This is a genomic window from Nonomuraea sp. NPDC048882, assembly GCF_040649755.1.
Classification (GTDB): Bacteria; Actinomycetota; Actinomycetes; order Streptosporangiales; family Streptosporangiaceae; genus Nonomuraea; species Nonomuraea maheshkhaliensis.
The window spans coordinates 285756-516441 of record NZ_JBEZGB010000003.1; the positions used below are offsets into that span (position 1 = coordinate 285756).

At 72.5% G+C, this 230686-nt stretch carries 184 protein-coding genes and 2 pseudogenes (2 of these 186 only partly in view); 104 read left to right on the plus strand and 82 right to left on the minus strand.

The annotated features are described in order from the left end of the window. The 4 genes from AB0C27_RS11410 to AB0C27_RS11425 form a co-directional block, all read left to right on the plus strand. A protein-coding gene (locus AB0C27_RS11410) for a hypothetical protein (protein WP_357841398.1) crosses the window boundary here: on the plus strand, window positions 1–303 show its 3' portion. 90 nt of this gene lie to the left of the window's left edge; the window shows 303 of its 393 coding nt (coding positions 91–393); the start codon falls outside the window, past its left edge; it ends in the stop codon at window positions 301–303. A 237-nt stretch (window positions 304–540) separates the two neighbouring features. Further along, a complete protein-coding gene (locus AB0C27_RS11415) occupies window positions 541–1479 on the plus strand; it encodes a sulfite exporter TauE/SafE family protein (protein ID WP_357841401.1) in 939 nt (312 codons plus the stop codon). Window positions 1480–1491: 12 nt separating this feature from the next. Continuing rightward, on the plus strand, window positions 1492–1908 hold the full coding sequence (locus tag AB0C27_RS11420) for an Rrf2 family transcriptional regulator (protein ID WP_357841404.1): 417 nt from the start codon (window positions 1492–1494) through the stop codon (window positions 1906–1908). 56 nt (window positions 1909–1964) lie between these two features. Beyond that, window positions 1965–2504: a hypothetical protein gene (locus tag AB0C27_RS11425; RefSeq protein WP_357841407.1), complete on the plus strand. Its 540-nt coding sequence runs from the start codon at window positions 1965–1967 to the stop codon at window positions 2502–2504. Between the two features lie 57 nt (window positions 2505–2561). Here AB0C27_RS11425 and AB0C27_RS11430 read toward each other — a convergent pair whose 3' ends face one another. Together AB0C27_RS11430 and AB0C27_RS11435 are read right to left on the minus strand one after the other, a co-directional pair. Next, a complete protein-coding gene (locus tag AB0C27_RS11430) occupies window positions 2562–3605 on the minus strand; it encodes an endo-1,4-beta-xylanase (protein WP_357841410.1) in 1044 nt (347 codons plus the stop codon). A 166-nt stretch (window positions 3606–3771) separates the two neighbouring features. Then, window positions 3772–4371, minus strand: coding sequence for a hypothetical protein (locus AB0C27_RS11435; protein ID WP_357841413.1), 600 nt, complete (start codon window positions 4369–4371; stop codon window positions 3772–3774). A gap of 338 nt (window positions 4372–4709) precedes the next feature. Here AB0C27_RS11435 and AB0C27_RS11440 point away from each other — a divergent pair, with 338 nt between their 5' ends. Both AB0C27_RS11440 and AB0C27_RS11445 read left to right on the plus strand, forming a co-directional pair. Beyond that, on the plus strand, window positions 4710–5327 hold the full coding sequence (locus tag AB0C27_RS11440; protein ID WP_357841416.1) for an acyl-CoA dehydrogenase family protein: 618 nt from the start codon (window positions 4710–4712) through the stop codon (window positions 5325–5327). A gap of 207 nt (window positions 5328–5534) precedes the next feature. Then, window positions 5535–6686 (plus strand): annotated as a pseudogene (locus AB0C27_RS11445) (LLM class flavin-dependent oxidoreductase); the annotation flags it as partial. 22 nt (window positions 6687–6708) lie between these two features. Here the strand turns inward: AB0C27_RS11445 and AB0C27_RS11450 are convergent. Further along, window positions 6709–7830: a DUF418 domain-containing protein gene (locus AB0C27_RS11450; protein ID WP_357841419.1), complete on the minus strand. Its 1122-nt coding sequence runs from the start codon at window positions 7828–7830 to the stop codon at window positions 6709–6711. 107 nt (window positions 7831–7937) lie between these two features. Continuing rightward, a complete protein-coding gene (locus AB0C27_RS11455; protein WP_357841422.1) occupies window positions 7938–8912 on the minus strand; it encodes an aldo/keto reductase in 975 nt (324 codons plus the stop codon). 118 nt (window positions 8913–9030) lie between these two features. Here AB0C27_RS11455 and AB0C27_RS11460 point away from each other — a divergent pair, with 118 nt between their 5' ends. The 6 genes from AB0C27_RS11460 to AB0C27_RS11485 all read left to right on the plus strand — a co-directional run bounded on the left by AB0C27_RS11460 (window position 9031) and on the right by AB0C27_RS11485 (window position 17143). Continuing rightward, window positions 9031–9801, plus strand: a complete 771-nt coding sequence (locus tag AB0C27_RS11460) for a phytanoyl-CoA dioxygenase family protein (protein WP_357841425.1) — start codon at window positions 9031–9033, stop codon at window positions 9799–9801. A gap of 150 nt (window positions 9802–9951) precedes the next feature. Next, window positions 9952–11550: a S8/S53 family peptidase gene (locus tag AB0C27_RS11465; protein WP_357841428.1), complete on the plus strand. Its 1599-nt coding sequence runs from the start codon at window positions 9952–9954 to the stop codon at window positions 11548–11550. After that, window positions 11550–12239 carry a sigma-70 family RNA polymerase sigma factor gene (locus AB0C27_RS11470; RefSeq protein ID WP_357841431.1) on the plus strand — a complete coding sequence of 230 codons (690 nt, stop codon included), beginning with the start codon at window positions 11550–11552 and terminating at the stop codon, window positions 12237–12239. Before AB0C27_RS11465 ends, AB0C27_RS11470 begins: the two co-directional genes overlap by 1 nt. Next, the gene (locus AB0C27_RS11475) at window positions 12236–12733 is read left to right on the plus strand and encodes a hypothetical protein (RefSeq protein WP_357841434.1); all 498 of its coding nucleotides are present in this window, start codon (window positions 12236–12238) and stop codon (window positions 12731–12733) included. The genes AB0C27_RS11470 and AB0C27_RS11475 overlap by 4 nt, the downstream gene beginning before the upstream one ends. A 16-nt stretch (window positions 12734–12749) precedes the next feature. Further along, window positions 12750–15305 (plus strand): CHAT domain-containing tetratricopeptide repeat protein, encoded by a 2556-nt coding sequence (locus AB0C27_RS11480; protein WP_357841437.1) that lies wholly within the window; start codon window positions 12750–12752, stop codon window positions 15303–15305. 143 nt (window positions 15306–15448) lie between these two features. Then, on the plus strand, window positions 15449–17143 hold the full coding sequence (locus tag AB0C27_RS11485; protein ID WP_357841440.1) for an NAD-binding protein: 1695 nt from the start codon (window positions 15449–15451) through the stop codon (window positions 17141–17143). Between the two features lie 15 nt (window positions 17144–17158). On the opposite strand, the gene AB0C27_RS11490 is transcribed toward AB0C27_RS11485, so the two are convergent. The 7 genes from AB0C27_RS11490 to AB0C27_RS11520 all read right to left on the minus strand — a co-directional run bounded on the left by AB0C27_RS11490 (window position 17159) and on the right by AB0C27_RS11520 (window position 28614). Further along, the gene (locus AB0C27_RS11490; protein WP_357841443.1) at window positions 17159–19270 is read right to left on the minus strand and encodes a DEAD/DEAH box helicase; all 2112 of its coding nucleotides are present in this window, start codon (window positions 19268–19270) and stop codon (window positions 17159–17161) included. Window positions 19271–19456: 186 nt separating this feature from the next. After that, window positions 19457–21739 (minus strand): SpoIIE family protein phosphatase, encoded by a 2283-nt coding sequence (locus tag AB0C27_RS11495; RefSeq protein ID WP_357841446.1) that lies wholly within the window; start codon window positions 21737–21739, stop codon window positions 19457–19459. Beyond that, window positions 21736–25707: a HAMP domain-containing protein gene (locus tag AB0C27_RS11500; protein WP_357841449.1), complete on the minus strand. Its 3972-nt coding sequence runs from the start codon at window positions 25705–25707 to the stop codon at window positions 21736–21738. Before AB0C27_RS11500 ends, AB0C27_RS11495 begins: the two co-directional genes overlap by 4 nt. Window positions 25708–26010: 303 nt before the next feature. Continuing rightward, complete coding sequence (locus AB0C27_RS11505; RefSeq protein ID WP_357841452.1) at window positions 26011–26376, minus strand: STAS domain-containing protein; 366 nt, start codon at window positions 26374–26376, stop codon at window positions 26011–26013. Window positions 26377–26480: 104 nt separating this feature from the next. After that, window positions 26481–27134, minus strand: coding sequence for a TetR/AcrR family transcriptional regulator (locus tag AB0C27_RS11510; RefSeq protein ID WP_357841455.1), 654 nt, complete (start codon window positions 27132–27134; stop codon window positions 26481–26483). 159 nt (window positions 27135–27293) lie between these two features. Beyond that, window positions 27294–27737, minus strand: coding sequence for a CBS domain-containing protein (locus AB0C27_RS11515; protein ID WP_357841458.1), 444 nt, complete (start codon window positions 27735–27737; stop codon window positions 27294–27296). Window positions 27738–27759: 22 nt separating this feature from the next. Then, window positions 27760–28614, minus strand: coding sequence for a helix-turn-helix domain-containing protein (locus AB0C27_RS11520; protein ID WP_357841461.1), 855 nt, complete (start codon window positions 28612–28614; stop codon window positions 27760–27762). A 77-nt stretch (window positions 28615–28691) separates the two neighbouring features. Between AB0C27_RS11520 and AB0C27_RS11525 the strand changes: the two genes are divergently transcribed. Then, window positions 28692–29342: an alpha/beta fold hydrolase gene (locus tag AB0C27_RS11525; RefSeq protein WP_357841464.1), complete on the plus strand. Its 651-nt coding sequence runs from the start codon at window positions 28692–28694 to the stop codon at window positions 29340–29342. A gap of 70 nt (window positions 29343–29412) precedes the next feature. Here AB0C27_RS11525 and AB0C27_RS11530 read toward each other — a convergent pair whose 3' ends face one another. The 5 genes from AB0C27_RS11530 to AB0C27_RS11550 form a co-directional block, all read right to left on the minus strand. Then, window positions 29413–30075, minus strand: a complete 663-nt coding sequence (locus AB0C27_RS11530; protein ID WP_181308564.1) for a TrkA family potassium uptake protein — start codon at window positions 30073–30075, stop codon at window positions 29413–29415. Continuing rightward, window positions 30068–31417 carry a potassium transporter TrkG gene (locus tag AB0C27_RS11535; protein WP_357841467.1) on the minus strand — a complete coding sequence of 450 codons (1350 nt, stop codon included), beginning with the start codon at window positions 31415–31417 and terminating at the stop codon, window positions 30068–30070. Before AB0C27_RS11535 ends, AB0C27_RS11530 begins: the two co-directional genes overlap by 8 nt. A 322-nt stretch (window positions 31418–31739) precedes the next feature. After that, on the minus strand, window positions 31740–32069 hold the full coding sequence (locus tag AB0C27_RS11540; protein ID WP_357841470.1) for a DUF3140 domain-containing protein: 330 nt from the start codon (window positions 32067–32069) through the stop codon (window positions 31740–31742). Next, window positions 32066–32287, minus strand: coding sequence for a DUF2945 domain-containing protein (locus tag AB0C27_RS11545; RefSeq protein WP_357841473.1), 222 nt, complete (start codon window positions 32285–32287; stop codon window positions 32066–32068). Before AB0C27_RS11545 ends, AB0C27_RS11540 begins: the two co-directional genes overlap by 4 nt. A gap of 74 nt (window positions 32288–32361) precedes the next feature. Then, window positions 32362–33546, minus strand: coding sequence for an epoxide hydrolase family protein (locus AB0C27_RS11550; protein ID WP_357841476.1), 1185 nt, complete (start codon window positions 33544–33546; stop codon window positions 32362–32364). Between the two features lie 122 nt (window positions 33547–33668). Between AB0C27_RS11550 and AB0C27_RS11555 the strand changes: the two genes are divergently transcribed. Further along, window positions 33669–34664, plus strand: a complete 996-nt coding sequence (locus AB0C27_RS11555) for a WYL domain-containing protein (RefSeq protein ID WP_357841479.1) — start codon at window positions 33669–33671, stop codon at window positions 34662–34664. A gap of 129 nt (window positions 34665–34793) precedes the next feature. Beyond that, window positions 34794–35348 carry an NADAR family protein gene (locus AB0C27_RS11560; RefSeq protein WP_357843070.1) on the plus strand — a complete coding sequence of 185 codons (555 nt, stop codon included), beginning with the start codon at window positions 34794–34796 and terminating at the stop codon, window positions 35346–35348. Window positions 35349–35481: 133 nt separating this feature from the next. Here the strand turns inward: AB0C27_RS11560 and AB0C27_RS11565 are convergent, their stop codons facing one another. From AB0C27_RS11565 to AB0C27_RS11575, 3 genes are all read right to left on the minus strand, one after another. Beyond that, a complete protein-coding gene (locus AB0C27_RS11565) occupies window positions 35482–36024 on the minus strand; it encodes an RNA 2'-phosphotransferase (RefSeq protein ID WP_357841482.1) in 543 nt (180 codons plus the stop codon). Between the two features lie 70 nt (window positions 36025–36094). Beyond that, window positions 36095–38227 carry an ATP-dependent RecD-like DNA helicase gene (locus AB0C27_RS11570; RefSeq protein WP_357841485.1) on the minus strand — a complete coding sequence of 711 codons (2133 nt, stop codon included), beginning with the start codon at window positions 38225–38227 and terminating at the stop codon, window positions 36095–36097. Window positions 38228–38348: 121 nt separating this feature from the next. After that, window positions 38349–39512, minus strand: a complete 1164-nt coding sequence (locus tag AB0C27_RS11575; protein WP_357841488.1) for an acetate kinase — start codon at window positions 39510–39512, stop codon at window positions 38349–38351. A 114-nt stretch (window positions 39513–39626) separates the two neighbouring features. On the opposite strand from AB0C27_RS11575, the gene AB0C27_RS11580 reads away from it, so the two are divergent. Genes AB0C27_RS11580 through AB0C27_RS11595 form a run of 4 tightly spaced genes read left to right on the plus strand, consistent with a single transcriptional unit; the run spans window position 39627 to window position 43673 of the window. Next, complete coding sequence (locus tag AB0C27_RS11580) at window positions 39627–40115, plus strand: 2Fe-2S iron-sulfur cluster-binding protein (protein ID WP_346114460.1); 489 nt, start codon at window positions 39627–39629, stop codon at window positions 40113–40115. After that, window positions 40112–41083, plus strand: coding sequence for a xanthine dehydrogenase family protein subunit M (locus tag AB0C27_RS11585; protein WP_357841491.1), 972 nt, complete (start codon window positions 40112–40114; stop codon window positions 41081–41083). The genes AB0C27_RS11580 and AB0C27_RS11585 overlap by 4 nt, the downstream gene beginning before the upstream one ends. After that, window positions 41080–43107, plus strand: coding sequence for a xanthine dehydrogenase family protein molybdopterin-binding subunit (locus AB0C27_RS11590; protein ID WP_357841494.1), 2028 nt, complete (start codon window positions 41080–41082; stop codon window positions 43105–43107). The genes AB0C27_RS11585 and AB0C27_RS11590 overlap by 4 nt, the downstream gene beginning before the upstream one ends. A 50-nt stretch (window positions 43108–43157) precedes the next feature. Beyond that, complete coding sequence (locus AB0C27_RS11595; RefSeq protein WP_357841497.1) at window positions 43158–43673, plus strand: DUF6328 family protein; 516 nt, start codon at window positions 43158–43160, stop codon at window positions 43671–43673. On the opposite strand, the gene mnhG is transcribed toward AB0C27_RS11595, so the two are convergent. The 8 genes from mnhG to AB0C27_RS11635 form a co-directional block, all read right to left on the minus strand. Then, window positions 43622–43939: a monovalent cation/H(+) antiporter subunit G gene (gene mnhG, locus AB0C27_RS11600; RefSeq protein WP_357841500.1), complete on the minus strand. Its 318-nt coding sequence runs from the start codon at window positions 43937–43939 to the stop codon at window positions 43622–43624. The two genes, AB0C27_RS11595 and mnhG, sit on opposite strands and share 52 nt — an antisense overlap. A 46-nt stretch (window positions 43940–43985) precedes the next feature. Further along, window positions 43986–44246 (minus strand): monovalent cation/H+ antiporter complex subunit F, encoded by a 261-nt coding sequence (locus AB0C27_RS11605; protein ID WP_357841503.1) that lies wholly within the window; start codon window positions 44244–44246, stop codon window positions 43986–43988. Next, the gene (locus AB0C27_RS11610; RefSeq protein ID WP_357841506.1) at window positions 44243–44803 is read right to left on the minus strand and encodes a Na+/H+ antiporter subunit E; all 561 of its coding nucleotides are present in this window, start codon (window positions 44801–44803) and stop codon (window positions 44243–44245) included. Before AB0C27_RS11610 ends, AB0C27_RS11605 begins: the two co-directional genes overlap by 4 nt. Before the next feature lie 16 nt (window positions 44804–44819). Beyond that, complete coding sequence (locus AB0C27_RS11615) at window positions 44820–46376, minus strand: Na+/H+ antiporter subunit D (protein ID WP_357841509.1); 1557 nt, start codon at window positions 46374–46376, stop codon at window positions 44820–44822. Window positions 46377–46391: 15 nt separating this feature from the next. Then, a complete protein-coding gene (locus AB0C27_RS11620; protein ID WP_357841511.1) occupies window positions 46392–47204 on the minus strand; it encodes a Na(+)/H(+) antiporter subunit C in 813 nt (270 codons plus the stop codon). Continuing rightward, window positions 47201–49984 carry a Na+/H+ antiporter subunit A gene (locus tag AB0C27_RS11625; protein ID WP_357841514.1) on the minus strand — a complete coding sequence of 928 codons (2784 nt, stop codon included), beginning with the start codon at window positions 49982–49984 and terminating at the stop codon, window positions 47201–47203. The genes AB0C27_RS11620 and AB0C27_RS11625 overlap by 4 nt, the downstream gene beginning before the upstream one ends. A 181-nt stretch (window positions 49985–50165) precedes the next feature. Continuing rightward, window positions 50166–51557, minus strand: coding sequence for an alpha/beta hydrolase (locus AB0C27_RS11630; protein WP_357841517.1), 1392 nt, complete (start codon window positions 51555–51557; stop codon window positions 50166–50168). A 194-nt stretch (window positions 51558–51751) separates the two neighbouring features. Then, the gene (locus tag AB0C27_RS11635; protein WP_357841520.1) at window positions 51752–52447 is read right to left on the minus strand and encodes an SDR family NAD(P)-dependent oxidoreductase; all 696 of its coding nucleotides are present in this window, start codon (window positions 52445–52447) and stop codon (window positions 51752–51754) included. A 103-nt stretch (window positions 52448–52550) separates the two neighbouring features. On the opposite strand from AB0C27_RS11635, the gene AB0C27_RS11640 reads away from it, so the two are divergent. Next, entirely contained in the window at window positions 52551–53429 is an 879-nt protein-coding gene (locus AB0C27_RS11640; RefSeq protein ID WP_357841523.1) for a helix-turn-helix transcriptional regulator, read from the plus strand. On the opposite strand, the gene AB0C27_RS11645 is transcribed toward AB0C27_RS11640, so the two are convergent. From AB0C27_RS11645 to AB0C27_RS11655, 3 genes are read right to left on the minus strand one after another with little or no spacing between them, the layout of a single operon-like run. Beyond that, window positions 53430–54716, minus strand: a complete 1287-nt coding sequence (locus tag AB0C27_RS11645) for an MFS transporter (protein ID WP_357841526.1) — start codon at window positions 54714–54716, stop codon at window positions 53430–53432. It lies immediately after the preceding gene. A 34-nt stretch (window positions 54717–54750) separates the two neighbouring features. After that, complete coding sequence (locus AB0C27_RS11650; RefSeq protein WP_357841529.1) at window positions 54751–55866, minus strand: mandelate racemase/muconate lactonizing enzyme family protein; 1116 nt, start codon at window positions 55864–55866, stop codon at window positions 54751–54753. Next, entirely contained in the window at window positions 55863–56963 is a 1101-nt protein-coding gene (locus tag AB0C27_RS11655; RefSeq protein ID WP_357841531.1) for a LacI family DNA-binding transcriptional regulator, read from the minus strand. Before AB0C27_RS11655 ends, AB0C27_RS11650 begins: the two co-directional genes overlap by 4 nt. Before the next feature lie 283 nt (window positions 56964–57246). Here AB0C27_RS11655 and AB0C27_RS11660 point away from each other — a divergent pair, with 283 nt between their 5' ends. Genes AB0C27_RS11660 through AB0C27_RS11670 form a run of 3 tightly spaced genes read left to right on the plus strand, consistent with a single transcriptional unit; the run spans window position 57247 to window position 64408 of the window. Then, on the plus strand, window positions 57247–58920 hold the full coding sequence (locus AB0C27_RS11660) for a TIGR02677 family protein (RefSeq protein ID WP_357841534.1): 1674 nt from the start codon (window positions 57247–57249) through the stop codon (window positions 58918–58920). Further along, window positions 58917–60257: a TIGR02678 family protein gene (locus tag AB0C27_RS11665; RefSeq protein ID WP_357841537.1), complete on the plus strand. Its 1341-nt coding sequence runs from the start codon at window positions 58917–58919 to the stop codon at window positions 60255–60257. The genes AB0C27_RS11660 and AB0C27_RS11665 overlap by 4 nt, the downstream gene beginning before the upstream one ends. Next, window positions 60254–64408 carry a TIGR02680 family protein gene (locus AB0C27_RS11670; protein WP_357841540.1) on the plus strand — a complete coding sequence of 1385 codons (4155 nt, stop codon included), beginning with the start codon at window positions 60254–60256 and terminating at the stop codon, window positions 64406–64408. Before AB0C27_RS11665 ends, AB0C27_RS11670 begins: the two co-directional genes overlap by 4 nt. A gap of 40 nt (window positions 64409–64448) precedes the next feature. On the opposite strand, the gene AB0C27_RS11675 is transcribed toward AB0C27_RS11670, so the two are convergent. After that, window positions 64449–65495, minus strand: coding sequence for a carbohydrate kinase (locus AB0C27_RS11675; protein WP_357841543.1), 1047 nt, complete (start codon window positions 65493–65495; stop codon window positions 64449–64451). A 151-nt stretch (window positions 65496–65646) separates the two neighbouring features. On the opposite strand from AB0C27_RS11675, the gene AB0C27_RS11680 reads away from it, so the two are divergent. Genes AB0C27_RS11680 through AB0C27_RS11695 form a run of 4 tightly spaced genes read left to right on the plus strand, consistent with a single transcriptional unit; the run spans window position 65647 to window position 69477 of the window. Continuing rightward, window positions 65647–66636 (plus strand): sugar ABC transporter substrate-binding protein, encoded by a 990-nt coding sequence (locus tag AB0C27_RS11680; protein ID WP_357841545.1) that lies wholly within the window; start codon window positions 65647–65649, stop codon window positions 66634–66636. A 2-nt stretch (window positions 66637–66638) separates the two neighbouring features. Beyond that, a complete protein-coding gene (locus tag AB0C27_RS11685) occupies window positions 66639–67610 on the plus strand; it encodes an ABC transporter permease (protein WP_357841548.1) in 972 nt (323 codons plus the stop codon). Beyond that, window positions 67607–68425, plus strand: coding sequence for an ATP-binding cassette domain-containing protein (locus tag AB0C27_RS11690; protein ID WP_357841552.1), 819 nt, complete (start codon window positions 67607–67609; stop codon window positions 68423–68425). The genes AB0C27_RS11685 and AB0C27_RS11690 overlap by 4 nt, the downstream gene beginning before the upstream one ends. 35 nt (window positions 68426–68460) lie before the next feature. Beyond that, window positions 68461–69477: a LacI family DNA-binding transcriptional regulator gene (locus AB0C27_RS11695; protein WP_357843072.1), complete on the plus strand. Its 1017-nt coding sequence runs from the start codon at window positions 68461–68463 to the stop codon at window positions 69475–69477. Here AB0C27_RS11695 and AB0C27_RS11700 read toward each other — a convergent pair. Then, a complete protein-coding gene (locus tag AB0C27_RS11700) occupies window positions 69462–70832 on the minus strand; it encodes a PQQ-dependent sugar dehydrogenase (protein ID WP_357841555.1) in 1371 nt (456 codons plus the stop codon). The genes AB0C27_RS11695 and AB0C27_RS11700 overlap by 16 nt on opposite strands. A gap of 305 nt (window positions 70833–71137) precedes the next feature. On the opposite strand from AB0C27_RS11700, the gene AB0C27_RS11705 reads away from it, so the two are divergent. Further along, window positions 71138–71833, plus strand: a complete 696-nt coding sequence (locus AB0C27_RS11705) for a hypothetical protein (protein WP_357841558.1) — start codon at window positions 71138–71140, stop codon at window positions 71831–71833. Next, window positions 71830–71976, plus strand: a complete 147-nt coding sequence (locus tag AB0C27_RS11710; protein WP_357841561.1) for a hypothetical protein — start codon at window positions 71830–71832, stop codon at window positions 71974–71976. Before AB0C27_RS11705 ends, AB0C27_RS11710 begins: the two co-directional genes overlap by 4 nt. Before the next feature lie 46 nt (window positions 71977–72022). Here the strand turns inward: AB0C27_RS11710 and AB0C27_RS11715 are convergent, their stop codons facing one another. Both AB0C27_RS11715 and AB0C27_RS11720 read right to left on the minus strand, forming a co-directional pair. After that, window positions 72023–72850 (minus strand): PIG-L family deacetylase, encoded by an 828-nt coding sequence (locus AB0C27_RS11715; RefSeq protein WP_357841564.1) that lies wholly within the window; start codon window positions 72848–72850, stop codon window positions 72023–72025. A 76-nt stretch (window positions 72851–72926) separates the two neighbouring features. Continuing rightward, window positions 72927–74342 (minus strand): tetratricopeptide repeat protein, encoded by a 1416-nt coding sequence (locus AB0C27_RS11720; protein WP_357841567.1) that lies wholly within the window; start codon window positions 74340–74342, stop codon window positions 72927–72929. 118 nt (window positions 74343–74460) lie between these two features. Here AB0C27_RS11720 and AB0C27_RS11725 point away from each other — a divergent pair, with 118 nt between their 5' ends. Further along, on the plus strand, window positions 74461–75279 hold the full coding sequence (locus AB0C27_RS11725) for a DUF1206 domain-containing protein (protein WP_357841570.1): 819 nt from the start codon (window positions 74461–74463) through the stop codon (window positions 75277–75279). 87 nt (window positions 75280–75366) lie between these two features. Here AB0C27_RS11725 and AB0C27_RS11730 read toward each other — a convergent pair whose 3' ends face one another. The 4 genes from AB0C27_RS11730 to AB0C27_RS11745 form a co-directional block, all read right to left on the minus strand. Further along, on the minus strand, window positions 75367–76461 hold the full coding sequence (locus tag AB0C27_RS11730) for a glycerophosphodiester phosphodiesterase (protein WP_357841573.1): 1095 nt from the start codon (window positions 76459–76461) through the stop codon (window positions 75367–75369). A 216-nt stretch (window positions 76462–76677) separates the two neighbouring features. Beyond that, a complete protein-coding gene (locus AB0C27_RS11735) occupies window positions 76678–78273 on the minus strand; it encodes a GMC oxidoreductase (protein WP_357841576.1) in 1596 nt (531 codons plus the stop codon). Further along, the gene (locus AB0C27_RS11740; protein ID WP_357841579.1) at window positions 78270–78788 is read right to left on the minus strand and encodes a carboxymuconolactone decarboxylase family protein; all 519 of its coding nucleotides are present in this window, start codon (window positions 78786–78788) and stop codon (window positions 78270–78272) included. Before AB0C27_RS11740 ends, AB0C27_RS11735 begins: the two co-directional genes overlap by 4 nt. Then, a complete protein-coding gene (locus AB0C27_RS11745) occupies window positions 78785–79864 on the minus strand; it encodes a dihydrodipicolinate reductase (RefSeq protein WP_357841582.1) in 1080 nt (359 codons plus the stop codon). Before AB0C27_RS11745 ends, AB0C27_RS11740 begins: the two co-directional genes overlap by 4 nt. 166 nt (window positions 79865–80030) lie before the next feature. Here AB0C27_RS11745 and AB0C27_RS11750 point away from each other — a divergent pair, with 166 nt between their 5' ends. Beyond that, entirely contained in the window at window positions 80031–82148 is a 2118-nt protein-coding gene (locus AB0C27_RS11750) for an ATPase (protein ID WP_357841584.1), read from the plus strand. A 68-nt stretch (window positions 82149–82216) separates the two neighbouring features. On the opposite strand, the gene AB0C27_RS11755 is transcribed toward AB0C27_RS11750, so the two are convergent. Continuing rightward, window positions 82217–83578, minus strand: a complete 1362-nt coding sequence (locus AB0C27_RS11755) for an amidase (protein ID WP_357841587.1) — start codon at window positions 83576–83578, stop codon at window positions 82217–82219. 127 nt (window positions 83579–83705) lie between these two features. On the opposite strand from AB0C27_RS11755, the gene AB0C27_RS11760 reads away from it, so the two are divergent. Next, window positions 83706–84986, plus strand: coding sequence for a hypothetical protein (locus AB0C27_RS11760; RefSeq protein ID WP_357841590.1), 1281 nt, complete (start codon window positions 83706–83708; stop codon window positions 84984–84986). 25 nt (window positions 84987–85011) lie between these two features. Here the strand turns inward: AB0C27_RS11760 and AB0C27_RS11765 are convergent, their stop codons facing one another. The 6 genes from AB0C27_RS11765 to AB0C27_RS11790 all read right to left on the minus strand — a co-directional run bounded on the left by AB0C27_RS11765 (window position 85012) and on the right by AB0C27_RS11790 (window position 89826). Next, a complete protein-coding gene (locus AB0C27_RS11765) occupies window positions 85012–85836 on the minus strand; it encodes an amino acid ABC transporter permease (protein ID WP_346106994.1) in 825 nt (274 codons plus the stop codon). Next, on the minus strand, window positions 85833–86501 hold the full coding sequence (locus AB0C27_RS11770) for an amino acid ABC transporter permease (protein ID WP_357841594.1): 669 nt from the start codon (window positions 86499–86501) through the stop codon (window positions 85833–85835). Before AB0C27_RS11770 ends, AB0C27_RS11765 begins: the two co-directional genes overlap by 4 nt. 5 nt (window positions 86502–86506) lie before the next feature. Further along, window positions 86507–87337, minus strand: coding sequence for a glutamate ABC transporter substrate-binding protein (locus AB0C27_RS11775; protein WP_357841596.1), 831 nt, complete (start codon window positions 87335–87337; stop codon window positions 86507–86509). A gap of 8 nt (window positions 87338–87345) precedes the next feature. Further along, window positions 87346–88089 (minus strand): amino acid ABC transporter ATP-binding protein, encoded by a 744-nt coding sequence (locus AB0C27_RS11780; protein ID WP_357841599.1) that lies wholly within the window; start codon window positions 88087–88089, stop codon window positions 87346–87348. Window positions 88090–88225: 136 nt separating this feature from the next. Continuing rightward, window positions 88226–89083: a glutamate ABC transporter substrate-binding protein gene (locus AB0C27_RS11785; RefSeq protein ID WP_357841603.1), complete on the minus strand. Its 858-nt coding sequence runs from the start codon at window positions 89081–89083 to the stop codon at window positions 88226–88228. 56 nt (window positions 89084–89139) lie between these two features. After that, on the minus strand, window positions 89140–89826 hold the full coding sequence (locus AB0C27_RS11790; protein WP_106250915.1) for a response regulator: 687 nt from the start codon (window positions 89824–89826) through the stop codon (window positions 89140–89142). 155 nt (window positions 89827–89981) lie between these two features. Here AB0C27_RS11790 and AB0C27_RS11795 point away from each other — a divergent pair, with 155 nt between their 5' ends. The 6 genes from AB0C27_RS11795 (at window position 89982) to AB0C27_RS11820 (ending at window position 97478) form a co-directional block, all read left to right on the plus strand. Further along, a complete protein-coding gene (locus tag AB0C27_RS11795) occupies window positions 89982–92966 on the plus strand; it encodes a response regulator (protein ID WP_357841607.1) in 2985 nt (994 codons plus the stop codon). A gap of 91 nt (window positions 92967–93057) precedes the next feature. Next, window positions 93058–93963, plus strand: a complete 906-nt coding sequence (locus tag AB0C27_RS11800; protein WP_357841610.1) for an ATP-binding cassette domain-containing protein — start codon at window positions 93058–93060, stop codon at window positions 93961–93963. Next, the gene (locus tag AB0C27_RS11805; RefSeq protein ID WP_357841613.1) at window positions 93960–94763 is read left to right on the plus strand and encodes an ABC transporter permease; all 804 of its coding nucleotides are present in this window, start codon (window positions 93960–93962) and stop codon (window positions 94761–94763) included. Before AB0C27_RS11800 ends, AB0C27_RS11805 begins: the two co-directional genes overlap by 4 nt. Before the next feature lie 11 nt (window positions 94764–94774). After that, window positions 94775–95929 (plus strand): histidine kinase, encoded by a 1155-nt coding sequence (locus AB0C27_RS11810; RefSeq protein ID WP_357841616.1) that lies wholly within the window; start codon window positions 94775–94777, stop codon window positions 95927–95929. Next, complete coding sequence (locus AB0C27_RS11815; RefSeq protein ID WP_357841619.1) at window positions 95920–96564, plus strand: response regulator transcription factor; 645 nt, start codon at window positions 95920–95922, stop codon at window positions 96562–96564. Before AB0C27_RS11810 ends, AB0C27_RS11815 begins: the two co-directional genes overlap by 10 nt. 95 nt (window positions 96565–96659) lie before the next feature. Beyond that, entirely contained in the window at window positions 96660–97478 is an 819-nt protein-coding gene (locus AB0C27_RS11820) for an aldo/keto reductase (RefSeq protein WP_357841622.1), read from the plus strand. A gap of 61 nt (window positions 97479–97539) precedes the next feature. Here the strand turns inward: AB0C27_RS11820 and AB0C27_RS11825 are convergent, their stop codons facing one another. Beyond that, window positions 97540–98856 carry an MFS transporter gene (locus AB0C27_RS11825; protein WP_357841625.1) on the minus strand — a complete coding sequence of 439 codons (1317 nt, stop codon included), beginning with the start codon at window positions 98854–98856 and terminating at the stop codon, window positions 97540–97542. 66 nt (window positions 98857–98922) lie between these two features. Here AB0C27_RS11825 and AB0C27_RS11830 point away from each other — a divergent pair, with 66 nt between their 5' ends. The 5 genes from AB0C27_RS11830 to AB0C27_RS11850 all read left to right on the plus strand — a co-directional run bounded on the left by AB0C27_RS11830 (window position 98923) and on the right by AB0C27_RS11850 (window position 105025). Continuing rightward, the gene (locus AB0C27_RS11830) at window positions 98923–99864 is read left to right on the plus strand and encodes a LysR family transcriptional regulator (RefSeq protein WP_357843075.1); all 942 of its coding nucleotides are present in this window, start codon (window positions 98923–98925) and stop codon (window positions 99862–99864) included. Window positions 99865–99970: 106 nt separating this feature from the next. Further along, the gene (locus tag AB0C27_RS11835; protein ID WP_357841628.1) at window positions 99971–100318 is read left to right on the plus strand and encodes a hypothetical protein; all 348 of its coding nucleotides are present in this window, start codon (window positions 99971–99973) and stop codon (window positions 100316–100318) included. A 31-nt stretch (window positions 100319–100349) separates the two neighbouring features. Then, the gene (boxC, locus tag AB0C27_RS11840; protein ID WP_357841631.1) at window positions 100350–101933 is read left to right on the plus strand and encodes a 2,3-epoxybenzoyl-CoA dihydrolase; all 1584 of its coding nucleotides are present in this window, start codon (window positions 100350–100352) and stop codon (window positions 101931–101933) included. Window positions 101934–101952: 19 nt separating this feature from the next. Continuing rightward, window positions 101953–103362, plus strand: a complete 1410-nt coding sequence (gene boxB, locus AB0C27_RS11845) for a benzoyl-CoA 2,3-epoxidase subunit BoxB (RefSeq protein ID WP_357841634.1) — start codon at window positions 101953–101955, stop codon at window positions 103360–103362. Between the two features lie 79 nt (window positions 103363–103441). After that, entirely contained in the window at window positions 103442–105025 is a 1584-nt protein-coding gene (locus tag AB0C27_RS11850) for a benzoate-CoA ligase family protein (RefSeq protein ID WP_357841637.1), read from the plus strand. 53 nt (window positions 105026–105078) lie between these two features. On the opposite strand, the gene AB0C27_RS11855 is transcribed toward AB0C27_RS11850, so the two are convergent. The 5 genes from AB0C27_RS11855 to AB0C27_RS11875 form a co-directional block, all read right to left on the minus strand. Continuing rightward, on the minus strand, window positions 105079–105732 hold the full coding sequence (locus tag AB0C27_RS11855) for a class I SAM-dependent methyltransferase (RefSeq protein ID WP_357841640.1): 654 nt from the start codon (window positions 105730–105732) through the stop codon (window positions 105079–105081). 134 nt (window positions 105733–105866) lie between these two features. Further along, a complete protein-coding gene (locus AB0C27_RS11860; RefSeq protein ID WP_357841643.1) occupies window positions 105867–107387 on the minus strand; it encodes an acyl-CoA synthetase in 1521 nt (506 codons plus the stop codon). Window positions 107388–107443: 56 nt separating this feature from the next. Next, on the minus strand, window positions 107444–108199 hold the full coding sequence (locus AB0C27_RS11865) for an aminotransferase class IV (protein WP_357841646.1): 756 nt from the start codon (window positions 108197–108199) through the stop codon (window positions 107444–107446). Between the two features lie 82 nt (window positions 108200–108281). Then, window positions 108282–109343: an adenylate/guanylate cyclase domain-containing protein gene (locus tag AB0C27_RS11870; protein ID WP_357841649.1), complete on the minus strand. Its 1062-nt coding sequence runs from the start codon at window positions 109341–109343 to the stop codon at window positions 108282–108284. 29 nt (window positions 109344–109372) lie between these two features. Continuing rightward, window positions 109373–110149, minus strand: a complete 777-nt coding sequence (locus AB0C27_RS11875; RefSeq protein WP_357841652.1) for a FadR/GntR family transcriptional regulator — start codon at window positions 110147–110149, stop codon at window positions 109373–109375. An 88-nt stretch (window positions 110150–110237) separates the two neighbouring features. On the opposite strand from AB0C27_RS11875, the gene AB0C27_RS11880 reads away from it, so the two are divergent. Genes AB0C27_RS11880 through AB0C27_RS11915 form a run of 8 tightly spaced genes read left to right on the plus strand, consistent with a single transcriptional unit; the run spans window position 110238 to window position 119198 of the window. Continuing rightward, window positions 110238–111737: an ABC transporter substrate-binding protein gene (locus tag AB0C27_RS11880; RefSeq protein WP_357841655.1), complete on the plus strand. Its 1500-nt coding sequence runs from the start codon at window positions 110238–110240 to the stop codon at window positions 111735–111737. Next, window positions 111734–112672, plus strand: coding sequence for an ABC transporter permease (locus AB0C27_RS11885; RefSeq protein WP_357841657.1), 939 nt, complete (start codon window positions 111734–111736; stop codon window positions 112670–112672). The genes AB0C27_RS11880 and AB0C27_RS11885 overlap by 4 nt, the downstream gene beginning before the upstream one ends. Beyond that, complete coding sequence (locus AB0C27_RS11890; protein ID WP_357841660.1) at window positions 112669–113544, plus strand: ABC transporter permease; 876 nt, start codon at window positions 112669–112671, stop codon at window positions 113542–113544. The genes AB0C27_RS11885 and AB0C27_RS11890 overlap by 4 nt, the downstream gene beginning before the upstream one ends. After that, window positions 113531–114445 carry an ABC transporter ATP-binding protein gene (locus tag AB0C27_RS11895; RefSeq protein ID WP_357841663.1) on the plus strand — a complete coding sequence of 305 codons (915 nt, stop codon included), beginning with the start codon at window positions 113531–113533 and terminating at the stop codon, window positions 114443–114445. The genes AB0C27_RS11890 and AB0C27_RS11895 overlap by 14 nt, the downstream gene beginning before the upstream one ends. Continuing rightward, complete coding sequence (locus tag AB0C27_RS11900; RefSeq protein ID WP_357841666.1) at window positions 114414–115250, plus strand: ATP-binding cassette domain-containing protein; 837 nt, start codon at window positions 114414–114416, stop codon at window positions 115248–115250. Before AB0C27_RS11895 ends, AB0C27_RS11900 begins: the two co-directional genes overlap by 32 nt. Then, window positions 115247–116425 (plus strand): M20 family metallopeptidase, encoded by a 1179-nt coding sequence (locus AB0C27_RS11905; RefSeq protein WP_357841669.1) that lies wholly within the window; start codon window positions 115247–115249, stop codon window positions 116423–116425. Before AB0C27_RS11900 ends, AB0C27_RS11905 begins: the two co-directional genes overlap by 4 nt. Then, entirely contained in the window at window positions 116425–117630 is a 1206-nt protein-coding gene (locus tag AB0C27_RS11910; RefSeq protein ID WP_357841672.1) for a P1 family peptidase, read from the plus strand. The genes AB0C27_RS11905 and AB0C27_RS11910 overlap by 1 nt, the downstream gene beginning before the upstream one ends. Continuing rightward, window positions 117627–119198, plus strand: coding sequence for an aldehyde dehydrogenase family protein (locus AB0C27_RS11915; protein WP_357841674.1), 1572 nt, complete (start codon window positions 117627–117629; stop codon window positions 119196–119198). The genes AB0C27_RS11910 and AB0C27_RS11915 overlap by 4 nt, the downstream gene beginning before the upstream one ends. An 84-nt stretch (window positions 119199–119282) precedes the next feature. On the opposite strand, the gene AB0C27_RS11920 is transcribed toward AB0C27_RS11915, so the two are convergent. From AB0C27_RS11920 to AB0C27_RS11930, 3 genes are all read right to left on the minus strand, one after another. After that, on the minus strand, window positions 119283–120044 hold the full coding sequence (locus AB0C27_RS11920) for an SDR family NAD(P)-dependent oxidoreductase (protein WP_357841677.1): 762 nt from the start codon (window positions 120042–120044) through the stop codon (window positions 119283–119285). 206 nt (window positions 120045–120250) lie between these two features. Then, window positions 120251–120796, minus strand: coding sequence for a GNAT family N-acetyltransferase (locus AB0C27_RS11925; protein WP_357841680.1), 546 nt, complete (start codon window positions 120794–120796; stop codon window positions 120251–120253). A gap of 145 nt (window positions 120797–120941) precedes the next feature. Next, complete coding sequence (locus AB0C27_RS11930; RefSeq protein WP_357841683.1) at window positions 120942–121760, minus strand: SDR family NAD(P)-dependent oxidoreductase; 819 nt, start codon at window positions 121758–121760, stop codon at window positions 120942–120944. A 98-nt stretch (window positions 121761–121858) separates the two neighbouring features. On the opposite strand from AB0C27_RS11930, the gene AB0C27_RS11935 reads away from it, so the two are divergent. After that, complete coding sequence (locus tag AB0C27_RS11935) at window positions 121859–122743, plus strand: aldo/keto reductase (RefSeq protein ID WP_357843078.1); 885 nt, start codon at window positions 121859–121861, stop codon at window positions 122741–122743. A 180-nt stretch (window positions 122744–122923) separates the two neighbouring features. Further along, window positions 122924–123442 carry a hypothetical protein gene (locus tag AB0C27_RS11940; RefSeq protein WP_357841686.1) on the plus strand — a complete coding sequence of 173 codons (519 nt, stop codon included), beginning with the start codon at window positions 122924–122926 and terminating at the stop codon, window positions 123440–123442. A 125-nt stretch (window positions 123443–123567) separates the two neighbouring features. Here the strand turns inward: AB0C27_RS11940 and AB0C27_RS11945 are convergent, their stop codons facing one another. Next, entirely contained in the window at window positions 123568–124413 is an 846-nt protein-coding gene (locus AB0C27_RS11945; protein WP_357841689.1) for a helix-turn-helix domain-containing protein, read from the minus strand. A gap of 99 nt (window positions 124414–124512) precedes the next feature. Between AB0C27_RS11945 and AB0C27_RS11950 the strand changes: the two genes are divergently transcribed. From AB0C27_RS11950 to AB0C27_RS11960, 3 genes are all read left to right on the plus strand, one after another. Beyond that, the gene (locus AB0C27_RS11950; RefSeq protein WP_357843081.1) at window positions 124513–125466 is read left to right on the plus strand and encodes an NAD(P)-dependent alcohol dehydrogenase; all 954 of its coding nucleotides are present in this window, start codon (window positions 124513–124515) and stop codon (window positions 125464–125466) included. Window positions 125467–125693: 227 nt separating this feature from the next. Further along, window positions 125694–129749 carry a hypothetical protein gene (locus tag AB0C27_RS11955; protein ID WP_357841692.1) on the plus strand — a complete coding sequence of 1352 codons (4056 nt, stop codon included), beginning with the start codon at window positions 125694–125696 and terminating at the stop codon, window positions 129747–129749. 186 nt (window positions 129750–129935) lie between these two features. Next, window positions 129936–130223 (plus strand): Fe-S cluster assembly protein HesB, encoded by a 288-nt coding sequence (locus AB0C27_RS11960; RefSeq protein WP_357841695.1) that lies wholly within the window; start codon window positions 129936–129938, stop codon window positions 130221–130223. A 136-nt stretch (window positions 130224–130359) separates the two neighbouring features. Here AB0C27_RS11960 and AB0C27_RS11965 read toward each other — a convergent pair whose 3' ends face one another. Then, window positions 130360–131340 (minus strand): acetylxylan esterase, encoded by a 981-nt coding sequence (locus AB0C27_RS11965; protein WP_357841698.1) that lies wholly within the window; start codon window positions 131338–131340, stop codon window positions 130360–130362. A gap of 303 nt (window positions 131341–131643) precedes the next feature. On the opposite strand from AB0C27_RS11965, the gene AB0C27_RS11970 reads away from it, so the two are divergent. The 3 genes from AB0C27_RS11970 (at window position 131644) to AB0C27_RS11980 (ending at window position 135086) form a co-directional block, all read left to right on the plus strand. Continuing rightward, a complete protein-coding gene (locus AB0C27_RS11970; RefSeq protein WP_357841701.1) occupies window positions 131644–133224 on the plus strand; it encodes an alpha/beta fold hydrolase in 1581 nt (526 codons plus the stop codon). 147 nt (window positions 133225–133371) lie between these two features. After that, complete coding sequence (locus AB0C27_RS11975; protein ID WP_357841704.1) at window positions 133372–133914, plus strand: DUF4142 domain-containing protein; 543 nt, start codon at window positions 133372–133374, stop codon at window positions 133912–133914. 239 nt (window positions 133915–134153) lie between these two features. Further along, entirely contained in the window at window positions 134154–135086 is a 933-nt protein-coding gene (locus AB0C27_RS11980; protein WP_357843083.1) for a PRC and DUF2382 domain-containing protein, read from the plus strand. A gap of 284 nt (window positions 135087–135370) precedes the next feature. Here AB0C27_RS11980 and AB0C27_RS11985 read toward each other — a convergent pair whose 3' ends face one another. Further along, complete coding sequence (locus tag AB0C27_RS11985) at window positions 135371–137095, minus strand: exo-alpha-sialidase (protein WP_357841707.1); 1725 nt, start codon at window positions 137093–137095, stop codon at window positions 135371–135373. A 254-nt stretch (window positions 137096–137349) separates the two neighbouring features. On the opposite strand from AB0C27_RS11985, the gene AB0C27_RS11990 reads away from it, so the two are divergent. The 6 genes from AB0C27_RS11990 (at window position 137350) to AB0C27_RS12015 (ending at window position 144288) form a co-directional block, all read left to right on the plus strand. Continuing rightward, window positions 137350–138246, plus strand: a complete 897-nt coding sequence (locus tag AB0C27_RS11990; protein ID WP_357841710.1) for a hypothetical protein — start codon at window positions 137350–137352, stop codon at window positions 138244–138246. Window positions 138247–138315: 69 nt separating this feature from the next. Then, window positions 138316–138591, plus strand: coding sequence for a hypothetical protein (locus tag AB0C27_RS11995; RefSeq protein ID WP_357841713.1), 276 nt, complete (start codon window positions 138316–138318; stop codon window positions 138589–138591). A 66-nt stretch (window positions 138592–138657) separates the two neighbouring features. Continuing rightward, window positions 138658–140058, plus strand: coding sequence for an FAD-binding oxidoreductase (locus AB0C27_RS12000; protein ID WP_357841716.1), 1401 nt, complete (start codon window positions 138658–138660; stop codon window positions 140056–140058). 106 nt (window positions 140059–140164) lie between these two features. Next, entirely contained in the window at window positions 140165–141781 is a 1617-nt protein-coding gene (locus tag AB0C27_RS12005; protein ID WP_357841719.1) for an MFS transporter, read from the plus strand. Between the two features lie 27 nt (window positions 141782–141808). Beyond that, on the plus strand, window positions 141809–142942 hold the full coding sequence (locus AB0C27_RS12010; RefSeq protein ID WP_357841722.1) for an FAD-dependent monooxygenase: 1134 nt from the start codon (window positions 141809–141811) through the stop codon (window positions 142940–142942). 305 nt (window positions 142943–143247) lie between these two features. Beyond that, the gene (locus AB0C27_RS12015; protein WP_357841726.1) at window positions 143248–144288 is read left to right on the plus strand and encodes an acyl-CoA desaturase; all 1041 of its coding nucleotides are present in this window, start codon (window positions 143248–143250) and stop codon (window positions 144286–144288) included. 34 nt (window positions 144289–144322) lie between these two features. On the opposite strand, the gene AB0C27_RS12020 is transcribed toward AB0C27_RS12015, so the two are convergent. After that, the gene (locus AB0C27_RS12020) at window positions 144323–144613 is read right to left on the minus strand and encodes a hypothetical protein (RefSeq protein ID WP_357841729.1); all 291 of its coding nucleotides are present in this window, start codon (window positions 144611–144613) and stop codon (window positions 144323–144325) included. 228 nt (window positions 144614–144841) lie between these two features. On the opposite strand from AB0C27_RS12020, the gene AB0C27_RS12025 reads away from it, so the two are divergent. After that, complete coding sequence (locus AB0C27_RS12025; RefSeq protein WP_357841732.1) at window positions 144842–145453, plus strand: hypothetical protein; 612 nt, start codon at window positions 144842–144844, stop codon at window positions 145451–145453. 77 nt (window positions 145454–145530) lie between these two features. Further along, on the plus strand, window positions 145531–146199 hold the full coding sequence (locus AB0C27_RS12030; RefSeq protein WP_357841735.1) for a copper resistance protein CopC: 669 nt from the start codon (window positions 145531–145533) through the stop codon (window positions 146197–146199). A gap of 98 nt (window positions 146200–146297) precedes the next feature. Here the strand turns inward: AB0C27_RS12030 and AB0C27_RS12035 are convergent, their stop codons facing one another. Continuing rightward, a complete protein-coding gene (locus AB0C27_RS12035) occupies window positions 146298–147284 on the minus strand; it encodes an aldo/keto reductase (RefSeq protein WP_357841738.1) in 987 nt (328 codons plus the stop codon). 147 nt (window positions 147285–147431) lie between these two features. On the opposite strand from AB0C27_RS12035, the gene AB0C27_RS12040 reads away from it, so the two are divergent. Further along, window positions 147432–148355: a helix-turn-helix transcriptional regulator gene (locus AB0C27_RS12040; protein ID WP_357841741.1), complete on the plus strand. Its 924-nt coding sequence runs from the start codon at window positions 147432–147434 to the stop codon at window positions 148353–148355. Here the strand turns inward: AB0C27_RS12040 and AB0C27_RS12045 are convergent. The 6 genes from AB0C27_RS12045 to AB0C27_RS12070 all read right to left on the minus strand — a co-directional run bounded on the left by AB0C27_RS12045 (window position 148246) and on the right by AB0C27_RS12070 (window position 156078). Beyond that, window positions 148246–150150: a hypothetical protein gene (locus AB0C27_RS12045; protein ID WP_357841744.1), complete on the minus strand. Its 1905-nt coding sequence runs from the start codon at window positions 150148–150150 to the stop codon at window positions 148246–148248. The two genes, AB0C27_RS12040 and AB0C27_RS12045, sit on opposite strands and share 110 nt — an antisense overlap. Before the next feature lie 22 nt (window positions 150151–150172). Further along, a complete protein-coding gene (locus AB0C27_RS12050; protein ID WP_357841747.1) occupies window positions 150173–150790 on the minus strand; it encodes a pentapeptide repeat-containing protein in 618 nt (205 codons plus the stop codon). 32 nt (window positions 150791–150822) lie between these two features. Continuing rightward, window positions 150823–151986, minus strand: a complete 1164-nt coding sequence (locus AB0C27_RS12055) for a cation:proton antiporter (protein WP_357841750.1) — start codon at window positions 151984–151986, stop codon at window positions 150823–150825. Window positions 151987–151994: 8 nt separating this feature from the next. Next, window positions 151995–152477, minus strand: a complete 483-nt coding sequence (locus tag AB0C27_RS12060; protein WP_106237176.1) for a cation:proton antiporter regulatory subunit — start codon at window positions 152475–152477, stop codon at window positions 151995–151997. A gap of 140 nt (window positions 152478–152617) precedes the next feature. Next, window positions 152618–153799: an acetate kinase gene (locus AB0C27_RS12065; RefSeq protein WP_357841753.1), complete on the minus strand. Its 1182-nt coding sequence runs from the start codon at window positions 153797–153799 to the stop codon at window positions 152618–152620. Next, the gene (locus AB0C27_RS12070; RefSeq protein WP_357841756.1) at window positions 153775–156078 is read right to left on the minus strand and encodes a phosphoketolase family protein; all 2304 of its coding nucleotides are present in this window, start codon (window positions 156076–156078) and stop codon (window positions 153775–153777) included. The genes AB0C27_RS12065 and AB0C27_RS12070 overlap by 25 nt, the downstream gene beginning before the upstream one ends. A gap of 62 nt (window positions 156079–156140) precedes the next feature. On the opposite strand from AB0C27_RS12070, the gene AB0C27_RS12075 reads away from it, so the two are divergent. Beyond that, complete coding sequence (locus AB0C27_RS12075) at window positions 156141–157847, plus strand: dihydroxy-acid dehydratase (protein WP_357841759.1); 1707 nt, start codon at window positions 156141–156143, stop codon at window positions 157845–157847. Between the two features lie 10 nt (window positions 157848–157857). On the opposite strand, the gene AB0C27_RS12080 is transcribed toward AB0C27_RS12075, so the two are convergent. Next, a complete protein-coding gene (locus tag AB0C27_RS12080; RefSeq protein WP_357841762.1) occupies window positions 157858–158691 on the minus strand; it encodes a helix-turn-helix transcriptional regulator in 834 nt (277 codons plus the stop codon). 5 nt (window positions 158692–158696) lie between these two features. Further along, window positions 158697–159476: an SDR family NAD(P)-dependent oxidoreductase gene (locus tag AB0C27_RS12085; RefSeq protein ID WP_357841765.1), complete on the minus strand. Its 780-nt coding sequence runs from the start codon at window positions 159474–159476 to the stop codon at window positions 158697–158699. 218 nt (window positions 159477–159694) lie between these two features. Between AB0C27_RS12085 and pgi the strand changes: the two genes are divergently transcribed. Together pgi and zwf are read left to right on the plus strand one after the other, a co-directional pair. Further along, on the plus strand, window positions 159695–161326 hold the full coding sequence (pgi, locus tag AB0C27_RS12090; RefSeq protein WP_357841768.1) for a glucose-6-phosphate isomerase: 1632 nt from the start codon (window positions 159695–159697) through the stop codon (window positions 161324–161326). A 1-nt stretch (window position 161327) separates the two neighbouring features. Beyond that, on the plus strand, window positions 161328–162707 hold the full coding sequence (gene zwf, locus AB0C27_RS12095; protein ID WP_357841771.1) for a glucose-6-phosphate dehydrogenase: 1380 nt from the start codon (window positions 161328–161330) through the stop codon (window positions 162705–162707). A gap of 110 nt (window positions 162708–162817) precedes the next feature. Here the strand turns inward: zwf and AB0C27_RS12100 are convergent, their stop codons facing one another. Further along, window positions 162818–163627: a hypothetical protein gene (locus AB0C27_RS12100; protein WP_357841774.1), complete on the minus strand. Its 810-nt coding sequence runs from the start codon at window positions 163625–163627 to the stop codon at window positions 162818–162820. 615 nt (window positions 163628–164242) lie between these two features. Here AB0C27_RS12100 and AB0C27_RS12105 point away from each other — a divergent pair. Then, window positions 164243–164596 carry a spore germination protein GerW family protein gene (locus AB0C27_RS12105; RefSeq protein WP_106237201.1) on the plus strand — a complete coding sequence of 118 codons (354 nt, stop codon included), beginning with the start codon at window positions 164243–164245 and terminating at the stop codon, window positions 164594–164596. A gap of 245 nt (window positions 164597–164841) precedes the next feature. Here AB0C27_RS12105 and AB0C27_RS12110 read toward each other — a convergent pair whose 3' ends face one another. Continuing rightward, on the minus strand, window positions 164842–166041 hold the full coding sequence (locus AB0C27_RS12110; RefSeq protein WP_357841776.1) for a hypothetical protein: 1200 nt from the start codon (window positions 166039–166041) through the stop codon (window positions 164842–164844). Between the two features lie 140 nt (window positions 166042–166181). Here AB0C27_RS12110 and AB0C27_RS12115 point away from each other — a divergent pair, with 140 nt between their 5' ends. Further along, on the plus strand, window positions 166182–169058 hold the full coding sequence (locus tag AB0C27_RS12115; RefSeq protein ID WP_357841779.1) for a tetratricopeptide repeat protein: 2877 nt from the start codon (window positions 166182–166184) through the stop codon (window positions 169056–169058). A 129-nt stretch (window positions 169059–169187) separates the two neighbouring features. Further along, complete coding sequence (locus tag AB0C27_RS12120) at window positions 169188–169805, plus strand: LysE family translocator (RefSeq protein ID WP_357843085.1); 618 nt, start codon at window positions 169188–169190, stop codon at window positions 169803–169805. A gap of 190 nt (window positions 169806–169995) precedes the next feature. On the opposite strand, the gene AB0C27_RS12125 is transcribed toward AB0C27_RS12120, so the two are convergent. Further along, complete coding sequence (locus tag AB0C27_RS12125) at window positions 169996–170718, minus strand: VIT1/CCC1 transporter family protein (protein WP_357841782.1); 723 nt, start codon at window positions 170716–170718, stop codon at window positions 169996–169998. Between the two features lie 449 nt (window positions 170719–171167). On the opposite strand from AB0C27_RS12125, the gene AB0C27_RS12130 reads away from it, so the two are divergent. The 3 genes from AB0C27_RS12130 (at window position 171168) to AB0C27_RS12140 (ending at window position 174574) form a co-directional block, all read left to right on the plus strand. Next, complete coding sequence (locus AB0C27_RS12130) at window positions 171168–172187, plus strand: Gfo/Idh/MocA family oxidoreductase (protein ID WP_357841785.1); 1020 nt, start codon at window positions 171168–171170, stop codon at window positions 172185–172187. A 75-nt stretch (window positions 172188–172262) separates the two neighbouring features. Further along, window positions 172263–173270: an NAD-dependent epimerase/dehydratase family protein gene (locus tag AB0C27_RS12135; protein ID WP_357841788.1), complete on the plus strand. Its 1008-nt coding sequence runs from the start codon at window positions 172263–172265 to the stop codon at window positions 173268–173270. A 248-nt stretch (window positions 173271–173518) separates the two neighbouring features. Next, window positions 173519–174574: a dihydrodipicolinate synthase family protein gene (locus tag AB0C27_RS12140; protein WP_357841791.1), complete on the plus strand. Its 1056-nt coding sequence runs from the start codon at window positions 173519–173521 to the stop codon at window positions 174572–174574. Between the two features lie 128 nt (window positions 174575–174702). Here AB0C27_RS12140 and AB0C27_RS12145 read toward each other — a convergent pair whose 3' ends face one another. Further along, window positions 174703–175908 carry a hypothetical protein gene (locus tag AB0C27_RS12145; RefSeq protein WP_346106865.1) on the minus strand — a complete coding sequence of 402 codons (1206 nt, stop codon included), beginning with the start codon at window positions 175906–175908 and terminating at the stop codon, window positions 174703–174705. 46 nt (window positions 175909–175954) lie between these two features. Here AB0C27_RS12145 and AB0C27_RS12150 point away from each other — a divergent pair, with 46 nt between their 5' ends. The 6 genes from AB0C27_RS12150 to AB0C27_RS12175 all read left to right on the plus strand — a co-directional run bounded on the left by AB0C27_RS12150 (window position 175955) and on the right by AB0C27_RS12175 (window position 183790). Next, window positions 175955–177196, plus strand: a complete 1242-nt coding sequence (locus AB0C27_RS12150) for a DegT/DnrJ/EryC1/StrS family aminotransferase (RefSeq protein WP_357841794.1) — start codon at window positions 175955–175957, stop codon at window positions 177194–177196. Between the two features lie 85 nt (window positions 177197–177281). Then, window positions 177282–178529, plus strand: coding sequence for a sugar ABC transporter substrate-binding protein (locus AB0C27_RS12155; RefSeq protein ID WP_357841796.1), 1248 nt, complete (start codon window positions 177282–177284; stop codon window positions 178527–178529). 61 nt (window positions 178530–178590) lie between these two features. Further along, a complete protein-coding gene (locus AB0C27_RS12160; RefSeq protein WP_357841799.1) occupies window positions 178591–179457 on the plus strand; it encodes a sugar ABC transporter permease in 867 nt (288 codons plus the stop codon). Continuing rightward, complete coding sequence (locus tag AB0C27_RS12165; RefSeq protein ID WP_357841802.1) at window positions 179454–180320, plus strand: carbohydrate ABC transporter permease; 867 nt, start codon at window positions 179454–179456, stop codon at window positions 180318–180320. The genes AB0C27_RS12160 and AB0C27_RS12165 overlap by 4 nt, the downstream gene beginning before the upstream one ends. Before the next feature lie 178 nt (window positions 180321–180498). Further along, entirely contained in the window at window positions 180499–181389 is an 891-nt protein-coding gene (locus AB0C27_RS12170; protein WP_357841805.1) for a dihydrodipicolinate synthase family protein, read from the plus strand. A 154-nt stretch (window positions 181390–181543) separates the two neighbouring features. Beyond that, complete coding sequence (locus AB0C27_RS12175; protein WP_357841808.1) at window positions 181544–183790, plus strand: hypothetical protein; 2247 nt, start codon at window positions 181544–181546, stop codon at window positions 183788–183790. A 5-nt stretch (window positions 183791–183795) separates the two neighbouring features. On the opposite strand, the gene AB0C27_RS12180 is transcribed toward AB0C27_RS12175, so the two are convergent. The 3 genes from AB0C27_RS12180 to AB0C27_RS12190 are packed head-to-tail and all read right to left on the minus strand — an operon-like array spanning window position 183796 to window position 187301. Then, window positions 183796–185733, minus strand: a complete 1938-nt coding sequence (locus AB0C27_RS12180) for a hypothetical protein (protein ID WP_357841811.1) — start codon at window positions 185731–185733, stop codon at window positions 183796–183798. A 45-nt stretch (window positions 185734–185778) separates the two neighbouring features. Further along, window positions 185779–186507, minus strand: coding sequence for an amidohydrolase family protein (locus AB0C27_RS12185; protein WP_357841814.1), 729 nt, complete (start codon window positions 186505–186507; stop codon window positions 185779–185781). Next, window positions 186504–187301, minus strand: a complete 798-nt coding sequence (locus AB0C27_RS12190; protein WP_357841817.1) for a hypothetical protein — start codon at window positions 187299–187301, stop codon at window positions 186504–186506. The genes AB0C27_RS12185 and AB0C27_RS12190 overlap by 4 nt, the downstream gene beginning before the upstream one ends. Before the next feature lie 79 nt (window positions 187302–187380). Here AB0C27_RS12190 and AB0C27_RS12195 point away from each other — a divergent pair, with 79 nt between their 5' ends. The 4 genes from AB0C27_RS12195 to AB0C27_RS12210 all read left to right on the plus strand — a co-directional run bounded on the left by AB0C27_RS12195 (window position 187381) and on the right by AB0C27_RS12210 (window position 192359). Next, window positions 187381–189444, plus strand: coding sequence for a PQQ-binding-like beta-propeller repeat protein (locus AB0C27_RS12195; RefSeq protein WP_357841820.1), 2064 nt, complete (start codon window positions 187381–187383; stop codon window positions 189442–189444). A gap of 9 nt (window positions 189445–189453) precedes the next feature. Further along, window positions 189454–190140: an amidohydrolase family protein gene (locus tag AB0C27_RS12200; protein ID WP_357841823.1), complete on the plus strand. Its 687-nt coding sequence runs from the start codon at window positions 189454–189456 to the stop codon at window positions 190138–190140. Window positions 190141–190266: 126 nt separating this feature from the next. Beyond that, complete coding sequence (locus AB0C27_RS12205; protein WP_357841827.1) at window positions 190267–191046, plus strand: amidohydrolase family protein; 780 nt, start codon at window positions 190267–190269, stop codon at window positions 191044–191046. A 107-nt stretch (window positions 191047–191153) separates the two neighbouring features. Then, window positions 191154–192359: a DegT/DnrJ/EryC1/StrS family aminotransferase gene (locus AB0C27_RS12210; protein ID WP_357841828.1), complete on the plus strand. Its 1206-nt coding sequence runs from the start codon at window positions 191154–191156 to the stop codon at window positions 192357–192359. A gap of 94 nt (window positions 192360–192453) precedes the next feature. On the opposite strand, the gene AB0C27_RS12215 is transcribed toward AB0C27_RS12210, so the two are convergent. Further along, the gene (locus AB0C27_RS12215) at window positions 192454–193095 is read right to left on the minus strand and encodes a hypothetical protein (RefSeq protein WP_357841830.1); all 642 of its coding nucleotides are present in this window, start codon (window positions 193093–193095) and stop codon (window positions 192454–192456) included. Window positions 193096–193221: 126 nt separating this feature from the next. After that, window positions 193222–196005 carry a pullulanase-type alpha-1,6-glucosidase gene (gene pulA / locus AB0C27_RS12220; protein ID WP_357843088.1) on the minus strand — a complete coding sequence of 928 codons (2784 nt, stop codon included), beginning with the start codon at window positions 196003–196005 and terminating at the stop codon, window positions 193222–193224. A gap of 180 nt (window positions 196006–196185) precedes the next feature. On the opposite strand from pulA, the gene AB0C27_RS12225 reads away from it, so the two are divergent. From AB0C27_RS12225 to AB0C27_RS12265, 9 genes are all read left to right on the plus strand, one after another. Further along, window positions 196186–197475: an extracellular solute-binding protein gene (locus tag AB0C27_RS12225; protein WP_357841834.1), complete on the plus strand. Its 1290-nt coding sequence runs from the start codon at window positions 196186–196188 to the stop codon at window positions 197473–197475. 3 nt (window positions 197476–197478) lie between these two features. Beyond that, entirely contained in the window at window positions 197479–198468 is a 990-nt protein-coding gene (locus AB0C27_RS12230) for a sugar ABC transporter permease (RefSeq protein WP_357841837.1), read from the plus strand. Further along, window positions 198462–199340 (plus strand): carbohydrate ABC transporter permease, encoded by an 879-nt coding sequence (locus tag AB0C27_RS12235; protein ID WP_357841840.1) that lies wholly within the window; start codon window positions 198462–198464, stop codon window positions 199338–199340. The genes AB0C27_RS12230 and AB0C27_RS12235 overlap by 7 nt, the downstream gene beginning before the upstream one ends. 64 nt (window positions 199341–199404) lie before the next feature. Further along, the gene (locus AB0C27_RS12240; RefSeq protein ID WP_357841843.1) at window positions 199405–201729 is read left to right on the plus strand and encodes a hypothetical protein; all 2325 of its coding nucleotides are present in this window, start codon (window positions 199405–199407) and stop codon (window positions 201727–201729) included. 87 nt (window positions 201730–201816) lie between these two features. Beyond that, window positions 201817–203952, plus strand: a complete 2136-nt coding sequence (locus AB0C27_RS12245) for a hypothetical protein (RefSeq protein ID WP_357841846.1) — start codon at window positions 201817–201819, stop codon at window positions 203950–203952. A gap of 111 nt (window positions 203953–204063) precedes the next feature. Then, window positions 204064–207468, plus strand: a complete 3405-nt coding sequence (locus tag AB0C27_RS12250; RefSeq protein WP_357841848.1) for a phosphodiester glycosidase family protein — start codon at window positions 204064–204066, stop codon at window positions 207466–207468. Window positions 207469–207684: 216 nt separating this feature from the next. Then, on the plus strand, window positions 207685–208836 hold the full coding sequence (locus AB0C27_RS12255) for an amidohydrolase family protein (RefSeq protein ID WP_357841850.1): 1152 nt from the start codon (window positions 207685–207687) through the stop codon (window positions 208834–208836). Window positions 208837–208936: 100 nt separating this feature from the next. Beyond that, entirely contained in the window at window positions 208937–210220 is a 1284-nt protein-coding gene (locus AB0C27_RS12260) for a M20 family metallopeptidase (protein WP_357841853.1), read from the plus strand. A 62-nt stretch (window positions 210221–210282) separates the two neighbouring features. Beyond that, window positions 210283–213201 carry a glycoside hydrolase family 2 TIM barrel-domain containing protein gene (locus AB0C27_RS12265; protein ID WP_357841856.1) on the plus strand — a complete coding sequence of 973 codons (2919 nt, stop codon included), beginning with the start codon at window positions 210283–210285 and terminating at the stop codon, window positions 213199–213201. A gap of 220 nt (window positions 213202–213421) precedes the next feature. Here AB0C27_RS12265 and tuf read toward each other — a convergent pair whose 3' ends face one another. Both tuf and AB0C27_RS12275 read right to left on the minus strand, forming a co-directional pair. Continuing rightward, on the minus strand, window positions 213422–214630 hold the full coding sequence (gene tuf, locus AB0C27_RS12270) for an elongation factor Tu (protein ID WP_357841859.1): 1209 nt from the start codon (window positions 214628–214630) through the stop codon (window positions 213422–213424). Between the two features lie 229 nt (window positions 214631–214859). Beyond that, window positions 214860–216155 (minus strand): UDP-glucose/GDP-mannose dehydrogenase family protein, encoded by a 1296-nt coding sequence (locus AB0C27_RS12275; protein WP_357841862.1) that lies wholly within the window; start codon window positions 216153–216155, stop codon window positions 214860–214862. 302 nt (window positions 216156–216457) lie between these two features. Between AB0C27_RS12275 and AB0C27_RS12280 the strand changes: the two genes are divergently transcribed. The 7 genes from AB0C27_RS12280 to AB0C27_RS12310 all read left to right on the plus strand — a co-directional run bounded on the left by AB0C27_RS12280 (window position 216458) and on the right by AB0C27_RS12310 (window position 226333). Continuing rightward, window positions 216458–218341, plus strand: a complete 1884-nt coding sequence (locus AB0C27_RS12280) for a S9 family peptidase (protein ID WP_357841865.1) — start codon at window positions 216458–216460, stop codon at window positions 218339–218341. Beyond that, window positions 218305–219615, plus strand: coding sequence for a serine hydrolase (locus AB0C27_RS12285; protein ID WP_357841867.1), 1311 nt, complete (start codon window positions 218305–218307; stop codon window positions 219613–219615). Before AB0C27_RS12280 ends, AB0C27_RS12285 begins: the two co-directional genes overlap by 37 nt. Window positions 219616–219649: 34 nt before the next feature. Further along, complete coding sequence (locus AB0C27_RS12290; RefSeq protein WP_357841870.1) at window positions 219650–221239, plus strand: helix-turn-helix domain-containing protein; 1590 nt, start codon at window positions 219650–219652, stop codon at window positions 221237–221239. Between the two features lie 92 nt (window positions 221240–221331). Then, a complete protein-coding gene (locus AB0C27_RS12295) occupies window positions 221332–222915 on the plus strand; it encodes an ABC transporter substrate-binding protein (protein WP_357841873.1) in 1584 nt (527 codons plus the stop codon). Next, entirely contained in the window at window positions 222916–223857 is a 942-nt protein-coding gene (locus AB0C27_RS12300; protein ID WP_357841876.1) for an ABC transporter permease, read from the plus strand. Beyond that, a complete protein-coding gene (locus tag AB0C27_RS12305; protein WP_357841879.1) occupies window positions 223857–225671 on the plus strand; it encodes a dipeptide/oligopeptide/nickel ABC transporter permease/ATP-binding protein in 1815 nt (604 codons plus the stop codon). Before AB0C27_RS12300 ends, AB0C27_RS12305 begins: the two co-directional genes overlap by 1 nt. After that, window positions 225668–226333, plus strand: a complete 666-nt coding sequence (locus AB0C27_RS12310) for an ATP-binding cassette domain-containing protein (protein WP_357841882.1) — start codon at window positions 225668–225670, stop codon at window positions 226331–226333. Before AB0C27_RS12305 ends, AB0C27_RS12310 begins: the two co-directional genes overlap by 4 nt. Here the strand turns inward: AB0C27_RS12310 and menC are convergent. Beyond that, entirely contained in the window at window positions 226323–227423 is a 1101-nt protein-coding gene (gene menC / locus AB0C27_RS12315) for an o-succinylbenzoate synthase (protein ID WP_357841885.1), read from the minus strand. The genes AB0C27_RS12310 and menC overlap by 11 nt on opposite strands. Before the next feature lie 13 nt (window positions 227424–227436). After that, window positions 227437–228219, minus strand: coding sequence for a GNAT family N-acetyltransferase (locus tag AB0C27_RS12320; protein ID WP_357841888.1), 783 nt, complete (start codon window positions 228217–228219; stop codon window positions 227437–227439). Between the two features lie 133 nt (window positions 228220–228352). On the opposite strand from AB0C27_RS12320, the gene AB0C27_RS12325 reads away from it, so the two are divergent. Next, window positions 228353–229429, plus strand: a complete 1077-nt coding sequence (locus tag AB0C27_RS12325; RefSeq protein ID WP_357841891.1) for a hypothetical protein — start codon at window positions 228353–228355, stop codon at window positions 229427–229429. A 101-nt stretch (window positions 229430–229530) separates the two neighbouring features. Here the strand turns inward: AB0C27_RS12325 and AB0C27_RS12330 are convergent. Both AB0C27_RS12330 and AB0C27_RS12335 read right to left on the minus strand, forming a co-directional pair. Next, window positions 229531–230510, minus strand: a pseudogene (locus AB0C27_RS12330) (cation:proton antiporter). Between the two features lie 85 nt (window positions 230511–230595). Then, window positions 230596–230686: the 3' end of a M24 family metallopeptidase gene (locus AB0C27_RS12335; protein WP_357841893.1), read on the minus strand. Its footprint extends 995 nt past the window's final position; only the last 91 of its 1086 coding nucleotides appear in the window; the start codon falls outside the window, past its right edge; the stop codon is at window positions 230596–230598.

Below are 230686 nucleotides of genomic sequence, written 5' to 3' on the forward strand. Positions count from 1 at the left end.
CTGCGCCTGACGACCACGGGCACGCGCTACGCCGTCACCGTACTGATCGAGAATCCGGCGCCCGGGCGGGTCGCCGCCGAGGTCGAGGTGACCTCGGGCGACGCCGACACCGTGACCCTGTCGGCGGTGATGGCCGACATGGGGCACTCGACGCCCGAGGTCGCCGCACGCGAGCGGGAGCCCGGCCGTTTCGTGGCCGAGGGGGAGTTGTTCGCGATGAGCGGTGTGTGGGAGCTGTCGATCCGTCTCGACGGTCCGGCCGGCCAGGAGGAGCTCGCCGTCAAGGCCCTGATCCCCAGCTGATCCCGCCCGATCCCGATCCGCGTGATCCCGGCTGATCAACGCTCTACAAGAACCGTTCCAGCAGAACCGCTCCAGACGAGCCGCCGCGGCCGCTTCGCCCCGTTCGAGGGGTGGGGCGGCCGTCGTCGTTCAGGCAGCCGACGCTCAGTTGTTCCCCGGCCAGGGGTTGACAGGACGCCTCCCGCCTTAAATTATTATTCCTACTTGTATAGTAGGAATGGTAGGAAAGGGGAGATCGTGCGGGCACTCATCCTGCTCGGGCTGGTCGGTCTCGCGGCTCAGCTGGTCGACGGCAGCCTAGGCATGGCCTACGGCGTCACCTCGACTACGCTGCTGCTGGCCATCGGCACCAACGCGGCGGCGGCATCCGCCACCGTCCACCTCGCCGAAATCGGCACCACGCTCGCTTCGGGCATCTCCCACTGGCGCTTCGGCAACGTGGACTGGAAGGTCGTCGCCAAGATCGGCATCCCGGGAGCCGTGGGCGCGTTCGCCGGCGCGACGTTCCTGTCGAGCCTTTCCACCGAGATCGCCGCCCCGGTCATGTCGATCATCCTGCTGGCCCTGGGCGTCTACATCCTCATCCGCTTCACCGCCTTCGGCCTGCCGCGCGGCAACCTGGGCAAGCCGCTGCGTCGGCGCTTCCTCGCGCCGCTCGGCCTGGTGGCCGGCTTCGTGGACGCCACCGGCGGCGGTGGCTGGGGCCCCGTCGGCACCCCGGCGATCCTGGCCAGCGGGCGCATGGCGCCGCGCAAGGTGATCGGCTCGATCGACGCCAGCGAGTTCCTCGTCGCCATCGCGGCCAGCGTCGGCTTCTTCGTCGGCATCGGCTCGGAGAACATCAACTTCTCCTGGGTGGCCGTGCTGCTGCTCGGCGGCGTCATCGCCGCGCCGATCGCCGCCTGGCTGGTCCGGCACATCCCGCCGCGCATCCTCGGCTCGGCCGTCGGTGGCGTCATCGTCCTGACGAACGTGCGCACGCTGCTGCGCAGCGACTGGATCGACGCCTCCACCGGCGTCCAGACCGTGGCGTACATCGTCATCGCGGTCATCTGGGCGGCGGCCATCGCCTACTCGGTACGCGAGTACCGCCGCGACAAGGCCAACGAGTCGGTCGAGGCGGTGGAGAGCGAGTTGCGCGCCCGCGGCTCAGAGGAGGAGACGGCCTCCGCCTGAAGCCCGCCGCCCATGAGAATCTCCGCCCGTACCCAGTACGCCCTAGGCGCCATGCTCGCCCTGGCCGTGGCCGACCGCCCGGTGCACGCCGAGCGGATCGCCGTCACGCAGGAGATCCCGCGCCGCTTCTGCGACAACATCCTGCTCCAACTACGCCGGGCGGGCCTGATCCGCAGCCAGCGGGGCCCCGACGGGGGCTACTGGCTGGCCCGCCCGGCCGGGCAGATCGCGCTCGCCGACGTCATCCGCGTCACCGAGGGCGCGGAACCGCCCGCCCGGCCCTTCTCCCCGGCCGCCGCGCCGCTGGCCGAGATCTGGGACCGGCTGCGCAGCCACGAGAACGCCCTGCTCAGCGAGATCACCCTGGCCGACGTGATCGCCGCCGGCGACTCCAACGATTCGGCGGTAGCCGGTCGGGAGGTGCGGTGAAGACCTCCGGCCGTTGACGGGCGCCGTGACCCCGACGGGCTGGCAAGCTGTATCCCGTGGCTTTCCGGGTGCGCGAGTTCGAGCTGGCGCTGATGCACCGCATGAAGGACCTCAACGCCGGCAAGGTGGAGGAGGCGCTGCACGGCATGGGCGCCTCCCGCGCCGAGCTCCGTGAGGCCCACGCCCACTGGACGCGGCTGGCCCACGCCCCGAGGGCGCCCAAGGGGGCCGCGGCGCTGCGGATGGCGCTGGGGGCGCCGCCGTACCGGGACAGCAGGCCCGCGGGCAGCCTGACCTGCGACGTGCTGCGCTGGCCGCTGCCGAGCTGGCCGGGCCTGGCGTTCGAGGCCCTGGTCGGCCCCGGCGGCGAGGTGTGGAACCAGTGGTTCGTCCGGCCCGAGGGCCCGGCGGAGGTGGCGTTCGCGGACCTGACACCGTGGACGTGCGTCGTGGCCGACCTCGGCGCGAGCTTCCCCGGCGCCGTCCAGATCGAGGGCCCCGCCCCGCAGCACTGGACGGTCGACTTCCCCCACGACGGCCGCACGTACCGCGCCCGTTTCGTGTACGGCCTGCTCCAGCGCCTGGACCCGTCCTGACGAGACCGCCGCCCAGGTCCGCGCCGAACCACTAGTGCGGACCTGGGCCGGGCGGCGTCAGCGGGGGCGCTTCACCGTCAGCAGCGCCCGGTAGGCCGGCTTGGGCGCGAGGTTCTCGTCGAGCAGGCAGGCCGAGCCCTCACCCTCGAACCAGCCGGGCACCCACGAGTGCCGGTCGGTGTAGCCCCACACGGTCAGCTCGCGGCACGCGCGGACGCTGAGGCAGTCGGAGAGCGCCCGGCTGTAGTACGTGGCCTGGGTCGCCAGCTTCTCCGGCGTCACGGGCAGCACCATGCGCACGTCCAGCTCGGTGACCGCGATTTCGAGGCCCAGACCGGCGAAGCGGCGCATCACGTTCGCCCAGTCGCCCGGGTAGTCGTACTGGATGCCCAGGTGGCCCTGGAAGCCGGCCCCGTGGATCGGCACCCCCTGCGCCCGCAGGTCCTTGACCAGGGCGAAGGTGGTCTCGATCTTGGGGGCGTTCCACTCCAGGTTGTAGTCGTTGATGTAGAGCTTGGCGTGCGGGTCGGCCTGGTGCGCCCAGCGGAAGGCGTCGGCGATGTAGCCGGGGCCGAGGTGGGTCAGCCAGAGGGTCTGCCGCATCGTGCCGTCGTCCTCGACGACCTCGTTGACCACGTCCCAGGCCCTGATCTTGCCCTTGTAGCGGCGGACCTGGGTGGTGATGTGGTCGCGCAGGATCTTCCTGAGCTCGGTGGCGTCGATCGAGCCGTCGGCCACGCCGCTGGTCAGCCAGGCGGGCAGCTGGTTGTGCCAGACGAGGGTGTGGCCGCGTACCTGCTGGTGGTTGCGGCGCGCGTTCTCGACCAGTGCGTCGGCGTCGGCCCAGGTGAACACCCCGCGCTCCGGCTCGACGGACTCCCACTTCATCGCGTTCTCCGCGGTGACGTGGCTGAACTCGCGGTTGAGCACCCTGCGGTAGTCGGACTCCGCGCGCAGGGCGGCGATGTCGACGGCAGAGCCGATCTTGACGCCGGTCTGCTGCGCGAGCTGCCGCAGGTCGCGCGGTGGGCGCGGATGGGCGGACGCGGGCAGGGCCGGGGTGGCGAGGACGAGCGCTAAAGCGATGATCAGGAGCTTCACCGTGTTACCTCCGATGCCGGAGCCGGGGGTGCCAGACGAGCGCGACACGCGACCGAAAGTTTCGGTGGTGTGTCGATAATTTCACCGGCTGCCGGAACCGTAAGCGCTGCCCGGACAGGTCGTCAACCTCCGGGCAAGGGTCAATCGGTGGACTCCGCCGGTCCGATCAGACGAGCACCAGGATCGCGACCCCGAGCGTGAAGTCGAGCACCGCGCAGAACTCCGCCAGCGACCGCGTCACCACCTGGTTCGCCCGCCAGACGACGACGTCCTGCACGGCGTGGCCGATGAGGGCGGCGGCGACGAGATAACTTCCCGCGACCGGCGACAGGGACAGTGCGACGACCGCGGCGCCGCCGAAGACCAGCATGAAGGGCACTTGCAGCGCGGTCAGCGGCGGCCGCCGCGCCACGCCGGCCACCAGGGCCAGTACGGTCACGCACACCGCCCCGCCCACCAGCGCCGGCCACGGGTCCGCGTCGAGCACCCGTGCCACCGCCACCCCGACCACGGACGCGACGAACAGCGGCCAGACCACGGCCGGCCGGCCGAGCAGCGCGGTGCCCAGGTAGATGAGCGCGGCCAGGAACACGATGAGCGCCTGGGGCCGGCCGTCGTCCATGCCGAAGGCGCTCTGCGCCATGACCGCCAGCCCCAGCCAGGTGGGCCAGCGGTGGGCGATGCCGAGCAGCACCCGGATCGGCAGCGGTCGCTCCGCGCCTGCGGGGGTGGGTGTGGGCTCGGCTGAGGGCGTTATGTCGGTCATGCACACGACTGTCACGCACGCCCCCATCCTCCGCCGAGTCGTGGGAAAGGCCAGGTCCGCAATCTTGGGCACCCTGTCCGCCGGGCCCCGGTCGTCCGAATTACATGTATATCCAGTAGGAAATGTTGACTTTCTCCAGAAGGGCTCGTAGCTTCAAGGGCATGAGCCAGGGCCTCCACCTGACCCGGCGCCCGCACGTGGACTTCGGTCACGTCGCCAGCGCGCAATGTCGCTGATCACGAAATCTCGCCGTTTCACCCCTTTGTCCCTCCCGAAGAGGAGAGATTCGTGATCCACCATGCCTCGACCGCCGTCCCGTACCCGATCGGAGACGGCTCGTGACGCTGCCGGAGGTACGGACGCCGCCCCTCCAGGAGAGGAAGCCGCTGGAGGTGGTGACCGTGCCCGCCGAGCACGTGATGCCGGTCCGCCGCGACGACCTCAGCACGTTCCGCAGCTTCGGGCTGCTCATCCACGCCGCCATCGACACCGGCATCGCCGAAGGAGCCCTCACCGAGGCCGCCGCCTTCCTGCGCGGCTACACCAAGGGCGGCTGGCCGGGCGCCCTGCCGGAGAAGGTGGTCGAGGACCCGGTCGTCGTCCAGCGCTTCGGCGAGCTGGCCGTGCTGACCAGGGCCGCCAGGGCGCTGCTGGAGAGCGCGGGCGAGGCGGTGGACCGGGCCCGCGCCGCGGCGCCGGAGGAGTTCGAGGAGCTGGCGGGAGAGGCCGCCGTCGCCATGGCCGCCGCGCGGGCCCAGGCCGACCGGGCCGCCAACCGGGTCACCTCCGAATGGTTCGAGCTGGCCGGGGCGAGCGCCGCCCGCGGCCCGCTCGGATTGGACCGGCACTGGCGCAACGCGCGTACGCACACCGTGCACGACCCGCGGCGGGCCAAGGTGCACGACGTCGGCAACTACCACCTCAACGGCATCGCCCCCAGGGGTTTCCCCCGATGAGCGGCATCATCCATTTCAACCTGTTCGAGATGAACTGCGTCGGCCACATCCAGCACGGCCTGTGGACCCACCCGGGCAACAACCGCCACCGCTACACCGACCTGGAGTACTGGACCGACCTGGCCAGGCTGCTGGAGCGCGGCCTGTTCGACGCCGTCTTCCTGGCCGACGTCGTAGGCGCCTACGACCGCTACCGGGGGCCCCGAGACCGCCATCCGCGAGGCCGTGCAGATCCCCGCCAACGACCCGCTGCTCGTGGTGCCCGCGATGGCCGCCGTGACCAGGCACCTGGGTTTCGCGGTGACCTTCTCCACCACGTACGAGCCGCCGTTCGCGCACGCCCGCCGCATGTCCACCCTCGACCACCTCACCAAGGGCCGGGTGGCCTGGAACGTCGTCACCTCCTACCTGCGCAGCGCCGCCCGCAACTTCGGCCTGGACGACGAGATCGAGCACGACCTGCGCTACGAGATCGCCGAGGAGTACCTGGAGGTGCTCTACAAGCTGTGGGAGGGCAGCTGGGAGGACGGCGCCGTGCTCCGCGACCGGGAGCGGCACGTCTATGCCGACCCGGCCAAGGTCCACGCCATCGACCACGTGGGCAAACACTTCCGGGTCGCCGGGCCGCACCTGTCGGAGCCGTCGCCGCAGCGCACCCCCGTCCTCTACCAGGCGGGCAATTCCGAGCGCGGCAAGGAGTTCGCGGCCAGGCACGCCGAGGCGGTCTTCACCGGAGGCGCGTCCCTGGAGGCGCTGCGCGAGGACATCGCCGACACCCGGCGCCGGGCCGCCGCGTACGGGCGCGATCCCGCCCACATCACCTTCTTCCCCGGCGCGTCCGTCATCGTGGCGCGTACACAGCGGGAGGTGGAGGCCAAGGTGGCCGGCCTGCAGCGGCACATCAGGCCGGAGGGCTTCCTGGCGCAGCGCGGCAGCGGCATCGACCTGGCCGCCTACGATCCGGGCGAGCTGATCGACGACATCGTGGCCCGCGGCGGCGACTTCACCGAGCGGGCCGTGCGTCCACTGGCCGGCCGCGGCCTGCGGGTCGGCGACGTGCTCGACTCGGTCGGCCGGATCGGCGCAGGCGGTCCGTTCTTCGTCGCGGGCACGCCGGGGCACGTCGCGGACGAGATCGAGCGCTGGGCCGACGAGACGGGCGCGACGGGGTTCAACCTCATGCAGTACCTGTCACCGGGCACCGCGGAGGACTTCATCGAGCTGGTCGTGCCGGAGCTGCAGCGGCGGGGCCGCTACCGCACCGAGTACGGTGACTCGACGCTGCGTGAGCGGCTGCTCGGCCCCGGCGTCAACCGCCTGCCCGCCACCCACCCGGGCGCCGCCCACCGCCGCCCCTGACCCCGCCCGCTCCACCGGCCGGCTATCGGCTCGCCTCGGCGGGTGCCTGCCGCCACGGCGCCTGGTAAGCCCACTGCCAGGCCAGTTCGATCGGCCCGCGGTCGAAGCGGCGCAGCCACAGTGACGACAGGGACATGAACAGCAAGCAGATCCCGGCCCAGGCGACCGGCACCCACCAGGGCCGCAACCCGTCCAGGCGGGTGGCGAGGCCGAGGCCCCAGCCGTAGCAGAGCGCGCCGGCGACCAGATTCTGGAAGACGTAGCACGACAGCGCCGTACGGCCGACGTTGGTGAAGCCGCGGCGCAGGACGCCGGGCGCGCTCCGCGCCCGCAGCACGATCGAGGTGATCAGCGCCAGCAGGCCCAGGGAGACCAGCGGCGCCACGAGGTAGCGGTCCACCATGAACCAGGCGGGCCCGGAGAACGAGGTGAGCAGGTTCAGCGGCACGCCCGCGCCGATCCCGGCGGCGATCAGCCGGCCGCGCAGGCGCGCGCCGCGTTCCTCGAAGACGCCGGCGCGCATCAGCCGCGCGCCGAGCAGGAACAGCACGATGCCGAGCGGCACGATGAAGAGCAGCTCCGCGCGGAAGATCGCGGCGTGGCGCAGGCGGAGCTCCACCTGCTCCAGCCAGCCGGACGGGTGCGGCGCCGCCGTGCCCCCGCCCGCCGGCACGATCATGAGCAGCGCGGTGAGCAGGCCCACCATGGCCAGGAGCAGCGTCCCGGCCGCGACCATCCAGGCCGTGACGACGCGTTCGCTCCGCCCGATCAGGTACGCCACGATCATCGAGGTGATCGCGTACCCCATGAGCACGTCGAACTCGAAGATCAGCACGTAGTGCAGGATCCCCTCGGCCAGCAGCAGCGTGGCCCGCCAGAGGTAGCGTCCCGGCCAGGTCAGGCCCCGGCGCACCGCACTGCGGTACTGCAGTTCGAGGCCGACGCCGAACAGCAGGGTCAGCAGCCCGAGGAACTTGCCGTTGGACAGGAACCGCAGGAACGTCTCCGCCCCGCCGGCGTCCGCGCCGAGGCTCAGGAAGGCCCCGGGGCCGCCGGGGTCGGTGAAGATCCAGATGTTGGTGCCCAGCGTGCCCATGATGGCCACGCCGCGCAGCACGTCGAGTGCGCCGATGCGTCTGTCCACGCACTCAAGCCTGCTGGCGGGCGGGCTCGTACTGATCGTCCCCAGGAGCGAAATGGGCGGTACATCGATTGATGTACCGCCCCGATACTTTGGTCACCCACGTTGGGTCAGGACTCGACGCCTGACTCCTTGGCGGCCCGTTCGATGGTGGCCAGTTCGTCCTCGGTGAAGTCGAGCCGGTCCACCGCGGCCACGTTCGCCTCAAGCTGCTCGGGGCTGGAGGCGCCCACCAGCACCGAGGTGATCCGTGGGTCGCGCAGCGCCCACGCCAGCGCGAGCTGGGCCACCGTCTGCCCGCGCGCGCTCGCCAGCTCGGCCAGCGCCCGGACGAATGTCAGCACTTGCGGCGTCACCCGGTCCGGCGTCAGGAAGCGGCCCTCGGCCGCCCGCGAGTCGGCCGGGATGCCGTTCAGGTACCGGTCGGTCAGCAGGCCCTGGGCCAGCGGGGAGTACACCACGCAGCCCATGCCCTCCTGTTCGAGCACGCCCAGCAGCGACTCCTCGATGCGCCGGTTCAGCAGCGAGTACGACGGCTGGTGCACGAGGAGCGGCGTGCCGAGCCCGCGCAGCAGGCGGGCGGCTTCGGCGGTGCGCTCGGGGGAGAAGTTGGAGACGCCGACGTAGAGGACGCGGCCGGTGCGGACCATGTGGTCGAGCGTGGCGACCTGCTCCTCCAGCGGCGTGTCCTCGTCGTCGCGGTGCAGGTAGAAGATGTCCACGTAGTCGAGGCCGAGCCGGGCCAGCGAGCGGTCCAGGGTGGCCAGCAGGTGCTTACGCGAGTTGCCCTTGCCGTACGGGCCGTCCCACATGGGGTTGCTGCCCTTGGTGGTCACCACGGCCTCGTCGCGCAGCGACCGCGGGAAGATCCGCCCGAACGCGGCCTCGGCGGCGCCGATCGGCGGGCCGTACCGGTCGGCGATGTCGAAGTGGGTGATGCCGAGATCGAGGGCCTTGTGCAGGATCGCGCGCTGGCTTTCGAGCGGCTTGGCCTCGCCGAAGTTGTGCCACAGGCCGAGCGAGACGGCGGGGAGGAGCAGTCCGCTGCGGCCGCACCTCCGGTACGGCTGGCGTTCGTAGTCCACGGGGGTGACCTTCCGCAAAGATCGCAATGAAACGTTTTACGGAGCACAGTCAATCATCTTTCTGACGCCCGGTCCCCGGCCGTACCGGTACGAAGTGGACAGGCGGCCCACAGTGGGCATGACCATGGAGGAACTGGAGGGCTGCATGAACGAGATCTCCCCGGCACGGTTCTACCGGGACAACGGTTACGCGCTGGTCAGCGGCCTGATCAGCGCCGACGAGGCACGGGCGTACCGCGAGGAGTGCCACGCGCTGCTGGCGCGGCTGCGCCCCTCCGACCCCACCTGGGGCAGCGCGCGGCGGATCGCCGGAGGCGGCGCCACCGAGCTGCGCCACTGCCACGACGCCCAGTTCTACTCGGCCGCGTTCGCCCGGCTCATCGTCGACCCCCGCTTCACCGACGTGGCGGCGGAGCTGATGGGCTCGGGCAACGTCCAGCTCCACCACACCAAGATCTTCGTCAAGCCGGCGGAGAAGGGCTCGCCGTTCCCGATGCACCAGGACGCCGCCCACTTCCCGCACACCAAGCACACGGTCGGCGCGGCCATCTTCCACTTCGACGACGCGCCCGAGGAGAAGGGCTGCGTACGCGTCGTGCCGGGCAGCCACCGGCAGGGCCCGCTGCCGCACGTCGAGGAGGGCGGCTGGCACCTGCCGCCGTCGAGCTGGCCGCTGGAGGAGGCGGTGCCGGTCGAGGCGCGGGCGGGTGACGTGCTGTTCCTCAACTATCTGACCGTGCACGGGTCCGGGGTGAACCGGTCCGACGAGGCGCGTACGACGCTGCTGGTGCAGTTCCGCGACCCCGAGGACCTGCCGGCCGACGACGTGCACCGCTCACGCGGGCAGGGGATGATGCTGCGCGGCGTCGACCCGCTGGCCGGCCGCTGACCGCCGCACCCGCTTGACCACCCGCGCCCGCCCGGCCACCTGCGCCGGCCTGGCCGGACGGGATCGTGATGCTTCCGTTACCCGGCGCCGCGTATCGCCGCCGCCGATCCGCTCTCGTACGCCACAGAGGGAAGAACGGAGGCGGTGCAATTGACCATCGACTACATCCCCGAGCCGACCGGGCGCGGTGGAGGTGAGCCCTTCGGGCCGTCCTGGCAGGGGGTCACCCTTCCCCGCGAGATCCTCGACCGGCACGGCGCCAAGGTCCTCGATCCGTGGGCCGTCGGCCTGGACCCGGGCGAGACCCGTCCCGACTCCACCGTCTACCGCGCGGACGTGCTGCTGGTCCCCGGCCAGGTGCTGCGCGCCCGCGAGGCCACCGACTGGATCGACGCGGCGCTGTACGACGTCGGCCTGAGGCTGTCGCAGGCCAGCATCGACCGCGCCCGCGACCGCGAGCTCGGCGCCGAGACCGTCTGGATGCCCGCCGTCCTGGAGATCGCCCCGGAACGCCGGGACGTGCGGGCGGACGCCTGGCCCGCGCTCCGCGCCCTGCGCAGGCGGCTCACCGAGGAGTCCGACACCGCCCAGGCCATCAGGGACGGCGTCGCCCAGATCTCGCTCGACCACCTGTTCGTCGGCTCGGCCACGAGCGGGATCGGCTCGCTCAGCCTCGGCGGCGAGCCCGCCACCAGCGGACACGCCGTCACCGACGAGCCCGGTACCGCCACCCGCCCCGGATACGGCCGCGTCCCCCTGACCGTGGTCGCCGGGCCGCCGCGCCGCCGCACGCTCGAAGAGCTCGGCGGGCCCAGGATCACCGTGGTCATCCTCGACACCGGCGTGGCCGCGCACCCTTGGTTCCTGCCGGTCACCGAGCCCGACGCGTTCCTCACCGTCGACCCGGACGGGCAGCAGCTCATCGAGGACACCCACCCCGCCTACGAGGGCCGCGACATCGCCAGGCTCGTCGGCTACGAGGACCTCGGCCACCTGCCCAACCCGCTGATCGGCACGCTCAACTCGCACACCGGCCACGGCCTCATGCTGGCCGGCCTGATCGCCCAGATCGCGCCGGACGCCCGCGTCCTTTCGTACAAGGTCATGCACAGCGACGGCGTGGTGCCGGAGGAGGCCGTGCACGCGGCGCTCGACCGCCTGCTCGCGCTGATGGACGCCGGGCGCAACATCGATGTGCTGTGCTGCTCCTTCGGCGGCTTCGCCGAGACCGGCGACGCGGCGATGCAGGCGCTGTTCGACAAGGTCAACCAGCTCCGGGCGCGTGGCGTCATCGTGGTCAACGCCGCCGGCAACTACGCCACGAGCCGGCCCTTCTACCTCGCCGCCCTCTCCGAGACGGCCGTGCCGGGCCCGCCGGTCGCGCCCATGCTCGGCGTGGCCGCCAAGAACCCCGACGGCACGATCGCCATCTTCAGCAACGAGCATCCCGCCGTACGCTGGCGCGCCCCCGGCGCGATGGTCGTCAGCACCTTCCCGCCCCAGTTCAGCGGCGCCCAGAGCGCGCTGCTCGCCACGGGGGAGCGGGCCTCGCTCGACTGCGACGCCATGGGGCCGTTCTGCGGCTGGAGCGGCACCTCCTTCGCCGCCCCGATCGTCGCGGGCGTCATCGCGGCCGAGCTGACCAGGACCATCGGGCAGGTGGGCGTCGATCCCGTCGAGCGGGCCAGGGCGGTCATCGACCGGATGATCGGGGACAAGGTGGCCCGGCCGGAAGTCGTGCGCATCTGATGGCCGGCGACCCGGTGACAGGCCATGCCCCCACCGCCGGGGCGCCGGCTTCCAGGGCCCCCGTTTCCAGGGACGCAGCCTCGGGAGCTCCGTCCGGCAGGGCCCGTGCCCGCGCCGCCGGGGCCGAGCGCCGCGCCCGGCTCGCGGAGCTGCTGGTGGCGGCCAGGCAGGGCGACCGCGCGGCCCTGGACGCCATCGTCGCCGAGCTCACGCCCGTGCTCTGGCACACCGCGCGCAACCAGGGCCTGAGCAGCCAGGCCGCCGAGGACGTCGTCCAGACGACCTGGCTGACCCTGCTGCGCCGCCTGGACACCATCGCCGCGCCGGGCGCGCTCATCGAATGGCTGGTCACCACGGCCAGGCGCGAGGCGTGGCGGGTCAGCGCCGCCTCCCGCAAGGACGACCTGCCCGGCGACGACGTGTTCGACGACCTGCCCGACGGCGTGCTGACCCCCGACGAGCTGCTCGTGAACGACGAGCGGCGGCGCGCGCTCTGGCAGGCGGTCGAGAGCCTGCCGAAAAGGTGCGCGGAGCTGCTCAGGATCATCGCCTTCGTGCCGCGCCCGCACTACGACGCGGTGGCCGCCGCGCTGGACATGCCGCTGGGCAGCATCGGGCCCACGCGCGGCCGGTGCTTCGCGAAGCTGCGTCTGGTGCTCGCGAAGGATCCCGATTGGAGTCCCCGATGAACATCACTGAGGGGAGCAGCTCTCCCCATCTCACCCCCGAGGACCAGTTGCTCGCCGAGGAGATCGCGGACGTCTACCACATGGTCGATCCCGTCCCCGCGACCCTGGTCGAACGCCTGCGCTTCGCGCTGGCGCTGGAGTCGGCGGACTTCGCCGTTCTGCGGCCGTTCGAGGAGGCCGGGCTGCCGTCGGGCGTGCGCGGCGGCGAGGACAGCCGCACGATCACGTTCGACAGCGAGATCCTCACCATCATGATCAGCGTGAGCGCGCGCGACGATCACGCCGTACGGGTGGACGGCTGGCTGGCGCCGCCCGGCGAGCACCTGGTCGAGCTGCGTACCGGGGGAGGTGCTCAGCACGTGAGGGCGGACGACCAGGGCAGGTTCGTGCTGGACGTGGTGCCGAGGGGATTGTCGCAACTCGTGGTGCGCCAGGGGCTTGATGATCCGGCGCGGGCGACGATACTGGCGGTGACTCCCTCACTCATCCTCTGACCCCCGCGAGGTCCGATTGCGTGACCACGAGCCGGTGACCGAGCTGCGCGAGCGGGTGGAACGCCTGCACAGGCTCAGCGTCGAGGCGACCGACGACGGCCGCCCGGCGCTGGCCGCCCGCAGGCTGCGGCAGGGCCTCCGCCTGCTCGGCTGGACCGCCGCCGCCACGCCGGGCGCGAAGTCCGCTCCCGGCGAGGGGCCCGGTGAGGGGCACGACGGGCTGCTCGCGCGGCTGCTGACCAGCCTCGCCCACGCCGAGGCCGAGCAGGGCCGCACCGGGCTCGGGATGGAGCTGCTCGACGAGGCCCAGCGCCGCGCACCGGCCGGCGAGGAGGCCATCGTGCACGCCCAGCGCGGCCTGCTGCACCTGCGCATGGGCTCCAACGCCGAAGCGCTGCGGGAGCTGGACATCGCCGTCCCCAGGCTGGTCGGCGGCGACCCGGTCGAGCTGGCCAGGGTGCTGCTCAACCGGTCGGTCATCCGCCTCATGACCGGCAGCGTCCGTCAGGCCAGGGACGACGCCCGCAGGAGCGCCCAGCTCGCCCACGCCCACGGCCACCGGGTCATCGCCGCCAAGGCCCTGCACAACGACGGCTACTGCGACCTGCTGCTCGGGGACGTGCCGGCCGCACTGGGGGTCTTCGCCCGGGTGGAGGAGCTCTACCGCGACCTCAACCCCGGCTTCCTGCCCGTGCTGGCCCTCGACCGGGCCCGGGCGCTGCTGGCTGTGGGCCTGACCGACGAGGCGGGCCGCACGCTCGATCGGGCCGCCGACGGTTTCCGCAGGCAGCGCCTCATGCAGGACTACGCCGAGGCCGAGCTGGCCAGGGCCCAGTGCGCGCTCGACGCGGGCCGCCACGACGAGGCCCGCGACCGGGCCAGGCAGGCGGAGACGCACTTCCGGCGCAGGGGGAGCACGGCGTGGGCGCTGCGCGCGGCGCTCATGCGGCTGCGTTCCGAGCTGGCGCTGGGCAAGGCCCCCGGCTCCGTGGCCCGGCGCGCGGACGACCTCGCGGCGCGCTTCGCGGAGCTGGACATGCGCGACGACGCGGAGATGGCCCGCCTGGTCGCACTCCGGGCCCAGGTCGCGGCAGGCGCCATGCCCGGTACGACCGCAGGGTCCAGAGGTGGGCCGCTCGACGTGCGGCTCATGCGGCACCTGGCGGAGGCCGAGCTGGCCGGGGCGCAGGGGCGGCGAGGGCCGGCGCTGCGCAAGGTGCGCTCGGGGCTGGCGCTCATCGACTCCCATCGGGGTCGGCTGGGCAGCCTCGACATGCTCACCGGCGTCGCCGCCCTCGGCGCGGACCTGGCCGCCTACGGCCTCAGGGCGGCCCTCGACGGCGGCTCGCCCCGCCAGGTGTTCGTCTGGTCGGAACGGTGCCGGGCGCAGGCGTTCCGCTACCGGCCGCCGCGCGCCGCGCAGGACCCCCGGACCGCCGAGGCGCTGGCCGAGCTGCGGCAACTGGCCCAGCGGATGCACGCCGACGAGGCCGCAGGACGCCGCCGCCCGGCGCTGCGCAGGCGCTGCCTGGAACTGGAGCAGGTGATCAGGGAACGCGGCTGGCAGCTGCCCGGCGTCGGCGAGCGGCTGGCCCACGCCCCGGCCCCCGAGGTGGAGTCGGCGCTGGCCGAGGACGATCTCGCCATGGTGAGCCTGCTGAACGTGGACGGCACGCTACTGGCGCTCGTCCTCGTCCGCGGGCGGTGCCACCTGCACCGGCTGAGCGCGTACGAACCGGTCGCGGAGGCCGCCAGACGGCTGGCCGGAGACCTCAACGCCCAGGCGGGACGCGCCCTGCGGCCCGCGCTGAAGGAGGTCATCGAGGCGTCCGTCCGGCGCCAGCTCGGCGTCATCGCCGGCACGCTGGAGGCGCCCCTGCGGCAGGCGCTCTCCGGGGCCAGGGGGATCGTGCTCGTCCCGACCATGGGCCTGTCGGCCGTGCCCTGGGGCCTGCTACCCGGCCTGAACGGCATGCCGCTGGTGGTGGCCCCGTCCGCGCTGGTCTGGCTGGCGGCCAGGCGCGCCGGCGACCCGTACGACGGCGGCCCTCCCGTACTGGTCGCCGGGCCCGACCTGGAGCACGCCGAGCGGGAGGTCGAACGGCTCGGCGCCGTGCATCCCAAGGCCTTGCGGCTGAGCGGCGAGCAGGCCACCGTGCCGGCCACGCTCGCGGCGCTCGACGGCGCGCCGTTCGCCCACTTCGCCGTGCACGGGCACCACGAGCGCGAGAACGTGCTCTTCTCCCGCCTCGACCTGGCCGACGGCCCGCTGATGGCCCACGACCTGCAGAGCCTGCACCGGGCGCCGGGACACGTGGTCCTGTCGGCCTGCGACGTGGGACAGGCCGTGGTCAGGCCAGGCGACGAGCTGCTCGGCTTCACCGCCGCGCTGCTCCACCTCGGCGCCTCCACCGTCGTCTCCAGCCTCACCCGCGTGCCCGACCAGGTGGCCGAGCGGGTCATGCTGGCCTACCACCAGGGCGTGGCCGACGGCGCGCGCCCCGCCGACGCGCTCGCCACCGCCTCGGCCGCCGAACCCGCCTCCACCTTCGTCTGCTTCGGCGCCGGCTGAGCTCTCCGGGCCGGCCTCCGGCGGTTCAGGCCGGCTGAGCTCTCCCGGCCGCCCTCGGCCCTTCAGGCGGTAACGCGGCGGCCGTGCCCGGGTATGAAGAGGGTGGCGATTCCCGTCGTCTCCCGGATGCGGAGCGAGGTTAGATGAAGGAAACGACCTCCATCAGGTCCTCGGTCATGGTGGCGTTCGGGGTGCTGGCGGTGCTGTCGCTTGTCCTGGGTTACGCGGGGCTGCGCGTCTACCTCGCGGACGAGCCTCAGGTCTCCTTCCTCGACCTGGTCTACTACGACCTGCAGCTCTTCGTCATCGACAGCACGCCGCTCGGCGAGGGCGGCCCGCTGCCGTGGCCGCTGGAGATCGCCAGGTTCACCGCTCCCGCGGTCACCGTCTACGCGCTGATCGAGACCGTACGGCTGCTGCTGAGCAGCGAGTTCCGCCGGCTCAGGGCACGGGAGTCGAGCCGGCACGCGATCGTCTGCGGCACGGGGGCGCTGGGCCAGGCCGTGACCCAGCGGCTGCGCGAGGAGGGCCGCAAGGTCGTCGTCATCGGCTCCGCGGGCGGTGACCTGCCGCGCGCCCCCGGCGTCCTGCACGTCACCGGGGACGCCACCGACCCGCTCGTGCTGCGGGCGGCCGGCGCCGGGCGGGCCAGGACCGTCTACGCCTGCGAGGACGACGCCACCGTCAACGTGGCCATCGCCGCCACCGTACACGGCATGGACCCGGCCGCGCCGGTGGCGGCGTACGCGCACGTCCCCGACCCCGGGCTGTGCGCCGCGCTGCGGGCCCGCAGGCTGGGCGTGGGCGAGCCGCGCGACCACCGGCTCGACTTCTTCAACCTCGACGAGCTGGCCGTCCGTGTGCTGCTGGCGCGCGATCCGGTCGACCAGCCCAGGCCGGTGCTGCTGCTGGGGCTCAAGACCTTCGGCGCCGCGCTGCTCGTCGAGCTGGCCAGGCGGTGGCGGCTGCTCGCGCCGCCGCCCGGCACCCGGCTCCCCGTACGGGTGATCGCGCCGGAGGCGGAGTCCGAAGTGGCGGTGCTGTGCCGCACGTACCCGTTCGTGGCCGAGAACTGCGCGCTGACCTGCGAGAACGGCGGCGTGGACGACCTGCGGGAGCTGCTCGAAGCGGGCAAGGAGGACCCCCAGCGGGTGTACGTGTGCTACGCCGACGAACACCTGGCCCTGACCGCCACGCTGACCGTCGCCCCGCTGTGGACGGGCGCGCCTGTGGTCGTGCGGGTGAGCCGGCGGCGGATGTTCGGCGAGGTGTTCCGCGACGGCCGGTTGATGGAGGACCTGGCCGGGTCCCTCCAGATCTTCGCCGTCACCGAGGAGGCGGGGAAGCCCGATCTGATCGACGAGGACGTGATCGAGCGCATCGCGCGGGCGATCCACGACAGGTATGTGCTCGCGTGCGTCCAGCGGGGTGACACGCCCGGCGGGAACGCCTCCATGGTCCCGTACGAGGAGCTCAGCGAGGCCAAGAAGGGCCAGAACCGCGACCAGGCCGCCCACATCGGGGCCAAGCTGGCGGCCGTCGGCTGCGTGCCGGCGCCGAGCACCGCGGCGCCGCACACGTTCGCGTTCACCGGGGAGGAGGTGGAGCGGCTGGCCAGGATGGAGCACACGCGCTGGATGCGATACCTCACCGACAGGGGGTGGGCACACGGAGCCGAGCGCGACTACGGCGGGCGGCGGCATCCCGACCTGCTGGACTGGGAGTATCTGTCCGAGCAGGCCCGCGACAAGGACAGGGAGGCCGTCGCGCAACTGCCCGACATCCTCCAGGACGCCGGCTTCCGCATCGTCAGACTGCCCGCGACCACCGGCCCCTGACCGGGCGGCGGGCGGTCAGGAGGGCAGCAGGCGGCGCTGTTCCTCCTCCACGACCTGGCGTGCCAGCGACTGCTCCGACACGTCCACCGCGTCACCCGACGACTCGGCCAGGTCGCTGCGCCTGGCGTAGGCGTCGAACAGCTTCGACTTGCGCCGCAGGATGTCCAGCATGCGCTGGTCGACCGAGTCCACGCTGAGCAGCCGGTGCACCTGCACCCGGCGTACCTGCCCCATCCGGTGCGCCCGGCCCGCCGCCTGCGTCTCCATGCTGGGCTTGACCTGCGGCTCGCACAGGATCACGACCGACGCCGCCTGGAGGTTGAGCCCCACCCCGCCCGCCTGCACCTGGCTGAGCAGCACCGCGTGCCCGGCGGCGGCCGAGAAGTCGTCCACCACCTGCTGGCGCCGCTCCGCCGCCATGCCACCGGACAGCGGCCCGTGCGCCCGCCCGTCCAGCGCGTCGCCCACGGCCGCCAGCACCGCCTTGAAGTAGGAGAACACGACCACCTTCAGCCCGTTGGCCTCGGCGTCCTCGACCAGTTCGAGCAGGCGCTTGAGCTTGGCGGAGGTGGCCGGCTCGGCGTACGCGGCGCGCCGCATGGCCATGAAGTTGCCCTCGGCCACCGCCCGCCGGTAGGCCTCGAAGTCGGCGCCGCTGAACTCCACCCACTCGTCGGCCTCCACCCGCTCGGGCAGCTCCGACAGCACGTCCTGCTGGTTGCGCCGCAGGTAGACGGGCGCGACCGCCTTGCGGAACGCCTGCGCACCCGCCACCACGTCACTGCTGCGCAGCCCCGCCGCCAGCTCGGGCCGCAGGTAGCCGATCAGCGTCCTGAACTCCTCGACCCGGTTCTCCATCGGCGTCCCGGTCAAGAACAGCACCCGCCGCGCCCGCCCGCACCACGCGGCGACCGCCCGCGAGCGCCTGGTCTCCGGGTTCTTGACGTAGTGCGCCTCGTCCACGACCAGCATGCCCACCTCGGGCACGCCCGTCGTGCCGGGCTCCAGGCGGTGCAGGCTGTCCAAGGTGACCACGGCCACGCCGCCGGCGCGGGTCCACTCCCGCAGGGCGGCGAGCCGGTCGGGCCCGTGCAGCGGGTACGCGCCCAGCGTGCTGCGCGTCTCGATCTCGCGTACCCAGTTGATCAGTACGCTCGCCGGGCAGGCCACCAGGAAGTGCGTCTCCCCGCCCGCCCGCAGGTGCGCCAGCGCCGCGATGGCCTCGATCGACTTGCCCAGCCCCATCTCGTCGCCGATGATCACCCGCTCCTGCGCGAGCGCGAACCGTGCCCCGAACGCCTGGTAGCCGCGCAGCGACACGCGCCGGTGGGCGTCGTCGAGCGGTTGCGCCGCGACCTTGGCGGCCAGGTCGTCGGGCAGCAGCCCCTGCTCACGCCCGAGCGGCTCCCCGGCCATCTCCGCCAGTAAGCCGAAATATTCCGGCGAACGGGATTCGAAGTCCGCCCACGCCTCGAAGTCCCGCGCCGCCGGTCGCAGCAGGTCGGTGGTGACCTGCGTGAGCAGCAGCCGCTCCCCGAACCCGGCCAGCAGCTCCTCGATCGCCGCCACCGCCGCGCGCGCCCGCCGGCGCCGCCGGGGGAGGGTGAGCGCCATCCGCAGCCGGCTGCGCGCCGGGCGCGCCTCGGCCAGCAGCGGCTCCAGCCGCCCGGCCACGTCGCGGGCGGCGCCGAGGGCGCGCGGCAGGTCGGGGCCCACGTTCACCAGGCGGTGCAGGGCGATCACCAGCTCGGTGGTGTGGTGGTCGGGCTGGTCCACGTCGAGCCGCAGGCCGGCGGCCTCGGCGGCGGCCTGCTCGATCTGCCGGGCGGCCGCGTGGATCTGCCCCGCCGTGCGCGCGCCGATCCCCGGCAGCAGCTGCAGCTGGTACGGCGTCGTCTCCAGCACCTGCCGCACCGTCGTGTATCCGGCCTTCTCCAGCGTGCCGACGCGCAGCCGCCCGTCGGTCACGTCCTTCAGCCGGGAGACGGGCACGGCCTCCAGCCCGGCCCTGGCCAGGTCGCGGCGCAGTGCGTCGAGCGCGTGCGCGGCCTGCGCGCGCACCGAGCCGTGCTCGTCGAGCAGCGCGCGTGCGTCGGCCAGCAGCCGGTCCGCGTCATGGAAGTCCACCGGATCAAGCATGCCCCAGCCGGGCCGCCGCACGAAATCCCCAGCGGTACGGCCTCCGCCTCGCCGGCCTGCCCTGACGGCCCCGATCCGGCAGCCCCGATCCGGCGGCCCGGCCCCATCGTCGGGTCCCGCTGCCGGGTCCCGCTGCCGGGCCCCGCAGTCGGGTGACGCGGTCAGGTGACGCGGTCAGGTGACGTGCACGCCGATGAGGCAGGTGTCGTCGTCGGTGTCGGAGTTGCAGTGGGTGAGCAGGTCGTCGAGGCGGTGGTCGAGGGTGGCCGCCGGCCGTCTGGCGATGGCCAGCAGCCGGTCCTGGGCGTGCCGCAGGTTGTGGTCGCGTCGCTCGATCAGCCCGTCGGTGTACATGAGCAGCGTGTCGCCGGCCCGCAGCCGTACCAGCCCCTCCTCGTACCTGGCGTCGGTGAACGCCCCCAGCAGCGGCCCCTTGACCTGCGCCAGCTCCGTCCCGTCGCCCTCGCGCAGCAGGATGGGCGGAAGGTGGCCTGCCCTGGCCCAGCGCAGGGTCCTGGTCGGCGGGTCGTACAGGCCGCAGACGGCGGTGGCGGTCATGCGGTCGGCGAGGTGGTGGGCGACCTGGTTGAGCCAGGACAGGAGCTGGGCCGGGCCCGCCCCGGTGGCGGCCAGGCCGCGCAGCGCGTTGCGCAGGATCACCATGCCCGTGGCCCCCTCCACGCCGTGCCCGGCCACGTCGCCCACCGACAGCAGCACCTGCCGCGAGGGGAGCGCGACCGCGTCGTACCAGTCGCCGCCGACCAGGTGCTCCTTCTGCGCGGGCCGGTAGCGGACGGCGATGCGCAGCCCGAGCGAGTCGATCCGGCCGTGCGAGGGCGGCATGATGGCCTGCTGCAGCTGCAGGGCCAGGCGGTCGCGCGCGGCCGACTGCTCCTCGGTGTGGGCGAGCTGGTCGCGGGTGACGGCAAGCGCGACCTCCGTCCAGTGCTGAGAGGAGATGTCCTGGTACGCCCCCCTGACCGCCATCAGCCGCCCGTCGGGCCCGAAGACCGGCTCGGCCACCACCCGCATGTGGCGGTCCACCCCGTCGGCGCGCTGGAGCCGGAACGCCGTGGCCGAGAAGCGCCGGTGGTGCAGCACCGTGCGCAGGAAGCGGCCCAGGGCCACCTCGTCGTCGGGGTGGGCGTGGTCGCGCAGGCGTTCCAGGGGGATCGGCGGGTCGCCGGGCGTGAGGCCGTACAGGGAGTAGAGCTGGGCGTTCCAGGTGATCTGTCCGGTGAGCGCGTTCTCCTCGAAGCCGCCGATGCGGCCCAGCCGCTGCGCGTGCTCCAGCAGCCCCGCCAGCCGGGCGTCCTCGTCGTGCTCGCGCCACACCAGCAGCAGGCTGTCGCCGTGGCGGGTGATGCTGACGTCGGCCACGCCGGTCGTGGTCAGGCCGAACGGCATGCGTTCCGCGCGGAAGGGCCGGCCGGTGGCGTGGACGTGCTCCAGCCGCGCGAACAGGTCCTCGGCGGCCACGGGGCAGACCTCCAGCAGCAGCGAGCCGGGCACCAGCGGGTACGCCTCCAGCAGGAGCCCGTCACCGGCGGTGATCCGCTCGTTGACGTGCCGGACGCGGAAGTCGGCCGGCTCGCCGTCCGCGCCCAGGTGCGCCCGCAGCACCACCGCCGGATCGGGCAGCGTGTCGGCCAGGTCCACGATCTCCGTCCTGGCGGGCGTGGCGGGCGCGAGAGTCGCGAACGGCGCGTCCAGCGTGTGCGCGCACAGCTCGGCCAGCGCCTCGATCTGCCGCTCGATCCTGGGCGGACGCGGCGGCAGCGCGCGCGGCCAGCAGATCTCCAGCACGCCGAGCTGCCGCCCGGCCGAGGTCATGGGCACGGTGACCCGGCCGCCGGCGGAGGTGGGGCGGCCGATGGCGGGCAGGCTGGGGTCGGGATGCCAGATCATGCGCCGCTCGGTCAGCGACCGCCCGGCCGGGGTGAGCACGCCGGGCGGCACGTGCCGCCAGCGCCGTGCCTCCTCGGTGCCGAAGCCCGCGTAGCCGGCCAGGGTGAGGGCGCCGCCGGGCTCGGCCGCCCACACCGCCACCGCCGTGGCCCCCAGCGGGGCGAGCGCGTGCTCCAGGAGTCCCGCGGCGGCCGCCTGGGTGTCGGGGGCCCCGAGTGCCGCACTCTCGGCCACGCGCAGCCGTACCGCGGCCTCGGGATCGGCCTCGCCGGCCGCGCCGATGCGGTCGCCGGCCACCGCGCGCAGCACGTCGGCGGCGACCTCCAGCCGGGAGACGCCCGCCTTGGCGGCGAGCGTGGCCAGTTGCTCGGCCGCCTGCGCGGGCCCGCATCCGAGCCGCTCGATCAGGACGCCCTTGGCCAGCTCGATCAGGGCGCGGTCGTCGGCCTCGCGCCGGGTGCGCTCGGCCTCGCGGCGCAGCCGTTCGACGGTCGCCGCCAGCCGGTCCAGGCCGGGTTCGGCCCGCGAGGGGTGGGAGTGGCCCGTCATCGGGACGGGTCCATCCAGTGCTGGATGCGCTCGATGAGATGGTCGGCGTCGACCGGTTTGGTGACGTAGTCGCTGGCCCCCGCCGCCAGGCTCTTCTCCTGGTCGCCCGGCATCGCCTTGGCGGTGACCGCGATGATGGGCAGGTCGGCGTATTGCGGCATGGCTCTGATCGTCTCGGTGGCCGTGTAGCCGTCCATCTCCGGCATCATGACGTCCATCAGGATCAGGTCGGTCTCCTCGTGGGCGGTCAGCGTGTCGATGCCCTTGCGGCCGTTCTCGGCGTGCAGCACGTTGATGCCGTGGATCTCCAGCATGCTGGTGAGGGCGTAGAGGTTGCGGGCGTCGTCGTCCACGACCAGGACCGTGCGGCCGGCCAGGGTGTTGTCGATCTCCCGGCCCTCCGCCGCGGTCACGGCGCCGCTCCTGACCAGGGGCAGCACGTCGCCGGGCTGGTTGGCGGTCAGGTGCAGGGCGATGCGCTCGCGCAGCTCGTCGAGGCTGGACAGCAGTTCGAGCGGCTGGTTGGCCAGGCTCACCTCCTGCTGCGGGTGGGAGCGCCAGTTGTTGTACGCCAGCACGGGCACGCCGTGCAGGCGCGCGTCCCCGTCCATGACCTCCAACAGTCGATATGCCGAGATGTCGGGCATGTCGAGATTGATGACGATGCAGTGGCAGGTCTCGCCGGCCAGCAGCACCCGGCCCGCCTCTTCGGCCCCGGCCGCCGTCACGACCTCCAGCGAGCCGCCGAGATGGTGCGCGCTCGCCAGGTCACCCACGACGCTCTCGGTCACCAGCGACAGCAGCCCGTGCTGTCGCTCCTCGATGACCAGCAGCCGCCGCGCCGCCATCGGCGCACCCTCCGCGAGCTGCGCGCTCTGCCGCTTCTCCGCGGGCACCACGGCCACCTGGGCGTCGAACCCGGGCCGCGCCACCGGCAGATACAGGCTGAACACGCTGCCCTGCCCCGGCGTGCTGTGCACGGTGATGGCCCCGCCCAGCAGGTACGCGATCTCGCGGCAGATCGACAGGCCCAGCCCCGTGCCGCCGTACTTGCGGCTGGTGGTGCCGTCCGCCTGCTGGAACGCCCCGAAGATCACCTCAAGCTGCTGCTCGGGGATGCCCACGCCGGTGTCGATCACCCGCAGCGCGATCGCCGGCCCGTTCGGGCGCACCGACGGCGGCAGCTCACTGGCGGCGGCCGGCTCGATGCGCAGCTCCACGCTGCCCGTCTCGGTGAACTTGACCGCGTTGGAGAGCAGGTTGCGCAGCACCTGGCGCAGCCGCGAGTCGTCGGTGAGCAGCTCGGCGGGCACGTTCGGCGCGGTGGTGACGCGGAAGTCGAGGCTCTTCTGGCCGGTCATCGGCCGGAACGTGGCCTCGACGTAGTCGAGCAGCTGCGGCAGCTGCACCCACTCGGGGTTGATGTCCATCTTGCCCGCCTCGACCTTCGACAGGTCGAGGATGTCGTTGATCAGCTGCAGCAGGTCGGAGCCGGCCGAGTGGATGATCCCGGCGTACTCGACCTGCTTGGGCGTCAGGTTGCGGGTGTGGTTCTGCGCCAGCAGCTGAGCCAGGATGAGCAGCGAGTTGAGCGGCGTGCGCAGCTCGTGGCTCATGTTCGCCAGAAACTCGCTCTTGTACGTGGACGCCAGCGACAACTGGTGCGCCCGCTCCTCCAGCTCCTGCCTGGCCTGCTCGATCTCCAGGTTCTTGGTCTCGATGTCCTGGTTCTGGCGGACCAGCAGGGTGGCCTTCTCCTCCAGCTCGGCGTTGGAGCGCTGCAGCTCCTCCTGCTGCTGCTGCAACTCCTCCGAACGGGCCTGCAGCTCCACGGCCAGCCGCTGCGACTCCTTGAGCAGCTCGTCGGTGCGCGCGTTGGCCACGATCGTGTTGAGGTTGACGCCGATCGTCTCCATGAGCTGGTCGAGGAAGGCCCGGTGCACCGGCGTGAACGCCTGCACCGAGGCCAGCTCGATCACACCCAGCACCTGCTCCTCCACCACGATGGGCAGCACGATCACCGACGTCGGCTCCGTCCGGCCGAGCCCGGAGGAGATCGTGATGTAGCCGGGCGGCAGGTCGGTCATCGCGATCGTCCTGCGGCTGCGCGCCGCCTGCCCGACCAGCGCCTCGCCCAGCTTGAACCGGGCCGGGCGATCGGGGGCCATCGGATAGCCGTACGCGCTGATGAGCTGCAGCTCGCTCTCCTCGGCCAGGAAGAACGCGCCGTACTGGGCCGCGACCAGCGGCGCCAGCTCGTTCATCACCAGCTCGGCCACGGCGGCCAGATCGCGGTGGCCCTGCATCAGCCCGGACATGCGGGCCAGGTTGGACTTGAGCCAGTCCTGCTGCTCGTTGGCGCTGGTCGTCTCGCGCAGGGACTTCACCATCGAGTTGATGTTGTCCTTCAGGTCCGCCAGCTCGCCCTCGGCGTCCACGGTGATGGACCTGGTCATGTCGCCGGAGGTGACGGCGCTGGTCACCTCGGCGATGGCGCGGACCTGGCGGGTCAGGTTGCCCGCCAGCTCGTTGACGTTCTCCGTCAGCCGCTTCCACGTGCCGGACACGCCCTCGACCTCGGCCTGGCCGCCGAGCCTGCCCTCGCTGCCGACCTCCCGGGCCACCCTGGTGACCTCGGCGGCGAACGACGACAGCTGGTCGACCATCGTGTTGATCGTGGTCTTGAGTTCGAGGATCTCGCCGCGGGCGTCCACGTCGATCTTGCGGGTCAGGTCGCCCCTGGCCACGGCCGTGGTGACCTGGGCGATGCTGCGGACCTGGTTGGTCAGGTTGTCGGCCATCGAGTTGACGTTGTCGGTGAGGTTCTTCCACGTGCCGGCCACGTTGGGGACCCGCGCCTGCCCGCCGAGCTGCCCCTCGGTGCCGACCTCCCGGGCCACCCTGGTCACCTCGTCGGCGAACGCGCCCAGCGTGTCGACCATGGTGTTGATCGTCTGGGCGAGTGCCGCGACCTCGCCCTTCGCCTCGACCGTGATCTTCTGCGACAGGTCGCCGCGGGCCACGGCGGTGGCCACCTGGGCGATGCTGCGTACCTGGTTGGTCAGGTTTGAGGCCATGACGTTGACGTTCTCCGTCAGGTCCTTCCACGTGCCGGACACGCCCCTGACCGTGGCCTGGCCGCCCAGGTTGCCCTCGGTGCCGACCTCGCGGGCGACCCTGGTGACCTCGTCGGCGAACGAGGAGAGCTGGTCGACCATCGTGTTCAGGGTGTTCTTCAGCTCCAGGATCTCGCCCCGCGCCGACACCGTGATGCGCTGCGACAGGTCGCCGCGCGCGACGGCGGTGGCCACCTGCGAGATGTTGCGCACCTGGTCGGTGAGGTTGCCGGCCATGAAGTTCACCGAGTCGGTCAGCGCCCGCCAGGTGCCGGCCACGCCCTTGACGTCGGCCTGGCCGCCTAATTGGCCCTCGGTGCCGACCTCGCGGGCCACCCTGGTGACCTCGTCGGCGAACGACGAGAGCTGGTCCACCATCGTGTTGACGGTGTTCTTCAGCTCCAGGATCTCGCCGCGCGCGTGCACGGTGATCTTCTGCGACAGGTCGCCCTTGGCCACCGCCGTGGTGACCTGGGCGATGCTGCGTACCTGGTCGGTGAGGTTGCCCGCCATGGCGTTGACGGACTCGGTGAGGTCCTTCCACGTGCCGGACACCGCCGGCACGTCGGCCTGCCCGCCGAGCCGCCCGTCCGTGCCGACCTCCCGCGCCACCCTCGTCACCTCGGAGGTGAACAGCGAGAGCTGGTCGACCATGCCGTTGAACACCGAGGCGATCTCGCCGAGCAGCCCGTCGGCGTCGTCGGGCAGCCTGGTACGGAAGTCGCCGTCCCTGACGGCGGTCAGCCCGGCCAGCAGCCGGCGCAGCTCCTGCTCCTCGCCGGCCTCGCCTGAGCCTCTGGGGCGCTTGACCCGTGCCGCCGAACGGGACGAGCCGACGCTGGGATCGCTCATCGCATCTCCTTGAGCAACGCGGAAAGGTGCTGCGGGACGGAACGTCTGCGCGATGCGTAAGACCTCAAGAGGAATCCTCCTCGGCGGGCGATCGGCGATGAAGCAGAGCGCCTCTCCCCGGAGGGAGAGGATGGATACCGGTCCTGCGTGCCTGAGTTGCTCAGGTAGCGGAGAGAGTAGCCGGACGTGCCCGCCGCGCGCGCTAGCCGCGAGTTGTCATCTATCTATCACAGGACGTGTACGGGTGGTGAGAACACTCTCACCCGCACATCCCGTCGCCGCGGCCAGGCCCTTCAGCCCTGCTCAGAGGGAGGGCTGGGAGGAGCGGGCGGCGGCGGCCACGGCCTGCTCGACCGTGTCGTGCAGCGGCAGGTGCGCCACCACCCCCGTGATCTCGAAGAGCCGGGAGGGCAGCGGCTGCACGCCGGCCAGGTGCACCGCCCCGCCCTGCCTGAGGCAGTCGGTGGCGCACATCAGCAGGACGTGCAGGCCCGAGCTGTCCATGAACGGCACTCCCGACAGGTCGAACACCAGGGTCTCGGCCGGGCTCCGCCTGACCTCGCGCAGATGACCTTCGAGCTGCGCCCGGTTGGTGGCGTCCATCTCGCCGGTCACGGCGATCACGGTCACCTCGGGCAGGTGCTGGTACGCCAGCGTCAGGGACGGCATCGGCGGGGTCACCGCTCTCGCCGGGATAATGCGGCCATCAACGAAATATAGACCGCCGGACTCGCCCGCGACATCCCGCGTTCATGCCGTCGGGTCAGGCCGGGTCATGGCGTCGGGTCAGGCCGGGTCAGGCCGTCTGCCGGGCCGTCTGCCGGGCCGGGCGCGAGCAGCGACGACATCGTGGTGACCAGCACGTGCTCGACCTCCTCCGGCTTCAGCCGCCCCGCGTCCCGCTCCCGCGCGGCGGCGTGGATGATCGCGAAGAACGTGGTCACCAGCCACGGCAGCGGCAGGTCGTGCCGGAAGTCGCCGTCGCGCCTGCCGCGCTCGATGAGCCGCCGCACGCGGCGCAGCGGGCGCTCGTGCCGCTCCCTGTTCCGCTCCCCGGCCGGATCGGTGGCCGGCGCCCGGTCCGCGGCCAGGAACAGACGGCGATGCCGGTCGAGCACCTCCCACGCCGATCGGAGCAGCCCGGCCATCGCCTCTGGGGCCGGCGCCGCGTCGATGCACTCGTGCTCCAGCGCGGCGTCCGTCAGGTCCACCGCCCGGTCGAGCACGGCGCCGACCAGCGCCTCCCGCGAGGGGAAGTGGCGGTAGAGGACGGGCAGGCCCACGCCGGCCGCCTCTGCGACGTCGGTCATGCCGGCCGTGGGATCGGCGCTGAGCAGCCTGGTCGCGGCGTCGAGGATCGCGGCGACGTCCCGCTCGGCCTCCGCGTGCCGGGCGGGTACGGGCTGACGTGCCGCGGTCCTGACCATGGGACCAGCCTACGACCCCGTCCGCACCCGTTTCCGCAGGCACCACCCTTGACCGGCACCGGTTCCGTTAGGCACCACCGTTGACCGGCACCCGTTCCGGTAGGCATCGCCCTTGACCGGCACCTGTTCTGCCGAAGGCCGTGCCCAGGGGCGCCTTCGTCAGAGCAGCAGTGCCCGGTCGAGAAGGGACTGCAGGGTCACCGCCCCGATCAGGCGATCACCCTCCACCACCGCCACCAGCGGGCTGTGCGTCCGCGCCATCAGCGCCGCCAGCTCCAGCACGGTCGCGTCCGGATCCGCCACCGGCAGCTCGCGCCGCTGCTCGGGCAGGCACTCCCGGACGCTCTTGCCGCCGAGCCGGTGCAGGAACCGGTCCGCGTGTGCCTCGTCCACCACCCGCGCCAGCGCCGGATCGTCCTGGCAGTACGCCGGCACCGCCAGCCGCAGCACCTGCGTGCCGGGCAGGATGCTGTGCGGCCGGCCGCTCTCGTCCACCAGGATGAGGCCCGGCAGATCCAGGTCCGCCAGCAGCTTGGCGGCCTCAAGCGCCGGGGTGTCGAGGGTGACCGTCGGGAACTCGACGGCGAGATCGCGTGCGCGCATCAGTGATCCTCCGCGGGCCAGCCTAGCCAACCTGCGCGGCCGGTGTTCCCGGCCAGGCCCAGGCGAGGTCGTCGACCGCCAGGAACGTCTCGCCGGCCACGGCCGCGGGGGTCGTCCCGGTGAACGTCATGACGTCCCGGTGCAGGTGGGACTGGTCGGCGTACCCGGTGCCCGCCGCGACGGCGGCCGCGGGCTCACCGGCGACCAGGCGGTGCGCGGCCTCGTCGAAGCGGACCAGCGTCGCGGCCCGTTTCGGAGCCAGCCCGAGCTGGGACCTGAACCTGGACCACAGGCGCTTACGGCTCCACCCGACCTCGTCCGCCAGCCCGTCCACCCGGAGCAGGCCGTGACCGGCCACGATCCGCCGCCAGGCCCAGGCCACCTCGGGGTCCACCGGCGGCCCGCACGCGCGGCGGCGGGCCAGCAGCGCCTCGGTCAGCGCGAAGCGTTCCGGCCAGGACGCGGCCTCGCTCAGCCGTTCACGGATGCGCGGCACGTCCCGTCCCCACAGGTCGTCGAGGGCGACCAGGTCTCCGTCGAGCTCGGCGGGGGAGACGCCCAGGACCGCCCGTGCGACGACGGGCGACAGGCGCACCTGCACGCACTCGACGTTCTCGCCCCGCGCCCGTGCCGTGCCGCCTGAGCCGAAGCCGGGCCCGGCGACGAGGCAGCCCCGCTGCCGCCGCCCGGCGCCGCAGTCCACCACGGACGTGCCGGCGCCGAAGTCGAGCAGCAGCGTCACGGCCGGGTGCGGGACCATCCTGAGCGCGTGCAGGTCGCCGACGCGGAACCCGGCCATGGTCACTCCGGCCGCCCGGCTGGGCCGGCGCGGGCGCGCGACCCCCCACTCCGCCACACCGTGCACGAACCTACGCACCGGGCCATGCTACGCGAGCCGGGCGAAGGGAACATTCGTTCAAGACGCCGCCACCCACCGGCGGCCACAGTGGCGCCATGACCCCTTCCGACAGCACATCGCATACGACGGAGAGCTCGCTGCTGCCCGTGGACGGCGGGGACGTCCACGGGTGCCAGGACGGCCCGCGCGACGCCCCCGTGCTCCTGCTCATCCACGGATCCGCGTCCTCGGCCCGTTCGTGGGACGCGCTGGTCCCGCTGCTGACCGGATCCCACCGCGTCATCCGGATCGACCTGCTCGGGCACGGCCGGTCGGCGAAACCGCACGGCGACCACTACGCGCTGCCCGGCCAGGCACGCCGGGTCGCCGCCGTCATGGACCTGCTCGGCGTCCGGCGGGCCGTGGTCGCCGGCCACTCCAGTGGCGGCGTGGCCGCCACCGCCCTCGCCGAGTTGCGGGCCATGACCTACCACAGCCTCACCGCGACGATGGCGGCCACCAGCGAATACCTGGCGCGGCGGGCGCTCCCTGAGCGGCTGGCGGAGCTGGGCAAGCCGCTCCTGGTGCTCTTCGGCGCGGACGACCGCAGGTGGCGGTCATCGTCGGCCGACCGCTACCGCGTCGTCCCCGGCGCGAGGGTGGAGCTGCTGCCCGGCCTCGGGCACTCACCGATCCTGGAGGACCCGCCCCGTACGGCCGCGTCCCTCCTGACCTTCACCGCCCGCCACGCCGCACGCGCGGACTGAACGGGACGACCCGCCCAGATCGCGCGCAGGCCCGCCTCCGGGCACGCCCCCGCTCCGCCGGTGATCTTCCTCAGGGCAGCTCGGCGAAGCGTTCGACCTGCTCGGTCCGTCCCGAGACCAGGACGATGTCGCCGTAGGTCAGCTCCGTGTCGGCCGTCGCGTACGTGAAGTCCTCGCCGGGCGGCTTCACCGCCACGATCGTGACGCCGTACTTGCGGCGCAGGTTGGAGCGGCCCAGCGGCACCCCCACGTACTCCTTCGGCGGGCGCGTCTTGGCCAGCGCGAAGCTCTCGTCCACCTGCATGTAGTCGAGCAGGCGCCCGCTGACCAGGTGGGCCACCCGCTCGCCCATGTCGTGCTCGGGGAAGACGACGTGGTGGGCGCCGATGCGGCTCAGGATGCGGCCGTGCTGGGTGCTGATCGCCTTGGCCCAGATGTCGTTGATCTCCAGCTCGGCCAGCAGCGACGTGGTCAGGATGCTGGCCTCGATGTCGCTGCCGACGGCCACGACCGCCTGGTAGAAGTCGGGGACGCCGAGCTGGCGCAGCGCCTCCATGTCGGTGGCGTCGGCGGTGGCGATCTGGGTGATGTGTCCGGCCAGGCTCTGCGTGATCTTCGGCCGGTGGTCGATGGCCAGGACCTCGGTGCCGCGCCGGGTGAGCTCCAGGGCCAGCGACGTGCCGAACCGGCCCAGCCCGATGACGACCACCGGGTCGCCCTTGTACTCAACCAACGATGACTCGCTCCTCGGGTAGTTCGTAGTGTCGTGCGCGCGTGTTGAGGGCCAGCGCGGAGCCCAGCGTGAGCGGGCCGATCCGGCCGATGAACATGAGCACGACCAGCAGCAGGTGGCCGGCCGTGCCGAGGCTCGCGGTGATGCCGGTGGTCATGCCCGCCGTGCCGAACGCCGAGATCACCTCGAAGAGCACCACGTCGAGGCCGTGCGGGGTGAGGGCGAGCAGCAGGTACGTGGCCAGCCCCACGAGCGCCACCCCCAGCGTCGTGATCGTGACGGCCTGGCGCTGGGTGGTGTCCGGCAGCCTGCGCCGGCCGACGTTGACCCGGCTCTCGCCGCGCATCTCCGCCCACACGACGAAGGCCAGCAGCCCGATCGTGGTGACCTTGATGCCGCCCGCCGTGCCCGCGCTGCCGCCGCCGATGAACATCAGCAGGTCGGTGGCCAGCCAGCTCGACGGGTACAGCTGGGTGATGTCGAGGGTGTTGAACCCGGCCGAGCGCGGCATGACGGCGGTGAAGAACGCCGCCAGCACCTTGCCCGGGTCGTCGAGCCGCCCGAGCGTCCCCGGGTTGCTCCACTCGGTGGCCAGGAAGACCAGGGTGCCGAGCAGCAGCAGGGCCAGGCTCGTGCCGACCGTGATCCTGGTCAGCACCGACCATTTGCGCGGGTGGCGCCAGGCGTGGGCCAGCTCGAACACGACGGGGAAGCCGAGCCCGCCGACGATGCAGGCGAACGCGATCGTCAGGCAGATCCAGGGGTCCGACACGAACCGGACCAGGCTGTCCGGCCAGAGGGCGAAGCCGGCGTTGTTGAACGCGGTGACCGCGTGGAAGGCGCCCAGGTAGAGAGCGCGGCCGAACGGCTCGCCGTACCCGATGAGGAAACGCGCGGCCAGGACGGCGGCGGCCACGCTCTCGCACAGCAGGCTGAACAGCACCACCTTGCGCACGACCCGGCGCACGTCGCTCATGCTCAGCGTTTTGGTCTCGGCCTGGGCCGCGATCCTGGCCCGCAGTCCTAACCGGCCCGACACGAGCAGCATGAACAGGGTGGCCAGCGTCATGATGCCGAGACCGCCCACCTGGACCAGCCCGGCGATCACCACCTCGCCGAACGCCGACCAGTGCGACTCGGTGTCGACGACGGCCAGCCCGGTCACGCACACGGCCGACGTCGAGGTGAACAGCGCCGCCATCCAGCCCGCCGACTCGCCGGACGCGCTGGCGACCGGCAGGGCGAGCAGGAGTGTGCCGACCGCGATGACCAGGCCGAACCCGGCCACGACGACCTGGGCCGGCTGCCGGAAGCGGAAGGTGAAGGGCAGTCGCACGCTCACCACCGCGCCTTGCGGCGGCAGCCGTCACCGTGGCACTCGCGCGCGCCCCACCGCCGGCTCGGGCAGTGGCCCTCGCAGCGGCCCCGGCAGCGGTTCTGGCGCCGGCTCCGGCAACGGCCATCCATGGTGAACGCCTCCCCCAGGCAGCAGACCGGCAGTCGATGCCGACCCTACTTCCCGGCGTGCCGCGCACTACCGTAACAGGCCACGCCGCCGCCAGCGCACCTACGACTCCTTGACGGAGAAACGACGGATTCGTACGCGAAACATACGCGCGTTCCTACGCGAAACATACGCGACACACGCGCCCGGGCGGGGGCGTTCACTTGAGCGGGTCGTGGCCCCAGTTCATCAGCGAGTAGCGCCAGTGGGTGTCCTTCACGTCGCCGGAGGGACGCTGGGCCAGGTGCCGGCGCACGTAGCCGATCACCTTGCGCATGTGGGCGTAGTCGGCGTCGGTCCGGTCGGACGCCTTCCCCTGCAGCAGCTCGACGATCTTGCGGCCGGACTCGTGGCCCACGGACTCGCCGCCGCCGTCCTTCTGGCCGACGGACTTCGACTCGTCCGTGGCCAGCCAGCGTTCGAGCTCTTTCGCGGTCATGTTCACGACCTCGCCGAACTCGGCCGCGACCGCCTTGCCGTCCTCGCTCACCTGCCGCCCTTACGCAGCGCGGACGGCTTGTGCACGGCCTTCTTGCCGCTCTTCTCGCTGCGTACGACGTACCGGGGGTCGTCGGGCGAGGCGGCGACCTCGCGGCCCGCCTCGTGCTGCCGCTCGGTCAGCTTCTTCTCGACCTTGCCCTTGGCGGTGGAGCCATGGCTGCGCCAGGTGACCTCGTCGCCCGGCTTGGGCTCCCTCTTCTTCGTCATGTCGACCCGGGCTACCCGGCGCCCCGCCCCGTACCCGCCGCCTGCCGTTTCTTTACGCTTGCGCGCCGGAGCACTCAGGTGAGCGAGCCGAAGAACGCGCGCAGCTCCGCGACCAGCACCTCCGGCGTCTCCAGGGCCGCGAAGTGGCCGCCGTGGCCGAACTCCGACCAGCGCACCACGTGGTGCGCCTGCTCGGCCAGCGGCCGCACCGAGAAGTCCGTCGGGAAGACCGCCACAGCCGTCGGCACGCTCCCGCGCTCGACCGGCCGCCACATGTCCGGATCGGTGAACCGCTCGAAGTACGTGTGCGCGGACGAACCCGCCGTCCCCGTGAACCAGTAGACGCTCACGTCGGCCAGGATCCGGTCCCGGTCCACGGCGTCCTCGGGCTGCTCGGCGGCCGGATCCGTCCAGTCCTTGAACTTCTCGACGATCCAGGCGAGCTGCCCGGCAGGGGAGTCGTGCAGCGCGGCGGCCAGGGTCTGGGGGCGGGTGCCCTGCAGCCGCATGTACGCGCCGAGCCGCTCCTGCCACTCCTCCATCCCGGCCAGCCGGGCCCGCTCGGTCTCCGTCAGCGCGCCCATCACCGCCGGGTCGCCGGTGGGGAACGTCAGCAGCGCGTTGACGTGCACGCCGATGACGTGCTCCGGCGCGGCCCGGCCGATCAGCGGCCCGATGAAGGCCGAGACGTCGCCGCCCTGGACGCCGTACCGGTCGTAGCCCAGCCGGTCCATCAGCGCGGCCAGCGCGGCGGCCGTGCGGCCGTCGGTCCAGCCGGTGCCGGGCAGCGGCCCGGAGAAGCCGTAGCCGGGCAGCGACGGGATCACCAGGTGGAAGGCGGGCGAGTCGGCGTCACCGCCGTGCGCGGCCGGGTCGGTGAGCGGGCCGATCAGGTCGAGGAACTCGATCACGCCGCCCGGCCAGCCGTGCAGGAGCAGCAGCGGGGTGGCGTCCGGCACGGCCGAGCGCACGTGCAGGAAGTGCACGTCCGCACCGTCGACGGTGGTGACGAACTGCGGGTACGCGTTCAGCGCCGCCTCCTGGGCGCGCCAGTCGAAGCCGTCGGCCCAGTACGCGGCCAGGTCGCGCAGGTAGCTCGTGGGCACGCCGCGCTCCCAGCCGGCGCCGGGCAGGTCGGGAGCCCAGCGGGTACGCCGGAGCCGGTCACGCAGGTCGTCCAGCTCCGCCGGCGGGATCTCGATGCGGTACGGCCGGATCTGGGAGGCGCTGATCTGGGAGGTGCTGTCGCTCTTCGTCATGTCTCGGACGATAGGAACAATTGGTGTCAACTTCTGGCACCGATTCGACAGCAGAAACGCTGGGAGAATTGGTGGAAATTGGTGTCATCCCCTGGCCTCGATTCCACGGCAGAATCGAGGTCATGCTGGAGACCTCGGCGCGGCTGCTGCGCCTGCTGTCCCTCCTGCAGTCGCGGACGGACTGGACCGGGGCCGAGCTGGCCGGACGCCTCCAGGTCGGGCTGCGTACCGTGCGGCGCGACATCGACCGGCTGCGCGAGCTCGGCTACCCCGTGGACGCCGCCCCCGGCGTGGCCGGCGGCTACCGGCTCGGGGTCGGCGCCGCGCTGCCGCCGCTGCTGCTCGACGACGAGGAGGCGGTCGCCGTGGCCATCAGCCTGCGCACGGCCGCCACCGGCAGCGTCGCGGGGCTGGAGGAGGGCGCGCTGCGAGCGCTGGCCAAGCTGCGGCAGGTGCTGCCGTCGCGGCTGCGGCACCGGGTGAGCGCCTTCCAGGCCGCCACCGTGCCGCTGACGGGAGCCGCCGCGCCCGCCGTCGGCGCCGACCTCCTGGCGGACCTGGCCGCCGCCTGCCGCGACCGGCGCCGGCAACGGCTGCGCTACCGAGGGCGCGACGGGGTCGACGGGGTCGGCGGGGTCGGCGGGGTCACGGAGCGGGAGGTCGAGCCGCACCGGCTCGTGCACACGCCGCGGCGCTGGTACCTGCTCGCCTGGGACACCGGCAAGGACGACTGGCGCACGTTCCGGGTGGACCGGATCGAGGGGCCGCTGGGCCTGCCCGGAGCCCGGTTCACGCCCCGGCCGCTGCCGCAGGACGACGTGGCCGCCTACGTGTCGCGCTCCATCACCTCGGCCTCCTACCGCTACCAGGCCCGCATCCTCTTCCACGCGCCGCTGGCTTCGGTCGCGCCGCGCACCTCGCCCGGAGCGGGGCGGCTGGAGGCCGTGGACGCGGGCACGTGCCTGTTCCTGGCCGGCTCCGACTCGCTCGACGACCTGGCCGTCTATGTCGCGACGAAGGGGTTCGACTTCGAGGTGCTGGAGCCGGCGGAGCTGGTCCCGGTGCTACGCGCCCTCTCCGACCGCCTCGCGCGGGCCGCGGGAACGGGGGAGCGGTGAGGCGGCACGGGGATTAAACAGGAGTGATGTGATCGGTTTTGTGGCACGCTGAAGGCCATGTCCGCCGAGTCCGCCGAGTCCGCCATGTCCGCCATGTCCGCCGAGGCCCCTGTGCCGCTGTCTCTGCCCATGACCGTGGACGAGGCGGTCGCCGCCGAGCGATCCGGCCGGCGTCTCAAGTACCTGTACTTCTGGGGTCACCAGCCCGCCCGCGACGGAAGCGTGGGGCCCGGCTGCCTGAGCCAGTGGTGGCCGGTGACCTTCACCGAGGACGGGCACACGTTCGCCTCCGCCGAGCACTACATGATGGCGCACAAGTCCTGGCTGTTCGGGGACGAGGCGACCGCGGCCGCGATCCTGGCCGCCGGGCATCCGGGCGAGGCCAAGAAGCTCGGCCGCGGCGTACGGGACTTCGACGAGGCGGTGTGGGAGGAGCGCCGCTTCGACATCGTGGTGCGCGGGAACGCGGCCAAGTTCGGGCAGAACCCGTCACTGGCGGGCTATCTGCTGGGGACGGCCGGCCGTGTCCTGGTGGAGGCCAGCCCGCTGGACCGGGTGTGGGGCATCGGCCTGGCCGCCGACGACGAGCGTGCCGCCGCGCCGTCCGCCTGGAAGGGCCTCAACCTGCTCGGCTTCGCCCTGATGGTGGCCCGCACCATCCTCATCGCCGACCGCACCCGCTGATTGGAGCTGCCGGGTCAGCTGACCCGCACGCATCCGCCGACCGCGACCGTTGACCTTTACGCATCCATCGGGCTGACTGCGCCGCCTCGCCCCAGGCCCGCGCCCGGGTGCCGGTTCAGAGCCGGGTGGGGCGTCAGGACGGGAAGCGCAGGTGGGTTGGTGGGACGTGGTCGGCCAGCCACACCCCGTTCGCGCTGCGCCGGAACGTGTGCCCGTCCCGGTGCATCTCTCCCGCCGCCACCACCAGGACCACCGGAACGCCGCGCCGGCCCCCCACCCGCAGGGCCGTCTCCCGGTCGGGCGACAGGTGGACGTGGTGCCGGCTCATCGGGCGCAGCCCCTCCGCCTTGATCGCCGCCAGGAAGCGGCCGACGGTGCCGTGGTAGAGCACCTCGGGCGGCTCGACGGCGGGCAGGCCGAGGTCCACCGGCACCGAGTGCCCCTGACTGGCCCTGATGCGGCCGCCCTCGATCGTGTAGCGCCGCTTGTCGTTGGCCGCGACGACCTGCCGCAGCTCCTCCGGCGAGATCGTGAAGCCGTGCTCGGCGGCGGCGCGCAGCAGCTCGTCCACCTCCACCCAGCCGCCCTCGTCGAGGGTGAGGCCGATGCGCCGCGGGTCGTGCCGCAGGTGCCTGGCGAGGTATTTGGAGATGCGGATCATGCGCGGTTCGTCCATCACCGGCCATGCTGCCGTGCCCGAGGCACCCCCGCCAACCGGATAAGCCCCCCGTTTCGCCCACTCTCGGTCAGGCGTCGAGGGCCGAGGTGAGGCGGCGGGCGAGGCCGGTGTTGCGGCGGTGGCCCAGCCGGTGCACCGCCAGCTCCAGCGCCTCCCGCTGCCCCACCAGCACCACCCACGCCTTCGCTCGAGTCACCAGCGTGTAGAGCAGCTTGCGGCGCAGCATGACCCCGCCGGACTCGGCCACGATCGGCGCCACCACGAACGGGTATTCGCTGCCCTGCGACCGGTGCACGCTGATCGCGTAGGCGTGGGTCAGGTCGTCGAGCTCGTCGAAGGAGTAGGTCACGTTCTCGCCGTCGTCCGTGCGGAGCTCGACCACGCGCTCCTCGCGCACCACCGCCGTCACCGTGGCGGTCTCGCCGTTGAAGACGCCCTTGTCGTAGTTGTTGCGGATCGGCATGACGCGGTCGCCCACCCGGAACACCGACGACCCCGACCAGTGCTCGGGTTTGTCGTCGGCGGCCGGGTTGAGCTGGTCCTGGATGAGCCGGCCGAGCGCGGTGGCGCCGGTGTCGCCCTTGCGCATCGGGCACAGCACCTGCACCTGCCCGGGCTCGACGTTCTGTTTGCGCGGGATCGCCACCATCGCCAGGTGCGCCACCCGCCGCGCCACCTGCTCGGGGTCGTCGAGCTCCTCGAACCAGAACCCGCCGCCGCCAGGAGTCGAAGGCAGCCGGCCGGCCCGGATGCGGTGGGCGGCGTCGATGATGCCGCTGCCGCCCGCCTGGCGGAAGACGTGGGTGAGCTGGACCCGGGGGATCGACGGCACCCGCAGCAGGTCGGCCAGGACGTCGCCGGGGCCGATGCTGGGCAGCTGGTCGCTGTCGCCGATGAGGAGCAGGTGGCTGCCGGGCCGGACGGCGGCGGTCAGCCGGGTGGCGAGGTGCAGGTCGAGCATGGACGCCTCGTCGACCACGATCAGGTCGGCCTGCGCCGGCAGCTCGTCGAAGAGCGTCTCGGGATCGGGGTCGGGCTGCTGGGCGAGCATGCGGTGCACGGTCATCGCGGGCAGCCCGGTCAGCTCCGACAGCCGCTTGGCGGCCTTGCCCGTGGGAGCCGTGAGCGTCACCGTGCCGCCCGCCGCGCGCACGGTGGTCGCGATGGACTTGACCGTGTGGCTCTTGCCGCACCCGGGGCCGCCGGTGATGATCGAGACGGTGCTGGTCAGGGCCATGGTGAGCGCGGCGCGCTGGTCTTCGTGCAGGCCAGGGTCCTCGCGGTAGGAGCGCAGCGGCAGCGTTGAGCGGGCCTCCATGAGCGCGGTGAGCTGGGCGGTGAGCGCCACCTCGCGGCTGTGCACGTGTTTCGCGTACGCCACCACCTGGCCGGGCTGGTCAGGCGCCGCCTCCAGGACCAGCCGCCGCTCGGCCACCAGCGCGTCGACCATCGGCCGCACCAGCTCCTGGTCCTGCTCGATCAGCTCGGCCGCCTCCCTGACCAGGGTGGCTGCCGGTACGTAGCAGTGGCCGTCGCGGCTGCCGGCCGCCTCCAGCCGGTCGAGCAGCGCCGCCTTGACCCGCTGCGGGCTGCGTTCGGGCACCCCGGCCTGGAGGGCGATCCGGTCGGCGACCCGGAAGGCGACGCCCCTGACCCGGCCGATCAGCCGGTAGGGGTCGGTGGTCAGGACCTCGTCGGCGTCCTGCCCGAACACCTGGTAGATCTTGGCCGCGAGCAGCGGGCTGACGCCGAGCCCCTGCAACGTCACCATCAGCGCGGCGATGGCCTTCTGCTCCTGCCACGCCTCGACGATCTGCCCCTGCCGCAGCGGCCCGATGTTGACGACCTCGGTGAGCCGCTCGGGCTCGCCGTCGATGACCTTGAGCGTGGCCTCGCCGAAATGGTCGACGATCGCGTACGCCAGTTTCGGCCCGATGCCCCTGATCAGCCCCGAGCCCAGATAGATGCGGATCGCCCGGACCGACGACGGCGTCACCCGCTCGCACCCGGTGACCGCGAACCGCCGCCCGAACCGCGCGTGCCTGCTCCAGTCGCCGAACAGCCGCAGCGTCTCGCCCGGCTGCACCCCCGCCAGCGCCCGCCCGGTGGCCACGAAGTCGGGCTCGCCGTCGGCGCTCATGCGCGCGACGGTGTATTCGTCATCACGGACGTAGACGAGCTGCTCGACGGACGCCTCCACACGGCAGATCCAACCATCCGCGACCGACAAACGCCTCACAGGGCCACGGGAGCACTCCCGGCCTGTTGGATCAGAACCCCGCCTGTCAGATCAGAGACGACCCCAGGCTCGGTCGGCGGGCTCACAGCGCCGTCGGGTACGACTCCGGCTCGGCGTCCTCCGCGAGGGCGCGCAGGCATTCGCGGGCCAGCTGCAGCTCCTCGCGTACCTGCACCACCAGGACGGGCACGCCGCCGTCGCTGATCGGCCCGTCGTCGTGGCGGTTGCCCAGCACCGGCGGCCGCACGCCGAGCAGGCCGAGCCGCCGGCACACCGCCTCGCGTACCTCTGGCTGGTCCCAGCCGATCTCGCCGGTGAACACCAGCGCGTCGATCCGCCCGAGCGAGGTGGCCGCGGCGGCGATCTCCCGGCTCACCCGGTGGGCGAAGACCCGCAGCGCCAGTCCGGCCGCCGCGTCGCCGTCCCGCTCGGCGGCCACCAGCTCGCGGGTGTCCCCTGAGCGCCCGCCCGACAGCCCGAGCAGCCCGGAGCGGCGTTCCAGGCCCTCGGCCAGCTCCTCGGCCGTCAGCCCGCCGTACCGGAGCAGCCACAGCAGCATCCCGGGATCCACGCTGCCCGAGCGCCTGCTCATGGGCATGCCCTCCAGCGGCGTGAACCCCATCGAGGTGTCCAGGCTGCGCCCGCCCGACAGCGCGCACACCGAGCAGCCGCCGCCCAGATGGGTGATCAGCAGGTCCAGCTCGGCCACCGGGCGGCCGAGCAGCTCGGCGACCCGGTCGGCGGCCCAGGCGTAGGAGAGCCCGTGGAAGCCGTGACGGCGCAGGCCGTGCCGCTCACGCCACTCGCGCGGCAACGGGTAGACGGCGGCCTCGTCCGGCAGCCCGGCGTGGAAGGCCGTGTCGGGGCAGATCACGTGCGGCACCGCGGGCAACTGCTCGCGGGCCGCCGCCAGCAGCGCCAGCGCCGGCGGCAGGTGCAGCGGCGCCAGGCCGGTCAGGCCGCGCAGCGCGCCTGCCGTCTCGTCGTCGGCGACCACGGGAGCGCGTACGACGTCGCCGCCGTGCACCACCCGGTGCGCCACCGCCCTGACGTCGCGGTCGAAGTGCCCACCGAGGAAGGCCGACAGCTCCTCCCCGGCCGAGCCGGCGTCGGCGGGGCGCTCGGAGCGGGCGCTGTCCAGCACGCACCCGCCCTGTACGAGATCGAGACGCAGGCTCGACGACCCGGCGTTGACGGTGAGTACCGCCGCCGACTCCGTCACCTGCTCGTCCATGGCCCGGCCCATGCCCGCCCGGCTACCCCCGGCCGCCCCAGCAAAACCGGGCATCCGTGGACGAACGGTTACACCTTTTGCCGCACTCATAGGTTGTCTCGTCGTCAGGTCGGGTAGTCGAGCGCCATGGAGATCACCCTGCGGGTGAACGGCGTGCCGCGCAAGGCGGACGTGGACCCGCGAATGTCGCTGCTCGACCTGCTCCGCGAACGACTCGGCCTCATCGGCGCCAAGAAGGGCTGCGACCACGGCCAGTGCGGCGCCTGCACGGTGCTGATCGACGGCCGCCGGGCCAACTCCTGCCTGGCGCTGGCGGTGGCGGTGGACGGCCGCGACATCACCACCGTCGAAGGGCTGGCCGACGGCGACACCCTGCATCCGCTGCAGGCGGCCTTCATCGAGCACGACGCCTTCCAGTGCGGCTACTGCACGCCGGGCCAGCTCTGCTCGGCCGAGGGCATGCTGGGCGAGCCGGGCCCGAGCGCGATCACCGAGGACCTCCTGACCGACCCGGGGCTGACCCCCGACGAGATCAGGGAACGGATGAGCGGCAACCTGTGCCGCTGCGGCGCGTACGTCAACATCGTCACCGCGATCGGCGAGGTGGCCCGGTGAAACCCTTCGAGTACGCCCGCGCCGCCAGCCCCGCCGAGGCCGTGCGCGCCTTCGCCCCCGGCACCATGTACCTGGGCGGCGGCACCAACCTCGTGGACCTGATGAAGCTGGGCGTCGCCGAGCCCGAACGGCTGCTCGACGTCAGCCGCCTGCCGCTCGACACGATCGAGCAGCAGCCGGGCGACCGCGTCCGCATCGGCGCCACCGTGCGCAACACCGACCTGGCGGCCCACCCCGCCATCAGGAGCCGCTACCCGATGCTGGCCAGAGCGGTGCTGGCGGGAGCCTCCGGCCAGGTGCGCAACGTCGCGACCGTCGGCGGCAACCTGCTCCAGCGCACCCGCTGCACCTACTTCCAGGACGTCAGCAGGCCGTGCAACAAGCGCCGCCCCGGCTCGGGGTGCCCTGCCATCGAGGGCGACCACGCAGGCCTGGCGGTGCTCGGCACGTCCGGTGCCTGCGTGGCCACCCACCCCTCCGACATGGCCGTCGCCCTGGCCGCGCTCGACGCGGAGGTGCACGTCACAGGGCCTGGCGGCGACCGCGTCATCCCCATGCCCGGCCTGCACCGGCTGCCCGGCGACGAGCCCGAGCGCGACACCGTGCTCGAACCCGGTGACCTGATCACCGCGGTCGAGCTGCCGCCGCCGCCCCCTGGGGCCTCGCGCTACCGGAAGGTGCGCGAGCGGTCGTCGTTCGCGTTCGCGCTGGTCTCCATCGCCGCCCTGATCGACGTGCGCGACGGCACCGTGGCGGGCTGCCGGATCGCGCTCGGCGGCGTGGCGCACGCGCCGTGGCGGGCCGAGCGCGCGGAACAGGCCCTCATCGGCGGCCCGGCGACCGGGGAGGCGTTCCTCCAGGCCGCAGAGACCGAGCTGGAGCAGGCGGCCCCGCTGCCGGGCAACGCCTACAAGGTGCCGCTGACCCGCAACCTGATCGTCGCCACGCTGGAGGAGCTCGCACAGTGAACCGCATCGAGGGCCGCGTCAAGGTCACGGGGCTGGCCACGTACGCGGCCGAGTACCCGGCCGAGGGCGTCGCCTACGCCTTCGCCGTCCAGTCCAGGATCGCCAAGGGCCGGATCAAGCGCGTCGACGGCGGGCCCGCGCTGGAGCTGCCCGGCGTGCTGGCCGTGCTCTCCTGCGAGGACCCGCCCGCCATGTCCGATGACGCCGATCCCGAGCTGGCCCTGTTCCAGCGCCGCGAGGTCGCCTACCGAGGCCAGATCGTCGCCGCCGTCGTCGCCGACACCTACGAGGACGCCCGCGCCGCCGCCGCGGCCGTCCGCGTCGACTACGACCCCGACGACCACGACGTCACCCTGAGCGCCGACCATCCGGGCCTCTACAAGCCCGACGTCGTCAACCCGGGCTTCCCCACCGACGTGGGCAAAGGCGACGTCGAGGCGGGCCTGGCCGAGGCCGCGACCACCGTCGAGGTCACCTACGAGACGCCCGTCCTGCACAACAACCCGATGGAGCCGCACGCCGCGCTGGCCTACTGGGACGCGGAGGGCAGGCTGATGGTGTACGACACCGCGCAGGGCACCTCGACCAGCCGCGACATGATCGCCACCGCCCTGGGCCTGCCGCCGGAACAGGTCCGCGTGGTGGCCAGGCACGTGGGCGGCGGGTTCGGCTCGAAGGGCACCACCAGGCCCCAGGCGGTGCTGGCCGCGCTGGCCGCCAGGGCGGTGGGCCGCCCGGTCAAGATCGTGCTCACCCGGCAGCAGATGTTCGACGTCACCGGCTACCGCACGCCCACGATCCAGCGGCTGCGGCTCGGCGCGGACGCCCAGGGCCGGCTCACGGCGCTGGAGCACGTGGCGTACGAGCAGAGCTCCACCCTGATCGAGTTCGCCGAGCAGACCGCGGTTCCCGGGCGGGTCATGTACGCCACCCCCGCGCTGCGCACCACGCACCGGCTCGTCCGGCTGGACGTGGCCACGCCGTCGTGGATGCGCGCCCCGGGCGAGTGCCCCGGCATGTACGCGCTGGAGTCGGCCATGGACGAGCTGGCCTACGCCGCCGGCCTGGACCCGGTCGAGCTGCGGATCGTCAACGACGCCGAGACCGAGCCCGGGACTGGCCTGCCGTTCAGCTCCCGCGACCTGGTCGGATGCCTGCGCGAGGGCGCCCGCCGGTTCGGCTGGGAGCGCCGCGACCCGGCGCCGGGGATCAGGCGCGAGGGGGAGTGGCTGGTCGGGACCGGCGTGGCCGCCTCCACCTACCCGGCCAGGCGCCTGCCGTGCCAGGCCGTGGCGACCGTGCGGGACGACGACTTCCTGATCCAGGTGGCCGCCGCCGACATCGGCACCGGCGCGCGCACGGCGCTGACCAGGATCGCGGCGGACACGCTGGAGGTGGCGCCCGAGCGGGTGCACGTCGAGCTGGGCGACAGCGACCTGCCGCGGGCCCCGGTGGCGGGCGGGTCCATGGGCACGGCCTCGTGGGGCTCGGCCGTGGTGCGCGCCTGCGAGGAGCTGAAACGCGACGGCAAGCAGGGCCGCGCCGACACCGCCGAGGAGATCAAGGGCGACGCCGAGCTGGCCAGGCACGCCTTCGGAGCGCAGTTCGCCGAGGTGCGGGTCAGCTCGGTGACCGGCGAGATCCGCGTCGCGCGCCTGCTCGGCGTCTTCGCCGCCGGGCGGATCGTGGACCCGGTGCTGGCCAGGTCGCAGTTCATCGGCGGGATGACGATGGGCATGGGCATGGCGCTGATGGAGGAGACGCTCACCGACGCGGAGTTCGGCGGCTTCCTGCACCGCGACCTCGCCCAGTACCACGTCCCCGTCTGCGCCGACGTACGCGACGTGGAGGCGGTCTGGCTGGACGAGAGCGACGGCGAGCTCAACCCGATGGGCACCAAGGGCATCGGCGAGATCGGCATCGTCGGGACGGCCGCCGCGATCGGCAACGCCGTCTTCCACGCCACCGGCCACCGGGTGCGCGAACTCCCGATCACTCCGGCGAAGATCCTCATGAGGTTTTAACCCCCTTTGGCAAGGAAGAGGAAGTCTCTCGTGGAAGGCGGGAGGCGGCGTTGAAGAACGAGTCGGATCAGGAGCGCGCTGATCGCAATTTCGTCGAGCTGCTCCAGGGCGCCAGGGTCGCGGTCACCGGCGTGCAGGTGCTGTTCGCGTTCCTGCTCACCGTGCCCTTCTCCACCGGGTTCGCCCGGATGGACCAGGCCGACCGGTGGCTCTACTACGCCGCGCTGATCAGCGCCGCGGTCGCGTCGATCTGCTACATCGCGCCGACGGCGCAGCACCGCGTGCTGTTCCGGCAAGGGCTCAAGGAGACGCTGGTACGCCGGTCCAACCTGTACGGCATCGCCGGGGCGCTCGCGCTGGTGGTGTCGATGACCACGTCGACCATGTTCGTCATCGACTACCTGTTCGAGGCGACGCTGGCGTGGGTCACCGCGGGCCTGCTGGCCGTGTTCGCGCTGTGGACGTGGTTCGGCCAGGCCGCGCTCAACCGGCAGGGCGAGGTCGGTCCCCGGGATCAGTCGGCCGACGGCAGCTCGGTGTCGTCGTCGGAGGACTCCCGCGAGTAGGCCGCCCGCCCGATCATGTACGCCGCCACCGGCACGGTGATCACCTGGGAGATCGCGACCAGCAGCAGCGGCCCGGCGGTCGCCCAGCCGGGCCGGTGCAGCCACATGGCCAGCAGCACCAGCAGCACGCCGAGCACCTGCGGCTTGGTGCCGGCGTGCATACGGTTGAACGTGTTGTGGAAGCGCACCAGGCCGACCCCGGCCGACAGCGCCAGCAGCGCGCCCGCCAGCAGGCAGGCCGCCGCGGCCACGTCCAGTACGTTCACCGCGCCATCACCGCTGTCACGCCGCCGGAACCGGCACCACGAGACCTCACCGCGACCGCCCCGAGAAGAACCTGGCCAGCGACACCGACCCGACGAAGCCCAGCAGGGACAGCACCAGCAGGATCGGCAGGTCCGAGTAGTCGTCCCTGGCCACCGCGAACGCCCCGGCGCCGCACATCGACAGCGACGTGAACACGTCCAGCGACATCGCCCGGTCCAGCATCGTGGGCCCGCGCGCCACCCGGTAGAGCGAGGCAGCCGCCCCGGCCCCCAGCAGCACGAGCGTCACCGCGTACACCGACGTCATTCCAGCTCCTTCCGGTCCCCGCGGGTGCCGAACGCCGCCACCACGCGCGCCTCCAGCGCGGCCACGTCCGTCCGTACGGCGTCCGCGATGTCGCCGGGCCGCCCCAGCACGTGCAGCATCAGCGCCCTCGGGTAGGCCTCCAGCACCAGGCTGCCGGGCACGGTCGACAGCGCCACCATGACGATCACGGTCATGGCCTCGGACGACGTGCGCAGCGGCACCAGCACGAGCTGCGCCGGCGGCCGGCCGGGATGCGCCACCCAGAACACCACCCGCACGGTCGAGGTCACCATGTCCCAGCCGAACCAGAGCAGGAACCGCACCAGCCCCGCCGGATGGATCCGGATCCCCGGGTCGAGAACGGGCAGCGGCAGCAGCCACGTCACCACCAGCCCGGCCGCCACCCCGCCCAGCACGTTGCCCACCGACACGTCGCCCCACAACGTCACCCACACCAGCGCCAGCCAGGCCACCAGCGGCAGCGGCACCCGCCGCCCGAAGATCCGCACGACGAACCGCCTGGAGATCCGCCCGGTCGTCAGATCCCGCCGTCTCACGGATGCCTCCCCGAAATCACGGATGCCTCCCCAGAACCGCCGAGATGTACGGCTCACGCGCCATCAGCTCCGCCGCCGCCCGCTGCGCCAGCGCCGACAGCGGCCCGGCCAGCACCGTGAACGACAACCCCAGCGTGACCAGCGCCGCCACCGACAGCGGCAGCGCGGCGGGCAGCGCGGTCGTGGTCACGACCGGGTCCTCGCCGGTACGCTCCTCGCTCTCCACGACCCGGCCCATGCGGTCGGCCCTCGGGCCGCGCCAGAACGCCTTGCCCCACACCTTCGCGACCGCGTACAGCGTGAGCAGGCTCGTCACCAGGCCGGCCGCCACCAGCGTGACCGGCAGCCACCCTCCCTCGGCCAGCCCCGCCTGCACCAGCATGAGCTTGCCCAGGAATCCCGACATCGGCGGGATGCCCGACAGGTTCATGGCCGGGACGAAGAACAGCACGGCGATCAGCGGCGCCGCCCGCATCAGCCCGCCCAGCCGGGTCACCGACGTGGTGCCGGTGCGCCGCTCGACCATCCCCACCACCAGGAACAGGCTCGTCTGCACGGTGATGTGGTGCACCACGTAGAAGACGGCCCCGGCCAGCCCGGCCACCGTGGACAGGCCGACGCCGAACACCATGTACCCGATGTGGCTGACCAGCGTGAAGGAGAGCATGCGTTTCATGTCGGTCTGCGCCACCGCGCCGAGCACCCCGGTCAGCATGGTGGCCAGCGCCACCCACATCAGCAGCGTCGAGACCGGCCCGCCGGGGAACAGCAGCGCCTCCAGCCGGATGATCGAGTAGACGCCGACCTTGGTGAGCAGCCCGGCGAACACGGCCGTGGCCGGGGCGGGCGCGGTCGGGTAGGAGTCGGGCAGCCACGCCGACATGGGGAAGATCGCCGCCTTGATCGCGAACGCCAGCAGCAGCGTCAGCTCCACCAGCAGCTTCACCTGCTCGGGCAGCGTGGCGAAGCGCTCGGCCAGCTGCGCCATCGACAGCGTCCCTGTGGCGCCGTAGGTGATGGCCAGCGCGATCAGGAACAACATCGACGAGGCCAGCGCCATCAGCGTGTACGTCGCCCCCGCCCGGATCCTGGCCTCGGTGCCGCCGAAGGTGAGCAGCACGTACGAACCGCTCAGCAGCAGCTCGAACGCCACGAACAGGTTGAACAGGTCCCCCGACAGGAACGCGTCCGCCACCCCCGCCACCATCACCAGGAACGCCGGATGGAAGATCGCCATCGGCGCGTCGTGCTCCTGCTCGTCGTAGGAGTTGGCCACCGAGTACGCCATCACGCACAGCGTCACCGCCGACGACACCACCAGCACCAGCGTGGAGAGCCGGTCGGCGACCAGGCAGATCCCGACCGGGGCCGCCCAGCCGCCCAGCTCGGTCACCAGTGGCCCGCTCGTGTCGGCCGCGACCAGCAGCACCACCGAGACGGCGAGCGAGAGGCCGAGCGTGACGAGGCTGATGAGCGACTGCAGCCGGCGCAGCCGCCCGCCGATCGCCAGCTTCACCCCGGCCGCCAGCAGCGGCAGCAGCACGGGCACGCAGACGAGGCTGGAAAGGGGCACGGGACCGTCCATGGGTCAGTCGTCGCCCTCCAGTTCGGGGTCCTGCGCGAGCGCCTGCCGCTCCCGCTCCTCCCTGATGGCCTGCCGCATCTGCTTACGCGCCTCCTTCTGGCGCGCCTTGAGCTGTTTGAGCATCTCCTTCTCGCCGGCGGCCTGCCCGGCCCGCCTGCGCTCGTACTCCTCGCGCAGTTGCTCGATGCGTTCCAGGTTCGACATGGCGCCCGTGTCGTCGCGCAGCCCGGCCTCCTCCAGGCGCAGCTGCAGCTCCTCCTCCGGCAGGCCCTGCTCGCGCAGCCGCCTGGCCCACTGTTCGAGCTCGCTGTGCACCCGGGAGATGCGCTGCTCCAGGTCGGCCTCCTCCAGCCGCTCCCGCTCGGCCTGCTCGGCCTCCAGGTTCGCCAGCTCGGCCCGCTGCTCGACGACCAGCCGCCGGTAGGCGTCGCGCTTGGCGCGGACGGCGTCGCCCAGCTCGCCGCGCCGGGAACGCAGCCGCACCCGGCGGTCCTCGGTGTCGTCCTGGACCTCGTCGCTGCCGGTGAGCTGCCACGAGCGGTGCACCATGGCCAGCAGGAACGCGGTCACGCCCAGCGTGATCACGATGGCGGTGAGCACCATGGCCTGCGGCAGCGGGTCGGCCATGCCGGACCGGCCGACGAAGGGCGGGCCGCCCGCGTCGCCGCCCGCGGTCACGATGAGCAGGTTCACCCCGTTGCCCAGCACGATGACGCCGGCCAGGACGCGGACCAGGCTCCGTTCCAGCAGCAGCGTCACCCCGACGGTGATCATGATGCAGCAGGCGGCGAAGGGCAGCAGGGAGACGCTGTTCACGGGGTCTCCTCCGCGTCGATCTGCCGGTCCAGCTCCGCGCCCAGGCCACGCAGGACGTCCTGGACCATGCCGATGACGGAGACGTACACGCCGAGGTCGAACAGCAGGCCCGTGGACAGGTGCACGTGCCCCAGCAGCGGCACGCTCACGTCCGTGGCCAGCATCTCCAGCGCCGCCCTGCCGAACAGCAGCCCGATCAGCGCCGTGCCCGCCGACAGCGTCAGCCCGGCCCCCATCAGCTCGCCCGCGTGCACGGGCACGGACGTGGCCAGCTCGTTCCTGCCGCCCGCCAGGTAGCGCACGGTGATCGCCAGCCCGGCCACGATGCCGCCCGCGAACCCCCCGCCGACGCCGCTGTGCCCGATGAACAGCAGGAACCCCGAGAGCGTGAGCACGGTGTGGAACGTCAGCCTGGCCACCACCTCAAGCGCCAGCGCCGCCTGCCCGCGCGGCAGCGTGGCCGCCAGCCAGTGCGGGCGCTCCTCCGCGCGGTGCCCGGCCCCGCCCCGCTCGATGCTGTACGACCTGCGCCGCAGGAACACCATGCTGGTCACGCCCAGCGTCAGCACGATGATCACCGCGCTCTCGCCCAGCGTGTCCCACGCCCGGATGTCGAGGATGATGGCGCTGACCACGTTGCGCGCGCCGGACCGCTCCGCCGCCTCCTCCATCAGCGCCCCGACCGGCTCGGTGCCGCGCGCCGCCATGGCCACCATGCCGCCGCCCGCGGCCACCACGCCCGCCGCCAGGCCCAGCGCCAGCCTGACCGCGACCGGCACCCGTCCCCTGACCGGCTGGATCGGCAGCCGCCGCAGCACCAGGGCGAACACCACCAGGCTCAGCGTCTCGGCCAGGAACTGGGTCAGCGCCAGGTCGGGCGAGCCGTGGGCGAGGAACAGCAGGGCGGTGCCGTAGCCGGTGAGGCCGACGACGAGGGCGAGGAGCACGTACGCGCGGGAGAACAGCGCCAGCACGGCGGCGGCGGCCAGCAGCGTCACCACGACGGGCTGCTCGGGCCGCTGCCAGAGCAGGATCGGGACGTCCACGTGGGGCGCGCCGCCGTACACGACCGAGAACAGCCCCACCCCGACCCCCGCCAGCAGCGTCAGCATCAGGTAGTCGGGCACGGATCCGCGCTGGATGAAACCGGTGAGCTGGATGGCGAACCGGTCCAGCCGGCGGACGGCCAGCCAGAAGAGCTGGCCGGAGTCGGCCACGTGCAGCGCCGCCCCCGCCCGCGCCACCGGGGCCCTGGTCAGGAAGAGCAGCAGCCCGGCCGCCAGCGCCAGCGCCGACAGCAGCAGCGCGGGTGTGAAGCCGCTCCACGGCACGAGATGGGCGTGATGACCCGCTTCGCGAAAGGTGTTCGTGTAGCCGGACATCGCGCCGCCGTACCAGGAGGTCAGCGGCGCGAGCACCAGCCCCAGCACGGCCAGCAGCGCCGCGGGAGCGGACATGGCCGCCGGCGTCGGGCGCACCTGACGCGCCGGCACGCCCGGCTTGCCGGCGAACGCCCCCCACAGGAAGCGCAGCGTGTACGCCGCCGTCAGCGCCGAGCCCGCCACCACGCCCACCAGCGCCGGCGAGCCCACCAGTGCCTCCAGCGCCGCCTCCTTACCGGCGAACCCGGCCAGCGGCGGCAGCCCCGCCATCGACGCGCCCGCCAGCACCGCCGCCGCGCACACCCACGGCATCGCCCGCCCGACCCCGCTCAGCTCGCGCAGGTCCCGGGTGCCGGCCGCGCGGTCCACGATGCCCACGACCAGGAACAGCGCCGCCTTGAACAAGGCGTGCGCCAGCAGCATCCCCACGCCGGCCAGCGCCGCGCTCCTGGTGCCCGCCCCGAACAGCAGCACCAGGAAGCCGAGCTGGCCGACCGTCCCGTAGGCCAGCAGCCGCTTCAGGTCGTTCTCCCGCAGCGCCCGCCAGCCGCCCAGCAGCATCGTCACCGCGCCGAGCGGCACCGCGACCGCCCGCCACACCACCAGGTCGCCGTACGCGGGCCCCAGCCGGGCCAGCAGGTACACCCCGGCCTTCACCATGGCCGCCGCGTGCAGGTACGCCGACACGGGCGTGGGCGCGGCCATCGCGGCCGGCAGCCACGTGCTGAACGGGAAGATCGCCGACTTCGACAGCGCGCCCACCAGCACCGGCAGCACGGCGACGGGCGTGAGACCGGGCGGACTGGCCACGATCTCCGAGATCCGGTACGTTCCCGCCGCCTGCCCGAGCAGCACGAACCCGGCCAGCATCGCCAGCCCGCCGAGCGTGGTGACCGTGAGCGCCTTCATCGCGGCCTGCCTGCTCACCCGGCTCTGCGGGTCGGACCCGATGAGCAGGTAGGAGAAGACCGTGGTCAGCTCCCAGAACACGTACAGCAGCAGCAGGTTGTCGGCGGTGACCAGGCCCAGCATCGACCCGGCGAAGGCCACCATCACACCGCCGTAGCGGCCGAGCCCCTCGTCGCCCTCGGGGAAGTAACGGGCGCTGTAGCAGAGCACGAGCACGCCGACCCCGGTCACCAGCGCCGTCATCAGCAGCGCCAGGGGGTCGAGGCGGAAGGAGAACTCCAGGCCCATGACCGGCGCCCACGGGGTGCTCTCGCGGGCGGGCAGCCCGCGCCATCCCGCCCAGCCCGCGTAGACGAAGCCGGCCGCAGGAGGCAGGGCCAGCAGCGCGAAGGAAACGGCCCGGCCCAGGCGTGGGACCAGCCAGGGAGCACAGACCGCGGCGACCGCGTGCAGAATCAGCAGCGACTCGACAGGCTGCAGGGGACCCACGGGCTCCTCGGGCTCTCGGGCGGGAATCTCCGGTTACATCCGCCCAATCTGCCCCTCCGCGCCACCGCGGCCACGCAGGCGCGGCCGGGATTGACCCGAACGTCACCAGTCCCACACCGAGGGGTGGGACTGGTGACGTTCTGTGTGCGCGGTCGTGCGCGCGGTTTTGTGTGCGCGGCCCTCAGGTCTTGGTGCTCGTGCAGGTGCTCGGCTTCGGCGCCACCGCCGTGATCAGGTACCGGTCCACCTTGGCGTCCAGGCAGTCCGAGCCGGTGGCGTAGCCGGTGTGACCGTCGGCGTCGTTGGTCAGCAGCACGCCCTTCGACAGCTGCCCCGCCAGCGCCTTGGCCAGCTTGTACGGCGTCGCCGGGTCACGCGTGGTGCCCACGACCACGATCGGCGGGGCGCCGTCGGCCTTGACCTTCTTCGGGTAGCGGGTGCCCTTGACCGGCCAGTACGGGCACGGCTCCTCGGGGTGGTCGACACAGTTGACGGCCATGAGGGCGTCGAGGCTGTTGTCGTACCTGCCGTCCGGCATGCGCCCGTTGTAGCCGTCCGCCAGCAGCAGCAGCCTGGTGCCGTCGCCGCTCTCGTACGCCTTCGCCAGCGCCTGCCGCAGCAGCGGCCAGCTGGAGGACTGGTACATGGCGGCGTTCACCGCGGTGCGCACGATGGCCTCGTTGACCTGCCTGCCGTCGTGGTCGTTGCGCAGCGGCGAGGCGTCGGCGCGCTGGTACAGCTCGTCGAGCTGCTTCATCGCCGCCTTGACCGTGTGCACGCGGAACGGGCAGTCCTTCGACTTGAAGCAGTTGCGCAGGAACGACTTCGTCGCCACGTCGAACCCGCGGTCCTGGTCCGCGTAGAAGTCCGCGGCGGGCTGCGAGGGGTCCTCCGCGCCGTCGAGCACCATCGTCCTGATGCGCTTCGGGAACAGGTCGGCGTAGATCGAGCCGAGGTAGGTGCCGTAGGAGAAGCCCAGGTAGTTGAGCCGCTCGTCGCCCAGCGCGGAGCGCAGCACGTCCATGTCCTTGGCCACGTCCACGGTGCCCACGTGGGACAGCAGCGCCTTGCCCGAGTGGGCCAGGCAGGACTTCGCGAACACCTTGTCCCACTTGTCGGCCCGCTTGGCCTCGGTGCGGTTGTCCGGGGTGGGGTCGAGGGCGAGGTAGGTGTCCTGCCGGACGGTGTCCAGGCAGCGCACCGGCGAGGAGCCGCCGACGCCCCGGGGATCGAAGCTGACGATGTCGAACCGCTCACGCACGGCCGCCGAGACCGTGGCCCCGCTGCCCTTCAGCGCTGCCACGCCCGAGCCGCCCGGGCCGCCGAAGTTCAGCACGAGAGAGCCGATCCTCTTGCCGGTGGCGGGAAGACGGGTCAGGCTGACCTTGATCTTCTTGCCGTCCGGCTTGGCGTAGTCGAGGGGGACGGTGATGTCCGCGCACTCGTAACCGTTGCCGCAGGCGGTCCAGGCCGGTCGCTGTCGGTAGTAAGCGTCAAGCCCGCCGGACTCCGCGGCCCTGACCGGGCAGGCGGGGCCCGCTACAGCGAGCAGACCTGCGACGGCGGGCGTCATGACTCTACTTAGAATTCGCATACTCAGACATGGGTAGGCAAATGATTCGAGGACCTTTATAGGCAACCGAAAAGATCCACCGCAAGTGCCGTCAGATCGTTTAGGGCGCGCATTTGCCCAGGTCGGCGGCAGGGCAAGGGATAGCGATTTTAGTAAAGAAAAATCGCGCCTCCCCGCCCTCATTCCGACCGGTCTCACCAGGCCATCGGGCCCCTCCGGTCACGGAAGACCCCGGTCGGCCCGTCCTCACCGATGGTGGCCAGTTCGACGATCGCGTCCGTGCCCTCGGTCACCGTCTGCGGCCCCGCGTGCGCGTTGAAATCGGTCGCGGTGTAGCCCGGGTCGGCCGCGTTCACCTTCACCTCGGGCAGCGCCTTGGCGTACTGCATCGTCAGCATGGTCACGGCCGCCTTCGACGGCGAGTAGAGCGGCGCGACCGCCTTCGACTCGGGGCGGGAAGGGTCCTGGGTGGCCGCGAACGACCCCATGCCGCTGGAGACGTTGACGATGACCGGGTTCGCCGACCGGCGCAGCAGAGGCAGAAACGCGTGCGTCACCCGGACGATTCCCACCACGTTGACCTCCAGCACCTCCCTGGCGTCGGCGGCGGTGATCCGGTCGGCGGGCTTGTGCGTCCCGTGCACGCCCGCGTTGTTGACGAGGACGTCGATGTGGCCCTCGTGCGCCTCGACGTCGGCGGCGGCCGCGGCCACCGACGTGTCATCGGTCACATCGATCTGGACGAAACGGGTGCCGAGCGCGTCGGCGGCGGCCCGGCCGCGCTCGGGGTCGCGGGCGCCGACGAGGACCGTGTGCCCGGCCTCGATCAGGCGGCGGGCGGTCTCGTACCCGAGGGACTTGTTGGCTCCGGTGATGAACGTCGTGGTCATGCGTCCACTCTCGGCCGGTGCCGGACGGCCGGCCAGTGCCCCGCGCGACGGTGGGTCGGCCAGTACCAGGCAGGACGGCCGGGCGCGAGGCAGGATGGGAATCGTGGACGAGACTCTCGGAACGGCGCTGCGCCGCTGGCGCGACCGGCTCTCTCCCGCCGACGTCGGGCGGATCGCGCGGGCCGGGCGGCGCGCGGCCGGGCTGCGCCGCGAAGAGCTGGCCGAGCTGGCGGGCCTGTCCGTCGACTACGTGGTACGGCTGGAGCAGGGCCGCGCCACGCGCCCGTCGGAGCAGGTCGTCGCGAGCCTGGCCAGGGCGCTGCAACTGGCGCCCGCCGAACGCGACCACGCCTACCGGCTGGCCGGCCTGCTCCCGCCGCGCGACGGGACGATCTCCACGCACGTCCCCGCCGGGGTGCAGCGGATGGTGGCCCGCCTCGGCGAGTTCCCCGTCGGGGTCTTCGCCGCCGACTGGACCCTGCTGTCCTGGACGCCCGCGTGGGCAGTGCTGCTCGGCGACCCCGCCACCCGGTCACCGGCCGAGCGGAACCTGGTGCGGGCGGTCTTCGCCACCGGGCCGCGCGGGCTTGCCGCCTGGCCAGTCCTGAACGAAGGCGACGCGCTCGGCCCCGCCCTCGTCGCCGACCTGCGGACCGCGATCGTCGACCACCCGGCCGACCGCGGCCTGAGCGGCCTCGTCGCCGAACTGCGCGCCACCAGCGCGGAGTTCTCCCGGCTGTGGGACGAGGGCGCGGTCGGCCGGCACGTCTCCGCCCGCAAGGTCATCGTGCATCCCCAGGTCGGCGAGGTGACGTGCGACTGCGACGTGCTCACCGTGCCCGGCTGCGAGGTCAGGCTCGTCGTCTACACGGTGGCGGCGAACTCGGCCGACGCGGAGAAGCTGGAGTTCCTGCGGGTCACCAACGGCCTGTCCGCCGACGGCTCCCCGCCCTCGCCGCGCGGCCCGTTCCCCACGCCGTGATCAGGCGGCGGTGACCTCGGGGACCTCGGGGACCGCGGGGCGCATCCTCGTATAGAGGAACAGTGAGAGCCCGCCCAGGATGGCGACCAGCCCCAGGATCGACAGCCCCAGCGTGTACGTCCCCGTGGCCGCCAGCAGCGCGCCCACCAGGGCGCCCGCCACGACGCCGCCCCCGCCGGCCCCGAAGCCGTTGATGATGCCCGTGGCCGGGCCCACTACGTGCGCGGGCAGGTCGGTCACCGCGATCGCCCAGATGTTCGGCGTGTACGCGGCGGTGAAATAGCCCAGCCCGAGGCAGATCAGCGAGAACTGCGCCACCGGTGACCCGGTCAGCGCCACGCACGCCAGCAGCACGCCTCCCACCACGAGGCCGGAGATCGCGATGGGCCCGCGCCGACCCGAACGGTCGCCGAGGATCATCATCGGCACCGTGAGCAGCAGCGAGACCAGGTACGGCGCCGCCGACAGCAGCCCGTTGACGCTCGGCGCGAACCCGAACGTCGGCACGATCAGCGGGATGTACAGCGTGATGCCCCAGAACAGCATGCCGTTGGCGAAGTAGCTGAAGACGAGCAGCAAGAACCGCCCGCCGCCGAAGGACGCGAACGTGAGCTTCTTGCGCGCGCCCTCCTCCGGGGTGGCCCGGATCGTGGTGCCCGGCGCCGTCGGCAGGAAACGGGCGTAGAGCGGCAGGATCACGAGGAGGCCGATCGCGCCGAGCGCCCAGAACATCGGCCGCCAGCCGAACGACGCCTCGATCGGGGTCAGCAGGAAGAACCCGAGCGCCAGCGCGAGATACTGCCCGTAGTACTGGATCATGGCGCTGGCCCTGGTCATCTCCCGCTCGTCGAACCAGGCCTTGGCCATCCTGAACTGCTGCGGCCAGTAGACCCCCTCGAAGATACCCACTCCCACGCGCAGCGCGACGAGCACCCCCACGGAGTCGGTGAACCCGATGAGCAGCGTGCACACCGAGTAGCCCGCGACCGTGACGAGCAGGATCCACTTGGCGTCCACGCGGGCGGTGAGGAAGCCGCCGAGGAAGTTCGAGATCAGATATCCGACCAGGAACGCGGTCAGCGCCAGGCTCGACGTGGCGGCGAAGCCGTCGCTGGCGAAGCCGAGGTCGGTGCTGATGTTCTTGATCCCGATCGACAGGTTCGAGCGGTCGAGGTAGGCGACGAACAGGCCGACGAGCAGCAGGCCGCTGATGCGCAGCCACTTGTGCGGAAGCGAGGGGGCGGTGGAGGGGAGGGGGTGCGGGGTGGAACGCTGATCCGATGGCACGGGGTCTTCCTTAGTGCTGGAACTGTGGTGGTGGTCAGGCCCGATACGCCTCGATCACCGAACGGTCGATCTCGATGCCGAGCCCAGGACCTTGAGGCACGGACATCACCGGCCCGATCTCCAGGTCCGACAGGGTCTGGCGGAACGAGTTGGGCGCCTGGTCGAGCTCGATGACCGGCGGCGTGCGCCCGAGCGAAGGGGTCACCACCGGCAGCGCGGTGGCCAGGTGCAGCCCGGCCGCCACCGTGATCGCCGACCCCCACACGTGCGGCAGCGTCGGGATGCCGTGGACGCTCGCCATGCCGGCGATCAGCAGCGTCTCGCGCAGCCCGCCGCAGGCCGTGGCGTCGGGCTGGAGCAGGTCCACCGCCCGCGACTCGATCAGCTCGGCGAACCCCCACCGCGTGTACGCCGACTCGCCGCCCGCGATGGGCACCGCCGTGGCCGCCCGCAGCTCGCGGTAGCCGGCCAGGTCCTCGGGGATGACCGGCTCCTCGAAGAACCACAGCCCGTCGGACTCGGTCTCGCGGGCGAACGTCAGCGCCTCCGCCGTCGTGTAGCCGCGGTTGGCGTCGGCGGCCAGCTGTGTCTCGGGGCCGAGCGCCGCGCGGACGCGGTGCACGCGCTCGACGTCGGAGCGCAGGTCGGCGCCGACCTTCATCTTGACGTGCCGGTACCCCTGATCGAGGAGGTGGCGCGCCTCCGCCTCCAGGTCGCCGGCCCACTCGCCGTCGTAGTAGAACGCGGAGGCGTACGCGTCGAACGAGGCCGGCGCACGCCCGCCGAGCAGCCGGTGCACCGGCTGGCCCAGAGCCTTGCCGACGGCGTCCCACAGGGCGATCTCGATGCCCGAGATCGCGGCGATCGGCACCCCCGCGCGGCCCCACTCGCGGCTGCGGTTGTACATCGACTCCCACAGGGCCACGTGCTCGAACGCGTCCGCCCCGAGCAGGAGCGGGGCGAACACCGTCTCGATCAGCGCCCGGCTCCCCTCGGCCGGGCCGAAGCACTCGCCCCACCCGGTGACGCCCTCGTCGGTCACGATCTCGACGAGGCAGCTGGAGCGCGTCTCCCAGTGCCACTGGGACATGCCGAACGGCGTGCGCAGCCGCTCGGTGACGACGTGCGTCTCCACCCCGACGATCTTCATGACCCCTCCTCCTTCGCGGCCGACACGGCGACTTGTGTGGACGGCGCGCTGCCCTCCGTGTCCGGCGCGGCACCCGTCGCGGTGGGCGCGGCGACGGAGCCGCGCCGGACCAGCGTGCTCGGCACCACCCGCGGGCCCGGGGCGACGCTCTCGCCCGCGGCCAGGTCGAGCAGGAGCCGCCCGGCCAGGGCGCCCATTTCCTCCACGGGCTGGTCGATCACGGAGATGGGCGGGCGGTGCAGTGTCATCCAGCCGGCGTCGGTGAACCCGATCACCGAGACGTCCTCGGGGCAGCGCAGGCCGGCCGCCATGATCGCGCTGACGATCCCCTCCGTGACCAGCGCGTTGAACCCGATCATCGCGGTCGGGCCCGTTGCGGTCGGGCCGGGCCGCGTGCTCAGCAGCTCGGCGGCCGCGGCCTGCGCGCCCGCCCGGGTCCCGTCGGTGTGCCGGACGATCCCGCGCCGCCCGGGGTGCCGCGCCAGGGCCGCGCGGAAGCCCTCCTCGCGGGCCCGGGTGGTGGACGCCTTCTGCGGGCCGGCGATCAGGGCGATCTCCGTGTGCCCGTACGAGATCAGCTCCTCCGCCGCCGCCCCGACGGACTCCCGCTCGTCGGTGACGACGGCGGGCACGGGCAGGCCCTCCAGCACCCGGCTGACGCTCACCACGTGCCCGAACGCCGGCAGGTCGGCCGCGCTCAGCGAACTGCCCACCGACGGGACGATGACCAGCCCCGTCGGCCGGTACGAGCGCAGCAGCTCCAGCTGGCGGCGCTCGATGCGGGCGTCGTCGTCGCAGTTCATCAGCATCAGCGAGTAGCCGCTGCCGGACAGCCGGCGCTCGATGGCGCGGTGCAACCGAGCGTAGAAGGGGTTGCCGATGTCGGCCACCAGCACCCCGACCATCGGCGTACGGGACGCGCGCAGGCTCCTGCCGACCGCGTTGGGCCGGTAGCCCTGCGCCTCGATCGCGGCCAGCACGGCGGCCCTGGTCTTCTCGCTGACCTGGCCGGTCCCGTTGAGGACCCGCGACACCGTCTGGGCGCTCACCCCGACCGCCCGCGCGACCGTGTAGATCGTCGCCTTCGTCTCCGCCACCGTCCGGCTACTCTCCGCGCTGTTATCGATAACTGTGGACAAAACCGCACGTTACCTCGTCGTGGGACGAAGCGACAAGCCCCCTCCGGACTCCGGCCGTGACGCCAGGGGCCGTCCTGGCCGACCGGGATCACGCGCGCTATCCCGAACCCGGCCATACCGCCCCCTGGCGTTCCCATGCGTGCGCCGAACGCCCGTGATCTGCTCGCAAACAGCGGTCCCGCCGCCGGTCTCTCCCGCTACGGTGGCGTCCGGACAATCGTGCGGCGAGGGGAGCGGGGCGATGGCGGAGCCGCCACGGGTGCCGCCGGAGATGTTCCGGTTCACCACCACCGAGCGGGCCGACCTGCACACGGCGGTCCTGCACGCCTTCGGCGAGGCCGGCGAACGGCTCGAAACGGCCCTGACGGTCGAGCAGGTCCGCGAACGGCTGCGCGAGACGGGCTGGTACGCCCCCGTACGCGAGCAGGAGCTGGCCGCCACGCTCAAACAGCTCGCCGGCTGGGGCCTGCTCGACGTGATCTTCAACCACGCCGGCAGCTTCGCCACCGCCGAGGAGTACGAGCGCAGGAACCTGCACTACTCGCTGACCAGGCGGGGCGAGGCGGCGGTCGCGGGCGTACGGCACGCCATGGCCGCGCTGGAGTCGGCCGGCGCGCTGCAGACGGCCGTGCTCGACGCCATCGCCGACCGGCTGCGCGAGCTGGACGGCCTGCTCCGCGACCCCGACCCCGGGCGCAACCGGCGCATCTTCACCGCGCTCCAGGAGCTGGAGTGCCACCTCGACGGGCTGCGCGGCAACACCCAGCGCTTCAACGGCGAGCTGCAACGCCTGCTGCGCGTCGAAGGCGCGGACATTGGCACGTTCCACGAGGTCAAGGCGGCCACGGTGGCCTACCTCCAGGAGTTCGTGACCAACCTGGAGCAGCGCGGCGACGCCGTCGCGGCCGGCGTGCGGGCGGTGGCCGGTCACGGGGCCGGTCACGGGGCCAGTCACGGGGCCGGACACGGGGCCGGACACGGGGCCGGACATGGGGCCGGCCCCGGTTCCGGCAATGGGGTCGCCGTGCTGCACGCCCGCGCGCTCGACGGCGCCGACCTGCCCGCCGTGCCCGGCGCCGACCACGCGGGCCCGTGGCTGGTGGCCAGGCAGGCCAAGTGGGAGGGGCTGCGGCAGTGGTTCGCCCCCGAGGAGGGGGCCGCCGACCCGCGGCCGCGCGTGCGGCAGCTGCACGACGTGGCGCGGCGGGCCATCGTCTCGCTGCTCCAGGTGCTCGACCGGATCACCGACTCGCGCCGCCGCTCCTCCAGCGCCGCCGCCGACTTCCGTACGCTGGCCCGCTGGTTCGCCGCCGCGCCCGGCGAGCAGGACGCGCACCGGCTGTGGGAGGCGGCCTTCGGGCTCGGCTCGGCCCGCCACGCCCACCTCGGGCACGCCGACGCCGAGCTGATCCCGGCCGGGGTGCCCTGGGCGCTGGCCGAGCCGGTGGAGGTGTCGGCGCTGCTGCGTTCGCGCGGCCGTACCGAGCGGATGGGCCGGACCGGCCGGGTGCGCGACGTGGCGGCGTTGCGGGCCCAGCGCAGGGCGCGGGCCGGGCGGGAGCGGGCCGAGCTGGAGGCCGCCTGGGCGGCGTTGGTCACCACCGGCGCGATGCGGCTGTCGCGGATGGGCGACCTCGACCACGACACGTTCGGCCGGCTGCTCGACCTGCTCGGCCGGGCCCTGGCCGAGCGGCCCGACTCCACCGGCTTCCGGCGGGCCGTCACCTCCGACGGAAGGGTGGAGATCGTGCTGCGGGCTCCCGACGACGGCGCGGTGGCGGTGTTGCGCACGCCCGAGGGCTGGTTCAGGGGACCCGACTACCTCATCGACGTACGCGCCCTGGGCGAGGCCCGCGATCTCCGTGGTGAGCTCCGCGGCGGGGCCGGGCTGCGCGGGCGGGCGGCGGGCGAATGAGCAGCCTGGCCAACCAGCTCGTCCGGGCCGAGAAGGAGGAGATCGCCCGCGCGATCAGGACCCTGCTCGGCCGCCCCCTGGTGTCCCGGCACGACGACCCGGCCGCGTTCGACCTCATCAGGAAGCGGCGCCGGCCCCTGATCCAGTGGTTCGACTACTTCTGCGGCTGGCGGCTGGTCGTGGAGCCGCGCCAGGGGTACGCCCGCCTGGTCAAGGTCAAGACCGAGCCCGGCGCCACCCGGCCCGCGCGCCGCCGCCGTACCACGAGGGCGCCGTTCGACCGCCGCCGCTACACGCTGCTCTGCCTGTGCGCGGCCGAGCTGCTCACCTCGCCGGTCACCACGATCGGGATGCTGGCCCAGCGGGTCGTGCAGGCGGCCGCCGTGGAGGAAGGGGTGCCCGCGTTCGACCCGGTCAGGAGCGAGGAGCGGGCCGCGTTCGTGGACGCGCTCAAGCTGCTTGAGCACTACGGGGCGCTCACCGCCATGGACGGCGCCACCGACGCCTACCTGGACGACGAGGACGCCAAGGTGCTCTACCGGGTGGACACCACCCGCGTGATCCGGCTGCTGGCCGCCCCGGTCCCGCCGTCCCGCGTGGCCGCCGAGCTGGGCGGGCATCCGGCCGCGCCGGACGCGCACGCCGGCACCGCGCCGTCCGGCGGGCATCCGGCCGCGGGCGCCGCCCCGATGAGGGAGGGCGCGGTGTCGAAGGATCTGGTGGGGGAGGGGTCACCGGTGCTCGCGGGGCTGACGTTCGAGGCGCGTTACGGCGGCGACGAGCCGACCACGACGCAGCGCACCCTCTGGGCCCGCCACTCGCTCATCCGCCGCCTGCTGGACGAGCCCGTCGTCCACCGCGACGAGCTCACCCCCGACCAGGCCGCCTACGCCGACTCCCTTACCGGCCGCCGGTTGCTGCGCCGCGCCGCGGGAGAGGCCGGGTTCGTGCTGGAGGAGCGGGCCGAGGGTTTCCTGCTCATCGACCCCGACGGCATCGCCACCGACACCCGCTTCCCCGACGACGGCAGCCACGCCAAGGTGGCCGCCCTGCTCATGCTCGACCTGCTCGTCACCTCCGGTCCTGTCACCGACGCCAGGCTCGACGCCGAGGCGGCCGGGCTGCTGCGCCGCTTCCCCCAGTGGGCCAAGGCGTACCAGTCCGACGGGGGCGGGCCGCGGCTGGCCGCCGACGCGCTTGAGGTGCTCACGTCGTTCGGGCTGGCCCGCCGTGCCGGGGGCCGGATCGCCGCCCTGCCCGCCGCCGCCCGTTACCGCAACCGTCCGCAGCACCCAGGCCTCGGGCTGCGGGCCTCGCACGTACAGGAGGAAGTTTGACGGTCACCGAGCTCACCCCGTCGCGCCCCGCGCACGGGATGGACGCCCGCTGGACTCCCGTACGCGCCGGGATCCTCAACGTGTGGCGCTACTACGACGAGGTGTTCGAGTTCCACCGGGGGCGGCTGCTGCTGCGCGGGCCGAACGGCAGCGGCAAGTCCAAGGTGCTGGAGCTGCTGCTGCCGTACGTGCTGGACGCCAGCCTCAAGCCGAGCCGGCTGTCCACGTTCGGCGGCACCGAGCGCACCATGCACTGGAACCTCATGGGCGACGGCGCCGGCGGCGCCACCCGGGTGGGCTACGTGTGGCTGGAGTTCCGGCACGCCGACGGCCGCTGGTTCACCTGCGGCGCCCGGCTGCAGGCCACCGTCCACACCAAGAACGTCACCGCCACCTACTTCACCACCGAAGCCCGCGTCGGCACCCCCGACGGCGTCAGCCTCAGCGGCGAGGCCGGCCAGCCGCTGACCAAGGCGCAGCTCGCCGACGAGCTCGACGGCTGTGGCACGGTCCACGAATCGGCCGCCTCCTACCGCACCGCCGTGCGCCAGACGCTCTACCCGGGGCTCAACGAGCAGCGCTACGACTCCCTGCTCACCGCACTGCGCCAGCTCCGCACCCCCAAGCTGTCCGAGCGGCTCGACCCTGGGCTGCTGTCGGAGCTGCTGTCCAGCGCGCTGCCACCGCTGGGCGAGGGCGAGATCCACGAGATCGCCGAAGGCTTCGAACGGCTCGACCGGCGGCGCGAGGAGCTGCGGCTGCTCGACCGCGATGTGGAGGAGGCCGACCGGCTGGCCGTCCGGCAGCGCGGCTACGCCCAGCGCGTCCTGCGGGCCGCCGCCCACGCCGTCACCTCGGCCGGCCACACGCTGGAGACGCTCGCCGCCGAGGTCAAGGCCAGGCGCGACGGGCTCAAGGAGGCCGAACGGGAGCTCGACGCCACGTCGATGCGGCTGGGGGAGGAGGAGGCCCAGGAGCTGGCCCTGGCCGCGCAGATCGACGGGCTCAAGGAGAGCGAGGCGTACCGGACGGGCGGCGACCTGCACCGGCTGCGCACCGAGGCGCGCGCGGCCCACGACCTGGCCGCAGGGCTGCGCGACCAGGCGGGCCAGGCGGCCCGAGCGGTGACCGCCAAGCAGGACCTGTCGGCCCGCGCCGCCGGCGTCGCCCGCGCCGCCGCGGCCCTGGCGGATCGCGCCCGCGCGGAGGCCCGCCACGCGGCCGAACGCGCCAGCCTGCTGAGCGTGCACGAGGAGAGCGAACGAGCGGTCGCCGCCGAGGCCCCCGCAGGCCCCCCGGCCGAGCCCACCCAGCTTGACGACACGAGCGACCCCCCACGACCCATCCCCGAGCCCGACGGTGGCGTGACTGCCGGCCGGGGGGCCGACAGTGATGAGGTGGTGCGGCGGGCGCGGGAGTTGTTGCGGGCCGCCGTCACCAGCCGGGCCGCGCAGATCAGGGACGTCAGGGCGGGCGCCGTCCGGCACGACGAGGCCGTCAGGCGCCGCACCGAGGCCGAGCACGAGCGTGACCAGGCCCGCGACGACCTGGCCGCCGCTCAGGAGGCGCACGAACGGGCCGGGCGCCGGTGCGAGGAACGCGCCAGCGACCTGGCCGCCGCCCTGGCCGACTGGGCGGGCGGCTGCGCGCAGCTCCAGCTCGACCCCGGCACGCTCGCCGGCCTGGCCGCCGACTTCGAGCGGGCCGACGACCTGGTCGGCACCGCCCGTACGATGGCCGCCGTCGAGCTGACCACCCGCGAGCAGCACGTCACCAGCCGGCGCGCCGGGCTGCTCACCGAGCGGGCCGAGCTGGCCAGGGAGCGCGAAAGCCTCACCGACCAGGCCCTACTGGAACCGCCCGCCCCGCACGCGCGGGCCACCGCCGCCAGGCCGGGACGGCCGGGGACCCCGCTGTGGCGGGCCATCGCGTTCAGGTCCGGGCTCGACCCGGTCGCCCAGGCCGGGCTGGAGGCGGCGCTGGAGGCGTCGGGGCTGCTCGACCTGTGGTTGCGCCCCGACGGCGGGTTCGACGCGGGCGAGCACGACGCGTTCGCCGTGGCCGCGCTGTCCAGGCCCGCGCCCGGCTACAGCCTGGCCCACGTGCTGTTCACCGAGTCCGACTCGCCGGTGTCCGCCGACACCGTGCTGGCCGGGATCGCGTTCGCGCCCACCGCGATCGGCGTCGACCACCCCGCCGTCATCGGCGCCGACGGCACCTGGCGGCTGGGCCCGGCGGCGGGCCGCTGGGTCAAACCCGAGCCCTCCTACATCGGCGCCACCGCCCGCGAACGCGCCAGGCGCCGCCGCGTCGCCGAGCTCGACGACCGGCTCGGCGAGCTGGCCGGTCGGATCGCCGAGTGCGACCACCTGCTCGCCGTCATCGAGGCCGACCGCGACACGCTGGTCGCCGAGCTGCGGCGCAGGCCCGACAGGACGCCGTACGCCGACGCGCTCCATGACCTCGACGGCGCGGTGCGCAAGGTCGCGCTGCTGGAGGACCGGCTGCGGGCCGGCGAGCAGCGCCTGCGCGAGCGCGAGCAGGACGTCGGCCGGTCGCTGCGCCGCCTCACCGAGCTGGCCGACCGGCATGCCCTGCCCGCCGCGCCGCCCGCGCTGGACAACCTGGAGGAGGCGCTGCGCACCGCCGAGACGACCGGCACCGTCTGGCACGACCGCCGCGCCGACGCCCGCGCCGCCCGGGAACGCGCCGAGCAGGCGGAGGCGACGGCGGGCGAGTACGAGCGCCTCGCCGTCCAGGCCGTCGAACGGGCCGAGGAGGCCGCCGCCGCCGCGATGGTGCTGGCCGAGCGGCTGACCGCCGTCGAGTCCGCGATCAAGCCGGGCATCGATCGCGAGGACGGGCCCGCGCACGCGCACGTCCTGGAACGGCTGCGCGAGGCCCAAGGGGCTCACCAGGCGTGCCGCCGACTGATCAAGTCGATCAACGACGGCCTGGCGAAGCTGAACGCCGAGCTCGGCCGGCTCAGGGGTGAGCTCGGCACCGCCGAGGAGCGGCACGCCGAGGCCAGGCGGGCGCGCGACGAGGTGTCCAGGCGCTTCCGCCGCCTGGCGGCCGGGCACCTGCCGGTCGACGCCGGGGTGACGATCGAGCTGGCGCCGGAGGCCGGGACGCGGGCCGTGCTGGAGGCGGCCAGGGCCGTGGCAGGGGAGCTGGCGGCGGTCCCGTACGAGCACAAGCATGTCAGGGAGGCCGAGACGCGGCTGCAGGACGCCTTCCACCACGCCAGGGAGATCCTGGCCGGCCGCGCGGACCTGGAGCTGGCGCCGGACGAGGACGTGCAGGTGCTCACCGCCACCGTCAACGGCGTGCGGGCGGGCGCCACCGCACTCAGCCAGGCGCTGCGCGAGGAGCGCGACGAGCGGCGCACCGACATCACGGAGGCCGAGCGGGACCTGTTCGACCGCACGCTGGCCGGCGACACACGGCGGCACCTCGCCGACCGGATCAGGCAGGCGACCGCCCTGGTCGAGAGCATGAACCAGCGTCTCGAACGCGTCCGCACCGCCTCCCGGGTCGCGGTGCGGCTGGTGTGGCAGGTGGACCCCACCCAGGCGCCCGGCACCCGTGCCGCCCGCGACTTGCTGCTGCGCGACCCCGCCGGACTGAGCGAGGCCGACAAGGAGGCCCTGTACGTCTTCTTCATGGACCGCGTGGAGGAGGCGCGGGCCGACGACTCCTCGGCGAGCTGGGAGGACCAGCTGATGAGGGTGCTCGACTACACGGCCTGGCACCGGTTCGTGGTCCGGCTCGACCGAGGGGACGGGCAGGGCTGGCAGGAGCTGACCAGGAAGCTGCACGGGGCGCTGTCGGGCGGGGAGAAGGCGATCGCGCTGCACCTGCCGCTGTTCGCCGCCGTGGCCGCGCACTATCAGACCGATCCAGGGTGCCCGCGGTTCATTCTGCTGGACGAGGTGTTCGTCGGGGTGGACAGGACGAACCGGGGGCAGGTGTTCGACCTGCTCGTGGACCTGGGGCTGGACCTGGTGCTCACCTCCGACCACGAGTGGTGCGAATACCGGGAGCTGGACGGCATCGCGATCCACCAGCTCATCACGGGCGACGGCGACGACGCGGTGACGACCGCCCGTTTCGTCTGGAACGGCTACCGCACGGTCCCAGGCGACTGACGTCCGGTACGGGCGATCGGCGTCGTTCGCGGGGGAACGGCTACCGGGTGGGGCCGGGCGACCGGCGTCCGGTGAGCTGGGCGCGCCAGGGCGGGTCGGCGCCGGGGACCGAGCACGTCAGTGCCGCCACCTCAGCCGCGAACGTGGCCGCCGCCACGGCGGTCTCCAGGTCGAGGGCGTCGAGGCGGCCCCCCAGTAAGCCCCTGCCCTCCAGGTCGTGCAGCAGCCCAGCGGTGAACGCGTCCCCCGCCCCGACCGTGTCCACGACCCGCACCCGGGGCGCCGGCACCTCGGCGCGCTCGCCGTCCAGGGACACCAGGGCGCCGTCCGCACCCTTGGTGACGACGACGAGGCGGGCGCCGGCGGCGTGCCAGGTGTCGCAGGCGCGCTCGTACGGCACGCCGGGCAGCAGGAAGTCGACGTCGTCGGTGCTGAGCTTGAGGATGTCGCTCCACGCGCACCAGCGCTCCACCCGGTAGTCGTCCCTGGTGGCGAAGCCGGGGCGGACGTTGGGGTCGATCGAGACCGTGGCACGGGCGCGCGCGGCGCGGGCGAACTCCTCCACCGCCTCCCCGCCCGGCCGCCTGACCAGCGCGAGCGAGCCGGTGTGCAGGCAGGAGGCCGGGCCGAGACGGTCATCGTCCAGCTCGCCGCGGGTCCAGCCCCAGTCGGCGGTGCCGTCGGCGTAGAAGGTGTAGACGGCGTGGCCGTCGGCGTCGAGCGCGGCGACCGCCAGCGTGCTCAGCTCCCCGGCCGCGACGGCCGCCGACAGGTCCACGCCCGAGGAGGTCAGGTGTGCCCGGAACAGGTCGCCGAAGACGTCGTGGGAGATCCGGCCCAGGAACCGGGCGGCGGTGCCCAGCCGCGCCAGCGCCACCGCCGTGTTGGCGGGCCCGCCACCAGGCAGCACCCGCAACGCCATCCCCACCGGCCCGCCGACAGCCCCGGCCGCTGACCCGCTGACAGCCCCGGTCGCCACCCCGATCCCTGACCCGCCCGCCGGTCCGTCCGGTGACCCGTCCGATGACGGGGCGGTGGGGGTGTCGGTGAAGGCGTCGGCGACGCACTCGCCCAGGACAGCGATCATGGTGCGGCCTGCCTCTCGCCGCCTGTTGCCGATTCGTTACGGCACCAGGGCATTGACGTTTCCCGGATCGAAGCTCATCATCGCAACACAGCCGATGTCAACGATGACATATGTCAACGATGACATCGAATCCACCCTGTTAGGAACCGCAATGAACGCGAAGCTTCCTGCCGGAATTCTGGTCACCGTGCTGCTCGTCGCCGGCTGCGGCGGCGGCGGAGGAGGAGGCACGCAGAGCGCCTCCGCCACCAAGGTCGGCCTGATCACCAAGACCGAGACCAACCCGTTCTTCGTCAAGATGAAGGAAGGCGCGCAGAAGGCCGCCCAGGACGGCGGCCTGGAGCTGATGAGCGCCGCGGGCAAGTTCGACGGCGACAACGCCAGCCAGATCACCGCGATCGAGAACATGGTCGCCGCCGGGGTGAAGGGCATCCTCATCACCCCGAGCGACACCAAGGCCATCGTCCCGGCGATCAAGAAGGCGCGCGACGCGGGCGTGCTCGTGATCGCCCTCGACACCCCCACCGAGCCGCAGGACGCCACCGACGCGCTGTTCGCCACCGACAACTTCAAGGCCGGCGAGCTCATCGGCCAGTACGCCAAGGCCGCCATGGCCGGCAAACCCGCCAAGATCGCCACCCTCGACCTGGCCCCCGGCATCACCGTCGGCCAGCTCAGGCACGACGGCTTCCTCAAGGGATTCGGCGTCCAGGAGGGCGACCCGTCGATCGTCTGCTCTCAAGACACCCGCGGCGACCAGGCCAAGGGCCAGACCGCCATGGAGAACTGCCTGCAGAAGGCCCCCGACATCAACCTCGTCTACACCATCAACGAGCCGGCCGCGCTCGGCGCGCACACCGCGCTGAAGGCCAAGGGCCGCGACAAGGACGTGCTCGTCGTCTCCGTGGACGGCGGCTGCACCGGCGTCAAGGCCGTGCAGTCCGGCCAGATCGCCGCCACCAGCCAGCAGTACCCGCTCAAGATGGCCGAGGAAGGCGTCAAGGCCGTGGCTTCGTTCGCCAAGGGCGGTCAGAAGGCCAGCGGTTACACCGACACCGGCGTCACGCTCATCACCGACAAGGCCGTCTCCGGCGTCGAGGCCAAGGACACCGCCTTCGGCCTGGCCAACTGCTGGGGCTGAGCATGGCAGTGACGCAAGCAACGCTGCCGCGCCGCCTGGCCGCCACCCCCGTCGCCGGGCCGCTGGTGGCGCTCGTGCTGGCCTGCCTGTTCTTCGGGGTCAACAGCGGCCAGTTCTTCACCGGGCCCAACTTCTCGCTGATCATCCAGCAGGTCATGGTGGTCGGCACGCTGGCCATCGGGCAGACCCTGATCATCCTGACCGCGGGCATCGACCTCGCCTGCGGCGCGATCATGGCCTTCGGCGGGATCGTGATGACCAAGCTGGCCGTGGACTCCGGACTGCCGCCGGTGCTCGCGCTGGCCGCCGGGCTCGCCGTCTGCGCCGGGTTCGGGCTGGTCAACGGGCTGCTGGTGACGCGGATCTCGCTGCCGCCGTTCATCGTGACGCTGGGCATGCTGAACGTGGTCTTCGCCCTGACGCACATCTACTCCAACGAGCAGACGGTGACCGAGCTGCCCGCGCTGCTGACGGTGCTCGGGCAGACGTTCCAGGTCGGCCAGACGAACGTCACCTACGGCTCGCTGCTGACGATCCTGCTGTTCGTGCTGTTCGCGTACCTGCTCGGCTCCACCGCGTGGGGCCGGCACGTGTACGCGCTGGGCAACAGCCCGGAGGTGGCCCGCCTGACCGGCATCAGGACCGGCCGCCTGACCGTCGGCGTCTACACGGTGGCCGGCCTCGTCTACGGCATCGCCGCCCTCCTCCTGGTCAGCCGCACCGGCGTCGGCGACCCCCAGGCCGGCCAGACCGACAACCTGGACAGCATCACCGCGGTCGTGCTCGGCGGCACCAGCCTGTTCGGCGGCCGGGGCCTGGTTCTGGGGACGCTCGTCGGGGCGCTCATCGTGGGCGTCTTCCGCAACGGGCTGCAGCTCATGGGCGTACCGTCGATCTATCAGACGCTCATCACGGGCATCCTGGTGATCCTCGCCGTCACCGTCGACCAGCTCTCCCGCAGGAGGAACCGATGACGAGCCCCCGTAAGCCGGTCCTCCAGGCACGTGGCCTGGTCAAGCGCTACGGCCACGTCACCGCGCTCGACGGCGCGGACTTCGACCTCATGCCCGGCGAGGTGCTGGCGGTCATCGGCGACAACGGCGCCGGCAAGACCAGCCTGATCAAGGCGCTGACCGGCGCGCTGCAGCCCGACTCCGGCGAGATCCTGCTGGACGGCGAGCCGGTGCGCTTCCGCGACCCCCTCGACGCGCGCCGGCACGGCATCGAGACCGTCTACCAGGACCTGGCCATCGCGGCCTCGCTCGACATCGCGACGAACATGTTCTTGGGCCGCGAGGTGCGCAAACCCGGCCTGCTCGGCACGGTCTTCCGCATGCTCGACAAGAAGCGCATGCGGGAGGAGTCGGCCCGGCACATGGCCGAGCTCAAGATCGGACTGCGCTCGCTCACCCAGCCGGTCGAGTCGCTGTCCGGCGGGCAGCGCCAGGGCGTGGCCGTGGCCAGGGCGGTCGCGTGGGCCACGAACGTCGTCGTCATGGACGAGCCCACGGCGGCGCTCGGTGTCAAGGAGTCGGGCCAGGTGCTCGACCTCATCCGGCAGGTCCGCGACCGGGGCACCCCCGTGGTGCTGATCAGCCACAACATGCCGCACGTGTTCGAGATCGCCGACCGCGTCCACGTCCAGCGGCTGGGCCGCAGGGTCGCCGAGCTCAGCCCGCGCGACCACAGCATGGCCGAGGTGGTGGCCATCATGACCGGCGCGCTCCAGCTGTCGGACGGGAAGTCCGTGGTCGCCGACGAGGACGCGGCGAAGGCGATCGGCCTGTAACGGGACCTAGGATGAGCCGAATGCGGCGTCCGACGATGACAGACGTGGCACGCGAGGTCGGAGTCACCGCCAAGACCGTCTCCCGGGTGCTCAACGACGAGGGGCCGGTCGCCGTGGAGACGCGCGAGCGCGTGCTGGCGGCGGTCAGGCGGCTCGGATACCAGCCCAACCTGATGGCCCGCAACACCCGGGTGGGCGCGCGTGACGCGGCGATCGGCCTGGTCATCCCCGAGATGGGCAACCCGTTCTTCGGCACGGTCGCGGGCGGTGTCGAGAGCGCCGTACGGGCTCGCGGGCTCACGCTCATCGTCGGCTCGTCCGACGAGACGGCCGGGCTGGAGCAGTCGCTGATCGCCACGTTCCTGGCCCGCCGGGTGAGCGCCCTCATGGTCGTCCCCGCCGCCGGCGGCGACCATCGTCATCTGCGCTTAGAGCGGGTCGCCGGGCTGCCGATCGTCTTCCTCGACCGGCCGGCCGTCGGCCTGACCGCGGACTGCGTGGTCAGCGCCAACCGGGAGGGCTCCAGGGCGGGCGTCGCCCACCTGATCGGGTACGGCCACCGCAGGATCGGCTTCGTCGGCGACGTGCCCGCCACTCTCTACACCCGCCGCGAGCGGCTCCAGGGCTATCGCGACGCCCTGGAGGCGGCCGGCCTGCCGTTCGACCGGTCGCTCGTGGACACCGGGCACGACATGGAGGCCGCGGCCCGCGCCACCCTCCGGCTGCTGGCCCTGACCGACCCGCCGACCGCGCTCTTCGCCGGCAACAACTTCGCCTCCATGGGGGCGGTGCTGGCGCTGGCCAGGGCCGGACGCAAGGACGTCGCGCTCGTCGGCTTCGACGACCTGCCGCTGGCCGAGGTCCTGGACCCGCCGCTGACGGTGGTCGCCCAGGACCCGGCGGCGGTGGGGGCCGCGGCGGCGGAGCTGGTGCTGTCCCGGCTGGACGGCGACCGCTCCCGTGCTCGCCGCGTGGTCGTCCCCACCCGCCTGCTCACCCGCGGCTCCGGCGAACAACCGCCCCCCGGGCCGGGGGATCAGGTGCAGGTGTAGGCGGCCGGGAGCTGGGTGTCGCCGGCCGGGCGGGTGGCCTGGAGGCCGAAGGTGGTGCTCTGGCCTGGGGCGAGGGCGCCGTTGTGCGTGGTGTTCCCGGCCGTGACGTTCTGGCCGGACGTGGTCAGGACGGCGTTCCACGAGCCGGTGACCGTGTGGCCGGCGGGCAGCGTGAACGTCGCCGTCCACCCCGTCGTCGCAGCCGTGCCCGTGTTGGTGACCGTGACCGGCTGCACGACATAGCCCGTGCCCCACTGGGACTGGACGGAAGCCGTCGCCGCGCACGCGCCCGAGTTGCCGCCGGCGGCCGGTGGGACGCGGATGATCCGGTCGTCCTGGGCGACCGGGCTGCCCCGGCCGTCGCGGTTGCTGGTCGCCACCCAGAGCCAGCCGTCGGGCCCGGCCGCGACCGCGCGCAGCCGTCCGTACGCGGAGGTGAACTCGGCCTGCGGCGTGCCCGGCGTGCCCGTGCCGGACAGCGGCACCGTCCACAGGCGCTGCCCGCGCAGGGCCGCCGCGAACAGCGTGTCGTTCGCGTACGCGAGCCCGCTGGGCGAGGCCTGTGAGGTCGGCCAGGTGACGATCGGGCGGCGGAAGGAAGAGTTGCCGCAGTCGCCCTCGCAGGCAGGCCAGCCGTAGTTGCCGCCCGCGACGATCTGGTTGATCTCGTCCCAGGTGTTCTGGCCGAACTCGGTGGCGTACATCCGGCCCTGCGCGTCCCAGGCCAGGCCCTGCACGTTGCGGTGGCCGTAGCTCCAGACGCGGGAGCCGGGGAACGGGTTGTCCGACGGGACGCCGCCGGTGGGCGTCAGGCGCAGGATCTTCCCGGCCGGGCTGTTCAGGTTCTGGGCGTTGGCGGTGTTGCCGGCGTCGCCCGTGCCGACGTACAGCATGCCGTCGGGGCCGAACGCGATGCGGCCGCCGTCGTGGATCGTCGCGCTCGGCACCCCGGAGAAGAGCACCGTCTGGGTCTGCGGGGCGCTCAGCTGGAACCTGATCAGGCGGTTGTCGCCACTGGTGCTGGTGAAGTACGCGTACACCCAGCCGTCCTGGGCGTAGGCGGGGGAGACCGCGAGTCCGAGCAGCCCGCTCTCGCCCGACGCGCTGACCCCGCTGACCGTGGCGACGGCGGCGGGCGCCTGGCCGGGACGCACCCGCATGACGCGCCCGGTGTTCCGTTCGGAGACGAGCGCGCTGCCGTCGGGCAGGAACGCCATCGCCCAGGGCACCTGCAGACCGGTGACGGAGACCTCCGCCCTGGAGAAGTCGAAGCCGCCCTGGGCGTGGGCGGCCGGGACACCGATGCCCAGCGCGAGCAGCATCAGGATCAGGGCCGGAACGACTCTCGCGCGCATGACGGACTCCTTGACCGGGCCACCGGGTGCGGATGTCAACACCGTGATGCCAGCACCGTAGGCAGACCGGCCACCAGATCACAATCCACCCCGCCGCCCCATATCGGAGGCTTCCGGCGATCTGCGGCGATCCGTGGGGGCGGCCTCCGCCCCATTGAAACTTTCACCCCCGAGACCGCCGAGCTCACGGTCTCTGCCGCCAAGGTGATCGCCCAGAGGCTTCCCGCCTGGACATGAGTGATCGCCCATGGCACACGCATGGTCCGGCATTGGTGCTCAGGCCGGAACATCGCATAGTTGAGGCCATGGATCGATCTCTGCGCGTCGCGGTCATCGGTGACCGCGACCCCGCCGCTCCCACGCACGCGGCCACCGACGACGCGCTGCGGCACGCCGCCGCGCACCTCGGCATCGAGGTGGACGTCCGCTGGGTGGCCACCGCATCGCTCGAATCCGACCTGGCCGAGGTCAAGGCCGCCGACGTGCTGTGGTGCGCGCCCGGCAGCCCGTACCGCAGCCTGCGCGGCGCACTCGCCGCGCTCCGGCACGGCCGCGAGCACGGCGTGCCCACCCTGGGGACGTGCGGCGGCTGCCAGCACATGATCATCGAGTACGCCCGCCACGTGCTCGGCTATCAGGACGCCCAGCACGCGGAGTACGACCCGTACGCCTCGACCCTCTTCGTGTCCGAACTGACCTGCTCACTGGCCGGCAAGACCATGCCCGTCACCTTGACCCCCGGCACCCGGGTGGCCGCACTGTACGGACGTACCGACGTCGAAGAGAACTACTACTGCAACTTCGGTCTCGACCCCGGCCGGCAGGAGACCTTGCACGACGGCGGCTTGTCTGTCACCGGAGTGGACGGCGACGGCGAGGCCAGGGTGCTGGAGATCCCCGGGCATCCCTTCTACCTGGCCACCCTGTTCGTGCCGCAGACCCGCTCGCGCCCCGAAGCCCCGCACCCACTGATCGTCGGCCTGCTGCGCGCGGCGCTATGACCTTCACCCAGCTGAGGATCCTCCAGGCGGTCGCACGCACCGGCGACATGACCCGCGCCGCCGAGGAACTGGCCATGGCCCTCACGCCCCGACCCGGCCGCGCCGAAGGGACGGGTCCCGGCAGAGATCTCGCCCAGAAGTGACACCGTCCCGGGGGAGCCGGACCGAGCCGGGACGGCGCCGGTGGGGTCAGGAGTCGCGCAGGCCGGCGAACAGGTCTTCCTCGTGCTGGGGCGTGTCGACCTTGCTCAGCACCCGCTCGAACGCCTCGTGCGAGAACGCCTGCATCCGCGCATCGTCGGGCATGCGCAGCAGGAAGATGTTGTCGCCCTGGCTCTCGTGCGCCTGCAGCGCCTTGATCTTGCGCTCGACGTAGGGGGTGACGTCGACGACGCTCGTCACGCGCTCGTCGGGGGTGCCGAAGTCGCCTGAGGGGTCGAAGTCGCCGACGTCGACGCCGCTCTCCTTCATCATCTCGAACATGCGCAGGATCGCCGACCTGGGGATGGCGGTGTAGTAGAGCTTGTCGGGGATGCCGCTGCGCTCGGTGGCGGCGACCGTGACGCGGTGGGTCTGGATGTGGTCGGGGTGACCGTAGCCGCCACCGCCGGTCTCGTCGTAGGTGACCACGACCTGGGGCCGGTAGTGCTCCATCAGCTCGGCCAGCCGGGCCGCGGCGGTCTCCACGGGGACGTTGGCGAAGGCGTCGGGATGGCCGTTGCCCTCCCAGCCGTCCATGCCCGAGTCACGGTAGCCGAGCAGCTCCAGGTGCTCGACGGCCAGGTGGCCCACGGACTCGCGCAGCTCCTCCAGCCGCTTCGCGGCCACCGCCGCGTCGTCGTGACCGGGCTCGCCCGGCTTGACGCCGTTCTGGTCGTCGCCCTGCTCACCGTTGGTGCAGGTGACCAGGACGGTGCGCACGCCCTCTTCGGCGTAGCGGGCCAGGATGCCGCCCGTGGTCAGGCATTCGTCGTCGGGGTGGGCGTGCACGACCATCAGGGTGAGTTGCCGGTTCATGTCCGGAAACACTACTCGCCGGGTCCGACAAGCGAGCGCCCGCCCGTCGCGAGCACTGGTCAGGGGCCGGCGAGCGCTACTCCGGCGATCCGGCGAGCCGGCGCCCGCCCGTCGCGAGCTCCCGCGCCCGCGTGCGGGCCACGGCCGCCGCCGCGCCGTCGCCGATCGCGTCGGCCAGCGCCGCCTGCTTGAGCCAGTTGTACGGGCTGCACGGCCGCACGCTGATCCGCTCGCTCACCAGCACCCTGGCCACGTCGCGCCGCCCCGCCCGCAGGGCCGCCTCCAGCAGCGTGCGCTGCACGGCGTCGCGCTGCGCGTGGCTGCCGCCGAACTCGTTGACCCGGTGCCTGATCGGATGGAGCAGCTCCACCACCGTCTCGTAGTCGCCCCGCCCGAACGCCACGATCGCCCGGCACACCGGCAGCCCGACCCTGAGCGTCATCCCGTGGTTGGTGACGCCGGGACGCGGCCGCGCCACGTACGCCTCCCGCCCCGCGATCAGCCGCTCGGCCTCGCCGATCCGCCCCGCCCCCACGTACGACATCACCGCGTGCATGTCGTTGAAGGCGTAGAACGGCTCACCCATGCGCGGCGGCCACGCCTCGGCCAGGACCCGCCAGCGCTCGGGCTGCTCGGAGCCCTCCAGGTGCAGCCGCCACAGCAGCGCGGCGGCGTCGAGCAGCTCCATGCAGGACTGCCCGTCGGCGAGCACCGCGTCGTAGATCGCCAGCACCCGCCGCTCGTCGCCGCTCTCCAGCGCGTACAGGCAGTAGTGCCACCAGCTGTGCACGTTGAAGAACGTCCCGGTGGACCAGTCGCCCATGCGGGCGTCGAGGTAGCGCAGACCCTCGCCGAAACGCCCCTGCATCTCGTACGTGTGCACCACCGCGTGGATGCCCCACACGTCGCGCGGATCGAGCTCCACCGCCCGCAGGCCGACCTCCTCGGACCGGTCGTAGTGGCCCGCCTCCTCCAGGCCGAAGGCGTACATGCCGAGCACATGACCGAAATGGCGGTCCTCCTCCCGCCAGGCGTTCAGCGCGCCGCCGATCCGGTCGCGCAGCATGCGGGCGTCGCCGGTGAAGAAGTCGATCTGGTGGCCGGCTGCCAGCGCCAGCGCGTCGCGCGGATGCTCGGCCGCGATGCCGGCCAGCAGTTCGCCGCAGGTCAGGTAGTCGCCGCCGAACAGCGCCCGCACGGCCGCCACGTGCGCGCGCTCGCGCGGCAGCAGCGAGGTCGCGTCGATCCTGCGCAGGAACGCCTCGAAACGGACCCGGGCCGTGCGCGCGTCCTCGACCTCGGTGGTCAGCAGCCCCAGGTACGCCGCCAGCACGTTGCCCATCGGGAAGTCGGGCGACTCGGCCAGCGCGGCCCCCGATTCGGCGTCCACCTCGGCCCTGAACCGCAGCAACTCGTCGATCGCCCGGTCGTAGTGCCGCACCGCCGCGGCGCTCGCACCCGACATGGCCAGGCCGTGCTGATCGCAGCTCACCGCACCACTGTAACCGGACCACTGTGACCAGCGGGAAGACCTGCCGCACCGGATTTTCGATGCCTACATGCGCGGTTCCTGGGCACTCGGGACCGGCATCGACCAAGTGGGAGGAATCGTGAACACAGCGGAACAGGCGGGCCGCGAGGCGAAGGCCGCGACGCGGCGCGCGACCTCCAGCCGGCCCATGGCCGTGCTGACCCGTGTGGGCCTGGCCTGCCGCGGTGTGCTGTACGCGTTGATCGGCGTGGTGGCCCTGCAGATCGCCACCGGCGACGGCTCGCAGCAGGCCGACAAGGCGGGCGCGATCACCACGCTGGCCGGGCTGCCGTTCGGCTCGGTCATCCTGTGGGTCATGACGGCCGGATTCGTCGCGCTGGCGCTCTGGCAGACCTCGGAGGCGCTGTTCGGCTCCGGCAAGGCGCTGGAGAAGGGCGAGGCGGTCGCCCGGGTCGTGGTGTACGTGCTGCTCGTCCTCACCCTGATCAGCGTGCTGACCACGCACAAGGCGAAGTCCGACGACCAGAAGTCGCAGGACATGACGGCCAAGCTGCTGGAGCTGCCCGGCGGGCAGATCATCGTGGGCGTGGCCGGGCTCGGCCTGATCGCGCTGGGCGTGTACTGGATCCACCGGGGCGTGACGAAGGGCTTCAAGGAGGAGCTGCGGCTCGGGAGCATGTCGCCGCGCGCCCGGACGATCATGGAGCGGCTCGGCGTCGGCGGGTACGTGGCCAGGGGCGTGATCGCCGGGCTGGCCGGTGTCCTGGTCGTCCAGGCGGCGATCACGTACGACGCGGACAAGGCGGGCGGCATCGACGCGACCCTGCGCGAGTTCGCCGAGACGCCGGTCGGGCCGTGGCTGCTGGTCGTGGTGGCGCTCGGGCTGCTGCTGTTCGCCGGCTACTGCTTCGGCGAGTCCCGCTGGCGCCGCACCTGACCTGGCGCCGGGCGACCGGACCGGCCGACCGGGCCGAGCGACCGGGCCGAGCGCCCGGTCGGGCTGTCGAAAGGGGAGCGGGCCGGCTCAGGCCGAGTGCTTGGCCACCACCGCGCGGCCCATGGCAGGGTCGTCGCAGAAGGCGCCGTCGATGCCCAGCTCGACCAGCCGCGACAGCCACCCCATCACGTTCCCGGTGGCCCGCGGGTAGGCCGGACTGGCGGCGTCGCCGAGCCGGTAGTCGGCGGGCAGCTGGGAGTTCTCGTTCCGCACCGTCCAGACGTGCACGTCGAGCCGCCTGCGGTGCGCGTCAGCGACCAGCGTCGTGGGCTCCAGCGTCCGGCCGGCCGCGTCCACGGGGACGACCCGCCGCGTGTCCACGCCGATCCCGTCGGCGTACCGGGCCACCTCGCGCAGCCCCTCGGGCGTGACCATGTCGTCGTAGGTCCGCGTGCTGCCGGACGCCACCCAGTCGTAGGGCGCCCCGCCGGAGGTGATGAGCTGGATCAGCGGTAGCCGCGTCCGTCCGCTCAGCTCGCGTAGGTTGGCGGTCTCGAACGACTGGATGTACGCCTTCCGCACCCGGTGCCGGCCGAGCACGTCGAGCAGCGGCTCCTCCAGCGACAGGCCGATGGAGTCGAAGTAGGTGGGGTGCTTGGTCTCGGGGTAGACGCCGACGCCGTGCGCGAGGGCCAGCCGCACGACCTCCTCGAACGTCGGGATCTCCGCCAGCCCGTCGAACGCCGTGTTGTCCGGCCGCAGGTCGGGCACGCGCTCCTTGGCCCGCAGCGTCTTCAGCTCGGCCAGCGTGAAGTCCTCGGTGAACCAGCCGGTGACCGGCCGGCCGTCCACGGTCTTGGTGGTGCGCCGGCCGGCGAACTCGGGCCTCGCGGCCACGTCGGTCGTGCCGGAGATCTCGTTCTCGTGCCGAGCCACCAGCACGTGGTCCTTGGTGGAGACGAGGTCGGGCTCGATGTAGTCGGCGCCCATCGCGATGGCGGCCTCGTACGACAGCAGCGTGTGCTCGGGCCGGTGGGCACTCGCGCCCCGATGGCCGATCACGAGCGGGGCGTGGCCACGGCGCTCGGCCGTGGCGGGAGGAGTCTGGGCGGGCACGACGGCGACACTACCGCCGGCGAGGACGCCGGCCAGCACGCTCACGAGCAACCTGCGCATCGTCATGCGCGCACCGTAGCGCCGCCAGGTGGACGGCGGGTCACGGCCGGGCGAACGGACGCGGTCGGTGGGGCCGTCACCCCGTCGGATCGGGCGAACGGAGGCGGTCGGTGGAACAGGACCGCGGTCGGTGGAACAGGACCGGACGGCCGAGCAGCCCCCGTGGGGCCGCTCGGCCGCGATGCCGTCAGAGGGCCGCCAGGAGGGCCGTCAGGAGGGCCGTCAGAGGTCGGTGGCGATGATGTGCTCGATGTTGCGCTCGGCCAGCGCCGTGATCGTGACGAACGGGTTGACGGTCGTGTTGCCGGGGATCAGCGCCCCGTCGATGACGTACAGCCCTGGGTACGCCGTCAGCCGCCCGTAGTTGTCGGTCGCCCGGTTCAGCACCGCGCCGCCCAGCGGATGGTAGGTCAGGTGGTCGCCCCAGATCTTGTAGACGCCGAACAGGTCGGTCCGGTAGATCGTCCCCTCCTTGGCGTTGATCCGGTCGAAGATCGTCTTGGCCATGTCGATCGACGGCTGCTTCCACGCCGTCTGCCAGTTCAGCTCCACCTTGCCCGCGCTCGCGTTCCAGGAGAACTGCGCGCGATGCGGGTTGTTGGTGATGGACAGGTAGAACGAGGCCCACGTCTCGATGCCGGTCGGCAGCGGCGCGACCTCGGCGAACGCGCCCCCTGCGGCCCAGTTGTCGATGCCGCAGCACGGGATGGCCGACTGGAGCGAGCCGGTCGGGTCCCACAAATGGTTGGCCCGGCCGCACATGACGTTCCCGTTGTCGCCCCAGCCCTTGCCTACCTCCCCGTTGAGATTGGGCAGCACGCCGGTGGCCTTCAGCTTCACCAGCAGCTTGCTGGTGCCGACACTGCCGGCGGCGAAGAACACCCGGTCGGCGGTGACGGTCTTGGTGGCGATGACGTTGCCGGAGGTGTCGAGCTGCTCCATGGTGACCGTGTACCGGCCGCCCGACGCCGGCGCGACCGAGGTGACCCGGTGCAGCGGCGAGACGGTGACCCGGCCCGTGGCCTTGGCCTGGGCGAGGTAGGTCTTCTGCAGCGACTTCTTGCCGTGGTTGTTGCCGTAGAGGATCTCGCCGGCCAGGGCGGACTTCGGTACGGTGCCGGCCTCCTCCGCCTTCATGTAGTCCCAGTCGTACACGTCGGGCACGAACACGAACGGGAAGTTCGAGCGCTGGGCGTGCTTACGGCCGACGCGGCCGTACTGGTAGTAGGCCGTGCTCTCGAACCAGGCCGGGTCGATGGTGCCGACGCCGAGGCCGGCGTTGGCGCGCGGGTAGTAGACGTCGTACATCTCGGCGGCGTTCACCGACGGCAGCACGGAGGCGAAGTTCGCCCGCTTCGGGGTCACCGCCATGCCGCCGTTCACCAGCGAGCCACCACCGACGCCGCGGCCCTGGTAGACGGTGATGCCGCCGAACTCCTCCGCGTCCAGGACGCCGGTGTGGCGGGGGATGTCGCGGTCGATGGGGAAGCCGAGGAAGTAGTTGAGCGGCGCCTTGGTCCTCGTACGCAGCCAGTAGGAGCGGTAGTCGGGCTCGCGCGTGTTGCAGAAGATCTTGCCGTCGGTGCCGGGGGTGTCCCAGGCCATGCCCATCTCGATCATGTGGACGTCCACGCCCGCCTGGGCCAGGCGCAGCGCGGCGACGGCGCCGCCGTACCCGGTGCCGATCACCAGGGCGGGAACCTGCGCGCCCGAGGCGATGGCGCGGGCGGCCGGGGCGTGCACCCCGAGGGCGGCGGCGCCCAGCAGGGTGCCGGTCCCGGCGATGAAACCGCGGCGGGAGAGCTCGTTCTGACTCATCTGGCCGGCCTCACTCTCGGCTCGGGTGCGGGCGAAGCGCCACTGGGCAACTGGCACACGGTGTCCAGGCCCAGGACGTGGTTGAGCCGGCCGAACGCCAGCCACGAACCGATGCTCATGCTCAGCTCGACGATCTCCAGCTGGCTGTAGTGCGCGGTCATCCGGCCCCAGAACTCCTCGTCGAGGTTGTGGTGGTCCAGGGCGTAGCGCTCGGCGTACTCGGCGGCCAGCCGGGTGCGCTCGTCGAAGTCGCCGGTCGTGCGCCAGTGCGTCACCGCGTCGGCGAAGCTCTCCTCGACCTTGACGCCGTCGCGTTCCGTCCGCCAGTCCAGGCAGAACGCGCAGCCGTTGATCTGCGCGATGCGCAGCCTGGCCGCCTCGAACTCGCGCAGGCCGAGAGTCGTGTGGGTGTAGACCGACAGGGAGAAGCGCGAGGCGGCCGGGCCGATCCCGGGGATCATCTCGCCCCACACGTACGCGATGGCGTCCTTGCCCTCCGGTATGTCGATCTTCATGACCGTCTCCTTCCGAGCTTGCCGGTGGCGGGACGCAGGGGCACGTCGAGCGCGTCGTACAGTCCTGGCGGGGCCTGGTCCAGCCAGTCGATGGCGCCGACCAGCCGGCCCACGGCGGTCGCGTTGCCGCCCGCCGAGCGGTTGCCGTCCTCGTCGGCGGCCTCGACGGTGACCTCGATGCGCGGCCGGCCCTCGATGATCACCCGGTGCGCGCCCACGCCGTCCGGCGGGAGCGGCCAGTCGGGTGCGCAGGACGGGTGAATGCGGGTGACGTGCTCGATCACGATCAGCGCCTCCCCGTCCACGACGCCCTGCACCTCGAACCGGACCGCGCCCTGCGTGCCCGCCTCGAAGGCGCCCATCGAGGCGGTGGTCACGGTGGTGTCGAGCTCGCGGCGGTGCACGCTCTCGCGGATCTCGTCCAGCTCGACGCCCAGGGCTCTGGCCATGAGCCGGATCTGGCCGCCCCAGACCATGGACGGCACGGTCGGCGCGATCATCGGCGGTTCGTAGTCCATCGGCTGGCCCATGCCGACCAGGTAGCGGACCGCGTCGGGCTGGTCGTAGGTGGAGTAGTCGAAGATCTCCTGGCAGCGTACGGCGTCCACGGTGGTCGCCAGCCCGCTGACCAGCAGCGGCAGCACGTCGTTGCCCCAGCCGGGGTCGACGCCGGAGACGAACAGGGAGCCGCCGCCCTCCTTGACGGCGGCCAGTACCGGCTCGCGCATGTCGGGCGGGGCGCTGCGGTGGTCGTAGAGGGCGTACAGGGACGGCGTCACGACCACGGCGCCGGCGCGCACGGCCTTGACGATGTCGGCCAGGGCCTCGGCCGGGCGGATGTCGCCCGAGGCGGCGTACACGACGGCCCTGGGGCCGGTCGCCAGCACCGCCTCGGGGTCGCCGGTGGCCGCGACACCGAGGTGGCGGCCGAGGCCGGCCAGGTCTCCGGCGTCACGGCCGAGCTTGGCCGGGTCGTGGACGAGGACGGCGGTCAGTTCGAGCGCCGGATGGGCTTCGACGGCGCGGATGGCGGCGCGGCCGATGTTGCCGGTACCCCAGACGATCGTGGACACCATGGCCGGAGCGTAGCAAGCGCTTGGTTTGTTGCCTAGAGGTTTCCCGGCCTTCACTACGGCCCTGACGGGTAGTCACTTTCTCACTTTTCGTGGCGGATCCACTCCGCGTCCGGCAAGCTGCTGTTCACCGAGGCGGCAAGTTGCGCGAGCCGGACAGGTGAGGGCCATGACGATGGGTGGGCGGCACACCGGGAATCTGCCGCCGGAGACGACCAGCCTGGTGGGCCGCCGCGGAGAGCTGGCCCGGATCCGCCGGTTATGCCGCGAGTTCCGCATGGTGACGCTGACCGGGGTGGGCGGGGTCGGCAAGAGCAGGCTCGCGCTGCGGGCCGCCTCGCTCATGCGGCCCGGGTTCGCCGACGGCGCCTGGCTCGTGCCGCTCTCGGCGCTGGACCAGGGGGCGCTGGTGCCGTACACGATCGCCGAGTCGCTGCCCCTGGCCGACCAGACGACCCGGCCGATGCTGGAGGTGCTGACCGAATATCTCGGCGACCGGCACCTGCTGCTCGTGCTGGACACCTGCGAGCACCTCATCGAGGACTGCGCCAGGACGGCCCGTGAGCTGCTCGTCGCCGCCCCCCGGCTGTCGATCCTGGCCACCAGCCGCCGCCCCCTGGGCGTGCCGGACGAGCAGGTGCTCATCATCGACCCGCTGCCCGTCCCCGACGACGACGGCGAAGGCCCGCAGGAGGCGGTCAGGCTGCTCACCGAGCGCGCCGCGGCCACCGTGCCCGGCTTCGCCGTCGGCGACGGCAACCGTACCGAGCTGGCCCGCCTGTGCCGGCGGCTCGAAGGGCTGCCGCTGGCCATCGAGCTGGCCGCGGCCCGGCTGCGCGAGCTGGCGCCGGCCGAGCTGGCCGCGCGGCTGGACGACCGGTTCGAGCTGCTCGGCGACACCGAGGACGAGGTGCTCGACGCCGACCCGCCCTGGCACCAGGCGCTGCGCACCGCGATCGGCTGGAGCCACCAGCTGTGCACCCCCGAGGAGCGACTGCTGTGGGCGCGGACCTCGGTGTTCGCGGGCAGCTTCGACGACCAGGCCGCGATCGACGTCTGCGCCGACGACCTGCTACCCGCCGACGCCATCGTCGGCTTACTGGCCGGGCTGGCCGACAAGTCGATCCTCATCTGGGCGCCGACCGGCGGCGGCGAGCGCTACCGGATGCTCGACACCATCCGCGAGTACGGCGCCATCTGGCTGCGCGCACTCGGCGAGCAGGACGAGATCCGCCGCCGCCACCGCGACTTCTACCTCGACCTGGCCCGCCGCGGCGACGCCTCCTGGCTGGGCCCCGAGCAGATCGCCTGGAACGACCGCACCACCGTCGAGCACGACAACCTGCGCACCGCCCTCGACCACAGCCTCAACACCCCTGACGACCACAGCGCGCTGGAATTCGCCGCCGCGCTCTGGTTCTTCTGGTACCCCTGCGGCTTCCTCAGAGAGGGCCAGCACTACCTCGAACGTGCCCTGCGCCTCGACACCGAGCCCAGCACGCTACGTAACCGCGCCCTGTGGGTGTGCAGCCTGACCCTCATCGTGCAGGGCGACGCCACCGCCGGCATGTCCTGGGCCGCCGAGTGCGCCGGCGCGGCCGAACGGCTCGGCGACACCGAGGCGGCGCTGGGCGCGCAGGCCATGGTGATGGCGGCGGCCACCATCAGGGGAGACCTGGCCCTCGCGCTGGCCCTGGCCGACAGCCTGCTGGCCGTGCACCGGCCCGAGCACGGGCTGAGCCTGCCCAGTCTCCTGGCCCGCCTCGGCCAGTGCCACGTGCACACCGCCGAGGGCCGCGTCGAGGACGCGGTCAAGGTGCTGGAGGAGATGTGCGCCGAGTGCGACAAGCGCGGCGAACGGTGGATGCGCGCTTACGCCGACCTTTTCCGCGCCCAGGCCGAGCTGACGCTGGGCCGGTACGAGGCCGCGCAGACGCACGCGCGGGCGGCGCTCGAGGTCAAGTACCGGCTGCACGACAGCATCGGCATCGCGCTCGCCCTCGACGTGCTGGCCTGCGCCGCCGCGGCCTCGGGGGAGGGCGCGTGCGCCGCCCGCCGGCTGGGGCTGGCCCAGCACGTGTGGGACACCATCGGGCGGGCGCAGCTCGGCATCCACGAGTGGGTCAGCGCGCGCGAACGGTGCGAGCGGCAGGCGCGGGCGGCGATCGGCGACCAGGAGTACAGGGACGCGTTCCTGGCCGGGTACGGGACCGGGCTGGAGGCCGGGATCTTCAACGCTCTCGACCCCGGCCCGGTCGATTCGTCCCGCCCGGCCCAGGAGCACTGACCTCCGTCCGCCCGGCGCGCCGCCCGCGGTCGTCCCGGCGTCGGCGCGGACCTCGCCGCGTCCTGCCGTCAGCCCGGCGTCGGTGCGGACCCCGCGCGGGCCGCCGCCTCGAAGAGGAGTGGTTCGTCGCCGGGGCGGCAGACGAGTTGCAGGCCGACCGGCAGGCCGTCCACCGTTCCCGCCGGGACGGTCAGCGCGGGGAAGCCGAGCACGTTCCAGGGGCTGGTCAGTGCGAGCAGCGCGGGCCGCACCGCGACGGCGCGTCCGTCCACCTCCACCTCACGCGCGCCGACCGGCGGCGCGACGATCGGCACGGACGGCAGGGCGAGCACGTCGTGCCGCTCGAACAGCGCCCCCACCGTCTCGGCCAGCCGCCGCCTGGCCTCCAGGGCGCGGACGTAGCGCCAGCCGGGCAACTCGGCGGCGACGCGCAGGCGTTCGAGCACCTCGTCGTCGAACAGCTCGGGCGCCCGCTCCAATCGCTCGGCGTGCACGGCGGCGGTCTCGCAGCTCTGGATGGCCAGGTACGTCTCCCTGAGCTCCGCGACGACCTCCTCGGCCAGCCGCACCTCATCGGCGGCCCCCGAAGCTGCCCCCGACACCGACGCCGCCACGGCCCGCACGGTGCGGGTCACCCGGGGATCGCCGTCGAAGACGACGCCGGGATCGAGCCACGCCACCCGCACGGGCCCCGTCCCCTCCTTGACCGCCCCGCCGTCCCGCGCCAGGTGGCGGTAGGCGATCAGGCAGTCGTCAGGGGTGCCCGCGAGCACGCCCACATGGTCGAGCGTCGCCGACAGCGGGAACACGCCGTCGGCCGGGATCGCGTCGTACGCCGGCTTGAACCCGGCGATCCCGCACAGAGCCGCCGGGATGCGGACGGAGCCGCCCGTGTCCGTGCCGATCGCCAGCGGCACCATGCCCGCCGCGACGGCCGCCCCGCTGCCGCCGCTGGAGCCGCCCGAGATGCGCGCCGGGTCCCACGGGTTGCGCGAGGCGCCGGTGGCGGAGCGGTCGCCGGTCGGCCCGTACGCGAACTCGTGCGTCGTGGTCTTGCCGACGATGATCGCGCCCGCCTCCCGCAACCGCGTCACACAGGCGGCGTCGGTGTGGGGGATGTATCCGGCGAAGTGCCGCGAACCCATGGTCGCCGGCACCCCCGCCACCATGATCAGGTCCTTCACCGCGACCGGCACCCCGTGCAGCGGCCCCCGGTCGCCGCCCCCTGACAGCTCCTCGTCGGCCCGGCGCGCGGCCGCCAGCGCCCCGCCCGCGTCCACGGTGACGAACGCGTTCAGCGCGGGATCGAGCACGGCGACGGCGCCGAGCGCCTGTTCGACCAGATCGACGGAGGTGGTCTTCCGGTCGCGCAGTTCCCGGGCGAGGTCGGTGACGGTACGGCCGGTGAAGGGTCCCTGGGGAATCGGCATGGACCCTTTTCTACACATCACCCCGGCCCAAGCACCAACGGAGACGGGCCAGACCGCCGGTCTACACATCACCCCTGCCCCAGCACCAACGGATCCGGGTGGGACGCCGGACCGCTAGCATCGGCGGATGCCGGAAGCGCCCTCCCTCCTCCGCCCTACCCTGCGCAGGGTCTTACGCTGGTCGCGCCGGCTCGCCGCCGTCGTCATCAGCCTCTGCGCGCTCGCCGGAGCGGTCCGCCTGATCGTCCCCGCCACGCCGGGCGGCCCCGAGGGTGAGCCGCCGGGGGTGCGGCGACAGCTCGCGTTCCTGCGCGGAGCCCTCGACGCCGGCGCCGGCGACGACGCGCAGGCGCTGTTCCCCGAGGGCTACTTCTTCCTGCACGTCCTGTACGGCCTGACCTGGGTGGAGCTGGGCCGGCGCGTCCCGGGGGAGACCAGGGCCGAGGCGCTGCGCGAGGCGCGCTGGGCGCTGGAACGCCTGGACACCCCGCCCGGCCGCGCTCCGTTCAGCGCCGAGCTCGTCCCCGAGTACGGCGTCTTCTACCGGGGCTGGGGCAACTGGCTGCGCGGCGGGGTGCTGAGCCTCCAGCCGGCCGGGCGGCGGGACGCCGGGGAGTCGCGCCGCTTCGCCGCGGACTCGGCGGCGCTGGCCAAGGCGTTCGACGCCTCGCCGTCGCCGTTCCTGGAGGCCTACCCCGGCCAGTCGTGGCCGGTCGACTCGACCGTGGCGATGGCGTCACTGCGCCTGCACGACACCCTGGAGCCGCCCCGCCACGCCGCGACCGTCGCGCGGTGGCTGGAGCTGGCCCGCGAGCGGCTGGACCCGCGCACCGGGCTGCTCCCGCACCGCGCCGCTCCCGGCACCGGCGAGCCGGAGGAGGTGGCCAGGGGCAGCTCGCAGAGCATGATCCAGCGCTTCCTGCCCGACATCGATCCCGGCTTCGCCGCCGGGCAGTATCTGCGCTTTCGCGACCGTTACGTCGTCACCCCGCTCGGCCTCGGCCCGGCCGTGCGGGAGTACCCCCAGGGGATGGACGGCCCCGGCGACGTCGACTCGGGGCCGCTGCCGCTGGGCGTGAGCCTGTCGGCCACGGCGGTCACCCTGGGCGCCGCCCAGGTGCACGGTGACGCCGCGCTGGCCGGGGCGCTGGCCGGCTACGGCGAGCTGGCCGGCCTGCCTGTCGGCACCCCGTGGACCAAGCGCTACGCCTTCGGGCTGATGCCGATCGGCGACGCGTTCCTCGCCTGGTCGAAGAGCGCCCGGCCGTGGACGGCCGCGGGGCCCGCGCAGCCGCCGCCCGCGACCGTGTCGTGGTGGTGGCGGCTGCCCCTGCTGGCGCTGCTCGCCGTGCTCGGCACCGCCCCCTGGCTGCCGGCGCTCCGCCGCCGGGCCGGAAGGGCCCGCTGAGACCCGGCGAGCCGCCCGGTAGGGGTCAGGAGGCGGGCTTGGCCGGGCGGCGGGTGCCCGTCTTGCTCAGGCGGTGGGCCAGCCGGTCCAGCGCCATGTTGATGACGATGAAGATGGCCGCGATGAGGATCGCCGCCGGGATCACGTTCGAGAAGTTCGCCGCGATCCCGTTCAGGCCGCGGTCCACCAGCTCGTCGTAGCCGACGATCAGCCCGAGCGCCGAGTCCTTCAGCAGCACCACGAACTGGCTGATCAGCGCGGGCAGCATCGTCTTGAGCGCCTGCGGCAGCAGCACGAGGCGCATCACCTGCCCCTTGCGCATGCCGACCGCGTACGCCGCCTCCCGCTGTCCCTTCGGCAGGCTGAGCACGCCGGCGCGGACGATCTCGGCGATCACCGAGCCGTTGTAGAGGGTGAGCCCGAACACCACCGCCGCGAAGGCGGAGACGTTCACGCCGATGAGCGCGTACGACCCGAAGAAGGCGAAGAAGATCAGCAGCAGCAGCGGCACGGACCGGAAGAACTCCACCACCACGGCCGCCGGCACCCGCACCCACGCGTGCTCCGACAGCCGGGCGGTGGCGAAGACGAGCCCGAAGATCCCGGCCAGCACCACCCCGGCGACGGCCGCCGCCAGCGTCCCGGCCAGGCCGGGCAGGATGAACGTGGCCCACACGTCCGCCCGCAGCAGCGGCGCCCACTTCTCCGCCGCCCACTGCTCCTTCTCCTCGAAGCGCACGTAGACGACGTACGCCAGCGCCAGCAGCACGAGCGCGACGACACCCGTCAGCACCCGGTTGCGCTGGACGCCGCGCGGTCCGGCGACCTCGTACAGGTTCGCGTAGGTCATCGGGTCACCGCCATCCGCTTCGACAGCCAGCCGAACGCCAGCCCCATCGGCAGGCAGAGCAGCACGAACCCGGCGGCGAAGCCGAGGAAGACCTCGATGACCTGGTCCCCGTACGTCTCGACCAGCTCCCGCATCCGCACCGACGCCTCCGCGACGCCCACCACCAGCGCGATCGTGGTGTTCTTCGTCAGCGCGATGAGGATGCTGCCGAGCGGCGCCACCACGGCGCGGAACGCCTGCGGCAGCGTGATCAGCGCCAGTGTCCTGACGAAGCCCAGCCCCAGCGAGCGGGCCGCCTCCGCCTGCCCCACGGGCACCGTGTTCAGCCCCGAGCGCAGCGCCTCGCAGACGAACGCCGAGGTGTAGGCGGTCAGTCCGATGACGGCGAGCCAGAAGTTGTTGGTCGCGATGTCGTCGGACAGTTCGAGCCCGAGGTTCGCGCCGAGCCCCAGGCCGGTGAAGAGCAGCACCAGCGTCAGGGGCGTGTTGCGGGCCACGGTCACGTACGCGGTCGCGGTGGCGCGCAGGGAGCCCAGCGGGGCCACCCGCATGGCGGTCAGCAGCGTGCCCAGCACCAGAGAGCCGAGCGCGCTGACCGCCGTCAGCCGGACCGTCATCCAGAAGGCGGCCAGAATGGTGCCGCCCTCGGTCAGCAACGCGTCCATGGGCCTCAGTACCGTTCGAGCTGCGGGGCCTGCGAGACGGTGAAGCCGGAGGAGCCCACGCTGGCCTGCAGCGCCTTGGTCCAGCTACCGTCGGCGAACATCTTCTCCAGGGCGTCGTTGACCGCCTTGCGGCCGTTCGTGTCGTCCTTCTTCATCCCGATGCCGTACTTCTCGGTGCTGAACGGCTCGCCGACCACCTTGAGCTTGCCCGCGTGCTGCGCGGCGTAGCCGGCCAGGATGACGTTGTCGGTGGTGAGGGCGTCGAGCTGGCCGCCGAGCACGCGGTCCACGCACGCCGAGTAGGTCCGCTCCTCCTGCAGCTGCACCTCCTTGGCGTACTCGGTCTTGACCTTCTGCGCCGGGGTCGAGCCGGCGACAGAGCACAGCTTCTTGCCGTTGAGCGCCTGGGGCCCGGTCAGCGCGGCGTCGTCGGCCCGTACCAGCAGGGCCTGGCCGGCCACGAAGTACGGCCCCGCGAACGACACCTTCTGCTTGCGCGCGTCGGTGATCGAGTACGTGGCCACCACCATGTCGACCTGGCCCTGCTCGATGAACGCCTCCCGGTTGGCCGTCACGGTCTCCTTGAACGTGATCCCGGACGGCTCGACCCCGAGCTGCTTGGCCACGTACGTGGCGACCTCGATGTCGAACCCGGTGAAGCTCCCGTCGGGTGTGCGCAGGCCGAGGCCGGGCTGGTCGGCCTTCACGCCGATGACCAGCTTCTTCTCGGTCTTGGCCTTGTCCACGATCGAGGCGTAGCTCTCCTGCCCCCCTCCGCACCCGGTGGCGGTCACGGCGACCACGGCGAACACGGCGTAAAGGGATCTGCCGAACATGACACTCCTTAGTGGGTGAGGATCTTGGCGAGGAAGGACTGGGCGCGGTCGCTGCTCGGCGCGCCGAAGAAGGCGCTGGGGGCGCCCTGCTCGACGATCTCGCCCTCGGCCATGAAGACGACCCGGTCGGCCGCCCGGCGGGCGAAGCCCATCTCGTGGGTGACGACGACCATCGTCATGCCCTCGCGGGCCAGCGTGGTCATGACGTCGAGCACCTCGTTGACCATCTCGGGGTCCAGCGCCGAGGTCGGCTCGTCGAACAGGATCGCCTTCGGGTCCATCGCCAGGGCCCTGGCGATGGCCACCCGCTGCTGTTGCCCGCCCGAGAGCTGGGCCGGCACCTTGTCCGCCTGGGCGCCGATGCCGACCCGGTCGAGCAGCTCACGGGCCTTGCGCACGGCCTGGTCCTTCGGCCGCTTGAGCACGTGGACCTGCCCGAGGACGACGTTGTCCAGGACGGTCCTGTGCGCGAAGAGGTTGAAGGACTGGAACACCATGCCGACCTCGGCGCGCAGCCTGGCCAGCTCCCTGCCCTCCGACGGCAGCGGGGTGCCGTCGAGGGTGATCGTGCCGGAGTCGATGGTCTCCAGCCGGTTGATCGCCCGGCAGAGGGTGGACTTGCCCGCCCCGGACGGGCCGATGATCACGACGACCTCGCCCTGCCGGACCTTCAGGTTCACGTCCCGCAGGACGTGATGATCGCCGAATCTCTTGTTGACCTGGTCCAGGACGATCAGGTCCGACTGGGACATGCGCCACGCTCCTCGTCTCGGTCAGCGTTGGCGTAACCGTAGGAGCCGCATGTTCCGCGGAAAGGCTTGTGATCGTTTTGGTTGTTTGTGCTCGTTTAGCTCAGCAGCCGGCCCAGGAGCCAGGTCGGGTGCCAGGTCAGCAGTTGGCCGGCCTGGACGGCCCGGCGGTGTTGCCGTGGACGCCGATCGTGGCCATGAAGGCGCGGTCCCACTGGCCGTCACGCAGCCAGCGGCAGATCAGGCCGTTGAGGTAGTCGCGGAAGGCCGTGTCCTGCTTGCGCACGCCCATCCCGTACGGCTCGCGCCCGAACGGCTTGCGTACCAGGCGCAGTGTGTCGGGATGCTGGGCCAGCAGCCCGAGCAGGATGGTGTCGTCGGTGCTGAGCGCGTCCACCCGGCCGGAGATGAGGGCGGGGATGCAGATGCTGTAGGCGTCGACGATCTCCAGCTTGGCGGTCGGCACCTGCTCGCGCAGCCGGTCCACGGAGGTGGAGCCCTTGGCCGTGCAGACCGTCTTGCCGCCCAGGTCGGTCACCTGGTTGATGGTGGAATCGCCCATCCTGACCAGCAGGTCCTGCCCCGCGTAGTAGTACGGGTCGGTGAACGAGACCAGCTCGGAGCGGGCCGGGGTGATCGAGTAGGTGGCGATGACGAGGTCCACCACGCCCTGGGTGATGAAGTTCTCGCGTTCGCGGGAGACGGTCTCGACGAAGCGGACGTTGCGTTCGCTGCCGGTGAGGTCCTTGGCCAGCAGTCGCGCGATCTCCGCGTCGAACCCGGTGATCCGCCCGCTGGCCGGGTCCTTGTAGCCGAACATCGGCTGGTCGAACTTGGTGCCCACGGTCAGCACGCCGCGCTGCTTGATCCGCGCCATCGTGGACTCCGTGGCGAACGCGTCCGCCTCGCCGCAGCCGGTCGCGAGCACGCAGAGCAGTACTGCCGCCAGCACCACGCGCAGCCCGCGCCGCACGGGGATCCTCACCGGACTGGTCATCGGGCCGGTCATCAGGCCGGTCGGCCGGTCGGTCGGCTGGCCGGTGGGCGGGCCGCTCATCGGACGCGGTACCGGTGCTGCGGACGCCCGGTCTCCCCGTACTTCGGGCGGCCCTCGACCAGCCCGCGATCGGCCAGGTGCTCCAAGTAGCGGCGGGCGGTGGCCCGGCTGACGCCGACCATCCCGGCCAGCTCGTGCGCCGAGGCGTCCTCCTCGACCTCGGCCAGCGCGTCCAGGATCTTCTGCTCGGTGGCCGGCGAGATGCTCTTCGGACGGGTGCCCTGGTCGAGGTGGAGCGAGCGGAAGAGGCGGTCGATCTCCTGCTGCTCGGCGAACCGGCCGCCCCCGTCGAGCTGCTCGGCGGTGGCCGCGTACCGCAGCAGGGTCTGCTCCAGCGTGCCGGCCCTGGTCGGCTTGACCAGGTAGTAGAGGGCGCCGCGCTGGATGGCCGCCCGTACGGTGGCCGACTCCTTGCGGCTGGAGACGACGATGATGTCGGCGGGCGGCTGTTCCGGTCGGCGCAGCCGGTGCGCGACCTCTAAGCCGGGCATATCCGGAAGGTGCAGATCGAGCAGGATCAGCCGGGGCGCGAAGCGGCCGGCGGCGGCCAGCGCCGCGTGGCCGGTGTGGGCGATGCCCACCACCCTGAAGCCCAGCACCCGGTTCACCTGCGCGTGCAGCGCCGCCGTGACGACCGGATCATCGTCCACGATGAGTACGGTGATGTCCCTGGGCTCAGGCATCGCCACGCTCCTCGTCCAAGCAGTAGATTCTTGCAGCTTAAGCGTGTTTTATTACAAAAGATCGACTTTTGCTCGTTCTGCTCATCCGGATCCGGCGTACGCGCCGGTTACCTCCTACTCTGTACCCGAACGGCTGGGGGGAGGGACGGACGCCCGTGCGGTGGTTGTTCGCGGTGACAGCCCTGTGGACGCTCCTGGGCCTGCTGCCACTGGCGGCACTGACGTCGTCCAGCATCTCGCTGTCCGAGGGCGCGGTGCGCGACGAGGTCAGCAACCGGGTCAGGACCACGGCGTCGGTCAGCAGGGTCGTGGTCGACCAGCAGATGAGCTCGCTCAAACAGCTCGTCACCGCCTTCGCGCAGCGCCCCGAGGTGCGCGCCTCCGTCGGCGACGCCACGCCGACGACGCTGCGCGACTGGCTGGGCCAGCTGGAACGCATGCGCGACGGGGTCAGCGGGCTCATGCTGATCTCCCCCGAGGGAAGCATGCTCGGCGCCGAACCCCCGAGCGCGCTGCCCCAGGACATCACCAGCACCGACTGGTACCGCGCGGTGCGCGACGGCCGCCAGGCCCACGTCTCCCAGGCGTACACGCCCACGATGGGCGACGTGTCCAGGGCGGTCGCCGTGGCCGCGCCCATCATGAGCGCCGACGGCGTGCGCATGTTCGGCATGCTCGCCATCGTCTACAGCCTGGACGCGATCAAGGCGTTCGCCGAGGAGGCCGCCAACGCGCAGGACATCCGGCTGCTCATCACCGACAAGGCCGGCGTGCTCGTCGCCGACCCCGGCAGGCAGGTGTACGCGCTCACCTCCCTGCGCGAGGACTTCCGGGTGGACGCCGCGCTGGCCGGGCAGGCGTGGAGCGGCATGTACCGCGGCATCGACGGCCTGGTCATGTCGGCCTCCGAGCCCATCCCGAGCATCGGCTGGACGGTCACCGCCGAGGTCTCCGCCTCCGAGGCGCTGGCCTCGGCCGACAAGCTGCGCACGAACGTGCTCACCGTCGCCGCCCTGCTCGCCCTGCTCATCCTCATCGGCCTCGGCCTGCAGATCCACTCCACGCGTGGCCGCCGCCGGGCCCAGGCCACGCTGGCCAGATACGCCGCCGAACTGGCCTCCGCCAGGGACGACGCGCTCAGCGCCTCCAACGCCAAGTCCGAGTTCGTGGCCAAGATCAGCCACGAGATCCGCACCCCGATCAACGGCGTGCTCGGCATGAACTCCCTGCTCATGGGCACCCGGCTGGACGAGGAGCAGCGTTACTACGCCACCACCGCCCAGGAGTCGGCCCACAACGTGCTGCGCCTGCTCGACGACTTCCTCGACCTGTCCAGGATCGAGGCCGGCCATCTCCAGGTCGACGCCGTGGCCTTCGACCTGCCGCGCCTGTGCGACGAGGTCGTGGCACCGTTCGCGCCGCACGCGTACGAGCAGGGGCTCTGGCTCACGCTCCGGCTCGACGAGAACGTCCCGAGCCAGGTGTCGGGCGACCCCGCCCGGCTGCGCCAGGTGCTCACCAACCTCGTCGGCAACGCGCTCAAGTTCACCTTCCAGGGCGGCGTGGACCTGCGGGTCACCCTCGACGAGGGCGAGCCGGGCCAGGAACGGGTGACGCTCAGGTTCGCCGTGGCCGACACCGGGATCGGGGTCGGCCCCAACGACCGGGAACGGGTCTTCGGCGTCTTCCGCCAGGTGGACTCGCCGATCACGCGCAGGACCGGCGGCAGCGGCCTGGGCCTGGCGATCAGCCGGCAGCTCGTCGAGCTCATGGGCGGCAGCATCGGGCTGGACAGCGTCGAGGGCGTGGGCAGCCGCTTCTGGGCCACGCTGCCGGTCGACGTCGTGACCTGGGCCGAGCCCGGGGCGCACACCCTGGAGGGACGGCGCGCGCTCGTCGCCGACTCGCGGCCCGAGGACCGTACGCTGGCCGCGCGCTACCTGGCCCAGGCCGGGGCCGAGGTCGAGGAGACCAGGGACCAGGAGCAGGCCCTGGCCCGCCTGCGGTCGGCCGCCGCGGCGGGGGAGCCGTACGAGCTGGCGGTCGTCGCCCTCGACCTGGGCACGACCCCGGACCCGTCGCCAGGCAATGGGCTGGCCACCGCGCCGGATGCCGCACGGGGCAATGGGCTGGCCACTTCACCTGACGCCGCACTGAGCACTTCGCCGGGCGGCTCGTCGAGTCACCCACTGGGCGGTTCGCTGGGGGCGGACCCGGGCGCGCCGCGTTCGCTCGCCCACGCCATCCTCACCGACCCGCTGCTCCAGGCCACCAGCGTCATCGTGGTCGTCACCCCGGGCCGTTCCGGCTTCGCCTGGCCGGCGCCGGCCGGCGAGCGGGCCGTACAGTCGATCACCCGGCCGCTGAGCCGCCGCCGCCTGGTCGCCGCCGTGGAGAACGCCCTGGGCACCGCCGAGTCCCCCGGCGACCATCCGGCCGGCCAGAACGGCAGCCCGGCCGCCGCAGCGCGGATCCTCGTGGCCGAGGACGACGAGGTGAGCCGCCAGGTGGCGATGCTCGTCCTCGGCCAGGCCGGTCACGAGGTCGAGGTGGTCGACGACGGCGCCCAGGCCGTGCGGGCCGTGCTCGAAGGCGGCTACGACCTGGTGTTCATGGACTGCCAGCTGCCCGTGCTCGACGGACTGGCCGCCACCGAGGAGATCAGGGGCCGCGAGGAGGTCCACACGCCGATCATCGCGATGACCGCCGCCGCCATGCCCGACGACCGGATCCGCTGCCTCGAAGCCGGCATGGACGACCATCTGGCCAAGCCCGTGGACTGGCCGCGCGTGCTGGCCCGCATCCCGGAGTGGACGGCCTCGGCCGGGCTCCCGCCCGAGCTGGCCGGGCTGTCCCAGGAGGCGCTGGCGGACGTGGCGCGGGCCTACCTCGCCACCGCCACGCGTACGTTCGACGAGCTCAGGCAGGCCGTACGCGACGGCGACCGCCCGGCCGCCACGGCGCTCGCCCACCGGCTCAGGGGCGCCTGCGCCACGGTCGGCGCGGTCAGGGAGGCGGAGCTCTGCCGGCGCGTCGAGGACCTGTCCGCGTCGGGTGCCGTCGTGGACGAGGACCTGCTGGAGGAACTGGGCGGCCTGCTCAGCGACGTCCCCGAATGGATGAGCGCGGCCCACTCCTGAGCGGGGGCGTCCGGGTTACGGTTTTCCGCCATCGAGGTCGGCGGGTCGCCCCCATGGTTCCCGCCGCCGCGGGCTCCTAGCGTGGGGCGGCGTGATCAGTCTGCGCGGTTTGACCAAACGGTACGGCGACCGTCTCGCCGTGGACGACCTGTCCCTCGACCTGAGACCGGGCACGGTGACCGGCTTCCTCGGCCCCAACGGTGCGGGGAAGTCGACCACGATGCGCCTCGTCCTCGGCCTTGACCGGCCCAGCGCCGGCACCGCGCTCGTCGGCGGAGTCCCGTACCACCGGATCAGGTACCCCCTGCGCACGGTCGGCGCGCTGCTCGACGCGCGTGCCGTGCACCCCGGCCGCAGCGGCCACGCCCACCTGGTGGCGCTGGCCCGCAGCAACGGGATCGCGCGGCGACGGGTCGGCGAGGTGCTGGAGACCGTGGGCCTGGCCGGCGCGGCGCGCAAGCGGGCCGGGACGCTGTCCCTGGGCATGAGCCAGCGCCTCGGGATCGCCGCGGCGTTGCTGGGCGACCCCGAAGTGCTGATGTTCGACGAACCCGTCAACGGGCTCGACCCGGACGGCGTGCGGTGGGTGCGCGGGCTCATGCGGTCTCTCGCGGAAGAGGGCCGGACGGTGTTCGTCTCCAGCCACCTGATGAGCGAGATGCAGCTCACCGCCGACCACCTCGTGGTGATCGGCAGGGGCCGGCTCATCGCGGACGCGCCGCTGGCCGACGTCATCGCGGGCAGCTCGCTGACGGCCGTGCTGGTCCGCACCCCGCACGCGGACGCCCTCGCCGCCCGGCTGCGCGCCGCCGGGATCGCGGTGGACCGGTTCGGCGAGAACGAACTGGAGGCCACCGGCGCCCCCGTCGAACGCGTCGGCGACCTGGCCCACGAGGCCGGGATCCGCCTGCACGAACTGCGCACCAGACAGGCGTCCCTGGAGCAGGCCTACCAGGAGCTGACCTCGGACAGCGTCGAGTACGGAGCGGGCCGATGAGCGCACAGGCGCGGACGTTGTGGCAGGTGGCCGGGGCGGAGTGGGGGAAGTTGTGGTCGGTCAGGTCCACCTGGTGGTGCCTGGCCGGCGCGCTCGTGCTCACCGTGCTGACCGCCGTCACGCTGGGCGGCTCCACCGTCACCGACGCCCTGCGCGACGGCGCGGCGGGCGTGCGCGTCACGGCCAGCGAGCCCGTGGTCTCGGCCACGTCGTTCGTCCAGTTCGCCCTGGTGGCCCTGGCCATGCTGACGATCACCACCGAGTACGCCTCCGGCGGCATCCGCGTCACGCTCCAGGCCACGCCCGTGCGCGGCATGGTGCTGGCGGCCAAGGCGCTGGTGGTCGCCCCCGTGATGTTCGTGGCCGGAGTCCTGTCCGGGGCGGTGGCGACGGCGGCGGTGTACCTGCTGCTGTCCATCGACGTGTTCGGCGGGCTCGTCGTGCTGCCCGCCGCCGACGTCGCGCTCGACCTGCTGGGCACCGGCGTCTTCTACGCCTTCGTCTCGGTGCTGACCCTGGGCGTCGGCGCGGCCGTGCGCAGCGCGGCGGGCACCCTGACCGTGGTGTTCATGCTGCTCATGGGCCTGCCGCTGATGCTGCTGATGACCGGGAGCCAGGCGGCGGTGTACATCTCGATGCGCCTGCCGATGTTCGCCGGGCTGGCGTTCATGGGCAGCACCGACAATCCGACCGGCGGGCCGATCCCGTACCCGGCGGGGGAGGGGCTGGCATGGCTGGTGGTCTGGACGGCGGCGGCGTTGGTGGCGGGCTTGGTCGTGATGCGCCGCCGCGACGCCTAGACTTCACGCCCGTGTGGGGCGGCCGGATCGTGCGGACGGCGGCCGGGGTCCTTCTCGGAACGGTTCTCGGCCTCGCCGAGCTGGCCTTCCTGTGCGCGGCGGCCCCCGCCTCCCTCGTTCCCGCGCTGCGTCCCGCCCTCGCCCGCGTACGCGCCCGCCTCACCGCCCTCGAACGCGCCCGCCTGTCCCGCTGGCTCGACCTGGACCAGGAGCAGGGAACGCGGGACGGCGGGTACACGTTCCTGGCCGCCCGCGCCGCCCTGTCCCTCCTCGGCGGGTACGTCTGCGCGTCCACCCTGTTCCTGGCCTGCCTGCTCACGGTCGGCGGCGCCTGGGACCTGATCAGGGACAGGATGGAGCCCGTCCCGCTCAACCTGCCCGGCGTCAAGATCGTGACCGGCAGCGGCATCCTCGGCCTCACCTTGGGAGCGGTCCTGCTGGCCGTGCTCGTCCTCATGGTCATGGCCCTGGCGGCACTGGAGCGCCGCCTGGCCGCCCGCTTCCTCGGCCCCGGCAGCCAGGAGCTCATGCGCAGGCGCATCGCCGAGCTGACCGCCACCCGTACCGGCATCGTCAGAGCCGTGGACGACGAGCGCCGCAGGATCGAGCGCGACCTGCACGACGGCGTGCAGCAGCGCGGCGTGGCCCTGGCCATGCTGCTCGGCCGCGCCCGCCTCAGCGCCGCCCCCGACAGGACCGCCGAGCTGGTCGACCAGGCCTACACCGAATCCCGCCGGCTCCTCGACGAGCTGCGCAGCGTGGCCTGGCGCGTCTACCCGACCGCGCTCGACGAGCTCGGCCTGCGCGCCGCGCTGGCCGGCGTGGCGGAACGGTCGGACGTCCCCGTCACCGTGCACCACGGGCTGACCGGCCGCCTCGCCTCCGAGGTCGAGACGGCCCTGTACTTCGTCGCCCGCGAGGCCATCACCAACGCGGTCAAGCACGCCGGCGCGCATGACATCCTGGTGGTCCTGAGCGAGGACGAGCGGACGGTGAGCGTGGCGATCTCCGACGACGGCGCGGGCGGCGCCGACGCCTCGGGCGGCGGGCTGTCCGGCCTGGCCCGGCGCGTGCTGGCGCTCGACGGGACGTTCACCGTGGACAGCCCGCCCGGCGGTCCCACCCGGATCACCGCGACCCTGCCGAAGGCGCCGCCGTGCGGGTGATCCTGGCCGACGACTCGGTGCTGCTGCGCGAGGGCCTGACCCGGCTGCTCGACGACGCCGGGCACGAGGTGGTCGCCGCCGTCGGCGACGCGCCCGCGCTGCTCGACGCCGTCGATCGGCACCGTCCCGACGTCGCCGTGATCGACGTACGCATGCCGCCCACCCACAAGGACGAGGGGCTGCGGGCGGCGCTGGAGATCCGCGAGCGGCGGCCGGGCGTCGGCGTGCTCGTCCTGTCGCAGTACGTCGAGCCGCACTACGCCGCCAGGCTCCTCGCCGGGTCCACCGAAGGGCTCGGCTACCTGCTCAAGGACCGGGTCTCCGAGGTCGGCGAGTTCCTCGGCGCGCTCGAACGGGTCCGCGCCGGCGGCACGGCGTTCGACCCCGAGGTGGTGCGCCAGTTGCTGGCCCGCACCACCCGCGCCGACCCGCTGAGCCGGCTCAGCCCCCGCGAAGGGGAGGTGCTGCGGCTGCTCGCCCAGGGGTTCGTCAACGTCGCGGTCGCCGAACGCCTGCACGTCTCGCTCAGCACGGTCGAGAAGCACGTCAACGCGATCATGGAGAAGCTCGACCTGCCCCGCGACCCCGGCTACAGCCGCCGCGTGCTGGCGATCCTGCGCTACCTGGAGACCTGAACGACCCCCTTCCCCGGCACGTCACGGATTGCCCGTCATGCCGCCGGGTAAGGGAGGACACTTGATCCGCACGACAGAGGGGGAAGGACCGCGAAATGACCGTCATGCTCTCCGACGGCCGCCCGATGCCACGCCTGGGGCTGGGCACCTATCCCATGCGCGGCGAGGCGGCCCGCCAGGCGATGATCCACGCGATCTCGCTGGGCTACCGCCTGATCGACACCGCCGCCATCTACGGCAACGAGGCCGAGGTGGGCGCCGGCGTCGCGGACGCGTCCGTGGCCCGCGACGAGCTGTTCGTCACCACGAAGCTGCGCGGCTCCCACCACGGCTACGACGCGGCCATGCGCGGCTTCGAGGAGAGCCGGGCCCGCCTCGGCCTCGACTACGTGGACCTCTTCCTCATCCACTGGCCGCTGCCCGGCCGCGACCTCTACACCGACACCTGGCGGGCCTTCATCCACCTGCGCGACCAGGGCCTCGCACGCTCGATCGGCGTCTCCAACTTCACGCCCACCCAGATCCGCCGGCTGGCCGACGAGACGGGCGTCCTGCCGGTCGTCAACCAGATCGAGATGCATCCCGGCTTCCCCCAGCACGAGCTGCGCGCCTTCCACGCCGAGCACGGCATCGTGACCGAGTCGTGGAGCCCGCTCGGCGCCCGGAGCAAGCTGCTCGACGACCCGGCCGTCACCGACCTGGCGCTCGCCCACGGTCGTACGCCGGCCCAGGTAGTGCTGCGCTGGCACGTGCAGGCGGGCGCGGTGCCCATCCCGAAGTCGGGCGATCCCGAACGGATGCGGCAGAACTTCGAGGTGTTCGACTTCAGCCTGTCACCGGAGGAGACGGCCCGCCTCGACGCCATCGACGGCGGCCGCATCGGCGCCGACCCCGACCACCACGTCGAACTCTGACCGCCCCGCCCGGTCTCCTTGGGAGGGTGGGGTTCCCCGGGCGAGGCTGCCGGATGGACGCTCAGCCGCTCGTGGTCCGGTGTGTCTCCTGCGCCTTCGCGCTCCCGTCTTCCGTCGCCAGGGCCGTCGCCGGGGTGGGCAGGGCCGAGCGGCGGGTGGTGACGAGGACGATGAGGGCGGCCAGCAGGAGCCAGGCGGAGGTCATGACGATCAGCCAGGTCCAGCCCGCGTGCCCGTACACGACGGCGCCGGCCGTGCCGCCCGCGCCGCTGCCCAGGTAGTAGAAGAGGGTGTAGAGGCCGGCGGCCCTGCCCCTGGCGGGCGGGGGCGCGTCGGCGGTGACCCAGGCGTTGGCGATGGCGTGGGCGGCGAAGAACCCGGCGGTCAGCACGGCGAACCCGGCCACCACCACGGGCAGCGACGCCGACACGGTCAGCACGGAGCCCGCCGTCGTGACGGCCAGCGCGGTGACCAGCGCCGGCGTCCGGCCCAGGCGCGCCGTCAGGCGTCCGGCGGCGGCCGAGGAGGCGGTGCCCATGGCGTACGACAGGAAGACCAGGGAGGCGGCGGCCGGGGCCAGCGACAGGGGCGGCGCGGCCAGCCGGAACCCGGCCGCGTTGTACAACGCCACGAACGCCCCCATCCCCAGCGCCCCCACCACCACCGGCACCACCAGCCCCACCCGAACCCGGCCCCCGCCACCCGCGCGCGTCATGGCGTCCGTCGGGTCGCAGGAGCGGGCAGCGGGAGCGTGGTTCGCGTCCGGCGTGGCGACGCGCCGGGACTCGGATGTACGGGGGTCGCGGGGCAAGGTGGCGGCGGTGAAGAGGGCGCAGGCCAGGGAGACGGCCGCCACCGCCGCGAGGGCCCCGTGCCAGCCCAGGGGTTCGGCGGCGAAGCCGGCCCCCAAGCGGCCGAGCATGCCGCCGACCGAGTTGCCGGCGATCATCGCCCCGACCGCCCCGGCCAGCCGCGCCGTCCCGAGGGTGTCCGCCAGGTACGCCGCCGCCACCCCCGCGAACCCGGCGATGGCCACCCCCTGCACCGCCCGCATCCCCAGCAGCACGGGGAAGGACGGCGCCAGCGGCAGCAGCAGCCCGATGACCGCCGACAGCACCACCGACCAGACGATCACCCGCCGCCGCCCCACCGCCCCGGCGAACCAGGCCAGCGGCAGCACCGCCACGGCGAGCGAGGCGGTGGCCACCCCGATGGCCAGGGAGGCGGTGCCGGGATCCAGCCGGTACGCGGAGGCGAGCTGCGGCAGGACGGGCTGCGGCGCGTACAGCAGGGCGAACGACGACAGCCCGGCCGCCGCCACGGCCACGCTGACCCGCCGCGTCCCGGTGGCGGCGGAGGGGACTTCGAGCACTACCACCCGACAAACGCTAAGACAGGCTAATAAATACGTCTAATACGCATATAGGCGATAATTCATACCGTGATGGATGAATCGGCTGACCGGCTGGCCGCCCGCCTGGCCCCCGTGCTCGCGCTGCTGGCCGCCGTCGGCGAGACCGGCCACGTGACCCGCGCCGCCGAGCTGCTCGGCATCCCCCAGCCCACGGCCAGCCGCCGCCTGGCCGCCCTGGCGGACCTGGTCGGCGCCCCGCTGGTGCTGCCCTCCGGCCGCGGCATCCGCCTGACCAGGGCAGGACGTACGCTGGCCGCCGCCTCCACCAGAGCCCTGGCCGTCGTGACCGCCGCCGCCCGCGAGGTGCGCGAGGACATCGACCCGGGCAGCGGCCGCATCGTGCTCGGCTTCCTGCACCTGCTCGGCCGCACCCTCGTGCCCTCCCTCATCGGCGGCTTCCGCGAGCGCAACCCGGACATCCGGTTCAGCCTGGCCCAGGGGTCCCGGCAGGACATGCTCCGGGCGCTGCGCGAGGGCGAGATCGACCTGGTGTTCGTCGGCCCCATGCCGCTCGACGATCCCGACCTGGTCAGCCGTCCGCTCGCCGACCAGGAGATGGTGCTGACGGCGCCCGCGTCCCACCGCCTGGCGGGCCGGCGCCGGGTGCGGGCCGAGGAGCTGGCGGGGGAGGAGCTGGTGACGCTGGAACACGGGTACGGGGTGCGCCAGATCACCGACAGCCTGTGCGCGGCGGCCGGGTTCGAGCCGCGGATCGCGTTCGAGGGGCAGGAGACGGAGACCGTGCGCGGCCTGGTGACGGCGGGGCTGGGCGTGGCCGTCCTGCCCCGCTCCGAGCAGCCGCCGGCCGGGGGCGTGGTGGAGATCCCGCTCGATCCGCCGGTGTCGCGGACGATCGGGGTGAGCTGGCCCGCCGGTGAACGGCTCACGCCGGCGGCGCGCGCGTTCCGCGACCACGTCTGCTCGGGCCTGACCGACTTCGGCCCCGGCTTCCGCCCCCACACCCCCTTCTGAACGCACATGCACACCCTCTTCTGAACGCACATGCACGCGCCCTTCTGAACGCATGCGCCATTCCGAACGTCGTTCGGGCGGGCGCGGCTCCGCCAGACTGAGAGCCATGAATCATGACGGCGATGCGGGCGTGCCGGGCTCGCTGGAGCGGGTGCTGGCCGACGTGGCGGCCGAGCGGGTGGCGCAGGACGTGCGGTTCGGCATGCAGCTGCTGCCCGACGGCACCGGCGGCGAGGGGACGACCAAGGAGTCGGACGAGGCCAGGCGCAACACGGACGAGGCCGCCGGCGACGGGCGGCTGACCTGGCGGCACATCCTGGCGGAGGAGGTGATGGAGGCGTTCGCCGAGTCCGACCCCGAGCGCCTGCGCGCGGAGCTGATCCAGGTGGCGGCGGTGGCCGTCAAGTGGACGCAGGCCCTCGACCGCCGCCCGGAAAGTTCTACAGAACCTTGACGCGGCGCACGATGGTTGTTGAACTTGGGGCATGACCGGACAGCCAGAGGTGTCCTTCGACACCGATCCCGGCAGATACCGTCACCTCAGGCTTGAGCTCGACGGCGAGGTCGCCAGGATCGTGCTGGCGGTCGACGAGAGCGGCGGCATAGTCCCCGGGTACGACCTCAAGCTCAACTCCTACGACCTCGGGGTCGACATCGAGCTGTACGACGCCGTCCAGCGCCTGCGCTTCGAGCACCCCGAGGTCCGCGCGGTCGTCCTCACCGGCGGCCTGGACCGGGTGTTCTGCGCGGGCGCGAACATCCGCATGCTGGCCCAGTCGTCCCACCCGTGGAAGGTGAACTTCTGCAAGTTCACCAACGAGACCCGCAACGCCATCGAGGACGCGACTGCCTGTTCGGGCCAGACGTACCTGGCCGCGGTCAACGGCACCGCGGCGGGCGGCGGCTACGAGCTGGCCCTGGCCTGTGACCGGATCATCCTGGTCGACGACGGCTCCACGGCGGTGTCGCTGCCGGAGGTCCCGCTGCTCGGCGTGCTGCCGGGCACGGGCGGCCTGACCCGGCTGACCGACAAGCGCGGCGTGCGCAAGGACCTGGCCGACGTGTTCGCCACCCGCAGCGAGGGCGTGCGCGGGAAGACGGCGGTGGCCTGGCGGCTGGTGGACGAGGCGGTGCCGCGCAGCAGGTTCGAGGAGACCGTACGGGAGCGCGCGAAGGAGGCGGCCGCCCGCTCGGCCCGCCCCGCCGACGCCCGACCGGTGCCGCTGCCGCCGCTGCGCCCCGACGGCTACGCCTACTCCACGGTCACGGCGGCGCCGGAGGAGCACCGGGTCACGATCACCGTACGCGGCCCTGAAGCGGGCGACGACGGCTGGCTGCTGCGCATGACCAGGGAACTGGACGACCTGATCCTGCGCCTGCGGACGAACGAGCCGGAGCTCGGCACCTGGGTGATCAGGACCGAGGGCGACATCGGCGCGGTCCTGGCCGCCGAGCCGGGCACGGACGCCTGGCCGCACGGCGAGATCAGGCACTACCTCAAGCGCACGCTCAAACGCCTCGACGTCACCAGCCGCAGCCTCATCGCGCTGATGGAGCCGGGCAGCTGCTTCGCCGGCCCGCTGCTGGAGCTGGCCCTGGCCTGCGACCGCCAGTACATGCTGGACGACCCGGAGCGGCCGGCCGAGATCGAGCTCTCGCCCGCCAACTTCGGCGACTACCCGATGGGCAACGGCCTGTCGCGGCTGGCCGCCCGCTTCCACGCCGAGCCCGGCCGGGTGGCCGAGCTGGAGAAGGAGACGGGCCGGCGCCTCGGCCCGGCCGAGGCGCTGGAGCTCGGCCTGGTGACGTTCGCGCCCGACGACCTCGACTGGGACGACGAGGTACGCCTGGCGCTGGAGGAACGCGCCGCGCTCAGCCCCGACGCGCTCACCGGCATGGAGGCCAGCCTGCGCTTCGCCGGCCCCGAGACCATGGAGACCAAGATCTTCGCCCGCCTGGCCGCCTGGCAGAACTGGATCTTCACCCGCCCGAACGCCTCGGGCCCCGAGGGCGCCCTGCGCAGCTACGGCACCGGCCGGCGCCCCGTCTACGACCGCGAGCGAGCATGACCAGCCACCGGAGGCGAGCATGGGCATCGACTACACCGAGCGGATCCCGAACAACGTCGACCTGGCCGAGGACCGGCGGCTGAAGCGGGCGCTGGAGTCGTGGCAGCCGCGGTTCCTGCAGTGGTGGGCGGAGATGGGCCCGGCGCTGCCCACCCAGGACGTCTACCTGCGCACCGCCGTCGCCGTCGGCCGTGAGGGCTGGGCGCACTTCGACCACGTGCCGCTGCCCGAATACCGCTGGGGCATCTTCCTGGCCGAGCGCGACACCGACCGGCGCATCGCCTTCGGCCAGCACAAGGGGCAGCCGGTCTGGCAGCAGGTGCCCGGCGAGTACCGTGCCGACCTGCAGCGGCTCATCGTCATCCAGGGCGACACCGAGCCGGCCAGCGTCGAGCAGCAGCGCCGGCTCGGGCTGAGCGCCCCTTCCCTGTACGACCTGCGCAACCTCTTCCAGGTCAACGTGGAGGAGGGCCGGCACCTGTGGGCCATGGTCTACCTGCTGCACGCCTACTTCGGCCGGTCCGGCAGGGACGAGGCCGAGGCGCTGCTGCTGCGCAACTCGGGCAGCGAGGACTCGCCGCGCATGCTGGGCGCCTTCAACGAGGAGACGCCTGACTGGCTGTCGTTCTTCATGTTCACGTACTTCACCGACCGCGACGGCAAGTACCAGCTCGGCACGCTCAAGGAGTCGGCGTTCGACCCGCTCAGCCGGACGTGCGAGTTCATGCTCAAGGAGGAGGCCCACCACATGTTCGTGGGCACCACGGGCGTGGACCGGGTGGTGGAGCGGACGGCGCAGTTGATGCGCGAGCACGACGACGACGATGTCCGGAAATATGGTGGCATCCCGTTGAACGTCATCCAGAAGTACATCAACTTCCACTACAGCGTGAGCCTCGACCTGTTCGGCGGAGAGACCTCCACCAACGTGGCGAACTACTACACGGCCGGGCTGAAGGGACGCTGGCAGGAGGAGCGCCGCAAGGACGACCACCTGCTCACCGAGGCCGTCGCCGTCGTGCCGCGGATCGAGGACGGCCGCCTGGCGGAGGCCCGGCTGCCCGCGCTGACGGCGCTCAACGCCGACCTGCGCGGCGAGTACGTGGCCGACTGTGTCACCGGCGTGAACCGCTGGAACCGCATCCTCGACTCCCACGGCCTCGACCCCGTCCTCTACCTGCCGCACGTGGGCTTCAACCGCAAGGTGGGCACGTTCGCCGGCCACCACGTCTCCCCGGACGGGCGGGTGCTGGCCCGGCACGAGTGGGAGGCGGTGGCCGGCCGCTGGCTGCCGACGGCCGAGGACAAGACGCACGTGCTGTCGCTGATGCGGCCCGTCTACGAGCCGGGGAAGATCGCCGCCTGGGTCGCGCCGCCGCGCTCGGGCATCAACGGCCGGCCCTTCGACTACGAGTACGTGCACCTTTGAGCTCTACAAGTCATTGACGGCTCGCCGATCCTGTGTAGAAGATTCAGTCACGATCGCCCGCCTGCGGATGGGGACGGCCATGACGTCCGAATCGTTCAACGCCAGCGTCTTTCTCACCGACCGCCAGGTCGAGGCCAGCCGGGGCGACCACGTCGCCGTCACCGGCCCGGCGGGCACGCTGACCTACGCCCAGCTCGCCACCCGCACGGCCGAACTGGCCACCGGGCTGGCCCGCCTGGGGGTTCGGCCCGAGGAACGGGTCCTGCTCGTCATGTCCGACCGGCCGGAGACCGTGATCACGATCCTGGCCGTGCTGCGGATGGGCGCGGTCGCGGTGCCGGTGTCCACCATGTACAACGGGACCGAGCTGGGCGCGCTCATCAGGGACGCGCGGGCCAGGACGGTCGTGGCCACGCCGGAGTTCGAGCCGGTCGTCCGCGCGGCCCTGGCCCAGGCCCCCGAAGTGACCACCCTCATCCTCACGGGCGAGCCCGGCGAGGCCCGCGAGAGCGGCGAGAGCGGCGAGGGCGGCGACCTCGACCTGTCCTGGGACGACGTGCTCGCCTCGGGGCGGCCGGCCGGGCCCGCATACGACACCTGGCGCGACTCACCCGCCCTGTGGCTCTACACCTCCGGCACCACCGGCGCCCCCAAGGCCGCCATGCACCGGCACGGCGCGATCAGGGACGTCTACGAGACCTACGGCCGCCAGGTGCTCGGCATCCGCCCGGACGACCGGTGCCTGTCGGTGGCGCGGCTGTTCTTCGCGTACGGCATCGGAAACTCGATGTTCTTCCCCCTGGCCGCCGGCGCCACCGCCGTGCTCGACCCGGCCCGCCCCACCCCCGCCGGCGTGGCCGCGCAGGTGGTGGCCGAGCGGCCCACGCTGTTCTTCGCCGGCCCCACCTTCTACGCCGCGCTGCTTGCCGCCGGTCTGCCCGCCGACACCTTCGCCTCCGTACGCCTGGGCGTCTCAGCGGGGGAGGCCCTGCCGGCCGAGATCCTGCGCCGCTTCACCGGCCGCTTCGGCGTGGAGATCATCGACGGGCTCGGCTCCACCGAGGCGCTGCACATCTTCGTCTCCAACACGCCGGGCCAGGTGCGTCCTGGCACCTCGGGAACGGTCGTGCCCGGCTACGAGGCCAGGCTGCTCGACGATCAGGGCGCCCCCGTCGAAGACGGCAAACCCGGCCATCTGCTCGTCCGCGGCGACTCGATCGCCACCGGCTACTGGTGCCGCACGGCCACCACCCGCCAGGTCTTCCAGGGCGAGTGGCTGCGTACCGGCGACACCTACATCCGCGAGCAGGACGGCTCCTACCGCTGCCTCGGCCGTTCCAACGACATGATCAAGGCGGGCGGGATCTGGGTCTCGCCGATGGAGGTCGAGGACCGGCTGCTGCGGCACGAGTCGGTCGGCGAGTGCGCGGTCGTGGCCTACATCGACGGCGAGGGGCTGGAGAAGCCGGTGGCCTGCGTGGTGCCCGCCCCCGGCCGCCAGGTGGACGCCGGCGAGCTCATCGGCTTCTGCCGCGACGGGCTGGCCTCGTTCAAACGGCCGCGCGAGGTGCTGGTGCTGGACGAGCTGCCCAAGACGGCGACCGGCAAGATCCAGCGCGTGGTGGTCCGCCGGATCGCCGCCGACCTCCTGGGCAAGCAGTAGGCGGCCCGACGGCGGCTGAGCGGCGGCGCGAGAGCCAGGCGGCCGAGCGGCGGTCAGGCGGTCAGGCGGCGGCACACGTCCCGGTAGACGGTGATGGCGAACGGCCGCGGCGAGGAGGAGTAGACCTGCTCGTTCAGCCGCGCCAGCGACCCGTGCGCGTCCAGAAAGCCGTGCAGCCGGTCCGACTCGGGCCACGGATGGACCGCCACCAGCACCCCGCCGGGCGCGAGCAACTCGCTGAGCCGGGACGAGGCCAGCCGCAGCCGCTCCTCGCGCCCCAGGTAGTAGAGCGTCTCGGAACAGAACACCAGGTCGAAGCGGTCACCCGGCCGGTGGGTGAGCAGGTCGGCGCGGACGAAGCGCACGTGTCCGTTCTGCGGCACGCGCGCCCGCGCCCGCGTCAGCGCCCGCTCCGAGAGGTCCACCCCGATGATCTCCGCCTCCGGGTAAGCCGCCGCCAGCGCGAGCGTGAACACCCCCTCGCTGCACCCGACCTCGATGATCCGCCGGTACGGCCCCGGCGGCAGGTGCTTGAGTGTGACCAGGTACTTCTGCTGCTCGTAGTCGTCGGTCGCGAGCCGCCACGGGTCGGGGACCCGGTGCCGCCAGTCGAAGTAGCGGCGCAGGACCAGCCCCTGCCCCTTCGCCGACAGCAGGGACAGCGCGCGGAAGAGCGCGCGGTGCATGAGCTCGGGCAGGCGTGGCATGCGGCCCCTCCCGGTCGGGACGCACGCAGACGTCCCGGGGCTTCTAGGTGAAGTCGTCGCCGAGAGGGGATGCCCGCTATCAGACCGGATAACGCCTGGTCAGAGGTATGGCATGAGCATTTTTCACGACATTTTCACGACATGGACTCACGGAGCTCGCGTTTGAGCACCTTGCCGGAGGCGTTCTTCGGCAGCGCGTCCACGAACACCACCCGCTTGGGCGTCTTGAACGGCGCCAGCCGCCCGCGCAGGAACCCGGTCAGCTCCCCGGCTGTCAGCCCCGCCCCCTCCCGCAGCACCACCGCGGCCGTGACCGCCTCGATCCACTTCTCGTCCGGCACCCCGAACACCGCCGCCTCCGCCACGGCCGGATGCTGGTAGATGGCCTCCTCCACCTCGCGGCTGGCCACGTTCTCGCCACCCGACTTGATCATGTCCTTCTTCCTGTCCACCACCGACAGGTAGCCGTCGCCGTCCATGACGCCCAGGTCGCCGCTGTGGAACCAGCCGCCGCGGAACGCCTCCGCTGTCTTGTCCGGGTCGTTCCAGTAGCCGAGCATCGCGTGCGGGCTGCGGTGCACGATCTCGCCCACCACGCCGGGCGGCACCGGCCGGTCCTGGTCGTCGACGATCCGCGTCTCGACGTTCAGCGCGGGGCGCCCGGCCGAGCCGAGCCGGGTCAGCTGCTCGTCCGGGCCGAGGATGGTGGCGACGGGCGCCATCTCCGTCTGGCCGTAGAAGTTGAACAGGCGCACGTCCGGCAGGCGCGCGGCGATCTCCTTCAGCACCTCCACCGGCATGATCGAGGCGCCGTAGTAGCCCTTGCGCAGCGACGACAGGTCCCTGCGGTCGAAGTCGGGGTGGCGCAGCAGCGAGATCCAGACCGTGGGCGGGCAGAACAGCTTCGTGGCGCGCTCGCCCTCGATCGTGGCCAGGATGGCCGCCGGGCTCGCCCCCGGCAGCACGATGTTGGTCGCGCCGAGATAGACGCCGGGCGTCAGGAAGCAGTGCAGCTGCGCGCAGTGGTAGAGGGGCAGCGCGTGCACCTCGACGTCGTCGTGGCTCATCTCGCCGTCGATCACGCAGGTGACGTACTGGGCGATCAGGCTGCGGCTGGACAGCGTGGCGCCCTTCGGCCGGGACTCGGTGCCGCTGGTGTACATGAGCTGGATCGGCTCGTCGTCGCGGATCTCCGCCGTCACCTCCGTCGCGTCCTCGTGCGACGACCACGCGCTGAACGGCTCCCACCCGTCGGCGCCCGCGCCGATCACGCCGCGCACCCGTACCTCGCCGGTGACCGCCGCGGCCGCCACCGGCAGCAGCGCGTCCTCCACCAGCATCCCGCTCGCCCCGGAATGCCGAAGGATGTACGCCACCTCCTCGGCCCCCAGCATGAAGTTGACCGGCACGGAGATCGCCCCCAGCCGCGCCAGCGCGAAGTACGCCACCACGAACGCGTGGTTGTTGTGACTCAGCACGGCGAACCTGTCGCCCTTGCCCACGCCCCTCGCGGCCAGCGCGTTGGCCGTCCTGTTCACCATGGAGTCGAGGTCGGCGTAGCTCTGCCGCAGGTCGCCGTAGACGACGGCGGTCTTGGCGGGATAACGGGCGGCCGAGCGCCGCAGGAGGTCACTGATGGCGTGCTGACGTGTCATCAAGGCACCCTTCGTCCACAGAACGACGTTCGGGTGATCCTAACCCGCGGCCCGCGTCAGTCCAGAGGGTCGCCGGAGATCGTCTCGTAGTGATCGAGCAGCCGCCGCACGAGGCCGTCGTCGTGGCGCAGGGGCAGGCCGTCCGCCTGCCCGACCGGCGTCACTCCCCAGGAGTTGCAGACGAAGACGAGGTCGAAGGCGGTCAGATCGGCCACCTTGAGCGGGCGCCGTTCCTGCGGCACGTCCAGGCGCTCCAGCAGCCGCATCGTGATGCCGTGCAACATCGGCGCGTCCGGCCAGACCAGCCGGCCGTCCGCGAAGCCGCCCAGGTTCGTGATCGAGCCCTCGCTGATCAGCCCGTCGGCGGTGGTCAGCAGCGCCTCGCCGAACCCGTCGCGGGCCGCCATGCGGTTGATGTGGGCCTGCTGGAAGCCGCCCGCCTGCTTGATGTGCGGCAGGTAGCGCTGGTAGACCACCGACCTGACGCTCAGGGGCCCGGCGAGCGGCCCGTGGGGCGGGCCCGAACTGGCCACGACGTGCGGGGGGTCGCCGTCCAGCACGTAGACGCGGACGCTCGCGTCCCGTACGCCGCCGTCCAGCACGGCGCGGATGGAGGCGAGCACCGCCGCCCGGTCGATCCCGCCGCCGAACAGCTCGCGCGAGGCCGCGTCGAGCCGGTCGAGGTGCAGGTCCAGGCCGCGCACCCGGCGCTCCCTGACCTGCATGGCGGTGAAGTGGCCGTAGCGGGCCTCCAGCAGCAGGCGCGCCTCGGCGCCCACGAGCTGCCCGTCGACAGCGGTGCGTCCGGTCATGACGATCTACTCTACGGACACCCCCGCACGCCACCGCACCAGGCGTTCAGGTGCTCTCCGCGCATGACCGCTCAAGGCAGCGTCAGGTGCTCTCCGCGCGCATCACCGTGAACGGGGCCAGCTCGCCCAGCCCGCGCACCGACAGCCGGTTGACCTCGCGCAGCCGGAAGGCCCGATCGCCCTCCAGCTCCTCGGCCAGCTGCGGATCGGCCAGGATCGTTCCCGGCAGGGACAACGCGGTCAGCCGGCTGGCCAGATTGACCGTGGTGCCGAACACGTCGCCCATCCGCCAGATCACCGGCCCCGAGGCCAGCCCCACCCGCAGCTCCGGCATGTCCTTGCCGCGCGCGTGCGTCTCCACCAGCCGCAGCGCGATCTCGGCGGCCACATGCGCCTTGTCGGAGACGAACAGCACCGAGTCGCCCAGCGTCTTGACCACCCGCCCGCCTGAGGAGGTGACGATGTCGGCCGAGCGCCCTTCGAACCTGTCGATCAGCCGCGCCAGCTCGCCGCCGGTGATCTGCCTGCTCAGCCGGGTGAACGCGACCAGGTCGGCGAACCCGACCGCCAGGCGCACGGCGCTCATGTCCTGGACGGCGATGCGCCCGGCCGCGGCGGCGAGCTGGCGCTGCCAGGCGTAGACCAGCAGCCGCGCCAGGTCGGGCACCACCAGCTCGGCCCGCCTGCGCCAGGCCCGCGGGCGCTCCGCCAGCGGCACACCGGCCTGGTCGAGCTCCTCCACGCCCAGCTCGGCGTGCGACTCGGCCAGCCGGGTCGTGGCCCGGCCCAGCGAGCGCGCCAGCAGCAGCACGTGCTCCTCGTCGTAGACGCCCGAGGCCACCATGCCGACGAGCGTCCTGAGCGCCTCGACGTCGGAGTCGGTGAACTCGACCGCCTCGTCCGGCACGTTGGGGAAGCCCAGGGCGCGCCAGAAGCGCCGCGCCCGATAGACCGGCACCCCCGCCATGTCGGCGACCTGGTGACTGGTGTATCGGCGCGGCTCACGCAGGAAGGCTTCGGTGAGCCCGCTCATGAGCCCGTTCATCAGCCCATCAGCCGGCCCGTCCGCCGGCCCGCCCACCGGTCCGTCTGTCGGTCCGCCGCCCAGCCCCCCGGCCGGCTCGTCCCCGTGCACCGCCGCCACCTCGGCAAGATAACACCCTGTGGGCCAGATCACTCCAGCAAGGCCCGCAAGGCACCTCTTTCTCTTTCTGGTACGTACCCGGCGTAGTAGTCGTACATCGCTTTTCTCGACAATCGGGCGGCGAGCGGCCCGTCGCCGGCACGCATGGCGGCCATCACCTCCTCGTGGTTCCCGATGCTGCGCCGCATCAGGGCCTCCCGGTCCGGCTCGTCCGCGATCCGGCCGGCGATCAGCTTCAGCACGATCGAGCGGACCACGTCGGTGCAGATCTCGATCAGCTTGTTGCCGCTCGCGCGCACGACAGCGTCGTGGAAGGCCAGGTCGGCCGCTCCGAAGGCATCGGCGTCCCCGTCACCGGCGCCGGTCTCACCCGCCTCCAGCGCCTCGCGCATCGCCGCGACCGCCGCGTCCATCTCGGCCAGCTGCTCCTCGGTGCGCAGGCGCGCCGCCAGCAGGATGGCCGCGGAGTCCAGCACCATCCTGAACTGCACCAGCTCGGCCAGCGACAGCTCCTCCACCCGGGCGAGCGTGGTCATCGACTTGTGTAATGCGGCGGGCGTGAACGGCAGCACCTCCGCGCCGTTGGGATCGCCCGGCCGCGAGCGCACCAGGCCGCGCGCCTGCAGCACCCGCAGCGCCTCGCGTACGGTCGAGCGGCTGACGGAGAACTGCACCATCAGCTCGCGCTCGCTCGGCAGCCGCCCGCCCGGCGTCAGAGCCCCGCTCTCGATGGCCTCCTCGACCTGCTCCACGACCCGCTCGTAAGCGCGCACGGCACGCACCGGCTCGAAGCGCGGTCCACCCATGCAAGCCCCCTTGACCCGAGCCGCCACCGACTGGCAATGTGCAGAGCCTACTGGTCCGACCAGTGCACTAGCCAGGAGGCTGTAAGACATGAGGCGAATCGGCATCTGGATCGCCGCCGGCGGTCTCCTGCTGGCCACCGCCGCCTGCGGCGGCGGATCGGGGAACGGGAGCGCCGGCACCGGCGGCACCCCCAAGGCCCAGTCGCTGTCCGTCGGATTCGTGGCCGAGCCGGCGAATCTCGACTTCACTTCGACCGAGGGCGCCGCCATCCCGCAGGCGCTGCTCGTCAACGTCTACGAGGGCCTGGTCAAACTCGACCAGAACGGCCAGATCGTGCCCCTGCTCGCCGAGAAGTGGGACGTCTCGCCCGACCGCAAGACCTACACGTTCACGCTGCGCAAGAACGTGACGTTCAGCGGCGGCGCGCCCTTCACCGCCGACGACGTGACGTTCTCCCTCGACCGGGTCAAGTCGGACTGGAAGCTCAAGATCAAGTCGCAGCTCGACGTCATCGACAAGGTGGAGAAGAAGGACGACTCCACCGCCGTCGTCACGCTCAAGCGGCCCAGCAACGGCTTCCTCTACTCGATGGCGACCAGGCTCGGCGCCATGTTCAGCCGCACGGGCGTGGCCGACCTGGCCAACAAGCCCGTCGGCACCGGGCCCTACGTGCTGAGCTCCTGGCGGCGCGGCGACTCCATCCAGCTCGCCGCCAACCCCTCCTACTGGGGCACGAAACCGCCGCTGAGCGCCATCACGCTGAAGTACTTCAAGGACGCCACGGCGATGAACAACGCGCTGCTGACCGGCGGCATCGACGTCATCTCCAGCGTGCAGGCGCCCGAGTCGCTGCAGCAGTTCGCCGACCCCAACCGGTTCGAGACCGTCGAGGGCACCACGAACGGCGAGGTCGTGCTGTCGATGAACAACGGCCGCCCGCCGTTCGACGACAAGGCCGTACGCCAGGCCGTCAGGCACGCCATCGACCACAAGGCGCTGCTCGACACCGCCTGGGCCGGGCGCGGGCAGCTCATCGGCTCGATGACGCCGCCCACCGACCCCTGGTACGAGGACCGCACCGGCGACTACCCGTACGACCCGGCCAAGGCCAAGCAATTGCTCGGCGGCAAGACCTACAACGTCAAGATGCGCATCCCCAACCTCCCGTACGCGGTCAACAGCGCCCAGGTCGTCAAGTCGCAGCTGGCCCAGGTGGGGATCAACGCCGAGATCGAGCCGCTGGAGTTCCCGGCCCGCTGGCTGGACCAGGTGTTCACCAAGGGCGACTACGACCTGTCGATCATCAACCACGTCGAACCCCGCGATATGGGGATTTTTGCCGATAAGTCGTACTACTTCCGCTACGACAACCCCGAGTTCGGCAAGCTCCTCGCCGCCGCCGACGAGGGCACCGAGCAGGAGCAGACCGACGACCTCAAGCAGGCCGCCAAGCTCCTGTCCGACGACGCCGCGGCCGACTGGCTCTTCCTCTTCCCCAACCTCATCGTGGCGAAGAAGGGCGTCACCGGGCTGCCGAAGAACGCCATCGCGGAGTCCTTCGACTTCACCGCGCTCGCCAAACAGTGATCCTCTACCTGCTCAAAAGGCTCGCCGTCCTGCTCGCGAGCACCGCCGTGGCCGCGGTGGCGGTGTTCGCGTTCATGGCCGTGCTGCCCGGCGACCCCGCCGAGATCGCGCTTGGCGTCAACGCCACCCCCGACGCGGTGGCCGAGCTGCGCAAGCAGTTCGGCACCGACCGGCCCGCCGTCGCGCAGTTCCTCGACTGGGCCGGCGGCCTGCTCCAGGGCGACTTCGGCACCTCCTACGTGACCAGCTCGCCCATCGGCCCGCAGATCGGCGAGCGGCTCGGCGTCACGCTCGTGCTCGTGCTCGGCGGCATGGCCGTGGCGGTGGTGCTGGCGGTGCCGCTGGGCACGTTCGCCGCCGTCCGCCACCGCGACCCGCTGGGCGCGGCGATCAGCGCGGCCAGCCAGCTCGGCATCGCGATCCCGGCCTTCCTGGCCGGCATCCTGCTCGTCTTCGTGTTCGCGGTCCAGGCCCAGGCGCTGCCGTCCGGCGGCTACGTGCCGATCGCGGAGAGCCCGGGTGAGTGGCTGCGCAGCCTGCTGCTGCCGTGGCTGTCGCTCGGGCTCGTCCAGGGCGCGGTGCTCACCCGCTACGTCCGCAGCGCCGTGCTCGACGTCATGCGCGAGGACTACCTGCGCACCGCCCGCGCCAAGGGGCGGGGCAGCACCGGAGCGCTGTGGCGGCACGGGCTGCGCAACGCCTCGATCCCCGTCGTCACCGTGCTCGGCCTGCAACTGGCCACGCTGCTGATCGGCGCGGTCGTCGTCGAGCGCGTCTTTGTCATCCCCGGGCTCGGCGACCTGCTGCTCAACGGCGTCGCCGGGCGCGACCTGCTGCTCGTCCAAGGCGTGGTGATGGTCCTGGTGGCCGCCGTACTGCTGATCAACTTCGTGGTGGACGTGACCTACCACCTGCTCGACCCGAGGCTGCGATGAGCGGCCGGACGCCGGGCCGCCGGACCTCCGCGAAGGCGAACCGGGGCCGGATGAACGCGGGGCTGCTCGTCGGCGGCGCGCTCGTCGCGCTCGTCGTGCTCACCGCGCTGGTCTCGTTCTTCTGGACCCCGCACGACCCCACCCTCGTGGACGCCGCCAACAAACTGCGCGAACCCGGCGGCGGCTACCTGCTCGGGGCCGACAAGTTCGGCCGCGACACCTTCAGTCAGCTCATGGTCGGCGCCCGCACCACCCTCTACGTCGGCGTCGTCGCGGTCGGCATCGCCGCCGCGCTCGGCGTCCCGCTCGGCCTGGCCGCCGGGATGACGCCGCGCGGCTGGCTGTCCGAGCTGATCATGCGGGTCAACGACCTCGTGTTCGCCTTCCCGGCGCTGCTGCTGGCCGTCATGCTCGGCGCCGTGTACGGGGCGGGCACGCTCACCGCGATGATCGCCATCGGGGTCGCCACCGTGCCCGCGTTCGCCCGCGTGGCCCGCGCCGCCACGCTCCAGGTCATGGTGACGGACTACATCCTGGCCGCCAGGGCCGCAGGCCGCCGCCGCGGCGCCATCGCCCTGCGCCACGTGCTGCCGAACATCGGCTCCATGCTGATCGTGCAGGCGTCGGTGTCGTTCGCGATCGCCATCCTGGCCGAGGCGGCGCTGTCGTTCCTCGGCTTCGGCACCCGCCCGCCGACCCCGTCATGGGGCCGGATGTTGCAGGAGTCGCCGGAGCTGCTGTTCTCCACCCCGCGCCTGGCCCTGTGGCCCGGGCTCGCCATCGCCCTCGCGGTGCTGGGCTTCAACCTGCTCGGCGACGGCCTGCGCGACTTCCTCGACCCCAAGCTCAGGAGGATCCGTGCTGAGCGTTGAGGGCCTGACCGTCCGCGCGGACGCGACCGACCTCGTCCACGAGGTCTCCTTCGCCATCGCGCCCGGCGAGCGGGTCGGCCTGATCGGCGAGTCCGGATCGGGCAAGTCGCTGACCGCGCTGTCGCTCATGGGCCTGCTCCCCGAAGGCGTCACCGCCACCGGACGGGCCACGCTCGACGAGCGCGACCTGGTCGGCGTACCGGAGAGCAGGATCAAGGGCCTGCGCGGCGATGAGCTGTCCATGGTCTTCCAGGAGCCCATGACCGCGCTCAACCCGCTCATGCGGGTCGGCGCCCAGGTCGCCGAGGTCATGACCCTGCACGGCCGCTCCCGCCAGGAGGCCAGGGCGCGCTCGGCCGAGCTGCTCGAACGCGTCCGCCTGCCCGAACCCGCCCAGATCGCCCGCGCGTACCCGCACCAGCTCTCCGGCGGCCAGCGCCAGCGCGTCATGCTGGCCATCGCCCTGGCCAACGAGCCCCGGCTGCTCATCTGCGACGAGCCCACCACCGCGCTCGACGTCACCGTGCAGAAACAGATGCTGGAGCTGATCGCCGAGGTCGCGCCCGCGCTGCTGTTCATCACCCACGACCTCGCCGTCGTCGCCTCCGTCTGCGAGCGGGTCCTGGTCATGTACGGCGGCCGCGTCGTCGAGTCGGGCCCCATCCGCGAGGTCTTCACCCGCCCCCGACACCGCTACACGCAGGGGCTGCTGGCCGCCTCGAAGCTCACCCCGCGCGGCACCCGCCTGCCCGTCATCAAGGGCGGCGTCCCCGCGGCCGGGCGCTTCCCCGACGGCTGCGTGTTCAGGAACCGCTGCCCGCACGCCACCCCCGAGTGCGAGACGCCCCCGGCGCTGACAGGAGACGGCCATGCCTTCGCATGCTGGCACCCCGCCGATTAATGGGCCGATTAATGGGCCGACTGAGCCCCTGATCCAGGCAGACCGGCTCAACCGCGTCTACCACCGCCCGCGCACCTCGCTCACCAGGCCGGGCGCCGCCGTGCACGCCCTGCGCGACGTCTCCCTGACCGTACGGCGCGGCGAGCGCCACGGCATCGTCGGCGAGTCGGGATCGGGCAAGTCCACCCTGCTGCGCCTGCTGTGCGCGCTCGACCAGCCCACCAGCGGAACGATCCGCTTCGACGGCCAGGAGATCACCGGCCGTCCCGAACGGCGGCTGCGCTTCCTGCGCGAGAACCTGCAGATCGTCTTCCAGGACCCGATGAGCTCGCTCGACCCGCGCATGCGCGTGCGCGACCTCGTCGCCGAGCCGCTGACCGCGCTCGGCCTGCCGGTCGGCGACCGGGTCGCCGAACTGCTCGACGCGGTCGGGCTGCCCGCCGAGGCGGCCGGCCGCTATCCACACCAGTTCTCCGGCGGGCAGCGGCAGCGCATCGCCATCGCCCGCGCGCTCGCGCCCAAGCCGAAGGTGCTGGTCGCCGACGAGCCGGTGAGCGCACTGGACGTCTCCGTACGCGGGCAGATACTCAACCTGCTGGCCGACCTCGTCGACGAGCTGGGGCTGACCCTCGTGTTCGTCTCGCACGACCTGTCCGTGGTGCGGCACGTGTGCGAGACCGTGTCCGTCATGCGCCACGGGGAGATCGTGGAAGGGGGCCTGGTGGACGACGTCTGGGCCGCGCCCGCCCACCCGTACACGCGGGAGCTGCTGGCGGCCGTACCGACTCTGGAGGGGTTTGCATGATCGACGTCGATGCCGGCGGAGTGGTGGAGTTCACCCAGGCGCTGGTGCGCGTGCCCAGCACCAACGACCCCGCGCGCGGGCGCAGCGAGCGGCCCGCCGCCGAGCTGGTCGAGGCCAAGATGCGCGAGTGGGGCTGGGAACCGGTCGTGTACGAGGCCGCGCCCGGCCGGCCGAACGTGGTGGCCGTGGTCGAGGGCGGCGGCGGTGACGGGCCGACCCTCATGTTCGAGGGCCACACGGACGTGGTGACCGAGGGCGACCTGTCCTCCTGGACCGTGGACCCGTTCGGCGGGGAGATCCGCGACGGCCGGCTGTGGGGGCGGGGCAGCGCCGACATGAAGTCCGGCCTGGCCGCCACCCTCTACGCCACCCGCGCGCTCCAGCTCGCGGGACCGTTCCCTGGCCGGATCAAGGTGTGCGCGCTGGCCGACGAGGAAGGTCTCATGATCGGCGCCCACCACTTCGTCTCCTCCGGCCTGACCGCCGACGTCGACGGCGCCATCGTGGCCGAGCCCGAGGCGGGCGAGATCTGCGCCGTCGCCAAGGGCGCGCTGCGGCTGCGGGTGGACCTCACCGGCAAGATGGCGCACGGCGCGATGCCCCAGCACGGCCGCAACCCCATCCAGGCCGCGGGAACGCTGCTGGTCGCGCTGCGCACGCTGCAGGAGGAACTGCAGGCCCGCCATCCCGCGCACGAGCACCTCGGCGAGGTGTACGTGACGCCGACCGTGCTGCGGGCCGGCACCGAGGAGCAGGTCAACGTCATCCCGGCGGTCGCCTCGGTCTTCGTGGACGTGCGCACGATCCCCGGCGTCGAGCACAAGGAGATCGCCGACCGGGTGGCCGCGCTGGCCGGCGGCGACGGCGTCACGGCCGAGGTGTCCGTGCTGGTGGACCGGCCGCCGGTGGACGTCCCCGTGACCGACCCGGTCGTGGCCGCGCTGGCCGCCGCCCACCGGACGGTGACGGGGGAGGAGCCGGTGTACGGCGGGGTGCCCGGCTCGACCGACGGGACCGTGCTGACGCACTGGGGCGGGATCCCGTCCGTCGTGTACGGGCCCGGCGGCAAGTGGATCGCGCACCAGGCGGACGAATACGTCGAGATCGACGAGATCGTGCGCTGCACCCGGGTGTTCGCCGAGGCGGCACGCCGGTTCCTGAGCGGCGACCACTGATGCGGGCCGGGCCGACGAACTCCCTGCTCGACGTCGCAGGGCTCCGGGTGGGGCACGCGCACCGGGTGGGCGGCGGCTACCGTACCGGCACCACCGTCGTCCTCGCGCCCTTCGACGGGGCCGTCGCGGGCGTGGACGTGCGCGGGGCCGCCCCTGGGACGCGGGAGACCGAGCTGCTGGACCCGCGCAACCTGGTGGAACGGGTGCACGCGGTGGTGCTGTCGGGCGGCAGCTCGTTCGGGCTGGGGGCGGCGTGCGGGGTGATGGAGCGGCTCGCGGACGCGGGGGCGGGGTATCCGGTGGCGGCGGGCGCGGTCCCGATCGTCCCGGCCGCCGTCATCTTCGACCTGGGCCGCGGCGGCACCTTCCGCGCGACACCTGACGCCGCCCTGGGCATCGCCGCCTACGACGCCGCCTGCACCCCTCCCCAGGCCGTCACCGCCGACGCCCCTCGCCAGGGCGCCACCGCCTACGACGCCGCATGGGACGGCAGCCCGAGCGCCACCGCCTCCCACAGCACCACCTTGGACCCTGCCGCCTTCGAGCCCGATCCCGGGCCTTCCCGTGGCCGTTCCGTGCCCGGTCCTGGGGCCTCCGCGTCGCCGTTCTTCCAGGGGACGGCGCCGGCGGTGGCGAGCGGGTCCGTCGGGGCCGGGACCGGGGCGGTGGCGGGTGGGCTGGCCGGAGGCGTGGGGACGGCGAGCGTCGTCCTGCCCGGCGGCACGACCGTCGCCGCGCTCGCCGTCGCCAACCCGGCCGGTTCGGTCCTGGACCCCCGGGACGCCACCCTGGCCGGTGTCAGGTACGGCCTGCCGGGCGAGTTCGACCACCTCCAGCCGCCCGACGCGCGCGAGGCCCAGGCGTGGCAACCCGAGAAGGCGCCCGCCTTCAACACCACGATCGGCGTCGCCGCCACCGACCTGACCCTCACCAAGGCCCAGTGCGGCAAGCTCGCCGCCGTCGCCCACGACGGCCTGGCCAGGGCCATCAGGCCGGCCCACACCATGACCGACGGCGACACCATCTTCGGCCTGGCCACCTGCGCCCGTCCCGCCCCTGACCACGACGCCTTCCAGGACGTGCTGGCGGTGGCGGCCGACGTGTTCAGCCGGGCCGTCGCGCACGCCGTCCTGGCCGCCACCGGCCGCGAGGGCGCGCCCGCGTACCTCGACGTGTTCCCGAGCGCCCTGCGGAGGCGGCCATGACGACAGCCCGGCCCGGCCCCGCCGAGCACCCCGCCCACGAGCACACCGCCCACGAGCACACCGCCCACGAGCACACCGCCCACGGGACCGCAGCCCACGGGACCGCAGCCCACGGGAGCACCACCTACGAACCAATGGAGGCCGCCATGACGCGGAACTGGCCCGGCGGGCTGCCCGTCGGCGGGGGATGGGTGGAGACCGCCGACACCACCGACGTGATCTTCCCCTACGACGGGTCCACGGTGGCCGCAGCCCCGCTGGGCACGCCCGAGCACGCACGACTGGCCCTCGACGAGGCGCTCGCCGCCGCCCCCGCCATGGCCGCCCTGCCCTCCCACGCCCGCCGTACCGCGCTCATGGCCGCTCACGACGCCGTCGCCGCCAACCGGGAGGAGTTCGAACGGCTGCTCGTACTCGAAACCGGCAAACCGCTGGTGGACTGCAAGGTCGAGGTGGCCAGGACGCTCGTCACGCTGGCCACGGCCGCCGAGGAGGTGGCCCGGCTGCACGGTGAGACCGTCCCGCTGGACCTGCTGCCCGCCGGCGAGGGCCTGGTCGGCTTCTGGACGCGCCGGCCCGTCGGCGTCGTCGTCGGCATCACCGGCTTCAACTACCCGCTCCTCCTGGCCGCCCACAAGATCGCCCCGGCCGTCGCCGCCGGCTGCCCCGTGATCGTCAAGCCGGCCCCGGCCACCCCGCTGGCCACCCTGTGGCTGGTGCACCTGCTGCGCTCGTCCGGCGTCCTGCCCCCTGCCGCCGTGCAGCTCGTCACCGGCGACGTCGAGGTCGGCCGGACGCTCGTCGAGGACCGGCGGATCGGCGCCGTCTCCTTCACCGGCTCGGCCGCCGCCGGCCACACCATCGCCCGCTCCGCCGCCCCGACCAAGGTGCTGCTGGAGCTCGGCTCGAACGCGGCCCTCATCGTGGCCGCGGACGCCGACCTGGAGGCCGCCGCCGACGCCGTCGTGCGCGGCGGCTACTACGCCTCGGGTCAGGCGTGCATCGCGGTGCAGCGGGTGCTGGTCGAGGAGCCCGTACGCGAGGAGTTCCTGTCCCTGCTGGCCGAGCGCGTCAAGGCCGTGACGATCGGCGACCCGCGCCTGCCCGGGACCCGCGTCGCGCCGCTCATCGACGAGGCCGCCACCGACCGTGTCCTCGCCTGGATCGCCGCGTCCGGGGCCGAGGTGGTCACGGGCGGGCACCGCGACGGCCGGGCCATCGCTCCGACCGTCCTGTCCGGCGTGCCGGACGGGGCCGCCGCCTGGGACGAGGAGATCTTCGGGCCCGTCGTGTGCGTGCGCCCCGTGCCCGGCCTCGACGCCGCCTTCGCCGCCGTCAACCGTTCCCGGTACGGTCTGCACGCCTCCGTCTTCACCCGCTCGCTGGCCACGGCGTTCGCGGCGATCGAACGCATCGACGCCGGGGGTGTGGTGGTGAACGAGGTGCCGGGGTTCCGGGCCGACAACATGCCGTACGGGGGCGTCAAGGACTCGGGCATCGGCCGAGAAGGCCCTCGATTCGCCATCGAGGAGCTGACGGTCACCAAAATGGCCATCATCCGCCCTTGACCCGTTCCGGCCCGCCCGCTCGGAAGGTGGCCGGGCGGGCGGGCCGGGAAGCGGTCAGCCGGTGGGCAGTGGGCCGGCAGGTGGTCAGTTGGGTGGGTCGAAGCGGCCGTCCACGGCGGTCCAGCCGCCGTCCACGTACAGGACGGAGCCGGTGACGAAGCTGGCCGCCTCGCTCGCCAGGTAGACCACCGCGCCGGCCATCTCGTCCGCCCTGGCCCACCGGCCGAGGGGTGACTTGTCCGAGTACGCCGTGTACCAGGCGGGATCGTCCTGGATCTGCCGGGTCAGCGGCGTCTCCACCACGCCGGGCGCGATGGCGTTGACCCGTACCCCGTGCGGCCCGAACTCGGCCGCGGCCGTGCGCAGCAACTGCACCAGCCCGGCCTTGGTGGCCGAGTAGACGCTCTGGCCCGGCTCGGTGACCGAGGCCCTGATCGAGGCGAAGCCGATGATCGAGCCGCGTCCCCGCTCGACCATGCCCGCCCCGAACGCGCGCACCACGTCGAACGAGGCCCGCAGGTTCAGCCCCACCACCCGGTCGAACTCCTCGCCGGTGTAGTCGAGCAGCCGCTTGCGCACATTGGTGGCCGCCGTGAACACGAGCACGTCGGCCGGCTGCTCCGCGGCCAGCGCGCGCACCGCCTCGGTGTCCAGCACGTCGACCAGCCGGGCGTCCCCGCCACAGCCGTCGGCGGTCTCCTTCGCGGCCTCCAGGTTCCGGTCCGCGCACACCACGGAGGCCCCGTGGGCGGCCAGCGCCAGCGCGGACTCCCTGCCGATCCCGCTTCCTGCCCCGATCACCACGGCCCGCCGCCCGTCCAGGCGGAACAGCGCGTCATATCCCATACAGGCACCCTAGCGACTGGTCCGACCAGTGCACCAGGTTGGGTCGCCGATCAGATGGGCGCGTCGCCAACGCGCCGGGCGCCCCGATGGGTCGCCCCGATGGGTCGCCCCGGCGGGTCGGCCCAGCCGGGTGGGCCGGCCAGGCAGTTCAGCCGGCCGGGTCAGCCGTGCGGTCCCTCGGCTCCAGCGCCATTCGGGCGCGCGGCTCAGGCGCCGTGCGCGGCCTCCCAGTCGGAGCGCAGCAGCTCGTACTCCACCTCGCCCTGCTCCGAGCCCTCGATGGGATCGGGCCAGTCCGGGTGGAACGTACGCACGTAACGCAGCCCGCACTTCTCCATCACCCGCCGTGACCCGAGGTTGACCGCCATCGTCTGGGCGAACACCCGACCGGCGCCCAGCTCGGTGAACGCCTTGGCGATCAACGCGATCGAGCCCTCGGTCGCGAACCCCCGCCCCCATGCCTCCTTGCGCAGCCGGTAACCCAGCTCCAGCTCGTCCGGCGGCCGGCCCTCGACCGTCCGCAGGTGGAACCAGCCGAGGAAGCGCCCCGCCGGCTTCTCCAGGGCGGCGTAGAACCCGCCCGCGATGAGGCGCGGCAGGGTGCGCTCCTCGATCACCACCCGCGGCGTCGGCGCGCCGCCGTTGAGGTAGCGCATCACGTCGGGATCGTTGTTCAGGGCGAACAGGTCGTCGGCGTCGGACTCGGTGAAGCGGCGCAGGATCAGCCGCTCGGTCTCCAGATACACGTGCACCGGCGGCAGGCTAGCCGAGGCGACCGGCGCCGCTCGAACGCTTTTCCGCCGCCGGTCGAGGCCGGGGCGCGTCTCCGGGCACCGGCCGAGGTCAGGCGCCCGGAGCGGGGCGCGTCCCGGGCACCCCGTCGAGGTCAGGTGCCCGTCAGACGCCCGTGAGCTCGCGCGACAACTCGCGCAGCCTGGCCCGCGCCTCCGGGTCGTACGCCTGCCGCATCGCCCGCGCGGGCCGCGTCCCGTCGAAGAAGCCTCCCGACACCTCGTCCAGCTCCGGGTCGGTCACCAGCCGCGAGGTCGCCTCGACCCCCTCGCGCAGCTCGCTCAGGGCTGGCACGGGCACCATCTTGGTCGGCATGTACGTCGCCGGATGCAGCGCGTTCGCGGTGACCCCCGTGCCCTCCAGCTCTTCGGCCAGGTCCACGGTGAACATCACCTGCGCCAGCTTGCTCTGCCGGTAGGCGCGCGCGCCGCTGTATCCCTCGCGCAGCATCACGTCGCCGAAGTCGATCGGCTCCTGCCCCAGGCTGCTGACGTTGACGATCCTGGACGGCGCCGCCGCCCGCAGCACCGGCAGCAGCAGCCTGGTGAGCAGGAAGCCCGCCAGATAGTTGACCGCGAAACGCAACTCGTGGCCGTCGGCGCTCTCCTGGCGCGCCTCGCCGCCGGGCACGGTGGTGCCGATCCCCGCGTTGTTGACCAGCGTGTCGAGCCCTTCGTGCTCCGCGGCGACGGCGGCGGCCAGCTCGCGTACCTGGTCGAGCGAGGACAGGTCCGCGCGGTACCAGTGCAGCCGCGCCCCCGGGACGCCGGCCCTGATCTCCGCCATCGTGGCCCGCCCGCGCTCGTCGTCGCGGCCGTGCACGAGCACGGTCGCGCCCCGGCCCGCGAGGTCGGCGGCCAGCCCCCGCCCGAGGCCGTCGGTCGCGCCCGTGACGAGGATCGTCCGCTGTTCCATGGGCCTCATGCCCACCTCCCATCACCTGTGTGGGACGCTACTCTCTCCGATCGGGCCCGCGTCCACCGAGGTCATGGCGAGCCACGGCTGACGAAGGGGGAACGGTGATCGGTCAGGAGTTCACCATCGGGGGCGAACTGCGGGTGCGGCGGCTCGGGTACGGCACCGGCCGGCTCACCGGGCACGGCTACTGGGGGCCCAGAATGGAGCCTGCCGAGGCGGTGGCCGTGCTGCGCCGCGCCGTCGAGCGCGGGGTGACCCTGGTCGACACGGCCGACAACTACGGGCCGTCGCTGGCGGAGGAGCTGGTCGCCCGGGCGCTGCACCCGTACCGGGAGGGCGTGGTGGTGGCGACCAAGGGCGGCGTCGTCCGTACGGGACCGAACGTCTGGCACGTCGACGGGCGGCCGGAACGGCTGCGCGCCATGTGCGAGGCGAGCCTGCGCCGCCTGCGGACCGAGACCATCGACCTGTACCAGCTCCACCGGCTCGACCCCGCGGTGCCACTCGCGGATCAGCTCGGCACGCTGGCCGAGCTGCGGCGGGAGGGCAAGATCCGGCACATCGGGCTCGACACGGTCACGGCGGGCGAGCTGGAGCAGGCCCTGGAGATCACCGAGATCGCCTCCGTCCAGAACCGCTACAACGTGCTCGACCGGGAGTCCGAGCCGGTGCTGCGGCTGTGCGAGGAACGCGGGCCGGCCTTCCTGCCGTGGTTCCCCCTCGGGAACGGCACCCTGACCGCCGACGACACGGCGCCGGGGGAGGTGGCGCCGGTGGGGGCGGTGCCGGGATCGGCGGTGCTGGGGGAGGTGGCGCGGCGGCATGGGGTGAGTGCGGGGCAGGTGGCGCTGGCGTGGCTTTTGCACGTCTCGCCCGTCACCCTGCCGACGCCCGGCACGGGATCGCTCGCCCATCTGGAGGAGAACCTGGACGCGGCCCGTGTGGAGCTCACCCCCGACGACCTGGCAGCCCTGGACCGCCTCCACTGAACGGCCACCTCACTTACGGGGCCCCACGTTCACGGGCCCGCTTTCATGGGCCCGCTTTCATGGGCCCGCCCCACTTCCATGAGTCCGGCCTCTCTCCTGAGCTCGGCCCGACCGTCCCATAGTGGCGCCGAAATGTAAGGCGGCTTGCAAAATTCCTGTAAGGCGGCTTACGATTCGGCGATGATCAACTCGGATCGGCCCCCGTACGAGGACCTGGAGGCGCGCTTCGGCGCCCCCGTCGGCGTGGAGGAGGCCCGCGGCCGGTGGGGCTCGCTCGTGGACGCCGCCACCAACGGCTCGACCGTCCTCATCACGCGCGAACGCTGGGAGTGGGCCGCACTGGTCCCGCTGTCGAACCTGTCCGGGGTGCTCAGCGGGCTGCCGGTGCTGTCGCTGTCGGCCGCCCGGTCCAAGCTGGGCGAGCTCGTCCGCCAGGCCGTCGGGCCGCACGACGAGCCCGTGCTGCTGACCCGCCACCGCACCCCGGTCGTCGCGCTGATCGCGGCCAGGCGCCTGCTCGGCAAGCCCGGGTCGAGGCCGCCGGTGGCCGAGCGGCTGCTGGCCGAGGACGCCACGATCACGCTGGCCCGCGACGTCCGCGACGGGATCACCGCCATCGCCCGCGACCGCGACGGCAACGTGATCGCGGCCGGCTCCGGCGACGGCATCGCCCAGGCCCTGCGGTCGCTGGGCGGCTGACCTCCAGAGAAGCATCCACCCCGCTGACCACTTCCCCTGCCGCGCGGGCTCGACTTCACCCCCGCGATGCCCCGGACTCGCCGCCCCGGACGTGCCGTCCCGCGACGCGGTGCGCGGGGGAGGAATCAGTGGGATGCGGCCGGGTGCAGGTGGCCGAGGTCGAGCGGGGGCGGGGGTGGCAAGGGGGCGGTGTGGCCGGCCTCGAAGGACTGCAGCAGGTAGGCCACCAGCCTGCGCGACGAGGCCGCCGCGGCCTCGCCGGCGTCGACGGTGACGCCGCAGACGGCCTTGAGCAGCAGGACCAGATCGGCCGGGTCGAAGTCGGCCCGCAGCCGCCCGGCCTCCTTGGCCCGCCGTACCAGCTCGGCGAAGCGCCCTTCGGCGTGCGCCCGCGTGTGCTCGTAGTCGGTCGCCGTGGGGAACGTCGTCATGAACGCCGCGGCGAACCCCCGGTCGGCGAGCTGCATCGCGCAGATCTCCTCGATCGCCGTGGTGAAGCCCCGCCACGGGTCGGGGTCGGCGAGCGCGTCGTCCACGGTGGACGCGCAGGCCGTGAGCTGGTCGGCGAAGACCTCGACGACCAGCGACTCGCGTGAGGGGAAGCGCCGGTAGAGCGTCGCCACGCCGACGCCCGCCCGCCGCGCGATGGCCGCCATCGGCACGTCAAGCCCGCGCGTGGCGAACGCCTCCCGCGCCGCGCCGAGGATCCGCTCGCGGTTGTGCCGCGCGTCGGCCCGCAGGTCGGCGTCAGGCCCGTCCTGCGGCGGCACGCGTAGATCGGCCTGCACGGCCGCGCGCAGCTCAGCCAGCCGATCCCCTCCCGGACTGGCCGTGGGAAGCCCGGCCGGCCGATCCCCTTCGGGTACGGCCGCGCGCGGCTCATCCGGTACGGCGGGGCGCGGGCCGTGGTGGTCGCCGGCTGTCGTGGGCGGGAGGGTGTCGGGCGCTATCCGAGAGGGATGAGCAGGCATGTTTCTCACATTAGCTTAAGTGGAGCACCCCGTCCGTTTGCCGCGTTAGCGTCACTGATGACGATTCCGGCAGAGAGGACGAAAGACACAGTGGACGAGATGCGCGCGGCCCTCTACGACAGGTACGGCCCCCCTGAGGTGCTCTACGAGGGCAGGCGCCCCATGCCGTCCCCCGCCCCCGGCGAAGTGCTCGTCAAGGTGCACGCCATCAGCGTGAACGGCGGTGAGCTGCACGGCCGCGCGGGCAAGCTGCGGATGCTGACGGACCTGCTGCAACGCGGGTTCCCCAAGACCGTGGGCATCGACTTTACCGGTGAGGTCGTCGCCGCGCGCTCGCGGCAGCCGGGCCCCGCCGTCGGCGACCGGGTCTGGGGCGCGCTGTCGCGCACCTTCGGCAGCGCCGCCGAGTACCTGGCCGTGCGCCCGCGTCAGCTCTCCCTCGTTCCGTCCGGCATCGACCTGGTCGAGGCCGCGGCCCTGCCCGTGGCCACGACCGCGATCACGGCCCTGCGCGACAAGGCCCGGCTGCGTCCCGGCGAGCGGCTGCTGGTGATCGGCGGGGCCGGCGGCGTCGGGAGCGCCGCGGTCCAGCTGGGCAAGCACTTCGGCGCCCACGTCACCGCGCTGGCCTCGGCCAGGACGCTGGACTTCGTCCGCGAGATCGGCGCCGACGAGGCCCACGACTACGCGGTCACCGGCCCGGCCGATCTGGGCCCGTTCGACGCCGTCATGGACACCAAGGGCGTGGCGCAGGAGCCGTTCCGCCGTCTCCTGACGCCGGGCGGGCGCATGGTGGCCATCGCCTTCGACCTCGGCCGGCCCGTGGCGTCGCTGTCGTACGTGCTGGCCTCCGCCGTGTTCGGCTCCCGGCGGGTGCGCTTCTTCAGTGGCGACCCCACCCACCGCGACTTCGCCGCGCTGACCCGTTACGTCGAGGAGGGCGCGCTCCGCCCGCTCGTGCACGCGGTCCACCCGCTCGCCGACATCGCCGGCGCGCACCGGGCGCTGGAGGCCGGGGGAGTACGCGGCAAGATCGTCGTCCGGATCGTCTGATCCGCCGCCCCGTCCGGACCTCCGATCCCGGACCTCAGCCCCGTCCAAAACCTACGCCGCGCCCGGCAGCGGCGCCCGAGACGCCCCACCTGCGGCGAAACATCCCTTCCACCAGAAAATTGGAGTCCCATGTCGGAAGCAGTTTGACGGAAAGTGAGGAAGTATGGTCGTCTCGTGACCTATGTTTCTGATGGGATGAATTAACCAGGTCCGGGGGAGAACGCTACATGCCGCACGCCCTCCTGCGCGTGCTCGCTTCGACGACGATCGCCGGCGCCGCCCTCGTGGCCCTGCCGCCGGCCGGAGCGCAGGCCGGGCCCGTACCGGCACATGCTCAGCCTGTACGGGCGCAGGCCGCCTCCACCCAGAAGGTGCGGCCCGTGCCCGCCGTCCGGGAGCCGGCTCCCGCCGTCGTCACGGTGCCGCAGCAGACCTCACTCGCGCTGCGCCCCGCCGCGAACGGCGGGGTGGGCCCCGCCACGCCCGAGGTGACCACGCCGGCCGGCCCGGGGCTCGTCAACGAGATCACCGCGGCCGCCACCGCCGTCCAGGAAGAACAGGGGTTCGGTAAGCAGGCGCCCGATCCGGGCGACATCCTGCCGGACACCTCCCAGGCCGCGACGCTGGGGCTGATCAAGCCCCTGGCGGCGATCGCCAAGTCGTTCGAAGGGCTCGGGCAGGCCGTGCCGGGGCTGACCTACCGGCTCTGCGTCGAGAGCGAGGCGGTGCCCGTCTCCTGCTCGATCAGGCAGCCGGTCGGCATCCCGGTGGCCGCCGACGTGACCGGCGACAGCAAGCCCGACCTGGCCGCCGACCTGGTGCCCTCCGCCGATTTCGGCGGGGGCTCCTTCGGGCTGCGGTTCGCGGTCAAGCGGCTCGGCGACGAGAACCTCAAGGCGCAGGTCTGGGCCGAGTACGACGGCAAGGTCTCGGTCGGGTTCGACGGCCTGCGCCGCGGCACCTCGCTGTCGGCCTCCGACAAGGGCACGTTCACGATGGACTCGACCGGCAAGCGGGTCAAGGCGGTCGTCGAGCGCAAGGAGCCGGGACAGTCCGCGGCCATGGTCGCCGGCCTGACCGGCCGCAGCGCCGTGAGCATGCGCCAGACCCCGGCCACCACCCGGCTCACCGTGAACGCCGCCCTCGACACACGCGCTCTCGACGTCGCCGCCTCCGCGCCCGCCAAGCTGGAGGCGGTCGCCGTGCGCGGCGCCCGCCTCACCCACGCCGTGCTCGACCGCATGGGCACCAGCGCGAAGGTACGGCTGGCGCACGGCGAGGTCCGCTTCACCAGTCCCACCCCCATCGCCCACGCCCGGGTCGACGACCTCGACTACCGCGACGGCCAGTTGAACCGGGTGGTCAAGGCCGAGCTCCAGCGCGTCCCGCGCACCTTCACCGCCAAGTACGTGGCCGCGGGCGGCAAGCAGAGCCTGGCCGTCGCGGCGGGCGCGGGCCGCGCGGGCGCCGGTGCGGCGAGCATGCTCTTCTACGACCGGGCCGCCGCCAAGACCGTGCTCAAGGCGGAGCTGAGCGAGCTGCCCGCCAGGGCGCGCCTGGTCAACGACCCCGAGCGGCACCAGATCACCCAGTCGTCCAGCTCGCCCATCGGCAGGTTCTCCGCCGTGCTGCAGCGCAACGGGGGCGCCGTCGCCACCCCGCGCGGCGGCCACGTCACCATGATCAAGGACGGCTCCGCCATCGGCGTGTCGGGGCTGGTGTCCGGGCTGTCCGGGTTCGACGTCACGTACGGGTCCGCGCCGCACGCCCACCTGAAGACGAACGCCAGCGGGAGCTCGTTCGTCGGCGCGGCCGTCATCGACCGCACCCATGTGGCCGGTCTGGAGATCAGCAACACGCCCGGGGACGTGGACGTGATGCTCGACCCGTCGGCCAGGAAGGCGGAGTACCAGGCCAGCGGCCCGATCAAGCGGGTGCGGGCCACGTACACGAACCTCAAGTCGGGCCCCACCATCGACGGCACCCTGAACGGCGTGCGCGACGACGTGAAGGCGTCGTGGGAGCTGGGCGAGCGTTCGACGGTCAAGGTGAGCACGTCCTCGAAGCTCGCCACGATGGCGATTTATGCCAATAAAGCGCACGTGACGCGGGTGGGCGGCGAGGACCTGACCGCCACCGTCGAAGGCGTCAGCAAGCGCGCGGAACTCGTCGCCGACACCAAGGCCAGGACCCTGACCTGGACCTCCGACGCCCCCGTCGCCAAGGTGTCGGCGCTGGCCAGGGTCAAGCTGGGCGACCGGTACGCCAGGGCCGCCGCCGAGGTCAGCGGCGTGCCCGCCAGATTCGACGCCTCATGGGACCCGGCCGGCTACCGCTTCCGCGGCCTGTCGGGGCCGGTCGAGACGGCCGAGCTGGCGTTCACCAACCACGACGGCGCCAAGGCGCCGACCGGGCCGCACCTGGCGGCCCACTACGACCAGAGCACGGGCGACCTCGACGCCAGCGTCCTGGTCAACGGGCTCTCGCACGTCGAGTTCAGCCCGGCCGAGCAGGGGTTCAGCGCCGACTTCCGCTCGGCCAAGCAGATCCTCGCCGTGGACGCCGACCTCGTCCGGGGCGACGATCGCTTCGGCCTCATCGGCACGGTCGGTCCCGTGCCCGGACGCCTGTCCGTCACCTCGGCCGACGGCAAGCTCACCTACGCGGGCTCGCGCCTGGACGTCCGCGCCCGCGCCTGGCTCGGCAAGAAGGCCGCGCTCGCCCGCATGCAGGCCGCGCCCGCCGTGCCCGGCGGCGTGTCGCTGGTGGACGGCGGCTGCGCCGCCGGATCGCCCGGCTGCGCGCAGGGTCCGTTCTGCGTGGCCCAGCGCGGCTGCTTCGGCCTGCAGGGGTACGTGGACGTGACCGGCCTGCCCGACCAGGTCACGGTGGACCTGACCGGTCGCACGCTGGCGTTCTCCGGGTTCCGGCCCAAGCGGCCCGACCTCGGCGTCTACCTGTCCAGCAGTGTCCTGTCGCCCGTGCCGATCAAGGCCAGGGCCACCCTGACCGGACTGCCCGCCGAGATCACCTCGATGGCGATCGGGCCGTTCGGGGTGGGGCAGGGCAACACCGTGCAGGCCGCGTACCGGATCGAGCCGCCCGCCACGCTCGGCTCCCTCGACCTGCACGCCGAGGCGGCCGGGCTGCGCGGCCACGTCGCCGTCGACCCGGTGCCGGCGCAGGTGGCACTTCAGGGGACGTACGGGGCCAAGACCCGCATCCGCGTGAGCAACTCCGCCGCCGTCAAGCATCTCACCGCCAAGGTCACCCTGCCCGGCAAGGGCACCGGGGAACTGCGCTTCGGCGACGTGCCCGCCGTCTTCGGCGTGGACGCCGACGCCTCGTCCGCCGGGCTGAAGGTGCCGGCCGTCACGTACAAGGCGGAGGGCGGCGCCAGCACGCTCGACGGCTACTTCGGCGTGGAGGGCGGCCTGGTGGACCCGTCGGGGCGGCTGGGCGACGTGGCGTTCGCGGTCAAGGACCTGGCCGCCGACACCACGGTCAGGCTCAACCCCGATCACACGCTCGACCTGGTCTCCAGGCCGGTCCCCACGGGCCGCATCACGCTGCGCGCCGGGCTCACCATGGACGCGGTCGCCCCGCAGGGCATCGCGGTGAGCAAGGAGCTCCCGTACACCAAGGGCTTCCTCACCTACCACATCGGCGGGAAGTTCGGGCTCGCGAAGAGCTCGATCGAGGACGTCGGGGTGAGCATCAGGCGCGTGTCCTGGCTGCGGATCAGGCCGGGCAAGGTGCCCTTCGGCGTGAAGGCGCCCGCGGCCGTCGGCTACCTCGCCCCCGGCTTCGAGGGGAACTACGGCACCGTCAAGATCTCCGCGAAGGGCGTCAACCTGCGGCCCGACGTCAAGCTCGACGTCAAGCTGAGCAGGGAGGTCGGCGACGACGTCTTCCGCGAAGCGGTCAGGATCGGACCCACCACCTCGCTCGCCCTGCGCCGCTACGACCAGCGCATGCGCAGGATCGGGGCCAAGCAGGAGATCAAGGCGGCCGGGATCAGCCTGGCCTGCGTGGCCGTGGACGCCAAACCCGGCTTCGCGGCCGGCACCGGCGCCAACACGATCACGCTGCGCGGCGCCGACGGGCCGCAGATGGTCTCCATGCTGGATCCGGGTGGGCAGGTGCCCGACTACGCGGTTGACCTGCTGACGCACTTCATGAGCCCGTTCCCGGGCTCTGAGTGGAAGGTGGCGAGCACGAAGGCCGGCTCCTGCGGCCCCAGCGCCGACTCCAAGACCGGCAAGAGGTCCGACGCCCGGTAATTCCAGCCGCTCCCTCGCCGCGGTCCCGTACGACGGGACCGCGGCACTGCGCTGTGTGCGCGATCTTGTGCAAGGCCCGCGACACGCGGAACAGTGGGAAAAGAATTCAGTCAAGAAGGGTTAGGGCGCCGAGTCGAGGGAAGGGCAGGCAACTTCAAAGAACGTCGAACGTGAGGAGGAGCCGTAGTGCTCACCCTGACCGAAAACGCCGCCCAGGCGATCCGTGACCTGACCGCGACCGCGCCGGAGCCCTCGCAGAGCGGGATCCGCATCTCGTCGCAGGGAGAGGGCGCGAGTTCGCTCACCCTGACCCTGGCCACCGCCCCCGAACCGGCCGACGCGGTGGTCGAGGCGGGAGGCGCTCGGGTCTACCTCGACCCGGTGGCGGCGACCGTACTGGACGACAAGGCCCTCGACGCGGGAGCCGACGACCAGGGGAGTGTCTCCTTCCTGGTGACCGAGCGGACCGCCTGACGCGGCTCCCGCCGTGCCCCAGCCCGCCGTGCCGCGGCCCACGCGGGCTGCGGCGCGGCGGGGCGCACGGGCGCGGCGGGGACTCCGCTCAGCCGCTTTCAGAGGCTTTCGGAGGCTTTCAGCCGCTTTACCGGCCTCAGCCGTCGTTGAGAAGCTTGTGCAGGTAGCGCAGCTGCTCCTCCGACTGGTAGCCGCCGCCGCCCTCATGGTTGTTCCACGGCCACACCGTGATTTCCTTGGGGCCCTGCCAGTGGTTGTAGGCGGCGAACACCGTGGACGGCGGGCAGATGTCGTCCATCAGCGCCACCGAGTACAACGCGGGCACGGTGCCGCGGGCGGCGAAGTTGACCCCGTCGAAGTAGCTCAGCGTGCGGAAGACCTGGTCGGCGGTGTCGCGCCGGGTGGACAGATAACGGACCAGCTCCTGGTACGGGTCGCGCCCCGTGATCTCGACCGCCCGCCGGAAGTGCGACAGGAACGGCACGTCGATCAGCGCCGCCTTGACGCCCGGGTGCAGCGCGGCCGCCGCCTGCGAGATGGCCCCGCCCTGGCTGCCGCCCGACGTCACGATGCGGGAGACGTCCACGGCCGGATGCTCCGCCGCCGCGTCGATCGCCCTGACGGCGTCGGTGAACACGCGCCGGTAGTAGTAGTCCTCCGGGTCCAGGATGCCGCGGGTCATCATGCCGGGGGCCTGCGGCCCGGCGCTGCCGTGGGGGTCGCCGGTGGCTCCGGGGCTGCCGACGTTCGCGCCGCCGTGGCCGCGGGTCTCCATGACGAACACCGCGTACCCCGCGGCGGGCCACATCAGATGATCCTTCGGGAAACCACGCCCGCCGCTGTAGCCGATGTAGTGCATCACACACGGCACCGGCCCCTCCGCGCCGCGCGGCAGCAGGAACCAGCCGCTGATCCGGTGGCCACCCCAGCCGGCGAACGACACGTCGTACACGTCCACGCCGGTGAACGGCAGGTCGTAGGGGACGTACTCGGCGGCCAGGTCGAACTCCCTGGCCTCGGCCAGGGTGGCGGACCAGAACGCGTCGAAGTCGGCGGGCTCGTCACGGTCGGGGAGGTAGCTGCGGAGCTGGTCGAGCGGCAGGTCGAACAGTGGCACGGTGGTACTCCAGCCTGTAGATAAGGATGCTGCCATTTCATCCCATAGCGTCGGAAAGCGCTATCCCGCCATCCGCTTCCGCTGAAAGCGTGATATCTGGGTAGACGTCGCCGCGTGACTGAGCATGTTGCCGAGGTTGCGTACTCCCACCTCCTCTGACCCCGATCCCGCTCCCGGCCTCTCTCCGTTCCGAGCGTCGGCTGCTCCCTCCAACCCTGCTTGTCCTTCGTCCCGGGCGTTGGTGGCGGGTGCTTCCTGGGGTTTTTCCGACCCTGGTGGGGAACGTGGGCTAACGTCCCCTTCGTGGCTACTTTCGGCAGGTTGGCCGGGCGGGCGGTGGCGGGCGTCGTGGTGCTGGCGCTCTCGCCGGTCCTGGGGCTGGCCGCGCTCGCCGGGACGGCCATGGTGGGAGCGCGGCCCCAGGTGTTCGCGGTGACCGGGCTGGCGGTGTTCGCCTCGGTGTTCTTCCTGGGGCTGCTGCTGTGCGTGCCCAGGCCGGCGGCCGGCTGGGGCCGCTGGGCACGTGCCGTGGTGCTGCTCGGCGTCGAGGCGGCCGTGGTCTGGCAGGTCTCCGCGGCCACGCTGCGCCCGTCCGCCGTCCCCGCCACGCCCGCGAAGGTGGCCGGGCAGCGCGAGTGGCGGCTGGAGACGGGGTCGCGGCTGGCGTACGTACGGGTCTCGCCCCGGCGGGTCACCCGGCCGGAACCGGTGGTGTTCCTGCACGGCGGCCCCGGAGTGGGCGACCTGGCCGGCGACTCGGCGTTCCTGGGCAAACTGGCGGCCGACGGGTTCCGGGTCTACGTCTACGACCAGCTCGGCGCCGGCCGTTCGGGACGGCTGGCCGATCCCCGTGGGTACGGGCTGACCCGCGACGTCGCCGACCTGGAAGCCGTCCGCCTGGCCATCGGCGCCGAACGACTGAACCTCGTCGCCCGCGACTACGGCGCCCAGCTGGCGGCGGCCTACCTGGCACAGCACCCGGCCCGGGTGGCCAGAACCGTCCTGTACTCCCCGGCGGGCCTCACCGGCCTGCCGGCTGGGCGCGCTGGGGACCGGCCGCGAGCCTCGGCCATCCTGCTGGGCCCGGGAGGGGTCCCGGATCCGCGCACGCTCGCCGTGTCCACCTTGCTGCGGGTCGACCCGGTCGCCGCCCACGCCTTCGCCGGTGACCGAGAACTCGCCACCCACCTCACTCTCCTCCGCCACCAAACCCCACCTCCCTGCCCATCCTCCGATGGAAGGGCGGTCGGCTCAGGAGCGGTTGGTTCCGGGGCGGCGGGTCCGGGGATGGCAGGTCCAGGGGTGGCCGGACTTGGAGAGGGCGGCTCGGGGATGACGGGTTTCGGTGCGACGAGCTCCCGGTCGGAGGGCTCTGGAGCGGCGGATTCCGGTCCGGGGGCGGTGGGTTTCGGGCAGGAGGGGGCCGGTGTCACGGGGCTCAGGCTTAGGGCGGCTGGGAGCGCCGCTTCGCCGCGTTCTGGAGAGGACGTCGTTGCGCTCGGTCCCGGGGCCGGTGCTGTTTCGCCCCGTGCCGGAAGCGATGCCGCCGTGCGCGTTCCCGAGACCGATGCCGCTACTGCCGGGTATGGCGGGTATGTCGCGCTGGCCGGGAGGACAGTGCCTGCGTCCGTCCGGCGAGGGTTGAGCGCGGTGGAGGCGCCCGTGCTCATCGTCAAGGGTCCCTGTGATGCGCAGAGCTGGGCGGATGCCACCGACTACCGGAGTGCCCTCCCCGACGCGCGCTTCGCCTACGCCGCCGGCGACGAGGGCTTCCCCGGGCGCGGTACCGCCTATCTCGGTCTCCTCCGGGCCTTCCTCACGGACCGGCCGGTGGACACCTACGAAGCCGAAGGCCCGCCCACGGACTACCGCGGCCCCGCCTGAGGAAACACCGGGTCCAGATCCGGGTGACGGTGACCGGGTGACGGCGAGCGGCGTGGACGCGCCACCTCGGCCGCAATGCCGGGGTGCTTCCGACCGTGGTGGTTACTCTCCGTATCAGAGTCATTTCACCTGGTCAGAGGAATCCTCATGCGTACTCGCCTCACCCTGTCCCTGGCCGTCGCGGCCCTGGCCGCCCTGCCCGGTTGCGCCGGTGACACGGCGCAGAACTATGCGGCGGTGGCAACCCCCACCGTCGCGCCCCCGTCCGAGCAGGACAAGGCCTGGCTGGGCGCCATCCATCAGGGGAACCTGGCCGAGGTCCAGGCCGGCGGGCTGGCCAGGAACAAGGGCACCACCAAGCAGGTCAAGTCCATCGGCAGGATGCTGATCGAGGATCACAACCAGCTCGACCGCAAGGTCACCCAGGCGGCGACGCGGCTGGGCGTGCGGCTGCCCAGTTCGCCGGACGCGGGCCAGCACAAGGAGCTGAACCGCCTGGAAGAAGCCATGGGTGAGGACTTCGACCAGGACTTCCTGTCGGGCATGGTCAAGGCGCACAAGCAGGCGCTGGCGGCCACCCAGAAGGAGATCACCAAGGGCTCGTCGCCGGCGGTGGTGGCGCTGGCCAAGACGGCCGCCCCGTCGTTGCGGCAGCATCTGTCCGCGCTGCGCAAGGCTCAGAGCAACTGAACGCCGCCCGGGTGACGGCGGGCCGGGTCGGCTGACGGCAGGCCGGGCCGGGTGGTAGTGAACCGGGCCGGGTGGTGGTGAACCGGGTCGGGGTAGGTGATCCGGGCCGGGTGACCGTGAACCGGCCCGGTCGCCCGGAGTAGGGCCAAAACTGACCTTCCCTTGTGTGAATATGTGGCGATTTAGGGTATTTGTCCCTTTTGAACCACGAGAGAAACATCGGGGGGATCGACGTGGCTATGCAAACAGAGATCCGTAACCTGCTCGACTGCCACGTGGTGGGTTCGGACGGACAGTCGATCGGCAAGGTAGGCCAGGTCTACCTGAACGATCGGACAGGCGAGCCGGAGTGGGTGACCGTACGCACGGGGTTCTTCGGGATGAAGCAGACGTTCGTGCCTCTGGCCAACGCCCGCCGCTCGGGTGAGGAGATCCGGGTCCCCTTCGACAAGGAGATGATCAAAGGCGCGCCGAACATCGACGTGGACGGCCGCCTGTCGCTGAACGAGGAGGCCGACCTCTACCGCTACTACGGCATGCACCCGTCGGACATACCGCGCCAGCGTCCCGGCGAGACCCGTACCAGGGAACCGATCACGGGGGAGAGCGCGGAACGGCGAGCGGGACTGGCCGGCGAGACGACCGGCGACATGCCTCGCGGAACGTCCGGCGAAATGGGCGGCGGACTGACCGGTGGTGCGATGGGTGCTGCGATGCCCGGAACGACCGGCAGGGAGACGTCCGGCGGTCTGCGCGACGAGCGGGACATCGACATGATCCGGTCGGAGGAGCGGATCCACATCGGGAAGGAGAGCCGGGAGTCCGGCCGCGTCCACCTGCACAAGTACGTGGACACCGAAGTCGTCCGCGAGACGATCCCGCTCTCGCACGAGGAGGTCGTCATCGAGCGCGAGGTCATCCGCGAGGGCGAGACGGCGGGGACGTTCGAGATCGGCGAGGAAGACCGGGAGATGATCCTGCACGAGGAGCGTCCGGTCGTCGGCAAGGAGACCAGGCCGGTCGAGCGCGTGCACGTGCACAAGCAGGACGTCCAGCACGAGGAGACCGTCGAGGGCCAGGTCCGCAAGGAGCGCCTGGAGATCGACGAGGAGACCAGGAACGACAGCACCGGCTCCGGCCGCCGCGACAGGAACCTGCCGCCGGAGCGGTGAGACCACCGGCCGCGCCGGTTCGAGGCGGGCCGGCCGAGGGCCACCGGCCGCGCCGGCCGGGGCCGCGCGCGGAGAAGCGCCGCGGGGAGTGACGGCATCGCCGGTGCCGTCACTCCCCGGCGTCCGCGCGGAAGGCGTGTCCGCGCGGAAGGCGTGTCCGCGTCGAAAGTCCGTCCGATCGGCTGCGATGACGGCGAGCGGGCCCCGATGAACGCGGGCGCCGCGTGGGACCGTGTCCGCCGGCCCCGCCGGTGACCGGAATCACCGGCGGTGACGACCGGAAATCACCTTGAGTACAGCTCGACCTCGTTCAGCATGGTGCACGAGCGGCCGATCTCCGGGTCGCAGTCCGCCGCGGGCTCGACGACGATCTTGACGTGCTGGGCCGTGCGCCCCCCGAGGTCGTCGTAACGCAGGGCGTGATCGGTCCTGTCCTTGATCGTGACGACGGGTTCGCCCCACTCCCGCCCGTCCCCCGACACGTACACGCGCGCCCCGGCCGGATGCCCGGGACGCAGGCTGAGGCCGATGCGGCTCAGCCGGTACGGCCGGTCCAGGTGCAGCACGTAACGTCCGCGCCCCTTGCCGACGGCGCTCGACCAGTAGCCGGTGCTGCCGTCGAGCGCGCCCCCAGGACCGGTCCGCGGCCGGTACGGGCTCGACCAGCGCATATCGGTCGAGACCCGCACCGCGCCCCGCCGGTACAGCTCGCCCAGGTCGATCCGGGTGCCGCCGGCCGCGCCCGGAGTGGCCACGCTGAACAGCAGGCGCTTGATCGCGTACCAGCCGCCGTGCTCGAAACGATCGTGCAGGGGGCAGGCCGTCTCGTCGAGCAGCCCGTTCGGCCGCACCCCCGGCAGCTTGCAGTTGTCGAACACCTGGATCAGCCGGTGCGGCCCCACGGCGGCCAGGCCGGTGTAGCCGGACGAGCCGTGCGCGTCCCAGATGCCGTCGCGGTTGTGGTAGGTCACCACCGGCTCCCGCCACTCGTCCCCGAGCCCGTCGGGGGAGACGGCCAGCCAGTTGTCCGGCCGCCCCGCGCTCAGCACGAGGACGCCTCCGGGGGTCAGCAGCAGCCGCGGGGCGACCCCGCGCACCACGCAGTCCAGGCCGGGAAAGCGCAGCTCGCGCACCGGCGACCAGGTGCGGCCTTCGTCGGTGGAGCGGCTCTGGTGCAGCGTCGAGTATTGCCCGCCGTCGCGGCGCAGCACGGCCACCAGGCTGCCGTCCATCGCCTGCTCGATCGCCGCCTCGTTGTAGACGAACCCGGGCTCGGGCCCGGCGATCACGCCGCGCCGCTCGAAGGTGACGCCACCGTCGCCGCTGGCGTACACCTCGGCCTGGTACGTCCCCGTCTCGGCGTATTGGGCGTACGCCGTGATCAGGATCGTCCCGTCGGCGAGCTGGATCGGCGCCCCGTGCGCGGCCCCGCCGGGCAGCAGCTCGCCGGGCGTGGACAGCAGCGCCTCCGAGCGCAGCCAGCTCTCCCCGTCGTCCAGCACGGACGAGGTGAGTACCCCCAGCCGGGCCGTGTGCGGGCCGGTTCGCTCCAGGTAGTACTCCGTGGCGAAGAACCGGCCGTCGTGCAGCTCGACCGGGGACTCGCGCAGCGGCGTGGCGCCCGACGGGCCGAAGGTGACGCCACCGTCCTCCGAGACCGCCGCCGAACTGGTCAGGGTGACGACCTTGTCCACGTTGGTGGTGAAGGTCGAGATCACCTTGAGCGCGGGGCCGCCGTCGGAATCGGTGACGTCGAGCGCCGAGACGTTGGGGAACCCGGCGAAGTCGAGCCGTTCTGAGGAGGTCGGCTCGCGCTCGGCGGGCGGCGGATTGGGATGAATCCAGTCTAGGAAGGAAGCAGTATCGATCAGGTAAGGCTCCGCCGCAGGGGACCGCAGGGAGTGATCGGGTAGCACGCAGTAACCGGCCCCGGCCTGCACCGGGCCGGGATGCGGAGGCAGCCCGGCGGCCACGGTCACGGCCGCGACCATGACTTTACAGATCGGCACCGGCTCACTCCTCGGCTGTCGTCCACGGTTCACCGCACCGTACGGACTTTAGATCATCCACCTGCGACGACACGGCATTCACCTGCGAGAACGCGCCGCCTCCCCGCAACGGGGGCCGGATAAACCTGGCCCCAGATCCGGCTACGTAAAGTGCCAGTTGACAGAAAACCGGTGTCTTACGACGATCAGAGCGGCACTATTAAGTGTCAATTTACGTAGGTCGAGAGACCGTGCGGGTCAGGAGGTGGCCCCAGATGAGCATCGAGCCAAGGGCGAGAGTGGCCCAGGAGCGCGTGCTGCCGGGCCCGGTGCCGATGTCGCCGGAGACGGCGGCACAGCAGCGGGTCGTGCAGCGGATCTGCGCCAGGGTCGCGCCCGACGGCATGGACATCGGCGTGGCGGAGCTGCCCCCCGGCGGCCTCCAGGTGTGGATCGACACCCCGGTACCGCCGGCCGGACACGAGTCATGGGTGCTGCACCACCAGATGGCTCGTGAAGTGGCGCTGGTCGGCTGGCACTGCGAGGCGGACGCGGACCGCCTGCTGGTACTCGGCTGGAGCGCCGCGTGCCTGCACAACCGGGTACGCCTGCTGCAGAGCGGGCTGCGCCGGCTCGCCGACTTCGAACCCACGGCCCAGCGGGCCGTGCAACTGGACGGGCACGACCCCGACGAGGAGCCGGCCGCGCGGCTCGTCGCGGACGTGTGCGCCGCCATCGAGCGGCGGCTGCGCTGGCCCGAGCGGCTGGCCGAGCTCAAGGGCTTCGAGCGCAGCTCGGGCCTGCCGCACCTGCAACTGCTCCTCGCCCAGGTCGCCGGCCTGGAGGCGAAGGTCGCGGGCGCCTGCGAAGAGCACCTCGTCATGGCACGGGTGCTGGCGCGGGCCGTCTGCGAACACTACGCGCGGCACGCGGACCTGGTCCGCGCGCAGCGAGAGGTGCTGGCGGAGACGCGCCGATGGGTGCACGCCAGCTCCATGATCCGCGGCTCGGCCACTCCCAGGCCGAGCACCCCCGGTGCCGGCCGACCCCACATGGGGCTGGCGGAGCGCCGCATCGCCGCGAGCGTCATCAACCACGGCGTGCCGCGGGCGACCCCCGCGGCCGTCACTCCACGGGCCGGACACCCCGGCATCGAGGAGGGCGCACGCTGACCTCGACCCGCTCAACGGCGAGCGGTCGCCCGGAAAACCCCATACGAATCCGGTAGGAGAGCTCCCGTCATGCGAACCCCCCCGCACCTGCCCGCCCGCTCCCGGCGCGAGCACACCGACCACGTCCGGCGGCACCCGTACGGACTGCACGACGTGCCCGCGCAGACCCCGCCGCGCGGCAGCCTCGACTTCCCCGCCTTCCCCGAGAGCGTCCCGCCCGTCAGCCCGCCCGCCGACCCGTACGGCGAGGCCGACGTCTTCGTCGAGCAGCGGCTGCGTGACATCAGAGAGATGTCGAACCAGGCCATCGGCTCCATCGACGACCTGCTCACGCACACCGCCTGACGTGTGCCCCCAGTGGCTCCCTCGCCGGGGAGCCGGAGAAATGGACCGCACCATTCAAGGAGAGTCATGCAGGATCTGTCGCGACCGGAGCTGAGGTCGCGTGACGTCGGGGGCCACCAGCCGCGCTCCGTGGCGGGCGTCGAATCACCGCGCACCCTCGACGAGGTACGCGCGCTCGTCCGGCGGGCCACCGCGGCCAAGCTCCGTCTCTATCCCATCAGCACCGGCAGGAACTGGGGCATGGGCTCCGGCATGCCGGTCACCGACGACAACCTCGTCGTCGACCTCGGCGGCATGAACCGGGTGCGCAGCCTCGACCTGGAGGCCGGCTACGCGGTCATCGAGCCGGGCGTCACCCAGCGGCAGCTCGCCGCCGTCCTGCGCGACACCCCGTGGATGCTGAACGTCACCGCCTCGTGCGCCGACACCTCTGTGATCGGCAACGCACTCGACCGCGGCGACGGGTGCGTCCGCTCCCGCGTGCACGACGTGGCCGGCCTGGAGGCCGTGCTGGCCGACGGCAGCGTGGTCACCACCGGCGGGCTCGACCCTGCCGGCCGCTACCACGGCCGGGTCGCCGGGCCCGACCTGACGTCCGCGTTCGTCCAGCACAACCTGGGCATCGTCACCGCGATGGCCGTCTCGCTCGTGCCGCGCCCGCAGACCATCGGGCTCGTGCACGGCCGGATGCCGCGCGACCAGGTCGGCGCGGCGGTCGGCGCCGTCACCGGCTTCCTGCGCAGCGGCAACCCGGCCGACGGGCTGCTGCGCGTACGCGAGCTGTCCCTCGTCCCCGGCCACGGCGACTGGGCGCTGCCGCCCGGCGTGGACCCCGGCCTGTTCACCGTCCTCGGCCCGCTCATGGGCAGCGACGCCACCGTCGAACTGGCGGAGGAGCTGCTGCGCAAGGCGCTCATCGAGGTCGAGGGCGCCGAGGCCCTGCGCGTGGTGGACGCGGCCGAGGTGGCCCCCGACGACCCGCTCTACCCCAGGGCGCTCATGGCGCAGGGCATCCCCACCTGCCGGGGCGTGCACGCCGCGCTCGGCGTCACCTCCTGCGACCAGATCGACGAGGGCGCGATGGGCTTCCTGGCCCTGCTGCCGGTCATGCCGATGCACGAGAGAAGGACCGAGCACATCCTGGCGGCGCTCCAGACGGCCGTGGACGCCCACACCACCGCCCTCATGGTCGAGTGGAACATGGTCAGCGAGCACCTGGCCAACGGCGTCATCCAGATCTTCTTCGACCGCGGCACCCCCGACGCCGCCTACCGCGCGCACCAGCTCCGCAACGACGGCAACTGCCTGCTGCGCGGGAACGGCTGCGCCATCTACCGCTCCGACATCGACCACGCCGCCGCCGACGTCTGGTCGGAGACCAGCACCGCCGGACTCGGCATGCTCCACCGGCTCAAGACCGCGCTCGACCCGGACGGCCTCTTGTCGCCCGGCCGGTACGGCGCCTGAGCACTCGCCACAGACAGCACGAGACATCACGTCCGGCTCCGCCGCCGGCACCCGCCGGAGTGCGCCCGCGGCGGAGAACGATCGACGCTCACATAGGAGGAACCACGTGCGTTCGTCACCAACGGCCAGCAGGGGGACGGGCACGCCCGGCGTGAACCGGCGTCACGGAGTGATGCTGCGCCTGGTCGGTGCGGGTGTCATGTTGACGGTGATGGCCGACACCACGGCCACCACCCTGGCAGTGGGCGTGCTCCGATACACGCCCGCCGGCGCCGGGATGCCGCTCGGCGACCTGGTCTGGCTGACCAGCGCGGCGTTCATCCCGATCGCGGCACTGCTGGCGACCGCGGGCCGCTGGGCCGACCTGTTCGGCCGCCGCCGCGTGCTGGCGGTCGGGCTCGTCGTGTTCGTGCTCGGCGGGATCGCCACCGTCACCGTGGAACCCTGGTCGTACGTGCTGGCCGCACGGGCCGTGCAGGGCGCGGGAGCCGCGGCGATGATCCCGGCCAGTCTCGGGCTGCTGCTCGGGGAACTGCCGGAATCGCAGCGGCGCGGCGCCATCGCGCTGTGGAGCTCCGCCTCCGGGCTCGGCTGCCTGCTCATGCAGGCGGGCGGCGGCTGGCTGGCCGCCACCGTCGGCTGGCGGTCCCTGTTCGTCCCCGACGTCGTCATCGGCGTCGCCCTCCTCATCGCCTGCGCCGGACTGCCCTCGGGCCGGCGCAACACCGCCAAGGGCGTTCCCGACGTGCTCGGCGCGTGGCTGCTGGCCGCCGGCATCGCCGTGATCGTGCTGGCCATCTCCAAGGCCATGGCCTGGGGCATGGACGTGGTGTGGCTGGCGCTGGCCGCGCTGGCCCTGCTGGGCGGCGCGCTCGCGCAGGCCAGGCACCACCGCCTGCCGGCCATCGACCTGGCCCTGTGGCGGCGGCCCAAGTTCGTCTGGGGCTGGCTGGCCACCTGGGGGTTCGGCGCGCTGTCGTACGGGCTGCTGACCGTGCAGCCCCTCTACCTGCTCCACCTCGGCTACCCGATGCTCGAAGTGGCCATGTGGCTGACCCCCACATCGGTCGCCGTCGTCGTCACGAGCTTCCTGGCCGGGCGCATGGTCAAGCGCATCGGCGCGTACGGGCTCATCTACGCCGGATCCCTGCTCTGCGGCGGCGCGTGCGTGCTCGTGCTGGTCCAGGCGGGACCCACCGTGTGGGGCCTGATCGCCAGCGTCGTGGTCGGCATCGGGGTCGGCGCGCTCGCCCCCGGCACCTCCGTCGCGACCACCCTGGCCGCCCACCCGCACCAGTACGCCTCCGCCGTCGGCGCGGCCACCATGGCCCGGATGGTCGGCGGGGCCGTCGGCGTCGCCGTCGTGTCGGTCGTGATCGACCACCCGTTCATGACCGGGCCTTACGCGGGCCTGGCCGGCGCGCTCGCGCTGTGCGTGGCCATCTCGGTGCTGATCGGGGCACTGGCCCTGACCAAGATCACCCGGCTCCGGCCGGACCCGGGTGACGTGATGATCAAGGTGCCGCGCCGGATGCTGCTCGAACTGCGCATGACCCTCGCCACCGTCGCGGCGGAGGCCGACGCGCTGCTGCCGGTCGAGACCCGTGCTCCGTCCGCACCCCCCTATCCGGGCCCGAACCCGGATCACTACCCGGACCCTGTCCCGCGTCCCAGGGCGGCCGAACCAGGCCCGCTCGCCGGCACGCGCGGGCACACGCACTAGTTCAACCATTCGAAAGGGCTCCCCGTCATGGCAACCACATCCTGCGACGTAGCCATCGTCGGCGCCGGTCTCGGCGGCTGTTTCCTGGCATTACTCCTGGGCCGCCGCGGCCGCAACGTCGTCGTCATCGAACAGGGACCCTCGGTCCCCAGCGCGGGGGCCGACTTCCTCAAGCCGCCTGGACTGCGGGTGCTGGCCCGGCACGGGCTGGCGGACCTCGTCGGACGCCACGGACTCAGACGCGACCTCGTCCGCTACTACCACGACGGCGACCCCATCCAGGACTGCCACTTCCCCGACGGCGGCTTCCTCATCCGCCCGTACCGTGAGCTGGTCGAGCTCATCTACACCTCCTGCGCGATGGAGGGCGTCGAGTTCCGGTTCGACGTCAGCATCGACGACATCGCCACGGACGGGGACCACGTGGAGGAGCTGACGCTCTCCGACGGCCGGCGGCTGCGCGCCGACGTCGTCATCGGCGCCGACGGCACCAAGTCCGCGATCCGCCGCGCGCTCGGCATCGAACAGCTCACCATGCCGTACGAACGGCTGCTCATGCGGGTGGCCACCGTGCCGCTGAGCGCCAGCGTCGCCCAGCTCAACCGGCTCTACTTCAGCTCGGAAGGCTGGATGACCTACCTGTACCCGATCAACAGGGACCAGGCCAGGGTGTTCGTCGGCCTGCCGCCTGAGGCGGACAAGGAGATCTTCCAGGACGGCATCCCGGTGCTGCTGGACGAGCTAAAGAAGTTCGTCACCGAGAGCTCCGACGCCTTCAACTTCCTGCTGCCCGCCACCTGGCAGCGCATCAAGGTCTCCTCGCTGCGGGTGGAGTCCTACCACAAGGGCAACGCCGCCCTGCTCGGCTCGGCCGCGTTCGCCTGCCACCCGATGACGGGCATGGGCATGAGCTACACCCTGCACGACGCCGAGATCCTGGCCGACGTCATCTGCGCGGCCGGCGGCGACCACGACCTGCTCGACCGGCTGCTCGGCGCCCGCTACGAGCCGCGCAGGCAGGCCCACAGGGAGCTCATCGACTACGGCGACGCCCTCGCCTCCACCTTCCGCGACCGGGCCGCCTACCTCGCGGCCTTCCGCCCCGACCTGCACGTCCACGGCGAGTCCGCGGCCACGGCCCACCTGGTACCGGCCGGGTGAGCCGTGCGGGACCGGCAGCGGAAGCCGCACGGGACCGGACGGGCGCCGCGTGAGCCGCGCAGGGCCGGGCGAGGGACCCGTGCGGACGTGCCGAGCCGGTGTCCCCGCCGCCCGCCATTCCCCACCAGGTGGGGCCGCCCGGCGCCGACGCTGAGGGCGTGAGGCGGTCCCGATCCCCCAGGCGGCGGGGACGCCCATGGTAGGGCGGGCACTACCGTGAAACCGGGTGACAGCGGGGGTCCGCGAGCCCCCTGTCCCTGGCGATGCTAGGAGGACCATTCCCCTCCTCGGCATCGGAGACGTACGTGACTGTGGCAGAGACCTCCCGCCCGGCCCCGGGACAACGGCGGGGAAGCGACTTCGCGCGGCTGTCGCGGCGCATCGCCCAGGAAGGGCTGCTCGACAAACGGCCCGGTTACTACGCGGTCCGGATCGGCCTGGTCGCCGCCCTGTTCGCGGGCACCTGGACGCTGTTCGCCGTCGTCGGCGACTCCTGGTGGCAGCTGCCCGTCGCGGTGCTGCTGGCGGTGGCGTTCGCGCAGGTCACCCTGCTCGCCCACGACCTGGCGCACGGGCAGATCGCGCGGTCGCGGCGTGTCGCCAGGATCGCCGGGCTGTTCGTCGGCAACCTGGCCGTCGGCCTCAGCTATGGCTGGTGGATGGACAAGCACACCCGCCACCACGCCAACCCCAACCACGAGGACCACGACCCCGACGTCGCCCCCGACATCCTCATCTGGTCCGAGAAGCAGGCCGAGGAGAGCCGGGGGCTGCCGCGCTTCATCGGCCGGCACCAGGCCTGGCTGTTCTTCCCCCTGCTCACCCTCGAAGGGCTCAACCTCAAGCTCTCCAGCTTCCGCGCGCTGCGCCGCAGGTCGCTCAAGGGCAGGGGCACCGAGGGGCTGCTGCTGAGCGCGCACGTGCTGGCCTACCTGGGTGCGGTGTTCCTGGTGCTGCCGCTGCCCAAGGCGCTGCTCTTCCTGGTCGTCCACCAGGCGTGTTACGGCGTCTACCTCGGCTGCACCTTCGCGCCCAACCACAAGGGCATGCCCGTGCTCACCGCCGAGGACGAGCTGGACTTCCTCCGCCGCCAGGTGCTCACCTCGCGCAACGTGCGCGGCGGGCGGCTGGTCAACACCGCGCTCGGCGGGCTCAACTTCCAGATCGAGCACCACCTGTTCCCCAGCATGCCCACCGCCAACCTGCGCAAGGCGCAGCCGATCGTGCGCGACTACTGCGCCTCGCTCGGCGTCGACTACGTCGAATGCGGGCTGGTGGAGTCATGGACGCAGGCGCTGCGCCACCTGCACGAGGTGGGCCGGCCGCTGCGCGACGCCAGGATGTGACGCTCGCACGAGGCGGGCCGGCCGCCGGGTGGCGTCAGGACGTGACGATCAGCTCCATGCCGTTGTCGTCCTGGCGGACCTGATGCCCGGCGTCGGTCAGCACGGTCCGCAGCGCCAGCTGAACCGCCGCGCGGATCGTGGCGTACTTGACCAGCTGCTCCGCCGAGGCGCCCCAGACGATGACCACTCCGCGCGCCGGATCGTGCCAGATGCCGAGCCCGCCGTCGGCGGACATTAAAGACGGTTCGACAGTGAAGCCGGCCTCGGCGAGCTCCTGACGGACCACGCGCTCCAGGTCCTCGCCGGAGTTCGTGACGATGTCCATCCGAATCGGCTGCCCCCACGCGGGCGTTTCGAACCTCCGGGTCCTGACGAACTCTGTGGAAAGATGTCGGCTGTGCCCACTCCGTCCCTCTCCGGGCCCTTCGCCCGCGCCGCGTCCGGTGGCGCGCCTTCGGGCGGGAGGGCCTTCGGCGGGGTGGCCTTCGCGGACGTGACACCTCTCCCGGGCACTGCCGGGGGCGCTATCGGGACCGCTGCCGGGGGAGCGGGGTTGCGGCTGGCGCGGGCCGTGGTGTTCGCGACCGTGTGCGGGGCGGTGTCGGCCGGTGGGCACGCGCTGGCCGGCGGGGGAGCGGTGCCGTTCGGGGCCTACCTGGCCGGGACGCTCGCCGCGTTCGCGCTGGCGTACCTGATCGACGGGCGCGAGCGCGGCCCTGCGGCCGTGCTGGCCGCCACCGTGGGCACCCAGACGCTGCTGCACCTGCTCTTCGAACGGCTCGCGCCCGCGCGGACCCACTTCCCTGGTCCTTTCGGACCGCAGCCAGACCCCGGCCACCTTCTTCACGGGACTTCGCCGAGCGGGCACCCCTCGTTCAGCATGGCGCTGGCCCATCTCACGGTCGCGGCGCTGACGGCGTGGTGGCTGCATCGGGGCGAGCGCGCGTTGTGGACCATGATCCGCTTGTGCGGCACGGAGTGCCCGGTCGTGGGGCCTCTCGTGGGCTCGCTCGTACGCCTGCTCGTCCCCGCCCCGGCACCGGACGGCGCGGGAACGGCGGGGCGGGACGGGCGGCCGATGACGTACGGCGCCGCCGCCTGCTCGGGCAGGGCCGTACCGGGGACGATCAGCAGGCGAGGACCACCGGCGATGGCGCGTCACTGACGCACCTCCCCGCCCTTGCCTGTGCCCGGACGGCGGCGCCGTGGGCGCGGTCGTCCGGATGATCTCTGGAGACCAGCATGACATTCCCGCCGCGACACATTCGCAAGGCCGCGCTGGCGGCGTTCGCCTGCGCCCTTTTCCTGATATTTCCGGCCTCGCCCGCCTTGGCCCACGACTCGCTCAAGAGCAGCTCGCCCGCGAAGAACGCCCAGGTGTCTTCGCCCAAGGAGATCGAACTCGAATTCACCGCCAGCGTGAAGTTCCCGTTCGTCGTGCTCCACGACGCGGCGGGCAAGGAGATCGGCCTCGGCGAGCCCCGGCTGGACGGCCCCCTCGTCCTCGCCGACGTGCCGCAGCCTCTCCCGCCGGGCTCGTACGTGCTCGCCTGGCGCGTCGTCTCCTCGGACGGGCATCCCATCGAGGGGGAGATCCCCTTCGGCGTGCGCGGATCCTCCTCGACGGCGTCGCCTTCGGGCGAGCAGACCGCGCCGGCGGACGGCCAGTCCGCCGCCCCCACCGGCGCCCCCACCGCCGCCCCCACCACCGGCGCTCCTGCCAGCGGTTCCGCCACGGGAGCGGCTGACGGGACGGACGCATCCGTGGTGGCCGGGCAGCAGCCCGCGTCTTCGGCGGGCGTTCCCGGATGGATCTGGGGCGGGCTGGCCGTGCTGGTGGTGCTGGGCGCGTTCGTCCTGCTGAGGACCACGCGCCGGGGCCGTGACCGGGAGGACGTGGACCCGGGCTGAGCAGCCCGGGGCGGATCGCGCGGCAGGAGGCGCGCGAGAGGGGCGGCGCGCTGCCCGGCTTCGCGAGGGCCTTACCGATCGGGACGGGCGGGGCGGGGTCAGCGGCCGGTCAGGCGGGGGAGGGCGTCGCCGTACAGGTCCTGGCTGGCGTCCGTCTGGGCGATGAAGTCGCCGGGGAAGCCCAGCTCGAACTCCGCCGCCCCCTCCAGCCGCCGCACCGCCTCCTCAGGCAGCCGTACGTCCGAGGCCCCCAGGAGCTCCGCGAGCTGCTCGGCGGTGCTCGCCCCGAGGATGGGATGCACGCCACGCGACACCGCCCAGGCGATGGCCACCTGCGCGGCCGTCACGCCCAGCTCGCCGGCCACCTCCGTCACGACCCGCACCGCTGCCCGGTCCCGCTCGCTGATCGACTCCGGCGACACCCGCGAGGCCGCCGCCCCCGGCCGGGCGTACCGGCCGGACAGCACGCCCCGCGCGAGCACGCCCCACGCAGCCACGCTCATCCCGTACGCCCGCGCCATCGGCAGCAGTTCGCGCTCCACGTCCCGCCAAAGCAGGCTGTAGGGCACCTGCAGCCCGGCGAACGGCGTCCACCCGCGCCACTCCGCCAGCGTGTTGGCCCGGCTGACCAGCCAGGCCGGCGCGTCGGAGATGCCTGCGTAGAGCACCTTGCCCGAGCGGACCACGTCGTCCAGCGCCCGCATCGTCTCCTCAATGGGCGTGTGGCGGTCCCACACGTGCACCCAGAACAGGTCGACGTAGTCGGTGCGCAGCCGGCGCAGGCTCTGCTCCAGCGACAGCACGAGGTTCTTGCGGTGGTTGCCGGCCGCGTTCAGGTCGGTGCGGTCGCGGGTGCCGGTGTACTTCGTCGCCAGGACGAAACGGTCGCGACGTCCCTGGAGCAGCTCGCCGACGACGCTCTCGCTCTCGCCGTACATGGAGGCGGTGTCGATCACGTTGCCGCCGGCGTCGGCGTACGTGCCGAAGATCCGCCGCACCTCGGGCGAGGACTCCTGGTAGGTCATCGCGCCGAGGAACAGGTCGGACACCCGCAATCCGGTACGCCCGAGCAGCCGATACCGCATCACGCCCTCCCCGGGCCGGAGGTGATCACTGTCGTCTTCGTCATGGACACCAACCCTGCCGTGCCGCCGCAGGCGCAGGAAGGCCGGGCCCAGACTGGCCCCCGGAGGGCCACGATAACGGAGCGGCCGGCCCCTAGACTCGGCACCGTGAGTGAGAACGAGCTGGGGGCCTACCTGCGCGCACGCCGGGAGGCGACCAGGCCCGCCGACGTCGGCCTGCCCGGCGGCGGCCGCCGGCGCACGCCCGGGCTGCGCAGGTCGGAGCTGGCCACCGTGGCGGGGGTGAGCGTCGAATATCTGACCAGGCTGGAGCAGGGCCGCGACCGCAACCCGTCGGTGGCGGTGCTCGCCTCGCTCGCCGACGCCCTGCGCCTGACGCCGCAGGAGCGGATCTACCTGCGTCACCTGGCCAAGGTGGCCGGCGGCGGCATCGCGCTCTGCCCGGCGGGCGCCCAGGCGCCCCACAGCACCGTGCGGCCCACCGTGCGGGCGCTGCTCGACCGGCTCGAACCCGCCCCCGCGGCGCTGCTCAACCGGCTGGGCGACGTGCTCGCCCACACCACCGGCTTCGAGCGGCTGCACGGCCCCGTCGGCCTGCTGGAGCACGACGTTCCCAATCTGACCCGCTTCGTCTTCACCGACGCGCGGGCCAGGACCGCCTACCCCGACTGGGACCGGGTCGCCGACGAGCACGCCGCCACGCTCAAGTACGAGGCCGGCGCCGACGACCCCTGGGCGGCCGAGTTGTTCGACGAGCTGTCCTTCGTGGCGGGGTACGCCTTCACCGGGCGTCTTGCCGCGACGCCCGGGCCGCCGGTGCCGGACGACGTGCAGCGCTTCGCGCATCCGGAGGCCGGCGAGCTGCGGCTGGCCAGGGAGCAGCTCGACCTGACGGGGTCGGAGCAGCGCATCGTGGTCTACCTGCCCGCCGACGCCGCCACCGCCGCCGCGCTCGACCAGCTCACGCGCGGCGCAGTGAGCGGGTCAGGCCGGCGGCGATCGTCGTGGCCAGCACCCAGCCCGCCGCGATCAGCCCGTACGCCAGCCACTGCGTCCCACCACCCGGGTTGAACGCCTTCTCCTGGCCGAAGTCGATGATCGGCAGCAGCAGGTCGAGCGAGTAGACCAGCGCGTTGAACTCCGGCGCTTCACCCGCTTTCAGCGGCGGCGGCTCGTTCTGCCCGAACACCAGCGTGCCCAGGCCCAGCAGCGCCAGCAGCCAGCCGGCCGCGCGCAGCGGGCGGAAGCCGTAGCCGACGGTGACGTCCTGGAGGTGCCCCCACAGGCGCGCGTACCAGGGCAGTGATGTGCGGCGCTGCTGCTGACCGGCCAGCAGCGTGTCACGGGCGTCGGCGTCGCTGCCGAGGCGCCGGTAGAGCGCGGCGAGCTGCTCGTAGGCGTTGGGCAGGTAGCCGTCGATATCGCGGCCGAGCCAGCCCAGCCGCTCGGCGGCCGGCAGCATGGGTTCGAGCGCCTCGTACGACAGCCCGTCCATGCGTAACTCGTCCGGCCACACGCCGGGGCTGTCGCGCAGCACCCCGATGCGGGCGTGCCGCAACTCGACCGTGCCCTCGACCGGCTTGGCGGTGTGCAGCGACAGCTCCCGCGTCTCCATCCCGAGGCATTTGAGCGCCACGTCGCCGGGCGCCTCCAGCGTGGCGCGCTTGAGGCAGAGGCGGCTGCCGATCCTGGCGTTGGTCAGCCGGATGCGCCCGCGCGCCGTGAAGCCGTCGCAGAGGTTGAGCACTTTGCCGACCGTGAGCCCGTTGGCCGACAGCGCCGCGCCGCCCGGGTTGACCAGTGTCGCGCCCTCGAAGTGGACGGGGCCGCTGACGGAGGCGTCGAGCAGGCTGATCTCGCCCTCGGCGATGAGCCCGTCGCGGGCCACCAGGGCGCCGTCGACGACGAGGCCGTCGCCCGCCAGCACGAGGTCACCCGGGTTGCGCAGGTGGGCGCCGTTGAGGTTGAACGAGCGGCTGACGGCGGCGGCCTCGATCCAGACGATGCCCTCCACCTCGGTCAGCGACATGAAGAACCCGCCCTCGGCGTTGAGCCCGCCGGCGCGCACGGCGAGCCGGCCGGGGTTGCGCAGCCGGGATCCGCGCAGCGAGAGCGGCCCGCCGACCCGGGCGAAGCGCAGGCTGAACTCGCCGTCCACCTCGACGTCCCTGGCGAACAGCGCGACCTGCACGACCAGGTTGGACCCGCCGAACGCCAGTCCGCCCGGCGCCCGCAGGCGTGCGCCGTCGAACTGGACCGCGCCGCCGATGTTGGCCGCGGTGAGCAGGATCTCGCCGTCGCAGCTGAAGCCGTCCTCGGCGCGCAGGCTGGCGCCGAGGTCGAGGTGCTCGGCGTTGAGCGCGGTGGCGCCGGGATGGTGGAGGCGGGCGCCGTTGAGCGTGAGGTTGCCGTTGATCCGGGCGCCGGGCATGCGCAGCTCGCCGCGTACGTGGCAGCCGACCAGCCGCAGGTTGCCCTCGACCTGGATGTTGGAGGCGATCAGGCCGGGCAGGTGCGAGCCGGCGAAGCTGAGGAAGCGGGTGCGGGCCTGGTAGAGGTCGGGGACCTCGTCGAACGCGCAGTCGTGCAGGATGACCGGGAAGTCGATCTCGCCGAACGCCAGCTTGAGCGTGCCGGTGACGCGCGCCCCGGTCAGGCGCAGGCCGGGTTTGTCGGCGGGCTCGCTGTATTCGGCCAGCAGCAGCCGTTCCAGCACCTCCGCGCGGATCTCGCGCTCGGCGCCCCAGGAGGCGGCGCCGGCGGGGGAGTCGCGGGCGGGGTCGCCCGAGCGCAGGTCGACCTTGGCGCCGCGGGCCACGGCGGCGGAGACGGCCTGCTCGGCGGGGGTGAGTTCGGCGTTCGGCAAGAGGTGTCCCGGGGGGTGGGGGTCAGTCTCGTACGTCAAACCCTAGAGCCCCCGCCACCACGGTCGCCTGGAACGGGTCGATGATCGCGCCCTTGATCGTGACCTCACGCGGGTCGAGCGTGCTCAGATCGCTGCCGCGCAGATCGCATCCGGTGAGGTCGGCCTCGCGCAGCCACGCTCCGGACAGGTCGCAGCGCCGCAGCTCGGCGCCCGACAGCCGGGCCGCCGACAGGTCGGCCTCGCGCAGCCGGGTGCCGTGGAAGGTGCTGCCGCGCAGGTCGGCGCCGGGCAGGGCGACGTAGGACCAGTCGCCGCCGGACACCTTGAGCAGCCCGTAGGTGCAGCCGTCGAACACGCAGCCGGTCAGCTTGCAGCCCGTGAACGTGGCGTCGAAGAACGAGCAGCGCGAGAACACGCAGTTGAGGAAGCGCGCGTCCTCGTGGACCGAGACGTTGAAGCGCACGTTTCTGAACTGGCACTCCTCGAAGGAGGAGCCGTGGTCGGACAGCTCCGTCAGGTCCACGTCCTGGAACAGCACCCGGCGATGGATTTCGCCGGAGATGTCGAGGCTGTCCCAGTCTGCGGACCTGATCGTCTGCTCCACCGGGGGTGCGGGAACGCCGAGCCTGCGGTCTGCCATGCGAACAAACTAGCGGATCGGCGCTCCCGGCGTCAGACTGCCCGGTTGGCGATGGAGGTGATGAGCGGCTGCACCAGCTTGGCCGCCAGCGGGCCGAACGCCGCCAGGATGAGCACGTATGCCGCCGCCAGCGCTCCCAGGTCGGGATGCACGCCCGCACCCACCGCAAGACCGGCGATGACGATGTTGAACTCGCCGCGCGGGATGAGCGCGATGCCCGCTCGCGCCTGGCCGGCCTTGGCGATGCCCGCCTGTTTGGCCGCGTACATACCGGTCAGCAGCTTGGTGATCATGCTGATCAGGGCCAGCAGTGCGGCGAGGCCCGCGACCGGGAGGATCTTCGCCGGATCGGTCTGGAAGCCGAAGAAGACGAAGAACACGGCCGCGAACAGGTCGCGCAGCGGCGCCAGCAGCGCCTGCGCGTCCTCGGCCAGCTCGCCCGACAGCGCGATGCCGACCAGGAACGCGCCCACCGCCGCCGAGACCTGCAGCTGCTGGGCCAGACCGGCGACCAGCAGGGCCAGGCCGACGACCTTGAGCAGCAGCACCTCGGAGTTGGGGCTGGACACGAACGCCTCGATGAAGCGCCCGAAACGCAGCGCCACGACCAGCACGACGCTCACGGTGAGCAGCGCGATGCCGACGGAGATGGCCCCGCTGAGCAGGCTCAGCCCGGCCAGCATGGTCGTCAGGACCGGCAGGTAGATCGCCATCGTGAGGTCTTCGAAGACCAGCAGCGAAAGGACGGTCGGCGTCTCCCGGTTACCGATCCACCCCAGGTCGGACAGCACCTTGGCGGTGATGCCGGACGAGGTGGCGTAGGTGACGCCGGCCATGGCCACGGCGGCGACCGGCCCCCAGCCGAGCAGCAGCGCGCAGGCGGCGCCGGGGGCGGCGTTGAGCACCAGGTCCACGATGCCGGCCCGGGCGTTGCTCTTGAGGCTGGTGACCAGCTCGTCGGCGTTGTATTCGAGACCCAGCGTGAGCAGCAGCAGCACCACGCCCAGCTCGGCGCCGACCGAGATGAACTCCTCGCTGGTGGCCAGCGGCAGCACGCCGCCGGTGCCGAACGCGAGGCCGGCGATCAGGTAGAGCGGGATGGGGGAGATTCCGCCGCGCAGTGCCAGGGCGCCCAGGACGCCAAGACCGAGAAGAACGGCACCGAATTCGAGAAAGATGATCGCGGTTTCGTGCACCCGCGGCCCTATCCTTCGGCCAGAATGCCGGCGACCTCGGCCGTGCTGTCCTCGCTGCCGACGACGACCACGACATCACCGACGCGGAAGGTGAAGTCAGGTCCGGGGCTGGCGAAGACCTGCCCGCTCCTGACGACGGCCACGATCGAGGCGCTCGTCCGGGTCCTCACGCGCGCGTCACCCATGGGACGGCCCGCGTAGGGGGAGCCGTCGGGGATGGGGAGCTGCACGCTGACCAGGCCCTCGACCTGCTGGTGCAGCTGGTTGAGCCGCTGCACGATGCGAGGGGCGCCGAGGAGCTCGGCCAGGGCGTCGGCCTCCTCGTCGTTGAGCTTGACCATCTGACAGACCGAATCCGGGTCATCCTTGTCGTAGATGACCAGATCCCGGCGTCCGGTGCGATGAGACACGACGCCCACCCGCTGTCCCTTGCGGGTAAGGAAGTCATGTTTCAAGCCGATTCCCGGCAACGCTGTCTGTTCGACCTCCACCTATCCCACCCGTCCAAACTCGAACATTTCTGGACAACCTTACCAACGGCTTACCTTGGGTGGTTCATGCCTTATGACCATCCGGTCACGCTTTGCGTGTTCGGTGGGAAATGCTCCGGGTTTTTACCGGGAGAAGCTGGTCAGGCGCCGCCGATCAGGGCGTGGGCCTGGCAGGCGATCTCCCACTCCTCGTCCGTCGGGACGACCAGCACCGCCACCCGCGCGTCCGGCGGCGAGACCGCCCGCTCCGCCCGCGAGGCCGCCGCGTTCAGCTCCTGGTCCACCACGATGCCCAGGCGCTCCAGCCCGGCCAGCGACTCGGCCCGGGTGGCGGCGTCGTGCTCGCCCACCCCGCCGGTGAAGACGATCGCATCCAGGCGGCCGAGCAGGGCGTAGTAGGCGCCGACGTACTTGCGGATGCGGCGGGTGTAGACGTCGAGGGCCAGCCTGGCCTCCTCGTCGTCGCGGGCGCGTACCTCCCGCATGTCCATGGTCCCGGCGAGCGCGAGCAGGCCGCCCTCGTAACCGAGCGCGTCCTCCACCCGCCGGGCGTCCATCCCGTCCACCCGGGCGAGGTAGCCGCCGAGCGCGGGGTCCACGTCGCCCGAGCGCGTCCCCATGACCAGCCCCTCCAGCGGGGTCAGGCCCATGGAGGTGTCGACGCTGCGCCCGCCGGAGATCGCGGTCGCGCTCGCGCCGTTGCCGAGGTGCAGCACGATCAGGTTGAGGTCGGCCAGGTCACGGCCCAGGACGGCGGCGGCGCGGCGGGAGACGTACGCGCACGAGGTGCCGTGGAAGCCGAAACGGCGCACGCCGAGCCGCTCGCGCCAGTCGCGCGGCACCGCGTACGTGTACGCCTCGGGCGGCAGCGTGCGATGGAACGCCGTGTCGAACACCGCCACCTGCGGGACGCCGGGGAACGCCGCCCGCGCCACGCGTACGCCGGCCAGGTTGACCGGATTGTGCAGCGGCGCGAGCGGCGCCAGCTCCTCGACGGCGGCGATCACGCCGTCGTCGATGAGCACCGCCTCCGTGAAGCGCTCGCCGCCGTGCACGATGCGGTGCCCGACCGCGACGGGGTCGAGCCGCGGCCCCTGGCGCGCGAACGCGTCCATGACCGCGGCCAGCCCCTCCTCGTGCGTGGCGAAGCGCTCCGCCCGCTCGTACGGCGGCCCGGCGCCCGCGTGGTGCTCCAGCCGCCCGGACTCCTCGCCGATGCGCTCCACCAGGCCGCGGGCCGGACGATCGCCCGTGCCCATGTCCACGAGCTCGTACTTGATCGAGGAGGAGCCCGTGTTCAGGACGAGGATGCGCCCGGCCATGTCCACGACCTGATGTCCGCCGGGTCCTCGCCGTGGTCCCGCGTGTAGGCGCGGGCCCGCAGCCGCTCGTCGCTCATGTGCTGGCGCAGGTGCGCGGCCTTGGAGCCGAGCCCCGGCACCCGGTCGACGACGTCCATGACGAGGTGGAAGCGGTCGATGTCGTTGAGCATGCACATGTCGAACGGCGTCGTCGTGGTGCCCTCCTCCTTGTAACCGCGCACATGGATGTTGGCGTGACCGTTGCGGCGGTAGGTGAGCTGGTGGATGAGCGACGGATAGCCGTGGAAGTTGAAGATGACCGGCCTGTCCCGGGTGAACAGGGTGTCGAACTCGGCGTCCGACATGCCGTGCGGATGCTCCGTCGGCGGCTGCAGGCGCATGAGGTCCACCACGTTGACGACGCGTACCCGCAGCTCCGGCAGGTGCTCGCGGAGCAGCGCGGCGGCGGCCAGCGTCTCCAGGGTGGGCACGTCACCTGCGCAGGCCAGCACCACGTCCGGCTCCGCGCCCTGGTCGGTGGAGGCCCACGGCAGGATGCCCAGCCCGCGCGTGTTGTGCGCGATCGCCTCTTCCATCGTGAACAGGTCCAGCACCGGCTGCTTGCCGGCCACGATCACGTTGACGTAGTCGCGCGAACGCAGGCAGTGGTCGCCGACCGAGAGCAGCGTGTTGGCGTCCGGCGGCAGGTAGACCCGCACCACCGACGCCTTCTTGTTCACCACGACGTCGAGGAAGCCGGGATCCTGGTGGCTGAAGCCGTTGTGGTCCTGCCGCCACACGTGCGACGACAGCAGGTACGTCAGCGACGCCACCGGCCGCCGCCACGGGATCTTCTGCGACGACTCCAGCCACTTGGCGTGCTGGTTGAACATCGCGTCGATGATGTGGATGAACGCCTCGTAACAGTTGAACAGCCCGTGCCGCCCGGTCAGCAGGTAGCCCTCCAGCCAGCCCTGGCACAGGTGCTCGCTCAGCACCTCCATGACCCGGCCGCCCGGCCCCAGGTTCTCGTCCGTGGGCAGCGTCTCGGCGTTCCAGGCGCGGTCGGTGACCTCGAACACCTCCGACAGCCGGTTCGAGGCGGTCTCGTCCGGCCCCATCAGCCGGAACGTCTCCGGGTTCGCGGCGATCACGTCGCGCAGGAACCCGCCCAGCACCCGCGTGGGCTCGCTGGACTGCTCGGCCGGCGCCTTGACCTCGACCGCGAGCCTGCGGAAGTCCGGCAGCCGCAGCGGCTTCAGCAGCTCGCCGCCGTTGGTGTGCGGGTTGGCGCTCATCCTGCGCGGGCCGTCGGGGACCGTGCGCAGGATCTGCTCGACCGGCCGCCCGTCCGCGCCGAACAGCTCCTCCGGCCGGTACGAGCGCATCCACTCCTCCAGCATGGCCAGGTGCGTCGAGTTCTCGCGGACCTTGGCCAGCGGCACCTGGTGCGCCCGCCAGGTGCCCTCCACCGGCTTGCCGTCCACCTCCTTGGGGCCGGTCCAGCCCTTCGGCGTGCGCAGGATGATCATCGGCGGCCGCTCGGCGTCGCCCGCCTTGTACGCGGCCATCTCCTCGAACGCCGTGTCGAGGGTGCGGGCCATCTCCTCGTGGTCGGGGCCGACCAGATGGGGGCGGTAGCCGTACCCCTCCATGAGCTTGAGCAGCTCGCCGGTGGGGATGCGGGCCAGGACGGTCGGGTTGGCGATCTTGTAGCCGTTCAGGTGCAGGATGGGCAGCACCATGCCGTCACGGCGGCGGTCGGTGAACTTGCCGGAGTGCCAGCTTGCGGCCAGCGGGCCGGTCTCGGCCTCGCCGTCGCCGATGACGCAGGCCACCACCAGGTCGGGGTTGTCGAAGGCGGCGCCGTACGCGTGCGCGAGCGCGTACCCCAGCTCGCCGCCCTCGTGGATGGATCCGGGCGTCTCCGGTGCCACGTGACTGGGGATGCCGCCGGGGAAGGAGAACTGGCGGAACAGCCGCCGCATGCCCTCCACGTCCTGCGACACGTCCGGATACCGCTCGGAGTACGACCCCTCCAGCCACGCGTGCGCCACCGCCGCGGGCCCGCCGTGGCCGGGGCCCGCGATGTAGATCATGTCCTGGTCCCGTTCGCGGATCACCCGGTTGAGGTGGGCGAAGCAGAAGTTCAGGCCGGGCGTCGTGCCCCAGTGGCCGAGCAGGCGCGGCTTGATGTGCTCCGGCCGCAGCGGCTCGGTGAGCAGCGGGTTGTCCAGCAGGTAGATCTGCCCGACGGACAGATAGTTGGCCGCCCGCCAATACGCGTCTATGTGCTCCATGCCCCTGCTGCTTCCTCCACAGAGCGTGATGAATCCCCCGAAGCGCCGATAAGGTGCCGAACATGGATTTGAGGAGTTCGCGCTGGTACTCGGGGAACGACCGTAACTCCTACATTCACCGGGCCTGGATGCGCCGCGGGCTGCCGCGCGAGGCGTTCGAGGGCGGCAAGCCGCACATCGCCATCGCCAACACCGCCTCCGACCTCACCCCGTGCAACTCCCACCTGAACGAGGTGGCCCAGAGCGTCATGAACGGCGTCTGGGAGGCCGGTGGTGTGCCGCTCAACCTGCCCGTCGTCTCCCTCGGCGAGACGAACGTGCGCCCGACCGCCATGCTCTGGCGCAATCTGGCCGCCATGGCCACCGAGGAGATGCTGCGCGCCAATCCCATCGACGGCGTCGTGCTGCTCGGCGGCTGCGACAAGACCATCCCGTCGCTGCTCATGGCCGCCGCCTCCGTGGACCTGCCCGCGCTCGTCGTCCCCGGTGGCCCCATGCTGACCGGGCACTTCCGCGGCGCCCCGCTCGGCTGCGGCACCGACGTGTGGCGGCTCAGCGAGGAGGTACGCGCCGGCACCCTCTCCCGGGAGGCGTTCCTGCGCTCCGAATCCTCCATGATCCGCAGCCGCGGCCACTGCAACACCATGGGCACCGCCTCCACCATGGCCTGCATGGCCGAGGCGCTCGGCATGACCCTGCCCGGCACCGCCGGCACCCCCGCCCCCGACAGCCGCCTGCTGGAGCTCTCCCACGAGAGCGGCCGCCTGGCCGTCGAGCTGGTCGAACGCGGCCGCCGCCCCAGCCAGGTCATGACCAGGGGCTCCTTCCTCAACGCCATCGTCGCCCTGGCCGCCGTCGGCGGCTCGACCAACGCCGTCGTCCACCTGCTGGCCGTGGCCGACCGGCTCGGCGTCCGGCTCGACCTCGACGACTTCGACCGCACCGGCTCAGGCGTGCCGCTGCTGGCGGACCTGCAGCCGGCCGGACGCCACCTGATGGACGACCTGTTCCGGGCGGGCGGCCTGGCCGCCCTGCTCAAGGAGGTCGAGGACCTGCTCGACCCCGCCGCGATCACCGTCACAGGACGGCCGCTCGTCGAGCACCTCGCCGACGCCGAGATCTGGGACGAGGACGTCATCCGCCGCCGCTCGAACCCCCTGCTGCCCGACGCCGGCATCGCCGTCCTGCGCGGCAACCTCGCCCCCTCCGGCGCCGTGATCAAGCCCGCCGCCGCCTCGCCCGAACTGCTGCGCCACCGCGGCCGGGCCGTCGTCTTCGACAGTGTCGAGGACGTGTACGCCCGGCTCGACTCGCCCGACCTCGACGTGGACGAGACCTCCGTGCTGATCCTGCGCGGCTGCGGGCCCAAGGGCTATCCCGGCATGCCCGAGGTCGGCAACCTGCCGCTGCCCGCCAAGCTGCTGGAGAAGGGCGTACGCGACATGGTGCGGATCAGCGACGCGCGTATGAGCGGCACCGCGTACGGCACCGTCGTCCTGCACGCCGCCCCCGAGGCCGCCGCCGGCGGGCCGCTGGCCAGGGTGCGCACCGGCGACCCGATCGTGCTCGACGTGGCCGCCCGCCGCCTCGACGTGGACGTCCCCGACGCCGAGCTGGCCGCCAGGGAGCCGGTCATGACCGGGCACGCGCGGCCCGTACGCGGGTGGGAACGCCTCTACGTCGAGCACGTCACCCAGGCCGACCGCGGCGCCGACCTCGACTTCCTCCTCGGCTCCGGCGGCGACCACGTCGGCCGCGAATCCCACTGACCGCCCACTCTCAGGCGAGAGAACCGAGGAGCTTCAGCTTCTCCGCCGTCTCGCTCTCCGCGTCCGGGTAGTAGAGGACGAGCAGGACGTCCCCCACGGGGAGCTTGTCGCGGTGCAGGCGCAGCTCCCCGAGCGTGGGATGGTTGACGGTGGTGCTGCCGCCGTCGAGCATTCTGACGTCGTGGCGGGCCCACAGCTTCCGGAAGCGTCCGCTGGCCAGGGAGAGCTCGCCCACGAGCTCGACCGAGCGGGCGTCGTCGGCGTAGTCGTCGGCGCCGTCGCCGGCGGTCTGGCGGAACGCGGCCACGATGCCCGCCACGGCCGCCTCCCAGTCCTGGTGGAACGCCTGCTCCTCCGGGTCGAGCAGGAGCGAGCGCAGCCGGTTCTCGCCCGGCCTCAGCCGCGGCGAGAGCGCCGTGGCCAGCGCGTTGGCGGCCAGGACGTCGAACGTGCGGCTCTCCACGAAGGCGGGCACCCCCACCACCGAGAGGAGATGGTGCAGCCGCGCAGGGACGCGCGGTGGCGGTCTGCGCCGCCTGGGGCGCCGGGGCGCGGCGGCGGCTCCGGCGAGGTCGTGCAGGTAGCCGCGTTCGACCTCGTCGAGCAGCAGCACGCGGGCGAGCGCGTCGAGAACCTGCGGGGACGGGCGGGTGTCGCGGCCTCGTTCCAGCCGCAGGTAGTAGTCGGCGCTGATCCCGGCCAGCATCGCCACCTCCTCCCTGCGCAGGCCGGGCACCCGGCGCGCCCCTCCCGAGGGGATGCCGGCCTGTTCGGGGGAGACGAGGTCGCGCCTTGCCCGCAGGTAGGCGCCCAGCCGGTTCGTCTCCGAGTTGTTGCCGGGCATGACCGTCAGCTCTGGGCCTGGGCCTTTGCCGGGGCCCGGCTGGGGAGCGTCGCCAGCGCCTGGGAGCGCTGGGCGACGAGCTCGTCGTAGGTGCCGTCGCGCTCCGCCCAGCGGTGCATGAGGACGCCCCGTACGAGGATCTCGTCCGGCGTCGGGTCCTGGGCCAGCAGGTCCATGACCTCCGCGCCGAAGTCCTCCAGGGCCAGAGCGCTCGGGCTGGCGCCGCCCATGCCGGTCGCGACCGCCGGCGGGACCAGTTCGGCCACCTCGACCCCGGTGCCGGCCAGCTGCGCCCGCAACGCCTCGCTGTAGGCGTGCACCGCGGCCTTCGACGCCGCGTACGTCGGCATCACGGGGAAGGGGAGGAAGCCGATTCCTGAGCTGACCGTGACGATCGTCCCGGCGCCGCGCGCGACCAGGTGCGGAGTGAACGCGTCGATCACCCGGACGGTGCCCAGGAAGTTGACGTCCATGATCGTCTCGGTCGCCGCGAAGTGAGCCGGGTCGCGCAGCTCCTCCGGCATCCCCGTGCCGGCCATCGTCACCACCGTGTCCAGGCCCGGATGCGTGCCGAGCACCTGGTCACGGGCGCGGGCGACGGACCCGGCGTCGGTCACGTCGATCTCGGCCGTCCCGAAGCCCTCACCGGCCAGCCGCGCGAGCACGTCCCCGCGCCGCCCGCCGACGACGACGGCGCTGCCGGCCTTGAGAAAGCGGCGTGACAGCTCCAGCCCGATGCCCGAGGTGCCGCCGATCATGAAAACAGTACGTGAGGAAATGTCCATGTCTTCGAAGGTAAGACCGGAACCGCACTGCTGAGGGGGCCCTGTCAGACCCCTGGACAGGAGGCCGGTTCCCCATCCGCTCCCGCACGCACGGCCGGCAAATGAGATGCCTTGCTCAAGACTCGGCTCCGCCATGCGCGGAATCAACCACGGCGGGTACACGGTTACGGGACGATGGGGCCAGGCATGATCGGCTTGGCGACGCGAGGAGGAAACACGTGAACGGCGACATCACCCAGACCCCGGAGTGGGCGGCCCTGGGCAAGCACCAGGAAGAGCTGGCCGGCCGGCAGCTGCGCGAGCTGTTCGCGCAGGACCCGGGCAGAGCCGGCCGCATGACGGTGACCGCCGGCGACCTCTACCTCGACTACTCCAAGCACCGCGCGACCGACGAGACCCTCGGCCTGCTCACGGCCCTGGCCGAGCGGGCGGGGCTGCGCGAGCGGATCGCGGCCATGTTCGGCGGCGAGCACATCAACGTCAGCGAGGACCGCGCCGTCCTGCACGTCGCGCTGCGCCTGCCGCGCGAGGCAGAGCTCGTCGTCGACGGCCAGGACGTCGTGGCCGACGTACACGCCGTGCTCGACAAGATGAGCGACTTCGCCGGCCGGGTCAGGTCCAAGGAGTGGAAGGGCGCCACCGGCAGGCCGATCGAGACCGTCGTCAACATCGGCATCGGCGGCTCCGACCTCGGCCCCGCCATGGCCTACGAGGCGCTGCGCGACTACGCCGACGCCGGCATCACGGCCCGCTTCGTCTCCAACATCGACCCGGCCGACATCACCGGCAACCTGGCCGGCCTCGACCCCGCGACCACGCTGTTCGTGATCAGCTCCAAGACCTTCACCACCCTGGAGACGCTCACCAACGCCAGGGTCGCGCGCCGCTGGCTGGTCGACGCGCTCGGCGAGGACGCCGTCTCCCGCCACTTCGTGGCCGTCTCCACCAACGCCGCCAAGGTCGCCGAGTTCGGCATCGACACCGCCAACATGTTCGGCTTCTGGGACTGGGTGGGCGGCCGCTACTCCTACGACGGCGCCATCGGCCTGTCCCTGATGATCGCGATCGGGCCCGAGCGCTTCCGCGACATGCTGGCCGGCTTCCACACCATCGACGAGCACTTCCGCACGGCCCCGTTCGAAGCCAACATGCCGGTGCTGATGGCCCTGCTCGGCGTCTGGTACAGCGACTTCTTCGGCGCCGAGACCCGCGCCGTGCTGCCCTACAGCCAGCGGCTGCACCGCTTCCCCGCCTACCTGCAGCAGCTCACGATGGAGTCCAACGGCAAGTCCGTACGCGCCGACGGCGCCCCCGTCACCACCGGCACCGGCGAGATCTTCTGGGGCGAGCCCGGCACCAACGGCCAGCACGCCTTCTACCAGCTCCTGCACCAGGGCACCCGGCTGGTCCCGGCCGACTTCATCGGCTTCGCCGAGCCCCACGAAGACCGCGAGGGCATGCACGACCAGCTCACCGCCAACCTGCTGGCCCAGACCACGGCGCTGGCGTTCGGCAAGACCGCCGAGGAGATCGCGGCCGAGGGCACCCCGCCGGAGATCGTGCCGCACAAGGTGATGCCGGGCAACCGCCCCACCTCCACGATCCTGGCCACCAAGCTCACCCCCGCCACGCTGGGCCAGCTCGTCGCCCTCTACGAGCACATCGTCTTCGTCGAGGGCACGATCTGGGGCGTCGACTCCTTCGACCAGTGGGGCGTCGAGCTGGGCAAGAAGATGGCGCTCGACCTCGCGCCCGCGCTGACCGCGGACGAGCCGCCCGCCACCTTCCCCGACCCGTCCACCGAGCAGCTCGTCCGCCGATACCGGCAGCTGCGCGGAAGGCGCGCCTGAGATGCGGCCCGACACGACGCAGGCCGGCGCGCTGGTGCTGTTCGGCATCACCGGCGACCTCGCGCGCAAGATGCTGCTGCCCGCCCTCTACCACCTGACCGCCGACGGCCGGTTCGACCTGCCGATCATCGGCGTGGCCAAGACCGACATGGGCCTCGACGGGCTGCGCGAGTTCGCCCGCACCGCCTGCGGCGGCGTCCACGACGCGGCCTTCGACAAGCTGGCCGGCAACCTGCGCCTGGTCCCCGGCGACTACCGCGACCCGGCCACGTTCGCCCGTCTGCGCGAGGAGACCGAGGGCAAGGGCTTCCTCGTCCACTACCTCGCCGTCCCCCCGGCGCTGTTCTCCGCCGTGGCCGAAGGGCTGGCGGGCGAGGGGCTCAACCGCGACGCGCGGCTCGTGGTGGAGAAGCCGTTCGGCCACGACCTCGCCTCGGCCCGCGAGCTCAACGGCGAGCTGCTCAAGTTCTTCGACGAGGACCACCTGCGCCGGGTCGACCACTTCCTCGGCAAGGAGCCGGTCGAGGACCTCATGGTGTTCCGCTTCGCCAACACGCTGCTCGAACCCATCTGGAACCGGTCCCACATCCGCAGCGTGCAGATCACCATGGCCGAAGACTTCGACGTCCGCGACCGGGGCGGCTTCTACGACGCCAACGGCACCGTCCGCGACGTCGTGCAGAATCACCTGCTGCAGCTCCTCGCCATCCTCGCCATGGACCCGCCGCCCTCCACCGACGCGCGGGCCCAGCTCGACGAGAAATGGCGGGTGCTGCGCGCCGTCCAGGCCATCGACCCCGCCGACGTCGTACGCGGCCGATACGCCGGCTACCTCGGCACCGACGGCGTGCGCCCCGACTCCACCACCGAGACCTACGTCGCCCTGCGCGCCTACATCGACAACTGGCGCTGGGCCGGCGTGCCCTGGTGCATCCGCTCCGGCAAGGCCCTGCCCGTCACCGACCTGGAGGTGGTGGCCGAGCTGCGCCGACCCCCGGTGACGATGTTCGGCAACGGCAGCGCGCCCGACGCCCCCAACCTCATCCGCTTCCGCCTCCAGCCCGACGCCGGCGTGACCTTCGACCTGCTCGCCAAGGAGCCCGGCAAACAGCACACCCGCCCGGTCCCCGTCAGCGTCGACTTCACCAAGGTGCTCGGGCCGATGGAGGCCGCTTACGAACGCGTCCTGTCCGACGCCGTCAGCGGCGACCCGCGCAGATTCGCCCGATTCGACCTGGTGGAGGAGTCGTGGCGGATCGTCCAGCCGGTGCTCGACCTGGCGGAGCAGCCGCTGCCGTACGAGCAGGGCTCCTGGGGGCCCGAACCGGCGGCCGAGATCCCGCCGGGCGGCTGGCACGAGATCTCCACCACCTTCGACTGACCTGCTTGCGGGCAGTGGTGTCGCGGGAGGTGAGTGGCTCCCGGGGTGGTTCGGCGACCCGGCTCCGGTCGCCCGGCGGGGGTTGGACGATCTGTTTTCGTTCGTGTCAATTACATCAGCTTGCCGGAGATCAGGATGAGATCGGCGGGGCAAGTGGCCGGGTCGGTTCTGCGGAGGTGGATCCGGAGACCCTGGCCGGGCGACATATCGTCCGTCTTGATCTGGAGGGGTGAGTCGGCGGAGTCGAGTTCACCTCGGAGAGCAGGAACGATTCCGGTGATTTCGTAGCTGGACTTCGCTTCTGGGCATCCGGCCACCTGAAGGCGGATGATGGTGTTTCCACCGCAGTAGGCCAGGCAGTTGACCCGGTATGTCGTGTCCGTTTGGGAGCGGCTGGGGAGTCGTAGGGTGTAGTGGTCGGTGCAATAGGCGAAGCCTAGAATTGGCTGACATTCGCGGCTTTTGGCCGGTTTGTCACCCTTCAGGTATTCGATGTCCATATACCCGGTGGCCGCCCTAGGGATCGTGGCTATGCCCATGATCACGGTGAGAAAGAAAACGAGGGCGCCCAGGGCCTGGAGCAGGCGGAGCACAGGACGGATGAAACGCATGAAACCGGGCAGCGACTTTATGGCCATCGTCGCGCCCATCACCGCCGAGACGCCGCCGATCGCTTGCAGGATTTTGCTGGCATCCTCGTAGGAAATACCGAACCAGGTCGGCAGGCAGGTGGCGCTGGCCAGAAGGCTGCCCATGAGAGTGAGGGCGCCGGCAGATAACACATGCCCTCTCTTTCCAGCATTTTCCGCAGCGTCGCGTTTGAATGCGGAGAAGGCGAGGAATGCCGCCGACAGGACGAGCATGAGGATGCTGGTCACGCAGACGACATGGTCGGCGACCACGGCAAGCTGGAAATCCATGCCACCATCCCGTTCACACCCAGAGGAAAACCAGCAAGGAGACACCGAGCCTGGACGCGATGAAGGGAAATGTACTGGATGAGGGGCGGCCTCGCGAGGGGAGGCGGCCGTCAGCGCTCGGCCAGCATGAGTGACTTTCGTGTGCAACTCGCTTGGCTCCTGGTCTCCCTGGAGTCCGCACCTGATTGGGCGGTGGAGAAGCGACCAGAGTCGCTGCCCGCAGGCACGCAGGGCAGCGCTGAAGTGGAACGCGTCGAGTTAGTGCTCTTCCTCCAGATGCACCAGGTCAGAAGCTTAGTGGGCGAACGCCTTCACTCATCTCCTCAACGAGGCGACTCCAGCCGAGCCCGCGACATGCGCCGATTTCGAGTGCCCACCAGATTGCCAGGGACGCCACGATGTCCCCGATGGCGCCGCTCACGGCGCGCCCTCCGGCTCGTCGGCGGGGTGCCCCGCCACCTTCCGTCAGCCCTCCCTTCGCCTTCCGCGACTCCTGCCAGTAATTTCCCGGGAACGCGCGATCCTTTGCGGCGCCTCTTCCTCGGGACTGTCCGAAAGTTGTCAGTGGCGTGGGCGACGTTCGACGGGGAGCCTCCTGGGGGTGACGATGGGGGGATGGACATCATGGAGCTGATGGAGCAGTCGAAGGACGCCGCGACCGTCAATCGCGTCTTCGGCGAGCCGATCCACCACGGCGACATCGTCATCATCCCCGTCGCCAGGGTCGCCCAGGGTGGCGGGGGAGGCCGTGGCCAGGGCAGGAGCGAGAAGGGCGAGGAGGGCGGCGGCTCCGGCGGCGGCTTCGGCTTCAGTGCCACGCCGGCCGGCGTGTACGTACTCAAGAACGGTGAGGCGCTGTGGCGCCCCGCCGTCGACGTCAACCGCATCGTCATCGGCGGCCAGTTCGTCGCGGTCGTCCTGCTGCTCACCCTCCGCGCCATCTTCAAGCGCCGCCGCCGCAAGCGCTGACCACCCCGGCGACCGCATGGGTGCGGGACGTCAGGACGACGCGCGGCCCGCACCCACCCGCAGCTCGGCACAGCGATGATCGCGACACACGATCCCGCCACTTGATCGTCGCGTCCAGCAGGATTGAATGCGACGTCAGCCGAAGACCATCCGCCGAGTGTGGCGTGGGTCGGCGTGATCGCAAGGGTTGCCTGGCGACGCGCTGCCGCGACCCGGTGCGGTGCCGCGTCGCCAGGCAGAGGTGGTCAGACGACGCGGACCTGGAACTGGTCCCCGTCCAGGACGCGGGACCTGTAGTAGAAGGCGCCCAGGTCGGCTCCGCCGAGGGTGTTCTCCGCCAGGGGGATCATGCAGACGCTGTAGCCGCCGGAGTCGTTTGCGGCGCGGGCTTCCAGCCATACCGCGTTGCAGGTGAACCCGTCCCCGGTGTTCCAGTCGATCCAGAAGATGTTGCGGCCGTAGGGCTGCGAGTACGCGCCGTTGTAGGTGGACTTGAACGGGTACTCGTCACACGACCAGGTTCCCGGCGTCGTGGGCTTGGGATGCCCCGGCGGACAGGCCCTGTTGTAGTTGTTGTCCATCAGCGTCTGGTTCTGCGTCCTGGTCAGGACGCTCGTCATTCCGTACTTGACGATGGCGAGGCGCAGGTGGCGGGCGTACGCCGGATAGCGGTAGGTCAGCACGTCGTGCACCGGGCGGACCGAGGCGTAGACGCAGCCCGTGGGGTAACCGGGCAGTGCGTCGTCGCAGCGGTGCACGGCCGGCGTGGTGATCGAGGCGTTCGTCGTCGGGTTGACCCACGCCGAGTTGGCGAACCAGTATCTGATCCCGCCGTGCGCGTCCCACTTGTAGCCGCCGGGCGGGCTGTGGAAGTACGTGGTGGCCGAGTGGACGCGGCCGGGAAGCGCCGACCCGCCGATCAGCCCGCTGCTGGACACCGTGCAACTGGCCAGGCATTGCGGCTCGGCGTAGACGAAGCTGTCGAGTACCGCCGGGATCGCCGGGCCGGCCACGCTGTTGGCCTGGTAGTGCCACGACTGGGTCCATCGCAGCGAGCTGTGGTCGAGGGTCGTCAAGCTGGAGACGGTGTACTGGATCGAGCCGATGACGACCCCGTTGGGCACCGTGAAGATGAGCAGGATGCCGTCCTCGATCACGCAGTTGGCCGACCGGCTCAGGGTAGGGCTGCCGCCGCAGATGTCGGCGGCGAGCCCGGCCTCGCTTTTGGTGGTCTTGGACGCGCCGGCCTTCCTTGTCTGCTTGCGGACGCAGGTGGCGTTCCCGGACTTGCCGTCCGCGGCGAGTGCCGCCGCCTCCTGCTTGAGATCGGTGCCGCACGCCTGCGTGGCGGCGGGTTCCGGCCTGGGCTTGTCCGGCGCCGTCGTCTCGGCCGCCGCCGTTGCCGTCGTCGTCGTCGCGGTCGCCGACGGGGTGGGGACGAACACGGATAACAGTCCTAAAGCGACACTTACCATCCCCGCTTTCCACCTGACCACGGGTCTCTCCCTTCGTAAAAAGGATCTGTCGAGCGAAGCAGAACCCCGACCTCTGGACAGGCTCTGGACGTTTGTTGAACACTGTGGCGGTGCTGGTCGTCCAAGTGCTCGGCCGCCTTCGGGTGTGGCACGATGATCGCGAGATCGACGCCGGGCCGCCCGCCCGCCGCCTGATGCTGGGAGTCCTGGCGCTCAACGCCGGACGGCTGACCACGCGCCGGGAGCTGATCGAGTCGCTGTGGGGCGAACGGCCGCCGTCCAGCGCTGTCAACGTGCTGCACACCCACACCAAGCACCTGCGCCGCCTGCTCGACCCCGCGCACAGCCCACGCGACCAGGGCGGCGTGCTCGCCACCGTCGGCGACGGCTACCTGCTGCGCCTGCCCGACAGCGCCCTCGACCTGCTGCGCTTCCGGCGTACCGTGGCGGCCGCGCGGCAGGCGGAGAGCGACGGCGACCCGGCGCGGGCCGCCGCGCTGTTCCGCGAGGCGCTGCGGCTGTGGCAGGACGACGAGCCCCTGTGCGACGTGCCAGCGCTCGACGGCCACCCCAAGGTGTGGGGTCTGAAGGTCGAGCGCCGCCGCGCGCAGCTCTCCTACTGGGACCTGATGCTGCGGGCGGGCAACGCCGCCGAGGTCGTCGCCGCGCTGGCGGTGCAGGGCGCGGCGAACCCGCTCGACGAGGCGGTGCAGGCCACGCTCATCCGCGCCTACCAGGCGACGGGCCAGCGCACACTCGCCTTCGAACGGTACGAGGCCACCCGCCTCGTCCTGGCCGGGGAGCTGGGTGTGGAGCCGGGCGGCGAGCTCGAACGGGCCCACCGGCAACTGCTCCAGGAGCAGGAGAGCCGTGGCGCACCGAGGGTTCCGCAGCAGCTCCCCGCGCCGGTGCCGGACTTCACCGGCCGCGCCGGCGAGCTGGCCCTGCTGGATTCCGCCAACGCCCGTCGCGCACCGGGCATCGTGGCGATCTGCGGCACCGCGGGCGTGGGCAAGACGGCGCTCGCCGTCCACTGGGCCCACCGCAACCGCGCACTGTTCCCCGACGGGCGCGTCCACCTCGACCTGCGCGGCGACGACGCCGGGCACGCGCTTTCCCCGCATGAGGCGCTGGGCCGCCTGCTGACCGCCACCGGCGTGCCCGACCAGGACATCCCGGCCGACACCCAAGCCCGGGCCGCGCTCTGGCGTACCGAGACCGACGGCCGGAGGCTGCTCGTGCTGCTCGACAACGCCGCCTCGGCCGAGCAGGTACGGCCACTGCTGCCCGGCACGCACGACACCCTCATCGTGATCACCAGCAGGGACCGGCTGGCCGCCCTGGTCGCCCTGCACGGCGCGCACCGCGTCGAGCTGGACCTGCTGCCCCCCGCCGACGCCGCGCACCTGCTGCGCCGGCTGCTGGGGGAGCCGGCGGGTGACGACCCCGGCAGCGTCGACTCCCTGGCCGCCATCTGTGCCCGCCTGCCGCTGGCGCTGCGCCTGGCCGCCGAGTACGCCGGGGCGCAGGCGCACCTGCCGCTGGCCGGCGTGGTGACGCGGCTGCACCGGGACGGGCCGCTCGAGCTGCTCGACGGGGGCGGCGGGGCGGCGATCCGGCACGTCTTCGGCTGCTCGTACCGGCTGCTCGACGCGGCGGCGCAGCACCTGTTCCGGCTGCTGAGCCTGAATCCGGCGGCGCACTCCACGGTGGCGTGCGCAGCGGCGCTGTCCGGCCTCGACGAGCTCGGCGCGGCCCGGCTGCTGCACCGGCTCGCCTCGGCGCACCTGCTGCGCTGCGACGCCCTGGGCCGCTACGGGTTCCACGACCTGCTGCGCGCGTACGCCGCCGAGCTGAGCCTGGCCGTGGACGGCGAGGCCGACCGGCAGGCGGCCGTGGACCGGCTGCTGGAGCACTACAGCACGACCGCCGTCGCGGCGAGCGACACCCTTTACCCCGGGTGGAGCGGCAGCCGCCGGCATGCCGGGCTCGCGCTCACGCCCGGCGACGTCACCCTCTCGCCGGACGCGGCGCTGGCGTGGCTGGACGGCGAGCTGGCCGCGTTCGGCACGATCTGCCAGTTCGCGGTGAGGCGGGGACGGCCGGAGCGGGCGGTCGCCCTCGCCGCCGCGCTGCACCGCTACCTGGAGGCGGGGCACGGCACCGAGGCCCTGCCGATCTACGAGTGCGCCGTCGAGGCCGCGCGGGCGATGCGGGACGCGCAGGGCGAGGCGCACCTGCGTACCAACACCGGTGTCGTCCTGCGGCTGCTCGGCCGCTACGACTCGGCCGCCGAGGAGCTGACCGAGGCGCTGGAGCTGTGCCGCCGCGTCGGCAACCGGCACGGCCAGGCCCGCTCGCTGTCGAACCTGGGCATCATCGAGGAACGCCTCGGCGAGTTCGCCTCCTCCGCCGCCCGGCACCGTGCGGCCCTCGCGCTCTACCGCGACCTCGACGATCCCTTCGGCCAGGCGGCCGCACTGACGAACCTGGGCAACCTGGAGGAGTCGATCGGCGAGCACGCCGAGGCGGCGCGGAACCTCCTGGCCGCGCACGACATCTTCGCCGCGCTCGGCGAGCGTTCCGGGCAGGCCATCGCCCTGTGCAACCTCGGCCAGATCCACAGCACGCTGGGCGAGGACACGCTCGCCGTCGCCCGGCTGCGCGCGGCGCTGAGCTTGTTCCGCGAGATCGAGCACCGTGACGGGGAGGCGACCGCGCTGAGCAACCTCGGCGCCGCCCTGGGCCGGCAGGGGGAGCTCGAGGAGTCGCTGCGGCACCTGGAGCAGGCACTCTCGATCTTCCGGTCGACCGGGCACAGGTACGGCGAGGCGAGCGTGCTCAACGGGATCGGTGAGACGCTGCGCGCCATGGGTCGTGACGGCGAGGCGGCGCAGCGGCATCGGCTGGCGCTGGCGATCGCGGCCGAGACCGGCGACGAGGACGAGCGCGGACGTGCCGCCGCCGCGCTCGAAAGCCTCGGCTGAGCACGGTCGGTCATGGGGCGGCGCCGCTCGGCGACCTCCCTTCGTTCCTCGGGCTCCGATGGGTAACAGGGGTTGTGCGGTGAATCGGGGTGCGAGGCCGGTGCTCGTAAGGTGGACGCCGTGACTTCTATGGCGCAGATCGCGGCTTTCGGTGGAGTGGTGCTGCTCGGGGCGATGTCGCCGGGGCCCGATTTCGCGGTGGTCGTGCGCCGTTCGGCGGTCTCCGGGCGTGGGCACGGCATGGCCGCCGCGGCGGGTATCGCGATGGGGGTGTTCGTCTGGGTGGTGGCGGCGGCCACCGGGGTGGCGGCGCTGCTGGCGGCCTCCGCGCTCGCGTTCACCGTGGTCAAGGTGGTCGGAGCGGCGTACCTGATCTACCTGGGCGTCAAGTCGTTGCGCGCGGCCCTGCGCGGGGGAGGGACCCTCGATCTGAACGTCCCGGAATCCGGCGGGCGCGGCTCATGGGCGGCCTTCGCCGAAGGGCTGCTGACGAACGTCCTCAACCCGAAGGCGGCCCTGTTCTTCGTGGCCCTGGTGCCACAGTTTCTCGCGTCCGGGCTGTCGGCGCTGACGTTGTCGGCGGTGGCGCTCGCCGGGACGGTCGCCTGGTTCCTGGTGGTGGCGAACGTCGTGAGCCTGCTGCGCGGCGTGTTCGCCCGGCCAGCCGTCCGCAGGGCGGTGGACGGCCTGACGGGCGTCGCCTTGATCGGCCTCGGCGTCAAACTGGCCACCACCAGCCGCCCGTGACGCGCCCCCGGCGAATGCTCCGGCGACTGTGACGGACTCCGGTGAATGACCCGGGGTTCGTGACGTGCTCCGGTGAATGACCCGGAGCCCGTGATGGGGACCCGCCGAATGACGCGGGGCCAGCGGGGCCAGCCGGGCCAGATGGGCCAGATGGGCCAGATGGGCTCACCACGACCCTGTCACTGGACTACTAGGAGACGCTCACGCCGAGCAGATGACCCAGGCCGAACGTGACAGTGGCCGCTCCGACCCCGAGGGCGAGCTGGCGCAGGCCGCCGAGCCACCAGGGGCGGGCCGTCATCACCGCCACCACCGCTCCGAACCCGAACAGCGCCAGCACGCTCAGCACCAGCGCCACCAGCAGCCCGGACGCCCCGAACAGGAACGGGACCAGCGGCACCAGCGCCCCGGCGGCGAAGGCGAAGAACGACGAGGCGGCGGCCAGGTAGGGGGAGGGCAGGTCGTCGGGGTCGACGCCGAGCTCTTCGCGTACGTGCACCCGCAGCGCCTGCTCGGGGTCGGCCGACAGCCCTTCGGCCACCCGCTCGGCCAGCTCGGGGTCGAGCCCGCGGGCCCGGTAGAGCGCCGCCAGCTCGGCCCGCTCGCCCACCGGGTCACGGGCCAGCTCGCGCCGTTCGACGGCGATCTCGGCCCGCATCAGCTCCGTCTGGGACTTCACGGACGTGTACTCGCCGGCCGCCATGGAGCACGCCCCGGCGATCAGTCCTGCGCACCCGGCCAGCACGGCCCCCTGCCCGGCTCCCGCGGCTCCGACCACTCCGGCGATCAACGCGAAGTTGGACACGAGCCCATCCATCGCTCCGAACACCGCCGGCCGCAACCAGCCGCCGGTTACGTCCCGGTGGCTGTGGTGCTGCTCGGTGGAGAGCGGGCGGGCGAGCTCGATGGTCATGGATTCCCTCCATTTGTGGATCTCTCCACACAAATCTGGCATGTCGAACGGAAGTTCGCAACGAAGGGAAGCCTTGCCTGAACTGCGGAAACGTGGAGGGATGGGGTGTCGTTCGCCGAACTTCTCCTGCTTGCGTGAAGTCCGGGTCCGGGTCCGGGTCCGGGTCCGGGTCCGGGTTCGGGTCCGGGTTCGGGGTTCGGGGTTCAAATACGGGGTCCGAGTCCGGTTCGGGTCCCGTTCTGGTTCGGGACCGGTTTGGGGCCGGGTCTGGGCTTGGGGTCTCGGGTCCGGAGTCTGGGATCAGGGGTCGTGGGGTTGTGCTTTCGATGTGAATAACGGTCTAGACCGTAAAGGCGTAGCATCCTTGCTGCTGGCGTCACCCTCGTTCCACATTCGCGCGAGGTGCGCTGCGATGATGGCCTCCCTTTTTCGACAGATCGGAGACGACTGTGCGTATCGCTCTCGCGGGGCTGGCCACCAGCCATCCCTACACCGACGCCCGCAGCCTGGCCCGCCATGCCGAGCTCGTCGTATGGGAGCCGGATCCGGAGCGGCTGCGGCGGTTCACCGATGAGCATCCCGGGGTGAAGGTGGCCGGCAGTCTGGAGGAGGTGCTGGCAGGGCGGGTCGACGGGGTGGTGCTGACCGTGCCCAACCCCTCGGTGCCGGGAGCGCTGGCCAAGGTCCTGGAGACGGGGGCGGCGTGCTTCGTCAACAAGCCCGCCGCCGCCAGCCGCGCCCAGCTTGAGCAGCTCGACGCGCTGCCGATCCACGACCGCGTGCTGTCGAGTTCGGTGCTGCGCTTCGCCCCCGCCTTCGCGAATGCCCCCTTCTTCGCGAACGCACCCGCCCTGACGAAGGCTCCGGGGGGTGTGAAGGCCCCGGCTGTCGCAAACACCCTGGTCGGCGGGAGTCGAAGGGTGGGCGGTGTGGAGGGGGCGGAGGTCGGGAGCGATGCGGCCACGGATGTCAGAGGTGATGTGCTGGCCGTGCGGGCGACGGTGCGGCATGACGTGGGGCTCTGGGCGGACGGGTACAACGCCTGGCAGGACACCCCAGGCGAAGGCGGCGGGACGATGGTGACCATGGGGATTCACGGGGTCGAGCTGCTGGTGGCACTTCTGGGTCCCGAGGTCGCCCTGGTGGGGGCCGCCGGGGCCAGGAGGCACTACACCTCCCTGCGTTCCGAGGACACCGGGGTGATGGCGCTGCGCTGGGACGACGGCGTCACCGGCACGGTCGAGATCCTGGGCGTCTCCGAGTCCGAGTCGTACGCCGTCACCGTGCACCGCCGCCACTCCACCGAGACCGTCGTGATCGAGGGCGGCGACGATCCGATACGCGGGCTCGGCTACGAGGGGACGATCGAGGCGTTTCTCGCGATGGTGGGCGGGGCGCCCAGTCCGGTGCCGTGGCGGGAGACGAGGGCCGTTCTCGACGTGATCGTCTCGGCGCGCGAGCGGGCCTGACCTGGCCGCACCCGTTGACAGGCGCTGTCCCACCCGGTTACGGTCTGGACCGTAAATCAGGGAGAAGGAGACCGCGTGCGGACGACGGCGGAACTCGAAGAGCGGCTGGCCCGGCCGAGCGCTGGGCTGATCGACGATCTGGGCAGGCTCGACGGCGACATCATGATCCTGGGCGCCGGAGGCAAGCTGGGCCCGAGCCTGGTGCGGCTGGCGCTGAACGCCGTTCAGGGAGACAGGCGGATCATCGCCGTCTCCCGCTTCTCCGAGCCCGGGCTGGCGCAAACCCTCCAGGACGAGGGCGCCACCGTGGTGGCCGCCGACGTCGCCGACGACCGCGCCCTGCGCGAGCTGCCCGACGCGCCGAACGTGGTGTTCCTGGTGGGCGCCAAGTTCGGTACGCAGGGCCGCGAGCACGCCACCTGGTTCACCAACGCCTACCTGCCCGGCCGGGTCGCCGACCGCTTCGCCGGCAGCAGGATCGCCGCCCTGTCCACCGGGAACGTCTACCCCCTCGTGCCCGCGGGGGGCGGCGGCAGCACCGAGGACTCGCCCACCGGCCCTGTGGGCGACTACGCGATGAGCTGCCTCGGCCGGGAGCGGGTGCTGACCCACTTCGCCGAGACGAACGGCACCCCGATGTCGCTGATCCGGCTCAACTACGCCGTCGAACTCCGCTACGGCGTGCTGGTCGACCTGGCCCAGAAGGTGCTCGCGGGCGAGCCGATCGACCTGGCCACGGGCCAGGTGAACGTGGTCTGGCAGGGCTACGCCAACGAGGTCGCGCTGCGGTCGCTGCTGCTCGCCGACGTGCCGCCGTACGTGCTCAACGTGACCGGCCCCGAGCTCGTCTCGGTGCGTCGCGCGGCGCTGGACCTCGGCGCCGCGCTCGGCAAGGAGCCGGTGTTCACCGGCGAGGAGGCGCCGACGGCGCTGCTCTCGAACGCCTCCCGCTGCCATCGCCTGTTCGGCTACCCCGAGCTGCCCCCCGCCGAGCTCATCGAGCACACGGCGCGCTGGGTCGCCGGCGGCGGTCCGCTGCTCGGCAAGCCCACCAAGTTCGAACGCCGCGACGGGCGCTTCTGACCCGCGTGCCCAGGTCAGCGGAAGCACGCGTGCCCAGGTTGACAGGAGGACGCGTGCTCAGGGCGGCAGGCGCTCGCGGGGTCGCGTCAGCGGGCGTTCGCGGGCTCGTGTCAGCAGGCGTCCGCGGGCTCGTGTCAGCAGGCGTTGGCGGGTCCGCGTCAGCAGGCGTTCGCGGGCTCGATCCGGCGGCGACCCGCGTGTCCCACGTGTCCGGCGTGTCCAATTCGGCAGAAAGAGGGGGACCTCACGTGCTCAGCACGGTTCCAGAGGCGCAGACGTCCGTGCGCGATCTGTTCAGGCGCGGTCTGGTGATCCCGGCTCATCCCCTCGCCCTCACGGGCGACAGGCGGCTGGACGAGCGCCGCCAGCGCGCCCTGACCCGCTACTACGTGGAGGCGGGGGCGGGCGGGCTGGCGGTGGGCGTGCACACCACGCAGTTCGCCATCCACGGCACCGGCCTGCTGCCGCCCGTGCTGGAGCTGGCCGCCGTCACGGCCGCGGAGTTCGACCGCGAGGTGGTGCTGGTCGCGGGCGCGACCGGGCCCACGGCGCAGGCGGTGGCGGAGGCCGAGCTGGCCAGGTCGCTGGGGTATCACATGGTGCTGCTCAGCCCGTACCGGGAGCTGGACGAGGACGGCCTGATCGAGCGGGCCAGGGCCGTCGGCGAGGTGCTGCCGGTGATCGGCTTCTACCTCCAGCCGGCGGTGGGCGGGCGCCCGCTGTCGCGGGACTTCTGGACCCGGCTGGCGGCGATCGAGTCGGTGGTGGGCGTCAAGGTCGCGCCCTTCGACCGCTACCGCACCCTCGACGTGCTGCACGGCGTCGTACGGGCAGGCCGGGCCGGAGAGGTGGCGCTCTACACCGGCAACGACGATCACATCCTGGCCGACCTCATCACCGCGCACCGGGTGGTCGTGGACGGGCGGGAGGTGGAGGTGGAGTTCGTCGGCGGGCTGCTCGGCCAGTGGGCGGTCTGGGTGCGGCGGGCCGTGGAGCTGCTGGAGGAGGCCACGCTGGCCCGCTCTGGGGACGACGCGGCGGTACGCAGGCTGCTCAGCCTGGACGGGCACCTCACGGACGCCAACGCGGCGATCTTCGACTCCGCGAACGGCTTCCACGGGTGCATCCCCGGCATCCACGAGGTGCTGCGCCGGCAGGGCCTGCTGGCCGGCCGGTGGTGCCTCGACCCGGCCGAGGAGCTCTCGCCGGGCCAGCTCGCGGAGATCGACCGGATCTGGGCGGCCTATCCGTGGCTGCGCGACGACGAGTTCGTCGCGGAGGGCCTGGACCGATGGCTCGCCTGACCCTCCCGGCACGGCGCCGTACGGGAGCGCCGGGCTCGCCGCGGGAAGCGGACACGGAACGTGAGCCTGCCTCGGTGCGAGAGGCCGCCTCGGAACGTGCGGCGGGTTCGGAGGAGCGGGCCCTGAGGTCAGAGGGTGAGGCGGTAGAGGGTCAGGGGGCGGCCGCTGGAGCCGCTGGTCAGGTTGCCGGTGCGTTCGGCCAGCCCGGCCAGCTCCAGCCGGTGCAGCATCCGCCGCGCCGTCCGCTGCTGCACGGCCAGCCGGTCGGCGATCTCGCGCGTGGTCAGCGCCGCCCCCTTCGCCGCGTCGCGCGCTTCGAGGAGTTTCTCCAGCGTCGGCACCGACAGCCCCACCCTGCGGGCCAGCATCGGCAGGTTGTGCTCACCAGGCGGCTCGTCGGCCACCGACTCCAGGACGATGTCGGTGTCGGCGCGCAATGACAGCACCGCCGCCACGCTGCCGATCCGCCGGGCCCTGGACAGCGCCCGGCGGGCCAGGCTCTCGGCCTCGGCGGCGCTGCGCCCGAGACCGAACCCCACCCGCGCCACGCCGCCGCGCGCCGCCAGCCTGGCCAGCATGGGCAGCCTGGTGAAGCCGCCGGTGGCGTCGTGCAGCGGGCCCCGGGTGGTGACGAGCAGGTGGGTGCCGCCGCCGAACGCGGCCAGCGTGCCGCCCAGCGCGCCGGCCTCGCGCAGCAGCCCCTCCTCGCCGTCCACCTCCAGCAGGCCGAGCGCGATCTGCGCGTCCTCCTGCGCCTGGCCCTCGGCGGTCAGCAGGAGCTGGCGCAGCGCCACCCGGACCGAGTGCACCGACGGCGCCAGCCGCAGCACGTGCAGCTCGTCGCGCAGCGCCTCGTGCACCGAGCTGAGGCAGGTGATCACCGGGTGCGCCGGGCCGCGGCGGTGGAAGGCGACGACCTTCTTGGAGGTGGTCTCCGGCCGGTAGCCGAGGGTGCGCAGCCGTTCGGTGGGCAGGCCGGCCTCGTGGAACGTGGCGGTGACGTCGGCGGGGGAGATGGTGTCGATGGACAGGCTGGTGATGTCGTGACCCTCGTGCTGCAGCCGGACCAGGGCGCTGAGCAGCGTCGCGCCCGAGTAGTCGACGAAGGCGGCCGGACGCGCCAGCACGTCGGCGGCGCGGGCCAGCATGTAGGGGACGACGCCGGTGAACAGCCAGCCCTCGACCGACCCCGCGTGGGCCTCGACGATGGCCGGGGCCTGCGACTCGTGGTCGTAGTCGAGCCGCGTCGTGGTGACGCCCGGCTGCTCCTCGCAGGTGGCCGCGACGTCGTCGACCAGATCGTGCGGGCCGACGACTCCGATGACGATACCCACCCACGCCTCCTTCTCCTTATAACGGTCTAGACCGAAAGGTTATCCGGTGACCCTGCACTTTCCCAACATGGCCGAACCAGCGGGCCGTACCCTCGGCGACGAGGAGGTGGCGGCGCTGGAGCGGGTGATCCGCTCCGGCATGCTCAACTCCGTGTGGGGGACCGAGGCCAGGTCGCTCGAACGCGAGATCGGCGAGCTGTACGGCTCGCGCCACGCGATCGCGTGCAGCTCCGGCACCGCGGCCCTCCATCTGTCGGTCGTGGCGGCGGCGCCGGACCCCGGGGACGAGATCATCACGACGCCGATCACGGACTTCGGCACCGTGGCCCCCATCTTGGCGCAGAACGCCATTCCTGTCTTCGCCGACGTGGACCCGTCCGACGGCAACCTCGACCCGGACGCGGTGGCCGCGCTCATCGGGCCGCGCACCCGGGCGATCATGGCCGTGCACCTGTTCGGGGCGCCGGCCAGGATCGCCGCACTGCGGGCGCTGGCGGACGAGCACGGCCTCACGCTCATCGAGGATTGCGCCCAGGCGTGGCTCACCGAGCTGCCCGGCGGAGCGCTCGCGGGCACGGCAGGGCACGTCGGCACGCTGAGCCTGCAGCAGTGGAAGCACATCACCTGCGGCGACGGCGGGCTGACCGTCACCGACGACGACGAGCTGGCCAGGCGGATGCGGCTGTTCGCCGACAAGGGCTGGGACCGGGCCGCGGGCCGTTCGCACGAGAGCCTGGGCCTGAACTACCGGATGACCGAGCTCCAGGCCGCGGTGGCCCGCGCCCAGCTCGCGAAGCTGCCCGGCGTCGTCGCGGCGCGCCGCCGCACCGCCGCAGCGCTCGTCGAGGCCCTGCGCGGCCTGGACGGCGTGCTCGAAAACGGCGTGCTCGAAAACGGGGAGCACGGGGTCCGCGGCGGCGAGCGGGCCGGTGCGGGGGAGGGGAGGCGCGTGATCCGGCTGCCCAGGCCGGACGGGCACACGTGGTGGCTCTTCCCGCTCGTGCTCCCCGGCGGCGACGCCCCCGAGCTGGCCGAGCACCTGAGCGCGGCCGGCATTCCGGCACGGCCCGGATATCTCCAGGATCCGCTCAACCGGGCGCCGCTGTGGCGCAGGCCGATCTACGGGACCTCCCACTACCCACTGGAGGGTTACCGTCCCGCCGCCTGCCCGGCCGCGGAACGCCTGGTCGACAGCACGCTGCTGGTGATCGACTGGAACGAGCACTATACGTCGGAGCACGTCGCGGCCATCGCCGACGCCGTCCGCAACTACCAGGCGAGGGCCTAGTTACGTTCATGTATCAGCCATTGACCGGTTGTCCCCTGCTCACTAGGTTTCGGTCAGGACCGGTATTCAGGAAAGGAAGCCACCGATGAGGAAGGCAGCGGCAGCCGGAATCGTGACCGCCCTGAGCGTCGTGATGGCCGGGTGCGGATCCGGTGGCTCGGGCTCGGACAAGAGCACGGTCACGCTCTGGATGTACCCCGTCATCATGGACCAGGCCGCGAACAAGTCCTTCTGGGACAAGGTCGAGAAGGACTTCGAGGCCAAGAACCCCGCCATCGACGTCACCATCGACCAGCAGCCGTGGGACGGCCGCCAGGAGAAGGTCACCACCGCGCTGGCCTCCAGGAAGGGCTTCGACCTGGTCGTGCTCGGCCCCGACCAGATCCCGCAGTACGCCCAGCAGGGCACCCTCGAACCCGTGGACGACGTCGTCGCCCCCGACAAGGCCGCCTACCTGCCCAACTCGCTCACCGCGCTGAGCGTGGACGGCAAGCTCTACGGCGTGCCGATCTACCAGACGATCACGGCCCCCATCTACAACAAGAAGCTGTTCGCCGACGCGGGCGTCACCAAGGCGCCCGAGACCTGGGCGGAGCTCAAGGAGGCCGCGCCCAAGCTGGCCGCCAAGAAGGTCGCCGTGCTCGACTACCCGGGCAAGCCCGAGGTCTCGCTCAACCAGAGCTTCTACCCGATCCTGTGGGCCAACGGCGGCTCGGTCTTCGCCCCCGACGGCAAGAGCGTGGTCGTCAACAACCAGCAGGGCATCGACAGCCTGCAGTACCTGCTCGACCTCAAGGCCGCCGGCGGCCTGCCGGAGAACACCGCCAGCAAGGGCAATGACGTCGAGGGCGGCCCGCTCGCCGCCGGCAAGACCGCCCTCTACCACGCGGCCACCGCCATCCAGGCCGACCAGCTCGGCGCCGCCATCGGCGCCGAGAACGTGGGCATCGGCCTGCCGCTGGAGGGCACGAAGCGGGTCGCGTTCGGCATCCCCGGCGGCTTGATCCTGGCCAAGCACTCCGAGAACAAGGACGCGGCCAAGAAGTTCGCCGCCTACGTCGCCTCCGCCGAGGTGGCCGGGCCGCTGGCCAAGGAGTCGGGTTTCTTCTCCGCGCGTACGGACGTGACCATCCCCGGCCAGTCGGAGGCGTCCAAGGAGTTCGCCAAGTCGCTGGAGTTCGCCTTCCCCGGCGACACCCACCCGAAGGCCCGGCAGGTGATGTCGATGATCGCGGCACACGTACAGGCGGCGCTGATCGGCAAGGAGGACGCCAAGACGGCGCTGGACGCGGCGGCCAAGGAGGCGAACGAGCTGCTCGCCGCCGGCAGCTGACCCGACAGGGGCCCGCGTGTCACCCGCGCGGGCCCCGTCCTTTCGGAAAGGTGTGAACCCGGTGCGTCATCGCCTGCGCGATCCGATCACAGGATTGCTGTTCGTCCTGCCCATGCTCGTGCTCTTCCTGATCTTCAAGATCTTCCCCACGCTGGGCGCGGCGGGCATGAGCCTGACGAACTGGAACATCGGCGGCGAGTGGGACTTCATCGGCGCCGACAACTACACCCGGCTCGTGAACGACCCGAACTTCTGGTCCAGCCTCCGGGCCACGCTCGTCTACACGGCCATCTACGTGCCGCTGGTCGTGCTGGTCTCCCTCGGCACCGCGCTGCTGCTCAACGCGGTCGTCTTCATGCGCGGGCTGTTCCGCGGCATCCTCTTCCTGCCGTACGTGACCAGCTTCGTCTTCGCCGGCCTCGTCTGGCGCTGGATCTACGAGTTCGACGGCCTGATCAACGGCCTGCTGGCCAAGCTGGACGTGGCCCCGGTCGCCTTCATGGAACGCTCGGAGCTGGTGCTGCCCGCGCTGGCCCTCGTCTCCTGCTGGAAGGGCTTCGGCTACTCGATGCTGATCCTGCTGGCCGGGCTGAAGGCCATCCCGGGCTCGTACCTGGAGGCGGCCAAGGTGGACGGCGCGAGCGCCTGGCAGCGTTTCCGCTCCATCACGCTGCCGCTGCTCAAGCCCGCCCTCTTCTTCGTCCTGGTGATCGAGACGATCGCCTCGTTCCAGGTCTTCGACACGATCTACGTGATGACCGGCGGCGGGCCCGCCAAGGCCAGCTACACCCTCATCTACGGCATCTTCGAACGCGGCTTCAGGTTCTGGGAGTTCGGCTACGCGGCCACGTGGGGGATGGTGCTGTTCGCCGTCGTCCTGGTCGTCTCGCTGATCCAGCGCCGCTTCGTCGGCAGGGAGAACACGTGACGCTGACCGCCGCACGTCCCACCGCCGCCAGGACCGGCCGCCCGGCCCCCGCGCCCCGCCGCCGGGGCCGCAAGTGGGCGCTCTACACCCTGCTCACGATCATGTCGCTGCTCACGATGGGCCCGTTCGTCGCGATGCTCGTCGTGGCGCTCTCGCCGCGCGGCGAGCCGACCCTGCCCGTGCGCTGGCCCGCCTCGCTCACCTTCGACAACATCGCGCGGGTCCTGAACGCCTCCGGGTTCGCCGAGTGGACGATCAACTCGCTGGTCTACTCGGCCGTCTCCGTGGTGATCATCCTGCTGACGGCGTCGATGGCCGGGTACGCGTTCGCCAAGAAGCGCTTCCCCGGCCGCGACGCCATGTTGTGGACGTTCCTCGCCACCATGATGGTGCCGTTCCAGGCGACACTCATCCCGCTCTACGTGCTGGTGTCCGACTTCGGCGGGGCCGACACCTTCTGGGGGCTGATCGTCCCGACGCTGGCGAACTCGCAGGCCGTCTTCCTGATGCGCCAGTTCATCCTCGGGCTGCCCGACGAGCTCTTCGACGCCGCCAAGGTGGACGGGGCCTCCGAGCTGCGCGTCTACTGGACGATCGTGGTGCCGCTGACCAAGCCGATTCTGGCCACGCTGGGCGTGTTCGTCTTCCTGTGGCACTGGAACGACTTCCTGTGGCCCCTGGTCATCTCGCAGAGCGACGCCACCCGCACGCTGACCGTGGGCCTGACGGTGCTGAAGACGGAGGAGATGCAGTGGGCGACGCTCATGTCCTCGGCCGCGGTCTCGGCGGTGCCGTGCCTGCTGGTGTTCTTCGTGCTGCAGCGTTACCTGGTCAACAGCATCGCCATGACCGGCCTGAAGTAGACCCGGGCTGAGGTGATCCGGGCCTGACGGCCTACGCTTGGTCGCCGGGGCCGGTCGTCGCGGGTCGTGGCGGGTCGTGGCGGGTCGTGGCGGGCCGGCGAAGCCGTCCGGCCGGTCGTGGCGGGCCGGTGAAACCGTCCGGCGGGCCGACGTGGCCGTGCCGGTGAGGGGAGCGACGATGAGCACGCCGATCGACCCGCGGGCCGCCGGTCTGCGCGACCGCCTGCGTGGCGCCCTGGTGGCGGCCGCCGCGACGCCGATGACCGCCTCCGGCGAGGTGGACCTCGACGTGGCGGAGGCGTACTTCCGCCGTCTGACCGAGACCGGCGCCGACGCCCTGGCGGTGCTGGCCCACACCGGGCGCGGGCCCTACCTCGCGCCGGACGTACGGGCGGGGCTGATCGAGCGCGCGTGCCGGGCCGGCGTCCCGGTGATCGCCGGCGTCGGCGGCGGCGCGGCCCCGGCGGCCGAGGAGGCCAAGGCGGCGGCCGCGGCGGGGGCCGGGGGCGTGCTGGTGTTCCCGTCGCCGGGCGACCGGGCGGCCCTGCACGACGAGGTGTGGACGGCGGCCGGGCTGCCGATGATCGCGTTCGACCTCTACACCGCGCCGTGCCCGCCGGCCATGTTGCGCGAGGTCGTCCGGCACCCGGGCGTGGCCGGGCTCAAGACGGCGCTGCTGTCGGACGCGATGGGCTGCCAGGAGGCCATCGCGCTCACCCGCGAGGCCGGCCGGCTGGCCATCACCGGTGAGGACCGCATGTTCGGCCCCTCGCTGCTGTGGGGGGCCGAGGCGGCGCTGGTGGGCATCGCGGCGGCGTCGGTGCCGGCGACGGCCGCCGTGCTGCGCGCCTTCCGCGGCGACGACCTGCGGGAGTTCGAACGGGCCTCCGCGCGGCTGGACCGGCTGGCCGCGGCCACGTTCACGGCCCCCATGGAGGGGTACGTGCAGCGCATGCTCTGGCTGGCCGAGGCGGAGGGCCTCATCCCCGCCACCCACGCCTTCGACCCCCACGGCCCCGGCCTCCCCGACGCCGAACGCCCCGGCGTCCTGGCCGCGGCCTCCACCTGACACCCCCGGCCCGCCCGTTCTTGAAACGGCCGGACCGAATGTCCGCCGGTATCGAGCTGACACGGGATAGACATACTCATGTCGGGCGCCACCGCGCGGAGTAGGGTCGGCTTGTCGTTGGCACCGGGTGACGGGCGGGATCGAGGGGTGTGCGATGGCACGAGCACGTGTGATCGTCTCAGCGGCCCTGGGCCTCGTGGCGCTGCCCGTGCTGATCAATGTGGCGACGAGCGACGACGCGCCGGTGTGGGCGGTGCCGGCCGTGCTGGTCTTAGGCGCGGCGGCGACCTGGCTGACCCTGCGGCAGTACCGGGCCGACCACGGCATGAGGGAGGGCGGGCGGTTTCCTCCGGGGTTCCGGCAACGGATGCTGAGCAGGGCGCGGTCGACGCTGGACGCGCGCCTGGTGCATCGACCGGCCGGCCGGGTCGAGATCAGCCTGGAGGAGGCCGTGGAACGGGTGCGTCCGCCGGACGCGCTGAGCGTGGCGGCCGAACAGGTGCCGGCACCGCAGGGCGTGTGGACCGCGTGGGAGGACGCGAGCCGGTCGCTGCTGCTGCTCGGCGCACCGGGAGCGGGAAAGACGACGCAGCTCCTCGACCTGGCCGATCACCTGCTGACGGCCGCGGAGGCCGATGAGACGCAGCCGGTTCCCGTGGTGGTCGACCTCGTCTCGTTCTCGCCGGTGAGCGCCCGCAGGGTGTGGCGGCGGCACGCGGCGGACGACGACCAGGACGGCGGGACCCGCTGGCTGCTGAAGATCCTTGCCGGGGAATACGGGCTGGGCCACCGGGTGGCCGTGGAATACCTGGCCGCGCACCGGATCGTCCTGCTGCTGGACGGGCTGGACGAGGTGCCGCCCGCCCGCCGCCGGGCCTGTCTGCGCTGGATCAACCACCTCCAGGACCGCTTCACCGTGCCGCCGATGGTCGTGTGCGGCCGGGATCTCGACTACGCCGAGATCGGTGAGCTGCTGGCGCTGCAGCGTGCGGTGCGCATCGTGCCGCTGCACCGCGAGAAGGTGATCGCCTGGCTGGAGGAGGGCGGACCGGAGGCGGAGCACGTCCGCCAGGCCGTGACCAGGGATCCGACGCTGTGGGATCTGCTCGACGCCCCGCTCTGGCTGGCCGTGGTGGCGGCGGTGGCCGAGCCGGCCCGCGACGAAGGCGCGGGCGGGTCCGTCTCGGCGCGGCGAGGCGCGCTGCTCGACGCGTTCGTGGACGAGGCGATCCAGCGCGGCGACCAGGCCGGCTACACACGTGCCGACGTGGTGAGGTGGCTCGGCCGGCTGGCCGCCCCGGGAGATCCGGTCGTGGCGTCCCGGTGGGGCCCGGGCGTCATCAGGGTCGGTGACGAGGTGCCCGCGGAGATGTCCCGCGTTGTCAGCTCCCTATTCGCCGTGCCGCTGATGGCCCTGATCACCCTCGCCGGGGCCGCGGTTCTCCTGCGGCACGCCGGAGTCGTCGTCGCGCTCGCGGCCGCGGCCGGCCTGCTGATCATGGTGCTGGCGCAGTGGCTGATCGGGCGCCGGCGGAGCCGGAAACCACCGCGGGTGTGGCCGGCAGGGCCGGCGCGTCTCGGCGCGACGGTCGCCGTGCTCGGCACGATCCTGTCCGCGCTCGCCCTCACCGTCGCCGAAACGGTGAGCACACTGGTGGGCCTGCTGCCGGAGCCGCCCACGTCCGTGAACTGGCTGGCGCTGCTGGCGGTCTTCGGGTGTTCGGTCGTCGTGGTGGGCCTGATCCTGGCCGTGGTCGTGACGGTCGCCGACCGTCGCTCCGGCTCGCGCTCCGAACCGTTGCCGTGGGTGTTCTTCCGCCGCGCCGGGGCGAGCATCGTGATCACGGCGATCGTTCTGGGGGGCGCGGTCTACTTCGTGGGCCTGGGTTACCTGGTTCTGTCGGGGATTCCCGCCTCGTACGTGTTCTCCGGCGCGTGCGCGCTCGGCTTCTTCGCCGTGGTCGGTTCGGTCTGCTTCGGGATCGCTTTCCTGCTGGATGGCGAAGGGTACAGCGTCAATGAGAACGAAGACGAGGTGGGCTGGGTGCCCTTCGTCGGGCTGGGGGTGGCGCTGCTCGCGGTGTTCCTCATAGGGGCGGACACCCACCACTGGCTCCCCTCGGAGCTCGTCTTCCACCTCATGTCCGTCGGAGTGGGCGCGTGTGGCGGGGTGTACGTGGCCTTCCAGACAGGGCGCGAGGCCCACCTCCTCAGTCCGCTGGTGACGCTCTGCCTGGTGGCCGTGGGCTACCTGCCCTGGCGGCTGAATCGCTTCCTGCGCTACTGCGCCCGTCACGACCTGCTCAGGAGCGAGGGCAGGGACTATCGGTTCCGGCACCAGCTCCTGGCCGAGCACTTCATCGCCGCGACGGGCGAGCCCGCGGCCACAAGGCGGCGTTGACCTGCCTAGATGGCGATGCGGATGAGGTTGCGGCCCTTGAGGCCGTACAGGGCCCTGCGGGACGGGTCGAGGGCGATGCGGGAGCCGCCGCCGAACCAGTCGCTCGCCAGCCCCTCCACGAGCTTGCGGGCGGTGAAGGCGACCAGGTCGACCTTGTAGACGGCGTCCTCGTCGCTCGTGTACGCCTTCGTCCCCGACAGCACCAGGTCGCCCCCGCGGTCGCAGACCTTGAGCGTGCGGGTGACCTTGCGCCGGCGCGGGTCGAACTCGAACAGCACGCCGTCGCCGGTGATGCCGTACAGCGCGAGCGTCGTGTGCTTGAGGCTCGTGATGGAGCTCGCGCCGGCCACCGGCTCGACCTCCCACCTCACCTCGCGGCGGCGCAGGTCGAACGCGGCCAGCCGGGCCGTGGACGTCACCGGCGGCGAGCCGAGCCCCTCCTGCGTGCTGGTGCCCATGTAGACGGTGCCCAGCCGGGCGGTCAGCGCGAACACCGTCTGGCGTTCGACGATCGGCCGGTACGTGTCGAGCCGGCCGGTGCGCGGGTCGTAGACGTCGAGCGCACCGTTCTGGTGGCCGGGCTCCGGCTGGGTGGACATCACGATCAGGCCGGTCGCCCGGTCGTGGCACAGGTCCTTGGGCCGGTCCTGGTTGTGGCCGGTACGCAGGAGCAGCTCGGCCTCGGCGTCGCCCGCGCGGTGGGAGTAGAGGGCGGCCTGGGTGTAGACCCCGAGGTACGTGGTCCCGTTCGCGGTCATGATGGTCTTCGGCTCGCCGGGGATCGGCAGCCGGGTGACCGCGCCTGAGGCCAGGTCGTGCACGTCGCAGCCGCCCTTGCCGCCCACGTAGACGCGCTCGCCGTCGCTGTGCACGGACATGGGCTCCTCGGGGGCGGCCTTGAAGCCCTTCTGCACGTGGCTCACGTAGTCGATGCCGCCGGTGGCGGGGTCGTAGACGAAGACGCCCGGCTCCTGGACGCCGTAGATGCGGCCCCCGTGCTCCAGGATCCGCACGGTCTGCGCCTCGGGGAACGGCACCCCGAGCACCTCGTACGTGCCGTCCTCGATGCGGTAGCGGTAGAACGTGCCGGACGGCCGCCCGGCGAAGTACACCCAGCCGTCGTGGATCAGCACCGACACGACGTACTTCTCGCCCGGCGCGGTGGCCTTGACCACCCGGTACGCGGCCGGGTCCGCCTTCTCCAGCACGATCAGCTCGCCCAGGGAGTTCATCCCGCCGGCGATGTGCGTGGCGCTGATCGACATGCTCGACACCCAGTCGCGGTCGGCCACCTCGGCGGGCAGCAGCTCGCGCTTGTCGCCGGTCCTCCTGTCGATGGCGACGAGGTGGGCGTTGCTGCCGACGCCGGCGTAGACGTGGGTGTCGTCGGCCTGGATGCTGCGCACGTACGCCTCGCCGGGGGCCGGCTGGCCCAGGTCGCGGCTGGTTCCCGTGGCGGGGTCGTACTCGACCACCCGGCCGGGCTGTGAGGTGCCCAGGTAGACCTTCCCGTCGGGGGAGGAGGCCATGGTCCAGATGTAGGGGTCGGGATACTCGGCGACCTTCGTGGTCGTGCCGGTCAGGGTGTCGATCTTGTACAGGTCTGACCTGGAGTGGGTGCCCACGTAGACGTCGGTGCCGACCTTGCACATCGCCCAGATGCCCACGCCCGAGGGGATGTCGAAGTGGGCGGTGACCTTGTCCTGGCCCAGGTCCCAGGCGCCGACGACGTTGGGCGCCAGGCCGCGCGAGCCGAGGTAGAGCACGTCGCCGACGAACTCGGCGTTGCCCAGCGGGCTGGTCACGCTGGCCGGGCCGAGGTCGGTGATCGTGCCCTCACGTTCGCGGGCCGCGGCCAGTGCGGGGGCGGCGGTGAGGGCGGGCAGGGAGGTCACGGCCGCGGAGGCGGCCGCGGCCTGGAGGAAACGGCGGCGGGGGATCATGCGCTGGCACTCCTCAGGACGGGTTGGGCCGCACGCTATTACGGCCTAGGCCGTAATGTCCAGATCAAAAAGTCGTACGGCGTTGCGCCACGCGACCAGTTCGGCCGTCTCCGCGTCCAGCCCGGCGGCGGCCACGGCCCCGAACGCCGACGCCGGGTCGATGAGGGTCGAGTCGGTGCCGAAGAGCAGCCGGGTGCGGTCCACCGCCGCCGCGACCCGGGCGACGCGGCCCGCAGGGGCGTGGGAGTAGCAGGGCTCCAGGTAGAGCCGGTCGCAGGCGTTCGCGGCCTCGATCGCGTACGGATAACCGTCGGCGCCCATGTGCCCCGCGATGACCCGCAGGCCGGGTGTGTCCGCACAGGCTTCGGCCAGGTCCAGCACCGTGGCGCCCCACGTGTGGACGAGGGCGGGCACCCCCGCCTCGGCGACCATGGCCAGCGCCTCCCGCGTCTGGGGCGAGGAGACGGGCGACCCCGTGTAGTCGGTGTGGATCTTGACTCCGGCGAACTTGCCGGTCGGGAGATGTTCGCGCAGGTCGCGCTCGGCGTCGGCCTGCCTGCGCGGGTTGATCGTGACGTAGCCCAGATGGCGCTCGGTCGTGGCCAGCCACCGCGCCAGGGCCCGGTTGCCCGCCGGCGCGTCGTAGATCACCGCCTCGGTGGCCGACACGATCGACAGGCCGATGCCGTAGCGGTCCATGGCCGAGAGGTTCGCGCCGGCCACGTCCATGGTGAAGAACCACGGGCCCCAGTGGGCGTGCACATCGATGATCATCCGAACAGCCTCCTCGCGTTGCCGCCCGCCACCGCGGCGATCTCGTCCGGCGTCAGGCCACTGGTCGCCAGGCGCAGCAGCGGCACGACCGGCTCGTAGTGGGGGGTGCGCGAGCCGAACACGAGCCGATCGGCCGGGACGGTCTCCAGCGCGTCGGGGGAGTTGAGCAGGCGGGTCGAGGCGTGGAACCCGGGCTCGTCGGCGGCGGCCACCAGGAAGTCGCCGAGGTGGTAGAAGTGCGTGTCCAGGAAGACGACTCTGGCGTCCAGGCCGGAGAACGGCTGCCAGAACCTGCGCACGTCACCGCCGGTCAGCACGACCAGGCCCGACGCGGCGGCCCGCTTGGCGACGTGGCGGACCGAGGGGAAGCCCGCCTCGACGCCCTGCTCGTCGGGGAACAGCCTGATCGCCCGCACGCCCAGGGGTTCGAGGCGGTCGATCTCACGTACGGCGCCGATCGGGTCGCGCAGATCCACGGTCCCGACCGGAACCACATCCGCCGCCCCGGCGGCGTTCCCGGTGCCGTTTCCGGCGCCGTCACCACCGCCACTCTCGGAGCGCTCGGTGGTGCCGTGCAGGGTCAGGACCTCGTCGTTGCCCGAGCGCACGTCGAACAGGGCGGCCCGCAGCGACGCCACCGCGCCCGCCCTGACGCGGTGCCCGGCCAGGGCCGCGAGCACGGATTCCGGGGTGCCCGGCGGGCCGTCGCGGTCGGGATACGCGCCGACCAGCACGTCCACGTCGAACGTCACCTCAAGCTCGCCGACCAGTTCACCAGCGTCGAACGCCGTCACGTACGCCTCCATTGACTATTCCCGTCCCGCAGATTACGGTCTGGGCCAAAATTGGGCAACAACTCGCGGAGGTGCGGCCATGCCGCGCGGTTCCCTCACGCTCTCAGCGGCCCTGGCCGCCGTGCTCCTCACCACGGCGGCCCCGGCCTCGGCAGCGGTCTTACCCACGCCCCCCACGTCGTCCGACGTGACAGTCACCACCGCCGGCGGGTCCCGGTCCTGTTCGGGGACGCGGGTGGAGACGTTCGGGCCGGCGTCGCTGACCGGCGCGATCGTCGGCGCCACCGTCCACGACGGCAAGGCGTACGTCGTCACCCGCGGCCAGAAACCGCCCGTACTGGTCGAGATCGACCTGGCCACCCGCCGGGTCGTCAGGACCGCCCGCCTGCCCGACGTCCCCGCGACGGGGGAGCCGGAGGGCGGCTGGGCCACGGCGGTCTCCGGCGGCAAGATCTACGTCGGCACGTACCCCGTCCCCGACCTCTACCGCTTCGACCCGGCCACCGGCGAGGTGGCGCACCTGGCCTCGTTCGGCCGCAACGGCGGCTTCATCTGGTCGCTGGCCGCCGCGCCCGACGGCACCCTCTACGCCGGCACGTACCCCGACGGCCGGGTCAGGGAGTACGACCCGGACACCGGCGCGGTGCGCGACTTCGGCGTGCTCGCCGCCGGCGAGCGCTACGTCAGGGCGGTCGCGGCCGACGAGAGCAACGTCTACGCGGGCCTGCTCGACAAGGGCAAGCTGATGGCGATCGACCGGGCCACGGGCGCGGTCAGGGAGCTGGCGCAGGGCACGACCGGCATCGGCGTGGTGGCCGAGCACGGCGACCGGGTCCTCGCGGTCAGCGGGTCAACCTTGATCGACGTGCGCAAGGACGGCGCCGACGCCAGGAACGTCCCTTTGGGCCCGCTCAGCCTCGACGCGCTCACGGTCGCCGCCGACGGCACCGTCTACGCCACCTCCCGCCCCGACGGCGCGGTCCACCGCTACCGCACCGGCGACACCGCCCTCACCGAGGTGGCGGCTCCGCCGTCGAAGGACGACGAGACCAGGCGGATCGCGCTCACCGGCGACGACACCCTCCTCGGCTTCTCCGGCAGCGGCGGCATGTGGTCGCTCGACCTGCGCACCGGCGCGTCCTCGTTCACCGACCTGATCGAGGCGGGCCTGCCGGCGGGCGCCGAGCGCCCGCAGAGCATGCTGCTGGTGCCCGGCCGCGCCGTCTACGTCGGCGGGCACTTCTTCATGGACGTACGCGACCTGCGTACGGGCGAGCAGCGGAGGTTCCGCGTCCCCGGCGAGCCCAAGGACCTGGTACGCCACGGGAACAAGATCTACGCCGCCCTCTACCCCAGCGGCCAGGTCGTCTCCATCGACCTGCGCACCGACGAGGTCCGCCCACTGGCCCGCCTGGGCCACGACCAGCAGCGCCCGTGGGACATCGAGTACGACCCGGTGACCCGCAAACTGCTGGTCGCCTCCGCCCCGCTGGGCGCCAGGCTGGAGGGCGCCCTGTCGATCATCGACCCGGCCACCGGCGCGATCGACTCCTACCCGGGCGTCATCCCCGATCAGAGCCTCATGAGCCTGTCGCTCGACTCCCGCGCGGGCGTCGTCTACCTGGGCGGCGACGTGCTCGGCGGCGGCGGGACCCCGCCGGTCAGGACGTCGGCCTCCGTCGCGGCCTTCGACCTGCGCACCCGTACGGTGCGCTGGCAGGTGGACCCGGTCCCGGGCATGCGCACGTTCCAGGACGTCAAGGTGCACGGCGGCCTGCTGTACGGGGTCTACAAGCGCGACTCCGGCACCTGGATCGCCATGGACCTCGCCACCGGGACGGTCAGGCAGCGGGGCACGCTGTCCGGGTACGGCGAGCTGACGGTGCATCGCGGCAGGGTGTTCGCCGCCACGTTCTTCGGCGGCGGCAACGCGTACGAGCTGGGCACGGACGAGCCCGGCACCGGCCCGCTCGGCCCCGCCAGGCACCTGGCCACCGGTCTCGGCGACGACTGGTACACCAACCCGCAGCTGCACTTCGAACCCGGCTCGTGGAAGGCGTGGACCATGAGCGGCCGGCAGCTGGCCAGGGTGGACCTGAACCCGCGCTGCCCGCTCTTGACCGTCACTCCGCCGCAAGGCTAATTTCGGTCTGTGCCGAAATTAGTGCTGGACGCCCACCGGCTCATCGGGCCCGTGCCCTTCGACGACCTGCCCCGCGACCCGGGGCAGGAGATGGACCGGCTGGGCATCCACCGCGCCTGCGTCACCCACACGCTCAGCCTCTACTCCGACGTCCACGCGGGCAACGAGGCGCTGCTCGGCCTGCGCGACCCCCGGCTCGTCCCGGTGCCCGTCCTGCTCCCAGAGGCGTTCGCGCCCGCCCAGGACTGGGACGTGCCGATGGTCCGCCTCTGCCCGGCCCGCCACCGGTACGAGCTCACCGGCCCCACCGCCCTGCGCCGGCTGGCGGACCTCGGCGCCGTCGCGGCGATCGAACTCGACGAGACCTCGCCTTCCGAGCTCGTCGCCCTCACCCGCCGGCTGCCGGGACTGCGCGTCCTGCTGCTCAGCCCCGGCTACCGGCGGCTGCGCGCGATCGGCGAGCTCATGGCCGAGATGCCCAACCTGTGGCTGGAGATCGGCACCGTCAACACGCAGCGCGGCGTCGAATGGCTGGCCGCGCACTACGGGGCCGAGCGGCTGGTGTTCGGCACCGGGGCTCCCGTCATGGACGACTGCGGGCCCCGCTTCCTGCTCGACCACCTCGAACTCCCGGAGGCCGACATCGACCTGATCGCCTCAGGCGGCAGCCTGCTCGGCCAAGGAGACCTACGGTGATCCCCATTGACCTGGACGCCCTGCCCGGGCCAGGAGACTCGCGTTGATCCGCATTAACCTGACCGCCTCGGGCGGGCAACCTGTCGGGGCCATTCGGATCGGCCTGTTCAGGCAAGGAGATGTGTGATGATCCTCGACGCGCACGGCCACCTCGGATCGTGGCCCGACTTCCTCATCCCCGACCCGTCCGCCGACGGGATGGTGTCCCTGATGGACCGCCTCGGCATCGACGCGATCGGCATCAGCCACCTGCTCGCCGTCGGCCCGGACGCCGAGGAGGGCAACCGGCTGGCGTTCGCCGCCGCCGAGCGGCATCCCGGCCGGATCGGCGTCTGGCAGGTCTACAACCCGCACCAGCGCAACCACCTCGCCGACCAGGGCGTCTGGGGCGTGAAGATCCATCCGGACGTGCACGAATGCCGGCTCGACGACCGCCGCTACGACCCCGTCTGGGAGCTGGGCCTGCCGGTGCTCGCCCACGGCCAGACCGGCTCCCCGTGGAGCGACCCCGCGCAGTTCGTCACCGTGGCCGGGCGGCATCCGCACGTGCCGCTGCTGCTCGGCCACGCCGGGCTCTGGCCGAACGGCTTCGCCAGGGCAGCCGAGCTGGCGGGCCCGTACCCGAACCTGTTCCTGGAGATCTGCGGCTCCAAGATGACCGGCCGCTGGATCGCCCGCCTGGCCGGGCTGGTCGGGGCGGACCGGGTGATCTACGGCTCCGACGCCTGCTTCCTCGACCTGCGGATCGGCTTCGGCCGCGTCGCCCTGGCCCCCCTCACCGACGCCGACCGCGCCCTCGTCCAGGGCGGCAACCTCGCCCGCCTGCTGCCACCGGGCGAACCAGGCGAACCAGGCGAACCGGCCGGACCCGCCCGACCGCAAGCGTCCATGCGGCCCAGCTCGTAGCGGCCCCGTTCGTAGTAGCCCTGTCCGTGATGGCCCCGTTCGTAGCAGCCCAGTTCATAGCAGCACTGTTCGTAGCAGTCGCGTTCGTGCAGACAAGGACCACTCCCATGACGCTCGCCCTTCACGGCGGAGCTCCCGTCCGTACCCGCCCCTGGCCGGCCTGGCCGCCGCCGCTCGACGACGCCCAGCGGGAACGGGTCACCGCCGTGCTGGAGAGCGGCCTGTGGGGCGCCACGCAGGGCGGGTCCGCGTGCGCGGAGCTGGCCGGCGCGTTCGCCCGCCGCTCTGGCGCCGAACACGCCGTGACCGTCGGCAACGCCACGCTCGGCCTGTTCGCCGCGCTGCGCGGCCTCGGGATCGGGCCGGGTGACGAGGTGATCGTCCCGGCGTACACGTTCGTCGCCTCGGCCACCGCCGTGCTGCTCGCGGGGGCCACGCCGGTGATCGCCGACGTGGACGCGGACGACCTGCACCTGCCGGCGCACACCGTACGGGCGGCGCTCACCCCGCGTACCGCCGCGATCATGCCCGTGCACCTCGCGGGCAGCCCGGCCGACATGGACCCGCTGACCGAGCTCGCCGCCCGGCACGGGCTGGCCGTGGTCGAGGACGCCGCCCAGGCGCACGGCGCCACCTACCGGGACCGCCCGGTCGGCGGGCTCGGCGACGCGGGCGTCTACAGCTTCCAGGCGAGCAAGGCGATGACGGCGGGGGAGGGCGGCCTGATCGTCTGCCGGGACCGGGCGGTGCACGACGCCGTCTGGTCGGTCTGCAACCTCGGCCGCGACCCCGGCGGCGCCTGGTACGGCCATCCCTCGGTCGGCTGGAACCTGCGGCTGACCGAGATCCAGGCCGCGCTCCTGCTGCCCTGGCTGGACCGGCTCGACGCGGAGATCGACCGCAGGAACGCGTTCTGCGCCGCGCTCGAACGCGAACTGGCCTCCATCCCCGCGCCCCCAGGCTACGACGGCGCGGGAGAGCCGGGCGGATGGCGGCCCGTGACGGTGGTTCCGCAGCCGCCGGGGACCACGCGGGACTCGCGGCACCTGCTGATGCTCCGCCTGCACGTGCCGGTCGACCGGGCGTTCCTGCTGGAGGCCATGGCGGCCGAAGGGGTGCCGATCGACGGCGGTTACCCGCCGCTCGGCACCATGACGGCGCTGACCGGGGCAAGCGCCAGGCCGGAGCCCTGCCCGGCCGCCGAGGCCGCCGCCCGCGAGGTGGTCTGGATCCGCCAGTCCATGCTCATGGACGACCCCGCCACCGGCGCCGCCTGCGTCGCCGAGGCCCTGGCCAAGATCCTCACCGCCTGACCCGCGCGACCGGCCCCGCCGGCCGCCGGATCAACCGGCCCCAGGGCCTGCAGATGTCAGACGGCCCAAGACGTCATACGGGCCGGGCGTCGGGTCAGACCGTCGCCGGGGTGGCGGGGGCGGTGGTGGTCTGTTCGGTGCGGATCAAGGCGTCGCACTCGGCGATCGTCTCCTCCAGCAGCGTACGCAGCAGCGCGTCCGGATCGGGGATGCACGCCTGTACGATCCCCACCACGGCCAGCTGCACCGCGTTCGGGGCCGCGTACCTGCGGAAGCCCTTCTCCGTGATCCGCGCGGCCCTGCTGAAGCGCCGGGCCTGCTCAGCCGCGTGCGGGACCTCCTCCATGGCTCGCCTGCTGCGCTCGCTCAGCCGTCCTGGCGGTGCGCCGTCGAGCCTGGCCAGCATCTCCTCGGCCGCCAGCACCGACACCGCCAGCGCGAGCTGGCGTTCGGCCGCCGCGACCGGCAGGGCCGTGGTGGCGCAGCGCAGCGCGATGTGCGCGTCCACGCGCAGGTCGTCGCTGTTCAGGCCGATGATGGACGGGACTAGATGGACGAGCTTGGCCCGGCTCTCGTCGCCGGTGTTGTCGTTGACCAGGCGGGCGAGCGCGGCCAGCAACGGATGGGTGCAGGCCGGATGGTCGCTCCACCGCTCACCGGCCAGGTAGGAGGCCAGCTCCATGAAGCAGGCGCCGCGCTTCGGATTGCGATGCCTGCCGCGGGAAAGAACCGGCATGTGATCAAGGTGATTGTCCACGGGTGCTCCACTGCTCCACGCGATCGCCGTTTTTACAGTCTGCGCCGTCGTGCCGCGCAATGCCAGTGATGTCCTGAACGTTCCCACTACCCCGCCGGATCACACTCAGGCACTCACGAACACCGCGACCGTCCGCCCGGGAACCGTCAGCGTGCCGGTGGCGGGATCGAACACCGACTCCCGCACCACGGGGTCGTCAGAGGCGGCCTGCACGGGATGCGGCGCCACCTCCCGCCCCGCGACCTGCGGCAACGGCTGCTCCTGGGCCGACGGGGTGGCGTTGAAGACGACCGTGACCGACGCCCAGCGCGGATCGAGCCCTGAGGTGTCCACGTGCATGGCGATCACCCCCTCCGCCGAGCCGGGGAACGTCAGCCGCCGCCGCACCTCCTCCGCCGACCCCAGCGCGAACGCCGGCGACGACGCCCTGATCCGCAGCAGCTCGCCGAACCGGGCTCGGGCGGCGGCGATGTCGGCGCAGCCGGGGCGCAGCGAAGGGTCGGCCAGCAGCGGCCTGGCGTAGGGCCAGGCGGCCTCGTTGGCGGCCCGGGGCGGCAGGCCCGCGCCGAAGCCGTTGCCCTGCTCGCAGTCCCACAGCAGCCGGTTGAACCAGTCGCCCGAGTCGTAGGAGTCGCGGTCGAACGACTTCGAGCGCAACCGCTCGGAGCCCGCGTGCACGAACGCCGGCCCCTGCGACAGCAGTACCGTGGCCAGCGACAGCACCTGCATGCGCACCCGGTCGGCCATCGGCGTCGCCTGCGGCAGCTTGTACGCCAGCGCGTCGAACAGGGTCTCGTTGTCGTGCGCGTCCACGTACGTCACCGCCTCCCCCGGCGCGGCGGTGTACCCGGCGGGCGAGCCGTGGTAGCCGACCTCCGAGCCCGACGGCAGCAGGTGACCGGCCAGGTTGCCGGTCAGCCCCACCCTGATCAGGTCGGCGTAGTACGCCAGCCGCGCCCGCCGCTCGCCCGGCGTGCCGTTGGCCGGGGCGCCGTTGGGGTCGCCGGCCAGCCCGGAGCCGAACCCCTGCACGCGCGGGTCGGAGTCGAAGGGGCCGCCGCCGCGCACCGCGTCCCGCAGCCGGTCGGTGAACGTGCCGATCCCGGTCCCGGCCAGGTTGCCCTGCGTGGCCTGCTCGAACCTGGCGCCGCCGGCCACCTCGCCGAAGTCCCAGCCCTCGCCGTACAGGAGGATCGACCTGCCGTCGACGCCGTCCTTCGCGAGCGTCAGCGCGTCGAGCGCGCGGCGGACGGCGAGCAGGTTCGCCTTCGGATGGTGGCCCATGAGGTCGAAACGGAAGCCGTCGATCTTGTACCGCGTGGCCCACGTGACGATCGAGTCCACCACGAGCCGGCCCATCATGGCGTGCTCGGGAGCGGTGTTCGCGCAGCAGGTGGAGGTGGCCACGGCGCCGTCGTCCAGCAGGCGGTGGTAGTAGCCGGGCACGATCGGGTCGAGCACGCCGGTGGAGTGGGCGTGGTTGTAGACCACGTCCATGACCACGCGCAGCCCGGCCCGGTTGAGCCCGGCGACCATGGCGCGCAGCTCCCTGGTCCGCTCGTCCGGGTCCGTCGCGTACGAGCCCTCGGGCACCGTGTAGTGCAGCGGGTCGTACCCCCAGTTGAAGGAGTCCTCGGCGGCCGTGCGCGCGACGCACTCCTGCTGCGCCTCGGAGTCGGGCGGCAGCGCGGCGAGGTCGCAGGCGGGCTCGGTCCTGTCCTCCTTGCGCTCGGGGACGGTGGCGAAGTCGAACACGGGCAGCAGCTGCACGTGCGTCAGCCCGTCGCGGGCCAGCGCGCGCAGCTCCCGCATCCCGGCGCTCTCCTGGCAGCGGTCGTCGGCGAAGGCCGCGTACGTGCCGCGCAGGTCGGGCGGCACGGTGGCGTCGGAGGCGGAGAAGTCGCGTACGTGCAGCTCGTAGATCGAGGCCCGGTGCTGCGGGACCGGGGGCGGTTTGACCAGCTCGTCCCAGCCGGGCGGCTTGAGTGCGGCGGCGTCCAGGTCCACCAGGCGGCTGCGCCCGCCGTCCGGGGTGACCGCGAGCCCGTACGGGTCGGTGACCTCGTTCGTCACGACCGCACCGGCCTCGGGGGAGTACACGGTGACCAGGTAGGTGTACTCGCGGCCGAGCCACGACGGCGGCCCCTGCACCGACCACACGCCGCTCTCGTCGTCGCGCCGCATCGGATGCACGCCGCCCGGCCCCGGTCCGTGCAGCGCCAGCTCGACCTTCCGCGCGGTCGGCGCCCACACGGCCAGCCTCGTGCCAATGCCTTCGGACGAGCCGCCGGACGAGCCGAGCGATGGGCCGAGTGGTTCGGTCAGGGCGCGGGTGGCGTACAGGTCGTCGAGCGCACCCGGGATCTGCACGCCGGTCGCGGCCGTCAGCGCGCCCGAGCCGTCCCGGCAGCCGGCCACGACCTGCCCGCGCAGCGCCTCGCGGACCAGCTCCGCGTCCCCGGGATGCACCGTGAACGCAGGAAGGGCGGCCAGGTGCGGCCACGCGCGCCGCTGCTGCTCGCTCAGCGCGCCGGGCAGCAGCCGGATCAGCCCTTGCACGCCGCGCAGGTCGCCGTCCCGGCAGGTGATGCCGCCGTTAGCACTGAAGGCCAGGAAGTGGCGCGCCGCCGGCCCGGCCCGCCAGGCCACAGTGCCGCGGTCGATCCAGTGGGCCCTGGCCTCGCCGCCAGGTGACTCGCGGATGTCGTGCTTCAGGATCTTCGCCCCGCTCTCGTGATTCCCGTCCGCCTTCGCGCATCCCGTTCGTGGATCCCGTTCGTGCGTTCCCGTTCGTGCGTTCCCGTTCGTGATTCCCGTCAGGGCGGCGGCGACGCGGTACGACGCGGTGTTCCCCGGCCGGGTCCGCCCGCTCGCGGACTCGTCCGGAATGTTGCCGGGAGATTACGGAGCGTCTACGATCTTTGCAACGCTTTCTGGAAATTTCAGAAACCAAAGGGCTCACTCTGGTAACTACTTGCAGAAACCTTGCGCCGCCATCTACCGGCGAGCGTTCCGTCGGCGTAACCTCCGGCTTACTCCGACCTCCGACAGAGCTGTGAGGAGAAGGACATGCGACGACTTTTACCGTCAGCGGCGGCCGTCGCCGCGGTGACTCTGGTGCTGGCCGCCTGTGGCGGCGGCGGTGGCGAGAGCGCCGCTCCCGCCGCGTCGGTCTCCGACCCGTCGAAGGTCAGCGGCGAAGTGACGTGGTGGGACACGACGCGCCCGGACAGTGAGGGACCGACCTTCCAGGCGTTGATCAAGGAGTTCCAGGCCAAGTACCCGCAGGTCAAGGTCAACTATGTGAACGTGCCGTCGGACCAGGCGCAGAACCAGTTCCAGACGGCCGCCCAGGCCGGGACCGGCGCCCCCGACGTGATCCGGTCCGAGGTGGCCTGGACCTCGCAGTTCGCCTCGCTGGGCTATCTGCAGCCGCTGGACGGCAGCCGGGCCGTGGACAAGCCCGAGGACTTCCTGCCCGGCCCGCTCAGCAGCACCAAGTTCGGCGGCAAGACGTACGCGGTGCCGCAGGTGACCGACACGCTGGCGCTCATCTACAACAAGCGGCTGCTGAAGGAGGCCGGCCACGAGGAGGCCCCCAAGACGATCGCCGAGCTCAAGCAGACCGCGCTCGACGTCAAGACCAAGACCGACGCCGAGGGCCTCGCGCTCAACGTCGACTCCTACTTCCTGCTGCCCTTCATGTACGGCGAGGGCGGCGACCTGCTCGACGTCGCCAACAAGAAGATCGTGGTCAACTCCCCGGCGAACGTGAAGGCCATGGAGACCGTCGCCGACCTGATCAGCTCGGGCGCGGCCCCCAAGCCCGCCACCACCGAGAGCTACGCCAACGCGATGACGGCCCTGAAAGAGGGCAAGGCGGCGATGATCTACAACGGTCCGTGGGCGCTGTCGGAGATCTACCAGGGCAAGGAGTTCAAGGACAAGGCGAACCTGGGCATCGCGCCGGTCCCGGCCGGCTCGATGAAGGCCGCGGCCCCCACGGGCGGCTGGAACCTGGCCATCTACGCCGGCTCGAAGAACATCCCGGCGGCGTACGAGTTCGTCCGCTTCATGACCACGGCGGAGGCCCAGGCGAAGATCGCCAAGGAGATCAGCCTGCTGCCGACCAGGACCTCCGCCTACGACAACCCCGACGTCCAGGGCAACGCGGACGTCTCGGTGTTCAAGCCGATCATGGACACGGCCGTGCCGCGCCCGTGGATCCCCGAGGGCGGCCAGCTCTTCCAGCCGCTGCTTGAGGGCTATCAGTCGCTCGTCGGTGGCAAGTCCGCGCCGGCGGACATGCTCAAGCAGGTCGACGAGCAGTACCGCGGGATCATGAAGGACTGGAGCTGACCCGTGGCGGTGTCGACCGGACAGGTGAAGGCCGCGGGCGGCGCCGCCCGCGGCCGTCGCCGCGACAGTCCAGGACGGCTGCGGCGCTCGATCGCCACCCACTGGTACGCGTGGGCGATGATCGCTCCCGTGCTGATCGTGATGGCGGTGCTGATCGGCTGGCCACTCGCGCGGGGCCTCTACCTGTCGCTGACGGACGCGACCGAGGCGAACATCGGCCGCACCATCGGCGTCAACGTCATCCCGGCCACCTATGAGTTCGTCGGCCTGGACAACTACCTGCAGATCCTGACCAGCAGCGTCTTCTGGGACAAGCTGCTGTGGACCGTCGTCTGGACCGCGGCCTGCGTCGCTCTGCACTACGGCATCGGCCTGGGCCTGGCCGTCATGCTCAACCGCAAGCTGCGCTTCCGCTCCCTCTACCGGGTGCTGCTGATCCTGCCGTGGGCGGTGCCCGCGTTCGTGGCCGCGTTCATCTGGCGCTACCTCTACAACAGCGACTACGGCGTCATCAACGGCTTCCTCAAGCTGGCCGGGCTGAGCGGGGTCGGCTGGCTGGACGACCCGACCACGGCGAAGATCGCGGTGATCGCGGTCAACGTGTGGATCGGGGTGCCGTTCATGATGGTCGCCCTGCTCGGCGGCCTGCAGTCGATCCCCGCCGAGCTGTACGAGGCCGCCGAGGTGGACGGCGCGGGCCCCTGGCAGCGGTTCAGGGCGATCACGCTGCCCGGCCTGCGCCAGGTGTCCACCACGGTGGTGCTGCTCGGCACCATCTGGACGTTCAACATGTTCCCCATCATCTTCCTCGTCACCCGGGGCGGGCCCGGCAGCGAGACCGAGATCCTCGTCACCTACGCCTTCCGCGAGGCGTTCACCGGCATCCGCAACTACTCCGGGTCGGCGGCCTGGGGTGTGATCATCCTGGCCATGCTGGTCGTCCTGGCCGTCGGCTACCGGCGTACCCTGCGCAGTCAAGGAGACCCATGGTGAGCACCACGAGCAGACCGCGCGGGAGCACCACGACCAGGCCGCGTGGCGAGCGCGGCCCGCTGGCCTCCGCCGGGCTGCACGCCGGCCTGCTGCTCGCGGTGGCGATCTCCCTGTTCCCGGTCGTCTGGCTCGTGCTGACCTCGCTCAAGCCGCGCGACAGTTGGCTGTCGGCCGAGCTGCAGCTGTTCAACAACTCCTCGCTGGACAACTACGTCCGCGTGCTGACCGCCACCGAGTTCCCTCAGTGGCTGCTGAACAGCGTGCTGACCGCCGGGCTGACGATGGTGCTCGGCGTGTTCCTGGCGGCGACCACCGGGTACGCGGTCAGCCGGTTCCGCTTCCCCGGCCACCGCTCGGTGATGTGGCTGCTGCTGATCACCCAGATGTTCCCCGTGGCCATCCTCATCGTCCCGCTGTACAACCTGATGGCCGGACTCGGCCTGCTCAACCAGATCCCCGGCCTGGTGATCGCCTACATGACGATCGCGGTGCCGTTCTGCGCCTGGATGATGAAGAGCTATTTCGACACCGTCCCGATAGAGATCGACCAGGCCGGCATGGTCGACGGGCTGACCCCGTTCGGCGTCTTCTGGCGGGTGGTGCTGCCGCTGGCCCGGCCCGGCATCGCGGTCACCGCGTTCTACTGCTTCATGACCGCTTGGGGCGAGGTCGGCTACGCCACCGTGTTCATGTCGCAGGAGGACAAGCGCACGCTCGGCGTCGGGCTGCAGCAGTTCATCGGCCAGCACTGGTCCGACTGGGGACTGATGACGGCCTCTGCCGTGCTCATCGCCATCCCGGCCGGGGCGGTCTTCCTGCTGGTGCAGCGCCATCTGATCACCGGGCTCACCGCGGGGGCGACGAAGTCGTAGCCGTCATCGTAAAGTAATTGGTCAATCACTTTACGTGACCGTGAGTAGACGGAATCATGGCCATGTGGATGGATTCATCGACCAGAGCTGTGGGGGCGTGACCGAACTACGGGTGCACGGCGTCTCCGGCACGCCCCCGGCCGGCATACTCAACCATCCCCACCCCCGCCTCGTCGCGGGCGACGGCACCACCGGGTTCTACCGGCGCTGGTGGCCGGGCGGGCGGCCGACCGGCGAGCACCCCGACGTGCCGGGCGTCCGCCACCGGGAGGCCTACGCCTGGGGCAACCTCACCTCGGGCGGCAGGACGATCGCGCTGTGGCTGCTCCTGCTGCCGTTCTCGCTGGCGAACCTGTCCTACTTCATGCTCCCCAGGCCCGCCGGCGGGAAGCGGCTGCGGCACGCCACCGAGGGGGCGCAGCGGCTGTTCGCCCTGCTGCTCACCGGCACCCTCGTCGGGGCCGTCACCCGGGCCGCGGTGGACCTCGTCGGCTGGCAGTGCACCGCCGCCGGGCGCGCCTGCACCCTCGCCACGGCGCCCGGCTGGATCGGCTGGCTCGGCACGCTGTGGGGTGCGGAGCCGTCCAAGCGGCTGGCGGTCGCCGCGCTCGTGCCGCTGCTGCTCGTCGTCCTGCTGTGGTGGATCGCCCGCCGCACCTGGCGCCGCGACGAGAACACCCCCGCACCGCCCGGCGCGCACGAGCCCTCGTCGGGTGAATCGTCTGACGTGCTGCTGGCCAGGCCGCGGTTGTGGCGGGGCGGCGCGCCGGTGTGGCGGCTGCGGGTGGTGCACGTGGCCTTCTCGCTCGCCTCCATCGGGGTGGCAGTGTCGGCGCCCTTCGTGGAGACGTTCCCCGGGCTAGCGCTGACGGTGGCCAACGCGGGCGTGCAACTGGCCGCCGCCGTGCTGGCCGTGCTGCCGTGGACCGCCAGGCGGGTGGACCCGCGCTCGGGGCGGCGGGCGCCGCGCTGGCTCACGCCGTCCGTCCGCCGGCTGCGGGTGACGGCGCCGCTGGTGTTCCTGGCCACGCTGGGGGCCGCCCTGGTGGGGCTGCCGGCGAGTTCCGCGGGGACGACGCTGTGGCGCCTGCCCGGCGTCGGCATTGGAACGTTCCAGTACGCGCTCACGCTCGCGCTCGGCCTGTTCATCCTGGTCTCCACGTGCCTGCTCGCCCGCCTGGACCGTCAGGCCCGCCGCCCCGCCCCTGACGGGCCCGCCACGTCCGGTGACTCGGCCGCGCCCGCCGATCCGGAGGGGCGGGAGGACGTGCCGGGGGAGCGGCCGGCCATGGGCGGGGTGGGTGCCTGGATCGTGCTGATGATCGCCGCAGGCGGCGCGAACGTGCTCGCGCTCGGCGTGCTCTTCTGCACGGCCGCGTTCTTCGGCGACCCCGCCATGACCGGCGGCCCGCGCCCGCCCGGCCGGCGGCTGTTCCTCGACGACCCCGTCTGGTGGACGGCCGCCCTGGTGCCGCTGATGGTTCTCGGGCTGGCCGCGGTGACCGTGGTGCTGTGGCTGATCCGGCGGGCCGAGGCCAGGCGGCTGGCGCCGGAGCTCAAGCCGTACTACCTCGAACGCGACGACGCCGAGGCCGTCGCGCGCACGTGGGCGCTGGCCTCGCTCACCGACCGCGCCGGCCTCGTGATGGGCGTGCTCACCGGCATCGGGGTCGCCGGATCCGCCGCCGTGGTCACGATCCACCAGCTACGGCTGTTCACCCCGGACGGCGGCCTCGCCGGACGGGCCGCCTCGTTCGGCGGCTGGGCCCTGGTGGCGCTCATCTCCGGGCTCGCGCTGCTCGGCCGCCGCACGTACCGCGACCCGCGTCTGCGCCGGACGGTCGGCGTGCTGTGGGACGTCGCCACGTTCTGGCCCCGCGCCATCCACCCGCTCGCGCCGCCCTGCTACACCGAGCGGGTCGTGCCCGAGCTGACGGCCAGGATCGGCACGCTCGCCGCCACGGAACGGGACCAGGTCGTGCTGTCGGGGCACAGCCAGGGCAGCGTGATCGCCGCCGCCGTGGTCCTGCAGCTCGATCCCGCGCTGCGCGGGCGCGTGCGGATGCTCACGCACGGCTCGCCGCTGCGCCGTCTCTACGCGCCCTTCTTCCCCGCCTACTTCGGCGAGCCTGGACCGAGGGCCGTACGCGAGGCCGTGACCTGGTGCAACCTGTACCGGCTGAGCGACCCGATCGGCGGAGCCGTCTTTCGCCGGGTCGATCCGCTCGCCGGCGGGCAGCGGGACGCGGTGGACCGGTTCTGCTGGGATCCGCCGCGTCCGGGACCCGGCGAGCCGCTGCCCGAGACGCGGTGGCACTCGGACTACTGGCTCGAACCCTCCTATGGCGAAGCCTTGAATCATCTGGTCACCGACAAACCCGCCGCGTGAGCGCACCGGACCGATAGGGTGGCCCGCGTTCCGAGTCGATCAGCCAGGTCCGGATGGGGGCTAACGGTGAGGTGGGTGCTGTTATTGGTGCTGTTTTCCCCGTTGTGGTGGTCGGCTCCGGCCGCCGCCGTCGCGGAGGGGAACACGCCCACGCGGGAGGTGCCCGCGAGGCAGGCCGATGCCGGGGGACGGGTGGCCTTCATCGGGGTGCCGGGACTGCTGTGGGACGACATCGACCCGCGTGACACGCCGCGCCTGTGGGAGCTGGCGGGGCAGAGCGCGCTCGGATCCCTGTCGGTCAAGGCCGTCGGCACCGTGACGTGCCCGTACGACGGGTGGCTCAGTGTGTCGGCGGGCGTGCGCTCGGCCGTCGGACACCGCTGCGGGCTGCCGCCCGAGCCGGTCGTCCAGGGCCAGGGCGCCCTCGTGCGCGAGGTCCCCGAGCTGCACGCCCTGCGTGACGGCGTCTTCGCGGGCACGCTCGGCTCCGCCGTGCACGCGGCGGGCAAGTGCACCGCCGCCGTGGGCAGGGGTGCCGCGCTGGTGCTCGCCGACCGGGAGGGCAAGGTCGACCTGTACGCCGCCGACCCGGCCGGCCTGGCCGACTGGTCGCGCTGCCAGGTGCTGGCCGTGGATGTGCCCGCGCTCATCGAGCCGTACCTGCGTGACGACCGGCTGCCGCAGGAGCCCGACGCCATCGCGCCCGAGCAGCGGCGCGAGCTGGCTCGCCGGGCCGACGCCCAGGTGGGCGCGGCACTCGACCGGCTGCCCGCCGGCACCGAGATCGTGCTGGCCGGCGTCGGCGACCACGGCTCCGTGCCGCACCTGCGGGTGACCATGTGGAAGCGCGCGGGCACGGAAGCGGTCTCCGGCGTGGCGGGCCCCGCCGTCGGGGCGAACTCCACCCGGCGCGGCGACATCGTCGTGCTGCCCGACATCACGCCCACCATCCTGAACGCCGCCGGCGTCGCGGTGCCGGACACCGTGCTCGGCGTGCCGTGGCGGCTCGGCGCGCCCACCACCCCTGCCGACCTGGCCAGGGACGACATGGCCGGGGTGACCGTACGCGGCATGACGGGCATTTTTTTCACCGCCTTCGCCACCGTCACCGTCGCCTTCTACGCGCTGGCCTACTTCCTGCTCACCCGGCGCAGGCGGCACGGCCTGATCGGCGCCGCCGCCATCGTGCTGGCCGCCATGCCGGTCTCCACGTACGCGGTCAACCTGCTGCCGTGGGACCGCAGCCCGTACGTGGTGGTGACCCTGGTCGGCGGCGTGCTGGGAGCCACGGCGCTGATCGCCGCCGTGGCGCTGCTCGGCCCGTGGCGGCGCGACCCGCTCGGGCCGCCCGCGACGGTGGCCGCGATCACCGCCGCGGTGCTCGTGTTCGACCTGCTGACCGGGACGACGCTGCAGTTCAACAGCCTCATGGGCTACACCGCCGTGGTCGGCGGGCGCTACTACGGCCTGGCCAACATCCCGTTCGCGCTGCTGTCCACCGCCGTGCTCATGGGCACCGCCATCGCCGCCCAGTACCTCGTGCGGGCCGGCCACATGCGGGCCGCCGTCGGCGGGGTGGTCACGCTGGGCGTGGTCGCGATGCTGCTGGCGGGCTGGCCGGGCGTGGGCAGCGACTTCGGCGGCGTGATCGCGTTCGTGCCGGGCATCGCCGTCACCGCGCTGCTCATCGCGGGCCGGAAGGTGTCGGTGTTGAAGCTGGCCGGGTTCTGCGTGCTGGGCGGGGTGGCGGTCTCGATCATCGCCGTGCTCGACTTCCTGCGGCCGCCCGCCGCGCAGACGCACCTGGGCCGGTTCGTCGGGCAGGTGATCGACGGGACGTTCCTGCCGATGATCGCGCGCAAGCTGGGCGCGATGCTGAACACCCTGCTCTCGCCCAACCTCATGCCGATCGTGCTGGCGGGGCTGGCGTTCCTGATCTTCGCGATCATGCGGCCGGACAAGATCAGCGCGGGCGTGGTGCCCAGGGCGTTCGCCAAGTGGCCGATGTTGCGGGCCGGGCTGGTCGGCGCGCTGGTCAGCGGCGTCGTGGGCATGCTGGTCAACGACTCGGGCACGGCCGTGCTGTCGATGGTGGTGGCCCTGGCCGTGCCGCTGGTGCTGCACGCGGGCGTGCGCACCCCGGACGAGGAGGGCGAACAGGAGGTCGTCGTCCCGGTGGAGGAGCCGGGGCGCCGCGACGACGTCCTCGCCGGCGAGGTCTGAGCGCTGGTACGGGCCGGGGTGAGGCGTCCCCGGCCCGTACAAGATCTGAAATTTTCTTTTAGTTCATGCTGAAGCCTTGAAAGTTATAACCGCGAGCGATTGAGTTCGGTCGTGCAGACCCTCCGATTGCTGGCCGCCGCCGCGCTCGTGTTAGGCCCCATGGCCCTCGTCGCGCCCGCACAGGCCGAACCCGCTCCCCCCGCAGAGGACGCGCTCGACGCGTCGTCCTACCCGGCGCCCTCCACGCTCCTCGCCCGGGCCGCCGCCGACCAGGCGCGGCTGGTGACGGACAAGAGGACCCGTCCGGTCGCGCCGGGCATCTCGCTCACCTCGTTCGACACCTACGACGCGCTCGGCTGGCTGCGCGCGGACGCCGTCACCGCCGAGCTCGGCGGCAAGCCGGGCGTCAAGGCCGACTACGTGTTCTCCGGCGAGGTGAGCAAGACCGAGCCGCTGTCCGGGCCGGCCAAGCGCTCGCGCGCCGTGGCCGCCGTCAACGGCGACTTCTTCGACATCAACAACTCCGGCGCCGCGCAGGGCATCGGCGTGCAGAACGGCGCGCTCATCCAGTCGCCGGTGGCCGGGCACGAGAACGCGGTGGCCGTCGGCGGCGACGGCGTCGGCCGCGTGCTGAAGATGTACTTCGAGGGCAGCGCCACCCCCTCCGGCGGCGCGCCGATCGCGCTCACCCAGTTCAACCAGATCGTGCAGAGCGGCGGCGTGGGGCTGTTCACGCCCCTATGGGGCTCCTACAACCGGGCCCGCGCCGTCGAGGGCGCCACGTCCGTCGCCGAGGTCGTGCTGGTGGACGGCGTCGTCACCGAGGTACGCGACTCCGCCGGCACCGGGGCCATCCCCGCAGGGACCACGATCCTGCTCGGCCGCGACGCCGGGGCCGCCGCGCTGTCCGCGCTGAAGGCCGGCGACCGGGTCGACGTGCGCTACCGGCCCAAGCCGTCGGCCGGCGGCGAGGTCAAGGCCGCCGTGGGCGGCAACTGGGTGCTGGTCAAGGACGGAGTCGTGCAGAACTCCACCGACCAGGCCGCGCACCCGCGTACCGCCGTCGGGTTCTCCGCCGACGGCAGGAAGATGTACCTGCTGACCGTGGACGGCCGCCAGGCCGACAGCCGCGGCGTCACGCTGAACGAGCTGGCCGCGATGATGACCGACCTCGGCGCCGCGAACGCGCTCAACCTCGACGGCGGCGGCTCCTCCACCATGCTGGCCCGCGAGCCGGGATCGGCCGACGTCCAGGTGGAGAACAGCCCCTCCGACGGCGGCGAGCGGCACGTCCCCAACGGCCTGGCGCTCTACGCGCCGGCGGGCAGCGGCAAGCTCAAGGGCTTCTGGCTGGAGACCGCGAGCGACCCGGCCAGGGCGCCCGGCGTCGGGCCGGTCGCGGGCGGGCGTCCCGACCGCGTCTTCCCCGGCCTCACCAGGCGGCTGCGCGCCGCCGGCTACGACGAGACGTACGGCCCCGCCGCCGGCACCCCGTCCTGGCGTTCGAACCCGGCCGTGCACGGCGTCGTGCGCGAGGGCAGGTTCCACGCCCTCGTGCCCGGCCAGACCACCGTCACCGCCGCGCGCGGCGGCGCCAAGGGCAGCATCGACCTGACCGTGCTGCAGCCGCTGGAGCGGCTCGGCGCCACCGCCGACCGGCTCGGCATCGCCGGCCAGGGGGAGACGGCCACGTTCGGCGTGGTCGGCTACGACCGCAACGGCAACTCCGCGCCCATCGAGCCCGCCGACCTCACACTCGACTACGACAAGAACGTGTTCGAGGTGACGGCCGCCGAGCAGGGCTACTTCACCGTGAAGGCCAAGGGCGCCACCGGCTCCGGGCTGATCACCGCCAAGGTCGGCAAGATGACCACGGCGGTGCCGGTGACGGTCGGGTTCGAGGACAAGCCGGTCGCCGACTTCGAGGACGCGGCCTCGTGGACGTTCGCCGCCGCCCGCGCCACCGGCAACCTGTCGGCCGCGCCGGGTCAGAGCGGTGGCGGGCTCAAGCTCTCCTACGACTTCTCCACCTCCACCGCCACCCGCGCCGCCTACGCCAGCCCGCCGCAGCAGATCGTGGTGGACGGGCAGCCGCAGGGATTCGGGCTGTGGATCAACTCCACCGGCAAGGGGGAGTGGCCGAGCCTGGAGTTCTACGACGGGCTCGGGCAGTCGCAGATCCTGCGCGGGCCGTACATGACGTGGACCGGCTGGAAGTTCGTCGAGTTCACCGTGCCGCCCGGCGTCACCTACCCGCTCAAGCTGCGCCGCTTCTACGTGGCCGAGACCAAGGCCGACGTGGCCTACACCAACGAGATCCTCATCGACGGCCTGGTGGCCAAGGTGCCGCCGTCGGTCGAGGCCCCGGCCGCGCCCAAGGTGGCCGACCCGGTGGTCGAGGCCGAGGTGGCGACGATGCCGTGGCGGTTCGCGGTCATGTCGGACGCCCAGTTCGTGGCCAGGGATCCGGACAGCGACCTCGTCAAGAACGCGCGCCGCACGCTGCGCGAGATCAAGGCGGCCAAGCCGGACTTCCTGCTGATCAACGGTGACCTGGTGGACGAGGCGTCGCCCGAGGACTTCGCGCTGGCGAAGCGGATCCTCGACGAAGAGCTCGGCGGAACGGTGAAATATCACTACATCCCGGGCAACCATGAGGTCATGGGCGGCAAGATCGACAACTTCCAGGCCGTCTTCGGCGACACGTACGGGACCTTCGACCACAAGGGCACCCGCTTCATCACCCTGGACACCTCCCGCCTCAACCTCAGGGGCGGCGGCTACGACCAGGTGGCCCTGCTGCGTGCCCAGCTCGACCAGGCGGCCGAGGACGCCTCGATCGGGTCGGTCACCGTCCTGTTCCACGTGCCGCCGCGCGACCCGACGCCCGGCAAGGGCAGCCAGCTCGGCGACCGCAAGGAGGCCGCGCTGGTCGAGGGCTGGCTGGCCGACTTCCAGCGCACCACCGGCAAGGGGGCGGCGTTCATCGGGGCGCACGTGGGCACCTTCCACGCCTCCCACGTGGACGCGGTGCCGTACTTCATCAACGGCAACTCCGGCAAGAACCCCGCCACCGCGCCCGACGACGGCGGGTTCACCGGCTGGTCGCTGTGGGGCGTGGACCCGGTGACCAGGGCCGAGGCCGAGCACGTCAAGCGCAACTGGTTCGCCGACGCGCCCGACTGGATCGGCACGCAGGTCCGCCCGCACGTGGACGAGCTCACGCTCACCGTCCCCGCCACGGTCGCGGTCGGCAAGCCCGCCACGGTGACGGCCTCGCTCGCGCAGGGCACGAGGACGGTGCCGGCCGCGTACCCGGTGTCGGCCGCCTGGTCCGGCTCGCCGAACCTGCACGTCGGCTCGCGCAAGACGGCCAAGCCCTGGCACGTGGCGGTGCTCGACCCGGACACGGGCACACTGACGGCACTGCGCGCCGGCCGGGTGACGGTGGCCGTCACGGTCAGCGGCGTCACCCGGCAGGCGACCGTGACGACGACCGCCAAGGCCGCCGCCTGAGCGCCGCCCGGTCTGCCTGACCCCCGCCCGGCTCCTGTCCGACCTCGCCGGACTCGGACAGGGGCTCGGGCGGGCCCGCACTTCCGGGCCCCATGGGACGGTCGCCGTCCCGTGGGGCCCTTCGTGCGTGCCGGGCCCGTGGGTGTGCGGGGGGCGGGTCGCGGGCAGGGGGCGAGGGTACGGGGTCGTGCGACCGCAGACGGGAGGGAGGCGCAGATGTCCGCTGAGCTCGATCTCGTGCCGGCCGCGCTCACCCAGGCCGTCGACGAGCTGCCCCTGGTGGACCACCACGTGCACGGGGCGACCGCGCACGACCTGTCGCGCACGGCGTTCGAGGAGCTGATCACCGAGTCCGACCGCCCGGTGCCGCACTGGATGACCCAGTTCGACTCCCAGCTCGGATTCGCCGTCCTGCGCCACTGCGCGCCCGTGCTCGGGCTCGATCCCTTCTGCACGCCGGAGGAGTACCTGGCCCGGCGCGCCAGGCTCGGGGCGGCCGAGGTCAACCGGCGGCTGCTCGGCGCCAGCGGGATCAGGCACTTCCTGGTCGAGACCGGCTACCGCGGCGACGAACTGCTCGGGCCCTCGGGGATGGCGGAGGCGAGCGGGGCGCCCGCCGACGAGGTGGTGCGGCTGGAACAGGTGGCCGAGCAGGTGGCCGCGACCGGGTGCACGGCGGACGCGTTCGCGGACCGGTTCGGGCGGGCCCTGGACGAACGCGCCCGTACGGCGCGCGGGCTCAAGAGCATCGCCGCCTACCGGTGCGGGCTCGACTTCGACCCCGCACCGCCCTCGCCGGTCGAGGTGGCCGAGGCCGCGGGGCGGTGGCTGTCGGGTGGCGGGCGGCTGAGCGATCCGGTGCTGGTGCGGCACCTGATCTGGGCCGGGCTGGAGCAGGGGCTGCCGCTGCAGTTCCACATCGGCTACGGCGATCCCGACGTGGACCTGCGGCGGGCCGACCCGCTGCTGCTGCGCGGGCTGATCGAACTGGCCGAGCCCACCGGGGTGCCCCTGGTGCTGCTGCACTGCTATCCGTACCAGCGGCATGCGGGGTTTCTGGCGCAGGCGTACCCGAACGTGTTCTTCGACGTCGGGCTCGGGGTGAGCTACACGGGGGCGCGCAGTGTGGCGCTGGTGGCGGAGAGCCTGGAGGTGGCGCCGTTCGCGAAGATCCTCTTCTCCTCCGACGCCTTCGGGCCCGCCGAGCTGCACCACCTGGGGGCGCTGCTGTGGCGGCGGGCGATGACGCGGGTGCTGGGCGGGTTCGTCGCGGACGGCGAGTGGTCGCTGGCGCAGGCGCTGCGGGTGGCCGGGATGGTGGGGTCGTCGAACGCGCGCCGTGTCTACGGGCTGGGATCCGGGGGATGAGAGAGGCGTTCGTGGGCCGGTGATTTTCGAGCGGGGGCAGTAAGTGAGTGCGAACGGCCGGAGGGCTGATTCGAGGGCTGATTCGGGGGCGGCGCTACGGGTGGCGTTGCGGGAGGCGCTGAGCCGGGAGCTGCCCGCCGCGGCGGCGTTGCGACGCGAGCTGCACGCCCTGCCCAGGGTGTCGGGCCAGGAGGAGCCCACGCTCAAGCGGGTGCTCGACGCGCTGCCGGAAGGAGCCGTGGAGCACGTGGCGGGCACGGGCGCGGTGCTGCGGATCGGTGGGGCGGGGCCGGCGGTGGGGATGCGCGGCGAACTGGACGCGCTGCCCATCGCCGAGCAGACGGGCGTGCGGTGGGCCTCGGTCAACAGCGCCATGCACGCCTGCGGCCACGACGTCCACCTCGCCGCCGTCGTCGCCCTGGCCCGCGCCGTCGCCGCGACCGGCGCCCGCGAGGCACAGGCCCGCGGTGCACACACCCTCGCGCCGTTGCTGGTCGTGTTGCAGCCGCGGGAGGAGACCTTTCCCTCAGGGGCGCTCGACGTCGTCGCGTCCGGGGTGCTCGGGCGGCACCGGGTGCATGCCATGATCGGCGCTCACGTGCAGCCGGTGCTGGCCGGGGGCACGATCGCCTGTGCGCCCGGGCCGGTGAACGCCTCGGCCGACGAGTTCAGGGTGACCGTCAGGGGAGCCGAGGGCCACGCCGCCTACCCGCATCTGATCCGAGACCCGGTGCTGGCCATGGCGCAGGTGATCGTGGCGGCGCAGCAGCTGGTCAGCAGGGTCGCCGACCCGATGGTGCCGACCGTGGTCACGTTCGGGACGGTGAACGCGGGCAGCACGCCCAACGCGGTCCCCGGCGAGGCGGTGGCCAGGGGCACGCTGCGGACGATGTCCCGCAAGTGGCGCGAGCGGCTGCACGAGCGGTTCGCCCAGGTGGTGGAGGACACCGCGCGCGCGTACGGGTGCGTGGCCGAGGTCGAGATCCTGCCCGGCGAGCCGATCCTGGTCAACGACCGGGCCTTGGCGGTGCGGGCGGGGGAGCGGCTGCGGGAGCAGGGGTGGACGGTGGACGACGAACTGCGCTCGTGCGGGGCCGACGACTTCGCGCGTTACGGCGAGGTGGCGCCGTCGCTGATGATGTTTGTGGGCGTGGACACCGCGGCCGGCCTGCACAGCCCCGGGTTCCTGCCGGACGACGACGCCGTGGGCGCGGTCGCCGAGGCCCTGCTGGCCGGCTACCTCGCCGCCTCGCCACCGGCCGTTGGCGGCCCGTCGCCGGGCACGTCGGGCACGTCGGGTGCGCGTAGGCCGTCGTCGGATGCCGGGGGCGTGTCGTCCTCCGGGGGCCGGACCAGCCGGGCCGCGGGCCCGTTCGAGGGATGATCCGTTACGGACGAAGACCTCAACGCTGACGAAACCAGGTCGAACCTCTAGGCTCGGCCGTGATGGACCTCGAAACTTTCTTCCCCGGTTCGGGCCGCCTCGAACCCCGGGCAGCCTTCCGTACAGACGCCCCTTCCCTCGATCTCAACGGGACGTGGCGCTTCCGCCTGTCGCCGACCGCGAACGTTCCCGAGGACTTCGCCGGGCCCGACTACGACGACTCGGGCTGGGACGACCTCCCCGTGCCGTCCCACTGGGTCCTGCACGGTCACGGCGCGCCCGCCTACACCAACGTCGTCTACCCGATCCCCGTGGACCCGCCGCGGGTCCCCGACGAGAACCCCACGGGCGACTACCGCCGCGCCTTCGACCTGCCCGAGGGCTGGACCGGCGGGCGGCTGCGGTTCGAGGGCGCGGAGTCCTTCGCCCGCGTCTGGCTCAACGGCCACGAACTGGGCTTCTCGACCGGCAGTCGGCTGCCCGTCGAGTACGACGCCGGCCCGTACCTGCGTCCGGGCCGCAACGTGCTGGCCGTGCGCGTGCACCAGTGGTCGGCCGCCACGTACCTGGAGGACCAGGACATGTGGTGGCTGCCCGGCATCTTCCGCGACGTCACGCTCACCCGCTCGGCCGCAGACGTCTTCGTGCGCGCGTCCTACCAGGACGGGCGCGGCACGCTGAGCTTCGACGGCCCCGGCACGCTGAGCGTCCCCGAACTCGGCGTCGAGAACCTCGAACCGGGCACCGAGATCACGCTCGACGTCCGCCCGTGGACGGCCGAGACCCCGCACCTGTACGACGCCGTGGTGACCTGCCCCGGCGAGACCGTACGGCTGCGCGTCGGCTTCCGCACCATCTCCATCGAGGACGGCGTGCTCCTGGCCAACGGCCGGCCGCTGCTGCTCAAGGGCGTCAACCGGCACGAGTTCCATCCGGAGCACGGGCGCGCAGTGCCGTACGAGACGATGCGCGAGGACGTGCTGCTGATGAAGCGGCACAACGTCAACGCGGTCAGGACCAGCCACTACCCGCCGCACCCCGACTTCCTCGACCTGTGCGACGAGCTGGGCCTGTGGGTGATCGACGAGTGCGACCTGGAGACGCACGGCTTCGGCGGGTTCGGCTGGCGCGGCAACCCCACCGACGACCCCCGCTACAAGGACGCCCTGCTCGACCGCATGCGCCGGATGGTCGAACGCGACAAGAACCACCCCAGCGTCATCATGTGGTCGCTCGGCAACGAGGCCGGCGTCGGCCGCAACCTGGCCGTCATGGCGGACTGGACGCGCGAGCGCGACCCGTCCAGGCCGCTGCACTACGAGGGCGACTGGACGTGCGCCCACACCGACGTCTACTCCCGCATGTACGCCTCCCACGCCGAGGTCGAGGCCATCGGCCGGCGCGAGGAGGACCCGCTCGACGATCCCGAGCTGGACGCGCGGCGGCGGCAAATGCCGTTCCTGCAGTGCGAGTACGCCCACGCCATGGGCAACGGGCCTGGCGGCCTGGCCGAGTACCAGGAGCTGTTCGAACGCTATCCGCGGCTGGCCGGCGGGTTCGTCTGGGAGTGGATCGACCACGGGCTGACGCATCCCGAGCACGGGTACGCCTACGGCGGCGACTACGGCGAGCCCGTGCACGACGGGAACTTCGTCATCGACGGGCTCGTGTTCCCCGACCGGACGCCGTCCCCCGGGCTGATCGACCTGAAGAAGGTGTTCGAACCGGTCACGTTCGAGTTCGGCGACGGGGTCGTGCGGGTCGTCAACGGTCACGGTTTCACCGATCTGTCCCATCTGCGGTTTGTGGCCACCGTGCAGGTCGAGGGGGAGACGGTCGCCGAGCACCGCCTCGACGTGCCCGCGCAGGGCGGCGAGTGCAAGCTGCCCGGCTTCCCGGACAGGCCCGGTGGCGAGCGGTGGCTGACCGTACGCGCCGAGCTGGCCGCGGACGAGCCGTGGGCGCCGGCCGGGCACGAGGTGGCCTGGGGACAGGCGCTGCTGACCCTGCACGATCCCGCCCCGAACGACCTCCTCACCGCCTTCACCCGCACCGCCACCGCGTCGGAGGCCACCGAACCGGCCGACGCCGTGCCGGCCGCCACTGTGCCGGCCGATGGAGTGCCGGCCGACGGAGTGGAAGCCGGCGACGGGCCGCGTGACGGCGTCGGACTCCGGTACGGCGGCGGCGCGGGCGCCCGGGACGAGGTGATCGCGGGCGACTCCGCGTTCGACGCGGCCACCGGGCGGCTCATTCGCCTCTTCGGGACGGACGTGGAGGGGCCCAGGCTCGACCTGTGGCGGGCCCCGACCGACAACGACCGGGCCGACGGCCTGGCGGACAAATGGCACCGTCTCGGCCTGCACCGGCTCACCCACCGGGTGGACGAGATCACCGTGGGCGAGGAGCTGACCGTGCGCACCCGGGTCGCCCCGGCGGCCACGAATCTGGGCATGCTGGCCACGTACCGGTGGACGTTCGACGGCGGCCTGCGGCTCGTCCTCGACATCGAGCCGGAAGGCGCCTGGCGCGACCCGGTCGCGCGGATCGGGGTGACGATGACGCTGCCCGGCGCCGCGGTGGACCGGGTGACGTGGTTCGGGCCGGGGCCGGGGGAGGCGTACCCGGACACGGGCATGTCGGCCCGGGTCGGCCGGTGGTCGGCCACGGTCGAGGAACTGCAGACGCCGTACGTCCGCCCGCAGGAGAACGGGCACCGCGCCGACGTGCGGTGGGCCGAGCTCGGCGGGGTCCGGGTGTCCGGCGAGCCCATGTTCGGGCTGACCGCGCGCCGCTGGAGCGCCGCCGAGCTGGCCGCCGCCCGGCACCGGCCCGACCTGGTGGCGGGGGACCGGCTCCACCTCCACCTCGACCTCGCCCACCAGGGCATCGGCACGGCCACCTGTGGCCCGCGCCCGCTGCCCGCCTACGACCTGATGGCCCGCCGCACCACCCTCCGCCTCCGCTTCGACCGGGCCTGAACGCCCGGCCCCCGCACGGAACGGAAGGAACCAGCGGGTCGCAAAGGGCGGGGCCCAGGCCCACGCCACACAGCAGGCCCGCGCCGCACGGCGCGGCTTGCGCCGTGACAGGCCGGGCCCGCGCCGGACATGAAGCGGCCGGGTCCCGAAGGACGGGACCCGGCCGTTGGCGGGTGGATGACCTGCCCTGGCGGAGGTCAGGCGACCTCCGCCGGGGGTGTCAGGCGACCTCCGCCGGAGCGGAGGGCCGGACGATCTCAGCCGGAGCGCTGAGGACGGTGCCGGCGCCGACCGTGAGGCCGCCCTCGCGGATCGCGAAGCCGAGCCCCGCCTCCAGCGCCACCGCCTTGCCCAGCTCGACCGCCACCTCCACCGTCTCGCCCGGACGGGCGAGGCTGTCGGCGGGCAGGACGAGCTCACCGGGCACGTCCGTCGTGCGCAGGTAGAACTGCGGCCGGTAACCGGACGCGATCGGCCGCCGCCGCCCGCCCTCCTCCGGCGTGAGGAGGTAGACGCGGGCGGTGAACGAGCCGAGGGCCCGCTGGCTGCCGGGCGCGGCCAGCACCATGCCCCTGCGCACCTGGTCCCTGCGGACCCCGCGCAGCAGCACGGCGGTGTTGTCGCCGGCCTCGCCCCGCTCCATCGTCTTGCCGAACGTCTCGACGCCCGTCACGACGGCGGAGAACCCGTCGCCGAACCCGACCGCCTCGACCGTGTCGCCGACCCGGACCGTGCCGCGCTCGATGGCGCCGGTGACGACCGTGCCGCGGCCGGTGACCGTCAGCACGTTCTCGACCGGCATCAGGAACGGCGCGTCCACGTACCGCACGGGCACGGGGATGTGCTCGTCCACCGCGCGCAGCAGCTCGTCGATCGACGCCGTCCAGACGGGGTCGCCCTCGAGAGCCCGCAGCCCGGACACTCGGACCATCGGGACGTCGCGGTAGCCGTGCTCGGCGAGCAGCTCCTGCAGCTCCAGCTCGACCAGGTCGATCAGCTCCGGGTCGGCGCCGTCGGCCTTGTTGACGGCCACGACCAGGTGCTCGACGCCGACCCGCTTGGCGAGCAGCACGTGCTCCCTGGTCTGCGGCATGATGCCGTCGTGCGCGGACACGACGAGGATCGCGCCGTCGAGCTGCGCCGCCCCCGTGATCATGTTCTTCACGTAGTCGGCGTGGCCCGGCATGTCCACGTGGGCGTAGTGCCTGGTGGCGGTCTCGTACTCGACGTGCGAGATGTTGATCGTGATCCCCCTGGAGGCCTCCTCCGGGGTGCGGTCGATCCGCTCGAACGGGGTGTACGTGGCCTGCCCGCGCGCGGCCAGCACCTTCGTGATGGCGGCGGTCAGCGTCGTCTTGCCGTGGTCGACGTGGCCCATGGTGCCGATGTTGAGATGCGGCTTGTTGCGTACGTAGGCCTGCTTGGCCATGGTTCCTTCCCTCAGGACCTGGAGTGTCGGCGTGACCCGTGTGAAGGGCCGGTCAACCTCTCCCCGCCGGGTCACGTGGACGTACGGGAAGAGGTCAGCGCTCCAGGCCGTCGCAGGCACGCCCGAGCGCGCCCGGCAGTGCGGGCGTCGCGAGGTGAGCGTGCTGGAACATGAGGAACATAGTGCGGCCTTCAGCACCGGGCCGCAACGGTTTATTCCAGCAGCCGGATCAGGGCCTTCCGACGCTCATGTACGTGTAGCCGAGCTCCCGCATCGCCGCCGGATCGAACAGGTTGCGGCCGTCGTAGAGGACCGGCCGGCGCATCACCGACGCCGCGCCCGCCCAGTCGACCTCTTTCAGCTGCGGCCACTCGGTGACCACGATCGCCGCGTCGGCCCCCTCCAGGGCCAGCTCCGGCGTCGGGTGCCGGGTCGTCGAGCTCCACGGCTCCACGGCGGCCGGGCGGGCCATCGGGTCCCAGCAGCGCACCTCGGCGCCCTCGGCCAGCAGCCGGGCGGCCAGCACCGTGCTGGGCGCCTCGCGCATGTCGTCGGTGCCGGGCTTGAACGTCAGCCCGAGCAGCGCCACCCGCATGCCCGCCAGCGTGCCCAGCTCGTCGTGGAGTTTCTGCACGGCGCGGCGCTTCTGCAGGTTGTTGACGTCGATGACGGCCGACAGGAGCTGCAGGTGGTAGCCGGTGTTGCTGGCGAGCTGGCGCAGCGCCTCGGAGTCCTTGGGGAAGCAGGAGCCGCCCCAGCCGATGCCGGGACGCAGGAAGTGGGGGCCGAGGCGGTGGTCGAGGCCGACAGCGCGGGCGACCTCCTCGACGTCGGCGCCGGTCTTCTCGCACAGGGTGGCGATCTCGTTGATGAAGCTGATCTTCGTGGCGAGCAGCGCGTTGGAGGCCAGCTTGACCATCTCGGCCGAGCGCACGTCCATCACCACGACCGGGCCTTCGACCCCCTCGTGCAGCTCGGCGATCAGGGCGGCGGTGGCCTCGTCGGCCGAGCCGATGACGATGCGATCGGGACGCAGGAAGTCGGTGACCGCCCGGCCCTCTGCGGTGAACTCGGGGTTGGCGGCGTAGCCGACGTGCGCCAGGCCCGCCGCGTCGAGCGCGGCCCGTACGCGCGCGCCCGTGCCCACCGGGACGGTGGACTTCACCACGACGGCCTTGAGGTGCGCCGCGCCCTCCAGCGACTTCACCACCGTCCACAGCCGGGACAGGTCCGCGTCGCCGGACGGCGAGGGCGGGGTGTCCACGCACACGTAGGCGATCTCGGCGCCGTCGAGCGTCTCGGCCAGGTCGAGGGTGAAGGTCAGGCGCTCCTTGTTCCTGGCGATCAGGTCGCCCAGGCCCGGCTCGTAGATGGGCACGTCGCCGGCGCGCAGCAGGGCGACCTTCTCCGGGTCGATGTCGCGGACGACCACCCGGTGGCCGAGCTCGGCCAGGCAGGCGCCGGTCACCAGACCGATGTATCCGGCGCCGAACACGGCGACGTGGCGTTCCGGCTTGCCGACCATGGCTGACCATCCATTCTCGCGGGCCACCTGAGCGGGCCCGCCGTTCGGGGGAAATTCGGGGAGATGCGGGGGGAGATGCGGGGGAGACGCGGGGCGAGATGCGGGGCGAGTGGTGCGGAAATCGGCGCGGGACCTTCACTTTTGACGTTGACCTCCACATTCTCCCCGACCGGCCGTCACCTCCTGTACACGAGCCCCTCCCCGGAGGTCCCCGCACCCGGTTGGCGGTGAGCACAACGGGGGCGGCCCTGTTCGTCGCGCACGCCGAAGCAGGGGGCGAAACGGTGGCCTACGGTTCGGATATGCCACGACTCGCCTTGGAGGACCTGCACCGTTTCGCCGTCCCGTCCGATCCCGCGCTGCGCCCCGACGGCGGCGCGGTCGCGTACACGCTGACGACCGTCGACCGGGACGCCGACGAGAACCGCTCGGAGATCTGGCTCGTCTCCTGCGACGACCCCGGCGCGCAGCCGCGCCGCCTGGCCACGGGCAGCTCGCCCCGCTGGTCGCCGGACGGCCGCACGCTCGCGTTCCTGCGCCCCGCCGACGGCGGCGCGGCGCAGCTCCACCTGCTGCCCATGGACGGCGGCGAGCCCAGAGCGCTCACCTCGAACGCGCTCGGCGCCGGGGCGGCGTGCTGGTCGCCGGACGGCTCCCGCATCGCCTACGCGGCCCCGACAGCGCCGGGCGGCGCCGCGCCCGACCCGAACGCCCCCGTCGTGGCCGACCGGCTCGACTACAAGGCCGACGGGGCAGGGCTGCTGCGCGGCATCACCACGCACCTGTTCGTGGTGGACGTCGACTCCGGCGAGCCCGCGCAGATCACCGAGGGCGACTTCCACGCCGGAGAGCCGTCGTGGTCGCCGGACGGCACCCGCCTGGCGTTCGTGGCGGACATGGAGCCCGACCGCGACCTGGACTTCGGCGGCGCGGTGTACGTGGTGCCGCCCGAGGGCGGCACGCCCGAGCGGCTGACCGACCCCGAGCTCGTCTGCGCGGGAGCGTGGTGGCTCGGCGGCAGACTGCTGATCGCCGGGCTGAAGGGGAAGATCGTCGGACATGTCCGGCTCTACACGCTGGACCCCGGCGGAGACGGCGGCGTGGCCGAGGTGGAGACGGGGCTCGACCGCAACGTCATGACCGGCTACCCCGGCTATCCCGGCGCCACCCCCGCGCTGCTCGGCGACGAGCTGATGTTCTGCGTCCGCGACCGCGGCTGCTCCCACCTCTACCTGGCTCCCGGGCGCCGGCTCGTGTCCGAGGAGGTGAGCGTGTTCGGGGCGAGCGTGGCCGCGGGGCGGATCGCGTACGTGGCCGCGGACCCGCGTACCGCGGGCGAGGTCTACGTGCTGACGCCCGACGGAGGCGAGCCACGCCGGCTCACCGGCCATGCCCTGGCCGGCGTGGAGCCGTACACGCCGGTCCGGCGCACGTTCACCGCCCCCGACGGCACCGAGGTCGAGGGTTTCGTCCTGCGCGACGAGAACGCCGCCACCCCTGGCCCGCTGCTGCTGGACGTGCACGGCGGCCCGCACAACGCCTGGGCCCCCGTGCTCGACGGCTTCCACCTCTACCACCACGCCCTGGCGGCGCGGGGCTGGACCGTGCTGGCGCTCAACCCGCGCGGCAGCGACGGCTACGGCGAGGCGTTCTACACCGCCGCCGTCGGCGCGTGGGGCCTTTCCGACACCCAGGACTTCCTGGCCGCGATCGACGACCTGGTGGCCGAGGGCGTCGCCGACCCCGAGCGGCTGGCCGTCACCGGCTACAGCTACGGCGGCTACATGACGTGCTGGCTGACCGGCGCCACCGACCGGTTCAAGGCGGCGATCGCCGGCGGCGCCGTCACCGACCTGGCCGTCGTGGGCGGCACCTCCGACGTGGGCCACCTGCTCACGACCCAGGAGGCCCCGGGCGACCTGGCCGCCCAGTCACCGTCGACCAGGGTGGGCGAGGTCACCGCGCCCACCCTCCTGCTGCACGGCGAGAACGACGACCGGTGCCCTGTCGGCCAGTCGGAGCTGTGGTTCGCCGCGCTGCGCGAGCGGCGGGTGCCCGTCAGGCTCGTGCGCTACCCGGGGGCCTCCCACCTGTTCATCCTGAACGGCCGGCCCTCACACCGCTATGACTACAACGAAAGGATCCTCGCGTGGCTGGAGCAATGGGTCAGCGGCTCCCCGAGCTGATCGCCGAGTACGAGGTGCCGGGCGCGGCGCTGGCGTACCTGCACGAGGGAGAACTGCACGAGTTCGCCGCCGGCACCCTGAACAAGGCCACCGGCGTCGACGTCACCCCCGACTCGCTCTTCCAGATCGGCTCGGTCACCAAGGTCTACACCACCACCCTGATCATGCAGCAGATCGAGCAGGGCCGGCTCACCCTCGACACGCCGGTGCTTGAAGTGCTGCCCGAGTTCAAGGTGGCCGACGCCGAGGTCACCAAGAAGGTGACGATCAGGCATCTGCTCACCCACACCAGCGGCATCGACGGCGACCTGTTCCTCGACACCGGGCGCGGCGACGACTGCGTGGAGAAGTACGTCGAAGCCTGCGCCGACCTGGCCCAGAACCACCCCCTGGGCGTCACCCAGTCCTACTGCAACTCCGGCTTCAGCATCGCCGGGCGCGTGCTGGAGAAGCTGACCGGCAAGCGCTGGGACGACGTGCTGCGCGAGGGCGTCTGCGAGCCGCTCGGCCTCACCCACACCTGGACCCTGCCCGAGGACGTGCTGCGCTTCCGCGCCGCCATGGGCCACGTGGACGGCGAGCCCGCCCCGGTGTGGGGGCTCATGCGCTCGGCGGGACCGGCGGGCCTGATCTGCGCCCGCCCCGCCGACGTGGTGGCCTTCGCCAGGGCCCACCTGGAGGGCGGCCTGCTGGAGAACCCGCAGGTCATGTGGGAGCCGCAGGTGGACATCCCCAACCCGTACGCGCTGGGCCGCCACTGGGGCGTGGGCTGGATCGTGGACGAGTGGAGCGGCCAGCGGGTCATCTCCCACGGGGGCAACACCATCGGCCAGCACGCGATGCTCTGGGCCGTGCCAGGCACCGGCACCATCGCCTGCGTCACCGTCAACGGCGGCCACTCCGGCGCGTTCACCCACCGGGTGGCGACCGAGCTGTTCGCCGAGCTCGACGGCCTCTCCGTGCCGGCCACGCTGGGCCCGCCCGAGACGCCGGTCGAGGTGGACGCCTCCCGCTACGTGGGCCGTTACGAGCGCGCGGGGGCCATCCTCGACGTGTCGCTGCGTGAGGGCAGGCCGTGGTTGCGGTTGGAGGCCACGGGCGCGCTGGCCGCGCTGGAGAAGCCGCAGGAGTTCGAGCTCGTGCCGGTCGACGACACGACGTTCGTGCTCAAGTCGCCCGAGGACCCGTCCTGGCTGTCCGCGGTCTTCTACGAGCTGCCCGACGGCTCCCCGTACGTGCACCTCGGCGCCCGCGCGACGCCGAAGACCGGCTGAGGCGGCCGCCCGCGCCGTGGACTATCGTGACCGGATGAAGAACCGCCCACGCGCCAGCCTCGGGCGGATCCTGCACGACCTCGGCACGACGGTGCTCGACGTGGCCGCATCCCCCGGCTCACTCGACGCCGAGGTGACGGGGGTGCACATCTACGACCCGCTCGACGAGCTGATCGTCCCCTCGGGGGCGATCCTGCTCGCGGTCGGCGTGCAGGGCGCGGACGACATCTGCGCCCTGCTCGCCCGGGCCCCGCACGCCACCGGCATGGTGGTCAAGCTGCCGGTGGACGTGGACGAGCGGGTGCGCGCGGCCGTGCTGGAGACCGGCGTGGCCGTGCTCGGCCTCACCCGTGCCGCCTCCTGGGCCCAGGTGGCGGCGCTGCTGCGTTCCCTGCTGGCCGAGGGCGACCTGGCCGAGCCTGGAGAGGGCGCCTACGGCGACCTGTTCTCGCTGGCCAACGCCGTCTGCGCGCTGCTGGACGCGCCCGTGACGATCGAGGACAGGTCCTCGCGGGTGCTGGCGTTCTCAGGACGCCAGGACGAGACCGACCCCGGCCGGGTCGAGACCGTGCTGGGGCTGCAGGTGCCCGAGCGCTACCTGCGCCAGCTCGACGCCCAGGGCGTCTTCAAACGCCTCTACCAGAGCCACGAGCCGATCCACATCGAGCTCGACGACGACGACATCGTCAACCGGGCCGCCATGGCGGTGCGGGTCGGCGACGAGATCCTCGGCTCCATCTGGGCGGTGGTGCACGAGCCGCTCAGCCCGCAGCGGCAGCGCGCGCTCACCGACGCGGCCAAGATCGTGGCGCTGCAGCTGCTGCGCGAGCGGGCCGGGGCCGACACCCAGCGGCGGCTGCGCGCCGACCTGCTGTCCACGGTCCTCGCCGGCGGCTCCGACGCGGCCGAGGCGGCCGGCCGGCTCGGCATCGCGACCACCCGCCTGTGCGTGCTGGCCGCCCAGCTCGCGGGCGTGCCCGCCGACCCCGCGCAGGGCGAGAGCGACAGGCAGCGCTTCTGCGACGCGCTCGCGCTGCACGTCGCCGCCATCCATCCGAAGGCCGCCGCGGCGCTGGTCGGCTCCGTCGCGTACGCGGTGCTGCCGCTGGCCGCCGGCGGAGACGAGGAGGCGCGGGCCGTACGCGTGGCCGAGAGCTTCCTGGCCAGGGTCGGCCCCCGCCACGCGGCCAACATCGGCGTCGGCCGCCTCGCGCTCAGCCTGGCCCAGGTCGCCAGGTCCAGGGCCGACGCCGACCGCGCCCTGCGCGTGCTGCGCGCCGGCGGCACCGCGGGCCGGGCCGCCGGATACACCGAGGTGCACTTCGAGTCGCTGCTGCTCCAGGTCGCCGACGTGGCCGCTTCCGAGGACCAGGCGCCCACAGGCCCCTATCAGCGGCTGCTCGACCACGACGCCGAGCACGGCACCGAGCTGGCCGCCACGCTGGGGGCCTACCTCGACGCGTTCGGCGACGTCAACCAGGCGGCCGCCCGCGTCCACGTGCACGCCAACACCTTCCGCTACCGGCTCAAACGCCTGGTCGAGATCAGCGGCCTCGACCTGGCCGACCCCGACGCCAGGCTCACCGTGATGCTGCAGATGAGGATCTTCGGACACCAGCACTAGCGGCCCCGGCTTTTTCGTGACCGGCCACGAAGAAGGGGCCGGGGGTGAGCGGAGAAGGTGGTGCTCTCCCCCCACGCTCGTCTGGAGTGCCCATGAGAACACCGATAGCGGCGGCCCTCACCGCGCTCGCCCTGCTCGCGGCCGCCTGCGGAGGCACAGAAGGGGGTGGCGAAGGGGGTGGCGGGCCGGCCGGGGGCGGCACGTTCACCTACGCCCTCCCGGCCGACCCCGGCGTGCTCGACCCTTCTGGGGCCGTGCTCAACGTCACCATCACCACGCTGTCCCTCGCCTACGACACCCTGGTCGGCGTCTCCAAGGACGGCAAGACCGTGCCCCTCCTGGCGGAGAAGTGGACGGTCGAGCCCGACAAGGTCACCTTCACCATGCGCAAGGACGCCACCTGCTCCGACGGCTCGCCCGTCAAAGCCTCCGACGTGGCCGACAGCGTCAACCACATCGCCGATCCCGCCACCAAGTCGCCCATCTACGGCGTGATCGTGCCCACCGGCATGAAGGCCGAGGCCGACGAGGCGGCCGGCACCGTGACCCTGTCGATGCCGGAGCCGTTCAGCTTCATCCTGGAGACCGCCCGCTCGCTCTACGTCGTCTGCGGCGCGGGTCTCAAGGACCGCTCGCTGCTGCAGCGCGGCACCTCGGGCAGCGGCCCCTACAAGCTCACCGAGGCGGTGCCGGGCGACCACTACACCTTCAAGGCCCGCAGGGAGTACGCCTGGGGCCAGGAGGGCGGCACCGGCAAGGACATCCCGGAGACCGCGGTGGTGAAGATCATGCCGAACGAGCAGACCGCCGCCAACCTGCTCATCTCCGGCGGCCTGAACGGCGCCGTCGTCATCGGCCCCGACCGCGCCCGTCTGGAGGCCGCCCCCGGCATCGGCAAGACGGTCGAACCGCTCCAGAACGGCCAGTTCTTCTACCACCAGGGCGACGACCGGCCCGGCCACGACCCCGCCGTGCGTAAGGCGCTCACCCAGGCCGTCAACCTCAAGGAGCTGGCCGGGATCGCCACCAGCGGCACCGGCAAGCCCGCCACGGGTCTCGTCCTGCACCCGCGCCCCTGCCAGGGCGACTCCGTCACCGGGCACGTGCCGGCCTACGACGAGGCCGCCGCCAAGGCCGCGCTCGACGCGGCGGGCTGGAAGCCCGGCCCCGACGGCGTGCGGGTCAAGGACGGCAAGCGGTTCACCCTGCGCTACCTCTACGCCACCACCAGGGGCGCCGGGACTCAGGCCGCCGCCGAGTACCTGGCCGCCGCCTGGCGCAAGGTCGGCGTCGAGGTGAAGCTGAACGGCCAGATCGACACCAAGCTGGCCGAGTCGCTCAACGCCACCCAGGACTGGGACGTCGTCTGGCTGCCCATCGGCGTCACGCTGCCGAGCCAGCTCATCGGCTTCCTGTCCGGCCCCGGCGCCCCCAAGGGCGCCAACTTCGCGCACCTTTCGAACAAGACGTACGAGAAGCTCGTCGCCGAGGCCGGCCGGGTCCCGGCCACCGAGGGCTGCCCGAAGTGGCTGCAGGCGGAGTCGGCCCTGTTCGACTCGGGCGACCTGGTGCCCGTGGTCGAGCAGACCGTGCTCCAGGCCACCAAGGGCGCCACGTACCAGCAGTACGCCGGGGTGTTCGTGCCCGCCTCGATCCGGCTCACGCAGGGAGGCTAGATGACCCGCCGTCTCGGCGTGCGGCGACTGGTGCGGTTCGCGGTGTCGCTGGGGGTGCTCATGGTGGTGTCGTTCGCGATGATCCACCTGATCCCCGGCGACCCCGTCCGCGCCGCCCTGGGCCCGGCCGCTCCCGTGGAGCTGGTCGAGGCCCGCCGGGCGGCGCTCGGCCTCGACCGGCCGCTGCCGGAGCAGCTCCTCACGTACGTCACCGGCGTCGTGACGGGCGACTTCGGCACCTCGTTCCTCACGGGCGAGCCGGTCAGCGAGGTGATCGTCAGCCGTCTGCCCAACACCCTGTCGCTGGCACTGCTCGCCACCGCCGTGGCGCTGCTGCTCGCCGTGCCGCTCGGGATGTGGGCCGCCGTCCGCACCGAGAACGGCCGCAACCGCGGCACCGAGCTCGGCTTCAGCGCCACCACCGGCACCGCCGTGGCCGTGCCCGAGTTCCTGTACGCCATCGCGCTCGTGACCGTCTTCGCCATCGCGCTCGGCTGGTTCCCACCGGCGGGCAAGGCGGGGCCGCTCACGTACGTGCTGCCCGTCCTGGCCCTGTCGCTGGGCCCGGCCGCCATGATCGCCCGCATCTCGCGCGTGGAGACGCTGCGCGAGCTCGGCAAGGACTACGTGCGGCTGGCCCGCGCCAAACGGCTGCCCGCCGCCCGGCTGCACCTGCGGCACGTGCTGCCCAACACGCTGACCGCCACCCTGACCGTCGGCGGCCTGCTGCTCACCTCGCTCATCGCGGGCGGCGTGCTGGTCGAGTACGTCTTCGCCTGGCCCGGGCTCGGCCTGAAGATCGTCGAGTCCATCACGCAGAAGGACTATCCGGTGGCCCAGGGCGTGATCCTCGTCTACGGCGCCCTCGTGCTGATCGTCAACCTCGCGGTCGACCTGGTGCTCGGAGCGCTCGACCCCACGTCCGCCATCAAGGAGGCCTGATGACCGGCTGGTCGCGCAGGAACGCGCCGGGAGCCGCGGGGGCCGTCATCGTGGCGGCGATGGCCGTGCTGGCCGTCGTGGGCCCGCCCATCTGGGGCGACGAGGCCGTGCGCATCGACGCCGCCGCGATACTCCAAGGATCTACGCCCGGCCACCCGCTCGGCACCGACAACCTCGGCCGCGACCTGCTGGCCAGGGTCCTGGTCGCCGGGCGCTACTCGCTGCTGCTGGCGCTGGCGGCCACCGCCATCGGCGCCACGGCCGGAATCGTGCTCGGCACCCTGCCCTCGGTGCTGCCCAGGCGCGCCGCCCGGCTGGCCACCGGCACGGTCAACGCCCTGGTGGCCTTCCCCGGGCTGCTGCTGGCCATGTTCACCGCGGTCGTCACCGGGCTGGGCGCGCGCGGCGCGGTGCTCGGCATCGGGGCGGCCATCGCCCCCGGCTTCGCCCGGCTCACCCAGACGCTGGCCGCCACCGTCGCGAACTCCGACTACGTCTCGGCCGCGCGCATGCTCGGCGTGCCCCGCCGCCTCATCCTGACCAGGCATGTGCTGCCCAACATCGCCGAGCCGCTCATCCTCAACCTCACCCAGGCGCTCGGCGGCGCGCTGCTCGGCCTGGCCGGGATGTCGTTCCTCGGGCTCGGGGTGCAGCCGCCCGACTTCGACTGGGGCCGGCTGCTGTTCGACGGCTTCCCGCGCATCTACGTCACGCCGGAGGTGGCGCTCGGCCCTGCCGCCGCCGTCGCGCTGGCCGGGATCGGCTTCAACCTGCTCGGCGACGCCCTGGCCAGGGCCGCCGCGCGGACGTCCGTCACCCGCGAGAAGACGCCGGCTCCGCCCACCGCTGAAGACGCCGGCGAGCCGGACCCCGGCGCGGTGCTGGAGGTGCGCGACCTGACCGTCACCTTCCCGGGCGGCGTCACCCCCGTACGGCAGCTCTCGCTGACCGTGGCGCCCGGCGAGATCGTCGGGCTCGTGGGCGAGTCCGGCAGCGGCAAGAGCCTGACCGCCGCCGCCATCGGCGGCCTCGTCCCCTACCCGGGCACCGTCACGCACGCGGCGCTCCGCCTGGGCGGCAGGGACGTCGCCACGCTGTCGGACAAGGAGCTCGGCACCGCGCTCGCCATGGTCTTCCAGGACCCGCTCGCCGCGCTCAACCCGGCGCTCAAGGTGGGCGGGCAGCTGGCCGAGGTGGCCATCGTGCACGAGGGCGCCGACCGCGCCGAGGCGCGCCGCCGCGCCGTGGACCGGCTCGGCCACGTCCACCTGCCGGAACCGGACCGCCGCGCCAAGCAACACCCGCACGAGCTGTCCGGCGGCATGCGGCAGCGCGCCGTGATCGCGATGGGCCTCATGGGCACGCCGCGCCTGATCGTCGCCGACGAGCCCACGACCGCGCTCGACGTGACCGTGCAGCGGCAGATCCTGCGGCTGCTGCGCGAGGTCGTCGAAGAGACGGGCGCGGCCACCCTGTTCATCTCCCACGACATCGCCGTCGTGGGAGAGCTGTGCGACCGGGTCGTGGTCATGTACGCGGGCCGCGTCGTCGAGGAACTGCCCGCCGACCGGCTGGCGGACGGGGCCGCGCACCCGTACACGAAGGCGCTCATCGCCTCCCTGCCCGACCTGGACACCGACCGCTCCACACCGCTGGCGGGCATCGCCGGCACCCAGCCCGCGCCCGGTCAGGTCGGCCCCGGCTGCGCGTTCGCCCCCCGATGCCCGCTGGCCACCGCCCGGTGCGAGTCGGACCGGCCGGAACTCGTCGCGCACGGCCCCAAGCAGCGGGTCGCCTGCTGGGAGGTCAAATGATCATCAAGAACCTGAGCGTGCGCTTCGGCGCCTTCACCGCGGTGGACGACGTGACGCTGGAGATCCCCGACGGCGGCGTCGTCGGGCTCGTCGGCGAGTCGGGATCGGGCAAGTCGACGCTGGCCAGGGCCGTGTGCGGGCTCGTGCCCCACACCGGCACCGTGGAGGGCGCCCGCCGGGTGCAGATGGTCTTCCAGGACCCGTACGCCTCGCTGAACCCGCGCATGACCGTCGGCAGGACCATCGCCGAGGGGGCGGGCGCCGGCGAGGTGGAGCGGCTGCTCGGCCTCGTCCGCCTGCCCGCCGAGCTGGCCGGGCGCTACCCGCGCGAGCTGTCGGGCGGGCAGCGCCAGCGCGTGGCCATCGCCCGCGCGCTCGGCGGCGACCCCGGACTGCTGGTCGCCGACGAGATCACCAGTTCGCTCGACGTGTCCGTGCAGGGAGCGGTGCTCAACCTGGTCCGCGGGCTGTGCGACGAGCTGGGGCTGACGATGCTGTTCATCTCGCACAACCTGGCCGTGGTCAGGTACGTCGCCGACGTGGTCGCCGTCATGCACCACGGCCGCCTGGTCGAGGTCGGGCCCACCGAACAGGTCGTCGGCGAGCCCGCGCACGAATACACCCGCAGCCTGCTGGCCGCGGTGCCCAGGCTCAGAGGGTGATCCACTCCGTGGCCGTCGTCACCTCGTCGAGCACGGCCGGGATCGGCTCGACGCCCAGCCCCGGCCCCGTGGGCACCTCCAGGTGCCCGTCCGCCAGCTCGAACGGCTCGGTGACGTCGGTGGCGTAGTAGCGCCGCGAGCCGGAGGTGTCGCCCGGCAGCGTGAACCCCGGCAGGGCGGCCAGCGCCACGTTGGCCGCCCGGCCCAGGCCGGTCTCCAGCATGCCGCCGCACCACACCGCGACGCCGTTGGCCCGGCACAGGTCGTGGATGCGCCGAGCCTCCAGGTAGCCGCCGATCCGGCCCGGCTTGATGTTGATGATCGAGCACGACCCGAGCGCGATGGCCGCGGCGGCGTGCTCGGCCGACTCGATCGACTCGTCCAGGCAGACCGGCGTCCGCAGTTGCGTGGCCAGTTTGGCGTGCTGGACCAGGTCGTCGTTGGCCAGCGGCTGCTCGATCAGCAGCAGGTCGAACGGGTCGAGCCGGGCCAGGTGGCGGGCGTCGGTGAGGGAGTAGGCGGCGTTCGCGTCCACCTGGAGCAGCACGTCGTCGCCGAAGCGCTCGCGCACCGCCCGCACCGGCTCGACGTCCCAGCCGGGCTCGATCTTCAGCTTGATCCGGACGTAGCCCTCGTCGAGGAAGCCTGCCACGGCGTCGAGGAGCTGCGGGACGGAGTCCATGATGCCGACCGACACCCCGCACGGCACACGCGTCCTGGCCGCGCCGAGGAAGCGGCCGAACGACTGGCCCGCCGCCCGCAGCTGCGCGTCCAGCACGGCCGTCTCCACCGCCGCCTTGGCCATGCGGTGCCCCTTGATCGGTTCGAGGGCGCGGCCGACGTCCTGCGCGTCGAGGGTCCGCGGCAGCCTCGGCAGCAGGAAACGGCGGATCACCTCGGCGGCGCCGTCGACGTACTCGGAGGAGTAGAGCGGCCCGGACATCGCCACGCACTCGCCCCAGCCCTCCGCGTCGGGCGTCACCACCCGCACCAGCAGGATGTCACGGGAGGTCTCGGTGCCGAACGAGGTGCGGAACGGCGCCACCAGCGGCATCGCGATCCGCCGCAGCTCTACTCCGGTGATCTTCACTTGCTCTCCCACTTCATCGTCTCTCCAACACGTAGTACGACTTCCCGCAGAACCCCGTGACCCGGCGGCCCTGCGCCATCAGGCCCCCCAGCACCTCGCGCACGGCGTGCCGCCACGCCTTGCCGATGCCCGGGTCGGCCCGGCGCAACCCCTCGATGTCGGCCGGCACCGCGACCAGCACGGTGTCGGCGTCGTCGGATCCCTGCACCGGGCGCCCGCCCTCGTCGGCCAGCGCCACCACCGCGTCGCGGGGGACCGGCACCACGTACGGCTCCCGCCGCGCCAGCGCCTCCACGTGCGGCGCGCTCAGCGGCCAGGACGCCAGCAGCCGGTCCGACTCGTCGCCCTGGTTGATCGCGTCCTCCATGACGCCGTAGAAGGCCGGCAGGTACTCCACCGGCCTGGCCCCCAGCTTGGCCAGGTTGAAGTGCGCGTTGCGGCGCACCAGGGGGTCGTAGGTCCAGGTGATGCGCTCCAGGCCGCGCTCCAGGGCCCAGCGCCGCTGGTGCTGCTTGAGCTCGAACCCGATGCCGTGCCCGGCCGTCGCGCCCGTGACGTGGGAGTGCAGCGCGCCCCCTGCCGCCAGGAACCCCACGGATGCGCCGACCATGCGCCCGTCCTCGAACGCCCCGGCCACGTAGCCGCCGGCGTGCGCCAGCGCCCGCATCAGCTCCAGCGTGATGGGCGGGTCGCCGGAGCCGAAGTGCCAGATGCCGTCGAACAGCGCGTGCACGCCTTCGAGCTCCGGTATCTCGTGGAGCTCCCTGACCTCGATCAACGGCCGACCCTTTCTCACGGACATCTCCTTGGCGACGCTATGCCATCGCCGTTCGCCGGTGTTCGTGCGGATTCACCAAGACGACCCCGCCCTTTCGTGGCCCCGCCCTATCAGGGGGCGGACGGCGGTTGTGCGGTTCTAGGCTGCCCGGGTGGAAGAAGAGCTCATGACCGTGTTCGGCGGGGTTGACGCCGTGCTCGAACCGCTCACGCACAACCCGAACAACGCCGTCACCCGAGGCATCTGGCGCGCCCGCGCCGGCTCCCGTACGGCGGTGCTCAAGGTCCTGACCAGGCGCAAGGAGGCGCCCGCCGGGTGGGAGCACTCCGAGGACCCGCGGCACTGGAACTACTGGCGCAGGGAGGCCGACGTGTACGCGAGCGGCCTGCCGGGCCTCTGGGCCGGCACCGGGCTGCGCGCGCCCCGGCTGCTGGAGCTGGCCGAGCGGCCGGACGGCGACCTGGCGCTGTGGACCGAGGACGTCGCGGGAGCGCCGGGCACCACGTGGGACGTCGCCCGCCACGCGCGCCTCGGACACCAGCTCGGCCTGGCACAGGGGGCGCAGGGGGCGGCGACGCCCGTGGAACGGCCGTGGCTGAGCCGGTCCTTCCTGCGGGACTACCTGGAGGCCAGGCGGGTCCCGTACGAGCCGCTGGACGACGACGCCGCCTGGCGGCAGCCCCTGGTGGCCGCGAACTTCCCGCCGGAGCTGCGCGGCGAGCTGATCCGGCTGCACCGCGACCGCGAGGAGTTCCTGGCCGTCATGGAGTCGCTGCCGAGGGCGCTGTGCCACCTCGACCTGTGGCCGAGCAACGTCATCGACGCGGGCGGCGAGAGCGTGCTGCTGGACTGGGCGTTCACCGGCGACGGCGCGCTCGGGGAGGACATCGGCGATCACATCCCCGACAGCGTCTTCGACCTGTTCCTGCCCGCCGCCCTGCTGCCCGAGCTGGACGCGGCCGTCTACGGGGCCTATCTTCGCGGGCTGCGGGAGTCGGGGTGGCGCGGTGACGAGCGGCTGGTGCGGCTGGCCGTGTGCGCGTCGGCGGTCAAGTACGACTTCCTGGCGCCGCCGCTGATGCTGCGGCAGGCGGGAGAGGCGCAGCTCGACTACGGTGGCTCCCGCCCGGTGGACGCCACCCGCCGTTACCGGGAACGCGGCGCGGCCCTGATGTTCCTGGCGGGCTGGGCGGACGAGGCCAGAAAGCTGGCCGCCGCCGTCCTCTGAGCCGAAGGCGGGGGGCAGGGCCGGCTTCAGCGCTGGTTTCAGGGCCGGCTGCAGCGCTGGCTTTAGGGCCGGCATCTGGCGTCGGGGTGGCGCGGGACGGGTCAGCGCCAGCTTCTGGCGTCGAGGCGGCGCAGGACGCGGGAGACCACCGCCGGGTCGGCGCCCGGGTCCCGGAGCGCCTCCAGGACCACCTGCCGGGCGGCGGACAACATCTCGCCCTGCACCCGCCGCACCAGCTTGATCCGCCGGGCCCGCTGCTCGTACGCCTCGCGCCGCTCGTCGTCGGCGATCTCGTGGCTGATCCGCAGGCCCAGGTCCATCATGCGCCGGGTCAGCAGCTCGACCACCTCCTCGGGCAGGTCCTCGGCCTCGTCGATCTGCCGCAGCCGCCGCTTGGCCGCCCTGGCCGCCTCGACCGCCAGCCGCTTCTCCAGCTCCCGCTCGGCCGCCGTGTCGCCCTTCACTCCGAGCCTGGTCACCAGCCACGGCAAGGTCAGCCCCTGCACGATCAGCGTCACCAGGATGACCGCGAAGGAGATGAACACGATGACCGCCCGCTCGGGGAACGGCCCGCCGCCCTCCGTCTCCACCAGCACGGCCACCACGGCCGACAGCACGAACTCGGTCAGCGCACCCGGCCACGAGAAGGTGCCGGTCACGGCCGCCGCGATGGCCACGTGGTAGAGCACGATCGCGGTGACGTCGTTGAACAGGCCCTCGCCTTCGAGTAGCGACACCAGGCGCCTGGGCAGCCCGAGCCGGCCCGCCACCGCCGTGGCCGCGACCGGGTCGGGCGGCGCCACCAGCGCGCCCATGGCCACCGCCGCCGCCAGCGGCAGCCCGGCACGAGCGCGTGCGCGACCGCCGCCACGGCCGCCGTGGTCACGAAGACGAGCGCCACGGCGAGCAGGAAGATCGGCTGCCGGCTGGCCGCGAACTGCCGCCACGAGGTGCGCTGGACGGCCGCGTACAGCAGGGGAGGCAGCAGGGGAGGCAGCAGCAGCGGCAGCACGATGCCGGGCGGCACGTCCACGTTCGGGACGAAGGGCAGGGCGGCCAGCACGATGCCCAGCAGCGTCATCAGGACAGGCGGGGGCAGCCCGAGCCGCTCACCCACCGGTACGGTGACCAGCGTAGTCGAGCGCTCCCGTACGGCGGCGCAGGGGCTAACGGTCGAGAACGTGCAGCGTGTGCGGGCTGGAGCCGAGCGGCACGGGGCCCCGTTCCGCGCAGGCCACCACGTCCGCCACCCGGGCC

Excerpts from the sequence above, each read along its gene's own strand:
- AB0C27_RS11565 (WP_357841482.1), bottom strand. The coding sequence starts at position 36,024 with ATGGACGAACCGCGCATGATCCGCATCTCCAAATACCTCGCCAGGCAC.
- AB0C27_RS11910 (WP_357841672.1), top strand. The coding sequence starts at position 116,425 with ATGCGGGCCGGGCCGACGAACTCCCTGCTCGACGTCGCAGGGCTCCGG.
- AB0C27_RS11950 (WP_357843081.1), top strand. The coding sequence starts at position 124,513 with ATGCGCGCGGCCCTCTACGACAGGTACGGCCCCCCTGAGGTGCTCTAC.
- AB0C27_RS11900 (WP_357841666.1), top strand. The coding sequence starts at position 114,414 with ATGCCTTCGCATGCTGGCACCCCGCCGATTAATGGGCCGATTAATGGG.
- AB0C27_RS11665 (WP_357841537.1), top strand. The coding sequence starts at position 58,917 with ATGAGCAGCCTGGCCAACCAGCTCGTCCGGGCCGAGAAGGAGGAGATC.
- AB0C27_RS12030 (WP_357841735.1), top strand. The coding sequence starts at position 145,531 with ATGACATTCCCGCCGCGACACATTCGCAAGGCCGCGCTGGCGGCGTTC.
- AB0C27_RS11690 (WP_357841552.1), top strand. The coding sequence starts at position 67,607 with ATGACGAGCCCCCGTAAGCCGGTCCTCCAGGCACGTGGCCTGGTCAAG.
- AB0C27_RS11550 (WP_357841476.1), bottom strand. The coding sequence starts at position 33,546 with ATGACGAAGAGCGACAGCACCTCCCAGATCAGCGCCTCCCAGATCCGG.
- tuf (WP_357841859.1), bottom strand. The coding sequence starts at position 214,630 with ATGGCCAAGCAGGCCTACGTACGCAACAAGCCGCATCTCAACATCGGC.
- AB0C27_RS11955 (WP_357841692.1), top strand. The coding sequence starts at position 125,694 with ATGCCGCACGCCCTCCTGCGCGTGCTCGCTTCGACGACGATCGCCGGC.
- AB0C27_RS11710 (WP_357841561.1), top strand. The coding sequence starts at position 71,830 with ATGACCTTCACCCAGCTGAGGATCCTCCAGGCGGTCGCACGCACCGGC.
- AB0C27_RS11580 (WP_346114460.1), top strand. The coding sequence starts at position 39,627 with ATGGAGATCACCCTGCGGGTGAACGGCGTGCCGCGCAAGGCGGACGTG.
- AB0C27_RS12100 (WP_357841774.1), bottom strand. The coding sequence starts at position 163,627 with ATGGATTTCCAGCTTGCCGTGGTCGCCGACCATGTCGTCTGCGTGACC.
- zwf (WP_357841771.1), top strand. The coding sequence starts at position 161,328 with ATGCGGCCCGACACGACGCAGGCCGGCGCGCTGGTGCTGTTCGGCATC.
- AB0C27_RS11880 (WP_357841655.1), top strand. The coding sequence starts at position 110,238 with ATGAGGCGAATCGGCATCTGGATCGCCGCCGGCGGTCTCCTGCTGGCC.
- AB0C27_RS12225 (WP_357841834.1), top strand. The coding sequence starts at position 196,186 with ATGCGACGACTTTTACCGTCAGCGGCGGCCGTCGCCGCGGTGACTCTG.
- AB0C27_RS11460 (WP_357841425.1), top strand. The coding sequence starts at position 9,031 with ATGACCATGGAGGAACTGGAGGGCTGCATGAACGAGATCTCCCCGGCA.
- AB0C27_RS11780 (WP_357841599.1), bottom strand. The coding sequence starts at position 88,089 with ATGTCCCAGTCGGACCTGATCGTCCTGGACCAGGTCAACAAGAGATTC.
- AB0C27_RS11975 (WP_357841704.1), top strand. The coding sequence starts at position 133,372 with ATGCGTACTCGCCTCACCCTGTCCCTGGCCGTCGCGGCCCTGGCCGCC.
- AB0C27_RS11630 (WP_357841517.1), bottom strand. The coding sequence starts at position 51,557 with ATGACGCCCGCCGTCGCAGGTCTGCTCGCTGTAGCGGGCCCCGCCTGC.
- AB0C27_RS12275 (WP_357841862.1), bottom strand. The coding sequence starts at position 216,155 with ATGGTCGGCAAGCCGGAACGCCACGTCGCCGTGTTCGGCGCCGGATAC.
- boxC (WP_357841631.1), top strand. The coding sequence starts at position 100,350 with ATGACCGGACAGCCAGAGGTGTCCTTCGACACCGATCCCGGCAGATAC.
- AB0C27_RS11945 (WP_357841689.1), bottom strand. The coding sequence starts at position 124,413 with ATGCCTGCTCATCCCTCTCGGATAGCGCCCGACACCCTCCCGCCCACG.
- AB0C27_RS12120 (WP_357843085.1), top strand. The coding sequence starts at position 169,188 with ATGGCGCAGATCGCGGCTTTCGGTGGAGTGGTGCTGCTCGGGGCGATG.
- AB0C27_RS11435 (WP_357841413.1), bottom strand. The coding sequence starts at position 4,371 with ATGACCGACATAACGCCCTCAGCCGAGCCCACACCCACCCCCGCAGGC.
- AB0C27_RS11635 (WP_357841520.1), bottom strand. The coding sequence starts at position 52,447 with ATGACCACGACGTTCATCACCGGAGCCAACAAGTCCCTCGGGTACGAG.
- AB0C27_RS11705 (WP_357841558.1), top strand. The coding sequence starts at position 71,138 with ATGGATCGATCTCTGCGCGTCGCGGTCATCGGTGACCGCGACCCCGCC.
- AB0C27_RS12265 (WP_357841856.1), top strand. The coding sequence starts at position 210,283 with ATGGACCTCGAAACTTTCTTCCCCGGTTCGGGCCGCCTCGAACCCCGG.
- AB0C27_RS11495 (WP_357841446.1), bottom strand. The coding sequence starts at position 21,739 with ATGACGGGCCACTCCCACCCCTCGCGGGCCGAACCCGGCCTGGACCGG.
- AB0C27_RS11735 (WP_357841576.1), bottom strand. The coding sequence starts at position 78,273 with ATGAGTCAGAACGAGCTCTCCCGCCGCGGTTTCATCGCCGGGACCGGC.
- AB0C27_RS11505 (WP_357841452.1), bottom strand. The coding sequence starts at position 26,376 with ATGCCGTCCCTGACGCTGGCGTACCAGCACCTGCCCGAGGTGACCGTG.
- AB0C27_RS12085 (WP_357841765.1), bottom strand. The coding sequence starts at position 159,476 with ATGGACATTTCCTCACGTACTGTTTTCATGATCGGCGGCACCTCGGGC.
- AB0C27_RS12010 (WP_357841722.1), top strand. The coding sequence starts at position 141,809 with ATGGCAACCACATCCTGCGACGTAGCCATCGTCGGCGCCGGTCTCGGC.
- AB0C27_RS12175 (WP_357841808.1), top strand. The coding sequence starts at position 181,544 with ATGGCACGAGCACGTGTGATCGTCTCAGCGGCCCTGGGCCTCGTGGCG.
- AB0C27_RS11525 (WP_357841464.1), top strand. The coding sequence starts at position 28,692 with ATGACCCCTTCCGACAGCACATCGCATACGACGGAGAGCTCGCTGCTG.
- AB0C27_RS11730 (WP_357841573.1), bottom strand. The coding sequence starts at position 76,461 with ATGACGATGCGCAGGTTGCTCGTGAGCGTGCTGGCCGGCGTCCTCGCC.
- AB0C27_RS11750 (WP_357841584.1), top strand. The coding sequence starts at position 80,031 with ATGACGATGGGTGGGCGGCACACCGGGAATCTGCCGCCGGAGACGACC.
- AB0C27_RS11785 (WP_357841603.1), bottom strand. The coding sequence starts at position 89,083 with ATGACCAGTCCGGTGAGGATCCCCGTGCGGCGCGGGCTGCGCGTGGTG.
- AB0C27_RS12180 (WP_357841811.1), bottom strand. The coding sequence starts at position 185,733 with ATGATCCCCCGCCGCCGTTTCCTCCAGGCCGCGGCCGCCTCCGCGGCC.
- AB0C27_RS12310 (WP_357841882.1), top strand. The coding sequence starts at position 225,668 with ATGATCATCAAGAACCTGAGCGTGCGCTTCGGCGCCTTCACCGCGGTG.
- AB0C27_RS11770 (WP_357841594.1), bottom strand. The coding sequence starts at position 86,501 with ATGGACGCGTTGCTGACCGAGGGCGGCACCATTCTGGCCGCCTTCTGG.
- AB0C27_RS11995 (WP_357841713.1), top strand. The coding sequence starts at position 138,316 with ATGCGAACCCCCCCGCACCTGCCCGCCCGCTCCCGGCGCGAGCACACC.
- AB0C27_RS11915 (WP_357841674.1), top strand. The coding sequence starts at position 117,627 with ATGACGACAGCCCGGCCCGGCCCCGCCGAGCACCCCGCCCACGAGCAC.
- AB0C27_RS12105 (WP_106237201.1), top strand. The coding sequence starts at position 164,243 with ATGGACATCATGGAGCTGATGGAGCAGTCGAAGGACGCCGCGACCGTC.
- AB0C27_RS12280 (WP_357841865.1), top strand. The coding sequence starts at position 216,458 with ATGCCACGACTCGCCTTGGAGGACCTGCACCGTTTCGCCGTCCCGTCC.
- AB0C27_RS11660 (WP_357841534.1), top strand. The coding sequence starts at position 57,247 with ATGGCGGAGCCGCCACGGGTGCCGCCGGAGATGTTCCGGTTCACCACC.
- AB0C27_RS12305 (WP_357841879.1), top strand. The coding sequence starts at position 223,857 with ATGACCGGCTGGTCGCGCAGGAACGCGCCGGGAGCCGCGGGGGCCGTC.
- AB0C27_RS11990 (WP_357841710.1), top strand. The coding sequence starts at position 137,350 with ATGAGCATCGAGCCAAGGGCGAGAGTGGCCCAGGAGCGCGTGCTGCCG.
- AB0C27_RS12070 (WP_357841756.1), bottom strand. The coding sequence starts at position 156,078 with ATGGAGCACATAGACGCGTATTGGCGGGCGGCCAACTATCTGTCCGTC.
- boxB (WP_357841634.1), top strand. The coding sequence starts at position 101,953 with ATGGGCATCGACTACACCGAGCGGATCCCGAACAACGTCGACCTGGCC.
- AB0C27_RS11605 (WP_357841503.1), bottom strand. The coding sequence starts at position 44,246 with ATGACGTCGGTGTACGCGGTGACGCTCGTGCTGCTGGGGGCCGGGGCG.
- AB0C27_RS12295 (WP_357841873.1), top strand. The coding sequence starts at position 221,332 with ATGAGAACACCGATAGCGGCGGCCCTCACCGCGCTCGCCCTGCTCGCG.
- AB0C27_RS12255 (WP_357841850.1), top strand. The coding sequence starts at position 207,685 with ATGTCCGCTGAGCTCGATCTCGTGCCGGCCGCGCTCACCCAGGCCGTC.
- AB0C27_RS11475 (WP_357841434.1), top strand. The coding sequence starts at position 12,236 with ATGAACATCACTGAGGGGAGCAGCTCTCCCCATCTCACCCCCGAGGAC.
- AB0C27_RS11850 (WP_357841637.1), top strand. The coding sequence starts at position 103,442 with ATGACGTCCGAATCGTTCAACGCCAGCGTCTTTCTCACCGACCGCCAG.
- AB0C27_RS11650 (WP_357841529.1), bottom strand. The coding sequence starts at position 55,866 with ATGAAGATCGTCGGGGTGGAGACGCACGTCGTCACCGAGCGGCTGCGC.
- AB0C27_RS11485 (WP_357841440.1), top strand. The coding sequence starts at position 15,449 with ATGAAGGAAACGACCTCCATCAGGTCCTCGGTCATGGTGGCGTTCGGG.
- AB0C27_RS11680 (WP_357841545.1), top strand. The coding sequence starts at position 65,647 with ATGAACGCGAAGCTTCCTGCCGGAATTCTGGTCACCGTGCTGCTCGTC.
- AB0C27_RS12235 (WP_357841840.1), top strand. The coding sequence starts at position 198,462 with ATGGTGAGCACCACGAGCAGACCGCGCGGGAGCACCACGACCAGGCCG.
- AB0C27_RS11830 (WP_357843075.1), top strand. The coding sequence starts at position 98,923 with ATGGATGAATCGGCTGACCGGCTGGCCGCCCGCCTGGCCCCCGTGCTC.
- AB0C27_RS11775 (WP_357841596.1), bottom strand. The coding sequence starts at position 87,337 with ATGTTCGGCAGATCCCTTTACGCCGTGTTCGCCGTGGTCGCCGTGACC.
- AB0C27_RS11470 (WP_357841431.1), top strand. The coding sequence starts at position 11,550 with ATGGCCGGCGACCCGGTGACAGGCCATGCCCCCACCGCCGGGGCGCCG.
- AB0C27_RS12000 (WP_357841716.1), top strand. The coding sequence starts at position 138,658 with ATGCAGGATCTGTCGCGACCGGAGCTGAGGTCGCGTGACGTCGGGGGC.
- AB0C27_RS11755 (WP_357841587.1), bottom strand. The coding sequence starts at position 83,578 with ATGCCGATTCCCCAGGGACCCTTCACCGGCCGTACCGTCACCGACCTC.
- AB0C27_RS11905 (WP_357841669.1), top strand. The coding sequence starts at position 115,247 with ATGATCGACGTCGATGCCGGCGGAGTGGTGGAGTTCACCCAGGCGCTG.
- AB0C27_RS12080 (WP_357841762.1), bottom strand. The coding sequence starts at position 158,691 with ATGCCCGGCAACAACTCGGAGACGAACCGGCTGGGCGCCTACCTGCGG.
- AB0C27_RS11875 (WP_357841652.1), bottom strand. The coding sequence starts at position 110,149 with ATGGGTGGACCGCGCTTCGAGCCGGTGCGTGCCGTGCGCGCTTACGAG.
- AB0C27_RS12065 (WP_357841753.1), bottom strand. The coding sequence starts at position 153,799 with ATGGCCGGGCGCATCCTCGTCCTGAACACGGGCTCCTCCTCGATCAAG.
- AB0C27_RS11860 (WP_357841643.1), bottom strand. The coding sequence starts at position 107,387 with ATGACACGTCAGCACGCCATCAGTGACCTCCTGCGGCGCTCGGCCGCC.
- AB0C27_RS11420 (WP_357841404.1), top strand. The coding sequence starts at position 1,492 with ATGAGAATCTCCGCCCGTACCCAGTACGCCCTAGGCGCCATGCTCGCC.
- AB0C27_RS11740 (WP_357841579.1), bottom strand. The coding sequence starts at position 78,788 with ATGAAGATCGACATACCGGAGGGCAAGGACGCCATCGCGTACGTGTGG.
- AB0C27_RS11820 (WP_357841622.1), top strand. The coding sequence starts at position 96,660 with ATGACCGTCATGCTCTCCGACGGCCGCCCGATGCCACGCCTGGGGCTG.
- AB0C27_RS12020 (WP_357841729.1), bottom strand. The coding sequence starts at position 144,613 with ATGGACATCGTCACGAACTCCGGCGAGGACCTGGAGCGCGTGGTCCGT.
- AB0C27_RS11865 (WP_357841646.1), bottom strand. The coding sequence starts at position 108,199 with ATGACCGGACGCACCGCTGTCGACGGGCAGCTCGTGGGCGCCGAGGCG.
- AB0C27_RS12205 (WP_357841827.1), top strand. The coding sequence starts at position 190,267 with ATGATCCTCGACGCGCACGGCCACCTCGGATCGTGGCCCGACTTCCTC.
- AB0C27_RS11790 (WP_106250915.1), bottom strand. The coding sequence starts at position 89,826 with ATGCCTGAGCCCAGGGACATCACCGTACTCATCGTGGACGATGATCCG.
- AB0C27_RS12300 (WP_357841876.1), top strand. The coding sequence starts at position 222,916 with ATGACCCGCCGTCTCGGCGTGCGGCGACTGGTGCGGTTCGCGGTGTCG.
- AB0C27_RS11745 (WP_357841582.1), bottom strand. The coding sequence starts at position 79,864 with ATGGTGTCCACGATCGTCTGGGGTACCGGCAACATCGGCCGCGCCGCC.
- AB0C27_RS11855 (WP_357841640.1), bottom strand. The coding sequence starts at position 105,732 with ATGCCACGCCTGCCCGAGCTCATGCACCGCGCGCTCTTCCGCGCGCTG.
- AB0C27_RS12125 (WP_357841782.1), bottom strand. The coding sequence starts at position 170,718 with ATGACCATCGAGCTCGCCCGCCCGCTCTCCACCGAGCAGCACCACAGC.
- AB0C27_RS12215 (WP_357841830.1), bottom strand. The coding sequence starts at position 193,095 with ATGCCGGTTCTTTCCCGCGGCAGGCATCGCAATCCGAAGCGCGGCGCC.
- AB0C27_RS11835 (WP_357841628.1), top strand. The coding sequence starts at position 99,971 with ATGAATCATGACGGCGATGCGGGCGTGCCGGGCTCGCTGGAGCGGGTG.
- AB0C27_RS11575 (WP_357841488.1), bottom strand. The coding sequence starts at position 39,512 with ATGGGCCGGGCCATGGACGAGCAGGTGACGGAGTCGGCGGCGGTACTC.
- AB0C27_RS11805 (WP_357841613.1), top strand. The coding sequence starts at position 93,960 with ATGAGCGCACAGGCGCGGACGTTGTGGCAGGTGGCCGGGGCGGAGTGG.
- AB0C27_RS12185 (WP_357841814.1), bottom strand. The coding sequence starts at position 186,507 with ATGATCATCGATGTGCACGCCCACTGGGGCCCGTGGTTCTTCACCATG.
- AB0C27_RS11715 (WP_357841564.1), bottom strand. The coding sequence starts at position 72,850 with ATGAACCGGCAACTCACCCTGATGGTCGTGCACGCCCACCCCGACGAC.
- AB0C27_RS11980 (WP_357843083.1), top strand. The coding sequence starts at position 134,154 with ATGCAAACAGAGATCCGTAACCTGCTCGACTGCCACGTGGTGGGTTCG.
- AB0C27_RS12170 (WP_357841805.1), top strand. The coding sequence starts at position 180,499 with ATGAGCACGCCGATCGACCCGCGGGCCGCCGGTCTGCGCGACCGCCTG.
- AB0C27_RS12050 (WP_357841747.1), bottom strand. The coding sequence starts at position 150,790 with ATGGCAGACCGCAGGCTCGGCGTTCCCGCACCCCCGGTGGAGCAGACG.
- AB0C27_RS11545 (WP_357841473.1), bottom strand. The coding sequence starts at position 32,287 with ATGACGAAGAAGAGGGAGCCCAAGCCGGGCGACGAGGTCACCTGGCGC.
- AB0C27_RS12210 (WP_357841828.1), top strand. The coding sequence starts at position 191,154 with ATGACGCTCGCCCTTCACGGCGGAGCTCCCGTCCGTACCCGCCCCTGG.
- AB0C27_RS12195 (WP_357841820.1), top strand. The coding sequence starts at position 187,381 with ATGCCGCGCGGTTCCCTCACGCTCTCAGCGGCCCTGGCCGCCGTGCTC.
- AB0C27_RS11515 (WP_357841458.1), bottom strand. The coding sequence starts at position 27,737 with ATGCGCGCACGCGATCTCGCCGTCGAGTTCCCGACGGTCACCCTCGAC.
- AB0C27_RS12075 (WP_357841759.1), top strand. The coding sequence starts at position 156,141 with ATGGATTTGAGGAGTTCGCGCTGGTACTCGGGGAACGACCGTAACTCC.
- AB0C27_RS12035 (WP_357841738.1), bottom strand. The coding sequence starts at position 147,284 with ATGCGGTATCGGCTGCTCGGGCGTACCGGATTGCGGGTGTCCGACCTG.
- AB0C27_RS11555 (WP_357841479.1), top strand. The coding sequence starts at position 33,669 with ATGCTGGAGACCTCGGCGCGGCTGCTGCGCCTGCTGTCCCTCCTGCAG.
- AB0C27_RS11920 (WP_357841677.1), bottom strand. The coding sequence starts at position 120,044 with ATGGGATATGACGCGCTGTTCCGCCTGGACGGGCGGCGGGCCGTGGTG.
- AB0C27_RS11890 (WP_357841660.1), top strand. The coding sequence starts at position 112,669 with ATGAGCGGCCGGACGCCGGGCCGCCGGACCTCCGCGAAGGCGAACCGG.
- AB0C27_RS11700 (WP_357841555.1), bottom strand. The coding sequence starts at position 70,832 with ATGCGCGCGAGAGTCGTTCCGGCCCTGATCCTGATGCTGCTCGCGCTG.
- AB0C27_RS11760 (WP_357841590.1), top strand. The coding sequence starts at position 83,706 with ATGCCGGAAGCGCCCTCCCTCCTCCGCCCTACCCTGCGCAGGGTCTTA.
- AB0C27_RS11675 (WP_357841543.1), bottom strand. The coding sequence starts at position 65,495 with ATGATCGCTGTCCTGGGCGAGTGCGTCGCCGACGCCTTCACCGACACC.
- AB0C27_RS11930 (WP_357841683.1), bottom strand. The coding sequence starts at position 121,760 with ATGAGGCCCATGGAACAGCGGACGATCCTCGTCACGGGCGCGACCGAC.
- AB0C27_RS11500 (WP_357841449.1), bottom strand. The coding sequence starts at position 25,707 with ATGAGCGATCCCAGCGTCGGCTCGTCCCGTTCGGCGGCACGGGTCAAG.
- AB0C27_RS11695 (WP_357843072.1), top strand. The coding sequence starts at position 68,461 with ATGACAGACGTGGCACGCGAGGTCGGAGTCACCGCCAAGACCGTCTCC.
- AB0C27_RS12155 (WP_357841796.1), top strand. The coding sequence starts at position 177,282 with ATGAGGAAGGCAGCGGCAGCCGGAATCGTGACCGCCCTGAGCGTCGTG.
- AB0C27_RS11940 (WP_357841686.1), top strand. The coding sequence starts at position 122,924 with ATGATCAACTCGGATCGGCCCCCGTACGAGGACCTGGAGGCGCGCTTC.
- AB0C27_RS11685 (WP_357841548.1), top strand. The coding sequence starts at position 66,639 with ATGGCAGTGACGCAAGCAACGCTGCCGCGCCGCCTGGCCGCCACCCCC.
- AB0C27_RS11560 (WP_357843070.1), top strand. The coding sequence starts at position 34,794 with ATGACCGTGGACGAGGCGGTCGCCGCCGAGCGATCCGGCCGGCGTCTC.
- AB0C27_RS11510 (WP_357841455.1), bottom strand. The coding sequence starts at position 27,134 with ATGGTCAGGACCGCGGCACGTCAGCCCGTACCCGCCCGGCACGCGGAG.
- AB0C27_RS12290 (WP_357841870.1), top strand. The coding sequence starts at position 219,650 with ATGAAGAACCGCCCACGCGCCAGCCTCGGGCGGATCCTGCACGACCTC.
- AB0C27_RS11765 (WP_346106994.1), bottom strand. The coding sequence starts at position 85,836 with ATGACCTACGCGAACCTGTACGAGGTCGCCGGACCGCGCGGCGTCCAG.